General features: G+C 71.6%; 200 protein-coding genes and 3 pseudogenes (2 of these 203 only partly in view). 119 read left to right on the forward strand and 84 right to left on the reverse strand.

Features of this window, described 5'->3' with window-relative positions; all coding sequences use genetic code 11:
- Positions 1-3035, forward strand: partial view of an endo-1,4-beta-xylanase gene (locus ACFKCF_RS08170; protein WP_394492289.1) — the 3' portion only. The gene continues 58 nt to the left of window position 1, outside the view; only the last 3035 of its 3093 coding nucleotides appear in the window; its start codon lies beyond the left edge, outside the window; its stop codon occupies positions 3033-3035.
- A 929-nt stretch (positions 3036-3964) separates the two neighbouring features.
- Here the strand turns inward: ACFKCF_RS08170 and ACFKCF_RS08175 are convergent.
- Complete coding sequence (locus ACFKCF_RS08175; protein WP_394492291.1) at positions 3965-5005, reverse strand: saccharopine dehydrogenase family protein; 1041 nt, start codon at positions 5003-5005, stop codon at positions 3965-3967.
- Between the two features lie 101 nt (positions 5006-5106).
- On the opposite strand from ACFKCF_RS08175, the gene ACFKCF_RS08180 reads away from it, so the two are divergent.
- From ACFKCF_RS08180 to ACFKCF_RS08200, 5 genes and pseudogenes are all read left to right on the forward strand, one after another.
- Complete coding sequence (locus ACFKCF_RS08180; RefSeq protein ID WP_394492293.1) at positions 5107-6054, forward strand: helix-turn-helix domain-containing protein; 948 nt, start codon at positions 5107-5109, stop codon at positions 6052-6054.
- A gap of 92 nt (positions 6055-6146) precedes the next feature.
- A pseudogene (locus ACFKCF_RS08185) lies at positions 6147-6296 on the forward strand (LuxR C-terminal-related transcriptional regulator); the annotation flags it as partial.
- Positions 6297-6569: 273 nt separating this feature from the next.
- Positions 6570-7367: a GNAT family N-acetyltransferase gene (locus ACFKCF_RS08190; protein ID WP_394492295.1), complete on the forward strand. Its 798-nt coding sequence runs from the start codon at positions 6570-6572 to the stop codon at positions 7365-7367.
- A gap of 214 nt (positions 7368-7581) precedes the next feature.
- Positions 7582-7806, forward strand: a complete 225-nt coding sequence (infA, locus tag ACFKCF_RS08195; protein WP_394492297.1) for a translation initiation factor IF-1 — start codon at positions 7582-7584, stop codon at positions 7804-7806.
- Positions 7807-7889: 83 nt separating this feature from the next.
- Positions 7890-8330, forward strand: a complete 441-nt coding sequence (locus ACFKCF_RS08200) for a nitrilase-related carbon-nitrogen hydrolase (RefSeq protein WP_394492614.1) — start codon at positions 7890-7892, stop codon at positions 8328-8330.
- Between the two features lie 48 nt (positions 8331-8378).
- Here the strand turns inward: ACFKCF_RS08200 and ACFKCF_RS08205 are convergent, their stop codons facing one another.
- A complete protein-coding gene (locus tag ACFKCF_RS08205) occupies positions 8379-8804 on the reverse strand; it encodes a hypothetical protein (RefSeq protein ID WP_394492299.1) in 426 nt (141 codons plus the stop codon).
- Positions 8801-9079, reverse strand: coding sequence for a CopG family transcriptional regulator (locus ACFKCF_RS08210; protein ID WP_394492300.1), 279 nt, complete (start codon positions 9077-9079; stop codon positions 8801-8803). Before ACFKCF_RS08210 ends, ACFKCF_RS08205 begins: the two co-directional genes overlap by 4 nt.
- A gap of 401 nt (positions 9080-9480) precedes the next feature.
- On the opposite strand from ACFKCF_RS08210, the gene ACFKCF_RS08215 reads away from it, so the two are divergent.
- From ACFKCF_RS08215 to ACFKCF_RS08225, 3 genes are all read left to right on the forward strand, one after another.
- On the forward strand, positions 9481-10500 hold the full coding sequence (locus ACFKCF_RS08215) for a LacI family DNA-binding transcriptional regulator (RefSeq protein WP_394492302.1): 1020 nt from the start codon (positions 9481-9483) through the stop codon (positions 10498-10500).
- Between the two features lie 455 nt (positions 10501-10955).
- Entirely contained in the window at positions 10956-11477 is a 522-nt protein-coding gene (locus tag ACFKCF_RS08220) for a hypothetical protein (RefSeq protein ID WP_394492304.1), read from the forward strand.
- On the forward strand, positions 11444-11626 hold the full coding sequence (locus ACFKCF_RS08225) for a hypothetical protein (RefSeq protein WP_394492306.1): 183 nt from the start codon (positions 11444-11446) through the stop codon (positions 11624-11626). The genes ACFKCF_RS08220 and ACFKCF_RS08225 overlap by 34 nt, the downstream gene beginning before the upstream one ends.
- Positions 11627-12273: 647 nt before the next feature.
- Here ACFKCF_RS08225 and ACFKCF_RS08230 read toward each other — a convergent pair.
- The 3 genes from ACFKCF_RS08230 to ACFKCF_RS08240 all read right to left on the reverse strand — a co-directional run bounded on the left by ACFKCF_RS08230 (position 12274) and on the right by ACFKCF_RS08240 (position 19209).
- Positions 12274-13326, reverse strand: coding sequence for a LacI family DNA-binding transcriptional regulator (locus tag ACFKCF_RS08230; RefSeq protein ID WP_394492308.1), 1053 nt, complete (start codon positions 13324-13326; stop codon positions 12274-12276).
- Positions 13327-13486: 160 nt separating this feature from the next.
- Positions 13487-17812, reverse strand: a complete 4326-nt coding sequence (locus ACFKCF_RS08235; RefSeq protein WP_394492309.1) for a caspase family protein — start codon at positions 17810-17812, stop codon at positions 13487-13489.
- A gap of 146 nt (positions 17813-17958) precedes the next feature.
- Positions 17959-19209 carry a C39 family peptidase gene (locus ACFKCF_RS08240; RefSeq protein WP_394492311.1) on the reverse strand — a complete coding sequence of 417 codons (1251 nt, stop codon included), beginning with the start codon at positions 19207-19209 and terminating at the stop codon, positions 17959-17961.
- Positions 19210-19304: 95 nt separating this feature from the next.
- On the opposite strand from ACFKCF_RS08240, the gene ACFKCF_RS08245 reads away from it, so the two are divergent.
- A complete protein-coding gene (locus tag ACFKCF_RS08245; RefSeq protein WP_394492313.1) occupies positions 19305-19958 on the forward strand; it encodes an adenylate kinase family protein in 654 nt (217 codons plus the stop codon).
- Here the strand turns inward: ACFKCF_RS08245 and ACFKCF_RS08250 are convergent.
- Both ACFKCF_RS08250 and ACFKCF_RS08255 read right to left on the reverse strand, forming a co-directional pair.
- Entirely contained in the window at positions 19952-20278 is a 327-nt protein-coding gene (locus ACFKCF_RS08250; RefSeq protein ID WP_394492315.1) for a hypothetical protein, read from the reverse strand. The genes ACFKCF_RS08245 and ACFKCF_RS08250 overlap by 7 nt on opposite strands.
- Positions 20275-21006, reverse strand: coding sequence for a class I SAM-dependent methyltransferase (locus ACFKCF_RS08255; protein ID WP_394492317.1), 732 nt, complete (start codon positions 21004-21006; stop codon positions 20275-20277). Before ACFKCF_RS08255 ends, ACFKCF_RS08250 begins: the two co-directional genes overlap by 4 nt.
- 134 nt (positions 21007-21140) lie before the next feature.
- Here ACFKCF_RS08255 and ACFKCF_RS08260 point away from each other — a divergent pair, with 134 nt between their 5' ends.
- Complete coding sequence (locus tag ACFKCF_RS08260; protein WP_394492318.1) at positions 21141-22391, forward strand: hypothetical protein; 1251 nt, start codon at positions 21141-21143, stop codon at positions 22389-22391.
- Between the two features lie 3 nt (positions 22392-22394).
- Here the strand turns inward: ACFKCF_RS08260 and ACFKCF_RS08265 are convergent, their stop codons facing one another.
- Positions 22395-22853, reverse strand: coding sequence for an Lrp/AsnC family transcriptional regulator (locus ACFKCF_RS08265; protein ID WP_394492320.1), 459 nt, complete (start codon positions 22851-22853; stop codon positions 22395-22397).
- Between the two features lie 155 nt (positions 22854-23008).
- On the opposite strand from ACFKCF_RS08265, the gene ACFKCF_RS08270 reads away from it, so the two are divergent.
- From ACFKCF_RS08270 to ACFKCF_RS08285, 4 genes and pseudogenes are all read left to right on the forward strand, one after another.
- Positions 23009-26362: an indolepyruvate ferredoxin oxidoreductase family protein gene (locus ACFKCF_RS08270; RefSeq protein ID WP_394492321.1), complete on the forward strand. Its 3354-nt coding sequence runs from the start codon at positions 23009-23011 to the stop codon at positions 26360-26362.
- Positions 26359-27498 (forward strand): acyl-CoA dehydrogenase family protein, encoded by a 1140-nt coding sequence (locus tag ACFKCF_RS08275; RefSeq protein WP_394492323.1) that lies wholly within the window; start codon positions 26359-26361, stop codon positions 27496-27498. The genes ACFKCF_RS08270 and ACFKCF_RS08275 overlap by 4 nt, the downstream gene beginning before the upstream one ends.
- A gap of 336 nt (positions 27499-27834) precedes the next feature.
- Positions 27835-28301, forward strand: a pseudogene (locus ACFKCF_RS08280) (NUDIX hydrolase).
- 68 nt (positions 28302-28369) lie between these two features.
- Positions 28370-28864, forward strand: a complete 495-nt coding sequence (locus ACFKCF_RS08285) for a hypothetical protein (RefSeq protein WP_394492325.1) — start codon at positions 28370-28372, stop codon at positions 28862-28864.
- Between the two features lie 383 nt (positions 28865-29247).
- Here ACFKCF_RS08285 and ACFKCF_RS08290 read toward each other — a convergent pair whose 3' ends face one another.
- Complete coding sequence (locus tag ACFKCF_RS08290) at positions 29248-29994, reverse strand: DUF4328 domain-containing protein (RefSeq protein WP_394492327.1); 747 nt, start codon at positions 29992-29994, stop codon at positions 29248-29250.
- An 855-nt stretch (positions 29995-30849) separates the two neighbouring features.
- Here ACFKCF_RS08290 and ACFKCF_RS08295 point away from each other — a divergent pair.
- Positions 30850-31035, forward strand: coding sequence for a hypothetical protein (locus tag ACFKCF_RS08295; protein ID WP_394492329.1), 186 nt, complete (start codon positions 30850-30852; stop codon positions 31033-31035).
- 11 nt (positions 31036-31046) lie between these two features.
- On the forward strand, positions 31047-31304 hold the full coding sequence (locus ACFKCF_RS08300) for a dihydrofolate reductase family protein (protein WP_394492331.1): 258 nt from the start codon (positions 31047-31049) through the stop codon (positions 31302-31304).
- A 287-nt stretch (positions 31305-31591) separates the two neighbouring features.
- Here the strand turns inward: ACFKCF_RS08300 and ACFKCF_RS08305 are convergent, their stop codons facing one another.
- Positions 31592-32830, reverse strand: a complete 1239-nt coding sequence (locus ACFKCF_RS08305; protein ID WP_394492333.1) for a benzoate/H(+) symporter BenE family transporter — start codon at positions 32828-32830, stop codon at positions 31592-31594.
- Positions 32831-32938: 108 nt separating this feature from the next.
- Here ACFKCF_RS08305 and ACFKCF_RS08310 point away from each other — a divergent pair, with 108 nt between their 5' ends.
- Positions 32939-33481 carry a helix-turn-helix domain-containing protein gene (locus tag ACFKCF_RS08310; RefSeq protein ID WP_394492334.1) on the forward strand — a complete coding sequence of 181 codons (543 nt, stop codon included), beginning with the start codon at positions 32939-32941 and terminating at the stop codon, positions 33479-33481.
- Between the two features lie 107 nt (positions 33482-33588).
- On the opposite strand, the gene ACFKCF_RS08315 is transcribed toward ACFKCF_RS08310, so the two are convergent.
- Entirely contained in the window at positions 33589-34056 is a 468-nt protein-coding gene (locus ACFKCF_RS08315) for a hypothetical protein (RefSeq protein ID WP_394492335.1), read from the reverse strand.
- Between the two features lie 315 nt (positions 34057-34371).
- On the opposite strand from ACFKCF_RS08315, the gene ACFKCF_RS08320 reads away from it, so the two are divergent.
- The 3 genes from ACFKCF_RS08320 to ACFKCF_RS08330 all read left to right on the forward strand — a co-directional run bounded on the left by ACFKCF_RS08320 (position 34372) and on the right by ACFKCF_RS08330 (position 37058).
- Positions 34372-34545, forward strand: coding sequence for a hypothetical protein (locus ACFKCF_RS08320; protein WP_394492336.1), 174 nt, complete (start codon positions 34372-34374; stop codon positions 34543-34545).
- A 105-nt stretch (positions 34546-34650) separates the two neighbouring features.
- On the forward strand, positions 34651-35178 hold the full coding sequence (locus tag ACFKCF_RS08325; RefSeq protein WP_394492338.1) for a TlpA family protein disulfide reductase: 528 nt from the start codon (positions 34651-34653) through the stop codon (positions 35176-35178).
- Positions 35175-37058 (forward strand): ABC transporter ATP-binding protein, encoded by a 1884-nt coding sequence (locus tag ACFKCF_RS08330; RefSeq protein WP_394492340.1) that lies wholly within the window; start codon positions 35175-35177, stop codon positions 37056-37058. Before ACFKCF_RS08325 ends, ACFKCF_RS08330 begins: the two co-directional genes overlap by 4 nt.
- On the opposite strand, the gene ACFKCF_RS08335 is transcribed toward ACFKCF_RS08330, so the two are convergent.
- From ACFKCF_RS08335 to ACFKCF_RS08375, 9 genes are all read right to left on the reverse strand, one after another.
- Positions 36983-37462, reverse strand: coding sequence for a S26 family signal peptidase (locus tag ACFKCF_RS08335; RefSeq protein WP_394492342.1), 480 nt, complete (start codon positions 37460-37462; stop codon positions 36983-36985). The genes ACFKCF_RS08330 and ACFKCF_RS08335 overlap by 76 nt on opposite strands.
- 41 nt (positions 37463-37503) lie before the next feature.
- A complete protein-coding gene (locus ACFKCF_RS08340; protein ID WP_394492344.1) occupies positions 37504-38355 on the reverse strand; it encodes a hypothetical protein in 852 nt (283 codons plus the stop codon).
- A gap of 97 nt (positions 38356-38452) precedes the next feature.
- The gene (locus ACFKCF_RS08345) at positions 38453-39202 is read right to left on the reverse strand and encodes a sulfite exporter TauE/SafE family protein (RefSeq protein ID WP_394492346.1); all 750 of its coding nucleotides are present in this window, start codon (positions 39200-39202) and stop codon (positions 38453-38455) included.
- A gap of 192 nt (positions 39203-39394) precedes the next feature.
- Positions 39395-40291, reverse strand: a complete 897-nt coding sequence (locus ACFKCF_RS08350) for an alpha/beta fold hydrolase (protein ID WP_394492347.1) — start codon at positions 40289-40291, stop codon at positions 39395-39397.
- A gap of 26 nt (positions 40292-40317) precedes the next feature.
- Positions 40318-41280 carry a branched-chain amino acid ABC transporter permease gene (locus tag ACFKCF_RS08355; RefSeq protein ID WP_394492349.1) on the reverse strand — a complete coding sequence of 321 codons (963 nt, stop codon included), beginning with the start codon at positions 41278-41280 and terminating at the stop codon, positions 40318-40320.
- Entirely contained in the window at positions 41277-42137 is an 861-nt protein-coding gene (locus ACFKCF_RS08360; protein WP_394492351.1) for a branched-chain amino acid ABC transporter permease, read from the reverse strand. Before ACFKCF_RS08360 ends, ACFKCF_RS08355 begins: the two co-directional genes overlap by 4 nt.
- Entirely contained in the window at positions 42134-42793 is a 660-nt protein-coding gene (locus ACFKCF_RS08365; protein WP_394492353.1) for an ABC transporter ATP-binding protein, read from the reverse strand. Before ACFKCF_RS08365 ends, ACFKCF_RS08360 begins: the two co-directional genes overlap by 4 nt.
- On the reverse strand, positions 42790-43545 hold the full coding sequence (locus ACFKCF_RS08370) for an ABC transporter ATP-binding protein (RefSeq protein WP_394492355.1): 756 nt from the start codon (positions 43543-43545) through the stop codon (positions 42790-42792). The genes ACFKCF_RS08365 and ACFKCF_RS08370 overlap by 4 nt, the downstream gene beginning before the upstream one ends.
- 3 nt (positions 43546-43548) lie before the next feature.
- The gene (locus ACFKCF_RS08375) at positions 43549-44730 is read right to left on the reverse strand and encodes an ABC transporter substrate-binding protein (RefSeq protein WP_394492357.1); all 1182 of its coding nucleotides are present in this window, start codon (positions 44728-44730) and stop codon (positions 43549-43551) included.
- 102 nt (positions 44731-44832) lie between these two features.
- Here ACFKCF_RS08375 and ACFKCF_RS08380 point away from each other — a divergent pair, with 102 nt between their 5' ends.
- From ACFKCF_RS08380 to ACFKCF_RS08390, 3 genes are read left to right on the forward strand one after another with little or no spacing between them, the layout of a single operon-like run.
- The gene (locus tag ACFKCF_RS08380; RefSeq protein WP_394492359.1) at positions 44833-45624 is read left to right on the forward strand and encodes a PaaX family transcriptional regulator C-terminal domain-containing protein; all 792 of its coding nucleotides are present in this window, start codon (positions 44833-44835) and stop codon (positions 45622-45624) included.
- 51 nt (positions 45625-45675) lie between these two features.
- Positions 45676-47166, forward strand: coding sequence for a long-chain fatty acid--CoA ligase (locus ACFKCF_RS08385; protein ID WP_394492361.1), 1491 nt, complete (start codon positions 45676-45678; stop codon positions 47164-47166).
- A 7-nt stretch (positions 47167-47173) separates the two neighbouring features.
- Positions 47174-48286: a 5-methyltetrahydropteroyltriglutamate--homocysteine S-methyltransferase gene (locus ACFKCF_RS08390; RefSeq protein ID WP_394492363.1), complete on the forward strand. Its 1113-nt coding sequence runs from the start codon at positions 47174-47176 to the stop codon at positions 48284-48286.
- A gap of 66 nt (positions 48287-48352) precedes the next feature.
- Here ACFKCF_RS08390 and ACFKCF_RS08395 read toward each other — a convergent pair whose 3' ends face one another.
- From ACFKCF_RS08395 to ACFKCF_RS08415, 5 genes are all read right to left on the reverse strand, one after another.
- Positions 48353-49630 carry a glycoside hydrolase gene (locus ACFKCF_RS08395; RefSeq protein WP_394492365.1) on the reverse strand — a complete coding sequence of 426 codons (1278 nt, stop codon included), beginning with the start codon at positions 49628-49630 and terminating at the stop codon, positions 48353-48355.
- 148 nt (positions 49631-49778) lie between these two features.
- A complete protein-coding gene (locus tag ACFKCF_RS08400; protein WP_394492366.1) occupies positions 49779-50345 on the reverse strand; it encodes a hypothetical protein in 567 nt (188 codons plus the stop codon).
- A gap of 65 nt (positions 50346-50410) precedes the next feature.
- The gene (locus ACFKCF_RS08405) at positions 50411-51664 is read right to left on the reverse strand and encodes a lamin tail domain-containing protein (protein WP_394492368.1); all 1254 of its coding nucleotides are present in this window, start codon (positions 51662-51664) and stop codon (positions 50411-50413) included.
- Positions 51665-51737: 73 nt separating this feature from the next.
- Positions 51738-52175, reverse strand: a complete 438-nt coding sequence (locus ACFKCF_RS08410; RefSeq protein ID WP_394492370.1) for a VOC family protein — start codon at positions 52173-52175, stop codon at positions 51738-51740.
- A 1-nt stretch (position 52176) separates the two neighbouring features.
- On the reverse strand, positions 52177-52740 hold the full coding sequence (locus ACFKCF_RS08415) for a DinB family protein (protein WP_394492372.1): 564 nt from the start codon (positions 52738-52740) through the stop codon (positions 52177-52179).
- Between the two features lie 61 nt (positions 52741-52801).
- On the opposite strand from ACFKCF_RS08415, the gene ACFKCF_RS08420 reads away from it, so the two are divergent.
- Positions 52802-53773 (forward strand): helix-turn-helix transcriptional regulator, encoded by a 972-nt coding sequence (locus ACFKCF_RS08420; protein ID WP_394492374.1) that lies wholly within the window; start codon positions 52802-52804, stop codon positions 53771-53773.
- Positions 53774-53847: 74 nt separating this feature from the next.
- Here the strand turns inward: ACFKCF_RS08420 and ACFKCF_RS08425 are convergent, their stop codons facing one another.
- The 6 genes from ACFKCF_RS08425 to ACFKCF_RS08450 form a co-directional block, all read right to left on the reverse strand.
- Positions 53848-54444 carry a GPP34 family phosphoprotein gene (locus tag ACFKCF_RS08425; RefSeq protein ID WP_394492376.1) on the reverse strand — a complete coding sequence of 199 codons (597 nt, stop codon included), beginning with the start codon at positions 54442-54444 and terminating at the stop codon, positions 53848-53850.
- A 16-nt stretch (positions 54445-54460) separates the two neighbouring features.
- Complete coding sequence (locus ACFKCF_RS08430; RefSeq protein WP_394492378.1) at positions 54461-55840, reverse strand: APC family permease; 1380 nt, start codon at positions 55838-55840, stop codon at positions 54461-54463.
- 126 nt (positions 55841-55966) lie between these two features.
- Complete coding sequence (locus tag ACFKCF_RS08435; RefSeq protein ID WP_394492380.1) at positions 55967-56692, reverse strand: TetR/AcrR family transcriptional regulator; 726 nt, start codon at positions 56690-56692, stop codon at positions 55967-55969.
- 41 nt (positions 56693-56733) lie between these two features.
- Positions 56734-58221 (reverse strand): multicopper oxidase family protein, encoded by a 1488-nt coding sequence (locus tag ACFKCF_RS08440; protein ID WP_394492382.1) that lies wholly within the window; start codon positions 58219-58221, stop codon positions 56734-56736.
- Between the two features lie 102 nt (positions 58222-58323).
- Entirely contained in the window at positions 58324-59268 is a 945-nt protein-coding gene (locus tag ACFKCF_RS08445) for a hypothetical protein (protein ID WP_394492384.1), read from the reverse strand.
- A gap of 11 nt (positions 59269-59279) precedes the next feature.
- Positions 59280-62741, reverse strand: a complete 3462-nt coding sequence (locus tag ACFKCF_RS08450) for a WD40 repeat domain-containing serine/threonine protein kinase (protein ID WP_394492386.1) — start codon at positions 62739-62741, stop codon at positions 59280-59282.
- Positions 62742-62990: 249 nt separating this feature from the next.
- Here ACFKCF_RS08450 and ACFKCF_RS08455 point away from each other — a divergent pair, with 249 nt between their 5' ends.
- From ACFKCF_RS08455 to ACFKCF_RS08470, 4 genes are all read left to right on the forward strand, one after another.
- Positions 62991-63971 (forward strand): LacI family DNA-binding transcriptional regulator, encoded by a 981-nt coding sequence (locus tag ACFKCF_RS08455; protein WP_394492388.1) that lies wholly within the window; start codon positions 62991-62993, stop codon positions 63969-63971.
- Between the two features lie 15 nt (positions 63972-63986).
- On the forward strand, positions 63987-64112 hold the full coding sequence (locus tag ACFKCF_RS08460) for a twin-arginine translocation signal domain-containing protein (RefSeq protein ID WP_394492390.1): 126 nt from the start codon (positions 63987-63989) through the stop codon (positions 64110-64112).
- Between the two features lie 10 nt (positions 64113-64122).
- A complete protein-coding gene (locus ACFKCF_RS08465; protein ID WP_394492391.1) occupies positions 64123-65481 on the forward strand; it encodes a sulfatase-like hydrolase/transferase in 1359 nt (452 codons plus the stop codon).
- A 119-nt stretch (positions 65482-65600) separates the two neighbouring features.
- Entirely contained in the window at positions 65601-66458 is an 858-nt protein-coding gene (locus ACFKCF_RS08470; protein ID WP_394492392.1) for an aldo/keto reductase, read from the forward strand.
- A gap of 46 nt (positions 66459-66504) precedes the next feature.
- Here ACFKCF_RS08470 and ACFKCF_RS08475 read toward each other — a convergent pair whose 3' ends face one another.
- From ACFKCF_RS08475 to ACFKCF_RS08490, 4 genes are all read right to left on the reverse strand, one after another.
- A complete protein-coding gene (locus ACFKCF_RS08475; RefSeq protein ID WP_394492393.1) occupies positions 66505-68445 on the reverse strand; it encodes a glycosyl hydrolase family 18 protein in 1941 nt (646 codons plus the stop codon).
- A 139-nt stretch (positions 68446-68584) separates the two neighbouring features.
- On the reverse strand, positions 68585-68815 hold the full coding sequence (locus ACFKCF_RS08480; RefSeq protein ID WP_394492394.1) for a hypothetical protein: 231 nt from the start codon (positions 68813-68815) through the stop codon (positions 68585-68587).
- Positions 68816-69026: 211 nt separating this feature from the next.
- A complete protein-coding gene (locus ACFKCF_RS08485; protein WP_394492395.1) occupies positions 69027-69170 on the reverse strand; it encodes a hypothetical protein in 144 nt (47 codons plus the stop codon).
- 250 nt (positions 69171-69420) lie between these two features.
- Positions 69421-70713 (reverse strand): PQQ-binding-like beta-propeller repeat protein, encoded by a 1293-nt coding sequence (locus ACFKCF_RS08490; protein WP_394492396.1) that lies wholly within the window; start codon positions 70711-70713, stop codon positions 69421-69423.
- Positions 70714-71209: 496 nt separating this feature from the next.
- On the opposite strand from ACFKCF_RS08490, the gene ACFKCF_RS08495 reads away from it, so the two are divergent.
- Positions 71210-71545, forward strand: coding sequence for a hypothetical protein (locus ACFKCF_RS08495; RefSeq protein ID WP_364259410.1), 336 nt, complete (start codon positions 71210-71212; stop codon positions 71543-71545).
- A 692-nt stretch (positions 71546-72237) separates the two neighbouring features.
- On the opposite strand, the gene ACFKCF_RS08500 is transcribed toward ACFKCF_RS08495, so the two are convergent.
- Positions 72238-72507, reverse strand: a complete 270-nt coding sequence (locus ACFKCF_RS08500) for a hypothetical protein (RefSeq protein ID WP_394492397.1) — start codon at positions 72505-72507, stop codon at positions 72238-72240.
- Between the two features lie 298 nt (positions 72508-72805).
- Between ACFKCF_RS08500 and ACFKCF_RS08505 the strand changes: the two genes are divergently transcribed.
- Positions 72806-73189 (forward strand): hypothetical protein, encoded by a 384-nt coding sequence (locus tag ACFKCF_RS08505; RefSeq protein ID WP_394492398.1) that lies wholly within the window; start codon positions 72806-72808, stop codon positions 73187-73189.
- A gap of 200 nt (positions 73190-73389) precedes the next feature.
- Here ACFKCF_RS08505 and ACFKCF_RS08510 read toward each other — a convergent pair whose 3' ends face one another.
- Together ACFKCF_RS08510 and ACFKCF_RS08515 are read right to left on the reverse strand one after the other, a co-directional pair.
- Positions 73390-73746, reverse strand: coding sequence for an ArsR/SmtB family transcription factor (locus ACFKCF_RS08510; protein WP_394492399.1), 357 nt, complete (start codon positions 73744-73746; stop codon positions 73390-73392).
- On the reverse strand, positions 73743-74657 hold the full coding sequence (locus ACFKCF_RS08515; protein ID WP_394492400.1) for a 2-dehydropantoate 2-reductase N-terminal domain-containing protein: 915 nt from the start codon (positions 74655-74657) through the stop codon (positions 73743-73745). Before ACFKCF_RS08515 ends, ACFKCF_RS08510 begins: the two co-directional genes overlap by 4 nt.
- 132 nt (positions 74658-74789) lie before the next feature.
- Here ACFKCF_RS08515 and ACFKCF_RS08520 point away from each other — a divergent pair, with 132 nt between their 5' ends.
- Positions 74790-74945 carry a hypothetical protein gene (locus ACFKCF_RS08520; protein WP_394492401.1) on the forward strand — a complete coding sequence of 52 codons (156 nt, stop codon included), beginning with the start codon at positions 74790-74792 and terminating at the stop codon, positions 74943-74945.
- A gap of 393 nt (positions 74946-75338) precedes the next feature.
- On the forward strand, positions 75339-75956 hold the full coding sequence (locus ACFKCF_RS08525; protein ID WP_394492402.1) for a DUF1932 domain-containing protein: 618 nt from the start codon (positions 75339-75341) through the stop codon (positions 75954-75956).
- Between the two features lie 138 nt (positions 75957-76094).
- Here the strand turns inward: ACFKCF_RS08525 and ACFKCF_RS08530 are convergent, their stop codons facing one another.
- The gene (locus tag ACFKCF_RS08530) at positions 76095-76733 is read right to left on the reverse strand and encodes a GntR family transcriptional regulator (protein WP_394492403.1); all 639 of its coding nucleotides are present in this window, start codon (positions 76731-76733) and stop codon (positions 76095-76097) included.
- A gap of 269 nt (positions 76734-77002) precedes the next feature.
- Between ACFKCF_RS08530 and ACFKCF_RS08535 the strand changes: the two genes are divergently transcribed.
- The 5 genes from ACFKCF_RS08535 to ACFKCF_RS08555 are packed head-to-tail and all read left to right on the forward strand — an operon-like array spanning position 77003 to position 84070.
- Positions 77003-77494 (forward strand): hypothetical protein, encoded by a 492-nt coding sequence (locus ACFKCF_RS08535; protein ID WP_394492404.1) that lies wholly within the window; start codon positions 77003-77005, stop codon positions 77492-77494.
- A complete protein-coding gene (locus ACFKCF_RS08540) occupies positions 77494-78876 on the forward strand; it encodes a hypothetical protein (RefSeq protein WP_394492405.1) in 1383 nt (460 codons plus the stop codon). Before ACFKCF_RS08535 ends, ACFKCF_RS08540 begins: the two co-directional genes overlap by 1 nt.
- Positions 78873-80192, forward strand: a complete 1320-nt coding sequence (locus ACFKCF_RS08545; protein WP_394492406.1) for a VWA domain-containing protein — start codon at positions 78873-78875, stop codon at positions 80190-80192. The genes ACFKCF_RS08540 and ACFKCF_RS08545 overlap by 4 nt, the downstream gene beginning before the upstream one ends.
- Before the next feature lie 12 nt (positions 80193-80204).
- Entirely contained in the window at positions 80205-81320 is a 1116-nt protein-coding gene (locus tag ACFKCF_RS08550; RefSeq protein ID WP_394492407.1) for an AAA family ATPase, read from the forward strand.
- Positions 81317-84070 carry a DUF5682 family protein gene (locus ACFKCF_RS08555; protein WP_394492408.1) on the forward strand — a complete coding sequence of 918 codons (2754 nt, stop codon included), beginning with the start codon at positions 81317-81319 and terminating at the stop codon, positions 84068-84070. Before ACFKCF_RS08550 ends, ACFKCF_RS08555 begins: the two co-directional genes overlap by 4 nt.
- A 182-nt stretch (positions 84071-84252) precedes the next feature.
- On the opposite strand, the gene ACFKCF_RS08560 is transcribed toward ACFKCF_RS08555, so the two are convergent.
- Together ACFKCF_RS08560 and ACFKCF_RS08565 are read right to left on the reverse strand one after the other, a co-directional pair.
- Positions 84253-84534: a hypothetical protein gene (locus ACFKCF_RS08560; protein WP_394492409.1), complete on the reverse strand. Its 282-nt coding sequence runs from the start codon at positions 84532-84534 to the stop codon at positions 84253-84255.
- A 131-nt stretch (positions 84535-84665) separates the two neighbouring features.
- A complete protein-coding gene (locus tag ACFKCF_RS08565; protein ID WP_394492410.1) occupies positions 84666-85802 on the reverse strand; it encodes an MFS transporter in 1137 nt (378 codons plus the stop codon).
- Positions 85803-85807: 5 nt separating this feature from the next.
- Between ACFKCF_RS08565 and ACFKCF_RS08570 the strand changes: the two genes are divergently transcribed.
- On the forward strand, positions 85808-86311 hold the full coding sequence (locus tag ACFKCF_RS08570) for a MarR family winged helix-turn-helix transcriptional regulator (protein WP_394492411.1): 504 nt from the start codon (positions 85808-85810) through the stop codon (positions 86309-86311).
- A 187-nt stretch (positions 86312-86498) separates the two neighbouring features.
- On the opposite strand, the gene ACFKCF_RS08575 is transcribed toward ACFKCF_RS08570, so the two are convergent.
- The gene (locus ACFKCF_RS08575) at positions 86499-87419 is read right to left on the reverse strand and encodes a polysaccharide deacetylase family protein (RefSeq protein WP_394492412.1); all 921 of its coding nucleotides are present in this window, start codon (positions 87417-87419) and stop codon (positions 86499-86501) included.
- 215 nt (positions 87420-87634) lie between these two features.
- Between ACFKCF_RS08575 and ACFKCF_RS08580 the strand changes: the two genes are divergently transcribed.
- Positions 87635-90958, forward strand: coding sequence for a glucodextranase DOMON-like domain-containing protein (locus tag ACFKCF_RS08580; RefSeq protein ID WP_394492413.1), 3324 nt, complete (start codon positions 87635-87637; stop codon positions 90956-90958).
- Positions 90959-91087: 129 nt separating this feature from the next.
- Here the strand turns inward: ACFKCF_RS08580 and ACFKCF_RS08585 are convergent, their stop codons facing one another.
- From ACFKCF_RS08585 to ACFKCF_RS08595, 3 genes are all read right to left on the reverse strand, one after another.
- Entirely contained in the window at positions 91088-92599 is a 1512-nt protein-coding gene (locus ACFKCF_RS08585) for a cytochrome bc complex cytochrome b subunit (RefSeq protein WP_394492615.1), read from the reverse strand.
- Positions 92600-92666: 67 nt separating this feature from the next.
- The gene (locus tag ACFKCF_RS08590; RefSeq protein ID WP_394492414.1) at positions 92667-93287 is read right to left on the reverse strand and encodes a hypothetical protein; all 621 of its coding nucleotides are present in this window, start codon (positions 93285-93287) and stop codon (positions 92667-92669) included.
- A gap of 38 nt (positions 93288-93325) precedes the next feature.
- Positions 93326-93916 carry a hypothetical protein gene (locus ACFKCF_RS08595; RefSeq protein ID WP_394492415.1) on the reverse strand — a complete coding sequence of 197 codons (591 nt, stop codon included), beginning with the start codon at positions 93914-93916 and terminating at the stop codon, positions 93326-93328.
- 146 nt (positions 93917-94062) lie between these two features.
- Between ACFKCF_RS08595 and ACFKCF_RS08600 the strand changes: the two genes are divergently transcribed.
- Positions 94063-95247: an Ig-like domain-containing protein gene (locus ACFKCF_RS08600; RefSeq protein WP_394492416.1), complete on the forward strand. Its 1185-nt coding sequence runs from the start codon at positions 94063-94065 to the stop codon at positions 95245-95247.
- 193 nt (positions 95248-95440) lie between these two features.
- Here ACFKCF_RS08600 and ACFKCF_RS08605 read toward each other — a convergent pair whose 3' ends face one another.
- A complete protein-coding gene (locus tag ACFKCF_RS08605; RefSeq protein WP_394492616.1) occupies positions 95441-96106 on the reverse strand; it encodes a response regulator in 666 nt (221 codons plus the stop codon).
- A 92-nt stretch (positions 96107-96198) separates the two neighbouring features.
- Positions 96199-97320, reverse strand: coding sequence for a sensor histidine kinase (locus ACFKCF_RS08610; RefSeq protein WP_394492417.1), 1122 nt, complete (start codon positions 97318-97320; stop codon positions 96199-96201).
- Positions 97321-97517: 197 nt separating this feature from the next.
- Here ACFKCF_RS08610 and ACFKCF_RS08615 point away from each other — a divergent pair, with 197 nt between their 5' ends.
- The 3 genes from ACFKCF_RS08615 to ACFKCF_RS08625 all read left to right on the forward strand — a co-directional run bounded on the left by ACFKCF_RS08615 (position 97518) and on the right by ACFKCF_RS08625 (position 100330).
- On the forward strand, positions 97518-97919 hold the full coding sequence (locus ACFKCF_RS08615; protein ID WP_394492418.1) for a hypothetical protein: 402 nt from the start codon (positions 97518-97520) through the stop codon (positions 97917-97919).
- Positions 97916-99382: a multicopper oxidase family protein gene (locus ACFKCF_RS08620; RefSeq protein ID WP_394492419.1), complete on the forward strand. Its 1467-nt coding sequence runs from the start codon at positions 97916-97918 to the stop codon at positions 99380-99382. Before ACFKCF_RS08615 ends, ACFKCF_RS08620 begins: the two co-directional genes overlap by 4 nt.
- A 72-nt stretch (positions 99383-99454) precedes the next feature.
- Positions 99455-100330: a fumarylacetoacetate hydrolase family protein gene (locus ACFKCF_RS08625; RefSeq protein ID WP_394492420.1), complete on the forward strand. Its 876-nt coding sequence runs from the start codon at positions 99455-99457 to the stop codon at positions 100328-100330.
- Positions 100331-100367: 37 nt separating this feature from the next.
- On the opposite strand, the gene ACFKCF_RS08630 is transcribed toward ACFKCF_RS08625, so the two are convergent.
- The gene (locus tag ACFKCF_RS08630; RefSeq protein WP_394492421.1) at positions 100368-102353 is read right to left on the reverse strand and encodes a glycosyl hydrolase family 28-related protein; all 1986 of its coding nucleotides are present in this window, start codon (positions 102351-102353) and stop codon (positions 100368-100370) included.
- Positions 102354-102636: 283 nt separating this feature from the next.
- Between ACFKCF_RS08630 and ACFKCF_RS08635 the strand changes: the two genes are divergently transcribed.
- Positions 102637-105462, forward strand: coding sequence for a beta-galactosidase (locus ACFKCF_RS08635; RefSeq protein WP_394492422.1), 2826 nt, complete (start codon positions 102637-102639; stop codon positions 105460-105462).
- A 267-nt stretch (positions 105463-105729) separates the two neighbouring features.
- On the opposite strand, the gene ACFKCF_RS08640 is transcribed toward ACFKCF_RS08635, so the two are convergent.
- The gene (locus ACFKCF_RS08640) at positions 105730-106062 is read right to left on the reverse strand and encodes a putative quinol monooxygenase (RefSeq protein ID WP_394492423.1); all 333 of its coding nucleotides are present in this window, start codon (positions 106060-106062) and stop codon (positions 105730-105732) included.
- 48 nt (positions 106063-106110) lie between these two features.
- On the opposite strand from ACFKCF_RS08640, the gene ACFKCF_RS08645 reads away from it, so the two are divergent.
- From ACFKCF_RS08645 to ACFKCF_RS08695, 11 genes are all read left to right on the forward strand, one after another.
- On the forward strand, positions 106111-108234 hold the full coding sequence (locus ACFKCF_RS08645; RefSeq protein ID WP_394492424.1) for a lanthionine synthetase LanC family protein: 2124 nt from the start codon (positions 106111-106113) through the stop codon (positions 108232-108234).
- A 96-nt stretch (positions 108235-108330) separates the two neighbouring features.
- A complete protein-coding gene (locus ACFKCF_RS08650) occupies positions 108331-109653 on the forward strand; it encodes an NtaA/DmoA family FMN-dependent monooxygenase (protein WP_394492425.1) in 1323 nt (440 codons plus the stop codon).
- Entirely contained in the window at positions 109650-110864 is a 1215-nt protein-coding gene (locus tag ACFKCF_RS08655) for an LLM class flavin-dependent oxidoreductase (RefSeq protein ID WP_394492426.1), read from the forward strand. The genes ACFKCF_RS08650 and ACFKCF_RS08655 overlap by 4 nt, the downstream gene beginning before the upstream one ends.
- Positions 110861-111112 (forward strand): hypothetical protein, encoded by a 252-nt coding sequence (locus tag ACFKCF_RS08660; RefSeq protein ID WP_394492427.1) that lies wholly within the window; start codon positions 110861-110863, stop codon positions 111110-111112. Before ACFKCF_RS08655 ends, ACFKCF_RS08660 begins: the two co-directional genes overlap by 4 nt.
- The gene (locus ACFKCF_RS08665; RefSeq protein WP_394492428.1) at positions 111109-112233 is read left to right on the forward strand and encodes an LLM class flavin-dependent oxidoreductase; all 1125 of its coding nucleotides are present in this window, start codon (positions 111109-111111) and stop codon (positions 112231-112233) included. The genes ACFKCF_RS08660 and ACFKCF_RS08665 overlap by 4 nt, the downstream gene beginning before the upstream one ends.
- 174 nt (positions 112234-112407) lie before the next feature.
- Positions 112408-113418, forward strand: coding sequence for an ABC transporter substrate-binding protein (locus ACFKCF_RS08670; RefSeq protein ID WP_394492429.1), 1011 nt, complete (start codon positions 112408-112410; stop codon positions 113416-113418).
- On the forward strand, positions 113415-114221 hold the full coding sequence (locus tag ACFKCF_RS08675; protein ID WP_394492430.1) for an ABC transporter ATP-binding protein: 807 nt from the start codon (positions 113415-113417) through the stop codon (positions 114219-114221). The genes ACFKCF_RS08670 and ACFKCF_RS08675 overlap by 4 nt, the downstream gene beginning before the upstream one ends.
- A complete protein-coding gene (locus ACFKCF_RS08680) occupies positions 114214-115167 on the forward strand; it encodes an ABC transporter permease (protein WP_394492431.1) in 954 nt (317 codons plus the stop codon). The genes ACFKCF_RS08675 and ACFKCF_RS08680 overlap by 8 nt, the downstream gene beginning before the upstream one ends.
- Entirely contained in the window at positions 115164-116501 is a 1338-nt protein-coding gene (locus ACFKCF_RS08685; RefSeq protein WP_394492432.1) for an LLM class flavin-dependent oxidoreductase, read from the forward strand. Before ACFKCF_RS08680 ends, ACFKCF_RS08685 begins: the two co-directional genes overlap by 4 nt.
- Positions 116498-117022 carry an NADPH-dependent FMN reductase gene (locus ACFKCF_RS08690; RefSeq protein WP_394492433.1) on the forward strand — a complete coding sequence of 175 codons (525 nt, stop codon included), beginning with the start codon at positions 116498-116500 and terminating at the stop codon, positions 117020-117022. Before ACFKCF_RS08685 ends, ACFKCF_RS08690 begins: the two co-directional genes overlap by 4 nt.
- A 320-nt stretch (positions 117023-117342) precedes the next feature.
- Positions 117343-117975 (forward strand): flavin reductase family protein, encoded by a 633-nt coding sequence (locus tag ACFKCF_RS08695; protein WP_394492434.1) that lies wholly within the window; start codon positions 117343-117345, stop codon positions 117973-117975.
- A 125-nt stretch (positions 117976-118100) separates the two neighbouring features.
- On the opposite strand, the gene ACFKCF_RS08700 is transcribed toward ACFKCF_RS08695, so the two are convergent.
- Entirely contained in the window at positions 118101-119003 is a 903-nt protein-coding gene (locus tag ACFKCF_RS08700; protein WP_394492435.1) for a TauD/TfdA dioxygenase family protein, read from the reverse strand.
- 282 nt (positions 119004-119285) lie between these two features.
- Here ACFKCF_RS08700 and ACFKCF_RS08705 point away from each other — a divergent pair, with 282 nt between their 5' ends.
- On the forward strand, positions 119286-119498 hold the full coding sequence (locus ACFKCF_RS08705; protein WP_394492436.1) for a hypothetical protein: 213 nt from the start codon (positions 119286-119288) through the stop codon (positions 119496-119498).
- 232 nt (positions 119499-119730) lie between these two features.
- On the opposite strand, the gene ACFKCF_RS08710 is transcribed toward ACFKCF_RS08705, so the two are convergent.
- On the reverse strand, positions 119731-119862 hold the full coding sequence (locus tag ACFKCF_RS08710; RefSeq protein ID WP_394492437.1) for a hypothetical protein: 132 nt from the start codon (positions 119860-119862) through the stop codon (positions 119731-119733).
- 118 nt (positions 119863-119980) lie between these two features.
- On the opposite strand from ACFKCF_RS08710, the gene ACFKCF_RS08715 reads away from it, so the two are divergent.
- The gene (locus ACFKCF_RS08715) at positions 119981-120496 is read left to right on the forward strand and encodes a GNAT family N-acetyltransferase (protein WP_394492438.1); all 516 of its coding nucleotides are present in this window, start codon (positions 119981-119983) and stop codon (positions 120494-120496) included.
- A 274-nt stretch (positions 120497-120770) separates the two neighbouring features.
- Here the strand turns inward: ACFKCF_RS08715 and ACFKCF_RS08720 are convergent, their stop codons facing one another.
- Positions 120771-124496: a helix-turn-helix domain-containing protein gene (locus ACFKCF_RS08720; protein ID WP_394492439.1), complete on the reverse strand. Its 3726-nt coding sequence runs from the start codon at positions 124494-124496 to the stop codon at positions 120771-120773.
- 556 nt (positions 124497-125052) lie between these two features.
- Here ACFKCF_RS08720 and ACFKCF_RS08725 point away from each other — a divergent pair.
- Positions 125053-125457, forward strand: coding sequence for a hypothetical protein (locus ACFKCF_RS08725; RefSeq protein ID WP_394492440.1), 405 nt, complete (start codon positions 125053-125055; stop codon positions 125455-125457).
- A gap of 501 nt (positions 125458-125958) precedes the next feature.
- Complete coding sequence (locus ACFKCF_RS08730) at positions 125959-126594, forward strand: tetratricopeptide repeat protein (RefSeq protein WP_394492441.1); 636 nt, start codon at positions 125959-125961, stop codon at positions 126592-126594.
- 576 nt (positions 126595-127170) lie between these two features.
- Here ACFKCF_RS08730 and ACFKCF_RS08735 read toward each other — a convergent pair.
- Positions 127171-127863 (reverse strand): Type 1 glutamine amidotransferase-like domain-containing protein, encoded by a 693-nt coding sequence (locus ACFKCF_RS08735; RefSeq protein ID WP_394492442.1) that lies wholly within the window; start codon positions 127861-127863, stop codon positions 127171-127173.
- A gap of 414 nt (positions 127864-128277) precedes the next feature.
- Here ACFKCF_RS08735 and ACFKCF_RS08740 point away from each other — a divergent pair, with 414 nt between their 5' ends.
- The 12 genes from ACFKCF_RS08740 (at position 128278) to ACFKCF_RS08795 (ending at position 146999) form a co-directional block, all read left to right on the forward strand.
- Positions 128278-133428, forward strand: a complete 5151-nt coding sequence (locus ACFKCF_RS08740) for a DNRLRE domain-containing protein (RefSeq protein WP_394492443.1) — start codon at positions 128278-128280, stop codon at positions 133426-133428.
- Between the two features lie 99 nt (positions 133429-133527).
- Positions 133528-134646 (forward strand): DUF6461 domain-containing protein, encoded by a 1119-nt coding sequence (locus ACFKCF_RS08745; RefSeq protein WP_394492444.1) that lies wholly within the window; start codon positions 133528-133530, stop codon positions 134644-134646.
- Between the two features lie 242 nt (positions 134647-134888).
- Entirely contained in the window at positions 134889-135263 is a 375-nt protein-coding gene (locus tag ACFKCF_RS08750; protein WP_394492445.1) for a hypothetical protein, read from the forward strand.
- A 166-nt stretch (positions 135264-135429) separates the two neighbouring features.
- Positions 135430-135858 carry a transposase gene (locus tag ACFKCF_RS08755; protein ID WP_394492617.1) on the forward strand — a complete coding sequence of 143 codons (429 nt, stop codon included), beginning with the start codon at positions 135430-135432 and terminating at the stop codon, positions 135856-135858.
- Entirely contained in the window at positions 135770-136231 is a 462-nt protein-coding gene (locus ACFKCF_RS08760; protein WP_394492446.1) for a transposase, read from the forward strand. The genes ACFKCF_RS08755 and ACFKCF_RS08760 overlap by 89 nt, the downstream gene beginning before the upstream one ends.
- Positions 136232-136330: 99 nt before the next feature.
- Positions 136331-136711, forward strand: coding sequence for a hypothetical protein (locus ACFKCF_RS08765; RefSeq protein ID WP_394492447.1), 381 nt, complete (start codon positions 136331-136333; stop codon positions 136709-136711).
- Between the two features lie 655 nt (positions 136712-137366).
- Positions 137367-138383 (forward strand): macro domain-containing protein, encoded by a 1017-nt coding sequence (locus tag ACFKCF_RS08770; protein WP_394492448.1) that lies wholly within the window; start codon positions 137367-137369, stop codon positions 138381-138383.
- Positions 138384-138421: 38 nt separating this feature from the next.
- Positions 138422-139876: a hypothetical protein gene (locus ACFKCF_RS08775; RefSeq protein WP_394492449.1), complete on the forward strand. Its 1455-nt coding sequence runs from the start codon at positions 138422-138424 to the stop codon at positions 139874-139876.
- Positions 139873-140823 carry an ARPP-1 family domain-containing protein gene (locus tag ACFKCF_RS08780; protein WP_394492450.1) on the forward strand — a complete coding sequence of 317 codons (951 nt, stop codon included), beginning with the start codon at positions 139873-139875 and terminating at the stop codon, positions 140821-140823. The genes ACFKCF_RS08775 and ACFKCF_RS08780 overlap by 4 nt, the downstream gene beginning before the upstream one ends.
- Positions 140824-141058: 235 nt before the next feature.
- Complete coding sequence (locus ACFKCF_RS08785; protein ID WP_394492451.1) at positions 141059-143947, forward strand: M36 family metallopeptidase; 2889 nt, start codon at positions 141059-141061, stop codon at positions 143945-143947.
- Positions 143948-144073: 126 nt separating this feature from the next.
- Positions 144074-145309, forward strand: coding sequence for an amidohydrolase family protein (locus ACFKCF_RS08790; RefSeq protein WP_394492452.1), 1236 nt, complete (start codon positions 144074-144076; stop codon positions 145307-145309).
- A 487-nt stretch (positions 145310-145796) separates the two neighbouring features.
- Positions 145797-146999 (forward strand): low temperature requirement protein A, encoded by a 1203-nt coding sequence (locus tag ACFKCF_RS08795; protein WP_394492453.1) that lies wholly within the window; start codon positions 145797-145799, stop codon positions 146997-146999.
- A gap of 11 nt (positions 147000-147010) precedes the next feature.
- Here ACFKCF_RS08795 and ACFKCF_RS08800 read toward each other — a convergent pair whose 3' ends face one another.
- The 3 genes and pseudogenes from ACFKCF_RS08800 to ACFKCF_RS08810 form a co-directional block, all read right to left on the reverse strand.
- Positions 147011-147901, reverse strand: a complete 891-nt coding sequence (locus ACFKCF_RS08800) for an RNA polymerase sigma-70 factor (protein ID WP_394492454.1) — start codon at positions 147899-147901, stop codon at positions 147011-147013.
- A 184-nt stretch (positions 147902-148085) separates the two neighbouring features.
- Positions 148086-148157: pseudogene (locus tag ACFKCF_RS08805) on the reverse strand (hypothetical protein); the annotation flags it as partial.
- A gap of 40 nt (positions 148158-148197) precedes the next feature.
- A complete protein-coding gene (locus ACFKCF_RS08810) occupies positions 148198-148368 on the reverse strand; it encodes a hypothetical protein (protein WP_394492455.1) in 171 nt (56 codons plus the stop codon).
- A 74-nt stretch (positions 148369-148442) separates the two neighbouring features.
- Between ACFKCF_RS08810 and ACFKCF_RS08815 the strand changes: the two genes are divergently transcribed.
- On the forward strand, positions 148443-149408 hold the full coding sequence (locus tag ACFKCF_RS08815) for an alpha/beta hydrolase (protein ID WP_394492456.1): 966 nt from the start codon (positions 148443-148445) through the stop codon (positions 149406-149408).
- Between the two features lie 51 nt (positions 149409-149459).
- Entirely contained in the window at positions 149460-150065 is a 606-nt protein-coding gene (locus ACFKCF_RS08820) for an NAD(P)H-dependent oxidoreductase (protein WP_394492457.1), read from the forward strand.
- A 349-nt stretch (positions 150066-150414) separates the two neighbouring features.
- Here ACFKCF_RS08820 and ACFKCF_RS08825 read toward each other — a convergent pair whose 3' ends face one another.
- Positions 150415-150816: a hypothetical protein gene (locus ACFKCF_RS08825; protein WP_394492458.1), complete on the reverse strand. Its 402-nt coding sequence runs from the start codon at positions 150814-150816 to the stop codon at positions 150415-150417.
- Between the two features lie 124 nt (positions 150817-150940).
- Complete coding sequence (locus tag ACFKCF_RS08830; protein ID WP_394492459.1) at positions 150941-152260, reverse strand: serine hydrolase domain-containing protein; 1320 nt, start codon at positions 152258-152260, stop codon at positions 150941-150943.
- 191 nt (positions 152261-152451) lie between these two features.
- Between ACFKCF_RS08830 and ACFKCF_RS08835 the strand changes: the two genes are divergently transcribed.
- The 8 genes from ACFKCF_RS08835 (at position 152452) to ACFKCF_RS08870 (ending at position 159437) form a co-directional block, all read left to right on the forward strand.
- Entirely contained in the window at positions 152452-153483 is a 1032-nt protein-coding gene (locus ACFKCF_RS08835; RefSeq protein WP_394492460.1) for a LacI family DNA-binding transcriptional regulator, read from the forward strand.
- Positions 153484-153794: 311 nt separating this feature from the next.
- Positions 153795-154004 (forward strand): hypothetical protein, encoded by a 210-nt coding sequence (locus tag ACFKCF_RS08840; RefSeq protein ID WP_394492461.1) that lies wholly within the window; start codon positions 153795-153797, stop codon positions 154002-154004.
- A gap of 25 nt (positions 154005-154029) precedes the next feature.
- On the forward strand, positions 154030-155127 hold the full coding sequence (locus ACFKCF_RS08845; RefSeq protein ID WP_394492462.1) for a Gfo/Idh/MocA family protein: 1098 nt from the start codon (positions 154030-154032) through the stop codon (positions 155125-155127).
- On the forward strand, positions 155124-156029 hold the full coding sequence (locus ACFKCF_RS08850) for a PmoA family protein (RefSeq protein ID WP_394492463.1): 906 nt from the start codon (positions 155124-155126) through the stop codon (positions 156027-156029). The genes ACFKCF_RS08845 and ACFKCF_RS08850 overlap by 4 nt, the downstream gene beginning before the upstream one ends.
- Positions 156026-156838 (forward strand): cupin domain-containing protein, encoded by an 813-nt coding sequence (locus tag ACFKCF_RS08855; protein ID WP_394492464.1) that lies wholly within the window; start codon positions 156026-156028, stop codon positions 156836-156838. Before ACFKCF_RS08850 ends, ACFKCF_RS08855 begins: the two co-directional genes overlap by 4 nt.
- A 58-nt stretch (positions 156839-156896) precedes the next feature.
- Positions 156897-157538, forward strand: coding sequence for a hypothetical protein (locus tag ACFKCF_RS08860; RefSeq protein WP_394492465.1), 642 nt, complete (start codon positions 156897-156899; stop codon positions 157536-157538).
- A complete protein-coding gene (locus ACFKCF_RS08865) occupies positions 157481-158662 on the forward strand; it encodes a LacI family DNA-binding transcriptional regulator (RefSeq protein WP_394492466.1) in 1182 nt (393 codons plus the stop codon). The genes ACFKCF_RS08860 and ACFKCF_RS08865 overlap by 58 nt, the downstream gene beginning before the upstream one ends.
- Before the next feature lie 52 nt (positions 158663-158714).
- Positions 158715-159437, forward strand: a complete 723-nt coding sequence (locus tag ACFKCF_RS08870) for a class I SAM-dependent methyltransferase (protein ID WP_394492467.1) — start codon at positions 158715-158717, stop codon at positions 159435-159437.
- Here the strand turns inward: ACFKCF_RS08870 and ACFKCF_RS08875 are convergent.
- Together ACFKCF_RS08875 and ACFKCF_RS08880 are read right to left on the reverse strand one after the other, a co-directional pair.
- Positions 159434-160564, reverse strand: a complete 1131-nt coding sequence (locus tag ACFKCF_RS08875; protein ID WP_394492468.1) for a hypothetical protein — start codon at positions 160562-160564, stop codon at positions 159434-159436. The two genes, ACFKCF_RS08870 and ACFKCF_RS08875, sit on opposite strands and share 4 nt — an antisense overlap.
- Positions 160564-160845: a hypothetical protein gene (locus ACFKCF_RS08880; protein ID WP_394492469.1), complete on the reverse strand. Its 282-nt coding sequence runs from the start codon at positions 160843-160845 to the stop codon at positions 160564-160566. The genes ACFKCF_RS08875 and ACFKCF_RS08880 overlap by 1 nt, the downstream gene beginning before the upstream one ends.
- A 146-nt stretch (positions 160846-160991) precedes the next feature.
- Between ACFKCF_RS08880 and ACFKCF_RS08885 the strand changes: the two genes are divergently transcribed.
- The 4 genes from ACFKCF_RS08885 (at position 160992) to ACFKCF_RS08900 (ending at position 167193) form a co-directional block, all read left to right on the forward strand.
- Positions 160992-161408, forward strand: coding sequence for a YbaB/EbfC family nucleoid-associated protein (locus ACFKCF_RS08885; protein WP_394492470.1), 417 nt, complete (start codon positions 160992-160994; stop codon positions 161406-161408).
- Between the two features lie 93 nt (positions 161409-161501).
- Positions 161502-163685, forward strand: a complete 2184-nt coding sequence (locus ACFKCF_RS08890; RefSeq protein WP_394492471.1) for a hypothetical protein — start codon at positions 161502-161504, stop codon at positions 163683-163685.
- Positions 163682-164806, forward strand: coding sequence for a DUF58 domain-containing protein (locus ACFKCF_RS08895; RefSeq protein WP_394492472.1), 1125 nt, complete (start codon positions 163682-163684; stop codon positions 164804-164806). Before ACFKCF_RS08890 ends, ACFKCF_RS08895 begins: the two co-directional genes overlap by 4 nt.
- 236 nt (positions 164807-165042) lie before the next feature.
- Positions 165043-167193 carry a DUF3488 and transglutaminase-like domain-containing protein gene (locus tag ACFKCF_RS08900; RefSeq protein WP_394492473.1) on the forward strand — a complete coding sequence of 717 codons (2151 nt, stop codon included), beginning with the start codon at positions 165043-165045 and terminating at the stop codon, positions 167191-167193.
- A 6-nt stretch (positions 167194-167199) separates the two neighbouring features.
- On the opposite strand, the gene ACFKCF_RS08905 is transcribed toward ACFKCF_RS08900, so the two are convergent.
- The 3 genes from ACFKCF_RS08905 to ACFKCF_RS08915 are packed head-to-tail and all read right to left on the reverse strand — an operon-like array spanning position 167200 to position 170917.
- Positions 167200-169068 (reverse strand): serine/threonine protein kinase, encoded by a 1869-nt coding sequence (locus tag ACFKCF_RS08905; RefSeq protein ID WP_394492474.1) that lies wholly within the window; start codon positions 169066-169068, stop codon positions 167200-167202.
- Entirely contained in the window at positions 169065-170273 is a 1209-nt protein-coding gene (locus tag ACFKCF_RS08910) for a hypothetical protein (RefSeq protein ID WP_394492475.1), read from the reverse strand. The genes ACFKCF_RS08905 and ACFKCF_RS08910 overlap by 4 nt, the downstream gene beginning before the upstream one ends.
- A gap of 11 nt (positions 170274-170284) precedes the next feature.
- Entirely contained in the window at positions 170285-170917 is a 633-nt protein-coding gene (locus ACFKCF_RS08915) for a hypothetical protein (protein ID WP_394492476.1), read from the reverse strand.
- A 127-nt stretch (positions 170918-171044) separates the two neighbouring features.
- Between ACFKCF_RS08915 and mycP the strand changes: the two genes are divergently transcribed.
- The 8 genes from mycP (at position 171045) to ACFKCF_RS08955 (ending at position 176023) form a co-directional block, all read left to right on the forward strand.
- Positions 171045-172217: a type VII secretion-associated serine protease mycosin gene (gene mycP, locus ACFKCF_RS08920; protein ID WP_394492477.1), complete on the forward strand. Its 1173-nt coding sequence runs from the start codon at positions 171045-171047 to the stop codon at positions 172215-172217.
- An 83-nt stretch (positions 172218-172300) separates the two neighbouring features.
- Positions 172301-172624, forward strand: a complete 324-nt coding sequence (locus ACFKCF_RS08925; protein WP_364852459.1) for a WXG100 family type VII secretion target — start codon at positions 172301-172303, stop codon at positions 172622-172624.
- 16 nt (positions 172625-172640) lie between these two features.
- Complete coding sequence (locus ACFKCF_RS08930) at positions 172641-172940, forward strand: WXG100 family type VII secretion target (RefSeq protein ID WP_394492478.1); 300 nt, start codon at positions 172641-172643, stop codon at positions 172938-172940.
- A 5-nt stretch (positions 172941-172945) separates the two neighbouring features.
- Entirely contained in the window at positions 172946-173281 is a 336-nt protein-coding gene (locus ACFKCF_RS08935; RefSeq protein WP_394492479.1) for a hypothetical protein, read from the forward strand.
- Position 173282: 1 nt separating this feature from the next.
- Complete coding sequence (locus ACFKCF_RS08940) at positions 173283-174563, forward strand: hypothetical protein (protein ID WP_394492480.1); 1281 nt, start codon at positions 173283-173285, stop codon at positions 174561-174563.
- A gap of 4 nt (positions 174564-174567) precedes the next feature.
- A complete protein-coding gene (locus tag ACFKCF_RS08945) occupies positions 174568-174894 on the forward strand; it encodes a hypothetical protein (protein WP_394492481.1) in 327 nt (108 codons plus the stop codon).
- Between the two features lie 2 nt (positions 174895-174896).
- The gene (locus ACFKCF_RS08950; protein ID WP_394492482.1) at positions 174897-175598 is read left to right on the forward strand and encodes a hypothetical protein; all 702 of its coding nucleotides are present in this window, start codon (positions 174897-174899) and stop codon (positions 175596-175598) included.
- A complete protein-coding gene (locus tag ACFKCF_RS08955; protein WP_394492483.1) occupies positions 175595-176023 on the forward strand; it encodes a YbaB/EbfC family nucleoid-associated protein in 429 nt (142 codons plus the stop codon). The genes ACFKCF_RS08950 and ACFKCF_RS08955 overlap by 4 nt, the downstream gene beginning before the upstream one ends.
- Here the strand turns inward: ACFKCF_RS08955 and eccCa are convergent.
- A complete protein-coding gene (gene eccCa, locus ACFKCF_RS08960; protein ID WP_394492484.1) occupies positions 176020-180015 on the reverse strand; it encodes a type VII secretion protein EccCa in 3996 nt (1331 codons plus the stop codon). The two genes, ACFKCF_RS08955 and eccCa, sit on opposite strands and share 4 nt — an antisense overlap.
- A 102-nt stretch (positions 180016-180117) precedes the next feature.
- On the opposite strand from eccCa, the gene eccD reads away from it, so the two are divergent.
- Positions 180118-181500, forward strand: coding sequence for a type VII secretion integral membrane protein EccD (eccD, locus tag ACFKCF_RS08965; RefSeq protein WP_394492485.1), 1383 nt, complete (start codon positions 180118-180120; stop codon positions 181498-181500).
- Here the strand turns inward: eccD and ACFKCF_RS08970 are convergent.
- Positions 181497-182336, reverse strand: a complete 840-nt coding sequence (locus tag ACFKCF_RS08970; protein ID WP_394492486.1) for a hypothetical protein — start codon at positions 182334-182336, stop codon at positions 181497-181499. The genes eccD and ACFKCF_RS08970 overlap by 4 nt on opposite strands.
- Complete coding sequence (locus tag ACFKCF_RS08975) at positions 182333-182650, reverse strand: hypothetical protein (RefSeq protein ID WP_394492487.1); 318 nt, start codon at positions 182648-182650, stop codon at positions 182333-182335. Before ACFKCF_RS08975 ends, ACFKCF_RS08970 begins: the two co-directional genes overlap by 4 nt.
- A 151-nt stretch (positions 182651-182801) precedes the next feature.
- Between ACFKCF_RS08975 and eccB the strand changes: the two genes are divergently transcribed.
- Positions 182802-184220 (forward strand): type VII secretion protein EccB, encoded by a 1419-nt coding sequence (eccB, locus tag ACFKCF_RS08980; protein WP_394492488.1) that lies wholly within the window; start codon positions 182802-182804, stop codon positions 184218-184220.
- Here eccB and ACFKCF_RS08985 read toward each other — a convergent pair.
- The 3 genes from ACFKCF_RS08985 to ACFKCF_RS08995 are packed head-to-tail and all read right to left on the reverse strand — an operon-like array spanning position 184214 to position 186536.
- A complete protein-coding gene (locus tag ACFKCF_RS08985) occupies positions 184214-185293 on the reverse strand; it encodes a transglycosylase SLT domain-containing protein (RefSeq protein WP_394492489.1) in 1080 nt (359 codons plus the stop codon). The genes eccB and ACFKCF_RS08985 overlap by 7 nt on opposite strands.
- Positions 185290-185565 carry a hypothetical protein gene (locus tag ACFKCF_RS08990; protein ID WP_394492490.1) on the reverse strand — a complete coding sequence of 92 codons (276 nt, stop codon included), beginning with the start codon at positions 185563-185565 and terminating at the stop codon, positions 185290-185292. Before ACFKCF_RS08990 ends, ACFKCF_RS08985 begins: the two co-directional genes overlap by 4 nt.
- A 14-nt stretch (positions 185566-185579) precedes the next feature.
- Entirely contained in the window at positions 185580-186536 is a 957-nt protein-coding gene (locus ACFKCF_RS08995) for an ArsR/SmtB family transcription factor (RefSeq protein ID WP_394492491.1), read from the reverse strand.
- Positions 186537-187033: 497 nt separating this feature from the next.
- Here ACFKCF_RS08995 and ACFKCF_RS09000 point away from each other — a divergent pair, with 497 nt between their 5' ends.
- On the forward strand, positions 187034-187222 hold the full coding sequence (locus ACFKCF_RS09000) for a hypothetical protein (protein WP_394492492.1): 189 nt from the start codon (positions 187034-187036) through the stop codon (positions 187220-187222).
- Positions 187223-187294: 72 nt separating this feature from the next.
- On the opposite strand, the gene ACFKCF_RS09005 is transcribed toward ACFKCF_RS09000, so the two are convergent.
- Positions 187295-188719 (reverse strand): vanadium-dependent haloperoxidase, encoded by a 1425-nt coding sequence (locus ACFKCF_RS09005; RefSeq protein ID WP_394492493.1) that lies wholly within the window; start codon positions 188717-188719, stop codon positions 187295-187297.
- 332 nt (positions 188720-189051) lie between these two features.
- Here ACFKCF_RS09005 and ACFKCF_RS09010 point away from each other — a divergent pair, with 332 nt between their 5' ends.
- Entirely contained in the window at positions 189052-191382 is a 2331-nt protein-coding gene (locus ACFKCF_RS09010) for a glycoside hydrolase family 3 N-terminal domain-containing protein (RefSeq protein WP_394492494.1), read from the forward strand.
- Positions 191383-191387: 5 nt separating this feature from the next.
- Here ACFKCF_RS09010 and ACFKCF_RS09015 read toward each other — a convergent pair whose 3' ends face one another.
- The 3 genes from ACFKCF_RS09015 to ACFKCF_RS09025 all read right to left on the reverse strand — a co-directional run bounded on the left by ACFKCF_RS09015 (position 191388) and on the right by ACFKCF_RS09025 (position 194102).
- Complete coding sequence (locus ACFKCF_RS09015) at positions 191388-192377, reverse strand: endonuclease/exonuclease/phosphatase family protein (RefSeq protein WP_394492495.1); 990 nt, start codon at positions 192375-192377, stop codon at positions 191388-191390.
- A gap of 107 nt (positions 192378-192484) precedes the next feature.
- Entirely contained in the window at positions 192485-193276 is a 792-nt protein-coding gene (locus ACFKCF_RS09020) for an SAM-dependent methyltransferase (RefSeq protein ID WP_394492496.1), read from the reverse strand.
- A gap of 73 nt (positions 193277-193349) precedes the next feature.
- On the reverse strand, positions 193350-194102 hold the full coding sequence (locus ACFKCF_RS09025; protein WP_394492497.1) for a PP2C family protein-serine/threonine phosphatase: 753 nt from the start codon (positions 194100-194102) through the stop codon (positions 193350-193352).
- Positions 194103-194427: 325 nt separating this feature from the next.
- Between ACFKCF_RS09025 and ACFKCF_RS09030 the strand changes: the two genes are divergently transcribed.
- The 4 genes from ACFKCF_RS09030 to ACFKCF_RS09045 all read left to right on the forward strand — a co-directional run bounded on the left by ACFKCF_RS09030 (position 194428) and on the right by ACFKCF_RS09045 (position 198394).
- On the forward strand, positions 194428-195537 hold the full coding sequence (locus ACFKCF_RS09030; RefSeq protein WP_394492498.1) for a hypothetical protein: 1110 nt from the start codon (positions 194428-194430) through the stop codon (positions 195535-195537).
- 31 nt (positions 195538-195568) lie between these two features.
- Positions 195569-196708: a hypothetical protein gene (locus ACFKCF_RS09035; RefSeq protein ID WP_394492499.1), complete on the forward strand. Its 1140-nt coding sequence runs from the start codon at positions 195569-195571 to the stop codon at positions 196706-196708.
- On the forward strand, positions 196705-197376 hold the full coding sequence (locus tag ACFKCF_RS09040; RefSeq protein ID WP_394492500.1) for a response regulator: 672 nt from the start codon (positions 196705-196707) through the stop codon (positions 197374-197376). Before ACFKCF_RS09035 ends, ACFKCF_RS09040 begins: the two co-directional genes overlap by 4 nt.
- Positions 197377-197488: 112 nt before the next feature.
- Positions 197489-198394, forward strand: coding sequence for a TauD/TfdA family dioxygenase (locus ACFKCF_RS09045; protein WP_394492501.1), 906 nt, complete (start codon positions 197489-197491; stop codon positions 198392-198394).
- On the opposite strand, the gene ACFKCF_RS09050 is transcribed toward ACFKCF_RS09045, so the two are convergent.
- The gene (locus tag ACFKCF_RS09050; RefSeq protein ID WP_394492502.1) at positions 198368-198988 is read right to left on the reverse strand and encodes a Uma2 family endonuclease; all 621 of its coding nucleotides are present in this window, start codon (positions 198986-198988) and stop codon (positions 198368-198370) included. The two genes, ACFKCF_RS09045 and ACFKCF_RS09050, sit on opposite strands and share 27 nt — an antisense overlap.
- A gap of 317 nt (positions 198989-199305) precedes the next feature.
- Between ACFKCF_RS09050 and ACFKCF_RS09055 the strand changes: the two genes are divergently transcribed.
- Positions 199306-199971, forward strand: a complete 666-nt coding sequence (locus tag ACFKCF_RS09055; protein WP_394492503.1) for a lytic polysaccharide monooxygenase — start codon at positions 199306-199308, stop codon at positions 199969-199971.
- A gap of 4 nt (positions 199972-199975) precedes the next feature.
- Here ACFKCF_RS09055 and ACFKCF_RS09060 read toward each other — a convergent pair whose 3' ends face one another.
- Positions 199976-201286: a substrate-binding domain-containing protein gene (locus tag ACFKCF_RS09060; protein WP_394492504.1), complete on the reverse strand. Its 1311-nt coding sequence runs from the start codon at positions 201284-201286 to the stop codon at positions 199976-199978.
- 456 nt (positions 201287-201742) lie between these two features.
- Here ACFKCF_RS09060 and ACFKCF_RS09065 point away from each other — a divergent pair, with 456 nt between their 5' ends.
- Genes ACFKCF_RS09065 through ACFKCF_RS09105 form a run of 9 tightly spaced genes read left to right on the forward strand, consistent with a single transcriptional unit; the run spans position 201743 to position 211483 of the window.
- Positions 201743-203641, forward strand: coding sequence for a primary-amine oxidase (locus ACFKCF_RS09065; RefSeq protein ID WP_394492505.1), 1899 nt, complete (start codon positions 201743-201745; stop codon positions 203639-203641).
- 14 nt (positions 203642-203655) lie between these two features.
- Positions 203656-205278 carry an ABC transporter substrate-binding protein gene (locus ACFKCF_RS09070; RefSeq protein WP_394492506.1) on the forward strand — a complete coding sequence of 541 codons (1623 nt, stop codon included), beginning with the start codon at positions 203656-203658 and terminating at the stop codon, positions 205276-205278.
- A 2-nt stretch (positions 205279-205280) separates the two neighbouring features.
- On the forward strand, positions 205281-206249 hold the full coding sequence (locus ACFKCF_RS09075) for an ABC transporter permease (protein ID WP_394492507.1): 969 nt from the start codon (positions 205281-205283) through the stop codon (positions 206247-206249).
- Entirely contained in the window at positions 206246-207064 is an 819-nt protein-coding gene (locus tag ACFKCF_RS09080; RefSeq protein ID WP_394492508.1) for an ABC transporter permease, read from the forward strand. Before ACFKCF_RS09075 ends, ACFKCF_RS09080 begins: the two co-directional genes overlap by 4 nt.
- Positions 207061-208050, forward strand: a complete 990-nt coding sequence (locus ACFKCF_RS09085; protein ID WP_394492509.1) for an ABC transporter ATP-binding protein — start codon at positions 207061-207063, stop codon at positions 208048-208050. Before ACFKCF_RS09080 ends, ACFKCF_RS09085 begins: the two co-directional genes overlap by 4 nt.
- A gap of 29 nt (positions 208051-208079) precedes the next feature.
- The gene (locus ACFKCF_RS09090; protein ID WP_394492510.1) at positions 208080-208835 is read left to right on the forward strand and encodes an ABC transporter ATP-binding protein; all 756 of its coding nucleotides are present in this window, start codon (positions 208080-208082) and stop codon (positions 208833-208835) included.
- A complete protein-coding gene (locus tag ACFKCF_RS09095; protein ID WP_394492511.1) occupies positions 208832-209818 on the forward strand; it encodes a P1 family peptidase in 987 nt (328 codons plus the stop codon). The genes ACFKCF_RS09090 and ACFKCF_RS09095 overlap by 4 nt, the downstream gene beginning before the upstream one ends.
- Positions 209819-209822: 4 nt before the next feature.
- The gene (locus ACFKCF_RS09100) at positions 209823-210419 is read left to right on the forward strand and encodes an FMN-binding negative transcriptional regulator (RefSeq protein WP_394492512.1); all 597 of its coding nucleotides are present in this window, start codon (positions 209823-209825) and stop codon (positions 210417-210419) included.
- Complete coding sequence (locus ACFKCF_RS09105) at positions 210416-211483, forward strand: C45 family autoproteolytic acyltransferase/hydolase (protein WP_394492513.1); 1068 nt, start codon at positions 210416-210418, stop codon at positions 211481-211483. Before ACFKCF_RS09100 ends, ACFKCF_RS09105 begins: the two co-directional genes overlap by 4 nt.
- Here the strand turns inward: ACFKCF_RS09105 and ACFKCF_RS09110 are convergent, their stop codons facing one another.
- Positions 211484-212647 (reverse strand): acyl-CoA dehydrogenase family protein, encoded by a 1164-nt coding sequence (locus ACFKCF_RS09110; protein WP_394492514.1) that lies wholly within the window; start codon positions 212645-212647, stop codon positions 211484-211486.
- A 67-nt stretch (positions 212648-212714) separates the two neighbouring features.
- On the opposite strand from ACFKCF_RS09110, the gene ACFKCF_RS09115 reads away from it, so the two are divergent.
- The 3 genes from ACFKCF_RS09115 to ACFKCF_RS09125 are packed head-to-tail and all read left to right on the forward strand — an operon-like array spanning position 212715 to position 215979.
- Positions 212715-214148 carry an aldehyde dehydrogenase family protein gene (locus tag ACFKCF_RS09115; protein ID WP_394492515.1) on the forward strand — a complete coding sequence of 478 codons (1434 nt, stop codon included), beginning with the start codon at positions 212715-212717 and terminating at the stop codon, positions 214146-214148.
- The gene (locus tag ACFKCF_RS09120) at positions 214145-215314 is read left to right on the forward strand and encodes a CaiB/BaiF CoA transferase family protein (protein ID WP_394492516.1); all 1170 of its coding nucleotides are present in this window, start codon (positions 214145-214147) and stop codon (positions 215312-215314) included. Before ACFKCF_RS09115 ends, ACFKCF_RS09120 begins: the two co-directional genes overlap by 4 nt.
- A complete protein-coding gene (locus tag ACFKCF_RS09125) occupies positions 215311-215979 on the forward strand; it encodes a GntR family transcriptional regulator (RefSeq protein ID WP_394492517.1) in 669 nt (222 codons plus the stop codon). The genes ACFKCF_RS09120 and ACFKCF_RS09125 overlap by 4 nt, the downstream gene beginning before the upstream one ends.
- 62 nt (positions 215980-216041) lie before the next feature.
- Here the strand turns inward: ACFKCF_RS09125 and ACFKCF_RS09130 are convergent, their stop codons facing one another.
- The 6 genes from ACFKCF_RS09130 to ACFKCF_RS09155 form a co-directional block, all read right to left on the reverse strand.
- Positions 216042-217370 (reverse strand): hypothetical protein, encoded by a 1329-nt coding sequence (locus tag ACFKCF_RS09130; protein ID WP_394492518.1) that lies wholly within the window; start codon positions 217368-217370, stop codon positions 216042-216044.
- A 52-nt stretch (positions 217371-217422) separates the two neighbouring features.
- Positions 217423-218958, reverse strand: coding sequence for a carboxylesterase/lipase family protein (locus ACFKCF_RS09135; RefSeq protein ID WP_394492519.1), 1536 nt, complete (start codon positions 218956-218958; stop codon positions 217423-217425).
- A 67-nt stretch (positions 218959-219025) separates the two neighbouring features.
- Entirely contained in the window at positions 219026-219823 is a 798-nt protein-coding gene (locus ACFKCF_RS09140) for an alpha/beta hydrolase (RefSeq protein WP_394492520.1), read from the reverse strand.
- A 115-nt stretch (positions 219824-219938) separates the two neighbouring features.
- Positions 219939-221150, reverse strand: coding sequence for an amidohydrolase family protein (locus ACFKCF_RS09145; protein WP_394492521.1), 1212 nt, complete (start codon positions 221148-221150; stop codon positions 219939-219941).
- Positions 221147-221575 carry a GAF domain-containing protein gene (locus tag ACFKCF_RS09150; RefSeq protein WP_394492522.1) on the reverse strand — a complete coding sequence of 143 codons (429 nt, stop codon included), beginning with the start codon at positions 221573-221575 and terminating at the stop codon, positions 221147-221149. Before ACFKCF_RS09150 ends, ACFKCF_RS09145 begins: the two co-directional genes overlap by 4 nt.
- Entirely contained in the window at positions 221572-222945 is a 1374-nt protein-coding gene (locus ACFKCF_RS09155) for an MFS transporter (protein WP_394492523.1), read from the reverse strand. The genes ACFKCF_RS09150 and ACFKCF_RS09155 overlap by 4 nt, the downstream gene beginning before the upstream one ends.
- 155 nt (positions 222946-223100) lie before the next feature.
- On the opposite strand from ACFKCF_RS09155, the gene ACFKCF_RS09160 reads away from it, so the two are divergent.
- The 4 genes from ACFKCF_RS09160 (at position 223101) to ACFKCF_RS09175 (ending at position 228321) form a co-directional block, all read left to right on the forward strand.
- Positions 223101-224000 (forward strand): MurR/RpiR family transcriptional regulator, encoded by a 900-nt coding sequence (locus tag ACFKCF_RS09160; protein ID WP_394492524.1) that lies wholly within the window; start codon positions 223101-223103, stop codon positions 223998-224000.
- 81 nt (positions 224001-224081) lie between these two features.
- Entirely contained in the window at positions 224082-225884 is a 1803-nt protein-coding gene (locus ACFKCF_RS09165) for an ABC transporter ATP-binding protein (RefSeq protein ID WP_394492525.1), read from the forward strand.
- On the forward strand, positions 225881-227599 hold the full coding sequence (locus ACFKCF_RS09170) for an ABC transporter ATP-binding protein (RefSeq protein WP_394492526.1): 1719 nt from the start codon (positions 225881-225883) through the stop codon (positions 227597-227599). Before ACFKCF_RS09165 ends, ACFKCF_RS09170 begins: the two co-directional genes overlap by 4 nt.
- 47 nt (positions 227600-227646) lie before the next feature.
- A complete protein-coding gene (locus ACFKCF_RS09175; protein ID WP_394492527.1) occupies positions 227647-228321 on the forward strand; it encodes a TetR/AcrR family transcriptional regulator in 675 nt (224 codons plus the stop codon).
- Positions 228322-228324: 3 nt separating this feature from the next.
- Here ACFKCF_RS09175 and ACFKCF_RS09180 read toward each other — a convergent pair whose 3' ends face one another.
- A protein-coding gene (locus tag ACFKCF_RS09180) for a hypothetical protein (RefSeq protein ID WP_394492528.1) crosses the window boundary here: on the reverse strand, positions 228325-228506 show its 3' portion. It continues 358 nt past the right edge of the window; 182 of the gene's 540 nt are visible here — the last part of the coding sequence; its start codon lies beyond the right edge, outside the window; it ends in the stop codon at positions 228325-228327.

Here is a 228506-nt window from a genome sequence, read left to right on the forward strand (position 1 = left end):
CCGCGAACGCGGCGGCCCACCTCACGTACGACCTCACGTACGACTTCGAGAACGGCACCACCCAGGGATGGGGGCCACGCGGCGACGGCGTCTCCGTCACGGTGACGTCGGACGCGGCCCACGGGGGCGCGAGCAGCCTCCTGACCACCGGCCGGACCGCCACGTGGCACGGCGCGTCCATCGCCGCGCCGTTCGTCAGGGGCGCCGGCTACACCGTGACCGCGTACGCGCGGCTGGTGAGCGGGCAGCCGGCCGCCACGATCGCGCTGACCGTCCAGCGCACCCCGACCGGGGGGAGCACCACGTACGAGCGGGTCGCGGCGGCGACCGTGACCGACGGCGGGTGGACGCGGCTGTCGGGGAACTACCTGTTCACCGCCGAGTCCGCCGACGTGCAGCTCTACGCCGAGAGCTCCGACGCCACCGGCCAGTTCTACCTGGACGACATCATCGTCACCCCGCTGGGCGACCCCACCCGCGAGCCCGTCAGCAGCGACTTCGAGGACGGCACCGCGCAGGACTGGGCGTCCAGGGCCGCCGCCACCCTCCAGCCGAGCACGGAGGCCGCCCACGCGGGCAGCCGCTCGCTGGCCGTGAGCGGCCGCTCGGCCTCCTGGGACGGACCCGCCCTCAACGTGCTCGGCCGGATGGCCAAGGGCGACAAATACGCCCTGTCGGTGTGGGTGCGGCTCGGTCCGGACGCCACGGCGGGGCGGCTCGGCCTGTCGATCGAGCGCAGGACCGGTGGCACCCCCAGCTACGAGCGCGTCGCCTCGCCGAAGGACGTGCCGGCGGGGGAGTGGGTGCAGTTGTCCGGCACGTACACGCTGGCGTACGACGTCGACTTCCTCAGCGTCTACATCGAGTCCGACAGCGGCACGTTCCCCTTCTACCTGGACGACTTCTCCATGAAGTACATCCAGCCCAAGCCGATCCAGACCGACATCCCGGCGCTCAAGGACAAGGTGCCGTTCGTCATGGGCTCGGCGTTGACCCGGCCCGACGCGCTCGGCGTGCACGGGGAGCTGCTGGCCAGGCACTTCAGCGGCGTCACCCCCGGCAACGAGCTCAAATGGGACGCCACCGAGCCCCGTGAGGGCGAGTTCGCCTTCGCCGACGGCGACTTCCTGGTGGACTTCGCCACCCGGCACGGCATGACGATCCGCGGCCACACGCTCGCCTGGCACAGCCAGACCCCCGACTGGGTCTTCCAGAACGCCGACAAGGAGCTGCTGCTCAAGCGCCTGGAGACGCACGTGCGCACGCTCGTGACCAGGTACAAGGGCAAGATCGCGGCCTGGGACGTGGTCAACGAGGTCGTGGACGAGAATCAGCCCGACGGCCTGCGCCGCTCCAAGTGGTACGAGATCGCCGGCCTCGACTTCATCCGCACCGCCTTCCGCGTCGCCCACGAGGCCGACCCGGACGCCAAGCTCTTCATCAACGACTACAACACCGAGTTCCCGCGCAAGCGCGAGGCCCTGTACGCGCTGGTCAAGCGGCTCAAGGAGGAAGGGGTGCCGATCGACGGCGTGGGCCACCAGCTCCACCTGAACATCGAGCACCCGCCCGCCTCCGCCGTCGAGGCCACGATCGAGCGCTTCGCCACGCTGGGGGTGGACCAGCAGATCACCGAGCTGGACGTCAGCATCTACACGGACTTCGTGTCGTCGTACGACACGATCCCGCCCGAGCTGCTCGTCCAGCAGGGCCACCGCTACAAGGAGCTCTTCGACGTCTTCCGGCGGCAGGCCGCCAAGCTCAGCTCCGTGACCGTCTGGGGCGAGTCCGACGACGTGAGCTGGCTGCGGTCGTGGCCGATCCCGCGGCTGAACGCGCCGCTGCTGTTCGACGACGACCTGCAGGCCAAGCCCGCCTACTGGGGCGTCGTGGACCCGTCGCGGCTGGCTCCGCTGGTGCGCAGGCTGGAGGCGCCCGCCGGGACGCCCAAGGTGGACGGCAAGCGGGACCTCGAGTGGGACCTGCTGCCGGACTCGCCGATCGCGCGGGTGGGGAACGTGTCGGCCGGGTTCCAGGCTCGCTCGTCCGGCAAGGGGCTGTACGTGCTCGCCGAGGTCACCGACCCGACGGCCGGCAAGGACGACCGGGTGACGTTCACCGTCGACGGCACCCCGTACGTCGTCAAACGGAGCGGCGGCCCCAGGGCGGCCGTGCGGCCGACCCCGACCGGCTACCGCGTCGAGGCCCTGATCGGGACCGGCACCGACGTGAACGTGACCGTCCGCGACTCCGGGGCCGGGACGGGCACCGTCGCGGACGTGACCGTCCGCGACTCCGGGGCCGGGACGGGCACCGTCGCGGACGTGACCGGCACCGACGTGGATGGGACCGTCCGCGACTCCGCGGCCGGGACCGGCACCGACGTGGATGGGACCGTCCGCGACTCCGCCGGCGCGAGCACCTCCTGGACGGGGAAGGTGACCGCCACGCCCGCGGTCAAGCTCACCTTCGCCGCCCACCGCACGCCCGTGCTCGACGGCGCCGTGGACCGGGCCTGGTCGGCCGCGCCGGAGATCCGCACCGGGACCTGGATCCAGGGCACGTCCGGCGCGACCGCCAAGGTGCGCTCGCTGTGGAGCGGGTCCACGCTGTACGTCCTCGCCCAGGTGTCCGACCCGACGCTGGCCGAGGAGTCCCCGAACTCGTGGGAGCAGGACTCCGTCGAGATCTTCGTCGACCCGGGCAACGGCAAGACCAAGGGCTACGAGGACGACGACGGCCAGTACCGGATCAGCTTCTCGGGCCGGATCACGGTCGGCGGGACGTTCGACGCGGGCGGGGTGAAGGACCACGTGAAGGCGGTGGCCAGGACGGTGCCCGGCGGCTACGTCGTCGAGGCGGCCATCGACCTGCCCACGCTCACACTCGCACCGGGAACGCTGCTGGGCTTCGACGCCCAGGTCAACGACGCCACAGGCACCGCCCGCACCAGCGCCGTGACCTGGAACGACAGCACCGGCCGAAGCTACCTGGACACCAGCCACTGGGGCGTCCTCCGCCTCACCCAGGGGTAGGTGAGCCCGAAGCCACCCACCCGTCGCCCATCTGGACAGTGGGCCTGCTGACACCCGCCCCGGGGCCAAAGGGCCTCGCTCCGCTCGGGCTGCCCTTCCTGGAGCGCGCCTCCGGCGCGACGACACCTTCGGTGTCCGGTCGAGCCCACCCGTTATCCGGTTACCGGGTGGGCCCGCTGCTGCCCACCCCGGACCGGGATGCCTTCCGGGGCACCATCCAGCCTCCTGACCACAGGTCTTCTGCTTGTCGTTGTGCATTCGACGTTCAGCGGCCGGCTGCGGCTTTCCGCCTGATAGCGATGGGGCGGTTAGGTAATCGGGAGCGACGGCAGAGCAACGCGTCCTGGCCGACGCGCTTGAAGATCGTCGCGATCAGCTCGCTCACCGCCGCCATTGTCCTGGGCGAACGACCTGGCCTTGCCAGTCTCCAGATCCCCTTGCGCGTAGCCTCGGTGGTGGTGAGCTCGTGTAGTCGTCCTCAGCCGGCCGACCAGCCCCGATGGATCAGAAGCCGCCGATGGTGAGACCGACGAGCACCTTGGAAATCAGCATGACCCAGTAGGAGGCCGGCACGTGGTCCCGGCGAGCACCGCCATGAGGACGCACAGCATCACACGACGGTCGAGGCGGGCAGGATTTCGCTGGTGACGATCGCGAAGATGCCCAGCACGAGCGAGGTGACCGCGAGCCGGCGCGCTGCACGCCGCCGACCTGGCCCGCCAGACGCCGCAGGCCGGGCACGCGATCGCCGACCGCTACGTCAACTCCGTCATCGCCAACCACGCCGCAGCACGCCCGCCGCGTCTGGACGGTTGACCGCCGTGCCGGCGACGGCCCGGATGGTGCGAGTGGCCCGGTCGGATCCGGGGATGACCGGCATGCTCACCGACCGCACCGACCACGGTCTGGATCCCGGTCCGGGTCGCCGGTCAGCCGCGCGTGTCGAGCGGGACGTGCAGCGAGAGGTGCGGGAACAGGGCACGGAGGAAGTCCGGGGCGTCGAAGATCGCGCCTGCGGAGGCGACGCCGGTGGTCCTGGTCCGGCCGGTGAGGACGCGGTCGACGGCCTCCACCGCGAGCGGCGCGCTGATGGCGTAGATGTCCTGACCGGTGGCGGTCACGCGGCGTTCCGTGCCGCCGGAGCGTACGAGGACGTCGACGACGAAGGTCTGATCGGAGCGGCCGCGCTCGTCTACGGCGATCGGTGCCGAGGTGGCCGCGGACAGGTCCGCGGCCGCCTTGGCGGCCATGTAGGTGCGCACCTCCTGGACCGCCAGGTGGCTGGGAATGGTGACGACGTCGGCCATGGTGAACTCGCCGATGACGCTCTGGGGGCCGAGCGGAGCGGGGAAGGGCCACTCCAGGGTGGGCAGGGCGTCGTCGTGGTATTCCAACTGTCCGCCGGTGTAGCGGATACGGCGGCCACCCCGTCGCTGCCCCGAGACCATGCCGGAAGCGAGCGTTCCGGCGGTGGGGTGCCAACTGCTCAGGCCGTAGGCGATGTGCGCCTCGTCAGCCGCCGTCCAGTCACCCATCGCGGTGGTGACCAACAGATCGCCCAGGCCGCCGTAGAAGGCCATCGCCGGGACCACCACGGTGCCCGCGGCGCGGGCGCGCTCGGCGAAGTGCGCGAACGTGTCGACGTTCGCCTCAATCTCGGCCGCCACGTCGACATACGGGATGCCGGCGCGCAGCGCCGCCTCGACCAGAGGGCCGGCGGTCGTGGCGAAGGGCCCGGCACAGTTGATCACGGCGGCCGCGCCGTTCAGCGCGCGGTCGAGCGAGGCCGGATCGTCGACCGACGCCTGCCGCGCCTCGAGCCCCGGTTGGGCCTGCACCAGCGCCAGCAGCTTGTCCTGGTCGCGACCGAGGAGCAGCGGGACGTACCCGCGCTCGCGCAACTCCGCGACCACGAACCGCCCGGTGTGCCCGTAGGCGCCGAACACCGCCACGTTCCGACCCGATCCCATGCCTGCTCCCCCGTGCTCGAAGTGATCCACAGCGGAAATCCTGCCCCGCCGGCCCATCGGTGCCCAGCGTCTGGAACGACATGATCCGTACAATTTCCGACATGAACTCTTTCCCGCGCTCCGTCGCGGTCGCCGCTACCGACGGGATGCTGCACTTCGAGCTGGCCCTGGCCTATGAGGTCTTCGGCTCCGCCCCGGACGCCGTGCCGGGCCCCTGGTACGACGTCAGGGTGTGCGGCACGCATGCCGTCCGGGTCGGCCGGTTCCTGCTGGAGCCGGACTGCGAGCTCGACTGGCTCGCGCACGCCGACACCGTGATCGTCCCCGCCTTGGCGGACGTCGACGTGGACCCGCCGGCCGACCTGGTCGAGGCGGTGCGCGCGGCCCACGAGTCGGGCGCGCGGGTGGTCTCCCTGTGCACGGGCGTGTTCGTGCTCGCCGCCGCTGGCCTGCTGGACGGGCTGCGCGCGACGACGCACTGGGCCCACGCCGAGGAACTGGCCGCGCGCTATCCCCATGTGGAGGTCGACCCGGACGTGCTCTACGTCGACAACGGCAGCGTGCTCACGTCTGCGGGCAAGGCCGCGGCGATGGACCTGTGCCTGCATCTGGTCCGCCGCGACCACGGCTCGGCGATCGCCAACGTGGTCGCCCGCCGCCTGGTCGTGCCGCCCCACCGGGCCGGTGGCCAGGCCCAGTTCGTCACCACACCGGTGCCCGCCCAGGACGGCCATCCCCTGGCCGAACTGCTCACCTGGGTGATGCGGCGGCTGGACCAGCCGCTCACGGTGGAGGACCTGGCCCGCCAGGCGAACATGAGCTCGCGCCACCTGACCCGCCACTTCCACTCGGTAACCGGCGCCACACCGCTGCAGTGGCTGCTGACACAGCGGATCCGCCGCGCGCAGGAGTTGCTGGAAACCACGGACGACAGCGTCGACACCATCGCCTCGGCCGCGGGGATGGGCACGGCGACGACACTGCGCCGCCACTTCCACCGCACGATCGGAGTCCCACCGGACGCCTACCGCCGCACGTTCCGCGCGTGAGGCCGAGCCGACGGCCACCTCACCGGTGAGGTGATCCGGGACGGCTCCGCCGCCGCACGCGCACCGCACATCAGCGGACAGCAGGTCAAACCTCGCACCATATGATCGGCGAGCGGATGCACCTGTCGCCGCGAACCGCCAGCTCGCATCTGTACCGCGTCTTCCCCAAGCTGGGCATCACGACGCGGGCCGCGCTGCGCGACGCCTTGAGCAGGACGGACGACGTCACTTCGCAGGCCTGACCGGGTCATCCGCAGTGGGCTGCTTACGCGGATCGCGGCAGACGAGCGCGTCGGCGGCCCGCCGAGTCGGCCCGCCGAGTCAGCCGGCGGAAAAATGGTTGGGCAGGACGATATTCAGGCTGATAGCGTGCGGGACACCGTGACAGGCTGCGAGGAGGTGAGACCCATGAACGCTGTATCGATGTGGGTGCTCCCCTCGTCATCACGGTCGGGCGATTGACGTAGGTGTCGCCGGGAGCGCCTCGACCAGGCAATCCCGAAAGGCAACAACCTATGAATTCTGTGTATGTCACTTCGGGCATGGGCGAGCATGCCGTGGTGACCACGCGGGTCGCGGAGAGACAATGGCACGCTCTGGAGGACGACCAGGTGGTCGGCCGCGGCCACACGTCGCGCAGGCCCGACGGGCGCATTTTCCTCAGCATCGACGCGTGGCACGGCGCGGTCTTCGACCAACTCGCCGATGCCATGCTGGCGGACCTGCCGAAGCCGTTGTACACGGTGGTCGACGAGGCTGATCTCGAGTTGACGTCCCACTGGGAGCGGGCCGGCTTCACGACCCGACGCCGCGAGTGGGAGTACCTCGTGCCCACCGACCCGCGGATCACGGGACTCGGCTGCGTGCTACCGCCGTCGGGCGTGACGATAGTGGCCGTCGGCGGGGCGGAGGAGGGCCCGCTGCGCGCATTGGACCGCGTGATCCGCGACGAGGTCGAGGCCAGCGTCGGATGGCAGGAGATGCCGGCCGAGGTGCTGCCCCGCCTGGACGGCGCCACCCTGGTGGACCCGTCGAAGTACGCGGTGGCCGCACAGTCCGATGAATACGTGGGACTGGTCCGGGTGGCGGCGGTGACCCGGCAGCCACGGATCGGGCTGATCGCGGTCCGGTCCGACCAGCACCGCCGCGGCATCGCTCGGGCGCTGCTCGCTCACGTGCTGGGCTCGCTGCACCGCTGCGGGACCGAGACGGCCTCGGCCGAAGTGAACGAGTCCAATGGGGCGGCCATGGCGCTGTACGAGGGCGCCGGCGCCCGGCGTGCGAGCAGCAACCTGGAGCTGGTGCTCCGCTGATGCCCCACCGCATCACCACACGAGGGGACCGGGCCCGAAGCACCGGCGGCATAGGCCTACCTGATGAGCAGGCATCGGTTCCCGTAGCGCACGGGAGGGCAGGTGGTCGACGTCCGCGACGACCGCGTCCGCCGAGGCGCGTCGATCACGGTCGCGTCAACGGAATTCGTTTCCGCACCGACCTCACCATCGCTGACCGGAGAAGGGCGAGAATATGGCAAGAAATGCAGACGGCATCGAAGTCGAAGGCACCGTCGTCGAGTGCCTGCGCAACGCCACCTTCAAGGTGGAGCTCCAGAACGGGCACAAGGTCCTAGCGCACATCAGCGGGAAGATACGGAAGAACTACATCAAGATCTTGCCGTATGACCGGGTGCTCGTGGAGCTCAGCCCGTACGACCTGACCCGAGGCCGGATCCTCTACCGGTACAGGACGTAGCGGCGGGCGGGACGCGCCGGAACGGGAAAGGAAGCCTCCGACCTGTAGGGACGACACCGGTGGTGGCGGTGTCCGGCGGTAGTGTGAAGGTCCGTGACAGAACAGGCAGCCCCCTATCCGCCCCCTCGCGTCCGATCCGCATAGCTGCCGCGCAGGCTCAGGCCGAGGCTGGTGACATCGAGGCCAACGCGGCGACCGTGGCGGCCATGGTCCATGACGCTGCCCAGGCCGAGGCCGGGCTCGTGGTCTTTCCGGAGAAGTTCCTCAGCGGCTACGAGCCCGACCTCATCCTCCAGCTCGACGGCCGGCGCCTGGGGCTGGGGATCTGCTACGACTCCGGCTTTCCGAGCACGCACGCGCGGCGGCGCTGGACGGCTGCTCGCGGAGGCCGGCACAGATCGCCCGAGCTGATCACCGCCGACCTCGACCCGCAGGTATTGCTTGCCACCCGCGACTCCGAACCGATGCTGCGCGACCTGCACGGCACAACCACTGATGCTCGCGCCTACCACCGGCTCGCCTGATGCGCTCTCTCAGCTCCCGGTATGCACCGAGTACGGCGACGTAGGGGCTCATACCTTCTTGACGACGATCGTGTCCGGGACGAGCTTGTCCAGGTCGTCCACGTCCGAGGTGAAGACGGTGACCTGCCCCTTCTGCTGTCGTGCGATGACGGCGAGGACCGCGTCGATCGCGAACTTGTGGCCATGCAGCTTGGCGTCGGCCAGAAGCCGGCGGGCCTGGCGGGCCTCCTCCTTCCCGATATCGGGAACGTTGAGCCGGGAGAGCACCCAGTCCCAGCGCTGCTCGGTGAGCCTGCCGTCGTAGGCCTCAACCACCGTCATCGGAGACGTCACCACCTCTGCCTGGCCCCGGGCCGCGAGGTCGAGCCAGGCGATCATCTTTCTGTCGCCTCGCACGGCCAGGGACAAGGCTTGGCAGTCGAGCACGAAGATCCGCAGCGGCGGCTGCCCGCTGTCACCACTACGCTTCCTCATGCAGCCTCTCCCGCGCCGCGCTTTCCGCCGGCGCGGCGGCGCTCGTGCTCGGCGTCGAGGTCTGCCAACTCCTCGATTGCTGCCGCGCGCTCGTCTTCGGTGACTGGCCCGTATTCTTCCTCCAGCCAGTTCACCAGTTCCAGCAGCCGGTCCCGGTCGCGCTTGAAGCGCAACGCCTCGGCGACGTACGCCGACAGGCCACGGTCCGCCGCCTCCGTGCGGATCTCTTCAAGGAGTTCCTCGGGGATCGTCACCGTTATCTTCTTCGTCGCCATACTATCGACCATACTCCGGGTATCGATTTTCTTACCAGATTGCTGGCTAAGCCGCTTGCGCAGCGTCGCGAAAGGGATCACTGATCATCGCGGCCGACGAGAACGACGACCCCGCCAGGGCCAAGCTCTACCGCGCCGACCTGACCTTCCCCTCCGCCCCCGTGGAAATCGGCCCGATCCCGGAGGAGCCGAGGGAGCACTTCACTCTCCTGAACAACTACCAGCAGCCCGTACGCGCCGACGCCCCTTCGCACTGACCGGCACGCCAGGAAACCGGCCGACGCCACGGCGAGCCACGATCGCCCACGCCGGCGTACTCTGCCCGAGACGCCCGAGAGAGTGAACCTGGAGCTCCGGGAGCTGATCCCGACCTCCGCTCTCTGCCCGACTACCATGTGACCGTGACCACGAGCCCCCGACATGTCCGTAAAGGGGCCGTCCCCAGCATCCGCGACGTCGCCGCCGCGGCCGGCGTCTCGCACCAGACCGTCTCCCGCGTGCTGAACGACTCACCCCGGGTGCGGCCCGACACCCGGGCCGCGGTGCTGGCCGCGATCGACCGGCTGGGGTTCCGCCCCAACCGGGCCGCCCGGGCGCTCGGCCTCGGCCGCGCCAGCGGCGTCACCGTCGTGACCTCCAACACCATGCTGTACGGGTACGCCTCCACGCTCCAGGGCATCGAGGAGGCCGCCAGGACCGAGGGCGTTGCGCTGGGGATCAGGGTCGTGGAGTCGGCCGAGGTCCGGCAGACGGTCGACTACGTCAGCGATCCGAGCGCGGGCGGCCTGGTCGTGATCGCGTTCGACCCGCTGGGCACGGCGGTGGTGCAGGCGCTGCCGCCGCACGTCCCGGCCGTGGTGGCCGCCGAGCCGGTCGCGCCCGACCTGGGCCGGGTGGCGATCGCGCTGGACGAGCGCCGGGCCGCCGCCGACGCCACCCAGCACCTGCTCGACCTGGGGCACCGTACCGTCCACCACGTGGCCATCCCGTCCGAGGGCCGGGCCGGCGGGCGGCACGCGGGCTGGCGCGACGCGCTGCGGCAGGCGGGGGCGGAGATCCCCTCGGTGCTGGGGTGCGGTTGGGACATCGAGTCGGCGTACGCGGCGGGGGAGCGGCTGGCCCGGTCACCCGGCGTGACGGCGATCCTGTGCGGCAACGACGACATCGCGCAAGGCGTACGGCGGGCGCTCTACGACGCGGGCAAGGACGTTCCCGGGGACGTCAGCATCGTGGGCTTCGACGACATCCCGGGCTCGGCCTTCTGGACCCCGGCGCTGACGACCGTGCGCATGGACTTCGTGGGGCTGGGCCGGGCGTGCTTCCAGGCGGCGCTCGCCGAGCTGAGCGGCCAGCCGCAACCGGACATCTCCCTGGTCCCACCCCGCCTCATCGTCCGCGAGTCCACCGCCCCGCCACGGTAGTAGGTGGGCCGGGGCTCACCCACCCGTTGCCCGTCTGGGTGGTTGGCCGACTGATGCCCACCCCGGACCGGCATGCCTTCGGCACCGTCGCTGACGGAGCGCAATGGTGGAGTTCGTTGGGCTGGGATCAACCGAGAAGCATGTGGTCGGCACATCTATCAGTCATCCCAGTTATCGAAAGAGGTCGTGCTCGCCGTGGTCGAAGACCAGCTCAACGCCACATTCACCAGCCTGCGCAGACATGGGCGCTCGCTCAGTGGCCGGTGGCGGGGCAGGTCCGACTCGCCGGCAAGCTGGAAGGCAGCGCGCCTGGGAAGTGACTTCGAGAGTAGATGGCGTGGCATCTTCGCCGCTCCATGGCGCCAAAAACGAGGGCGGTCGTCCGGGTCAACCTCGGCCGGATTCCCCGCGTCGTATCCGTTGTGGATCTTGTCAGTCTTCGGGGGCCGCGTAGCGTGGCCGCGGTCATCACCCTGTTGTTCACCCTCGGTGTCCTCTACCAACTGATGACGCCCATCCTGCCGAAGCCGGCACGGGCTGCCGCCTCGGTCGAGGAGATCGCCGACCGGCTGCGCGCGTTCCTCGACGAGGACGACGCCTACGCTCCCTATGTCACTTCTCCGGGCACCCCCCTTCTGGCTTGGTGCTGGCCGGAGAGCATCGAAACACGGATGCCGCCCGAGGGGGTGCCGGCATACAGTGGCAAGCTCCTCCCCCCGGAGATGGACGAGCCGCTGGAGGTGCGATTCTGGATCGCCTCCTCCGAGACGGCGGCAAGCGCGGTCGCGTCGGCCAGCCGTGGCACCGAAGAGTGCGGCCGCTCCGACGGTGACGTGCTCAAGGACGTGGCCGCCTTCAACCAGGGGGATGGCTTGGCGTGCGGGTACTTGCCACTACGGATGCCTGGACGGAGGACGGCGACCAAGGCGCCGGGGCGACGATCGTGGCCGCGCGTGGCGGGCTGCTGGCCGAGGTGACGTGGTCCTGGCCGTTCGAGGCGGGCGGAGAGCCGGACCCGCAAGTACTGCTCCAGGGCACCGTGTCGGCCGCGTCCGTGCTGGCCGTCGTTGGCGGCAACCCCGCCAGCCCCGCACCCGTCACCACACGAGGGGCAGGCCAGGAATGAGGATCGACCAGCCGCCGTCCTCGGGCACCGCTTGTGCGCGAGATGGGGTGGCCGCGGCGAGATAGTGGCGCAATCTATCGACGGCTACGAGGGCGGTCCTGGCCGACTCGCAACGCACTGTGGCCACACGGCCGCGTTCAGCCGCGTCCAGCAGTGCTTTGAGGTGCGCATGAGCCTCGGTGTAACTGTCGAAATGAACGGCAGCCATTGTGACACCTCCACTGAACGTGACTCTAGGATGCCTTCCGTAGTCAAGTACGTTCGACGTACTTATGACGACGCCTCGGAGGTCGTCTTGAACCCTGGCTCACCAATGCGACTGAGCCACTTCTGCCAGCCCGTTTCACTTGAAGCGGCCGGTGCGTGCTTCGGCGACTCGGCCGCCGACCACGCGATCGTCCGTCGGTCAACGACGCTGCCGGTGGCATTCCGGTCCGGGGTGGGCATCAGTCGGCCGGCCACCCAGACGGTCAAGGGGTGGGCGCGCGACTGGACACCGAAGGTGTCGTCGCGCCGAAGGCGCCTCAAACAAGAACGCCTGAGCCCCCGAGCGCGAAGCGCTCTCAATGGCGAAGACCTTCGGACCGGGGCGGGGTCCAGCGGGCCTACCACCCAGACGGGCAAAGGGTGGGCGAGCCCCGGCCCGCCTACTGCCCTCGCAGCGGAGGGCGGACGGAGTTGCGGACGACGATGTGGGTGCCGAGGACCACGTGCTGGCGTTCCTCGCGGTTGAGCGCGAGCCGGACCGCCGTGCGTCCCAGCTCCTCCGTCGGGATGTGCACCGTCGTCAGCCCCGGCTCCAGGTCGGCGGCGAACGGGATGTCGTCGTAACCCACCAGCGACACGTCGTCGGGCACCCGCAGCCCCGCCTCCCGCAGCGCCGCCAGCACCCCGATGGCCACCATGTCGGTGGCCGCGAACACCGCGGTGAACCGCGCCCCGAGCGCGATCAGCCGCCGCGTGCCCTCGTAGCCGTCGGCCCGGCCGAACCCCGCCGGGATGACCAGGTCAGGATCGTACGGCACGCCGAAGGACTCGTGCGCCCGCACGAACCCGCGTTCCCGGTCGACCTTCGTGGTGCTGCGGTCGGCGGGGGACGAGGCGCCGAGCAGGGCGATGCGCCGGTGGCCCTGCGACAGCAGGTGGCTGGTCATGGCGTAGGCGCCGCCCTCGTTGTCGTACTCGACGACGGTCGTGGGCACGTCGTCCCCGAGCGGTGGCCGCCCGCACAGCACCAGCCGCGAGCCCGCCTTGTCGAGGGCGTGGGCGAAGTGGGACATGCGCTCGCGGTAGGTGTCGTCCAGCGAGCCGCCCCCCACCAGGATCACCGCGTCGGCCCGCTGCTCGCGCATCGCCTCCACGACGGCCAGCTCCCTGGCCGGGTCGCCGTGGGTGGTGCACACCATGCACAGCCGGCCCTCGGCGGTGGCTTGCTGCTCGACGCCCTTGGCCACGTACGCGAAGGACGGCCCCGTGACGTCGTCGAGCACGAACGCCACCATCTTCGTGCTCGCGCCCGACAGGGCGCGGGCGTGCACGTTGAGCACGTAGTCGAGGTCGCGCATCGCCCGCAGCACCCGTGTCCTGGTGGCCTGGGCGACCGGGTAGTCGCCCTTGATCACTCTGGAGACCGTGGTGGCCGACACGCCTGCCCGGGCGGCCACGTCGCGGATCGTGACACGCTCGTCGTCGGTGAGCACCCCTTTTGTGCTTACTTTTCGCGACAAAGGTCGGCCCTTCACGGTTTTCGGCAGACGGAGCAGTGCGGGTGGGTCATGGGAGATTACGCCATCTCACCGAAGTCTATGGCCAGGGAGATCCGCGGGCGCAAGACGCGCGATCTCCCTGCCTCCGGCGGCGTCATCCCGCCTGGCAGGGCGGGCTGTACGGGAGCCCGGGCACGTACTGGTCCCACTCGCTCCGGGTGACGGTCATCCCGGACACCTCGCAGACGTGCTTCCGCGCCTGCTCCACGTCCATGCTCCAGAGCTGCGCCGTCCCGTTGCCCGACGCGCTGGCCAGCACGTTCCCGTCCGGCGTGAACGCCACGCCGTTGACCCAGTCGGACCCGGCGAGCACCGCCCACGTGGCCGGCCGGGCCCGGTCGGCGAGGCTCCAGATCCGGATGGTGCCGTCGCGCGCCCCCGTGGCCAGCCTGCGCCCGTCGGCGGTGAAGGCCACGCTGGTCACCGCGCCCGTGTGCCCCAGCAGGACCGCCACCTGCGCGGGCCGGTCGGGGTGGGTGAGGTCCCAGAGCCGGGCCGTCCCGTCGGAGCCCGCCGACGCCAGCGTCCTGCCGTCCCTGCTGTACGTCAGTCCCAGCACGCTGTTGGTGTGCGCGGGATAGTTGGCCAGCAGCCGCGGAGCGGCCGGCTTGGACACGTCCCAGAGCCGGATGGCCCCGGTCCCCGAGCCGATCGCGAGCATGCGGCCGTCGGGGCTGAACATGGAGGCGTTCAGCCAGTTGTCGGCGTCGCCCGGCGCGGAGAGCAGCTTGGGGGCGCGGGGATCGGCCAGGTCCCACAGGTACGTCCGGCCGTCCCGCGACGTCGTCACCACCGTGCGCCCGTCCGGGCTGAAGGCGCCGGACTCCACGACGTTCACGTGCTTCTTGAGCGTCGCCACGAGCTTCGGGGCGGCCGGCCGGGAGACGTCCCACAGCTTGGCCGTCTGGTCGGAGGAGCCGCTGACGAGCATGCGGCCGTCCGCGCTGAACCGCACCGTCAGGACGATGCCGGTGTGGCCGGACAGCGTGGACAGCGTCCTGGCCAGGCCCGGGTCGGAGACGTCCCAGAGCTTGACGGTCTTGTCGCCGGAGGCCGTGGCCATGATCCGGCTGTCGGGGGAGATCGAGAGCGCGTTGACGGGGCCGGTGTGCTCGCCGAGGCCGGCCCGGTACGAGACGCGGGCGGGGTCGGAGACGTTCCACAGCCTGGCCATGCTGTCCGCCGACGACGTGGCGAGCGTGCGGCCGTCCGGGCTGAACGCGGCCGCGGTCACCGTGTTCGCGAACCCGGTCAGGGCGCTCGTGCGCCGCGGCCCGGCCGGGCTCGAGACGTCCCACAGCGTGACGGAGGCGTCGGTGGCGGCGCTGGCCAGCAGCTTGCCGTCGGGGCTGAACGTGACGTCGTACACGAAGGAGCCCCGGCCCCGCGCGGCGCCGACGCGCTTGGCCGCGGTGACGTCCCAGAGGTAGAGCGTGCCGGTGGTGGAGGCGGTGGCGAGGTGGAGGCCGCCGGGGGCGAAGGTCACGCTCCAGGTGCCGCCGTCGTCCGGCGCGCTCAGCACCGTCGCCTCGCCGGGCCGCGCCGGGTCCAGCACGTCCCGGATCGTGGTGGTCCCGTCGCCCGCCGCGGTCGCCAGCAGCCGCCCGTCGGGGCTGAAGGCGACGTCGTTGAGCACGTATTTCTGCCGCAGGAGGGCGATCTGGGCGGGCCGGGCGGGGTCGGCGATGTTCCACAGCCGGGTCGACCCGTCGTAGGAGACGGTGGCCAGGACGCCTCCCTTGGGGCTGAACGCGAGCGAGCTCACCTTGTTCGTGTGGCCCTTGAGCGTGGCCAGGGCGCGTGGCCTGGCCGGGTCGGAGACGTCCCACAGCCGGGCGGTCCGGTCCACGGACGCGGTCGCGAGCACGCGCCCGTCCGGGCTGAACACCGCTCTCACCAGGCTCGCGGTGTGGCCCTTGAGTTCGCTCACGGCCTTGGGGCGGGCGATGTCGGAGACGTTCCATAGCCGGGCGGTGGCGTCGCTGGAGGCGGTGGCGATCATGCGGCCGTCGGGGCGGTAGGACACCCACTCGACCGGGCCCCGGTGCCCGATCAGGCGGGCGCCGATCGGGTGCGCGAGGGTGCCGAGCAGCGCGCCGCGGGCCTCCGGGGTGTCGGCGACGCGGTAGGAGACCAGCGAGAGCTGGGCGCCGAGAGAGGCGTCGGCGGCGCCGTTGGCGGAGTCGGCGATCTGCGTGGAGACGGCCTGGTCGCGCTGCCTGGTCACCTCGCCGGTCTGCCGCAGGGCCAGGACGCCGGCGGTCACGGCGGCGAGGAGGAGGATCGTGAGGGCGGCGATCACCTGGCGGACCACCCAGGTCCGCCGCCTGCGCCGCCGCAGCGCCGCGTCCAGGAACGCCCGCTCGGTCGCCGTGAGCCCGCCGCCCCAGCCGCCCTCCCCGGCGGACCCCGTCGCCGGTCGCGTGCCCCGCGTTTTCTGTGCGACAGCCCGGGCCGCCTGTGCCGCCGCCAGGCGGCTGTCCGCGTACAGGTACGCCGGGTCCCTGCCCTGCCGCTGCCACGTCTCCGCGTCCTCGGCCAGGCGCTGGCGGACGAGCAGGTCGACCCGGTTGGTGTCGATCCAGTTCCTGAGCCGGGGCCAGGCGCGGATGAGGGCCTCGTGGGCGATCTCCGCCTCGTCCTCGTTCACCGTGAGCAGCCGCGTGCGCACGAACTCGTCCAGCACCTGCCGCGGGATGCCCGCGGGAGCCAGGTCGGCCAGGGGCACCCGCTTCCTCGTGTCGTCGGTCTGCTCGTCGAGGTGCACCAGCCGTACCAGCAGATCTCGCGCGATCGGCTCCACGTCCGAGCCGAGGTGCCGCAGCGTCTCCTCGGCGCTCGTGGCCAGCGCCCGCGCGATGCCGCCCGAGGCCCGGTACGCGGCCATCGTCAGCGTCCCCTGCGTACGGCGCTGCCAGGTGGCCAGCAGCGCGTGCGACAGCAGCGGCAGCACGCCGCCGGAGTGCTCCACGTCACCGGCCCCGACGTCTTCGAGCAGCAGATCGGTGAGCCCCGGCTCCAGCGACAGCCCCGCCCGCGCGGCCGGGCCCTCGATCGCCGCCCGGAGCTGCGTCACGGTCATGGGCCCGACGATCGCGGGCCGCTGCATCGCCTCCAGCAGCCCCGGGTAGGACGCGCAGTGCCCGAAGAAGTCGGCCCGGACGGAGGTCACCACGGCCGCCGACCTGGAGAGCGCGACCAGCTCCTCGACGAAGCGCCGCCTGGCCCGCTCATCCGCGCAGGCGGTGAAGACCTCCTCGAACTGGTCCACCACCAGCAACAACCGCCGGGCCCCCGGGCTCAGCCTGCGGGCCAGCTCCGCCGACGGGTCCGCGCCCGGGGCCAGCACGACGCACGACAGCTCCTCGGCGACCTCGTGCCGCAGCGCCGGGATCAGCCCGGCCCGCAGCACCGACGACTTCCCCGCCCCCGAAGGACCCGTCACGATCAGCGGGCGTCCGCTCCCGAACGCCTCCCGCACCCGCGCCACCAGCGACCCGGTCAGCTCCCGCCGCCCGAAGAACACCTCCGCGTCCTCCGGCCCGTACACGGCCAGTCCACGGTACGGGCTGGCCTCGTCGCCGGCCTCCGCGACCGGCGGGACCGGCCGGGGGCGCGGGGCCACGTAGGCCGGGTTGACCGCGAACGCGCGGCGATCGCCCAGGTCGGTGGCCTGGCGGCGGGGCCGGGGGAAGCCGGTGTCGGGGAGCCTGCGGGCGAGGGTGTGGTAGACGTGGTCCAGCGTGAACACCGAGGGCCCCGCCGGGTCGCCCGCGTTCAGCAGCCTCAGCAGCGCACCGCTGAAGGCCGTGTGCCGGACGCCGGGCAGCGCCCAGGAGTTCTCGCCCCTGCTCGACGACGTGAGCAGGTACGCGCCCTGCCACATCGAGTCGAACACCCGCTCCACCGCCTGCGACGACGCCCCCTGGGCGCGGCCGGCGAAGCAGCAGTCCAGGACCACGACGACCAGCTCGGCCCGCGACGCGGACAGGATCTGGCGCACGACCCCGTACGGCAGCGCCTGGTACCCGGGCGCGCCCCGGCCGAGGTCCACGGTGGCGCGGGTGGCCAGGTACAGCTCGTTGTCCGGGCCGATCAGGCCGTGGCCGACGTAGTAGAACATCAGGACGGACGTGGCCTCCTGGGCCAGCCGGTCCAGCGCCTGCCCCAGGTCGGCGGGGGTCGCCGGGTCCAGCCGTACGGTCAGGTGGGCCGGCGCCAGCCCGCCGCGCTCGACCAGGCACCGCCCGAGGTCCGCGACCGTCGCCGGCACGGCGGGCACCGCCCGCAGCGGTGACTCGGGCCGGTGCGTCCCCGTGCCCGCCACCAGGACGCGGGCGCCACCGGACGACAGCAGGAGGGGTGGACCGTTCCAGCGGGGGCGTGGCCTTGCGACGGTTGCGGATTCGTCGTCGGTCATCCGGCGCTCCACGGCGAGGAAGGTCGGCGGGCGGCACGTGCTGCGAGGCGCCACCCCGGGTGCGCCTCGTGATCCCCCGACAACTCCCGGTTGCTAGGGTACGCACCTTTCCGACCTTCCGTCGAGATCCCGTGCTGGGCCGGGGATCACCAGTTGGCGGGCAGCCCCGGCGTCGTGGCGGGCAGCGCGTGGCCGGGCGGGTGGATGATGTACGTGACGCCGCCGCTGCTGGAGCTGCGCAGCCACACGTTCTCGAAGTCCGCCCGGGGATAGACGTGCCGCACGGCGGCGTTGTCGGACGACGCCGGGTCGTTGGCGATCACGTCACCCGACGAGGTGAAGCCCACGATCGCCATGAGGTGCCCGTTGGTGCCGTAGCCGGCGCCGGGCAGCTCGCCCTTCTTGAACGACTGCGAGGTGATGACCGGGATGCCCGCCTTGATCAGCAGCTCCAGCTCGGTCAGCGACCGCAGCCGCGTGACGAACCCGTCCATCCCGTAGCGACCGGCGTAGGCGGTGTTGAACGGCCAGTTGCCGGCGCCCTGGTAGGCGTGGTCGTAGGTGTAGCGGGCGGCGTAGTCGACCTCGGGGTTGGGGTCGGAGGGGTCGACCCAGGAGGTGTCCTGCGCGCTCGGCCACTTGTCCCAGTAGCCGAGGACCATGGTGGTGGAGGTCGGGCTGCACCAGGCCTCGCCGCCGCCGTCCCATTCGGGGTAGTGGCCCTGGTGGACGTTCTGGGAGCGGCGCGGCACGGCGAGCTCCGTCCCCCAGGCGCCCCCGCCCGGGCTGACCGGCACGGTCTTGCGCTCGGGCACGTGGGAGGCCATGACGCCGGACGTGCGCACGCGCGGCGTGACCGTGGAGCCGGGCGCGCGGTAGAGGGTGAGGCGCAGCTGGTAGGCGGTGATGGGCTTGCCCGCCGCCGCGACCAGCGTGTCCACCGAGACGTTGGCGTCGGCGTCGCCCTGCCCCGGCACGGAGGTGCGGCGGATGTCGCCCTCCGCGTACGCCCAGCGGCCGAGCGAGAACCACTTGGTCAGCCCCCCGGCGTTCCTGGCCCGGGCCTCGACCTGCATCCAGCTGCCCGGGGGCACGTCCGCGGTCCAGGACGCGACCAGCTCGGTGGCGTCGAACCCGATGGCCCGCTCGGGACCGGTCCAGCGGGCGTACTCCCAGGTCCTGGTGCCGAGCGCGTCGGTGTAGGAGACGGTGCCGGCGGCCGTGCCGAACGACAGGCCGTCGCCGGCCGTGGTGCCCTCGTACGTGCCGGTGGCGAAGTCGGCCCGCTGGAAGACGACGTCGGACGTCAGGGCGAGCGGTTTCGCCCCGGCCCCGGCTGGGGCGGAGAGCGTCGTGGCAAGGAGCAGGCTGGACAGGAACACGGTCAGCGCGCGCATGAACCCACCTTCCGGTACAACCGCTGTGTGAAGCATCCGGAAATCTACGTATCAACTCACGCTGGGCAAGTTTCTCGGTGGGGAACGGGGGACATATGCGCAAATACGTGATCCTGGGCGTTCAGGGCAGCGGCAAGGGCACCCAGAGCGCCATGCTCGCCGGCGACCTCGACCTCGTGCACATCAGCGTCGGCGACATCTTCCGCTGGCACGTCAAGAACCACACCAAGCTGGGCGCCCAGGTCCGCCGCCTGGTCGCGGCCGGCGAACTGGTGGGGGACGACCTGGTGGAGTCCGTGGTCAGGGACCGGCTCCAGCAGCACGACTGGAACTACGGCTTCATCATCGACGGCTTCCCCCGCAACCGCCGCCAGGCGGAGTTCTTCCTGGAGAGCTACGACATCGACGGCGTGATCCACCTGGACCTGCCGGACGAGGAGGTGCGCCGCCGCGTCCTGGCCCGCCGCCTGTGCTCACGCTGCGGCATGGACTACAACCTGATCGCCCACCGCCCGGCGGAGGAGGGCCGGTGCGACGTGTGCGGCGGCGAGCTGGTCACCCGCGCGGACGACACCCCGGACGCCCTGGCCAGACGCCTGCGCGACTACCACAGCAAGATCGACCCGGTGGTGGAGCTGTTCCGGGGCAAGGAGTACGTGATGACCGTCGACGCCCGGGCGGACAAGGCGACGGTCCAGCGGACCATCCGCACCCGCTTCAACCTCCCGCCCTACACCCCGCCTCAGTGAGTGATCAGGTTGGTGAACCGGTAGAGGTCGACGGCGAGGAGGAGGGAGAAGACGACGAACGCCGACGTGCTCCGCCACACGAAGGCCATCGCCGTCAGGGTCAGGAGGATGGCGGAACCCGACGCCGCGGTCGCCAGCGTCATCATGTCCGGGTCGCTGTAATCCGGCATGTCGGGGTCCCAGTCGTAGTTGGTCGGCATGAAGCTCGCGAGCATCGCGAACGCTCCGAGGGTGCCCGTGAAGGTGCTCATGCTGATCCGCGCGGCCCTGGACGTCCTGTGCGCCGCCGCCGGCTGTGCCGCGGTTTCTTGATTTCTCACGACAACACCCCCGTTTCCCGTAATTCCTTGACGCACCTTATGACGAGGAACACGGGGAACCGGGCCGCTTCCGGTCGATTCGCCGCCCACTCGGGAGCCGGCTCGGGCTCGGCGAACTCGTCCACCCGCAGGTCGTGGCGGCGGAAGGTGTTGACGTACGTCGAGAGCGTGCGGTGGTTGGCGCCCACCCGGCGGCGCAGCGCGGAAAGCTCCCCGTCGGCACGCCACCAGCCCTCGGCGTGGTAACGCGCGTCCCCCGGCCAGGAGCCGGACACCCCCGGGCCGCCGGGAAAGCACGGGTGCAGGATCGAGCAGGCGAAGACCCCGCCGGGCCGCAACGCGCCGGCGGCGGTGGCGACGGCTCCGTCGAGGTCGTCGATGTCGGAGAGACCGAAGCTGCAGACCACCACGTCGAACGGGGCAGGATCCAGGAGGCCGGGCCGGGAGACGTCCGCGTGAAGGTAGCGGATGCCCAGCGGCGCGTCCCGCTCGGCGGCCCTCGCCTTCGCGATCAGGGCCTGGGAGACGTCCACGCCCACGACGGCGGCGCCCCGGCGGGCCAGCTCGCGGCCGACCCGGCCGTGGCCGCAGGCGATCTCCAGGACCCGCGTGCCCGCGACCGGCCCCAGCAGGTCGAGCAGGCGTACGGAGGCCGGGTCGTCGATGACGTCGCTCCAGCCGGAGGCGTAGAAGTCGGCGATCTCGTCGTAGCGCGCGACATCAGGCATGAACCCGACGGTACGCGTCCTCGATCCCCGGGGGGCGGGTGTTCGTCGAGCGCGGAACGCGTGCCGGGCGGCCGGGCAAAGGGTTCGCCATGGCGGCGCATGCTTCCGGTCGGACCGCCTCGTGGCCAGGGCGGGTGGGAGGAGGATCGTCCCCGGTCGAGCGGCACGGCGCGGTCAGGCGGGAGGACGACATGGGCATGCCCGGGATCGCGGCGGTCATCGCGCTCCTCGCCGTGGGCGGGTGGACGGGGGTGTACGGATCCGCCTCGCCGCAGTCGTCCGGCGCCGTTCCGGCCGCGGCCCGCGTGCCCGGGAGCCCGGATCTGCGGATCATCGGGACCGTCAGCCCGGAGCCGATGGTCATCGGCGGGGATTCGGTCTACTCGGTCACCGTCACGAACGCCGGAGACCGGGCCGCCCAGAACGTGACGGTCATCGACACTCTGGACCGCAACGCGATCCCCGGCCCGATCCCCGACGACTGCTCCCTCATCAGGCGCGGCGGCGCCGTCGCCTGCGGCGGCCCCGGGCTGACGCTCCCCGCGGGGCAGAGCGTGAGCTACGAGATCCCGGTCACGATCGACCCGGCAGTCCCGGAGGGCGCGCACGTCCTCAACCGCGTCGAGGTCACGGCCTGGGGGATGGGCAGCGGCTCGACGCGGATGATCAGCCCCACCAGGGCGCGGGCCAAGGGCCGTCCGGAGGCCGCGGGCCCGGACGGCGCCGTCGACGACTGCGCTCCCGGCAACACGGGCGGTTCGGAGGACGCGCCGGCGGAGGGCCCGGCCGGGGGAGGCGGGTGCGCCACCGCCATCCCCGATCCGGAGCCGGCTCCGCGGCCGACGCCGAGCCCCGACACTCCCACGGAACCGGCCTCCGGGCCCACGGCTGATCCGGTGCCGTCCGCCACGGCGGAACCGGGCCCCGCTCCGGGCCCCACGGCGCCCGACGAAGCCGGGCCCCCGCAGCCCGTCCCCGGCGAGGGTTACGTGCCGCCGCCCGGCCAGGGTTCGCTCCAGCCCGTTCCCGGTCAGTGGCCGGTCCAGCCGAGTCCCGGCCAGACGGGTCCCGGCGAGAAGGCCGGGCCCGGCCAGGTGCCGTACCCGGAAGGTCTGCATGAGGGCGGATATCAGGTGGGGGTCGGCGGGGGACCCGCCCATCGCGGGCCCCGGCCGCCCGCCGGCGGCGAGGAGCCGGAGCCGGCGGACGACGACCTTCCCCTGGCCGGCGTGTCGGGCTGGGGGCTCGGCCTGGGCCTCGCCGTCCTCCTGGCGATCAGCCTGCTCGTACGGCACTTCTCCCGCCGCGAGCAGGCCGGCGATCGTGCTCAGAACCCGCCCCGTACCCGGAAGGAGGCCCCCGCCGAGGCGGGCAAGAAGCGGTGAGGCTCAGCGCGCGCGAGGGGACAGCGCGTCGCGGGTCCAGGAGCCGAGCACCAGCAGCGTCTTGGTCCCGGTCACGTCCCCGGCCCGCCGCAGCCGGTCGATGACCTGCTGCAGATGCCCGAGGTCGCGTACCCGGACGTGGATCAGGGCGTCCGGGTCGCCCGCGATCGTGAACACCGCCTGCACCTCGGGCACGTCCGTGGCGGTGCGGACGATCTCGCTCACGGGAGTGGTGCCCGGATAACGTAGCTCCGTGAAAGCCTCGATCCCCCACCCCAGCTTGGCGTAGTCGATCTGCACCGTGAACCCCGTGATCACGCCGAGGTCCCTGAGCCGGTCGACCCGCCGCTTCACCGCCGCGACCGACAGCCCCACCAGCTCCGCCATCTCCGAGAACGTCCTGCGCCCGTCCTCCCGCAGCAGCCGGAGGATGCGGTGATCGACGTCGTCCACATCAGGCATGCGAGAACCCCCTCGTCCGGCGCAAAGAACGTCAGCCGCCAAGCCCAAGTGTTCACATAGTTTGCGTCTTGCGGGCACTTTCTCATCTAATACTTGCGCATATCATCCCGCGTTGCTGTGCTTGGCACACAAGGACGAGGCCAGGAGGTTCGAGCGTGAGCGAGCCAACAGTGTCGCTCGACGACAAGTACACGGCACATGACGGCCGGGTGCTCATCTCCGGCATCCAGGCCCTGGTGCGCCTGACGCTGGAGCAGCGCCGGCTGGACGAGGAACACGGGCTCGACACGCGTGTGTTCGTCACCGGCTACCAGGGTTCGCCGCTGGGAGGCGTGGACCTGGAGATGAAGCGGGCGGCGCGGTTCCTGGAGCCGGCCGGCGTGGTCTTCCAGGCCGGCCTGAACGAGGAGCTGGCCGCCACGGCGGTGGCCGGCACCCAGCTGCTCGACCAGGTGCCGGGCCGCCGCCACGACGGCGTCACCGGCTTCTGGTACGGCAAGAACCCCGGCCTCGACCGCGCCGCCGACGCCATCCGGCACGCCAACACGGCCGGCACGGCGCCCCTGGGCGGCGCGGTGGCCTGGATCGGCGACGACCCCGGCTGCAAGTCCTCCACGCTGCCCAGCACGTGCGAGCCCATGTGCCAGAGCCTGTCCATGCCGCTGCTCGCGCCCGGCTCGGTCGCGGAGATCGTCGAGTTCGGGCTGCACGCGGTGGCGCTGTCGCGCGCCACCGGGCTCTGGGCCGGGCTGAAGATCGTCGCGGACATCGCCGACGCGTCCGCCACGGTGGACCTCGGCCCGCTCCGCGCCGGCATCCCGGTGCCCGACAAGCGAGATCGCGGCGCGCCTCCCCTCCTGCTCGGCGCCGCCGCGCTGGACGCCGAGCACGACATGCTCACCCGCCGCCTCGACCTGGCCCGCGAGTACGCCCGCGAGCACGGCCTCAACCGGGTGACGGCGGGAGCGGGCAACACCGCCCTGGGCATCCTGGCCTCCGGCACCACGTACGCGGTGGTCCTGCGCGCCCTGGCCGACCTCGGCCTGGACGAGGCGGCGCTGGACGAGCGCGGGATCCGGCTGATCAGGCTCGGGATGCCGTTCCCGCTCGCCTACGACGACCTGGCCGCCATGACCGCCGACCTGGACAAGGTGCTGGTGGTCGAGGACAAGGTGCCGTTCCTGGAGGGGCAGCTCAAGCAGGCCCTGTACGGGAGGGCGCGCGTGCCGGCGGTCGTGGGCCGAGACCTGCTGACCGCCCGCGGCACCCTGGGCGCCGAGGACGTGGCCAAGGCCGTCGCCACCTGCCTGGGCATCGACCTGGCCCCGCGCGCGAAGGTCCGGCCGAGGCGCATGCTGCCCCTGGTGGCCGCGCGCACCCCGTACTTCTGCTCCGGCTGCCCCCACAACACCTCCACCCGCACCTCCGACGGCACGCTGGTCGGCGTCGGCATCGGCTGCCACGCCATGATCGCGCTGGACGGCCACGGCCGCGGCACCCAGGTGGGCCTCACGCAGATGGGCGGCGAGGGCGCGCAGTGGTTCGGGCTGGCGCCGTTCACCGAGGACCGGCACTTCGTGCAGAACCTCGGCGACGGCACCTTCCACCACTCCGGCTCCCTGGCGATCAGGGCCGCCGTCGCCGCCGGGGTGACGATGACGTACAAACTGCTCTACAACGACGCCGTGGCCATGACCGGCGGCCAGCGCGCCGAGGGCCGGCTGGACGTGCCGGCGCTGACGCAGGAGCTGGCCATCGAGGGCGTGCGCCGGATCGTGGTCACCTCGCCGGAGCCGGAGACGTACCGGGGGGTGCGGCTGGCGGGGATCGCCTCGGTGCGGCACCGCGACGACCTGCCCGAGGTGGAGAAGGAGCTGGCCGCCCTCGACGGCGTGACCGTGCTGATCCACGACGACCGGTGCGCGGCCGAGGAGCGGCGGCTGCGCAAGCGCGGCAAGCTGCCCACGCCCACGGAGAAGGTCGTGATCAACGAGCGGGTCTGCGAGGGCTGCGGCGACTGCGGCGAGGCCTCAACGTGCCTGTCCGTGCAGCCGGTCGAGACCGAGTACGGCCGCAAGACCCGCATCCACCAGGCCTCCTGCAACTCCGACCTGAGCTGCCTCAAGGGCGACTGCCCGTCGTTCCTGCTCGTGGAGCCGGGCACCGTACGCCGTCGCCAGGCGCCGCCGCCGCCCGCCGAGGTGCCGGAGCCCGCGAGCCGGCCCGGCGAGGCCCTGGTCCGGATGCCCGGCATCGGCGGCACCGGCGTCGTCACCGTCTCGCAGATCCTGCAGATGGCGGCCCACCTCGACGGCCTGCACGCGTCCGGGCTCGAACAGACCGGGCTCGCGCAGAAGGGCGGGCCCGTGGTCAGCGACGTGCGGATCTCGGCGCGGCCCCTTGAGGGCTCCGTGCGGGCCACGCCGGGGAAGGTGGACGTGCTGATCGGGTTCGATCTGCTGGGCGCCGCGGCCGAGTCGAACCTGGCCACGGCCTCGCCCGAACGCACCGTCGCCATCCTGAACACCTCCGTCGTCCCGACCGCCGCCATGGTCACCGGGCGCGAGGTCGTGCCGGGACACGCGGACGCGGTCGCCCGCGTCGAGTCCGCCACCAGGCGCGTCGAGTGCCTGGACGCCCAGGGACTGTCGGAGCGCCTGTTCGGCGACCACATGCCGGTGAACCTGCTCCTCCTCGGCGCCGCCTACCAGCACGGCTGCCTGCCGGTCTCCGCCGCCGCCATCGAGCGGGCCATCACGCTGAACGGGGCCGCCGTCGAGCAGAACCTCGCCGCCTTCCGCTGGGGCCGGGCCACCGTGGTCGCCCCGGCGGAGCCCACTGCGCCGCCGGCCGCCGAGGGGCTGGACGAGGTGGTGGCCACCCGCGTCGCCGACCTGACCGGCTACCAGAACGCCGCCTACGCCCGTTCGTACGAGGAGGACGTGCGGCAGGTGGCGGCCACGGCGGTCAAGCGGGCGGGCGAGGAGGCGGGCGCCCGCATCGGGCTCGCGTACGCCCGCGCCCTGCACAAGCTCATGGCCTACAAGGACGAGTACGAGGTCGCCCGCCTGCACCTCGACCCCGTGGAGAAGGAGCGCAGGGAGCGCGAGTACGGCCCGGACGCGGTCGTGTCGGTGCTGCTGCACCCGCCGCTGCTGCGCGCGATGGGGCTCAAGCGTAAGATCAAGGTACGCCGTTCCGCCGGGGTCCTGTTCCGCGGGCTGCGGGCCGCCAAGGTGCTGCGCGGCACGACGTTCGACGTCTTCGGCCACGCCCACGTGCGGCGGGTCGAGCGCGAGCTGGTCGTCGAATATCGCGACCTGGTGCGGACCGCGCTGGACAAGCTCACCCCCGGCAGCGCCGAAGCGGTCGCGGAGATCGCGGGCCTGCCCGACCTGATCCGGGGGTACGAGGACATCAAGCTCGCCCGGGTCGCCGAGTTCCGCGACCGCGCCAAGGCCGCGCTCGCGCGGCTGGACGAGCCCGCCATGAGCCAGGAGAGATCGTGACCGTTGACCGGCTGCTGCCCGACCAGGACGCCAGGGATCTCATCGAGCTGACCCGCGAGATCGCCGACAAGGAGCTCGCTCGCCGGGTCGACGAGCACGAGCGCGCCGAGACCTACCCGGAGGGGCTGTTCGCCACGCTGGGCGCGGCGGGGCTGCTCGGGCTGCCGTACCCGGAGGAGCTCGGCGGCGGCGGGCAGCCGTACGAGGTCTACCTGCAGGTGATCGAGGAGCTGGCGATGCGGTGGGCGGCCGTCGCGGTCGCCACCAGCGTGCACACCCTCGCCTGCTTCCCCGTCTCCGCCTACGGCACCCCCGCGCAGCGCGAGCGGTGGCTGCCCGACATGCTGGCCGGGCGCCTGATCGGCGGCTACAGCCTGTCGGAGCCGCAGGCCGGGTCCGACGCCGGGGCGCTGACCTGCAAGGCGGAGCGGGTGGAGACCGGCTACCGGATCACCGGCAACAAGGCGTGGATCACCCACGGCGGCCTCGCCGACTTCTACGCGCTGTTCGTCCGGACCGGGGAGGGCTCGCGGGGCATCTCCTGCTTCCTCGCGCCGGGGGCCGCCGACGGGCTGACGTTCGGGCGGCCCGAGGAGAAGATGGGGCTGCACGCCGTGCCGACCACCAGCGCCCACTGGGACGGGGCGGTCCTGGAGGAGGACCGGCTGATCGGCGAGGAAGGCCAGGGCCTGCAGATCGCCTTCAGCGCGCTCGACTCGGGACGGCTCGGCATCGCCGCCTGCGCCACCGGCCTCGCCCAGGCCGCGCTCGACGAGGCCGTGGCCTACGCCAAGGAGCGCCAGACGTTCGGCAAGCGCATCATCGACCACCAGGGGCTCGGGTTCCTGCTGGCCGACATGGCGGCGGGGGTGGAGAGCGCGCGCGCCACCTACCTCGACGCGGCCCGGCGCCGCGACGCTGGCCTGCCGTACAGCAAGCAGGCCAGCATCGCCAAGCTGGTCGCCACGGACGCGGCGATGAAGGTGACGACGGACGCGGTGCAGGTCTTCGGCGGGTACGGGTACACGCGCGAGTTCCGGGTCGAGCGCTACATGCGCGAGGCCAAGATCATGCAGATCTTCGAGGGCACCAACCAGATCCAGCGGATGGTCATCAGCCGACACCTGGCCAAGTAGTCGCTGACGTGCGAAAACCCCGCTTCTCTGTGCCGGGGGGCGGGGTTCTTTGTCTTGGGATCGGGTCCCGGATAATCGCTGTTCCATGAGAGACCTCGCGCGGACGGAACAGCCGGTCGTCGATCGCCTTGCGGGCGCGGGTCGTGAGAGCCGGGCATCATGTGGGCGTAGACGTGGAGGGTGAAGCCTGGGTCGGCGTGGCCGAGGTACTCGGCGAGTCCCCTGACCGAGACGCCGCCGGCCCATCATGGCTTTGAAGCAGACGGGCCAGCATTCACCCGCTGCGGTGAGTGCTACGGCGACATGCTCAAATAAACGATCATGATGGTCCTGATCGTGGGCAAGCGGATCGACTTCTACGACGACCCGACCGCACCCCAGCCGAACAGCCTGGTCCCGTCGGTCAACGTCATCGTCACCAACGCGGCCGGGGACGTCTTGATGATCCGCCGCAGCGACAACGACAACTGGGCCGTCCCCGGCGGCGCCGTCGACCTGGGCGAGTCCATCCCGGCAGCCGCCGTACGTGAGACTCTCGAAGAGACCGGCATCACCTGCGAGATCACCGGCCTCGTCGGGACCTACAGCGACCCCCGCCACGTGATCCTCTACACCTCGAACGGGGAGGCACGGCAAGAGTTCTCAATCGTCCTCACCGCCCGAGCCGCCGCAGGGGTCCCGACGACGAGCGCGAGGTCCGCTGGGTCCCCCGCGCCCAGGTCACTTCGTTGCGGATGGACCGGTCGATGCGCATGAGGATCGACCACTACCTAGCCGGCGTCGATCTGCCGCATATTGGCTGATCTTCAAAGCGCCGCCATAGTTGACCCGATCAGGCCCTGTCATCACGAGATGCCGCGGAGAGTGTCGTATGCAAGGCTGGTGGGGGAACCTGTTACAAGGCGCGCTTTCGGCCGTCATCGGCGGCATCGTGGCGGCGATAACGGCTTGGGCCGTGGTCATGGCGACGAGACGCTACGAGAGACAAGCCGCCCTTGAAATCGAAGCCCGGGCAAACGCGATCGACTTCTTTCTCCTCTTGGCTGACATAGACATCCAGCTCACTCGGGCCCTCGATCACGGCACCGTACTGCCACACATAACAGACAGCAAGGACTGGACGCTCAACGCGCTGAAGACCGAGATAGCCATGTTCTCTATCAGCCGGGAAACAGGGAACGCGTTCTCCCAAGAGATCGGCGATCTGAGGCGAGCCCTGGAGCTGGCAGAGGGGGATGATCCCCCCAAGGAGCAGCTAGTGACGGCTGCCATGGCAGCGCTGCATACACTTACCGATCACCTTGCCGCTTGGCTGATGCAAGGACGCCACCGGCCAGAATCTGCTTCCACCCAGATAGCGCAATGACCACGCGTTCCTGGCGCGGCTGTGCTCCAACGCCGTATTGATGCTCTTCACCGGCGCAAGGATGCACGGTGTCGCCGCAGTGATCGACCGGCTCACCAAATGATCAAGACCACAACGAGAGTGGATCTCCGCCAACCGTGCAGATACTGGCGAGAGGACTACAGAGGCGCGCTTTCCGTCGAGTGCTCGATGGCTACCTGCACATGCTGCTGGCCTGCAATGGCTGGCCGCGTGATCCAGCGTTTCAGCTGGTCTCGAGCGTCAACACCGACCGACGTGTCGCCTTGAAGAGGCGCTGGCCCGGGGCTCTCGCTAACAACGTGCCTGGACGCTGGTGTACGAACCTGGAAGCCGATCGAGCGGGGAAGGGCTGCTGAGCAGGCCTATGGCGCCGCGGCCGGCTCGGGCGCGCCGGGCACCGGGGGCGGCTCGCTTGCCGTGGGGTTGGCTGGAGGTGTTGAGCGGAGCGTCTCCTGGGCGGAGGTGATCTTGCGGATGACGCCGATCGCCAGGACAGCTGCGATGAGCATCAGCCCGAGTCCGACCACCTCCAAGCGCAGGGCGAAGGCGATTCCCTCGAGGTCGATGGAGAGATAGAGCAGGCCCCAGGTCGCCTTCGCCGTCACCCAGGCGGTCAGCCAGGTCGCCCACCATGCGTTGATCAGGCCCTTGGCGGAGTTGGGGGGCGTGGAGGCGCGCCAGATGTCGTCCACGATCTGCTTGGGAATCCAGAACCAGCCGATCGGCATCACCCATCCTGCGATCAGCCAGAATCTGCCGTGTCGGTGACCGGTCAGCGAGAGACTGACGGCGTTGGTCCTGACGCGGAACAGCCAGGCCAGAAACCCGGCCACGGCCATGAAGAAGATGAAGATTCGCGAGACCCTGGACCCTAGGGCGAGCAGCTCCCCCGTCCGCATCGCTGCCCCGGAAACGGAGCCGAAATCACTGACCATGCGATCCACGAGCGATGCGTACCAGAGGTTGATCCCGGCTGTGGCGACCCCGACGAGGGAATCGCCCACCATGGCCGCGATGGCGAAGGCCGCGACACCGCCGACCGGGCGCAATCGCGCATGAGAGAGATGCATCACCTGGAGGCCTTCGGGAGGGGAGAACGAGGTGTGCACCAGTATGAATCCCCAAGATCTGCAAGAGGATTGGTTGTCCCATCCGGGATCCTCTCGTGACCAACCCGCGGTTTCCCCACACCGACACATCCGCGCCACCGCGCACACGCACCTGGTCACGCTCTGGATTGACAAAGCAGGGTGATTGATCCGCCTGAGAAGCGGACGGTCATGCCGCCGCGTGGCTTCCCGGTCCTCGGGCTTGGCGGTCCTGCGGTACGGGTCCTCTCGCTACTGGGACCATGAGGGCTGAGCACCAATCCTGCTGACGCCAGAGCTGGTGTCCTGGACCCGGGTGGATGTCCGTGGCGATCGTGTTCTCCACCCGTAATGAAGTGTTCGCAGCGGAGGCCGTGACGATCGCCGACTTCGGAGCTCCCCGTAAAGGGCTGCAGCGATCGGCTGCCGCGGACAGGTCGCTGGGGTACGGCCGTTGCTCGCTCGTACTCCTGGCGTACCGCAGGCGGCTTACCTGCCCAGCTCTCTGTGTCAGCTTTCGGCTAGTTTTAGTGATTTCTCGGGCATCTTGTGATGAGGCAGTCTTTTTTTGGATGAGAACGGCGCCAGGAGTCCGCCCCGGCTCGCCGCATCGCCGCTGCCTTGATTGCCGCCAAAGTCCGGAGAATGTCCGATCGCTGACCTGGTGAGGCGCTTTTCCGTAGGCCAACATCGGTGCCGTTTTTCGTCCTTGCTCGCGACCCATCAGCCGAGAGCAATTCGCGTGTGGACCGACGGGCCTGCGGGCGCTCTGCCTTGACCCGTCATGCCGATCTCTCATGTTCAGACGGCGATGAGTTTCGCCGTGGTTTGCAGGCTGAATGCACACACCCATCAACCGCACTCGAGGAGAGCATCATGACCGCTACCTACACCTGGGACGTCTTCTCCACCCTCGACGGCTACGGCTCCTACGCCGAGGGCGCTGACTGGGGTGGCTATTGGAGCAAGCAGGGTCCCGAGTTGCTCAAGCACCGTGCCGCCCTGTTCGCCACCGAGCAGCGGATGGCGACACCCTCGGCCGGCCGGACGCGACCATCGTGAGCGGTGACGCCGTGGACATCGTCGCCCGGCTCAAGGAGGAGTCGGACGTGCCGCTGCGTTCGCAGGCCAGCCTGTCGTTGAACCGGGCACTGATGGCCGCCGGCCTTGTCGACCGCCTGCAAGTGACGATCTTTCCCGTTATCTCCGGACGGACCGGGATCAGCCCGATCCTCGCTGGCGCGGGCGACTTCGATCTCGAGCTGTTCGAGAGCCGGACGCTCGACGGCCACATCCAGGAGCTCGTCTACCGGCCCACCCTGCATGTCTGACATCTTTGCCGCGCTCGACAGCTGAGACGTGGCTCAGGGCCAGCGGAGCCGCAGGACCTTACGTCGGGCCCTCCGTCATCGAAACGCGGCATGGTGCTCTCCGTGGAGGGGTTGTTGATGGCGGCGCGGGTCGATGATCGGGCCGGCCTCGTCTGAATCGGCACCCTAGCGTCCGCTCGGACGAGCCCCTGGCGTCCGCTCGTACGAGCACCCTGGCGTCCGTTCGGACGGCCGCCCGCTGGATCTGGCCGGAAGGCAGCCGGCAAGGATTTCGCGGGATATTTCCACTATGACGACTGATCGGCCGACACAGCAGCCACCCGGCCCTCGGGACGTTCCGCCCCGGCTTCCGCGGTGGATGGCGAGTGCCGTTCCAACGGTGGTCGCCTGTGCAGCAGGAGGGCGGTCAAGCCGCCCGCGACCAGGCCCCAGAACGCCGCGCCGATGCCCAGGATCGTCATCCCCGACGCGGTGACCACGAAAGTGACCACCGCGGCCTCCCGGCCCTCCGGCTCGGTCACCGCGCCGGCCAGCGACGAGCCGAGCGCCGACAGCAACGCGAGGCCGGCCACCGCGGTGACCAGCACGGGTGGGGACAGCAGCACCAGAGCCATGGCCAGGCCGGCGCCGAGGCCGAGCGCCAGCTGTCCGGCGCCGAGGGCCACCGTCGCGATCCACCGGCGGCCGGGGTCAGGGTGGGTGTCCGGGCCGGCGGTCAGCGCCGCGGTGATCGCGGCCAGGTTGACGGCGTGACCGCCGAACGGCGCCGCCGCCGCGCTCGCCAGGCCGGTCGCGACGAGGACCGGGCGCAGGGGCGGCATGTAGCCGTATGTCGCCATGACGGCCATACCGGGGACGTTCTGCGCGGCCATGGTGACGAGAAACAGCGGGATGGCGATGCTGACCACGACGGACGGGTTCAGCGTCGGGGTGGTCAGCTCGACCGCAGGCCGCAGCGCCGCGCCGGACAGGCCGTTGCCGGGCCCGTGCACCGCGATGGCGATGACCGCCACGACGAGCGCGCCCGGAACGGCCCACTGCCGCAGGTACCGCTGCAAGACCGCCCAGGTCAGGACGACGGGCACGGCCAGCAGCGGGATGTCGACGACGGCGCGGACCGGTGCGGTGCACAGGCTGAGGATGACGCCCGCCAGCATGGCACCGGCGATCGGACGCGGGATGGCGGCGATCGCCCGGGCCGGCCAGGGCGACAGGCCGGCCAGGACGATGAGCCCGGCGCAGATGATGAACGCGCCGACCGCGGCCGGGAAACCGCCGGGCACGGGACCGGTCGCCACCAGCAGCGCCGCGCCGGGCGTGGACCAGGCGACGCTGATCGGCATGCGGTATCGCAGCCCGAGGAAGAGCGCCGCCGCGCCGATGCCGCAGCAGAGGGCGAGCAGCCCGGACGCGGCCTGCCCCGGCGTCGCCCCGACGGCACGCAGCCCGGCGAGCACGACGGTGAACGAACTGGCGTAGCCGACCACCGCGCTGACCAGCCCCGCCATGACGGCCTGCACCCGCACGCCCACCCCTTAGTGTCGCCAGATTCCCAATCGTTCCGTTTACGGAACGAACCATAGCCAGGCGGCCACCGTGGGACAAGCCCGGCGGCGGAATGCAAGGATTGCCGGGTGGACGGCCGTGAGACGGATATCGGGAGCCGGTTGCGGCGATTGCGGGAGGCCCGTGGCATCTCCCTGTCGGCGCTGGCCCGCAGCGCCGGCATCGGCAAGGCCACCCTGTCCGGCCTGGAACTGGGCACCCGCAACCCGACGCTGGAGACGCTCTACGCGGTGGCAGGAGCCTTGGGCCTACCGTTGACGGCCCTGGTTCTGGAGCCCGGCGCATCGCCCACGGAGGCCGTCCACGTGCCCGGCGCCGCCGTAACGGCCACCCTGCTGGAGGTCTTCGAGGAGCCGACCGCGACGTTCGAGTTGCTGCGCATGCGCGTCCGCCCCGGCATCGTGCAACACTCACCACCCCACGCCCCCGGCGTGACCGAACACATCACCGTCTACGCGGGCGTGCTGCGCGCCGGCCCGGCCGACGCCCCTCTGGTGGCCGCGCCAGGCGAGCACATCTCCTGGCAGGCCGACGTCCCACACATCTACAGCACCGTCGGCCCGGACGAAGCACTGGCCACCCTGCTGATCCGCTCCCCCCGGCAGGCCTGAGCCACCGCATCATCCTTCCCGGTCGATCACGATCGAAGCCTGGCAACAGCACCTGTCGAGCGGCCAACGCCTGCTCGCGAGCCGAGCGTGCTGCGGGGCCGATCCTTTTACGGATCAGAAGGCGCCCGGTTGGTGGCCGGCGTGTCTCGACTCCAGAGCTGAGTGCATCGGGGGAGGTCTTTGATGCCGCCGCCTTCCGGGATCACGCCCCAGAGGAAGGGGACCAGGTACTGAGGCGGCTCGCCCAGGAGCGCGGCCAGTTCATCGTCGGTGACGGTGAGGATGAAAACTGGGCCCGGTTGTCCCGCGTCCCATCCCTGGTCGACGGCTCGACGGATGCATCCGGCGACCAGGACGGGACGGACGGCGATCGTTCGCTCCGCCAGCCAGTTGTCCGGCCGGGCGCAGGGGAGTGACACCACGAGAACGCGTCCCGGCTTCTCGGCTCGCTCGACGGCGAAGCTGAGCGGCGACCAGGCCATGCCCTCGTCGTAGGTCGGCTTGTGGCGGACGCGCCAGCGGAAGACGGTGCCGTCGACGGTGATGAGCCGCGAGCCCTTCTTCGGTATCGCCACAGCCGCCTCCAAGCTCTGCTCGTGTTCCGTGGGAGCATCGGAACCAGCGAGACGCCCGCAAGCGTAACCGCTGCTCACCGAGTGATCGAATCGTTTTCGCCGGTGACCGGATCGGGCGTCGGCGAACATGCGGATCTTCGGGGGCGCCGACCAGATCCAGCGCCTGGTCAATCAGCCGTCACCCTGCGAAGTGACCGCTGTCAAGATCTTGAAGCGCCGAACGACGTTCCGCAGTGTCGGCCAATCTCTCTATTAACAAGGTGCTCTAGCTGGGTGACGGTGGGCGCGTAAAGATCCCCATGCAAGGAGGTCGCAATGATCCGCGCACTCAACAAGCTGGGAGACCGCCTCCTCGACAAGTTCCTGCCGTCGGCGAACGCCTCGGCCGCGTGCTGGACCGACTGGTGCTGCCAGGGCAAGTTCTGCCGGACCTGCTGCTACCACGACGCCAGCAACACGACCAGCTGCGGCAGCTTCGACTACTGCTGACACGCCCTACCGACAGCCCCCAGGACAGTGCCGGCTGGTTTGGTGCCGGCCGGCACCGTCCTGGTGGGTTTTCCGTGCTTCGCCGCCCACCCCTGAGGAGCTCGCATGCCGTATCTCGTCGCCGCCGTAGTCGTCGTCGGATTGCTGTGCCTGGTGGATCTGGTGCTGACCCTGGCGGTGATCCGCCGCCTGCGCGTGCACACACTGCGGTTGGCCGAGCTGACGCCCACGGGCGCCCCGATGGTGCAGCCGGGAACGACGCTCGGCGATTTCAGCGCGACCGCCCTCAGCGGCGAGACCGTGTCGCGCGCCTTCTTCTCGGGGCCCTCCGTGGTGGCGGTGTTCTCCACCGAATGCGCGTCCTGCCACGAGCGGCTGCCGGAGTTCGCGTCCTACCTGGCCGACACCCGTCCAGAACGCGTGCTGGCCGTGGTCGCGGGCGATCCCGACGGGGCCCGGCTGTTCACCGGCGAGCTGACCTCGGCCACCGTCGTGGTCGAGCCGATGGGCGGCCCGGTGAGCAGGGCGTTGCAGGTCTCCCGGTTCCCCAGCTTCTACCTGGTCGACGGTGACGCGGTGGTCGTCGCGGCGGACACCGCCCCGGGCAGGCTGCCGGCGGCCACGCGCCGATGACCTCTCCCGCCGGGTACGGCGGCGGCACGCCGCGACGGCGCTTTCGCGCGGCCGCGGCGTCGGCCTGGCGGGCGCATCCGGCCGCCGTGCTGGCCTCCGGGTTCACGGTGCTGCTCATGGGCCTGGTCCCGGTGGTCACCGCGTGGCTGACCAAGCTCGTTCTCGACGGGCTGGCGGCCGGGGCAGGCCTTGCCGAGCTGCTCCCGTACGGGGTGGCTCTCGGCGTGACCGGCCTGGCGGGCGCGGCCCTGCCCTCGGTCGCGGAGTACGCCCAGGAGCAGCTGCGCCGCGCGCTCCAGGTGCTGATCCAGGACCGGCTGTTCCAGGCCGTCAACGCCCATCCGGGCCTGAGCCGATTCGAGAACCCGGCCTTCCACGACCGGGTACGGCTGGCGCAGGATGCCGGCCAGAACGCCCCGCAGCGGATCGTCCGCTCCAGCCTGGGGATCGCCCAGGGAGCCGTCACCCTCGCCGGATTCATCGCGGCGCTGGCCGTGCTGGCGCCGGGGATGATCCTCGTCGTGGCGCTCTCCGCGATCCCCTCGGTCCGCGCCCAGCTCGACCTGTCCCGGCGCCGCGCCGGGATGATGTGGGGCGTCAGCTCGAGGAGCCGGCGGCAGATCTTCTTCGCCGGCCTGCTCACCAGCCCCGACGCGGCCAAGGAGATCCGGCTGTTCGGCCTCGGCGACTTCCTGCGCGCCAGGATGCTGGGCGAGCTGCGCGCGGTCAACGCCGCCGAGCAGGGGCTCGCCCGCAGGACGCTGCGTACCCAGGGGTCGCTGTCGCTGCTGGGGGCGGCCGTCGCCGCGCTCGGCCTGCTCTGGGCGATCAGCGGCGCCGCGTCCGGCACGCTGAGCGTCGGCGACGTCGCCGTGTTCGTCGCGGCCGTCGCCGGGGTGCAGTCCGCGCTCGCGTCGATCGTCGGCCAGTCGGCCGACGCGCACAACGCGCTGCTGATGTTCGGGCACTACCTCGACGTCGTGGCCGACGCGCCGGACCTGCCCGTCCCACGGCAGCCGCGGCCCGTCCCCGCGCTGCGCGAGGGCATCGAGGTGCGCGGCGTCTGGTTCCGGTACGACGACGCGCATCCGTGGGTGCTGCGCGGGGTCGACCTCTTCATCCCGCGCGGCGGCTCCCTCGCCCTGGTCGGGCTGAACGGCGCGGGCAAGAGCACCCTGGTCAAGCTGATCTGCCGGCTGTACGACCCGGTACGCGGGTCCATCCACTGGGACGGCGTCGACCTGCGGGAGATGGACCCCGCCGAGCTGCGCGGCCGCATCGGCGCGGTGTTCCAGGACTACATGTCGTACGACCTGACCGCGGCCGAGAACATCGGGCTCGGCGACGTCGCGGCGCTCGGCGACCGCGACCGGGTCGAGGCCGCCGCCAGGCTGGCCGGTGTCCACGAGACGGTCACCGGGCTGCCGCGCGGCTACGACACGCTGCTGAGCCGGATCTTCTTCGGCGACAGGGACGACCCCCAGGCGGGAGTGGTGCTGTCCGGCGGGCAGTGGCAGCGCCTCGCGCTGGCCCGCGCCCTGATGCGGGAGGGGCGGGACCTGCTCGTGCTCGACGAGCCGAGCTCCGGCCTGGACGCGCAGGCCGAGCACGCCATCCACCAGAGCCTGCGCCGCCACCGCGCGGGGCGGACCAGCCTGCTGATCTCGCACCGGCTCGGCGCGGTGCGGGAGGCGGACGTGATCGTCGTGCTCGCCGAGGGGCGGATCGCCGAGCGCGGCTCGCACGCGGAGCTGATGGCGCTGGGAGGGGAGTACGCGGGGCTGTTCACCCTGCAGGCCCAGGGCTACGAGCCGACGGATCCGGAGGAGGGGGCGAGCCTGCGGACGACTACGCCGAGCACGCGGTCGAAGGGCACGTAGCCCCACGCCCGCGAGTCCTCGCTGACCGGCCCGTCACCGAGGACGACCAGCCGGCCCGCCGGGACCGTGTCGCCCGGCGCCGCCTCCACCCGAGCCATGACCTGGGCGGGCACCTGGTCGTCCGGCACGGCCACCGCACGCTTGATGAACCACATGGCCGCCCCCGGCTGAGGCAGCGGCCCCGTACGCCATCTTCCCCCGGGCAGCGCGGTCTGCAGCACCACGACCTGGCCGCGCCTGACGCCCGCCCCCGTGGTCCTGCGGACGAGCACCCGGTCGCCCGTGCGGTAGGTCGGCAGCATGCTCGCCCCGCTGATCCGGACGACGACGAACCGCCGCCGGGCGACGATCAGAGCGGCGGCCAGGGCCGCGATCGGGGCCAGCAGGATCATGACGCGCCGCATGTCGCCCTCCAAAGTCGATCATCATGAGTGGACTGCCGACACTAATGCCCGATCCTCTCCTGCGGGACGGGGACTCGGCGCACCCGTACCGCCAGGAGGATCAGGACGACGGGGAGGAGCGTGTACAGCGCCCACGAGAGAGTGACCGGATTGGCCGTCTCCTCCGAGGACTGCGCGCACCCGAGCACGGGCATCCAGCTCACCATCACGTCCTCGAGCACCAGAGGAACCACCGTCAGCCAGCCGGTCACCCGGCCCAGCGGCCGGTGGCCGGTGCGGGCCAGCAGCGCCCACAGCCCGAAGCCCACCGCGACCACGATCGGCTGCGGGATCAGGATCAGGACGGCCGCCGCGTACGTGATCTCCTCCAAACCGACGAAGCAGTGGACGTCAAAGACCATGATCGAGTGCTCGGTCGTCCCGCCGGCCAGGTCCGCCAGGTACATCGCCTGGGGGATGCTCACCAGCACCAGGGCGACGCCCCACATGATCAGCGGCCACCGCCGGCACAGCGGAAGCGGCTCCCGCCTCCCCTGGACGGCCCGGCCGAGCGCCGGCAGCAGCGCCGCCGCGGCGAGGAAGGCGAGGGCGAGCAGCAGCAGGTCGCCGGAGTCCCAGGGCAGGACCCGCAGCTCCTCGGTGTCGATCGGTCCGCCGATGGCGCTCTGGAGCGCGACATAACGCCGGAACTCCTCCTCGCTCGGCTCGCCGAGCCCGGTGATCGGCGTCGCGGCGGCGGCCACGGCGAGCAGGGCCAGCAGCGCGGCGCCGAGCCGTGGCGCCCAGCGCCGGCGGCGCAGCACCACGACGGGCACGATCAGGAGCGCGGCGACGGCCGCGCCGGTGACGACGTTGGCGGCCTTGGGCGCGATGAGGGCGGGAAGCAGCGGCATCAGGATCGCCGCAGTGCATAAGGCAGGCTCGGAAATTTTGGACGGCACCAGCGACGCGTTTATCGCTCGCGACGCGATCATGTCAAGCCGGTGTGCCTCAGCGGACGAGCAGGTGGACGAGGGCGACCCCGCCTACGGCCACGATCAGGAAGCGTAGCGTCGCGGGGCTGAAGCGGCGGCCCACCTCGGCGCCGAGGCGGCCGCCGAGGGCGGAGCCGGTCGCGATGAGCGCGACGGCCGTCCAGTCGTAGTCCGCGACGAACAGGAAGAGGAGTGCGGCGGCGGCGTTGACCACGGCGACCAGGACGTTCTTGGCGGCGTTGAGCCGCTGGGGTGTCTCGTCGAGGAGCATGCCCATGAGGGACATGTAGATGATCCCCTGGGCGGCGGCGAAGTAGCCGCCGTAGACGCCGGCGAGCAGCAGCCCGGCGAAGAGCCCGCGGCCGGGTGTCTCGCGGTGGCGGCGGTGGCGCAGGAGCCTGCTGATGCGGGGCTGCAGGATGACCAGGACGAGGGCCAGGGCCACCAGGACGGGGACGATCCGCTCGAACGCCGTGGCCGGCAGGGTCAGCAGGAGCACGGCGCCGCAGAGGCCGCCGAGCAGGGCGGCGACGCTCAGTTTCAGGAGGCGCCGGGACTGGCCCTGGAGCTCTCGGCGATACCCGATGGCTCCGCCGATGGAGCCGGGGATCAGGCCGAGCGCGTTGGTGACCGTGGCGGTGACGGGTGGCAGGCCGATGGCGAGCAGTACGGGGAAGGTGATGAGGGTTCCGGAGCCGACGACGGTGTTGAGGGCGCCGGCGCCGATGCTCGTCGCGAAGACGGCGAGCATCTCCCAGGGGGTCACGACGTTCCCGCCGGGTGGGGGGAGGCGCTGCGCATGGCCGGCGGGGTCGTCGTCATGCGGCCGACGTTAGACGGGAAAAGCTTCGGTGCCCGGCGAAGTGTCGCCGCCCACGCGCCGCCGGGGCTGCGGGTGGCGGGCGGCCCGACGGGGCTGTGGGTGGCGGCGCGCCGCCGGGTTGCGGCTGGTGGGCGGTTATCGGGTGGCTTCGGTGCGGTGGGCGAGGGTGGCGATGTGGGAGGCGAGGTCGGGCCAGAGCGGCCTGGGCAGGTCGTGGCCCATGCCGTCGATCACCACCAGCTCGGCGCCCGGGATGGCGGCGGCGGTCGCGCGGCCGCCGCTCGGGTCGCACATGGCGTCCTCCGCGCCGTGGATCACCAGCGTGGGGACGTCGACGGAGCGGAGGCGGGCCGTGCGGTCGTCCGAGGCGATGACCGCGACGGCCTGGCGGGCGACGGCGATCCGGTCATGGTCGCGGTCGTACGAGAGGCCGGCGCGTTCGCGCAGCGCGGCCTCGTCGAAGTCGAAACCGGGCGACCCGGCCAGGCGGAAGATCAGGACCGACCGCTCGATCGCCTCCTCTCGGGTCGCCGGCGGCGGCCCCGCGAACGCGGCCATCGTCTCGGGCCGGGCCTGGCCCACGGACGGGTCGCCCGTGGTGGACATCATCGAGGTCAGCGACCGGACCCGGCCGGGGTGCTCGATCGCGAGAGTCTGGGCGATCATCCCGCCCATCGAGGCGCCGACGACGTGGGCGCTGTCCAGGCCGAGCACGTCGAGCAGCCCGGCGGCGTCGGCCGCCATGTCGGAGAGCGTGTAGGAGGCCGAGGAGGCGTCGCCCGCGAGCGCCGCCGCCAGGTCGGGCTGCGGCGCGTCGTGCAGGTGCGTGGACAGGCCGGAGTCGCGGTTGTCGAACCGGATGACGTGCAGGCCGCGGTCGACGAGCTCCGCGCAGAAGCCGTCCGGCCAGTTGATCAGCTGCCCGGCGAGGCCCATCACCAGCAGCACGGGCGGCGCCTGGGGATCGCCGAGGCGCTCGTAGGCGACCTCGATGCCCGACGGGCCGATGTTCAGTGCCTTTTCGACGGTCACCGACGCATCATCCCCCGGAGATGCCGTCAGCGGGGCGGGCGGTCCCGGGTGAGGCGGCCCGAGACGGCGGGGAGCAGGCCGCGGGGCAGGAAGAGCACGACCAGGATGAGGACGAGCGCGTACACGGCGTACGACAGCACGCCGGGCGCGTACGACGGCATCCCCGGCAGCGCGGCCAGGCTGTTCAGCCCCTGGACGAGCAGCGTGATCGCGGTCGCGCCGACCACGGCGCCCCAGATCGTGCCCAGCCCCCCGACCACGGCCATCACGATGTACTGGATCGAGATGAGCACGGGGAACGAGCCCGGCGCCACGTACCCGGTGTAGAAGCAGTAGATCCCGCCCGCGAGCCCCGCGAACGCCGCCGACAGCGCGAACACCACCAGCTTGTACCGCCCGACCGCGATCCCCGAGGACGCGGCGGCGGTCTCGCTGGTGGCCAGCGCGCGCAGGGCGCGCCCCGGCCGCGAGGCGATCACGTTCCGGGTCACCAGCATCACCAGCGCCAGCCCGATCCAGGTCATGTACGCGTACGCGGACGCGCCGCCAGCCTCGAACGACCCGACCGAGAACTGCGGGATGGCCTGCAGCCCGATGTCGCCGCCGGTGACCTCCAGCTGCCCGGCCAGCGAGAGCAGGATGAGCTGCATGGCCAGCGTCGCGAACGCCAGATGGTGCCCGCGCAGCCGCAGCAGCGGCACGCCGATCACCAGCGCCGACGCGGCCGCCACCACGGGCGCGGCGACCAGCCCGGCCAGCGGCGGCACGCCGTGCAGGGCCAGCAGCGCCGCGGTGTAGGCGCCGACGGCGTAGAAGGCGCCCTGGCCCAGTGACACCTGCCCGGCATAGCCCATCAGCAGCGACACCCCGACGGTGACCATCGCGGCCAGGCCGAGCAGGATGTACACCGCCAGCGCGCTGTCGTCGAGCACCGCGGGCAGCGCCAGCGTCACGGCCGCGACCAGCAGCCCGGCCACCAGGCGGATCATGTCGGCTCCTGTGAGATGACCGAGCGCCGGCTCGCCTGTACGATCATGACGACGATCATGAGACCGAGCGCCACCTCCAGCTGGTGCGATCCGTAGCCGTACCCGGCGGCCATGGTCTCGGCCACGCCCAGCAGCAGCGCTCCGGCCAGCGTGATCATGGGCCGGGTGAGCGCGCCGAAGACGGCCGCGGCGAAGGCGTTCACGATGAGCGTGACGTCGGTGTCGAACGAGATCGGCCGCAGCGGCGTCACCAGCACCCCGGCGATCCCGCCGAGCAGCCCGCCCAGCGCGAACGCCAGCAGCCCCATCAGCCGCGTGTCGATCCCGACCACGCGGGCGGCGTACGGGTTGGAGGCGCACGCCGTCAGCGCCTTGCCCAGGTAGGTGCGCCCGAAGAAGAGCGCCAGCAGGGCGAACGCGGCCGCCGTCACGCCGATGACCAGCAGGTGCTGCGTCTGGACGCGCGCTCCCGCGAGCGTCACCGAGCCCGCCAGGCCGGGCGCCGAGCGCGGCTGGTCGCCCCACAGGACGATCTCGACGGCGTACGCGAGCACGCCCACGCCGAGCGTCACGATCAGGGACGACAGCGGCGTGGTGCCCCACCGGCCGATGGCGGCCAGGCCGGTCAGCAGCCCCGCGAGCGCCGCGACCAGGACGGCGGCCAGCTCGCTCAGCCCGTGCGGGAACCCCAGCCCGAGCAGCGACGACGTGCACAGCCCGGCCACGACCGCGAACGTGCCCTGCGCGAAGTTCACCACGCCCGTGACCCGGTGGATCACGACCAGACCGCTGGCGATGAGCGCGATGGCGCACCCGACCGCGAGCCCGTTCAGCAGGTAGGTGAGGAAGGCGCTCATGTGATCGCCCCGCCCAGGTACGCGCTGGCCACCCGGGGATCGTCGGCCAGCTCCGCGCACTCGCCCTCGGTCACCACCCGCCCGGACTCCAGCACGTACGCCCGCCGGCACAGGTCGAACGCCAGCCGCGCGTTCTGTTCGATGAGCAGCACGGTCAGCCCCTGCTCCCGGTTCAGGTCGGCGAGGTGGGCGGCCAGGTCGGCGGTCACGCTCGGGGCCAGGCCCAGGGAGAGCTCGTCCACCACGAGCGCCTCGGGCCGCGACATCAGGGCCCGTCCGAACGCCACCATCTGCTGCTCGCCCCCCGACAGCACCCCGGCCCGCCGCCCGGCCAGCTCCGCCAGCCGGGGCAGCAGGTCGTACACGGACGAGGGATCCCGCAGGCCCGACCTCCACCCGCCCAGGGCCAGGTTGTCGGCCACCGACAGGTCCGGGAAGAGCTGGCGGCCCTCAGGGATGAGCGCCAGCCTGCCCCCGATCCCCACCGTGCCCGAGGCGGGCCGCAGCAGCCCGGCGAGGGTGTTGGCCAGCGTGGACTTGCCCGCGCCGTTCGGGCCGAGCAGGGCGACCATCTCGCCCCGCCCCACCGTGAGCGTGACGTGGTCGAGCGCGGTCGCGGTGCCGTACGAGACGACCAGGTCCTTGACGTCGATCATGCGCTCTGCCCGAGGTAGGCGGCGAGCACCAGCGGATCGGCCCGCACCTCGGCGGGCGAGCCGTCGGCGATGACCCGGCCCAGGTCGAGCACCACCACGCGGTCGGCCAGCCGGGTCACGAACGCGACGTCGTGCTCCACGAGCAGGATCGTCAGCCCGTCCGCGCGCAGCTCCTCCACGAGCGTCGCGAGCCGCTCGCGCTCCTGGCCGCGCAGCCCCGAGGCGGGCTCGTCGAGCAGCAGCAGCCGGGGCCGGGCGCACAGGGCGCGGGCGAGCTGGAGCGCCCGCTGCTGCCCGATGGGCAGCAGCTCGGCGGGCCGGTCCGCCCACTCGGCCAGCCCCACGCGGCTCAGCACGGCGTCCGCCTCGGCGGTGATCTCGCGCTCGTCGCGCCGGTGCCGCGGCAGCCGCAGCGCCGCCGACACGAACCCCGCACGTGTACGGCCGTGCATCCCGACCATGACGTTCTCCCTGACCGTCATGCCGCGGAACACCCGGGCCGCCTGGAACACGATCGACATGCCGAGCTGGGCCCGCCGGTGCGGCGCGAGCCGGTCCACCCGGTGCCCGCGGAAGGAGATCTGGCCGTGGTCGGCCGTCAGATGCCCGGTGATGAGGTTGAAGAGCGTGGACTTGCCCGCCCCGTTCGGCCCGATGACGCCGCAGACTTCGCCGTCCGCGACGGCCAGGGACACGTCGCGGACGGCGTAGACGCCCCCGAAGGAGCGGGAGAGCCCTGTGATCGTCAGCACCCGCTACCCCGCGCCGACGGTCTTGGTGAGCTGCTCCTTGGCCCAGTCGGTGGGAACGAACTTCCCGTTCTGCACCGTGTTGACCGAGATGAACTCGGGGGAGAGCCCGGAGTGGTCGGTGGGGGAGTAGCGGAAGCGGCCGTTGGGCGTGACCAGGTCCATGGTCTCCAGGGCCTGCTGCACCTTGGGCTTGTCGGTGCTGTTCGCCTTCCTGATCGCCTCAAAGAGCAGCAGGCTCGCGCTGTAGCCGTCCTGCGCGAACTGCGGTGGCGGATAGCCGTGTTTCTGCTGGTACGGCTTGGCCATCTGCTCGATGACCTGCTTCTGCTTGCCGTCGGGCAGATACTCGCCGACCACGCCGATGGCGCTCTGCACCGTCATGCCCTCGGCAGCGCCGCCCATCGGCTCCAGCCACAGCTTGCTGGCCTGCGACGCGGTCAGGAACAGCGGCGTCTTCAGCCCCGAGGCCACGTACTGCTTGGCCGCCGTCACGCCGGGCGCGCCCGAGCCCCAGAACACCAGCGCTTCGGCGGCGGAGTCGCGCACGTGGGTGAAGAGCGGGCTGAAGTCGGAGGTGGTCGTCTCGTACGGCTCGTCCACGGCGACCTTCACGCCGTACTTGGACGCGAGCGCGATCATCGACTTGTGGCCGGAGACCGAATAGGCGCTCTTGGAGTCCCAGGCCACGGCGATCGTCTTGATGCCCTTGGCCTGGATGTACTGCAGGTAGCGCTCGGCGTACATGCTGGACAGGGCGGGGGTGACGAAGATGTACGACTTGATCGGCTCGACCTGCTCCTGGGCGGGGGCGAGCGACAGGTACGGCATCTTGTCGCGCTGCGCGAGCGGCTCGACCGCCAGCGCCGAGTTGGAGAACACCGGGCCGATCAGCACGTCGATGTCGGCCTTGATCTGGTTGTAGGCAACGATGCCCTGGTCGGGGGCGGTTTTGTCGTCGCGCGTGACCAGCTCCACCTTGCGGCCGAGCAGCCCGCCCTGGGCGTTGACCTGCTCGACGGCCAGCTCGACGGCCTTCTTGTCCTCGCTGCCCAGCGGCGTGTAGTTGCCGGTCAGGGAGACGATGAGGCCGACCTTGATCGGGTCTTGAGCACCGCCGCCGGCGTCACCGCCGCAGGCGGCTGTGGCTAACGCGAGACAAACCAGAGAAGGAAGAAGCCTGCGCATTCAGGACCTCCTGGGATGTGGCCCTGAATGTAGGCAGATATATTACGGCTGTCAATAGATTGCCCAATCTCCCCAGGAAGGGCTTAGATGCGGCCTCAGTCGGTGATTCTGACGTTCCTCGGTGATCACGTGTACGGCCGCGCGATCTGCGTGTCCTCGGGCAGCTTCATCGAGGCGTTCGCCAAGGTCGGGATCTCGGAGGAGGCGACGCGTTCGACGCTGACCCGGATGGTCCGCCGCGGCCTGCTGCGCCGCCAGCGCTCGGGCCGCCGCATGTACTTCGGCCTCACCCCGACCAGCGCCGAGGTGCTCAAGGACGGCGAGCGGCGCATCTGGCACAGCGGCGTCGTCAACGACGCGGACGAGGACCGCTGGACGCTGATCGGCTTCTCCCTGCCCGAATCCTGGCAGCGGGAGCGGCACGAGCTGCGCTCGCGGCTGGTCTGGGCGGGGTTCGGGCCGCTGCAGAACGGCCTGTGGATCGCCCCGGGCGACGTGGACGCCGCGCACGTGATCGAGGACCTCGGCGCGAACGTGAAGGTCTTCTCCGCCGAGCCCCGCCGTCCCACCGACATGCAGGCGCTGGTCGGGGACGCCTATGACCTGTCGGGCCTGGGCGAGCGCTATCGGGAGTTCCTGCGCCGCTGGGACCGGGCCGACCCGGCGCCGGACGCGCCCGACGACCTGGCTCGCTCGCTGACGCTGCTGACCGGCTGGCTGGAGATCATCAGGGCCGATCCGCGGCTGCCGCTGCGCCACCTGCCGCACGACTGGCCGGCGGAGAAGGCCCAGCGGGTCTGCCACACGCTGCACGAGCGGTTCAGGCCGGAGGCGGAGCGGATCGTGGAGCGGCTCCTCGACGTTGTGCCGGACGAAACTTGGGCAGAACGGTGACAGCCATCGCCTAGTGGCCTAACTTGAGGGCTTGAGCGTCGAGGAGCGCCGATGCGGAATCAGGGGATTGGCTCGTGGCCCGCACGCCGGGCCCGCATGACGCCCGAACGGGTGGCGGTGACGTACCGGGGACAGGACCGCACGTACCGTGAGCTGAGCGAGCGGACGTACCGGCTGGCCTCGGCGCTCGGCGTGGGGCGCGGGGAGCGGGTCGCCTTCCTCGGGGTCAACCAGCCCGCGGCGGTGGAGACGTTCTTCGCGGCGGGGCTGGTGGGGGCCGTGTTCGTGCCGCTCAACGCCCGGCTGGCCCGGCCGGAGCTGCGGTTCATCCTGGAGGACGCGCAGGCGTCGGTCCTCGTGCTGGGCGAGGAGCAGGACGGCGCGGGGCTGCCGGGGCGGCACATCGGGGCCGCCGACTATGAGGCGCTGATCGCCTCCGGCTCGCCCGAGCCGATCGACGAGCCGGTGCGCCAGGACGACGTGTGCCTGATCATGTACACGTCCGGGACGACGGGACGCCCCAAGGGGGCCATGCTCACCCACGCCAACCTGACCTGGAACACCTTCAACCTGCTGGTCGACGTGCCGCTCGCGCACGACGAGGTCACGCTGGTCGGCGCGCCGCTGTTCCACATCGCGGCGCTGGCCCAGACGCTGCTGCCGACCGTGCTCAAGGGCGGCCGGGTCATCCTGGAGCCCTCCTTCGACGTGGACCGGACGTTCGACCTGATCGAGGCGGAGCGGGTGACGGTGATGTTCGGGGTGCCGTCGATGTTCGGCTTTCTCACGCGGTCGCCGCGCTGGGCGGGGGCCGACCTGTCGAGCCTGCGGCACCTGCTGTGCGGGGGCGCGCCGGTGCCCGAGCCGCTGATCCGGATCTATCAGGATCGGGGGCTGACGTTCCTGCAGGGGTACGGCATGACCGAGACGGCGCCCGGCGCCCTCTTCCTCGGGCCCGAGCACTCGATCGCCAAGGCGGGCTCGGCCGGGGTGCCGTGCTTCTTCTCCGACGTACGGCTGGTCGCGCCCGACGGCTCTCCAGCGGGTCCCGGCGAGCCGGGTGAGGTCTACGTACAGGGGCCCAACGTCATGGCCGGCTACTGGCGGCGGCCGGAGGAGACCGCGAAGGTGCTGTCGGCGGACGGCTGGTTCCGCTCGGGCGACGTCGGCGTCGCCGACGAGGACGGCTACGTGCGCATCTCCGACCGCCTCAAGGACGTGATCATCTCCGGTGGCGAGAACGTCTATCCCGCCGAGGTGGAGAGCGTCCTGTTCGGGCACGACGCGGTCGCCGAGTGCGCGGTGATCGGCGTGCCGGACGAGAAGTGGGGCGAGGTGGGCAAGGCGCTGGTCGTTCCGGCCCCGGACGCCGCGATCGAGCCCGACGAGCTGCTGGCGTACCTGGACGGCCGCCTGGCCCGCTTCAAAATCCCGAAATATCTGGAATTCGTCCCCGAATTGCCGAAGAACGCGGCGGGCAAGCTGCTCAAAGCCCACCTTAGACAGCTCTACGGGCACAACCTTGACGACCAGAGGAGATGATCTGCGAATGCGCACCTCGCCGCCGTTCCGCGCGGACCACGTCGGCAGCCTGCTCCGCCCGCCCGCGCTGCTCCGCGCCCGCGAGACCCTCACGGGCGACGCGCTGCGGGAGGCCGAGGACGAGGCCGTCAGAGAGGTGGTACGCCGCCAGGAGGAGGTCGGGCTGCAGAGCGCCACCGACGGCGAGTTCCGGCGGGCCTCGTGGCACATGGACTTCATCTACCGGCTCGGCGGCATCGGCCAGGCCACCGACGAGCACATCACGGTGCGCTTCCACAACGAGCAGGGGGACATCGAGTTCACCCCGGCGGCGCTGCGCGTGCACGAGCGGATCCGGCTGAACGAGCCGATCTTCGCCGACGACTTCACGTTCCTGCGCGACACCGTCACCAGGCGTAACAGCGGGGTCGTGCCGAAGCTGACCATCCCCTCGCCGAGCATGGTCCACTACCGGGGCGGGCCGGCGGCCATCGACCCCGCGGTCTACCCGGACGTGGAGGAGTTCTGGCGGGACCTGAGCGCGGCCTACGCCGAGCAGGTGCGCAGGATCGGCGCGCTGGGGTGCACGTACCTGCAGTTCGACGACACGAGCCTGGCCTACCTGAACGACCCGGCCCAGCGGGCGGAGCTGAGCTCGCGCGGGGACGACGCCGAGCACATGCATCTGCGCTACATCAAGCAGATCAACGCCGCCCTGGCCGCCAAGCCCGCCGGGATGACGATCACCACCCACATGTGCCGGGGGAACTTCCGCTCCTCCTGGGCCGCCTCCGGCGGGTACGACTTCGTGGCGGAGGCGCTGTTCGGCGAGCTGAAGGTGGACGGGTTCTTCCTGGAGTTCGACGACGAGCGGTCCGGCGGCTTCGAGCCGCTGCGTTTCGTGCCGCCGGGGAAGATGGTGGTGCTGGGGCTGGTCACGACCAAGCGGGGCGAGCTGGAGTCGAAGGACACGCTCAAGCGGCGGATCGACGAGGCCGCCAAGTTCGTCGACCTCGACCAGATCTGCCTGTCGCCGCAGTGCGGGTTCTCATCGACGGTCGAGGGCAACCAGCTCACGGCCGACGAGCAGTTCGCCAAGCTGCGCCTGATCGTCGAGACGGCCCAGGAGGTCTGGGGCTAGCCCCCATCCAGCCGTCGCGCGTGACGAGAGCCCGGGCCGGCACCTGCCCGGGCTCTCGCGGCCTCGTTATCGGATGACGATCGTGGTGAGTGCCCGCGGCTGCAGCGTCACCGTGCGGCCCGTCACCGGGGACGGGGTGAGCGAGTTGGCGCCGTCCGTGAGGTACGCGGTCGCCCGGCCGCGCACGCCCTGCCACGTGACCGGCGCGGTGCCCGTGTTGAGCACCTCGACGACGCGCGAGCCGTCCGGGTTGCGGAACGCGGAGACCTTCAGCGCCGGGTCCGCCGCCGCCGTGTCCAGCCGGACCGCGCCCGGCCGGATGAACCTGCTGTACGCCGCCAGCGCCCACAGCCGCTTCGACACGCGATACGTCTTCGCCGTGTCGTCGAGCTGCAGCAGCGCCCGGGTCGAGCCGCGCGAGCCGCCCAGCCAGTAGACGTAGCCGCTGACGTTGCCCAGCGTGAGCGCGTCGTGGACGGCCTGCGCGATCGCGAAGCCGTCGTAGCCGCTGCCGTCGTCCCAGTTCTCGTTCCAGGTGCTGCCGTTCGGGTTCCACTCCGACATCCAGGTCCTCCTGGTCGTCGGCAGGGGGCCGTCCACGGGGCTGGCGTAGGTGTGCCCGGTGTGGGTCTTCACCCAGCGGCGGGCCTCGGGGTCGGCCTCGATCGCGGCCGTGTACGCCTTGGCCTGGTTCCAGCCGAACGAGTCGCAGCAGACCACGTGCGTGCCCTTGGCCACCGGGCCCAGCACCTTGGCGAACTGGGCGGCCTGCTCCGGGGTGAAGCGCATGGAGGCGTACGAGGCCGTCCAGTCGGGCTCGTTCGTGAACCCCAGGTCGGTGATCTTGATGCCTTCCTTGGCGTAGAACTTCGTGTACGCCACCAGGTAGTTCGCGTAGGCCCGCTGCCACTCGGGCTTCAGCGTGCCGCCGCCCTTGTCGTCGCCGTTGTCCTTCATGTAGCCGGGCGCGCTCCAGGCGTCGGCGAAGAACCGCTTCACGCCGTACGCCTGGGCCGCCTTGGCCACCCACACCTGGCTGTTGTCGTCGCCGTCCCACACGTACCTGGGCGGGGCGTCCGGGCCGCCGGGGTCCTCGGGCTGGATCGACACCATGTGGTCGTACGGGCTCCCGGCGGGGGAGGAGCCGATGCCGAGCCGCAGGATGCTGAGCCCGGCGCCCTTCTCGCGGTCGAACCACAGGTCCAGGACCTCCCGCTGCTGCGACTCCGGCAGCGCCTTGAGCAGCTCGTTGCGCCGGAACGCCTGGGAGATGCCGAAGCCGTCGATCTCCTGGTGCCTGACGTGCTCGTTCACGGTGATGGTGGGGGGCTGGGAGGGATTCACCGCAGGGAGGCCGAGCAAGGCGACCGCGACGACTCCACGAAACATGACGCCTCCGAAAGTTTCGGATTTATATCGATATGTTTCATCGACATCGCCGGAACCGTAAGCGCTCCAGGGGCCTCCCGTCAACCGGTGTTCGGACTGCGAGTCAGTGCGCGGACTCGGCGCGTTCCTTGATGGTCAGCAGCTGCCTGCGCATCGCCATGAAGTCGGCCAGGTCCATCGAGGCGAGGTGGGCGGTGCCGCGCACGCCGGGCTGGGCGCGGATGCGTACGCGGCAGACCATCCGCGTCCTGCCGTCCAGGTCGCGCAGGGAGATCGAGCAGGTGGTGGTGGCGTTCTCGCCGCGCTGGGCGAGCACGAGCGTGTGCGGCGGGCCGGCCTGCTCGACGACGTACCCGGTGCCGTCGGACGCGGGGTGCAGCACGTCCCCGACCTTCAGCGCCTCCTCCGTGGCAGGAGGTTCGGGGGTGCCGCCGCCCGGCCGGTAGCCGCCCAGCCGGACCACCCAGGCCCAGACGGCGGCCGGGGGAGCGTCGACGGTGACGGCCCTGGTGGCCTGGTACTGCGGGGACCGTACGAGGTCGTCGCCGGCCATCTCGCCGTGGACCTCGCGATCGTCGGCGCCCCAGCGGAGGTGCCACGGACGGACGGCGAGCACGTAGCCCGCCGCCGCACCGGCGGCCAGCCTCAACAGTGACCTTGTCCCTAACATCACGACTCCTTCGTGTCGACGGTGAGGTGGGGCGGTGCCGGGGGCCCGGCGCCGCCCCGGTCGTGTCAGCGGCCGAAGGCGATGGTCCGGCCCGCCTTGACGCGGTTCGCCTGGTAGGTCACCTGGTCGATCGAGGTGCCCTTCGGGTCCACCAGGACGACGGTGTCGCCGCCGTTGTCCAGCCGCAGCCCGCCGTCCAGCGTCACCCGCAGCGCGGCCCCGGCGTCGATGCGGCCGGTCAGCGCCTTACGCCCGCCGGCGGCGTCCGACAGGGCCCAGCCCTCGAGATCGATCGCGGCCGGAGTGAGGTTCAGCAGGGTGATCGTTTCCTGGCCGCGGTCGGCGCCGGCCGGGTCCGGGAGGGCCGCCACGATCAGCAGGTCCCCGGCCGCGACCAGCGGCGGCTTGACGACGGTGCCCGGCGGCGCCGGGTCCGGGGCGATGATGAACTCCTCCGGCCACACCGTGAGCTGGAGCTGCTGCCCGGCCCCCTTGATCACGTCGTGCAGGTTGCCGCGTTCGAGCTTGGCGAGCAGGAACACCTCGTCGTCCCGGTTGACCGGGTCCGCGCGCAGCCAGGCGTCGAAGCCGTCGAAGTCCGTGAAACCGGCCGCGAGGTACGGCACGATGCGGCGGAACAGCTTCGGCCACATCACCAGGCCCTCGGCGTCGGCCAGGCCGGTGACGGCGGCGGCGCCGTCGGGATCGGCGGTCGAGCCGGGCCAGATACCGGCGGCCTTGCTCCTGGCCGCCTGCGACACCTCCGCCAGGTGCGTACGCAGCTCCCCAGGCAGCGTCGCGTAGAACGCCGGATAGACCAGCCCGCCGGCCAGCAGCGTGCCGTTGACGGACGCGTCCACGAGCGCCGGGTCCAGGAACACCGAGGCTCCGTCGGCCCCCGGATGGTCACCCGCGTAGGCGAACCCGATCAGCCGGCCGTTCGCGTCGACCCCGTTCGTGAGCACGTGCCCGCGGACGGAGTCCTGGTCCGCCGACTTCACCTTGTTCGGCAGGTCCTCCCAGTAGCGCACGTTCGTGAACCCGAGGAGGCGCAGCAGCTCGTCCCTGGCCGCGTTGGCCCCGGCGAGCTGCTGGTGCGTCTCCTCGAAGTGGGTCTCCAGCGCGTCGATGGCCTCCAGGCGCACGGAGACACCGCGGCGGTTGATCTTCGGCGGGTGGCCGGAGCGCCGCGGCAGCGCCTCCACCAGCGCGGGCGAGTCGGGCAGGAACTTCACGGTGTCGCCGTCGGGCTCGGGGCCCTGCCGCGGGAGATCCGCGTACCGGATCACGAAATTCCCGCGTAAAAGCGTGTAAGTCATGGATTGCCCCCCATCTTGTGGCGAGCGGAGCGTAACCCGCGCACCTCGCGGCGTCCATGGGGGGCGCGGCCGGTCAGTCGAGGCAGAACTCGTTGCCCTCGGGGTCGGCCATCACGATGTGACCGGCACTGAGCGGGGGAGCCGGCTCGTGGCGCTGGAGCCGGGTGGCGCCGTGGGAGACGAGCCGGTCGGCCTCCGCCTCCAGGGCCGCCATCCGCGCCTCGCCCGCGAGCCCGGGGGCGGCCCGCACATCGAGGTGCACGCGGTTCTTGGCCGTCTTGCCCTCCGGCACCCGCTGGAAGAACAGCCGCGGCCCGGAGCCCTCGGGGTCGATCAGCGCCGAGGCGTCGTTGCGGCGCTCGGGCGGCACGCCCATCGCCTCCAGGGCCTGCTCCCACGACTCGAAGCCCTTGGGCGGGTCCTGCAGCCGGTAGCCGAGGGCCTCGGCCCAGAACGCGGCCAGCCCGGCCGGGTCGGCGCAGTCGAAGGTGATCTGAATGTCGCGGGCCATCTCAGCTCGCCTCCCGGTCGGTGTGCAGGTAGAGGTCGCGCAGCAGGCACACCTCCGCCAGATGGTGGATCAGTTCGCGGTTGATGTGCAGCACCAGCGCCGCCAGCGGGAACTCTGCGTAGGGTCCCTCCGCCTCGCCGCACGGCCCGGCGAGACCGGCTTCGCCGAGCGACTCCACCCCGGCCAGCCAGGCGGCGTACTCGGCGTCGAGCTGGGCCAGCGCCGCGCCCGCGGTCGGAGCGTACTCGAAGGATTCGTAGTCGGTGGGCGTGCGGCCGAAGTGCGAGGCGTTGCGCATCGCGAGCACGCCGACGATCACGTGCCCGAGCCGCCAGGCGATCGTCGTCAACGGCGGCGGCTCGGGCATCGGCATCGCGAAGTCGATGGTCATCGCGCCGGACCCGGCGCGCACCGGCGCGGTGCCGGTGCCGCGCGGCCGCACGCTCCAGCAGCCGGGCGCCGGCTCCCAGAAGTACTCGTCATCGGTGAGCCCGTCGAGGCGATCGCGCAGCTGATGGGTCCAGTGCCAGTCGGTCTGATCCCGCAGCAGGGTGTTCCAGTTCATGGGTCAAGCCTCCCGCACATAGCGGACAGGATCGGTCCGTGATCTGTGGAACGATGAGCGCGTGACTGTCGAGTCGACGACCGAGCGGGTGCTGCGGCTGCTGGCGCTGCTGCAGCGCCGGCCGTCCTGGACCGCTGCCGAGCTCGCCGCCGAGCTGGGTGTCACCGACCGCTCGGTGCGCCGCGACGTGGAGCGGCTGCGCGCGCTCGGCTACCCCGTGCACGCGTCGGCGGGCGTCGGCGGCGGCTACCAGCTCGGCGCGGGCACCCGGCTGCCGCCGCTGCTGCTCGACGACGAGGAGGCGATCGCGACGGCGGTGTCCCTGCGGCTGGCGGCGGGAGGCACGGTCGCCGGGGCGGGCGAGGCGGCGCTGCGGGCGCTCGCGAAGCTCGACCAGGTGATGCCGCCCCGGCTGCGCGCCGAGGTCCGGGCGGTGTACGGCGCCACCGAGACCCTGGTCGGCCCCGGGGTCGAGATCGACGCGGAGCTGCTGACGACGCTCGCGCGGGCCTGCCGCGACGCCGTGCGGGTGCGGTTCCGGTATCCCGGCCACGACGGCGGGCAGCGCGAGCGCACGGTCGAGCCGGTGCGGATGGTCTCCACCGGCCGCCGCTGGTACCTGATGGCCTGGGACGTCGACCGCGACGGCTGGCGCACCTTCCGGCTGGACCGGATGCGCGAGGTGGAGGCGACGACCTGGCGCTTCCGGGCGAGGGAGCATCCCGACCCGGTCGCCTACGTGCAGCGGTCCGTGGCCGAGGCGCCGTACCGGTATCTCGCCCGGGTGCGCCTGCACGCCCCGCCCGACCGGGTGCGGGAGCTGGTGCCGCCCCAGGTGGGACGGGTCGAGGACGATCGCGACGGGTGGTGCGTGCTCGTCGCCGGCGGGCAGGACCTCGACTGGCTGGCCGTGCACGTGGCCCGGCTGGGCTTCGAGGCGGAGGTGCTGGAGCCCGCCGAGCTGCGGGAGGCCGTCGCCCGGCTCGCCCGCCGCCTCGCGGCGATGGCCGGGCCCAGCCAGGGGACCAGCTGACGGGCCCAGCTGACGGGCCGAGCTGACGGGCCGAGCTGACGGGCCGAGCTGACGGGCCGAGCTGACGGGCCCGGCTAGCGGTACACCGCCACGGCGGCCTCCGCGACCAGGGTGTCCACGACCGCGACCAGCTCGCCCACCACGGGCGGGGCGGCCGAGGCGATCTCGCGGAGGCGGCCGACCAGCCGGTTCGCCGGCTGGTCGAGGTAGAGCTCCGCCTCCAGCCGCAGCACCGCCACCAGCCCGCAGAGCGCGGCGCACCGCGCGTCCGGCGGTTTCCAGCCCTCCACCGCCGAGCGCACCCCCGAAGAGGCCCGGACGACCGAGGCGATGTCGGCGAGCTGGTAACGCGTGTACGGCAGCATGCCCAGGCGGCGCCTGCTCACCCTGACGAGCACGCCCGAGGCGAGCAGGGCCTCCCGGGTGCGGTCGTAGAGGCCGTCCGCCTCCTTCTTGATCAGGAACCTGACGTCGCCGTCCGCCATGGGGACGGGGGCGTCGCCGGAGACGGTCACGTGGCCGCCCGCGACGGTGACGCGACCGCTGATGGCCTGTTCGAGCAGCACCGCGCCGGCCAGCCCCAGAGCCATCGACGACTGGTGGATCAGGGGCTTGCCGGACTGGTCGTGCGCGATGAGGTACAGGTCCTCGTGGAGCGGCAGCCGGTTCATGGTGTCCCCTCGCTCGTCAGAGACGTCCGGTCAGGCCGTGGACGGTGGGCCGGCGGCCGAGCGCGTACAGGCCGGCCAGCACCAGGACGCCGACGCCGAGCCAGATCAGGCCCACCAGCTGCGCCATCACCTGGGCGTTGATCACGACGAAGACGAGGATCCCCATCCCGATCAGCGGTGCGACGAGGTGCCTCCACATGGCGTCTGAGCCGAGGCGCAGCGAGTAGTGCACGATCACCGACGCGTGCAGGACGATGAACGCGACCATGGCGCCCATGCTGATCAGGCTGCTGAGCAGGTCGACGCCGTCGGCGCGGGTGGACATCCAGATCCCGACGCCGACGGACAGCAGCGAGACGAGCATGATGGCGTTGGCCGGCACCGACTGCCTGACCGACACCTTCGCCAGGAACGACGGGAGCTGCCGGTCGCGGGCCATCGCGTAGAGCAGGCGGGAGGCCGCGACCTGGGCCACCATGGTGTTGGCCACGCCCCAGGAGAGCGCGGTGGCGGTCGAGGTGAGGTGCCTGAGCCATTCGCCGCCGGCCACCGCGGCCGCGTCGTAGAACGCGGTGTCGCCCCCGTGCCGCAGGAGGCCCGCCGGGTCGGGCACCAGCAGGGCGGCCACCCACACCTGCACGATGAACAGCACGCCCGCCAGCACCAGGGCCAGCCGCATGGCCTTGCCCACCTGCTCGGACCCGCCGGTGGACTCCTCGACCAGCATGCTGATCCCGTCGAAGCCGATGAACGACAGCACGGCCACCGACACCGCCGCGAACACCACCGGCCAGGAGAACGTCTCCAGGTTGAACAGCGGGGAGAGGCTGAACCCGCGGCCCTTGCCCTGGAGCAGGGCCCAGACGCCAACCACGAGGAACAGCGCCAGCACGACCAGCTCGAACACGATCATGATGCGGGTGAGCTTGACCGTCATCCGGATGCCCCGGAGGTTGATCGTGGTGTTGAGCGCCACGAAGGCGATCAGCCAGGCCCACACGGGGATCTCCGGCACGATGGCGTGCATGGCGATGGACGCGACGAGGTAGAGCAGGCACGGCACGAGGATGTAGTCCAGCAGGACCATCCACCCGGTCAGGAAGCCGGCCGGCGGCGCGATGCCGCGGCCCGCGTAGTTGTAGACCGAGCCGGACAGCGGGAACGCCTTGACCATCTGCGCGTACGAGGCGGCGGTGAAGAGCAGGGCGATCATTCCGACGAGGTACGCAAGGGCCGGCATGCCGCCCGAGCGGGCGTAGACGGAGCCGAAGATCGCGAACGGGGAAATCGGCACCATGAACACCAGGCCGTAGGACACGAGGTCGGTCAGCCCGACCCCGCGGCGTAACTCCTGCCGGTATCCGAACTGCTCGACGTTCGCGTGCTGTGTGGGCACGACGGCCTCTCCAAGGTCATGCGGGAACGGGGGGTTCGATTGGGCGATCCTTCCGTAGCCCGAGGCCGCGTCGCAAGACCGATGGCAGGCTTATGTCACACGTGAGCAGGGCTCTGAAATGGGGGTTCAGCCGAGGCGGGACTGGAGGCCGTCGAGGACCCGCTGGAGGCCGTACTCGAAGCCGTCCTCGTTGGTCTGGGAGGAGACCTGGTCGCGCTGCGCGGCGTAACGGGCGCGCAGGCGCGGGTAGTCCTGCACGGCCCGCTCGGCCGCCGGCCACAGGTGCTCCACCCACTCCTGCTCGGTCTGGCCGCTGCGGGCGATCATGGACAGGATCGCGGCCTCGCTGGTGGTGACGCCGAGCACGTACGCGACCAGCGTGCTCATCGCCTGGTCGGCCTCGTCGAGCGGGAAACCGGCGGACTCGAGGACGCCGAGCATGTGCTCCGTCTGGCGCAGCATGTTGGGCCCCAGGTAGGCCAGCCCGACCTCGCCGAGCTTGGCGGCCATCCAGGGGTGGCGCAGGATCGTGGCGCGCAGGCTGTGGGCGATGCGCGCGATGACCGCCCGCCACTGGATGGCGTCGCTCTCCTCGGGCAGCGGCAGCTCGCCGTAGACCGCGTCCACGGCCAGCTCGATCAGCTCGTCCTTGTTGGCCACGTGGCGGTAGAGGGAGGTCGCCCCGGCGTTGAGCCGGCTGCCGAGGCGGCGCATGCTCAGGGCGTCGATGCCCTCCTCGTCGAGCAGCCGGACGGCCTCGGCCACGATCTGGTCGCGGCTCAGCGCCGGCTGCTCGCGCTCGCGGCGCGGCCGCGCCCACACCGAAGGGATGGACTGCTCGTCTTTCGCCATGCCCCCACCATAGCGCACATCGTACGCATATGCGAACGCTGTTAGCGTCGACGCTTCCGCTTGCGGTTGTGCTGCTGGGGCCGGTGGCCCGTGTTGCTGGGGGCCGGGCCGTAGCCGATGGCGCCCATCATGCCCTGCTCCTGGTGATACAGGTTGTGGCAGTGGAACATCCACTCGCCGGGGTTGTCGGCGAGCACGTCCAGGTGCAGCCGCTGGCGCGGCTTGATGTTCACGGTGTCCTTGCGCGGCCCGCGCCCGTCGGGCAGGCGCAGCTGGAACGTGTGGCCGTGCAGGTGCATCGGGTGCCACATGGGCGACTGGTTGTCCACGATCAGCCGGACCGTCTCCCCCCGGTCCACGCGCAGCCGCAGGTGGTCACTGGTGACCTTGTCGTTCATCGTCCACTCGTTGCCGGACGGCCGCATGCCGAGCGTCACCGTGATGGACCTGGACGGGCGGGGGAGATCGTGGGACGACGGGGCCTCCAGGTCCCGGTAGGCCAGCATCCGCTCGGTCAGCTCCGGCACCTGGACGTCGCTCGCCGGCGCCTCCGCCCGGCGATCCGTCCGCACCACCGCGAACGCCCGCCCCCGCTTGCCCTCCGCCACCGCGACCAGCGGGAACGCGCCCGAGTCGAGCCGGGTCAGGAAGTCGTAGCGCTCGCCCATGCCGATGAGGAACGTGTCCACGTTCACGGGACGGCACGGGAACCCGTCGGTGTGGGTGACGGTCATGCGATGCCCGCCGAGCGCCACGCGGAAGGCGGTGTCGGAGGCCGCGTTGATCACCCGGAACCTGACCACGCGGCCCGGCGCGGTGCGGAAGCTCATGGGGGCGTCCGGCGACCGGCCGTTGACCAGGTACAGCGGGTGCCGCATCTCGGCGGCCACGCCGCCGAGCGCCTCGCTGCGCAGGGTGTCGTCGTGGTCGGTGGACGCGTTCAGCCGTGCCAGGGCGTCGTCCGGAGTGCCCTCGATGCCGTCCAGCCAGTCGTCGAGCACGACGGTGAACTCCTCGTCGTACTCGAGCGGCTCCCGCGGGTCGCCGACGATCAGCGTGCCGTACAGCCCGCGGTCGGGCTGGGTGCCGACGTGCGAGTGGTAGAAGTACGTGCCGGGATCGGGCACGACGAAGTCGTAGTCGAACGTCTTGCCCTGCTGGGTCGCCTCCTGGCTGAACCCGGGCGCGCCGTCCATGGGGAAGTCGAGCCGGATGCCGTGCCAGTGCACGGTGGTCGCCGCGGGCAACTCGTTGACCAGCCGCGCGCGGACCCGCTCACCGGCCATCACCCTGATCTGCGGGCCGGGGACGTCGCCGTTGTACGTCCAGGTGCGCACCTCGCGCCGCCCCAGGGAGACCGTCGCGGGCCGGGCCCGCAGCACCATCCCCCCGGGCCGTGGCGCCGCCGTCGCGGGCGGGGCGCCCAGCAAGGGGACGGCGCCGGCCAGCGCACTGGCGAATGTGCCGGTGACGAACGTCCGGCGGGAAATCCGCCCACCCGTACCCCACGAACTCGACCAACCACCCACGACACCTCTCCCTCCGCTCACCAGGCGAGATTACGGAGGGTAACGGTCTAAATCCCCTCGCCACGCCGATGGAGATCCCTGGTGCGTACCGGGCGGGGCCGATCACGGCGCGGGTTTGGCGTCGCTCGCGACGCCCACAGCGAGGTTGGTGCCGAAGTACTGCACCCGCCACGCGCCGCCGCTCTTCGACCCGGTGCGGAGCTCGAAGCGGCCCTTGCTCAGGACCGGGCTGTCCCGGGTCAGGGTGCTCTTGTCGACCGAGTTGAACGCCCCCGACGGCGCGCCCGGCTTGCGGTAGAAGACCCAGATGCGCTGGTTCCCCAGGCCCTCCCAGGACGCGCCCGGCCTGCCGCGCAGCCGTCCCGAGTGCACGGTGCCGCCGCTCGCCCGCCGTACCGCGTAGTCGAGCTGGGTGGCGTACCGCTGCTCGGCCGTCGCCTCCACGAACACCGCCGCGCTCACCGCCCCGATCACCTCGGGGTCGCTGCGGACCTCGGCCCGCCACTCGCCGCTCTCCATGACGGGCGCCTGCGCGGCGAACCGGCCCAGGTCGTCGGTGACCGCCTCGGCGAGCTCGCGCCAGCCGCACGTCTCCTGTTCCTGGAACGCGATCACGACCGGCAGGCCGGCCGCCGGGCCGGAGGAGCCGTTCTTGACCAGCTCCAGCCGGCCGATGAGCCGGATCAGGTCGCCTCTGGGGACCTGGCGGGGCTCGGCGTCGAAGGACTCGAACCGCGCCTCGGCCTTGGCCCCGCGCCGGTCGACGTCGAACGCGTGCACGGCCGCCGCCCGGCCCGACCGCGCCTCGACCTGCCACGTCCCCTCCCGGTCGGCGGGCCGGAGGGTGTGCGTGGCCAGCCAGTCGCACGGCGGCGGCTGGGCGGCGAACTCGAGCGGTACGCGCGTCCCCTCCGGGCTCAGCAGCCGGCCGCGTAACCGGGTGGCGTTCGCGGTGGACACCTCGATCCGGAGCGCGACCTCGCCGGTGTCCAGGACGACCGGCTGCGGCGTCACCTGGATGGCGACGATGTCGGGCGAAGGCTGCATGTCTCCTCCTGTCAGCAGATCTCGCGGTAGGGCGTGCCGGGGATGAGCCGTTCCCACTCGCTCCGGGAGAGCGAGCGCCCGGCCCTGGCGCACAGGGCGGCGGCCACGCCGGCGGAGGTGGCGGGCTGGTCGCCGAGCGTGCCGTCGGTCCGCAGCCAGCGCAGCCGCCCGGCGTCGAAGGCCAGCGCGACCACCTCGCCCGCCGGGTACACGGCGGGCGGGCCGAGTGGAGCGCGTTCGGCGACGTCCCAGAGCTGGACGCGGTTCGAGCCGCCGACGGCCAGAGTCCGCCCGTCGGGCGAGAACGCCAGCACGTCCACCGCCCCGAACCCCTTGAGCGGCAGGTGGGCCAGCTGCCTGCGGTCGGCGGCGTTCCAGAGCGTCACCCCGGCGGCCAGCGCGCCGGTGGCGATGACCCTGCTGTCCGGGCTGTACGCGATGGCCCGCACGCCGTCCGCGCTCTCCCCGAACGGCCTGGTGACGGCCGCGGCCCTGGCCGGCGACGCGAGCGCGCCGTCCGCGCCGTTCACCGCCAGCTCCCGCCCGTCGGGGCGGAAGACCATGCCGGAGCCGCCGGGGACGCTCAGCGTCCGCGTCCTGACCCCGCGGCGGACGTCCCAGAGCTGGACGTCGCGCCAGTTGCTCGCGGGCGGGGTGACGGTCTCCTGGAAGGGCGCCACCGCCAGCGTCGTGCCGTCCGGGGCGAACGCGAGCCCGCCCACCTCGCTCGCGCCTTTGACGGGGAACGTCCGCTCCTTCGCGCCCGTCGTCAGGTTCCAGAGCGTCACCCGGGCGGGATCGGCCGTCCCGACGGCCAGCAGCGTGCCGCCGGGGCTCAGCGCCATCGCGGTCGGGGTGACCGGCAGGGCCGCCAGCCGTTCCAGCCCGCCCAGGTGCCAGACCTCCACCCCGGGCCGCCGCACGATCACCGTACGCCGCGCGGAATCGATCAGCCCGTCCTCGACCCCGGGCGCCAGCGTGCGCGGGCGGGTGAGGTCGGAGACGTCCAGGGTCACGACCGTGCCGTCGAGCAGCCCGAAGGCGAGCGTGCCCGGAGGCAGCCGGAGCCCGGACACGAGCTCGCCGACAGGGTGGGACAGCAGCCGGGTGCCGTCCCGCGACCAGAGGGCGAGGTCCGACCCGTCGTAGGCGGCCAGGAAACGGCCGTCCTGGCTGAAGCGCAGCGCGCGGGCCCCGAACCCCTTCAGCACCGGCTCCCGCCAGCGTCGCGCGACGAGGTCCCAGAAGCGGACGTCGCCGCCCGTCCGTACCGCCAGTTCGCGCCGCGCCGGGTCGAACGCGAGCGCCGCGCCGGGGAGCCGGGCCAGCACGCCCTGCCAGTCGCGCAGTTCGGTCCGGCCGCCGGGCAGGGTGGCCGCCATCAGGCCGTCGTCGGCGGAGAAGGCGACCTCGGTGGCGTCGCCGACGGCCAGCGGGCGCTGGCTGGTGAGGTCCCACACCCGCACGCGGCCCTCGGGTGTGGTGGCCGCCAGCAGCAGCCGTCTGGGGCTGAAGGCCAGCCGCTGCGCGCCCTCCCCGAACTCGGCGACCCGCACCCCGCGCTCGGCGTCCCAGACGGAGATCGACCGCTCGCCCGACACGGCCAGCCTGCGGCTGTCGGCGCTGAGCGCGATCGCGCTCACAGCACCGTTCGTGGGGGCGCTCACCCCGCCGAAGGCGCGAGCGGGCCGCCCGGTGGTCACGTCCCACAGCGTGAACCTGCCGTCGTCCAGCACGGCCAGCCGCGTGCCGTCGTCGCTGAGGTCGAATCGGGCCGAGCCCGAGACCGGACCGGGGTGGAAGGCCGAGCGCTCGCGCTGGGCGAGCGAGGCGTACATGGCCGAGCGCGCCTCGGCCACGGGCGCGAGCCGCCAGGCGGCCACGCTCAGCAGCAGCGCCGTCAGCGGGTCGCCGGCCCGGGTCCGGTTCGCGAGCGCGGCCACCCGGCGGGCCGCCGACGTGTCCCGCTGGCGGGTGCCCAGCACGTTCTGCACCACCACGACCCCCACCGCGGCCAGCAGCACCGCGACCAGCGCCGCGATCGTGCCTCGGACGCGCCGGCGCCGCCTGGCCAGGTCCCGGGCGTGCTCGCGGGAGGCGTCCAGGAACGCCTGCTCGCGCTGGTTCGGCCGGAGCGGCCCGCGCCCGTTCGCGGCCCATTCGACGGTCTCGTCCAGGACCGTGCCCCGGTAGAGGTCGTCGGGGCGGCGGCCGTTCGCGTGCCACACCGTGGCCGCCCTGTTCAGGGCGTGGTGGACGGTCAGCGCCGGGCGATCGGCCTCGACCCAGTCCCGCAGGCGCGGCCACGCCCGCAGCAGCGCCGCCCCCGCCAGCGTGATCGACTCGCCCTTGTGGACGAGCAGGCCCGCGCCCGTGTACGCCTGGAGCACCCGCTCCACGCCGGCCGGGTCCCGCGCGCCGTCGACGAGATCCCGCGTGGCCGCCTCCCTGAGCGCGGCCTCGGCGCTCTCGTCGGAGCGGACCATGCGCAGCAGAGCCGAAGGCGCGAGCGCCCGGTCCTCGGGGCTGAGCCGCCCGTAGACGGCCTCGGCGACCTCGGCCGGTGACGGCGTGGGCGGTTCGGCGGGCGGCCCGACCTCGCCGGCGGCCCGGCTGCCGCTGCTGAGCAGCCCGGAGAGCCCGCCCTGCGACAGGCCCGGCCCGTTGGCGGCGCCGTTCATGGCGATGAGGTCGAGCAGGAGGGACCGCGCCGGCGGCCGGGCCTCCGCCTCCAGCGACATCGCCTCGGTCACCAGGCGCCGCAGCGGCTCGGCCAGCACGGTGAAGTCGGGCCGCGTGGCGGCCACCTGGTAACGCAGGAGGGCGAGGTCGCCGGAGAACGGCGGCCGCCCGGTGGCCGCGTACAGCATCATCGCGCCCCACGCCCACACGTCCACGGCGGATCCGCCGCGCTGCCCGGCCAGCCGCTCGGGCGCCATGTACGGCGGCGTGCCCGCCGCGAACCCGCCCTCGGTCGTCTGCGACATCTCGCCCGTCCTGGCGAGCCCGAAGTCGATCACCCGTGGCCCGTCGGGCCCGAGCAGCACGTTGGCCGGCTTCAGATCCCGGTGCACCACGTCGGCGTCGTGGATGGCGGCCAGCGCCGTGGCCACCCCGACGGCCAGCCGGTGCAGCCGGTCGGCGTCGAACGGCCCGTGCCGCTCGACGGCCGTGCGCAGGCTGGGCCCCTCGATGTGCTCGCTCACGATGTACGGCGTGGGCCCGTCGAGGTCGGCGTCGATGATGCGGGCCGTGCAGAACGCGGCCACCTTCCGCGCGGCCGTCACTTCCTTGACGAAGTCGGCCCTGGCCCCGGGGTGCTCCAGGGACTCCGGGCGGATGACCTTGATCGCCACGCGGCGGCCGGCGTCGTCGTAGGCGTCGTAGACGACCCCCTGCCCGCCCGCACCCAGCCGGCCCGCCAGCCAGTATTCGCCCAGTTGTGCCGGGTCGCCCGGCAAAAGAGGCGTCACGGATACCCAAGCTAGCGATTGCCCACCATCAGGCGCCACCGGGAATGTCCTAGGGAAAACCCGAGCCGATGGGGTTGATCTGGCGAACACCGCAGGCATACGGTGCTAAACGATTAACATGCCATCGCACAGCCGAGTGAGAGCCATCGGCATGCCGACCTCATCACCCATCTCAGAGGCCAGAAATTTCCCTTATTTCCATAGGGAATGCTAGGTTATACGACTAACATGAGACCTACAGCGCGACAAGTGGCCGAGCTGGCGAACGTGTCCGTGGCGACCGTCTCCTACGTGCTCAGCGGCCGGGACCGCCCCGTGGCCGCCGAGACGAGGCAGCGGGTGATCGAGGCCGCCAGGCAGCTCGGCTACACCCCCAACCAGGCCGCCAGGAGCCTGCGCAAGCGCCGCACCCAGCGGATCTGCCTGGTGCTGAGCTCGCTCGGCGGCGTGCCGAGCGACGAGCGCCTGGCCACCGACCTGCACGAGATGGCCGACGCCCGCGGCTACTCCGTGGTGACGCTCGCCGTCTACTCCGAGGCCCGCGCGAAGGCCGCCGTAGACGTGCTGCGCAGCGGCATCGCCGACGGCGCGCTGATCAACGTCGTCGGCGACCACCTCACCCGCGACCTGGTCACCGGGCTCGCCGGCACCGGGCTGCCGATGGTGGTCCTGAGCAACGAGGGCGGGCTGGAGGGCTGCGACGTCGTACGCACTCCGGAGGCCGAGGCGTGCGCGGAGGCGGTCGAGCACCTGCTGGCCCAGGGCAGGCGGCGCATCGCGTTCCTGGCGCACCGCCACGAGCTCCACCGGGAGCGGCCCGCAGGCCGGCTGCTCGGCTACACGACCGCCCTCGACCGGCACGGCGTGAGCGAGCGGATCATCACCACCGGCGCGGACGACCGCGTGGCCGCCTACCAGACCGCCGCCGAGCTGCTGCGCTCGCCCGACCGCCCCGACGCGATCTTCGCGGCCTCCGACCGGGCCGCCATCAGCGCGATCTGGGCCGCCAGGGACGCCGGGCTCAGCGTGCCCGGCGACGTGGCGATCGTCGGCGCCGGCAACATCGACGAGGGTCTCATCAGCAATCCGCAGCTCAGCACCGTCGGCCCGCTCCGCCACGACTACACCGACGTCGCACGCCTGCTCTTCGACCGCCTCCAGGCGGAGGAGCAGCCACCCGCCCGCGAGATCGTCCGCTCCTGGACCTTCCTGCGGCGGGGCTCTTCGTAGAAGGGAAATCCTGAGATGTCCTCCCCTCTGTCCCGCCGTGACCTGCTCCGCCTGGCCGCCGCCACCGCTGCTGTGCCCGTCCTGTTCGTCCTCACCCAGCGATACTTCGTGCGCGGCATCGCGCTCACCGGCCTCAAATAGGAGTCATTTCTTGCGTCCGAACGTGATCGTGTTCTTCACCGACCAGCAGCGGTGGGACACCGTCGGCCCCTTCACCCCCAATCTCGACAGGATGGCCAGGCACGGCACGCAGGCCACGGTCGCGCTCACGCCGCAGCCGGTGTGCGCGCCCGCCCGGGCCGCGCTGCAGACGGGCCGCTACCCGACCACGACCGGCGTCTACCGCAACGGCCGCGTGCTGCCGCCCGAGGAGCGCACGCTGGCCCACCACTTCGGCGCGGCCGGCTACGCCACCGGCTACATCGGCAAGTGGCATCTCGGCGGCAGCGAGCCGGTCCCGGCCGACCGGCGCGGCGGCTACCGGTCGTGGCTGGCCGCGAACGCGCTGGAGCACACCTCGGACGCCTACCGCACGATCGTGTACGACGAGGCCAACGACCCCGTGCTGCTGCCCGGCTACCGCTCCGACGCCCTCGTGGACGCCGCCATCAGGTACGTCGCCGACCACCACGAGGAGCCGTTCTTCCTGTTCCTGTCGTTCCTGGAGCCGCACCACCAGAACGAGGTGGACAACTACCCGGCCCCCGACGGCTACGAGGAGCGCTACCAGGGCCGCTGGATGCCGCCGGACCTGGCCGCCCTCGGCGGCACCGCCCACCAGCACATGGGCGGCTACCTGGGGCAGGTCAAGCGGCTGGACGAGGGGCTCCGGCGGCTGCTGGACGCGCTGCGCAGCATGGACCTGCTGGACGACACGATCGTGGCGTACACCTCCGACCACGGCAACCACTTCAAGACCCGCAACGGCGAGTACAAGCGCTCGTGCCACGACGCCTCGCTCCGCGTGCCCCTGGCGCTGCGCGGCCCCGGCTTCGACGGCGGCGGCGCCGTCTCGCGCCCCGTCAGCACCATCGACCTGCCTCCCACGCTCCTGGAGGCCGCCGGGCTGCCCGTGCCCGAAGCAATGCAGGGCCGCTCGTTCCTCCCGCTGGTCCGCGACTCCCGGACGGCCTGGCCCGAGGAGGTGTTCTTCCAGGTGAGCGAGTCGGAGGTGGGACGCGGGATCCGTACCGCACGCTGGAAGTACTACGCCGTCGCCGAGCACGCCCACCCGTGGGACGACGCCGGCTCCGCCCGCTACCGGGAGCAGGCGCTGTACGACCTGGAGAACGACCCGCACGAGCTGGTCAACCTGGCCGGATTCCCGTCGCACGCCGGGGTGGCGGCGCAGCTGCGGGAACGGCTCGTCCGTCGGATCGCGGAGGCCGAAGGGGCCGGGCCGGTCATCGAGCCGGCCGCCGAGCGCCCCGCGCCGCCACAGGCGATGACCGACCCGGAGGTACGGCTGAGCGGCTCCAAACCGGTCCGCTTCGGCCACCAGCCCAGGTGACACGGCGGTGCTCGCACCGGTGGGCTGACCTGGCGCCCCGGAGTGTGGCAGGGGAGCTGGCTGAGGCGAAGATGGGAGATGCGTAAACGGCCCAGCTGACAGCGAAACGGGGAACCCGTATGTCCATAGACCTCCAGTCCACCGGCACGTTCGCCATCGGTGACAAGACCGTCCACCGGCTCGGCTTCGGGGCCATGAGCCTCACCGGGCCCGGGGTCTGGGGGCCGCCGCGCGATCACGACGAGGCCGTACGGGTGCTGCGGCGGGCCGTGGAGCTGGGCGTCGACCTCATCGACACCGCCGACTCCTACGGGCCCTACATCAGTGAGGAGATCATCCGGGAGGCGCTGCACCCGTACCCGGAGCGGCTCCTGATCGCGACCAAGGCCGGGTTCGTGCGGCCGGGGCCGGGACAGTGGGTGGTCGTGGGACGGCCCGCGTACCTGCGGCAGGAGGTCGAGATGAGCCTGCGGCGGCTCGGGGTGGAGCGGATCGACCTGCTCCAGCTGCACCGCATCGACCCGGAGGTGCCGCTGGAGGACCAGCTCGGCGAGCTGAAGGCGCTGCGGGACGAAGGCAAGATCGGCAGCATCGGCCTGTCGGAGGTGAGCGTCGAGGAGCTCGAACGGGCGCGGCGCATCGTCGAGATCGTCACCGTGCAGAACCGCTACAGCCTCACCAACGGGTTCTCGGAGGACGTGCTGGAGCACTCTGAGGAGCAGGGGATCGGGTTCATCCCCTACAGCCCCATCGCCAAGGGTGCGCTGGCGGCGGCCGGGAGTCCCGTGGATGACGTGGCCAAGGCGGTCGGGGCGACGCCCGCGCAGGTGAGCCTGGCCTGGTTGCTGGCGCGTTCGCCGGTGATGATGCCGATTCCGGGCACGTCCTCGGTGGCTCACCTGGAGGAGAACCTCGCCGCCTCCACCGTGGAACTGTCGGCCGAGCAGGTGAGCGAGCTGACCGCCGCCGCCCGCTGACGGCACTCTGGCGGGCCCCCGATGAGGGGCCCGCCGGAACGCCGGGTCAGTTCAGGCCGGATTTCATGGCTGTGAGGAGTTCGGCGTTCGTGGTGTCGCCGCTGAGCTCCCAGAAGAACGCGCCGCCGAGGCCCTGGCTCTTCGAGTAGCTCATCTTGCCGCCGATCGTGCTCGGCGTGTCATAGCTCCACCACTGGCCGCCGCAGTACGCGTACGCCGTGCCCGCGACCGTGCCGGTGGCCGGGCAGCGGGTCTTGAGCACCTTGTAGTCCTCGATGCCCTGCTCGTACGTGCCCGGCGCGGGTCCCGAGGCCGTGCCGCCGGGCGCCGCCTGCGTGACCCCGGCCCAGCCGCGGCCGTAGAAGCCGATGCCGAGCAGCAGCTTGCTCGCCGGCACGCCCTTGCCCTTGAGCTTCTGGATCGCGGCGTCGGAGTAGAAGCCCGGCGTCGGGATGCCGGAGTAGGAGGTGAGCGGGGAGTGCGGGGCGGTCGGGCCCTGCGGGGCGAAGGCGCCGAAGTAGTCGTACGTCATGACGTTGTACCAGTCGACGTACTGCGCGGCGCCCGCGTAGTCGGCCGCGTCGATCTTGCCGCCGTTCGTGCCGTCGGCGGTGATGGCCGCGGTGACCAGGTTGCCGGAGCCGAAGCGGGCACGCAGCGCCGACATGACGTTCCTGAACGCCGCCGGGCCGCTGGAGTCGCAGGTGAGGCCGCAGGCGTTCGGGTACTCCCAGTCGATGTCGATGCCGTCGAACACGTCCGCCCAGCGCGGGTCCTCGACCAGGTTGTAGCAGGAGTTGGCGAAGGCCGTGGGGTTCTGCGCGGCCTGGGTGAAGCCGCCGGACCAGGTCCAGCCGCCGAAGGAGAACAGCACCTTCAGGTTCGGGTACTTCTTCTTGAGCTTGCGCAGCTGGTTGAAGCTGCCGCGCAGCGCGCCCGCGTCCCAGGTGTCGGCCACGCCGTCCACGCTCTCGCCCGCCTGGTAGAAGCGGTCATAGTCGGCGTAGCTGTCGCCGATCGCGCACTGGCCGTTCTGCACGTTGCCGAACGCGTAGTTGATGTGGGTCAGCTTGGCCGCCGAGCCGCTCGTGTCGATGTTCTTGACGTGGTATCCGCGCTGGTAGACGCCCCACTGCACGAAGTAGCCGAGCACCTTGTTCCCGCCTCCGCCGCCGCCCGTGGTCGTGGCGGTGACGGTGTTGCTGTTGGCGGAGCGGTTGCCGGCGGCGTCGCGGGCGCGGACGGTGTAGCTGTAGGCGGTGTTGGCGGCCAGTCCGGTGTCGGTGTGGGTGGTGCCGGTGACGGTGGTGATGAGGGTGCCGCCTCGGTAGATCTCGTAGCCGGTGACGGCGACGTTGTCGGTGGAGGCGTTCCAGGCGAGGGAGACGGTGCTGCCGCTCACGCCGGTCGAGCGCAGGTTGCCCGGCACGGTCGGCGGGCTGGTGTCCGTGCCGCCGCCCGTCGTGGTGGCGGTGACGGTGTTGCTGTTGGCGGAGCGGTTGCCGGCGGCGTCGCGGGCGCGGACGGTGTAGCTGTAGGCGGTGCCGGCGGCCAGTCCGGTGTCGGTGTGGGTGGTGCCGGTGACGGTGGTGACGAGGGTGCCGCCTCGGTAGATCTCGTAGCCGGTGACGGCGACGTTGTCGGTGGAGGCGTCCCAGGCGAGGGAGACGCTGCTGCCGGTGACGCCCGTCGAGCGCAGGTTGCCGGGCACCGACGGGGCGGTGGTGTCGGTGCCACCGCCGGTCGAGGGCTTCCACAGGGCGGGCACGTTCGGGGGCTCCCAGCCGGGCTGGGAGGTGTGGCTCTGGACGCACTCGTACTCGACGCCGTTGTACGTGACGTGCGTGCCCGCCGTGTACGCCGTCCACGGGGCCCATTCGGCGAGGGCGGCGTACGCCGAGGCGGTGGCCGGCGGCGGGGCGACCGCCACGGCCGTGAGGGGCAGCAGTAAGGCCACCAGGATCTTGCTCAGGACACTGTGTCTCATGACGCTCCGACATCCGGTTGGGGGTCTGCGAGGGGTGGGATGCCAGGAAACTATTAGGAAAGTTTCCTTTAAGTTATGCAGACGACGTTAGCCTTTGCCTGCGGAGGCGTCAATGAGTGAAATTTCGGTGTAAAGCCGGTTACGCGGTGGGTGGGGTGCCGCGGGCGTGGAAGGAGGCGATGGTCTTCAGCCCCCACGCCTGGCCCTTGGCCCGCTCGGCCTCCGTCCAGGTGATCGTCCGCCAGTCGGGCGCCAGGATGAGCCTGGTCAGCGGGTTGCACAGCTCGACGCGGTTGCCGCCGGGCTCGTAGACGTACAGGGAGAAGGTCTGCTGGACGGCGTGCCTGTGCGGGCCGGTCTCGATGAACACGCCGTTGTCCAGGCAGAGGTCGGCGGTCAGGAAGTTGACGTGGTCGAACGGATGCCCGTCACATGGGTCCGTACTCGGCGGCCGTCACGTACTTGATGCCGAGGCCGGGCAGCCGCCCGCGCTGCCCCCGGGCCACGCGGGGCGCAGCCCCGGCCCCAGGTAGCCGGTGCGGCCGAGGCTCGCCGCGGCGTGCCGGTGACGACCACGTGCCTCATGCCAGCACGTCCGTCACCTGCGGGTAGAGCCGCATGTAGGCCTCGCCCATGGTGTCGTGCGGCAGGCCCAGGTTGGGGCCCGCGTTGCGGCGCAGCTGCACCCCGCGCCGCTTGGCGAGGTCGGTGTAGTAGTCCCACATGTGCTGCTGGGCCGGCTGGGGGTCTTTGCCGAGGTCACTCGCCGACGCTATGAGCCGATCGATCAGATTGTCAACAGTTTCATCGACAAGCTGGCTCGATCGGGCGCATCAGGCCTCGCCAAGCGTGGACTTCGACAATATTGTCAATGATATGGCTTCTCTCATGCAGGTGGCAGTGCTCGGCCCTCCGCTCCCCAACGTGTTCCCAGCCGCCAGGTAGGTCTTGGCTGGGATTGAGCTACGTCTAAGCTCAGCCGATCACCGGGTAGCTGCTCGACCCGAGGCCGCCGCCGGGCCACGGGCCGATCGCCATGGAGCTGTTCACCACTGACGGTGCGACTCCCGGTCGGGTCTCCAGGTCCGTTCCGGTCCTGCCATCGAGGACGACGGGCCCGTTGGCGGTTCTTCCGTAGACGACCCCATGCCAGGCTCCGGTCACGAGGGGAACCAGGCGCCCGTCGCCCTTCGTGATCGACCACAGCCACGAGCCGGTCTGCGCGTCGAGCGCGGCGACCCAGTCACCGCCTGAGCAGACTGCGATGGCCTGCTCGTCGTACAGGCAATTCAACGGATGCGGGGCTGGTTCACCGGACTTCTCCTCGGTGACGGTCACCGCCTGTCCCGTCGTGATCTCCACGACATCGACGTACTTCTTCCCACCCGGGTCGGTGCGTCCTCGGACCACTGCCTTGGAGGGGCCGGCCGGGAATACCTCGACCGAGTAGGCGTCGCGGGGCGACGCCCATCGCTGCCGGCCGGTCCGCGCGTCGATCCCGCGGACCTGGACCTTCGGCGTCTGCCCGGTTCCGGGCTGTTGGCCCGTGACCATCCCCGCCGCCACGGCTCGGGCCTCGAACCCGCGCATGCTCCACCGCACCTTGCGGCTACTCAGGTCCAGCGCGTACGTGTCGCCGCGCCGAGCCGACAGCGACGGGTCCACGATCCGAACGACCCCCACCCCGTCGGCCACACCTGCGAACGAGACCTCGACGCCGCCCGAACGGCCCGTCCCGATCCACCCCTCGATGGGAATCTCGGTACGCCAGTCGGTCTTCCCGTTCTCTGGGTCGATCGAGACGACCTCGACCAGCGGACGGCCCGGGGTAGTGCCCTGTCCCGGTGCCTCGCCGAGGAACGGCGCGAGCACGGTCGGCCGGCCTTGGACGGACGTGAGCGTCGGCAGCGCGATCACCGTGCCGATTTTCGGCTGCGGGTAGGTCGGCTTGATCACCTCCCGCACCTTGTTGGTGCGGGTGTCGATCAGGCGGATCTCCTCCCCGGAGGACACGGTCGGCTTGCTGCCATGGATCGGGACGACCGCCGTGGTGCCGTCCAGCAGCACCTCATCCGCGTTCGTGGAGACTTCCAGCGGCGCGGCGGCGGCGGCGTTGAAGCGGGTGGGCGGGTCGATGGACTTGAGGTCGACCGGCGGCCTCGACGTGAAGCGGTTGCCGGGGTCCACCGGTTCGATCGGCGTGATCGGCGTGGACGTACACCCGCCAACCGCCGCCAGCACCAGCACGATTCCCGTGATAAATCGCATCGCATCCCCATCATCGGCATTCACGTTCGCCAATGCAGCAAACTACTGGTTCGCGCGGGCCGGACCGTTCGGCGTCCGCCCCGAATCGACGCCGGAGCCCGCCGCACCGGGGGACGACACCGAGCACCCGCCAGGTGAAGGTGCTGCTGCACTCGAGCGAGCTGCTGGTGTCCGCTGACCGGAAGCTCATCGCTCGGCACGAGCGACTGATCACCAAGGACTCCTGTCAAGGGGCGTCCTGCGACGGATGGGACTATGCAGTCCCCAGCTGAGCCACCGAGGCCAGGGGGCGGGTCCCTATCCGAAAAGCGCGATCTTCGGGACGCGGCCCGGATAGTCGCAGACCATGTCCCTTGGTTCAATCTAAGGCGCACCCAGCAGCCCGATGAGCGGGATGGCCCTTCCTGGTTACGACTGATGACGTTCCCCGACGGGCCATGCGATCTGGGCGCGGAACGCGGTAAGTCCACGATCCCGAAGTACGAGTAAGGAAAATATGAAGCCTGTCAAAAAGGCAATGATCAGCACGACGATGCTTGGCACAGTCCTCTGTCTCACGTCCGTGCTGGGGGTCCCAGCTGCTCAGGCTGAAGTATGGCGTTGCGAGCCATACGTCGATACCACCCGCAACGTGGGACAAACCACCTGCTACGAAGGCTACGGCAACTATCGCGTAGTGGTCGAATGCAACTCGGCCCACTGGCCGTACACCAGAAACATCGACGGCCCGGTGGTGTACAAAAGCACAGAACAGCAGTTCGGGCCGACTTCCTCGGTCTATGGGCAGCCAAATGGCTGCCATGTCGTTGACGCGTGGACCGTCGCCCTTTGACCTCAGCCCTCCGTGCGCCCCGGCAGGACGGAGGACGAGGGCGGACGTAATGGCTGATCGAAAGCTCGTCTCGTTCGCGTAGCTGCCAGGAAGCCCGTGACAGGCCGGCGGCTTCGGCTGGAAAAAGCTGGTCCGCAGAGTCGCGAATCGGGCGTTCCGTAAGCGTGATCTGAGCGGCGACAAGGGAGCGCAGCTGCTCCGGACATAGGGCCAGGCGGTCGGCAAGAGTCCTCCAGGCAGGGCAAAGGGCGGGGACCGTACGGTTCCCGCCCTTCGTTTCCGGAGGTCAGGCCACGGCCGCTTCCGGTGTCCGCAGCGTCCCGGCCGGCTCGCGGTCGGCGAAACTCCAGATCAAACCACACGCGCGAGTTTCGAAGCCCTACAGGCTTGTGGCGACAGATCCACCGGCGGGCGAGCGCCTTGAACCCGGTCTGCCCAGGACCGCCGTCTTCTTCCCTGGCTGGCCGGTCAGGGGTCATCGCGTCTCTTGGTCGAAGCCCTGTATCCGTGCGGCTCGGACAGCTTTGTTCCACGAGCCCGGCAATTCGCTGAGTTCACATCAGTGCCGAGCCCCTGGCCTGGCAGTGCCTTCGGTATTGGGTCATCGCGGAGGCACTGCCGAAGCCGACATTGATAAGCATCCGTCCGGATAATCGCTGGATATCCGTAGCGGGATCTGCTCGCTCGCTGGACTAGTTGGGACTTACCTGGATATAGAGATCCACCCAGCTGGTGCCAGGCCTGCAGTCATAGTCATACCACTCACCTCTCTGCAGCCCGAGATTTCCGCGCTGAGCGCATGACCACCAAGGATTCGGCCCGTAGAAGGTGTCGTAGTAACGGAAGGGCGACATCGCGCTGGGAGAAGTAGCGTTTGCCGTCGCCGCGTGAGCGGGTGCGGTCGCGAGGAGGCCGGCCGCCAGGGCGGCGCTCACGCCCGCGAGCGCCAGGAACTTCTTCATGTGGATCTCCAGATTCGGTACGTGCTTTCGTGCATTCACAAAAGCGCTTCCATCAAGGATTGTCGCCGAGGCCCGACCCCGGCCGCGAGAACTTCGAGTGAACGCGAGGGGAATATTGATTGTGCATGCTTTAGGTACATCCCCATGGTGGGATGCGCGGGTATCTTAGTGTGCCCTCTCTCGAAAGCTATCCGATAACCGCAATAAGGTTTTCGTTTTCTGCATCGCAATAATGTTGAGTTGCTCTCAAGAGGTGGCGCTGGAGCGATCCGCGGGCCCGGCTGCTGGACGGCCAGGCGTGGAACAGGCGGGGACGCGCGTGCTGCTCTCGCTGGAGCAGGAGCTGGAGCCCGCCGGACACCTGGCCGAGCTCGCGAGCGCGCTGGAGGGCGCTTACCCCCGGGTGCTGGACGGGCTGGGATCCAACACCGCGGTGCAGTTCGTCGGCGGCCGGCTGCGGCTGGAGAAGCCCGGCGCGCTGGCCGAACCGCCGCTGATGAAGGAGCTGCGTGCCCTGGTCGACGGCATGCTGCCCCGGATGGACTTCCCCGAGCTGCTGCTGGAGGTCTTCGACCGCACCGGCCTGCCCGCCGACTTCACCCACATCTCGGGCGCCGACGCCACGATGGAGGACTTCCCGACGAGCCTGGCACGGAGGCCTCCTTGCCCAAGAGGGACGTAGCGGCCGAGGCCAGCCAGGTGCTGGTGACGGGACCCGGCCCGCAACCCGGACGCGGTGCGCCCGGTGGCGGCCAGGTAGGGTCGGCGCCGAGTGGCGCAGTTGGTGCAGCGTCCAGCCGTCGCCGGGTGTGCCGCCGCGGGTCGCCCGCACGGCGACCATGCCCGTACCCAGCCGGTCAACATGATGATCAGCGCATGTCGCTACTGGCTGCTCGGCTGTTCCTCCAGGCCGGAAGCACAAGAGATGATCAACGTGATGAGGTCGCGCATCGGGGTCAGGAGGTCCGGGTAGGCCTTGGCGTTGAGGTCGTACAGGCGCAGGGCGCCGTTGCGCCGTACCGTCAGCAGATCCGCATCGCGCAAGATCTTGAGATGGTGGGAGGTGGCGGGCTGGGACAGCTCCAGGTGCGCGGCGATGTCACCGACGCTGCGCGGGGCCGCGGACTCCAGGAGGAAGACGACGATCTCCTGCCTGCGCTCATCCCCCAGGGCGGTGAACAGCGGCCGGGTCCGCGCGAACAGCGCGAGGACGTCCTGGGCCTCGATCGAGCCGCTCATGCGGGCAATGAGTCGCGCAGAGCGGACAGATGGCCGACCGGCAGCGTCCTGGCGGCGCCTTCGGCGATCCAGCCGTCCAGCATCAGCCGCGTCTGCGCGCCCACCTTCGTGAAATGCGTCTCCAGGTAGCTGCGCAGGTTGAAGGGGAGCAGCCATGGCAGCACGCGCAACGCCAAGCCCACGGCCCAGGACGGGACGGAGACGGGAGCGCGCAGCCCGTGCTGAGCGGAGACCACGGCGACGGCTTCCCGAACGGACGCGGTAGCGCCCCGCAACCGTGTGCTCGACGCGGGCAGCCTCCAGCCGGAGGCCTCCAACTCGGCGATGTAGGGGATCATGCGGGCGGCGGCGAGCTCCCCCGCACCGGCCCGCGTCACCCGCTTGGCCCGCACGCCACCGGCCTGAAGTGCGGCGACGACCTGCGCGGCGCGCGCTCCGGTGACGCCCACCGCCGAACCGGGTGGCACCCAGTACGCCACCCCCGGCGTGGGGACCTCTCGCTCCAGCGGCGCCTGGTAGGCGAGCAGCGTCGGGGCCACCTGGACGATCTGCTCCTGTGGCCAGACCCGGGCGAGGGTGCTCAGATCGCCCGGGTCCTGGCCGATGGTGACCACCGTCGCCGCTCCGGCCGCCGCGCGCAGCGCATGCGTCCACTCTCCCCGCAACGCGGGCGAATCCACGCAGAGCCACACCATGTCCCACTGTTCGCGGCGCGGCTCACTGATCACCTCGTACGGCACAATCCGCTCGCTCACCGGCGCTCGCCCCCGCCTGAGCCGGTACAGGGAAGCCCCTTCCCAGCTCTCCCGGCCCGGCCTCACCAAATAGCTGACCCGGGCCCCGGCCGCGGCCAGCCACAACCCGAAGACCTGCCCCAGCGCCCCGGCCCCGACAATCAGCATCTTTGACATCGCTGCTCCATATATCTAAATATTTGGATATGTAGAACATTATCATCGCAGAGGTCCCCAGCTTCCGCAGCGACCAGCGTGCCACCGTCACGCTGACCAGCTCCCTGGCAATGTTCATGTTCGGGAGGCTCGGTGTTACCTGTCAGACTCGCGGTGCCCTTGCTGGCCGCGACGTTTGCCCTCGTCTCGCTCCTCGCCAACGCGTCCACCGCTGACCATCCGGCCGGCAACAACGGCGCCCGTAACCGCCACCCGTCGGCGCAGGCCGTACGGCAGAGCGCGCCATAGCCGGTCGCGGCGCCGCCGGACGGCAAGCGACCGCTGGTGCCGGCGAAGGGCCTCGTCCCCGCGGCGGGATACGGTGTCAAGTGATCTTGTTCGCGGTGTCTTCACTGCGGTAGCGCCCCGTCGCTCCCGGCCTGCGTGAGTGCGGCCGCATCGGCTCGTCCACCAGCTACCGCATCATCGCCATCAGCTGCGGCAGGCTCGACCAGTCCACGCCGTGCCCCGTGCAGGACGACAAGTACAAGGCGATCCGGCCCGCGTACGTCCTCGCCCGTGGCCTCGCGCCGCGGGTGCCCCTGCGCGTCCACGACCCCGCCCACCCGCCGTCGCCCTCCGGCGGGCCGCCGCTGGTCGCGTGCAACCGAGGCCTTACGCGGGGCCGGCGTCGTCATCGCCGTGACCACCGGCGCCGACAGCCTGGTCGCCTGCGAGAAGTCCCGCCCGAACCTGCGGCCCGGCGCGCTCTACGCCGACCTGTCCACGAGCGCGCCCGGCGACAAGCGACGCATCGCCGAGCTGGTGGCGTCGTCGGGCGCGTCGGCCGTGGACGGGGCGATCATGGCGCCCATCCCGCTGCGGGGCCTGGCGACCCCGATCCTGGCCGGCGGCGACGACGCCGGCCGTTTCGCCGCCTTCGCCGGCCGCCACGGCATGGACGTGACGCCGATCGGCGGCTCGCCCGGGGACGCGGCGGCCCGCAAGCTGGTGCGGAGCGTGCTGGTGAAGGGGCTGAGCGCCCTGGTCATCGAGTCCCGGCGGGCGGCCGAGGTCGCGGGGCTGGGGGAGTGGTTCTGGGAGCACCTGCTGGAGACGGGGTCCGCGGCCGACGAGCGGTTCGTGGTGCGGCTGCTGGAGGGGGCGGGGCAGCACAGCGTGCGCCGGGTGCACGAGATGCACGCGGCCACCCGGATGCTGGAGTCGCTCGGGGTGCCCCACACCATGACCGCCGCCACGGCCGCCACCCTGGAAGAGGCGATCCGCACCGGCATCCCACCCGTCCCGGGCGGGTCGTGATGGTGGCCCGTCGGTCGGTGGCCTCCGAGGTGATGGTGGCCCGTCGGTCGGTGGCCTCCGAGGTGATGGTGGCCCGTCAGTTGGCGGCCCGAGGCGATGGCAGCCCGTCGGCCGGTGCCCCCGAGGTGATGGTGGCCGTCAGCCGGTGGCCTCCAGGGCCTTGGCGACGCTGCGCAGGTGCTGCTGCATGGCCGTCTGCGCCGCCTCGGGGTCGCGGGCGACGATGGCGGCCACGATCAGCTCGTGCTGCGGCAACGACAGCGCCGCCCGCCCCGGCTGTCGGGCCAGGCGGAACTTGTGCCGGATCACCTGCGCCCCCAGCCGTTCGATGATCGACGCCGAGGTCTGGTGGGCGGCGATCTCGCGGACCTTGGCGTGCAGCGCCGCGTTGAGCTCCGAATATCGGTCGAGGTCGTTGCGCTCCACGGCGGCGCGCATCTCGGCGACGATCTCCCGCAGCCGCTCGGCCTGCTCGGGTGTGACGCGCTCGGCGGCCTTGGCGGCGGACAGGCCCTCCAGCACCATCCGCACCTCCGTGATCTCGATGGCCTCCGCCTTGGAGATCGCCCGGACCCGGGCGCCCTTGTTGCGTAGGATCTCGACCAGCCCCTCCGAGGCCAGCTCTCTGAACGTCTCGCGCACGGCCGCGCGGGTGGCCCCGAACTGCTCGCACACGTCGGCCTCGACCAGTCGCTGGCTGGGCACGAAGTCCCCGCTGAGCACGGCCGCTCTGAGCCGGTCGGTCAGCGTCTCCTCCAGCGGGGACCCAGGGGTCACGGAATCCTCCCGTTGTCGAGCTTCGTTGACAATATTATCGACAATTATCCCCGGACTGGAGGGTACGGGCCTGACCGCGCACGCCGTGCTGGAGGCGGTGAACGGAGACCACGCGCCGGGAAACCGGCGGAGACCTCGGGCTTTGATCGTTTAGACCTGATCTGTCGGTGACCTCCGGTAAGTTCCCGGATCATTGATCAGCCGGTCGCGAAGGCGCGGGCACTCCCGCGTGCGCCCGTGAACCGGCGGGGGCGGGAGGGTTCGAGGTCGTGGACGCGGACAGAGCCGCGTGGGAGCAGCGCAGCGTGGTGCGGGTGGTGCCGCCTGTCGAGCCGAGGAAGCTGGCGAAGGTGCCCTTCGTCGAGCTGGCCGACGGGCGGTTGCAGGGGGTCGTGTCGAGCGGATCCGACATCGAACGGGTCTACGTCTCGTCCATCACCGCCGGCACCCACGCCCTGAGCTGCAGCACCAACAACAACCGGCCGTGCGGCGCGCTGCACGGCTACGCCTGCAAGCACATCCACCAGCTGGCCGACGAGGCGGTCCTGCAGTACGGGCTCGACCGGGTGTCCCGTTACCTGGGGGTGGAGGTGCCGGAGGGCCAGTCCCTGATGTCCTCCATCAAGGGGCCGGTCGAACGCACCCCGGCAGCCGTGGTGTTCAGCAGGTTCCTGCGCCACCTGGCCTACCTGGAGGTGCCCGACAGCACGGAGCCGCTGGCCGAGCTGCAGTGGTTCCCCGCGACGAGGGTGGTGCGCTGATGCTTGACGTACAGCTCGGAGAGCTGCGGGGCGACGCCCCCGCCGGGGTCGGCGAGGCGCTCGACCTGGTGACGGGGTTCGACGGCGCGCTCACCCACGGGTTCGCCCGGCTCGGTGAGGAGGCGTCCGGGGCGCTGGCCGCCCTGGCGGGCGCGCTGGCCGGCAGCCCGCTCGGCGACCGGCTGGCCGAGGCGGCGGAGAAGGTGACCGCCGGGTCGGTCGGCGACGAGCACCTGGCGGCGCTGGCCGGCGGGCGGGCCGCGCTGCTCGGCGCGGTGCACGACGCGCTGCTCGCCCGGTTCGACACGGTGCTGGGCCGCACCCGCGCGACCTGGGAGCCCGCCGGAGACGCGGGCGACCCGGCGGGCGTGCTCGCCGCGTGCCGGGGCTGGCTGCGCGAGCTGGCGATCACCGGCTGGCGCGGCGTCGACCACGACGTGGTCTCCTCCGCCGATCCGGCGATCGAGGCGCTGCTGGCCACGCCCGGGCTGCGCGGGCTGGCTGTGCTGCTCGACGGCATGGCGGCGGAGCTGCGGGCGTCCTGCCCGGTGGCCACGATGGACCGGCTGCCCGTACGCAGGTGGGCCGACCTGTGGACGCGTGCCCTGCTGCTGGCCCAGAAGGGGCCGTGGCACGGTGCCGCCGAGCCGGTCTCGGGGCGGCTGCTGATCCTCGGCGCCGACGTGCACGAGCACGCCACCGTGGTGCGGGTGCAGGTCCACGGCATCCTCGAGCCCGCGGGCGGCGCCCCTTCCCGGCTGGTACGCACGAGCGTGGCGGCCGCGAAGGTGGACACGATCTCCGGCCCGTCCGTGTGGCGGCTGATGGGTGACCATCCCGTGCTCATGGGCGCGCTGGCCGGGCACCTCAGCCTGGAGCTCGCCGACATGCCGCTGCTGCCGGGCGGCGACCTGGTGTGGCAGGATGGCAAGGCGAGCGCCGGCGCGACGGCCGACCCGTTCGCGACCGCGCGGGTCCAGCTCGCCGAGGCCGTGGCCCCGGCGACCCCGCCGCTCGACCGCCATCCCGTACGCATCGCGGAGCCCGTCTTCCTGGAGGGCTACACGATCCGCGACGAGACGCTCGACCTGGGCGGTAGCTCGCTCCCGGTCGCCCTCGACCGGCTGCCGGCCTGCGGGCCGCTCACGCCCGAGCTGGTGTCGGCCTCCTCCGCCTGCATCGGCCTGATGCGCTGGGACGGCGGGCAGTGGCTCCTGCAGCCGCTCGCCGTGCAGGCCACGGTCAAGAAGAAGGGCGTCACCGCGCACAACGGCGACTGGGCCATGGGCCCCACCGACCCCAAGGTCGTCAAGGCCGAGGCCAAGGCCGGCGACGTGGTCGCCGTGCTGCGCGAGCGAGCAGGGCGGCTGCTGCGGAAATGACCGACCCCGACAACGACACTGACAACGTGCAGGGCGCCGACGCGACCCGGCGCCAGGTGCTCTACTGGCGCCTGCTGTCCCGCGTGTTCGGCGCCGACGAGCAGCCCACTCTGGAGCGGGCGAGCGTGGCCATCGTCGACGACCTCGGCCTCCCGCCCGCCCTGCTCGACCCCGGCGTCTCGATCGACAACCTCGTGCAGCGCTTCCCCGGCCTGGCCGACGAGCTCCAGGACCTCATGGCCGAGAAGGACCACGAGGACGGCGACGAGGTCCGCCGCGCGGCCCTGGTCTCCAAGCTGCTGCTCAACGTGTTCTCGACGGGCACCGGCAACGTCACCGCGAGCCGGTTGGAGAGCTGGAAGAACGACGCGGGCTGGTTCGAGCGCGGCATGGGCTGCGAGCCCGGCGGGCTGCGCCACAGTCCCGGCGACGAAGAGGTCGCCGCGGTCCTGGCGGGCATCGAAGGCGACCTGGTCAAGCGCATGCACCTGCGCGAGGTGCTGGCCGACCCGGCGCTGTCCAGGCAGCTCACGCCCAGCATGTCGCTCATCGAGCAGCTGCTGCGTGACAAGTCCAACCTGTCGGGCGTCGCGCTGGCCAACGCCAAGGCGCTGATCCGCAGGTTCGTGGACGAGGTCGCCGAGGTGCTGCGTACCCAGGTGGAGAAGACCAGCGTGGGCGTCATCGACCGGTCGGTGCCGCCGAAGCGGGTCTTCCGCAACCTCGACATCGAGCGCACCATCTGGAAGAACCTCACCAACTGGAGCCCGGAGGACCAGCGCCTCTACGTCGACCGGCTCTACTACAAGCAGACCGCCCGCCGCACCACCCCGGCCCGCCTGATCGTGGTCGTCGACCAGTCGGGCTCGATGGTGGACGCGATGGTCAACTGCACCATCCTGGCGTCGATCTTCGCCGGCCTGCCCAAGGTGGACGTGCACCTCATCGCGTACGACACCCGGGCCCTCGACCTGACCCCGTGGGTGCACGACCCGTTCGAGGTGCTGCTGCGCACCACGCTCGGAGGCGGCACCGACGGCACGGTGGCGATGGCCCTGGGCCGGCCGAAGATCACCGATCCGCGCAACACCGTGATGGTGTGGATCTCCGACTTCTACGACAACCGATCGCTGATCAACGACTTCGAGGCGATCCACCGCTCGGGGGTCAAGTTCATCCCCGTCGGCTCGGTCAACAGCTCCGGAAACGCGAGCGTCGACCCGTGGTACCGCCAGAAACTCAAGGACCTGGGCACTCCCGTGATCTCAGGTCATATCCGAAAGCTCGTCCTCGAGCTCAAGAACTTCCTCGCTTAGGAGACCTCACCCATGAGTGACGACATGCTGCGCGCCCCCGCAGAGGTGAAGTACGCGGAGGAGCTCGACTGGCTGGAGTCGATCGACGACGGCCCCAAGCCGTTCTCGTGGCGGCTGAGCCCCCGCATGATCAGGCTGTTCATCCTCGGCTCCGAGCGCTCCGATGGGCTCGACCGGGAGATCCCCCAGAAGTGGTTCGGCGACCGCAGCTTCGTCGAGCGCAGCATCGTGACCCTGGCCTCCGACCGGGGCCTGCTGCTGATCGGCGACCCGGGCACCGGCAAGAGCTGGCTGGCCGAGCTGCTGTCCGCGGCCATCTGCCGCAACTCCACCCTCGTGGTCCAGGGCACGGCGGGCACGACGGAAGACCACATCAAGTACTCCTGGAACGTCTCCATGGTCATCGCCAAGGGCCAGTCCCGCGAGTCGATGATCCCCTCGCCGATCATGACGGCGATGGAGAAGGGCGTGATCGGCCGCTTCGAGGAGCTGACCCGCTCGACCAGCGATGTGCAGGACGCGCTGATCTCAATCTTGTCGGAGAAGTACGTCTCCATCCCCGAGCTCGACGACGACAACATCGTCTTCGCCCAGCCCGGCTTCTCCATCATCGCCACCGCCAACAGCCGCGACCGGGGCGTCAACGACCTGTCCTCGGCCCTCAAGCGCCGCTTCAACTTCGTCCGCATCCCCGTCGTGTCGAACAAGAAGAGCGAGGCGGAGATCGTCCGCTTCCGCACCGAGGAGCTGCTGCGCCGGCACAAGATCGAGCTGGACCTGCCGCCGACCCTGCTGGACATCCTGCTGCAGAGCTTCGCCGACCTGCGCTCGGCCGCCGCGTCGGCCACCAGCGACGACGAGAAGCTGGAGTCGGCGCTGTCCACGGCCGAGCAGATCGGCGTGCTCGAGGACGCCATCCTGCACAGCCACTTCTTCGGTGACCGCGTGCTGCGCGCGCAGACCCTCGCCGGCTCGCTGGTCGGCTCGCTGGCCCGGCGCAGCCCCGAGGACCTCGCGATTCTCAACAAGTACTGGCACGGCGTCGTCGAGCCCCGCAGCAAGAAGGACGGCGGGGAGTGGCCGGAGTTCCTCGAGGGCGGCCGCGAGGCCATCGCCACGCTCTCATGACCGGCCAGACGAGCCCGTTCGGCGCGCTGCGCGAGCAGCTCCTCGACGCCGCCGCCGCGTTCGCCGGCAGCCCCGTGGCCGTGTCGGACATCCTGTCCGGCCTGGTGGACGATGTGGACCGGGCGCTGCGCGAGGAGCTGGAGATCTTCCCGGTCTGCCACCACTCGCCGGCCTCGGCGCTGGCGATGGTGCGCAGGCTGCGGGAGAAGCAGCCGAAGGTCATCTATCTGGAGCTCTGCGAGGACCTGCAGCCGCTGCTGACCGAGCTGCGCAACTGCCGGCTGCCGGTGGCGGTGCAGGCGTTCGCGACCCAGATCGACGGCTTCCCGCCGTCGTGGGCGCCGCTCAGCGTGGTGGCGCCCATCACCGAGGCGTCCGCCGAGTACCAGGCCATCTCGTACGCGCTGGAGACCCCGGGCGTCGAGCTGGTCCTGGTCGACCGCTCGACGGACCACGTCTTCCAGTGGGCGCCGAACGAGGAGCCCGGCAAGAAGGAGCACGCCGAAGAGAGCGGCCTGCACGGCGACGCGGTGGGCGTCGAGCTCGGCGACCTGCGCCCGCGCTTCGCCGAGCTGGAGGAGCACCTGCTGCACCACGGCAAGGTGCGCCACTGGTCCGAGTGGTGGGACCAGTACGTCGAACAGCCGCTGTCCGGGGCCGACTACGACACCTACCGCCAGGTCATGGTGCTGATCGGCAGCCTGTTCCGCCGCCTCGACCGCGACGGCGGCCGGCGGGGCGTGGACGAGGACCGCGAGCGCTACATGTGGACCAGGATGCGCGAGCATCTGGCCGCCTCGGGCGCCGACCCGGCCGACTGCCTGTACGTGTGCGGCGCCTTCCACGCCGCCAGCCACGTCGAGCAGTTCGGGCTGAGGTCCACGGCGACCTTCGAGATCACCCCGCGAACCGGCACAAAATGGCTGTACGGCCTCATCCCGTCCAGCCACTCGGCCATCGAGGCCCAGTTCGGGCTGGCCTCCGGCTCGGTGTCGATCGCGGCGGCGACCTGGGAGAAGTCGCTGACCCGCAGCAAGCTGACCCCGTTCCAGCTGGCCGGGCAGCGGGGCACGCGCAAACGCGTGGCCAAGCTGCCCGCGCCCGCCCCCGAGGGCGAGGTGGCCGACCGGCTGACCGGGTTCCTGTCGAAGCCGCCGGCGCTCGACGAGCTGGACGAGGCCGAGCTGCTCGGCTGGAGCGTGGAGATCGTCCGGCTGGCCCGCCGCAACGGCTACCTGGCCAGCACCGCCGACGCCATCGCCGTGTTCGAGACCTCGATCCTGCTCGCCGGCATGCGCAACCGGGCCAGGCCCACCCCGTACGACTTCCAGGACGCGGCCGTCACCTGCATCGAGAAGGACGTCGTGCCGGGCCGCCGCGACGTGCGGCGGCTGTGCGAGATCATGCTCGGCGGCGACCGCGTCGGCGAGGTCGGCTACGACGCCCTGCCGCCGCTGGCCCGCGACGTGTACGACCGGCTCGCGCCGCTCAAGCTCGACCTGGAGAAACGCACGATCCAGCGGGCGCTGCTCGACCTCAACGCCAGCCCCGAGCTGGTGCCCTGCTCCGACCTGCTGTGGATGCTGCGGTACCTGCTGCCGTCGGACGCCGTGCGCCCCATCATGGGCGAGCGCAGGCTGGGGGAGCGCTCGATCCAGGAGAGCTGGGACGTGGCGTTCGGCAAGCACCAGCGCTCGATCATCGAGTTGGGCTACGAGGGCGTCACCATCGAGCAGGTGATGGAGCAGCGGCTGCGCCGTTCGGTGTGGGACCCCAAGGCCACGGCGGCCGTCGCGCTGGCGGCCGTCGAGGACGCGGTGCTCTTCCTCGGCAGCCGCCGCTTCGCCGACGAGCTGGGGCAGCGGGCCGTGGAGCTGCTGGCTTCCGAGCGGAGCGTGGACGACGCGCCCGAGGTGCTGCGCAGGATCCGGCGGCTGATGTCCTACTACCGCGCCCACGAGCCAGAGCTGCCGGCCTGGTGCGAGGAGTTCGCGACCTCCGGCTACGCGCATTACTGCACCCTCCTGCCGACGGCCTTCGTGGCCGACGACACGGGGACGCGGCAGGTGGCGGCCATGCTGGGGTTCCTGTTCTCGATGGAGAGCCTCGCGCTCTCGCTGGGCTGCGACCGGGCCCAGCTGGAGCTGGCCGTGCAGCAGTCGCATCCGGAGGCGCCGGACAAGGCGGCGCTGCTGTGGGCGGCGCGGTCGCAGCTCGGGCTGCTGCCGCAGGCCGAGCTGCGGGCGCGGTGCGACGAGCTGCTGGCCAACCCGCTGGTCGTCCCGTCGTTCCCGCTCTACATCCTGGGGTTCGTCCAGGCGATGGAGCCCGTCCCGGCCCTGTCCGGCTTCGTGGTGGAGGTGATCTCGAAGGCGTTCGGGCAGCTGCCCGACCGGGTGCTGCTGCCGTGGCTGCCGAAGCTGATCACGGCGCTGCGGGACCAGGCGGGGGAGCTGATGCCGGCGCTCGTACGCGAGGCCGGGCGCACCTTCCCCGGCACCCTGGCCGCCGTGGACGGCTGGGTGCCGCCGTGGTCGGCGCGTCCCGCCGCCGCGACGGCCGCAGTGCCGGTCGCGTCGGGACCGGTGGCCGAGCTGCTCCTGGAGAATCCGGCCGCGTGTGACGCGGTGGCGGGGCTGCTCGGCTGCGAGGGCTCGTGGCAGGCCCCGGCGCCGGGCCGCGGCGAGGTCGCCGCGCTCCTGGCCGATCACCCGGAGCCCGCTCTGGCACTGGCGAGCCTGCTCACCTGACGCGGCGGGCGGCCCCGCCCGCTACGGGGCCGCCCGCGCACTCCGTAAGATTCGGTCCCTGCCGCCTCCCCCAGGTTCCTCGACGAGGGCGGGTGTGGGCGGTCGTCGCCAGGGGCAGCCGTGATCAGACCGCCCGCACCCGGAGCCTCGCCCCGGTCCGCTGACCGGAGCGGCTCCGTGAGTCAGGCACGTGCTCCGGCGGGCGTGCGCATCTCGCGTTCCATGCGCTGGAACTCCTCGGGAAGCTCCTCCCGCGTCTCCTCGATCCGCAGGGCGGTGCCGAGCGCGAAAAGCGTGGGAGCCCACTGCCCGACGAAGATGCCCCACCGGTCGGCCCGGTCGATGCCGGCGCGCTCGTACTTGAGCGAGGCGGTCCAGGTCGCGACCGACAGCCCTATCGAGGCCAGGCCTGCCGCGTACAGCATGCCGGACCGGATCCCCATCTTGTGGAGCGTTCGAATCATGGCGTTCTCCCTGAGAGCGAGCGAGTGTTGCTGCCTACGCCTCGCTGCCCGCGATGGGTGGACCGATGTGGCAGTTGGCGGAAGATTGACGCCCGGGAGTGGGCTCTTTGCACACGCTCCGCATCGGCTGTTCACGCTCCGCTGTCACGAGGCAGCGTTTCTTTGCGGTGGAGCGCGATGACCAGGCCGGTTCCCAGCGCGACGGTCACCAGAAGGAACGCCGGGCCGCCGCCGTAGCGGTCGGCGAGAGGGCCGGCCAGTGTCGCGCCGGTGGCGCTGCCGATCTGCCCGGCGGTCGTCAGCCAGCCGAACAACGTACCGCTGCGCCGGCCGGCGACCTGGGACGCCAGGTGGTCGTTGGTGGCCAGCCACGGTGCGAGCGCGACGCCGAACAGGGTGATCGCGACGGCCATCGCCGCGATCGTGGTCGGCATGGCCAGCGGCAGCGAGGTCGCCGCGAGCATGCCGAGCAGCCACAGGTAGCGGTTGCGCTGAGGGCCGTGAGTGCCGCGCGCCGCCAGGATCAGGCCTCCGGCGAGGCTGCCGGCCGACCAGAGCGCGACCAGGAGCCCGGACTGCTGTGACGCGCCGGCGTGGACGGCGAAGGCGGGCACGAGCACCCACATGGCGCCCATGCAGATCCAGTAGGCGAGGTAGGTGGCGCCGAGAGTGCGTACGGCGGGCATGGCCAGCAATGACGGCCCGGCGCGGTGGATCCGGTGCGGTAGCACGGGCGCGAGCACGATCCCGGCCGCCAGGGCGACCACGCCGGCCAGCGCGCTGGCGACGAGCGCGGCGGCCGGACCGGCGAGCGTCATCCAGCCGCTCACCCATAAGGGCGATCCGATGTAGACCGTCTCCAGGGCGATGGCGTTGGCGGCGTAGGCCCTGGCCGGGTCGCCGGAGGAGGTGAGGCGAGGCAGCATCGAGCGAACGCTGCTGGAGATCGGCGGCGTGCACAGCCCCGACAGGGCCGCCGCGCCGATGGTCGGCAGAGGGCTGTGGCTGATCGCGAGCGCGAGCTCGGTGGCGAGGAAGAGGGTGCCGGAGCTGATCAGTACGCGCCGGTCGCCGAAGCGCAGCAGGCCGCGCGACCACCACGGCGCCGAGAGCGCCATGCCCGTCGCCGCAGCTCCGCCGGCGAGCCCGGCAGTGGAGAAGCCGCCTGCCTGCTGGGCCGCCACCAACGCGATGAGCAGCGGCCGCATCGCGATGGGCAGCTGAGCGACGTTGAGGCAGACAATCAACGCGAAGAGGCGTACATTCATAAGTTATGAATGTTCAGACGAGGCATGCCGCAAACCTGCTCGGCGCGTCCGCGCTGCTCGTGGCGGGTATGGTCCGGGAGGCGGTGACCGCGTCGGTCGGCGCGGGTGGCTCGCTGGGCGAGGCACTGATCGCGATCAAGGATCAGCCGGGCCGCACGGCGGACTGGCTGTCCACGGTGTTGCAGATCTCCCAGCCCGGCACGGCACACCTGATTCGCCGGCTGACCGAGCAGGGGTGGGTCGTGCGAGGCAGCGAAGGACGCGCCCGCCCGCTGCGCCTCACCTCCGAGGGCGAGCGCGTGGCGGCGGCGGCGCTGGCGGCCCGGGAGGTCGCTCTTGAGGGGTTGATCGATCGGCTGACCGACGAGCAGCGCGAGCAACTGGTGGCGATCGCCGGGGCGCTGCTCGGGCCGGAGGCGCGCAGTGAGGAGACGCTGGCCAGGCTGTGCCGGTTGTGCGACCGGGGAGGGTGTTCCCGATGCCCCGTCTACGAGGGATTGCGGGGGTGATCGGCCATTCCGGCACCGCGTGCGCAGCCCGCGTGGGCCGGCAGCCCGGCCGGCCCACACGGTGTCCCTGCTGCCGGTGACGCATCCTTTCTGGTCGGCGCCTAAGCGCGATCACCGCTCACACCCGGAGATACGCGGGGGATGTGAGAAGAGTTCAGACTTGGCCGGAAGATTTGATCCGGGCAGCTCAGGGGGCGCTGAAGACCAGGCGCGGCGGGTGGCCGTCGAACAGCTGGCTGACGGTGACGAACCGGTAGCCGCGCTCGGTCAGCCTCCGCAGCACGCGCGGGATGGCCCGCACGGTCGTCGGGTGGATGTCGTGGAACAGGATGACGCTGCCGGGCCGTACCGACCTGAGCGCCCGGCGGGCCACCGTGGCGCTGCTGCGGAAGCGCCAGTCGAGGGTGTCCACGCTCCACAGCACCATCGGGCGGCCGGTCTGGCGGCGCACGGTGGCGTTGAGCGCCCCGTACGGCGGGCGGACGAGCCCGGGCACGACGCCCGCGACCGCCCTGATCGCCTGGTCGGTGCGGCCCAGCTGGGAGCGCACCCGGGCGGGCGACAGCCTCGTCAGGTCGGGGTGCGACCAGGTGTGGTTGCCGATCTCGTGCCCGGCCGCGACGGTGCGGCGCAGGACACCGGGGTACGTCACGACGTTGCCGCCCACGACGAAGAACGTGGCGTGGGCGTGGTAGGCGGCCAGGTAGGCCAGCAGTGTGTCGGTGTAGGGGCCGGGGCCGTCGTCGAACGTGAGCGCCACGCACTTGACGCGGCGGCAGTCGACGCCGGCCCGCGGCCGTGCCCGATTCCCGGTCGTGTCATCGGGGGCTGACAGCGCCGCCGCACCCCACGCCCCGGATGCCGCCGCATCCCACGCCCCGGATGCCGCCGCACCCGACGCCCCCGATGCCGTCGCGCCCCATGCCCCGGACGCGGGCGCGCCAGAAGCGGCGCCCGGCGGTGGAGCCGCGTGGGCTGCCTGGGAAGGCGCCGCCAGCGTGCTCGCGCCGCAGGTCATCGCCACCAGCATCGCCGTGGCGATCGTCCTGGCCGTCCCCCGCCTGGCCCCGCCCAGGAAGGGCGAGCGTGACCTCGCACCGATGTCCATCGATCCCCCTCGCGCGCCGCCCCCGGCGCGTCTTCCCATAGTGACGACCCCAGCGGGGATCGTTCCACTGAGTACGACAACCGTCGCCTGCCCCTGGTTCGCCGGAGACCACTTTCCGGATGACGAAACCCCGCGGCGACCGACCCTTTGGGGCTTGACAGGCCGGTGGGGCTGGTCTTGTCTCTACCCATCGGGGGTTTGGAGGGGAGCCCGGCATGCCTGCGATCCGACGTTCCGTCCTTGCCCTGCTCGTCTCCGCCGTGCTCGTCGCCGTGCCGCTCGATCCCGTCCTGGCCGCGGCCCCCGCGCCGGGCGCGCCCGGCGCGCCGTCGCGCTTCGGCCTGGCCCGCAAGGACTGCGTGGGCACGGCCACCGGCCGGACGTCCAAGGTCTGGTACACCGTCGCGGGCGGCGTCCTGTCCGACGTGTACGAGCCCACGATCGACAACACGAACGTCGAGACCATGCAGTTCGTCGTGACCGACGGCAGGACGTTCACCGAACTGCAGTCGCGCGACACCACGTACCAGGTGAGCACCGACCGCTCCGGCATGACCTGCACCGTCACCTCGGCGAGCAGGAGCGGCCGCTACCGCCTGACCACCACCTACGTCACCGACCCCGACCGCGACGCCGTGGTGGTGCGCACCCGGCTCCAGCCCGCCGGGCTCCGGCTGTACGTACGGCTGGACGCGAGCGTGAACGGCAACGGCGGCGGCGGGCAGCCCAACGGCGGTCCCGACACCGGCGTGGTCGACGGCCCCACCGGCGCCCCCGTGATCTCCGACGAGAACACCGAGACCTCCGCCCCCGCCCGCGACTACGCCGTGCCCACCCACCTGGCGCTGCGGGCCGAGCGGCGGCTGCCGCAGGCGAGCGTCGGCTACGCGGGCACGCCCGGCGACGGTGCCGCCCAGCTCGACGCCGCCCGCGAGCTCACCCCCTACCCCGAGGCCCCCGCCGGCAACGTGGTCGCCACCGCCAGGCTGCCGATCGACGGGAGGGGCGAGGTGACGTTCGCGCTCGGGTTCGGGCGGAGCAGGGCCGCCGCGCTGCGGACCGCGGGCGAGGCGGCCGCCCGGCCGTTCGAGAGCACCCGCGCCCGCTACGAGTCCGGCTGGGCCGCCTACGACGCGCGCCTGCGCAGGCCGCCCGGCGCGCACGCCGACCTCTACCGGCTGTCCGCGAACGTGCTCAAGGCCAGCGAGGACAAGACGTTCCCCGGCGCGGTCGTGGCGTCGCTGGCCAGCCCCTGGGGACAGGCGGTGGGCGCGGGCGAGCTGGTCGGTGGCAAGGCGATCTACTTCGGCTCCTACCGCGAGGTGTTCGCCCGCGACCTGTACGAGGCGTTCACCGGCTTCCTCGCCGCCGGCGACGTGGCCACCGCCCGCGACACCGCCCGCTTCCTGCTGGAACGTCAGCAACTGCCCGACGGCCGGATGCCGCGCAACTCGCTGCTGAACGGCAGACTGGCGCCCGACTCCGGCGGCGACCAGCTCGACGAGAGCGCGTACCCGATCCTGATGGCCTACCAGTCAGGACTCACCGGGGTGTGGGAGCGCGTGCGGGCGGCGGCCGACTTCCTGGTGTCGCACGGACCCGCGTTCGGCGTGGAGCGGTGGGAGGAGCAGTCGGGCCACTCGCCGTCCACCATCGCGGCCGAGATCGCCGGGCTCGTCGCGGCGGGGGAGCTGGCCTCCCGGGCCGGCGACCAGGCCAGGGCCCGGATCTACCGGGGCACGGCCGACCACTTCGCCCGCTCGATCAAGTCGTGGACGGTCACGACCACCGGCCCGTACGCCCCGCGCTACTTCCTGCGCCTGTCACGCGGCGGCGACCCGGACGCGGCCACGTCGTACAACCTGGGCAACGGCGGCCCCACCGAGGACCAGCGGAGGGTGGTGGACGCGGGCTTCCTCGAGCTCACCCGGCTCGGCATCCTGCCGGCCGACGACCCCGACGTGCTGGCCAGCCTGCCGGTGGTGGACCGGGTGCTCAGGCGGACGACGGCGAGCGGCCCCGGCTGGTACCGCTACGGCTCCGACACCGCGGGCACCGAGGACGGCTACGGCGACTGCCACGAGCCCGACCCCACCTCGTGCGCGCCGTCGGGCCGGCCCTGGCCCACCGGCAACACGGGCTCCGGTCACCTGTGGCCGGTGCTCGCGGGCGAGCGGGCGGAGCAGGCGCTCCAGACCTGTGATGGATCCGCAGCGGAGCGAGGACATCCATCACAGACCCCCGAGCAGGGCTCGGCAATCAGACGCTGCTTCGGCACGGCGGCCACGCTGCTGGCGGCCATGCGGGCCATGTCGTCGGGCACCGGCTTGATCCCCGAGCAGGCGTGGGAGAACCCGGACCTGCCCGCCGCGCCGTACGGCACCGACCCGGCCACCGCCTCGATCGGGTTCCGCGACGGCGGCCCGGCAGGTTCGGCGTCGCCGCTGACCTGGGCCCAGGCCCAGGTCGTCCGGCTCGTCCTGTCGCTCGGCTCCACCCGCCCCGTCGAGCAGCCGGACGTCGTACGGCTCCGCTACGCCGCCCGCGGCCTGCCCCAGGCGGCCCCGCTGACCGTCACCGCCCCGGCGGACGGCACGGCGGTCGCGGGCACGTCGGCGACCGTCGAGGGCACCACGTCACCGGGGGCGCGGGTGGACGTCGCGGCCACGCCCATCGACACCGGCGCGCCCACCCAGGTCGTCTCCGTACGCGCCGGGCCGGACGGCGGCTTCACCGCCCAGGCACCGGTGTCGTTCGGGGAGGTCGTGCTCACTGTGACGGCCACCGCCTCCGACGGCCGCACCGCCCACGCCCGGCGCGCGGTCGTCGGCGACATCGTGGGCGCCACCACCGTGCTCGACGTCGCCGACCCGGAGGGCGACGACAACGGGCCCGGCACGTACGCGTACCCGACCGCCGGGGACTTCCACGCCGGGGCCTTCGACCTGCGCAGGTTCCAGGTGATCACGGACGCGACGACCGTCTACCTGCGGGCCGAGCTGCGCGACCTCACTCCGACGTTCGGCAACCAGATGGGCGCCCAGCTGCTCGACGTCTACGCGCAGGACCCGGCCGTGGCCACGCGGTCGCACGACGCGGCGTTCCCGCAGCGGAACCACCGGCTGGGGGACGCCTGGTCGCAGCGGGTGGAGGTGCAGGGCTTCGCGGCCCCGGTCTGGGTGACGGCGGCGGGCACGGCCCAGGCGGGCGCGGCCGTGCGCTCGTCCGGGACGACCCGGACCATCACGGTCGCCCTGCCCAGGGCCGCCTTCGGGACGCCCGGCCCCGGGTGGCGCTTCGCCGTGGTGCTCACCGGGCAGGACGGCTTCAGCGCCGACCAGGCCCGGGGGTTCGCCGCGACGCCGCAGCCGTACCAGTTCGGGGTCTGCGCCGAGGGCGGCGCCGGGCCGCTGTGCTCGGTGGACCCCGGCACGGTGCCCAAGGCCCTCGACGTGCTCGTCCCGCCGGGGCAGTCCCAGGCCGACGTGCTCAACCCACTCCCCGGCCCGGTCACGGTCCCCGCCGTCGCGGTCCCGTGACGGACGCCGCAGCGGCGCCGCCCTCACGGACGGCGCCTTGTGTTCTTCCACGCACCGCGTCGCCTGCGCGCGGGCCTTCCTGTAGGAGCCGGTGGTGAAGGGGGCCCGGTCGTCCGCGAGCGAGCCCGGTCAGCGGGACCAGGAGCGCTGGACGGCGTCGTGGACGCGGCGGCGGGCCGGGGGAGGCACGTCGCCGTCGGCCGCCGCCGGGAGGGCGGGCCGCGCGGGCGGCACCAGCACCGCGGACTCCTCGTCCGTCACCGGCCGCTCGATCTCGGTGAACGCGCCGTCCGCGCCGCGCACGATCACGCCGGTCTCCACCCCGTGCGCCACCGTGTGCCGGTCGCGCGCCAGCAGCCCGAGGCAGATCCGGCGGGCGATCACGAACCCCAGCACCGGCCCCGCGACCACCAGGACCCGGAAGATCCACGTGGTCGCGTACAGCGAGATGTGGAAGGTCGAGGAGAGCAGGTCGTTGCCGCCGGCCAGCCAGAGCACACCGTAGTAGACGATCCCCGCGACCCCGAGGCCCATCCGGGTCGGCGCCTCGCGCGGCCGGTCCAGCAGGTGGTGGATCGCGTGGTCCCGGGTGATCCACCGCTCCAGGAACGGGTACACCGCCAGCCCGATGAACAGCAGCCCGGGCGCCCCCAGGGCCGGGATCAGCACGCTCATGGTCACCGTGTGCCCGAAGACCGTGAACTCCCACGGCGGCATGACCCGCAGCGCGCCTTCGAGGAAGCCCATGTACCAGTCGGGCTGCGAGCCGGCGCTGACCGTGCTGGGCGCGTACGGGCCGTACAGCCAGATGGGGTTGATCTGGAACACCGTGGCCAGCGCCGCCACCACCGCCAGCACCCACAGGAAGAACACCGTCGTCTTGGCCAGGAACGCCGGGAAGAACGGCGCGCCGCGCACCACCCCGTCGTTCAGCCCCTTGGCCCTGAACTGGGTGTGCGTCTGCCGCCACGTGAGCACCACGGCGTGCAGCGGCAGCAGCACGAGCAGCAGCCCCGGGATCAGCAGCACGTGCAGGCTGAACAGCCGGGAGATGATGTCCTCGCCGGGGAACTCGCCGCCGAACAGGAACATCGCCAGGTACGTGCCCACCAGCGGCACCGAGATCGTGACCCCGTGCAGGATGCGCAGCCCCGCGCCGGACAGCAGGTCGTCGGGCAGCGAATATCCGAACAGCCCGTTGAGCATCACCAGCCCGAACAGGGCCACGCCGATCAGCCAGTTCAGGTCGCGCGGCTTGCGGAAGGCGCCGGTGAAGAAGTTGCGCAGCAGGTGGATGACGATGGCGCCCAGGAAGACGAGGGTGGCCCAGTGGTGCATCTGCCGCATCAGCAGGCCGCCGCGCACCTCGAAGCTGATGTCCAGGGTGGAGGCGTACGCCTGGCTCATCTGGACTCCGCGCAGCGGCACGTAGACGCCGTCGTAGACCACTTCCTCCATGGTCGGTTTGAAGAAGAACGTGAGGAAGACGCCCGTGAGCAGGATGACCACGAACGCGTACAGCGCGATCTCACCCAGCAGGAACGTCCAGTGATCGGGAAAGACCTTCCGCATCGCCTTCTTCAGGAACCCGGCCCCGCCGATCCGATCGTCGAGCGCCTGAGCAAGTGAGCCGACCTTCATAGTCACCCGCCTATGACTGGATGGGTACGTCACAGACAAGACGGAATGGGGCCGGGAAATGTGACAGTCAGGCGAAACGTTCGACGGTGACCGGAATCAGCCCCTGCTCGCGGACGGCCTGCCGGAGGTGGTCCAGCAGCGCCCCGAGCGCGCCGGCCGGGCCGCTCCCGAGGCGTACGGTCACGTCCACGCACCACGCGATGCCCGCGCCGATACTGCGCAGCTCCCACGCGATGCCGTCGCCCGCCGCCCGGCCCGCCACGCGCGGGTCGTCGGCCGGCTCCAGGCGCAGGGCCGCGCGGGCGTTCGCCAGCCCGTGCGCGTCGAGGTCGCCCGCGAACAGGATGCGGTAGCGGCGCGCGTCCGGCGACGAGCCCAGGTCGAGCGGCGCGGCCGTGGGCAGGGGCTGGCGCTTCCGGAAGAGCCCGCGCAGCCGCTCCTCCCCGGGCAGCTCGCCCCCGCCGAGCCGCGCGTACGCCTGCGCCGCCGCGCGCCGGTCCACCGGGCTCACCAGCGCGCGGAGCCGGGCGTCGGAGCGCAGCTCGCGGCTCACGTCGGGGGAGGCGGACCAGCTGCCGCCCTCCGGGCTCCACACGGCGCTGTCGATGCCGGCGGCGGTGTAGTCCTGGTGGAGGGCGAACTCCTCCACGAGGATTCCGTCGGGTCCGGAGATCAGGTAGTAGTCCATCCGCCCCATGATTGCCCGGGGCGGATGGCACGGCAATCTCACACGCGGCGGCTCTCCGGCGGGCCCAGGTAGCTGGGCAGCACGCCGCCGGTGTCCACGACGATCCGCTGGAGCACGACGGCCGGGTCGAGCATCCAGAACTTCACGACGTGGACTCCGGGCGTGGCGACCGTGTGGATGGTCGTGGTGACGTTGACGTTGTCGGAGGTGTTGCGCTCCCACTGGCGGTTCATGGTGGTGTCGTTGGCGCCGGTGGCGGTGGTGACGTTCACCCGCTGGGGCGGCTGGTCGTCGAGGGAGACGGCGTAGGTGAGCCCGTTGGCCGGCAGCACGTTGTTCCTCGGCGACAGCAGCACCGACACCTTCACCTGGCCGGTCGTGAACAGGGTCGTCGTGTACTCCAGCCGCGGACTGCCGCCGCCGGGCGTGTGCCGCGGGGCGGTCACCGGGAGCGGGGTCACTCCGTCCGACGTCCTGCCGAGGCCGGGGATCACCCGCCACGGGCCGACGGCCAGGCTGTAGTGGGCGGCGTCGATCGCGACGTGACCGCCCGCCTCGACGAAGCCCCTGGGGCGGGTGCCCAGGTTGTCGATGACGGCCTTCACGGTCACCTGCCGGCCCGCCCCCATGTTCAGGACGTGAGTAAAGGGGTTGTTAAACCGCGCCAATGCGGCGGTCAATGTGCCCTGCATGCTCCCCCGGTTCGGGGGCAGGAGCCGTTGGGGTCACCTACTGTGAAATCTGCCCCTTTTGTCAGGCTTGGGAGGCATCCACGATGCGGAACGGCCGGACCATCCTCGTCAGCACGTTCACCGCGGCCCTGCTCCTGGCCGCCGGCTGCAGCTCGGGCGGCTCGTCCGGGCCCGCCGCCAAACCGCAGGAGCAGGAGCAGGCCCCGGTGGCCAAGCTGTCGATCATGCCTGCCGACGGTACGAAGAAGGTCCCCCCGGACACCGGGATCGGTGTCAAGGTCACCGACGGCAAGGTCACCAAGCTGACCGTCGCGGACGCCAAGGGCCGGGAGGTGAGCGGCAGCGCGGCCGCGGACGGGACGTGGCGGCCCAAGTGGCCGTTGAAGCCGTCGACCACGTACACGGTGAGCGCGCAGGCCACCGGCACGGACGGGAAGCCGGTCACGGCCCAGGCCACGTTCACCACGCTCAAGCCGAAGCGGGCGCTGGAGAGCGGCATGTCCCCGCTGGACGGCGAGAAGGTCGGCGTCGGCATGCCCGTCCAGCTCCTGCTGTCGCAGCCCGTAACCGCCAAGAGCGATCGGGCCGCGGTCGAGAGGTCGCTGGTGGTGCGGATGTCCAAGCCGGTCGAGGGCGCGTGGAGCTGGGTGAGCGACCGCGAGGTCCAGTTCAGGCCGCGCGAGTACTGGCCGGTCGGCGAGAAGGTCACGGTGGTCGCGCACCTGGCCGGCCTGCGGGCGGGGCGGGACCTGTGGGGCACCAAGGACCGAAGCCTGACGTTCACCGTCGGCGACGAGCACATCACCGAGGTCAGCAACGCCACCCATAAGGCGGTCGTGCGGGAGAACGGCGAGGTCGTCAAGACCATCCCGGTCAGCCTGGGCAAGCCGGGGGACGACAGCTACTCCGGCGTAATGATCGCTCAGGAGAAGGCGGCGGAGACCGTCATGGACTCCGCCACCATCGGCAAACCGGGCGAATATCGCATCCGCACCAAGTGGAACGTCCGGATGACCTACAGCGGCACGTTCTTCCACGCCGCCCCCTGGTCCACCGGCGCGCAGGGCAGCCGCAACGTCAGCCACGGCTGCGTCAACGCCAGCCCGGCCAACGCCCGCTGGTTCTACGAGTTCACGCAGCGAGGGGACATCATCGAGGTCAAGGGGACGTCGCGGAAGCTCCAGTTCGGCAACGGGCCGACGCCGTGGGCCAAGTCGTGGGACGACTGGCTGGCGGGCAGCGCCCTGGGGAAGCCGATCAACGGCTAGCCGTCCTGTTACGTCACCATCCGGGCCGGGCATGGTCTGGGAGGCACACTGGAAGTGTCATAGCCGTCGAGGGAAGGGCGTTGTGATACTGCGTGCCGAATGACGGAATCGGACGGGGCATGGCCAGGCTCCCCGCCGTGGCCCTGTGGCTGCTGGTCTGGCTGTTGAACGTCTACGAGTTCCTGCTGACGATCTAGGCGCTCGTCCCCGGGACCACCAGGCCGGACTCGTACGCGACGACGACCAGCTGCGCCCTGTCACGCACGCCGAGCTTGGTCATCGACCTGCTCACGTGGGTCTTGGCGGTGGCGCCGCTGATCACCAGGTGCTCGGCGATCTCCTCGTTGGACATGCCCCGTGCCACCAGGGTCACGATCTCGCGCTCGCGGTCGGTCAGGCGTTCGAGGCCGGGCGCCGGAGTGGGGCGGGGCGGGGTGCTGACGTACTCCTCGATCAGGCGGCGGGTCACCGAGGGCGACAGGAGCGCGTCGCCGCGGGCGGCCACCCGCACCGACTGCAGCAGGTCGCCGGGCTCGATGTCCTTGAGGAGGAAGCCGCTGGCACCGGCCCGCAGCGCGGCGAAGACATATTCGTCGAGCGCGTAGTTGGTGAGGATCACCACGCGGACGCCGTCGAGATCGGGGGCGGCGCCTATCCTGCGGGTGGCCTGGATGCCGTCGAGCAGCGGCATGCGCACGTCGAGCAGCGCCACGTCCGGGAGCAGGCGCCTGGCCAGCTCCACGGCCTCCACGCCGTTGGCCGCCTCGCCGACCACGGTGATGTCGTCGTTGAGCTCGAGCAGTGCCCGGAAACCCGCGCGGATCAGCGGCTGGTCGTCCGCCAGCAGAACCCTGATCACCCCGGGACCCGCCGCCATCCCGGAACCCGCGCCGCCCGCCTCGTCGGCCGCCGCCATCCCAGGATCCCCACCGCCCGCCTCGTCGGCCGCCGTCATGCCGGGACCCGGACGGGCAGCTCGGCGCGGACCGCGAAGCCGCCCCTCTCGTGGGGGCCCGCGGTGAGCGAGCCGCCGATGGCGACCGCGCGCTCGCGCATCCCGATCAACCCCATCCCCGGCCCGGCGGTGCCCGCCTCGCCGTCGTTCTCGACCCGAAGCACGATCTTCGCCGGATCGTATTCGACCGCGAGCGTCACCGTGGCGGCGCCCGCGTGGCGCAGCACGTTGGTCAGCGCCTCCTGCGCGATGCGGTACGCGGCCCGGTCCACCTCGGGCGGCAGCGCGTACGGCGTGCCGGCCACGGTGTGCGCCACCCGCAGCCCCGCGCCCTCGGCCCTGGAGACCAGGCGCGGCAGCCTGGACAGCCCCGCCTCCTCCGGCTCGCTCTGGCGCAGCACGCCCAGCGTGGCCCGCAGCTCGCGCATCGCCTCGTGCCCCGACTCCTTGATCGCGGCCAGCGCCTGCCTGGCCCGCGCCGGGTCGCGCTCCAGCAGCTGCATGGCCACCGCCACCTGGACGTTGACCACGGAGATGCTGTGGGTGAGCGAGTCGTGCAGCTCCTGCGCGATCCACAGCCGCTCCTCGCCGGCCCGGCGCAGCGCCGCCTCCTCGCGGGTGCGCTCGGCCTCCTCCGCGCGCTGCTCCACGGCCCGCAGGTACGCGCGGCGGTGCCGGGTCAGCTCGCCGACCACCACCATGGCCACCAGCCATCCGCTCAGCAGCCCCATCCAGCTCCCCGGGGGCGGATCGTCCTCGGCGATCGCCATGAGCCCGTAGATGCCCGCGGCCAGCGCCAGCGACAGCCAGATCGCCGCCTTGCGGCGGCCGAGCGCGGCCAGCGTGTAGATCGAGGCCAGCGCGGGCGCGGAGGCGAACACGCCCGGGTAGTGCAGCGCGTAGTAGACGACCCCGGCGGCCGCCGCGACCGCGCCCGCGGCCGGCGGTGCGGTGCGCCGGAAGGCCAGCGTCAGCGACGCGACCACGATCAGCGTCACGCCCGCCGGGTCGAGGGGGCGCTCCAGCGGGCCGGTCCACGAGAGGTTCGCGTACGTCCCTCCCATGATCGCCGCCAGGGCGCCCGCCGCGACGAGCGCGTCCGTTCTCCGGCTGTCCATGCTCACAAGGTAGGCGACCGGGCCGGGGCCGGTCGTCGCCCTACGGTCGTATGTTCACGGCCTCGGTGCAGGCCCGGTGTCATCCCACGGTCGTACGTTCGCGGCCCCGGACGGGCGGCGTACTCCACGGGGCGTATGCCGGGAAGCCCTCCCACGTGGGACGCGGCTCCAGGGGGCCTGCCTGGAGCATTTCGTGCATGACCGCATCACCCTCCGCTCCGCCCGGCTGGATCGTCTGGTCGCTGCGCGCGCTCTCCACCGCGCACCTGGCCGGAGTGCTCGGGCAGGCCGCGCTGGCCGGGCTCTTCGCCACCGGCGACGTCGACCTGCTGGCCTGGCACCAGAACAACGCCGGGTTCACGCACGCCCTGCTCTACCTGCAGCTCGTCGCCGCCGTCCTGCTGTGGCGGCCGGGCCGGGGGCCGGGATGGCCCGCACTGGCCGGTCTGGGCCTCGTGGTGCTGGAGACGGTGCAGGTGGCGTTGGGGCAGTGGCGGGTGCTGGGACTGCACTTCCCGATCGGCATGGCGATCTTCGGCCTGTCCGCCGTCTTCACCGCCTGGACCTGGCGCGCCTACCGCCGCCCGAGCGCCGCATGAGCGCCCTGACCAGGCGGGGGTTCCTCGGGGCGCTGGGCGCGACCGCGCTGGCCGCCGCCGGGTGCGCCGAGATCTCGGGGGAGCTGCTGCGCAGCCGGCTGGCCCTGCCCCGGCCGTTCACCGTGCCGCTCCCGATCCCCGAGGTCGCCCGGCCGGTACGCCCCGGCCGCTACGAGGTGACGCAGCGGGTCGCCAGGATCGAGATCATCCCCGGCACGACCACCGAGGTCCTGGGCTACGGCGGGACCTTCCCCGGCCCCACGTTCGACCTGCGGCGCGGCAGCCGCGTCACGGTCGCCGTGCGCAACGAGCTGAGCGTGCCGACCTCCACCCACCTGCACGGCGGCGTCACCCCGCCCGGCTCCGACGGCTACCCGGCCGACCTCGTAGCGTCCGGAGGCGGGACGAAGGACTATGACTACCCGCTGGAGCAGCGGGCCGCCACGCTCTGGTACCACGACCACCGGATGGACTTCACGGGGCCGCAGGTGTGGCGGGGGCTGGCCGGGATGGCGCTGGTGCGCGACGAGGAGGAGGACGCGCTCCCGCTGCCGAGGGGCGAGCGGGAGCTGCCGTTGATGATCTGCGACCGGGCGTTCGACGAGGACGGCTCCTTCCGCTACCCGAGCCCGCCCGGCGGCGGTAACCACACAGGTCACAAAGGTCACACAGGTCACATGGCCGCGGTCGACGGTGACTACATGGAAGGCGTCGAGGGGGACGTGATCCTCGTCAACGGGGCGCCCTGGCCGGTGGCCGAGGTGACGGCCACCCGCTACCGGCTGCGGCTGCTGAACGCCTCGAACGCCCGCCGCTACCGGCTCCGGCTCGCGCCGGGCGGCCGGTTCACGCAGATCGGGAGCGACTCCGGCCTGCTGGCCGCGCCCGTCGCGCACGACGAGCTCCCGATCTCGCCGGGAGAGCGGTACGACGTGGTGGTCGACTTCTCCGCCTACCCCGTCGGCGGCGCGGTCACCCTCGTCAACACCCTCGCCGACGGCCCCGCCCGCAACGTCATGCGGTTCGTCGTCGCCCGCCGGGCCGCCGACGACACCGCCGTACCGGCCGTGCTGTCCCGGCCGCCCGGGCGCGTGCCGCCCGTGACCACCCGCCTGTTCGACTTCCGCAGGTCGGCGGAGGGGGTCTGGACGATCAACGGCCACCCCTACCGGCCCGGCGTCCCGCTGGCCCGGCCCCGGCTGGGCACCGCCGAGGTCTGGCGCCTGTCCAGCGACTTCCACCACCCCGTGCACGTCCACCTGGCCCACTTCCTGGTGCTGGCCAGGAACGGCCGGGCCCCCGCCGCCTCGGACGCGGGGTGGAAGGACACCGTGGACGTGCGCCCGTACGAGGTGGTGGACGTGCTCGCCCGCTTCGACGGCCATCGCGGCCGTTACATGCTCCACTGCCACAACCTTGAGCACGAGGACATGGCGATGATGGCCGACTTCGAGGTGATCTGACCCGCCAGAACCCCGCCCGGCCGGGTAGGGAAGACTCTCATCAGACTCGTCTGATGAGAATGAGGAGCAGGCATGCACATCGTACGGTTCGTCAGCCCCCTGACCGACGCCCCGGCGGTCGGCGTCGACGACGGCGAGCAGGTGGTGGAGCTGGCCGGCGTCACGACCGTGGCCGAGCTGCTGCGGCTCCCGGTCGAGGGGCTGCGCGAGCGGCTGGCGGGGGCCGACGGGCCGGGCCACCCGTCCGCGGCCGTGCGGCGGCTCGCGCCGGTGGACGGGCTGATGGAGGTCTGGGCGGCCGGCGTGACGTACCGGCGTTCGCGCGAGGCGCGGGTGCTGGAGAGCGAGCGCGCCGCCGACGTGTACGAGCTGGTCTACGACGCCGAGCGCCCCGAGCTGTTCTTCAAGTCGGTGGCCTGGAAGGTCTCGGGCGACGGCGGGCGCATCGCGGTGCGGTCGGACTCCGAGATCGACGTGCCGGAGCCGGAGCTCGGCCTGGTGCTGAACACGGCCGGGGAGATCGTCGGCTACACGGTCGTCGACGACGTGAGCTCGCGCACCATCGAGGGCGTCAACCCGCTCTACCTGCCGCAGGCCAAGATCTACCTGGGCGCGTGCGCGGTCGGCCCGGCGATCAGGCCCGTGTGGGAGGTCTCCGACCCGTACGCGCTGGACATCACGCTCACGATCGCCAGGGGCGGCGAGACGGTGTGGGACGGCAAGGCGTCCACGTCGGGCCTGCACCGGCGCCTCGACGAGCTGGCGGGCTACCTGTTCCGCGCCGACTCCTTCCCCGACGGCGCCGTGCTGGCCACCGGCACCAGCCTGGTGCCCGACCTGCCGTTCACGCTGCAGGACGGCGACACGGTGACGATCGGCATCGCCGAGATCGGCACCCTGTCGACCACCGTGGTCAGGGGCCTGGAGGCCATGCGCCGGCCGGAGTGAGCCCCCGGCCGGGCCGGCACGGCGCGTGCCGGCCCGGTCACCAGGGCGACGGCGGCGGGGGCGCCACGACCGGCGGACGGTCGTCGCAGGTGATGGTGTTCGGCAGCAGCCACGGCGCCAGCCAGGGCCCGGCCGCGCCGCCGCCGTCGTTCCCGCCGAGATCGGTCAGCGAGAACTCCGAGCCCGTGGGCGGGAAGCCGAACGAGCCGCAGTTGTTCACCCCGACCGCGCCCACGTTCCGCGCGTCCACGTTCTCGAACGTCGCCGATCCCTTCGCCCGCGCGCTCGCCACCGACGTCCCGGTCCCGTCGACCCGGATGTCCTTGAAGTGCACGTTCGTGATCGAGTACAGGTCCTTCACCGACCACTCGCTCACCAGCATGATCGCGTTGTACGTGTTGTCGAGGAAGTGGTTGCCGACCACCTGGACGTCCGCGGAGATGTCCCGCTCCAGCGCGTAGAACCAGATGGCCCCGAGCCCGATGTTCCAGTTCAGCTCGTACGTCCCGGACCTGACCGTGGTGTTGCCGGTGATCAGCAGCCGCCCGGTGAACGGCTCGGCGCCGAAGCGGGAGCCGACCTGGATGGCGCTGCCCTCCCTGACCGGGTCGGCCACGAGGTTGTTCGAGATCGTGTTGTCCCTGCCGCCGTAGACGGCGATGCCGTTGGCGAGCACGGGCGTCTGGACGGTGTTGTGGTCGAAGGTGTTGCCGCTGTCGGCGCTCTTCTCCGACCACATGGCCAGCGCGTCGTCGCCGGTGTTGCGGATGAAGTTGTTCGACACGACGGAGCCGGTGACGCCGGTGTGGAAGTTCACGGCGTCCGCGATCTGGTCGACGATCACGTTGTTCGTGATCCGCACGTTCGTCATCGGCCCGTCGAACCACATGCCGACCTTGGTGTGCCGGATGTGCAGGCCGTCGATGGTGGAATCGCTCATCGCGCCGCCGATCGCGTTCACCTGGTCGGTGTCGACGCGCTCCCGCACGTCCCCCTCGATGGCGAACCCCGACAGGTGCACGTTCCTGCTGCCCCCGGGCTTGCCGTAGAAGCCGACGCCCGTGTGCACCGAGCCGTCCGGCGCCGGGCTCCCGAGCGGGACCTCATGGCCCTTGATGATCGTGTACCAGCTTCCCGCGCCCGTGATGGTCACGTCGTCCACAATGATGTGCCGGTTCACCTGGTACGTGCCCGGCGGGACGTACACCTCCAGCCGCTTGCGCTGGGCGAACGCGATGGCCCGGTCGAACGCGTCGGACGATTCGCGCCGCCCGGACGGGTCGGCCCCGAACGCCAGCACGTCGGCCGCCGCGCGCCTGACTCGCGGCGCTCCCACGAGCTGGGAGTCCAGCAGGTCGATGACCGTCCACGCGGCGGCGCCCCCCTCGGGGGCCGCGAGGCGTACCCGGTCGCCCGCGCGGTACGTGCGCCCGAGCAGCAGGCGCTGCTCGTCGTAGAAGTGGTTCGGGCGGAAGGGCTTCGCGATCACGGGCGGCGGCGTCGTGGCGGCGGGCACGCACGAGCACTCGGTGATCCACCAGTCGGGGTGCAGCAGGCCGGCGCCGGGGTCGTCGGAGAAGGGGTACTGGTTGTACAGCCACGCGTACCGGGACGTCAGCGTCATGGTCCGGCGGCCCTTGCCGTTGACCGTGACGTCGAGCGGCGCGGTGATGCCGCCCCCGCCGGGCGCGTCGGGGATGCTGTAGCGGACGGTGATCGCGTCGGCCGCGCGCGGCAGCGCGAACTCCACGTACTGCCCCGGCGCCAGCCGCACCGCCTTGCGGCCCGACGCCTCCGCGGGCAGCGTGTACGCGCCGCGATCGGGGCCGATGACCGTGCCGTTCGTGACGGCGTTCTCCGCCTCCTGCTCCAGGAAGTCCACGGCGGCGCCGCGCCCCGCGACGAGCGCCGGGTCGAGGGCCGCCCGCGTCACGACGGGGGCCGGGCCGGGGGAGGCGTGGGCAGGGGAGGCGGCGAGGGCCGTCGCGGCCGCGCATAAGACAGCCAGGACCGTGCGTGGCATCCGATGCTCGTTTCTCTCGGGGGGTGAGGCGACAGTAGGCGCCCATCAACCGATCCACAAGATGTTGTCAAGTAGTTTCTCGAATCTGCTGATTTCTTGCGCAAATTTGCGTTCCGTTGCGGTCGGCGTGGGCGTCCACGTCGCCGGCGAGGGGTTTCGCGACGCTCGTAACGTTCCGGTAACGGGCGGCGTGCGACGATCGTCCAGGAAGCCGGATCCGTTGACTTTTGTTTGGATGGTCGCCAAATTAAAGACAGTCCGCAGTCGACCCTGGAAGGCGGCCATGAGGCGCTTGCTCGCGGTGTTCCTGGTCCTGCTCTGCGTCCTGCTGGGAGCGCCCGCGGGCGTCGGCGCGGCCGCGCACGAGGTCACGTACGACAGGTACTCGCTGAAGGTGGACGGCGAGCGGCTCGTCCTGCAGTCGGCCGAGTTCCACTACTTCCGCCTGCCGAGCCCCGAGCTGTGGCGGGACGTGCTGGAGAAGTTCAGGGCGGCCGGGTTCAACGCCGTCTCGATCTACTTCTCATGGGCGTACCACTCGCCGAAGCCCGGCGTGTACGACTTCACCGGCGTGCGCGACGTGGACCGCCTCCTGCGGACCGCCCGGCAGGCCGGCCTGTACGTGATCGCCCGCCCCGGGCCGTACATCAACGCCGAGAGCACCGGCGGCGGCCTGCCCGCCTGGGTGAAGACCGTGCCGGGCCGGGCCCGCAGCAGCGCGCCCGGATACCAGGCCGCCTACCGCGAGTGGCTGCACCGGATCAACCCGATCATCGCCCGGCACCAGGTCACCGACGGCGGCCCCGTCATCCTCTACAACGCGGAGAACGAATACCAGGTCAACACCGACGCCGCGTACATGCAGGACATCCAGGATCAGGCGCGGGCGGCCGGCATCGACGTGCCGATCACCACCAACGACTGCTGCGACGCCGGGAGCTGGAGCTCGACGTGGGCGACCGGCCCCGGCGCGGTGCAGATCCCGGGGGTGGACGACTATCCGCAGTCCTTCGAGTGCGCCAGTCCCGAGGTCTGGGGGCCCTGGGGCGAGGGGCTGACCGAGCGGCTGCGCGACGACATCCCCGTTTTCGCCGCCGAGTACCAGGCGGGCGCGATCGACCTGGGCAACGCCGGGTACGACAGGTGCCGCGAGCTGACCGGACCGGCGTACATGAAGTACTTCTACAAGAACAACCTGGTCACGACCGGGGCGACGATGTTCTCGTACTACATGGGGTACGGCGGCACGAACTGGGGCTGGCTGGCCCAGCCCAACGACGTCTACACCTCCTACGACTACGGCGCCGCCATCACCGAGGCCCGGCAGCTCACGCCCAAGTACGACGAGTTCAAGCGCCAGAGCTACTTCCTGGAGGCCGTCGCGCCGCTGGCCAAGACCGACCCGCTCACCTCGCCGGCCGTCCCGGACAACCCCGCCCTCACCACCACGGCCCGCGCGAACCCCGACACCGGCACCCAGTTCGTCCTGGTGAAACATGCCGACCGGGCCGCCACCGGCACGGACGACGCCACCCTCGACTGGGCCGCCCCCGACGGCCGCCACCGCGTGCCCGTGCGGGTCAAGGGGCGCGACGCGCACGTCCTGGTCGCGGGGTACGACCTGGGCGCTCAGCGCCTGGTCCTGTCCACGTCCGAGATCATGACGCACGCCCTCATCGGCGGCCGTGACGTCGCCGTCCTGTACGGCACCGCGGGCTCGCCCGGCGCCACGATCCTGCGCTACGGCTCGCGGCCGGTGGTCAAGGTGCTCGAAGGGGACGTGCGGGCCTCGTACACCGGTGGCGACCTGCGCCTCGACTACACCCACGACGGGCTCGCCCGGGTGCTCGTCACGGGTGGCGGGCGGCGGCCGCTGCTGCTCCTGCTCGGCACGGACGAGACGGCGGCCGGATTCTGGCGGGCCGAGACGGGGTCGGGGCCGGTGCTCGTACGCGGCACCGAGCTGGTCCGCTCGGCCTCGGCGAGCGGCGACACGCTGAGGCTGGCGGCGGACACCGCGGGCGGGCCGGTCGAGGCGTTCGCGGGCCCCGCGGTGAGGCGGCTGCGGATCGGCACGGAGGACGTACGCGTCGCCCGCACCCCGAGCGGCTCGCTCCTGGGCGCCACCCGCGTCCCCGAGCCGGTCCGCCTGCCCGCGCTGACCGGCTGGCGCTCCCGCGCCGAGGCCCCGGAGGCGGCGCCCGGCTTCGACGACTCCCGCTGGACCGTCGCCGACCACACCACGACCGTCAGCCCGCACCCGCCGAAGACCCTGCCCGTCCTGTACGCCGACGACTACGGCTACCACTACGGCAACGTCTGGTACCGGGGCCACTTCACCGCCGCCGGATCCGAGACCAGGATCGACCTGAACGCCGTCACCGGCCTGCGCGGCAACTACCTGGTCTGGCTGAACGGCCGCTATCTCGGCTCGGCCGCCGGAGGCGTGGAGGCGGACTCCGGCGACGCCTCGACCCCGCCCAACCCCGACCCGGGCCCCGGCCACTTCGACATCCCGGCGGGCGTGCTCAAGCCGGGCGCGGACAACGTGATCTCCGTCCTCGTCGCCAACATGGGCCACAACGACGACTGGATCGCCGACGACCTGCGCTTCAAGCAGCCGCGCGGCCTGGTGGCCGCCACCGTCGGCGGCACCCCGATCTCGTGGCGCATCCAGGGCTCACCGGGCACGGACCCGCTGCGCGGCCCGCTCAACAACGGCGGCCTGTACGGGGAGCGCACCGGCTGGCATCTGCCGACTTATCCCGATAAATCCTGGAAAGCCGCCAGCAGCGAGCTGCCCCCCGGCGTCACCTGGCTCCGGACCGCGTTCCGCCTCGACCTCCCCAAGGGTCAGGACGCGCCGGTCGGGCTCCGCTTCGGCGGCGACCCGTCGCCCGCGTACCGCGTGCAGATCTTCCTGAACGGCTGGAACGTCGGCCAGTACGGCGGCGACATCGGCCCGCAGCGCGACTTCGTGCTTCCCGCCGGGCTCCTGGACGAGCACGGGACCAACACGATCGCTCTGGCAGTCACCGCCGAGCAGGCCGTGGCGGGTCCCGGGCCGATCAGCCTGTTCACCTACGGCAACGTCCGCCAGGGCCGCTGACCGCCGCACTTCGGCGAAGGTCCTTTCGGGGGAAGGGGGGCGCCGCCGCGCTCGGGCCCCACGGGCTCGGAAGGCCGGCCGTCACCCGCGGGCTCCGGGTCTTCGGAGGGGCGGCGGCCACCTGCGGGCTCCGGGACTTCGGAGGAGGAGCGGCCACCCGCAGGCCCCTGGGCTTCGGAGAGCAGGCCGCCACACCCGAACTCCGGGACTTCGAAGGGCCGGCCGTCGGGCCCGGGCCCCTGGACGTCGGGGGGCCGGCCCGGCGCGCTAGTCGCGGTCCGGGACGGCCAGTTCGCCGAGCAGGGACCAGTCGTCTTGCGGGACGGTCGCGTTCACGATGCGCGGCGTCTCGGCGAGGTGCGGCGGCAGCGTCTGCTGGGCCTGCTTGAAGTGGGCCGACTGCACGTGCGCCGCCCCGGCGTCGCCGTCGCGGAACGCCTCCACCAGCACGTATTCCGTCGGATCCGCGAGGCTGCGCGACCAGTCGAACCACAGGCAGCCCGGCTCGGCCCTGGTCGCCTCGGTGAACTCGGCGACGATCTCCGGCCAGCGGTCGGCGTGCTCGGGCAGGATGCGGAACTTGGCGGTAATGAAGATCATCGAGCTGGCTCCTTCGAGTCCGTGGGGATCAAGCCTATCGAGAGGGCGTTGACAGACATTCATGCATTACCGTTCAGCGTCGGCGGCCAGGACGCGCTCGGCTTCGGACCGGCGCAGCGGCGCCGGCTGCGCGGCGGGTTCGCCGGGCTGGTGCTGCAGGACGCGCTGGTCTCCCTCGATCCGCTGCGGACCGTGGGGGTCGCCGACGAGCCCGAGCGCCGGGCCGCCGGCTGTGCCCTGCTGATCAGCCATGACCTGGCCGTCGTCGCCTCGATCGCCGACCGCGTCCTCGTCATGAAGGACGGCCGCGTCGTCGAGGAGGGCCCCACCGGGAGCGTGCTGTCGGCGCCCTCGCACGACTACACCCGCTCGCTGCTGGCCGCCGTCCCGTCGGCCGCCTCCCGGGGCACTCGCCTGTCCACCGCGAGGCCGGGCTCGCCGCTGCCGCGCCGCACGCCGAACCCGTCGGCGCGGGTGCTCGCCGGCACCGGCCTGTCCAGGTCGTACGGGCCGCGCCGGGTGGTCGACGACGTCTCGTTCACCCTGTACGAGGGCGAGACGCTCGGCGTCGTCGGCGAGTCGGGCTCGGGCAAGACCACCCTGGCCCGACTGGTGCTCGACCTGCTCGAACGCGTCGGCCTGCCGCCCGGCGTCGCCGGCCGCCACCCTCGGGAGCTGTCGGGCGGCCAGCGGCAGCGCGTCGCCATCGCCAGGGCCCTGGGCCCCCGCCCCGACGGTGACGGAGGTGTTCACCCGCCCCCGGCACCCGTACACGCGGGAACTGGTCGCGGCGGTTCCCCGGCTTTCCTGAATTTCCTACCAAATGTGTGGGATGCTGGACGGGTGAGTCTGGACAGGATCCGCGCATCGAGCGCCCGAGCCGATTCCCCGCTGACCGCCGCCATCCTGGCGGGGCGATGGATCAGATCCGCCGCGGCCGACGACGGGCACGGAAGGCGCTGGCTGGCCAATCCCGATCCGCACGGCGGGTCGGCGGTCACTTCCGAGCCCTCGTCCCTCTACTCGGGGGCGGCGGGCGTCGTGCTGTTCTTCCTCGAGCTGGCCGCGGCCACCGGCCACGAGGCGTACCTGGAGGATGTCAGGCAGGGGGCCCGCAGGCTCGCCGCCACCTGGCGCGAGCAGGACGACCTCTCCCTCTACCACGGGCTGACCGGCACGATGGTCGCGCTCATGGAGGCCGGCTGGGTGCTCGGCGAAGGCGCGTTCGAGGCCGAGGCCGCCGCCATCGCCGACGTGATCGTCCGCCGGGGCCGGGAGTCCGAGGGCGGCGTCGGGTGGTCGCGCGATCCCGCGCAGCGCGGTGAGGGCGGCATCATCCTCGGGCTGCTGCGGGCCGCCACCCATCTCGGCGTGCCCGCGTACGAGGAGGCGGCCGTGGAGGCGGGCCTGCGGATCGCCCGGCTGCCCGTCCCGGGGCACCGGTTCGGCGACTGCGCCGACCTGCCCGTGGACGCCGTCACGCCCGGCTTCCTCGCCGGCACGGCCGGGACCGCGTTCCTGCTGGCCCGCCTGTACGGGGTGACGGGCGACGAGCGCTTCCTGTTCGCCGCGCGCAGCGGCGCGGCCTTCGTCCGCGAGATCAGCGTCGTGGCCGGCGGGTGCGCGGTCGTGCCGCACCACGTGCCGCACGCCAGGGAGCTGCACTACCTGGGCTTCTGCTCCGGCTCCGCGGGCGTGGCCAGGATGTTCTACGAGCTCCACCGGGTGGGGGGCGACCCCGGCGACCTGGAGTGGGTGGAGCGGCTGGCGCGCGGCATCGTCAAGAGCGGCGTGCCGCGCCGCCGTACCGAGGGCTACTGGAACGTGGCCTGCCAGTGCTGCGGGACGGCCGGGCTCATCGAGTTCTTCGTGGGGCTGTGGGCGGCGACGGGGGAGGAGTCCCACCTGGAGTACGCCCGCGGGCTCGCCACCGACCTGATCGGCCGGGCCACCGACCACGACGGGCGCGGCTACCGCTGGTACCAGGCGTACCGGCGGCTGCGGCCCGGCGAGGTGACGGCCGACACCGGCTACATGGTGGGCGCGGCCGGCATCGGCGCCGCGCTCCTTCACCTCGACGCCGCAGGTCAGGCCGACCGTCCGCGCCGCGTCATCCTGCTGCCCGACAATCCGTTCCCCGCGATCCCGTTGCCCGCTTCCGCGCTCCGTTGACAGCGATACCCAGTTTTCCTACTGTTTAACTGGGTATTGAGCCAAGGAGCACATCATGACCGAATGTGACGTCCCCTGTCGCCGCGGGCAGGTCGCATGAAGCGGGTCCACCTGGCCGCGCACTTCCCCGGCGTCAACAACACCACCGTCTGGACCGACCCCCGCTCCCGCAGCCAGATCGACTTCGAATCCTTCGTCCACCTGGCCCGCACGGCGGAGCGGGGCAAGTTCGACTTCTTCTTCCTGGCCGAGGGCCTGCGGCTGCGCGAGCTGAAGGGACGCATCCACGACCTGGACGTGGTCGGCCGCCCCGAGTCGCTGACCGTGCTGGCCGCGCTCGCCGCCGTCACCGAGCGCCTCGGGCTGGCCGCCACCGTCAACGCCACCTTCAACGAGCCGTACGAGCTGGCCAGGCGGCTGGCCACGCTCGACCACCTCAGCGCGGGACGGGCCGCCTGGAACGTGGTCACCACCTCCGACGCCTTCACCGGCGAGAACTTCCGCCGAGGCGGCTACCTGGACCGTTCCGAGCGCTACACGCGGGCCGAGGAGTTCGTCCGGCTGTCGCGCGAGCTGTGGGACTCCTGGCGGCCCGACGCGGTGCTCGCCGACCAGGAGAGCGGGCGGTTCCTGCGGCCCGGGTCGGTCTCGGCGGTCAGCCACCGGGGCCGCCACTTCACCGTCGAGGGGCGCTTCAACGTCCCGCGCAGCCCGCAGGGTCACCCCGTGGTCATCCAGGCGGGGGACTCCGACGAGGGCAGGGAGTTCGCCGCCGCCAACGCCGACGTCATCTTCAGCCGCCACGGCACGCTGGAGGAGGGCCGGGCCTTCTACGCCGACGTCAAACGCCGCCTGGCCGCCTACGGGCGGGAGCCGCACCAGCTCAAGATCATGCCGGCGGCGACGTTCGCGCTCGGCGACACCGACGCCGAGGCGGCCGAGCGCGCCGCCGAGATCCGCCGGCAGCAGGTGGGGCCGCAGACCGCGCTCGCCTTCCTGGAGCAGATCTGGGGCCGGGACATGTCCGCCTACGACCCCGAAGGGCCGCTGCCCGACGTGGAGCCGGCCGCCGAGCAGGGCGTCTCCCAGGGCCGGGTACAGGTGGCCGACCGGGTCGCCGTGGCGGCGCGATGGCGGGCCGTGGCCGAGGAGAAGGAGCTGAGCATCCGCGAACTGGTGATCCACATGACCGGGCGGCAGTCGTTCGTGGGCTCGCCCGCGACCGTGGCCGCGCAGATCGAGGAGTTCGTGCGCACGGGCGCCGCCGACGGGTTCGTCCTGGTCCCGCACCTCACGCCGGGCGGGCTGGACGACTTCGTGGACAGGGTGGTGCCGCTGCTGCAGGAGCGCGGCGCGTTCCGTACCGACTACGAGGGCGCCACGCTCCGCGAGCACCTCGGGCTGGGAGGCGCGGCATGACGCGGGCGCCCCTGCACCTGGCCGTCGCGCTCGACGGCGCCGGCTGGCATCCGGCCGCCTGGCGGGACCCGGCCGTCAACGCGCGGGAGCTGTTCACCGCCCGCCACTGGGCCGGGCTCGTCGCCGAGGCCGAGCGCGGGCTGCTCGACTTCGTCACCATCGAGGACGCCCTGGGCCTGCAGACCTCGGGCCTGGACGGGCCCGACGACCGCACCGACCAGGTGCGCGGCCGGTTCGACGCGGTGCTGCTCGCGGCGGCGCTCGCGCCGCTCACCACGCGCATCGGACTGGTGCCCACGGCCACGACGACGCACACGGAGCCGTTCCACGTGGCCATCGGCATCGCGAGCCTGGACCACGTCAGCCTGGGGCGCGCGGGCTGGCGGGTCCAGGTCTCGGCCCGTGCCTGGGAGGCCGCCCACTTCGGCCGCCGGGAGATCCCGGCGCTCATCCCCAAACGGGACACGGCGGGCCGATGGGAGCCAGACGAGCAGGCCCGGGGGCTCATCGCGGACCTCTTCGAGGAGGCGGCCGACGCCGTCGAGGTGGCCAGGCGGCTGTGGGACAGCTGGGAGGACGACGCCGAGATCCGCGACGTGGCCACCGGCCGGTTCGTCGACCGCGACAAGCTCCACTACATCGACTTCGCCGGATCCAGGTTCTCCGTCAAGGGGCCGTCGATCACGCCCAGGCCGCCGCAGGGGCAGCCGGTCGTGACCGTGCTCGACCACGGGGGGTCGCGGGTGCCGTACGAGCTGCCCGCCCGCTCCGCCGACGTCGTCCTCGTCACCCCGCACAGCCGTGACCACGCGCGGGACATCGTCGAGCAGGTCAGGAGCCGCCCCAGGGAGGGGCAACCGCTCAAGATCCTGGCCGACCTGCTCGTCCACGTCGGCGACGACGCGGCCGGCCGGAAGGAGCGGCTCGACGGGCTCGCCGCGCCGCCCGAGTCCGACGCGTACACCTTCGCCGGCACCGCCGCCGAGCTGGCCGACCTGCTGCTGGACTGGCAGGAGGCCGGGATCGAGGGGTTCCGGCTGCGGCCCGGCGCCGTGCCGCTCGACCTGGAGGCGATCACCCGGCGGCTGGTCCCCGAGCTGCAGCGGCGCGGCGCCTTCAGGAGCCGGTACGAGGCCGCCACCCTGCGCGGGCACCTCGGCCTGCCGCCCGCGATCAACCGTTATGTCTCTAAGAAAGCTGACATTGCGTGAAATTTCTGGCCATCACCTTGATCGTTCATGACGGCCGCAAGTCCACCAACGAGCGATTCCGCGCAGATCGTCGACAAGTGCACCGCTACCACGACCGGTTCGGGCACGAGGTGATGCACCTGCACGCGGACGCCGACGGGCTGACGGACGCGCGGCACCGCTCGGCGCTGGAGCTGTTCCAGTCGGACATCGCTCCGGTGCTGCGCAAGGAGATACCGAGCAGGCCGTTCCCGGGAGGTTCCTCATGACGGTCCCCCTGTCCATCCTCGACCTGGCGCCGATCCCCTCCGGCGGGACCGCCCGGGACGCCATCCGCAACACCGTCGACCTGGCGCGGCAGGCCGAGTCCTTCGGCTATCACCGGTACTGGCTGGCCGAGCACCACTTCGCCGAGGGGGTGGCCGGCTCGGCGCCCGCCGTGCTCATCGGTCTGGTGGCCGCGGCGACCGCCCGGATCCGGGTCGGCTCGGGGGCGGTGCAGCTCGGCCACCAGACGCCGCTGGCGGTGGTGGAGCAGTTCGGACTCCTGGACGCGGCCCATCCGGGGCGCATCGACCTGGGTCTCGGACGTTCCGGCCAGCGCCGCGCCGAGCTCGCCCGCCACTCGGAACGCCCGCCGGACCCTCCTCCCTCGGCGGCGCGGGTGGTGGACGGGCTGCTCATCCCGCCCCCGTTCGACTTCTCCGCGCTGATCAGGGCGGCGCCGCACCTGGCCTTCCAGGCCTCCCTCCTCCAGCAGCCCGGCGCCGAGACACCGGACTTCGCCGACCAGCTCGACGACGTCCAGGCGTTCCTGGCCGGCACCTACGCCTCCCCCGACGGCCGGACCGCCCATGCGATCCCGGGCGAGGGCGCGGACGTCGAGGTGTGGATCCTGGGCAGCAGCGGCGGCCAGAGCGCGCAGGTGGCGGGGGAGCGGGGCCTGCCGTTCGCCGCCAACTACCACGTCAGCCCGGCCAGTGTCCTGGAGGCGGTGGAAGCGTACCGAAAGGCGTTCAAGCCGTCCGACGTCCTGGCGGAGCCGTACGTGATCGTGTCCGCCGACGCCGTCGTGGCGCGGGACGCGGCCACGGCGCGGGAGCTGGCCAAGCCCTACGGCCTGTGGGTGCGCAGCATCCGCACCGGGCAGGGCGCGATGCCGTACCCCACGCCGGAGGAGGCCGACGCCCACGTGTGGAGCGAGGAGGACAGGAAGCTGGTGGCCGACCGCCTCGACACCCAGTTCGTCGGCGACCCGGAGGCGGTGGCGGACGGGCTGGGGGTGCTCCAGCGGGTCACCGGGGCCGACGAGCTGCTGATCACCACGATCACGCACGGCCACGCCGACCGCGTCCGCTCGTATGAGCTGCTCGCGGATGCTTGGAGCTAATTCATGTATATCCAGTAGGAAAAGTTGACTTTACGGACGGAGGAACGTAGTTTCATGGGCATGGGCCTTTACCTGACCCGGCGCCCGCACGTGGACTTCGGCCACGTCGCCAGCGCGCAGTGTCGCTGATCACGTACCGCTGAACCCCCTCTCTCCCTCCTCAGAGGAAACATCGTGATCAAGACCAGACATGCCCTCCTGGCCGCCTTGATGCCCGCCGTCCTGGCGGCCTGCGGCACGGCCCAGGCGAACCCCCAACAAGAGGTGAAGGTGCTGCGCTACCAGGGCAACGCCGGCAACGTCACCTTCCCCGAGCTGGCCGAGGAGCTCGGCTATCTCGGGGACGTCAAGCTGAAGTGGGTCGGCAACACCACCTCCGGCCCCCAGGACATCCAGTCGGCCGCGACCGGCCAGACCGAGTTCGGCGGCGCCTTCAACGGCGCCATCGTCAAGCTCAAGGCCGCCAAGGCGCCGATCAAGGCCGTGATCGGCTACTACGGCTCCGACCAGGACACCTACCAGGGCTACTACGTCAAAGAGGACAGCCCGATCAGGTCCGCCCGCGACCTGATCGGCAAGAAGATCGGCGTCAACACCCTCGGCGCCCACCACGAGGCCGTCATCAAGGAGTACCTCAAGCGCGAAGGGCTGACGCCCGAGGAGGTCAAGCAGGTCCAGCTCGTGGTGATCCCGCCGGTCAACACCGAGCAGGCCCTGCGCCAGGGGCAGCTCGACGTCGGCACCCTCGGCGGCGTGCTCAGGGACAAGGCGCTGGAACGCGGCGGCCTGCGCCCCCTGTTCAAGGACGTGGACCTGTTCGGCTCGTTCACCGCCGGGTCCGTCGTGCTCCGCGAGGACTTCATCGCCGCCAACCCCCACACCGTCAAGACGTTCGTGACCGGATTCGCGAAGGCCATCGAGTGGGCGCGCACCCACTCCCGCGAGGAGGTCGTCGCCAAGTTCCAGCAGATCATCGCCAAGCGCGGCCGCAACGAGAGCGCCGACACCGTGCGGTTCTGGAAGAGCACCGGCATCGCCGCCAAGGGCGGTGTCATCGCCGACCAGGAGTTCAAGACCTGGGCCGACTGGCTGGAGCGCGAGGGCGAGATCAAGCCCGGCCAGGTCAAGGTCTCCGACCTCTACACCAATCAGTTCAACCCCTATGCGGGCGGGAGCGGGTCATGACCAAGATCAGCATCCGGAACGTGGCCAAGACGTTCCAGCTCAGGGACGCCGACCAGCCGTTCACCGCGCTGTCCGGCATCGACCTCGACGTGCGCGAGGGCGAGTTCCTCACGCTCGTCGGGCCCAGCGGCTGCGGCAAGTCCACCCTGCTCGACCTCATCGCCGGGCTGACCGCGCCGACGTCCGGGGAGATCCTCATCGACGGCGCGCGGGTGACCGGGCCCGGCCTCGACCGGGGCGTCGTCTTCCAGCAGTACGCGCTGTTCCCGTGGCGCACGGCGCAGTCCAACGTCGAGTTCGGGCTGGAGGCCAAGGGCGTGCCCAGGAAGGAGCGGGCGCGGCGGGCCCGCGAGCACCTCGCGCTCGTGGGGCTGGCCGGGTTCGAGGAGCGCTATCCGCACGAGCTGTCGGGCGGCATGCGCCAGCGGGTGGCCATCGCGCGCAGCCTCGCGTTCGACCCGGACGTGCTGCTGATGGACGAGCCGTTCGCCGCCCTGGACGCGCAGACCCGCGAGTCCCTGCAGGAGGAGCTCGTGCACGTGTGGGAGCAGACCGGCAAGACCGTCGTGTTCATCACGCACGGCATCGACGAGGCCGTCTACCTGGGGCAACGGGTCGCCGTGATGACCTCGCGGCCGGGGCGGATCAAGGAGGTCATCGACGTGCGCTTCTCCTCGCGCGAGGGAGATCTGCGGGCGGACCCGGCGTTCGGGGAATACCGCCACCGGGTGTGGGGGCTGCTGCGTGAAGAGGTTGCGGCGGCGCAGGTGCAGGAGCGGAAGGTGGCGGCGACCCGTGGCTGACCAGAAACTGCTCTCCGGCGACGTCCACCGATACGACCTCCCGGACGACGAGGCCCCAGAGGCCGCCCCTGCCCCGACTCCGGCCTCTGCTCCGACCCCGGCCCCGACCGCGACCTCTGCTCCGACGCTGACCCCGGCCCCGGCCTTGACCTCTACTTCGGCGGGGGTGCCGCGCCGGCGGGTTGTCGGCGGGCGGCTGCTCAGGCGGGCGGTCACCAACTCCACCGCCATCCTGCTCCTCCTCGCCGCCTGGGAGGTGCTGCCCAGGCTCGGCGTCGTTGACTCCGTCTTCGTCCCGCCGCTCTCGGAGAACCTCGTCGCCTGGTACGACCTCCTCGTCGGCGGCCAGCTCCCCGAGCACCTGGAGGCGTCCCTCGCCCGCTCGCTGTCCGGCTTCGGCCTGGCCATCGTGCTGGCGATCCCGCTCGGCCTGCTGATCGGCTGGTACAAACCGGTCGCGGACTTTCTCACGCCGCTGCTGGAGCTGTTCCGCAACACCTCGGCGGTGGCGCTGCTGCCGGTGTTCACGCTGATCCTGGGCATCGGGGAGACGACGAAGGTCACGTTCGTGCTGTACGCGTGCGCGTGGCCGATCCTGCTCAACACGATCAGCGGCGTGAAGACCGTCGAGCCGCTGCTCATCAAGTCGGCCAGGTCGATGGGGCTCGGCCCGGTCCGCCTGTTCCAGAAGGTGATCCTGCCCGCCGCCGTGCCGACCATCTTCACGGGCGTGCGGCTGGCGGGCGCGTACTCGATCCTCGTCCTGCTCTTCGCCGAGATGGTGGGCGCCAAGGCCGGGCTCGGGTATCTCATCCTCGACACCCAGTCCAGCTTCCGCATCCCCGACATGTACGCGGGAATCATCACGATCTCCGTACTCGGCCTGCTGTTCAACCTGCTCCTGGTCGGCGTCGAGCGCCGCTTCTCCACCTGGAGGACCACTTGACGAGAAAGCTCCACCTGAACGCCTTCCTCATGGGCGTCGGCCACCACGAGGCGGCCTGGAGACATCCCCGGACCGAGCCCGCCCGCCTCACCGACGTCCGCCACTACCAGGAGCTCGCCAGGATCGCCGAACGCGGCAAGCTCGACTCCGTCTTCCTCGCCGACGGCGTGGCCCTGCACGGCAACGTCCGGCACAACGCCCTCGGCGGTCTCGAACCCCTGACCCTGCTGTCGGCCCTGGCCGCCGTCACCGATCACATCGGCCTCATCGCCACCGTGTCGACGACGTACAACGAGCCCTTCCACGTGGCCCGCAAGTTCGCCTCGCTCGACCACATCAGCGGCGGCCGGGCCGGCTGGAACATCGTCACCTCCGCCGGCGAGGCCGAGGCCCGCAACTTCGGCATCGTCCGCCCCTCGCACGCCGACCGCTACGCCAGGGCCGGCGAGTTCCTGGAGGTCACGCAGAAGTTGTGGGACAGCTGGGAGGACGACGCGATCCTGGGCGACCGCGTCGCCGGCGACTACGCCGACACCGGCAAGATCCACCCGATCGAGCACGCGGGGGAGCACTTCTCGGTCAGCGGCCCCCTGAACACCTCCCGCCCGCCCCAGGGTCACCCGCTCCTGGTCCAGGCCGGGTCCTCGGAGGACGGCAAGGAGTTCGCCGCCCGCTACGCGGAGGCCGTCTTCACCGCCCAGCAGACCCTGCGGGAAGGGCAGGAGTTCTACGCCGACCTGAAGGGGCGGCTGGCCGCCTACGGGCGGCGGCACGAGGACGTGCTCATCCTGCCGGGCATCTCGCCGATCATCGGCTCGACCGAGCGCGAGGCGCTGCGGCTGGAGAAGGAGCTGGAGGACCTGATCATTCCCGCGTACGGGCTGGCGCAGCTCTCCCACATGACCGGCATCGAACTGACCGAGGACGCCCTGGACAGGCCCCTGCCCGACATACCCGTGGAGACGGAGGGGGCCCAGAGCCGCCGCAAGCTCGTCGTGGACCTGGCCAGGCGCGAGAACCTCACGGTCAGGCAGCTCCTCAACCGCCTGGCGGGCGGCCGGGGCCACCGCGTGGTCGCCGGAACGCCGGAGCAGATCGCCGACCAGATCCAGGAATGGTTCCTGGCCGGCGCGGCCGACGGGTTCAACGTCATGCCGCCGATCCTGCCCGGCGGCCTGAGCGACTTCGTCGACCAGGTGGTGCCGGAGCTGCAGATCAGGGGCCTGTTCCGGTACGAGTACGAGGGGCGCACGCTCCGCGAGAACTACGGCCTGCCCAGACCCCCGTCCCGCTACGCCGCCGGCGAGCGGCGCGAAGTGGCGGTGGCGCGATGAGCATCGTGACGCTCGTGGGCAACCCCCGGCCCGGCTCCCGCACGCTCTCGGTCGCCGCCTCCGCCGCCCAGGCCGTCGGCGACCGCCTCGGCGCCGCGCCGGAGGCGTACGAGGTCGTGGACCTGTCGGGCCTGGCGCCCCACCTCCTCTCGCCCCTCGCACACCCCGACGTGGCCGCGGCGCTGGGACTGGTGACCTCGGCGAGCATCCTCGTCGTGGCGAGCCCCACCTACAAGGGCACCTACACGGGGCTGCTGAAGTCGTTCCTCGACCGCCTGCCACCGGACGCGCTGGCGGGCACGGCGGCGCTGCCGCTCCTGGTCATGGGGGATCCCAAGCATTCGCTGGCGGTGGAGGTGCACCTGCGCCCGCTGCTGGTGGAACTGGGCGCCTTCGTACCGACCCCGGGGCTGGCGGTGCTGGAGTCGCAGATTCCTGAGCTGGGAGAGGTGGTGGCGGGGTGGGCCGATCGTGTGGGTCCGCAGGTGACCGCTGTACTCAAGGAAGGGGCGCTTTCGTGACGGAAACGGTGGCCGCTCGGGAGGCCCGCCGCGCCAGAGAGGCCCGCCAGGCCCGGGACGCACGCCGCGCCGCAGACCCCCGCCCGGCAAGGGACCCCCGCCCGGTTTCGGACCCTCGCCCGAGCCAGGATCCGCGTCTGGGCCAGGACCCGCGCCCGGTTTCGGATGCGGGTCCGGCCCAGGACCTGCGCCCGATTACGGACCCACGCCCGGGCGCTGACCCTCGCCTTGCTCCTGACTCGCGCGCTGTGCCCGATTCGCGCGCTGTGCCCGGCTCCCGCAATGGGCACGAGATCCGCCTGGCGTCCGAGGCGCCGACGGTGCCTGCGACGCGCCCGGCTCCGGAAGCGAGGTCGATATCGGAGGCGAGCCCAACTCTGGAAGCGAGGTCGTTTTCGGAGGCGCGGCCGCCGTCGGAGTCGCGGCCGGTTTCCGGCGCGGGGGCGAGCGAGGAGGGGCCGGACAGGGGTGCGGTCGACCCCGACGGGTTCCGCCGGGCGCTCGCCGTACACGCCGCCGGAGTCGTCATCATCACCGCCCAGACCGACGGCATCCCCGTCGGGCTCACGGCGACCTCCTTCTCCTCCGTCAGCCTCGACCCACCCCTGGTCTCGTTCTACGTCGACCAGTCCTCCACCACCTGGCCCTGGCTGCGCGACGCGGACCACTTCGCGGTCAACGTCCTGGCCAGCGACCAGGCCGACCTGGCCGCCAGGTTCGCGCGCAAGGACATCGACCGGTTCGCCGAGCCCACCCGCTGGCGTCCGGGCTCCCTGGGCGCGCCCCTGCTCCAGGACGTCTCCGCCCACCTCATCTGCCTCCCGCACGACACGGTGGACGTGGGCGACCACATCCTGGTGGTCGGCCTGGTAGCCGAGGCCAGGGTGCACAGCCCAGGCCGTCCTCTCATCTACCACCAGGGCCGCTTCGGCCGCTTCATCGCCCACCCGTAGAGAAACCACCCAGCACGAACGGCCGCCCGGCACACCGCCGGGTGGCCGTTCCGGTTCCATGGGCCGGACATGCGGATGGCCCTGGCCACGTCGTCGGGGCCAGGGCCATCCGCAAGGAGCAGAGGTCAGGCGGCGATCGGGGAGTAGGCGGCCGCGTCGCCCCTCAGCACGACGCTGGGACGGCCGTCCACGCCCACCGGCACGTCACCCGCGATCGTGACCCGGTGCAGCCGCCTCGGACGGCTGCCGAAGTCGTGCACCACCCGGTGCTGCGTCGCCCGGTTGTCCCAGATGGCGACGTCACCGGGTGCCCAGCGCCAGCGCACCGTGTTCTCGACCTCGGTGACGTGCTCCTGGATGAGGCGGATGAGCGAGGCGGACGTGTGCCCCGACAGCCCCACCAGCCGCTTGGCGAAGTCCCCGAGCAGGATCGAGCGCTCGCCGGTCTCCGGGTGCACCCGCACCACGGGGTGCTCGGTCTCGAACACCGTGGAGGCGAACACCTCGGCGCGTTCCCGCGCCCGCTCGGGATCGTCGGAGGCGGCGACGCGTACGTAGTCGTGCTGGTTGGTGTGTACGGCCCGCAGCCGGTCGAGCAGGTCCCGCAGTTCGGCGGGCAGGTGCTCGTACGCGGCCACGGTGTTGGTCCACAGCGTGTCGCCGCCGGCGGCCGGGACGCTGACGGCCCGCAGCACCGACGCCAGCGGCGGCCGGTCCACGAACGTCACGTCCGTGTGCCAGCGATCCACCTTCTGGCCGTCGCTGTAGTCGAGGTCGAGGACGTGGTCGTTCCCGTCGAGCGAGGGAACGGTCGGGTGCGCGGCGGTCGGTTCGCCGAGCAGCCGGGCGAAGGCCACCTGGCCCCGCTCGTCGAGATGGTCTTGTCCGCGGAAGAAGACCACCTTGTGGCCGAGCAGCGCCAGGCGGATCTCCGCGACGACGCCGGCAGGCAGATCGCCGCCGAGCCGTACGCCGGAGATCTCGGCGCCTATCCGGCCGGCGACAGGGACGATGGACAGGGATGACATGGGATTTTTCCTTCCGTTGGAGGGTTTGCCTGCGGTCGGAAGGACGGACAGAGCGCGCTGGCCACGCGGCAGAAGTCCACGTGACCCCGGATCGTCAGAGCCGTGGTCGTCACGCCATCAAACGTAGATCGCTCCATCTGCAAAGTCAACTGACTTGGTAGGTAATTAGGGTTTCTCTGCTTCGCGGTGTTTGGGGCGTGCGGCAGAAACGCGACGCGGAGAAGATGGCGCGCGCCATGTCATGCACATAGAGTGATGATCCATAACTCTCTGTTAGCACTCATGGAGGCACTGGTGAAATCCATCGCCCGGATGGGACTACTTCTCGCCATAGGTGCGACGCTGACCGTCGCGCTCGCCGGCCCAGCCACCGCCGCAGCCCAATCAGGAGAACTGCTCGGCTCGCTGGTCAGCCAAGTGGTCAACCTTCTCAAAGCAATTCTGAGCGCGGGAGCACTCAACAGGGTCCTGCCAAGCGGCGTTCTCGGCGGCTGAGGGTCCGATCCCGAGATTCGGATCTGCCCAGCACATGCGTCAGGTCCGGGCTCTGGAATTCCAGCGCCCCTGCCCGTACCTGCGCATTGACCCAGCTCATCGGCCCCGGCCCGGCATCGGCCGCCTCCCGGTAGTCACAACGGTCCGGTGAAGTCGTACGCCCGCCCCAGATGGCTGTCACCGGTCAGCCCCCGGCCGGCGGCGTCGGCCAGGTCGGACCGGAAAGCGGTGTTCAGGGCGCGTCGCCGGTGCTGCTGGTGAGCTCGCCGCCAGCTGCTGCTTGATCCTGCGCGCCGGATCGAGCGGACAATCGGTCGATGACCAGACGGCCGAGCGCCCCGGACGCCCCGATGACCACGATCATAAAGGTCCCTCCGACGAAGATCGGCTGAGGTCAACCGCCCGCGACCCGACGCCCGCCACCCATTTCCCACCCACCCCGGCCATCGGCCCGCGGGCGGGCCTCTGGGATACTCCCGCGCATGAGAACTGACGGGGGGCGGCCGGGGTTGGCGACGCACGGGATCGGGTCGGACCACCCGATCACGTGGACGCTGCGCCGCGCGGAGCCGGGAGACGTCGAGCCGATCGCGGAGCTGCGCGCGGCGGTCATGCGCGCGGACCTGCAGCGGCTGGGCCGCTATGACGAGCAACGGGTCCGGCAACGCTTCCGGGACTCCTTCTCCCCGGACTACACGTCGATCATCGAGGCGGGCGGCGATTTCGCGGGCTGCGTGACATTCCGCCCGGGGGAGGACGCGTGGTGGTTCGAGCACTTCTACCTCGCCCAGGAACTCCAGGGCCGGGGCCTCGGCTCGGCCGTGCTCCGCGAACTGCTGGAGCGGGTCGACGCCGAAGGCATGATCGTCCGGCTGAACGTCCTGCAGGGGAGTGCTGCGCAGCGACTGTACGAACGCCACGGGTTCACGGTGGAGACCGAGGACCCGGTCGACGTCTTCATGGTGCGGCAACCGGTGACGAGCACGTCAGGAAGCTGAAGGCCATCCGAGGCTGACGTCTGTCAGTACTGGCCCGGGCGACCACGAGGTGCGGCCCGGGGCTTGGACGGCGTCGCTCCCATTGCCTGACCTGCTATCTCTGAGACCAGACGAGACACATGCGCCGGCCTCGCCCGTCAGGACCAACGCCCACCCGGGCCGACGTCGTGGGGCGAGGGACATCGAGCCAGTCAGCCCAGGCTGCGGTGCGGGGCTTCAGCCATGCCATGGGATGCCCTGTTGTGCCCGGAGAAACGGCCGAGCGCGGGTAGCGTCAGCGGCAGGTCTTTTCATAGGCCAGTTCTGGGATGTGTTGTCGCCACTCGGCAGGGGACAGGCCACCGTCCCGGTGACAGATCACGGCGGTGGCGGTGCCGGGATCGACGGTGATCTCACGTAAGGACCCGTCCGCGGATGAGACGAGCAGGGCGGTCCGGTTGAACGCCACGGCCGGTACCGACGGGGTGTTGTAGCTGATCGGTGCGGCCATTCGCTGATATCCCCGCCAATCCCACAGCTGGATGCCAAGATCGCCTTCGTCGGCGACGGTCGCGAGTAGTTCGCCGGGCGGGTAAGGGACAAGAGCGTTGATCGATGCGGTGTGTACGGTCTGCGGCGGGGCCAGGCGCCTGCGCAATTCCCTGTCCCAGAACGTCAAATGCCCATCCCTGTCGCCGATCGCGGCCCTGTTCTCGATGAAGAGAATCTCTCCCTCGGCGCGGGCGTCCGATGGGTGCTGAAGTACCTCTCCAGTGGCCGTATCGACCAGGATGCGCCCCTTGCTCGATCTGTCCACGAACAACCGGCGCCCATCCGGCTCGAAGATCAGCGCCCCTGATCCCGCACCGGGGACGGTGCGGATCCACTTCCTGGCTCCCACGTCCCACAGTTCCAGGTCGTCGAGATCCAGGCCGTCGAGCGCCTCTTCGTTGTCCGGGTGCGCGCTGAGGGGGACGATCGCGACGGTTCTGCCGTCGGGGGAGAAGGCCACGCGCAAGACTCCGGCGGCTGTCCGGCTCCGGACGCGCAATGCGCCGACGTTGCGGCCGTTCGTGGTGTCCCACAAGGTCACCACGGGAGACCAGGGGTGGGTGAGCGCAAGCGTGCGCCCGTCGGGGCTGAACACCGGGGAGTACGCCGTCTCCGTTGAGTCGTTTCCGGGGAGATCGTCGACGGGTAGCGGGTCGCTCACGGGTTTCCGCGCGGCGACATCCCAAAGGCGCACTTCCGGCCTGCCTTTTCGGCGACCCGCCGTCACCAGGAAGCGGCCGTCCGGGCTGAACACCCGCTTGCCGCTTCCCGGAGCGAGCACCTCCGGACGGGTGTAGGGGGAGATGTCCAGGACGTTCACCGTGCCGAACTGGCCGATCACCCCGAGGACCCGGGCATCCGGCGAGAAGCGGGCATCGGCTCCCACGACGTCGGAGAGAACCGAGGAGCTCATCAGCAGTGTGCCGTCGTCCACCCGCCACAGAAGCACCCACCCCCCACCCCGCGTCCCGGCCAGGAAGCGGCCGTCGGGGCTGAACTCCACACGTTCCGCAGGCGGAAGCAGCGGGCTCAGGGCCTCCTTGCCCGAGGAGATCTCCCACAGCCGGACACCGTCGCTGGTGGAGACGGCCAGGTGCTTCCCGTCTGGACTGAACACGCCTTCCGTGGCGGTTTGCGGTAGCCGGGTGGCCCGGAGCGGCTTGCGCTTCTCGATGTCCCAGAGCTCCACTCCCCGCCCCGAGCTCGCCCTGCTGCCGGAGGGCGACGGGGTGCCCGTCGGCTCCTTGGCTTTCGCCGGGATGACCAGGGCCAGCCGGCCGTCCGGGCTGATGGCACTGACCGGCTCGTCCAGCACGCGTGTCTGGTCCGCGATGCTCAAGGCTTCGTTCATCCCGTCGCGGACCCCGATGAGAAAGCGCCCGTCCGGGCTGAACTTCGTAGGGGCGAGGTGGGGGAACGCCACGCCGAGGTCCGTCAGGCCGCCGGCGCCGACGGTCCACAGCTGTGCGCTGGTGCCGTCGTCCACCGCCAGCGTACGGCCGTCAGGACTCCACACCACTTCCGAGACAGGTTGGCCCGTCCATCTTGCGCTCGCGACCTCTTTCTTCGTGGCCAGGTCGACCACGCGCAGGGTGCCCCGCTCGACCGCCGTACCGGGGGTGTAGACGGCCAGCCTGGTGCCGTCCACGCTGAGCCCATGCACCAGGTCCGTCGCGTTGTACGGGGCGGTGAAGACGTCCACCAAGGGCGTCGCCATCGAGTCGATCAGCTCGCTCTTGACCTCGGTGACCTGGGCGATCCGCCAGGCCGCTGCGCTCAATCGGCGGGCCAGCTTCGGGTCGCTCGTCCGCAGGACAGCCGCGCGCCTGGCGACCAGCCGGGCTGTCGCCTCCGCCAGCCGGTCGTCGGCCAGGTCGGCCTGCCGGATGGCGACTCCCGCCGCGACCATGGAGGCGACCAGCAAGACCACCAGAACGGCCGAGACGGCGACCCGCCTCTGGGAGGTGCGCCGGGCCAGTGCCGCGCTCGCGTCAACGAAGCTCCGTTCCAGGGGCGTGAGGTCGTCGCGGTTCGGCGGCTCGATGAACAGCTTGTCGACGACGGCCAGCCGGGTGCCCCGGTAGAGGAGGCCGGCATCCCGGCCATGCGCCTCCCATGCCGTGGCCGCGTCGGTCAACTGCCGATGCGTGCGCAGGCGATCGCGTCCTTCGTCCGCCCATCCACGCAGTCGCGGCCACGACTCGATCAAGGCCTCGTGCGCGAGCTCCACGGTGTCCTGGTGCAGCGTGATCAGCCTGGCCCCGGCCAACTGCTCGATGACCAGCCCGGTGTCCGACTCCTCGTACGGATCCAGCTCCGCCCGCGCGGCGGGGCGGCGGGTGTCCTGGGCCTGCTCGCCCGGCTGGATCAGCCTGAGCAGGACCCGCCGGGCGATGCTCGCCTGCGCCGGCGAGAGGCCGGAATAGAGCTCCTCCGCCGTATGGCTGATCGCCCCGTGGACTCTGCCCACGCTCTCGTAGGCGTCCAAGGTCAGCATCTTCCCCGTACGGCGGCGCCAGACCTCCCGCAGCGCGTGCGACATCAGCGGAAGAGCCCCGGGCTCGTCGGCGACGTCGGCGACGATCTCGGCAGTCAACGCTCGCTCCACGGTCAGGCCCTCGGCCATGGCCGGCCGGACGATCGCTTCCCTGAGCTCTTCCTGGTTCATCGGCCCCACCAGCAGGTTGGCCTCGCGCAGGGCTGCGGTGAGCTCGCGGTGCTCGGCGCATCTCCCGTAGAAGTCGGCGCGCACCGCTATGACCACTTTCATCTGGCTCTGCGGTTGCCGCGCGTTGAGCAGCAGGTCGATGAACTGCCGCCGCTCGCGCTGGTCCTGGCAGAGCGTGAACACCTCCTCGAACTGGTCGACCACGATCAGCATGTCGGAGTCGCCCTCGCCGGGGCGGAGCCGGTCGGCGTGCAGCATCGGGTGCTCGCCTGGCGTGAGTATCCGGCTCTGCCCGAGGGATTCGCCCGTGGGCGCCGTCTCCCCACGTGCGGCGGGCACGAGCCCGGCGCGCAACAGGGACGACTTGCCGCTGCCCGAAGGGCCGAACACCGCGGCGAAACGATGCCGTCGAAGCAGCTCGCGCAATTCCTCGACGAGGCGATCCCGTCCGAAGAACCGTCCGGAATCGTGCGTGTCATAGGGGGCCAGGCCCAGGTACGGCCCGGCGGCACCGTCATCGTCCACCGTCTCGCGGGCCAATTCATGAGCGACCTGCTGCCAGCGGCGCTCCCATTCGGAGACGTCTCCGCCGCATGTTTCCACGAAAGAGAGGACGACGGGCAGTGAAGCCAGACGCTCACCTGCCGCTGCCTGCGACAGCGTGGTGACCGAATAACCAGCACGCTTGGCCATGGCCCGATAGGTGAGGCCCGCTTCCTGGCGCAGCTTCCGTAACTCGGAGGCAAAGCGTTGCACCGGTCCCGCTGCCGGGTCCACCGGACTTTCACGACGGCCCACCACCGTTACGGGACTCCATTCACTGGACGGCGAAGACGGTTCAGACGTGCTCGCTGATTACATCAACTGTTTGCCCTGGCTCGCGATCGCGCGCGTTGCGGGCCTGAATGCCTGGACGCGTGAGCGACACACTCATGGCCGTTGGCAAGAGCCCGCCGGAAGGTCGGTCGATATCAGGAGCAGCCGCCACTGGCCGGGGAGGCGCGGAGCGGGATTCATGCGCCGAGAACAGCATTGTTTGCCTGCTCGATGAGGGGTGCCGAACAATCCCGTCGCCACGATCCTGGTGCCACAGGCCTCGGCGGGCAAGCGCCACGGGGGCCGCTTGCCACTGGGAACCGCCGGGACGGCTTTACGGCGTGGGACCTGTCCGGCCTGCTCAGAGATAGGGATCGGCGACTGCTGGTGATCGCAGCCAGTCTCGTGATCCCGTCCCTGTTGATCGACCACCTGCGAAAGGACATTCATGCGTACGAGCTTCAAGACCGCCGGATTCGGAGGACAGATGAACGACAGAGCAACGCGTCACGGGTGGCGCGGGGCGACAAGGCACAACGCCATGAGGCGCAGCATCTCCTTTCTGGGACTCGTAATGGCCGCGACCGTGGCCTTGGCCACGCTGACCACCACGCCCGCCGTGGCCGCCCCGCCGACCGCCTGCACGAAATATGGCTGCAGCATCGTCTGGGGCTCCGGCTCTGGCCGATGGATAGCTGACGGCGACAAGATGGTGATCTGCGATGGGTACGCCGATGGATATTCGGTCATCGTCAGGGCCGACATCGATCTCAAGCCCCAGCCGGACAAGTGGCACACGAGCGGTGCCGACAAGTGCACCGAGCGTTCTTACGGCAATGTCGCCGAGGGTCTGGACATCGCCTTCTACACCTGCCTGGGAAAGCAGAGCACCAACTACATCCTCCCGGGTTCGTGCAGCCCTGTCGTTGCGCACGGTTCCACCTGACCGGTTGTTCGTCTTGCCCACGCCGGGCGGACCGCACCCGAATTGCAGGCCGCGAGAGCCTCCCGCGGTAGCGCTGGCGGGCGGGCGGGAAGGCCCCTGAGTGTCAAGGCCGGCCGCACTTGGCGCTGTACTCCCTGGTTCTGATCCCTGCCCCGGCGACCCGGCGAGATGCTCAAGGCCTGCAGGAGGGTAGGGCGCCGGCTCAGTGTGCGCAGGCCCAAATCGTTCAAGCCGCGCCCACCGCGCCCACCGCGCCCACCGCGCCCACCGCGCCCACCGCGCCCACCGCGCCCACCGCGCCCACCGCGCCCACCGCGCCCACCGCGCCCACCGCGCCCACCGCGCCCGACCGGCCGTCACGCGCCTTCAGGCCTGTGACGGCCTTCCAGGAAAGAACGGCACCGCAACGGTCGCCGCCCGATGTCGATGGAGAGATGAGCTGTGGCGGAAGTCCCGGACGAGGGCGACGGGAGCAGGCGGGCTCGGTTGCTCATGGAATCGGTGCATCTCGGGGAGTTGGAGAGCGCGACCGAAGCCCTGAGCGCCGAGCGGGAGGCCATCGCCATTTACCGACGGCTGGCCGCGGCCTCCCCCGAGCTCTACCTGTCTGAGCTCGCCACCTGCCTGACCTGTCTCGGCGTGACCCTCTCCGAACTCGACCGGCATGGCGAGGCGTTGAACGCCGAGCAGGAAGCGGTAGCCGTCTACCGGCGCCTGGCCGCGGCCGCCCCCGGCCGTCACCTGGCCGACCTCGCCGATGCCCTCATCAACCTTGGGACGACTCTGGCGAAGCTGGACAGGCCGGCCGACGCCCTGAGCGCCGAGCAGGAGGCGGTAGCCGTCTACCGGCGCCTGGCCGCGGCCTCTCCCGGCCGTTACCTGGCCGACCTCGCAGAGGTGCTCGCCGACCTCGGCGTGACCCTGACCGAACGCGGCCTGCCGGCCGAAGCGCTGCCCCTGGCGGAAGAGGCGGTCACCATTTACCGGAAGCTGGCTGCGGCCTCCTCTGAGCGGCACCGCGCCGGCCTTGCCCGTTCCGTGGCCGGCCTCGACGCCGTCATCTCGGCGCTCGGCCGCGACGAGGAAGCACGCCGATCACGGCCGGCGCCTCGGCCGACTGCCGACGATGGCCCCTGAGCAGGTCCGGCACGCCCTGCTCGCCGACCGGAGAACCCCGACTTCTTCATCCCGCCCACCCAGGGTCAGCCACTAGTACGTCCCCGATCCGGAGTTCGACCTGAGTCCCCGACAACCCAAGAGAGGACGGAACATATCCGTACAGCGATCACACTTCTGGCCGGCACCACACTGGCCGGTGGCCTGCTGATAGTGCCCGTCCAGGCGGCCACCGGATCCAGCGGATCCGTCGTCGAGCTTAAGAGCGCGCAAGGGCAAGTCCGCCATCCATCGGCCGTGCAAGAAGGAAGCGAGCGAGCAGGCTGGCAGATCACCAAGGTCGGCTGGACGGTGTCGGGAAGCGGGGGCACCTCCGCCTGGTTGATGGACACGCCGATACTGGATCTTGCTTGATCCGGAGGAAGCGGCGCTGGAGCATTTGCAGCGTGAGCAGGCACCGGGTTCCCGCTTGGAATGTGGCATGACCGGATGGCCGCGGCGCACGCACTCCGCGGCCTGAGAGGGCGTCGTGGCCGGCGCGCAGGGGCGCAGGTGATCTTCGACACCGCGCTCACCCACGTCACCAGCGTCTTCCCGTCACTCGCGGTTGGCGTCGGTGTCTAGGAGGGAAGGAACCTCCACTGTCCCTCGGAGACGACCTCGACGGTGCCGTCGGTCACCCTGATGGCCGTCTGGTCGTCGATGGCGTACGCCGGACCCGCGATGTCGGCGGCCCATCTCTCGGCCGCGGCCATGGTGTTTCCCGGCATGAGCTCGTGCCCCAGGTGCGGGAAGATCGAGAAGTCGACGACCCCCTAGGGTGCGGTCGCTTCCGGTGGGCGGCGTCCATTCGACGAAGTAGTCACCGATCCGGGGGGTCATCACCATGCTTCCGGCGCTCACCCCCACCCAGACCTTCTCGGCCAGCGACGGCAGGAGATCCGCCAGCCCGGACTGCCGCATCCAGTGACACAGGTACGTCGCATCGCCGCCGTCCACCAGCAGGACGTCAACCTCCTGGACCCAGGGGACCCAGCGGTCCTTGCCGATACTGGGCAGTGCGGTGAGCTCGAGGACGCCCACCGACTTCCAGCCCAGGTCGCACATGGGTGCCGGGGTCTGCCCGGCGATGAAGCGCCAGGCCGAGGCCGGCGTGCACATGGGGTGGCCATACTCCGCCGTAGGGATGCAGAGGGCAGTGGAGTCGGCGATCGGCTTGCCCAGCAGGTCGACGAGCGTCTCGCGGATGCTCGTGTTCGTGACGCCTCCGGACGTGAGCAGAAGCTTCAAGATGTCTCCCGATTCGAATGCGATGGAGCGGTGTGACGTGTAGACCGGGGACCACCGCGAGACTCATCGCTGCCGGGGGGCGAAACTTACCCGCGACAGGGCGCTCGCTCGCCTGGGCCAAATGATCGACGCCTTCGCGCGACGGCCACAACGGTGAATCCCGCGGAACGCGTGATCGCTCTCGCGATCGGACCGGGGACACACACGGGATGATCTTGCACGAACCATGTGCCGCCAAGGCTATCTGCCCAGCTAAACAAGCAGAGTGCCCCTCGCTCTCCTGCAGCGTGTGCCCTTGCGGTTTAGTAGCGGGCGGCTGCCGCGGTGAGCTCGTCCCTGCGGCGGCGGGGGCTGGCCATGCGGCGGTGCACCTGCGGGTGTCGTCCCAGCGCCGGCCTAAACGTGACCCGAGCGTTGCCGGAACCCAAGATCTCCGGCAGTGCAGTCACCTACCCCGACGCCGTCGCCCCTGGGGCCGACCTGGCGGTGCAGGCCCAGGCTGACGGCTTTATCGCCCAGGTGGTCTTCCGGCAGTGGCCGACCGGCCCGGTGACGGTGCGGCTCCCGCTGACGCTGCCCGAGGGCACCACGTTCGGCAAGACGCCGGAAGGACTGCCGCAGCTCAAGGACGCCAAGGGCGAGGCGAAGGCTGCACCGATCGTGCTGACCGCGCTGGACGCCAAGGTGGAGGCCTCCCCCGACGAGGGCAAGAGCTCCCCTGTAACCGCGCGCGTGGAGACCTCCGACAAGACGTCGGAGCTGGTTTTCACCCCGGACGAGAAGTTCCTGGCTGACCCGGCGGTCACCTATCCGGTGACCATCGCTGCCGCCTCTGAATGGTTCGGCGGCGGCGTCCCGACCGACGCCTGGGTCAATAAGAACAACCCCAGCAGCAACAACGCTGCCGCCGGATGGCTGCGCGCCGGCACCACCTCCACCAGCGCCGACATCGCCCGCGTATACCTCAAGTTCAACACCGACGCCCCGGAGCTCGACGGCGCCACCGTCGTCGACGCCGACCTGTGGATGTGGAACTACAAGTCCGGCGGCCCCAACGGGCAACTGTGCGGCGATCCCCTCGGAAACGGCATCGCGGCCGAACGCGTCACCTCTTCATGGAGTACCAGCAGCCTGAGCTGGTCCAACCAGCCCTCGACCTTAGGCACCCTGGAAGGAGGGAACACGGCCGGCTACAACTACGAAGCTGACCCTGCCAGCTGGTGCGCCAAGGAAGCGACACTGCTGCACCAGGTCAATGCCATGACCCGCGCCTGGATCGAACAGGACAAACCCAACTACGGGCTGGTGCTGCGCGCCCTCCCCGAGACCGCATCGATCAACTGGCGCCAGTACTACGCCAGCGAATACAGCGGCGACCCCTACCCCGGGTACCGGCACCCGCCCACCCTCATAGTCGAATATATCCCTGCTCCGTCTGAGATCAGGGGCATCTTTATGCCCTACCAGGACACCGATCCAACGGGTGCGGAGATCGACGCCAACACATCCAGCGATCCCAACGTTCGACCAGCTCCAGAGGTGACAGACGACCAGGCGACCGCGATGCGCGCGGACTCGCCGGGCTACTACATGGAGGACACCACCTACGGGTTCGGCATCCCTGAGGAGGTGACTGAACAGGAATGGATAGATGGGCTGGAGGCCACCTATCCCATCGGCGACGGGACCGATCCGGATCCCGGATCGGACACCACTCCGCCCGCGGTGACTTCCACCGTCCCCGCCGATGCCGCGACTGGTGTTCCAATAAACATCCCCATCAGGGCAACTTTTAGCGAACCGGTCACCGAGGTGCAGGCTGCGGTCAAAACCTCTGGGGGAACCAGCGTCGCCGGGACGGTGGCGATGGACACCGCGGGCACCGCGATGACCTTCAGGCCCCAGCAGCAATTGAGCGCCGACACGGCTTATACGGTGGAGGTGAGCGGGGCAAAGGACGCTGCGGGTAACAGGATGGCTGCCCATTCCTGGTCGTTCACCACCGAGTATGGACCGCAGGCGCTCTGGAAATTCGACGAGGGGACGGGCCGCGCTGCCGCAGACTCCTCAGGCAACGGGAACGACGCCGTCCTGAGTGAGTCCACCTTCTGGGTACCCGGAAAGCACGGCACCGCTCTGTCAAGCATGACCACTCCGGCGATCAAGACTCCCGCCACCTCGGCGAACGAGACGTCGGAACGTCTGCGCTTCCTTGCCGCCAAGGAGGCTGCAAGGCAAAGCAAGCCGGTTGAGGTCGCTCACGAGACTTCGGAAACCAGCATCACTCATGCAATGCCTGACGGCTCCTATCGGACCGACATAACAGCGGGCCCAGTCCGTACGTTGAAGGACGGTGTATGGGTCCCCATTGATACCTCTCTCATAGAGGAAGGCGGTGCGCTGAAGCCCAAGGCGATCGCCACAGGTGTCGCTCTGGAAATCTCCACCGGCGGAACCAAGCCCTACGCGAGAATCACCCACCGCCAAGGTGAGACATCCGCGCTGTCCTGGCAGACAGCCTTGCCCAAGCCCATGGTGAAAGGCAATGCAGCGACGTTTGTGAACGCAGCCGGTCCTGGAGCTGATCTGGTTATCACTGTCTTGCCGACTGGATTGCAGCAGATGGTCGTGCTGCGCGAGCGGCCCGAAAAGCCGCTGGAACTGCGCATAAGCGTTGCGGGCAACGCCGCTCTGTCTGAGAGCAAGGACGGCCGACTGCTGCTAGTCGGCAAGAACAAGAAGCTCGTGGCGTCGGCGCCACAGCCATTCATGTGGGATGCCAGCGCCAACGAACGCTCGCAGAGTGCGAAGCGAGTCAAGATTGCCACAGACGTGGTCACCAAGAACGACCACACCGAGCTGGTGCTCAAGCCCCACCACCGGTTCCTGACCGACCCGGACACCACCTACCCGGTCCGGTTGCAGCCGCTGGCTGCATCAACAAGCAGCGAAGATGTCTCGCTCGCCAGCACGGACACGGCGGACTCGCCGGCGTACCCCGATAGCACGATCCTGCTTGCCGGTGTGCAAACAGGGCAGAAGCTGCGCTCCTACCTGCGCTTCCCCACCGGGAGTCTGCAAGGTCAGACAGTGACCGACGCAAAGCTGTCGCTGTACAACATCACCAGCTCAGCCTGTGGCGCGTCGGTCAGTGACGGCCTCCAGGTGCGCCGGGTAACCGGCACCTGGGACGTGAACAACCTCTACTGGGCGAACAAGCCGACTACGACCACTGAGGACGCACAGATCAACAAGGCCGGCTACGACCTGGCATGCGCCGACGGGGCCAAGCACCTGGACTGGAACGTCACCGGCATCGCCCAGGACTGGGCCGCCGGGGCCGCCGACCACGGGCTGGTGGTGCAGTCGCCGACCGAGAGCACCGCAATCAACTGGCGCTACCTCACGGCCTCGGAAGACGCCGAGTTCAACCAGCCGCCCACGCTGACCGTCACCACCAGGGGGCCTGTATCGGCACCTAGCGTCTCCGGTCTTGCCATAACACCGGCGCAGGACGTGGCCGGAGTAACTGTGGCCACCTCGCTCACCCCGCAACTGGCCGCCACCGTCGCCGACACCATCGGCGGCGACCTCACCGGGGAGTTCGAGATCGAGCACGACCCGGCCGCCACCGGCCAGGGCACCGGCCGAATCTGGGCCGGCGCCTCACTTGCGGTCGCCCCTGGCAGTCAAGCCGCGGCAAGTGTCCCGGCCGGAAAGCTGAGCGACGGCTGGAAGATCCGCTGGCGTGGACGCGCGGTCAACGCCACAGCGGCCTCTACATCGCCGTGGTCGGACTGGCAGTCGGTGACCGTGGACGCGACCGGCACGGCCAAGACCTCCCTGGCTCAAAGCGCGGGCCCCGTCCTGCGCACCGACCAGAGTTTCACAGTCGGGGCATGGCTGCGCTGGACCAGCACGGACGCCGCCTACAGTGTCCTGGAGCAGAAGGGCTCGAACACTACTCCTTTCCGCCTCGGCAACGACCCGCAACACGGTCTGGTGTTCACTCTGGGGCGCACCGACGAGAACGGCACAACTGCGGAAGGAGCTCTATCGGGAGTCAAGCCTCCGGTCAACGAGTGGTTCCACCTCGCTGGTGTCTACGACAGCGCAGCCAGCAAGGTGACGCTCTATCTCAATGGCGCTGAGATAAAGAACGCGCCGATCAGTTTCCCTGCCTGGAACGCTACGGGTCCCATACTCCTCGGCGCCGACATGGTGGGCGATCTTGACGAGGTATTCGCCTATCAAAAGGCCCTTTCCGCTGACCAGATCGGTATGCTCCACACCGCTGCCGCTTCTGTCAAGTCGACGACGACGGCGAAGGCCACTACGAAGCCGCTGAACACCACCGCTGCCGCCAAAAAGTTCCCGTACGGGCACATCTCCACCGACGAGTGCAGGCGGGTCCGTCCTGTCGCTCCGAGCGCCGTCGCCACCACCGGCTCCTTCTCCTTGTGCTACTCCTACCTGGTTGGAGAAAGGGATATCAAGGGGCCGCCCGGGGCTCAGTGGGAAGCGGGACGATGGACAGCACACATGGTCATCGTCGTGCATTCATACGTCGGCCACATGATCGGCAGGGCAAACGAGTATCAGGCGCGACCCAGCGATGTGCTCATCGGACGCACGTTCGCCAGCCGCAAGATCAGGATGCAGATCCAGATGGGGCCAGTCTCCGCCACGGGATCATTCCTCGACGACTGGGACGATCGCTGGATGCGGGTCTACTCAGGAGCGGCAGGTTGCACAGCCGACGCCAACGATGGCGCCCACAAGACGGTGGAAGACTGGGCGGAAGGCGGCATCCACGAGGTCATCCTTGACCGAACCTCGGATGACAACTCGCCCGACGCAGACAAAAAGAGCTCGTGTACGATCAACCCAAACGTCAGGTACACGACGCACGCTTTTTGGGTGAGAAAGGATCTCGAAAACCCTCATACCTTCAGGTGTGACAGCTCCCGAGCTATCCTCTTCTATTCGAGTGGCTGTGTTTTGTCGACTCTTCGCCCAGTCCTTATCTTCGATGAGAACAACGCGAACGAGATTCAAGCGGCGCGACACGTCTGGACTGCCCTCTATGATCCGGCTGTCACGTATCCAAAGGTAGGCAGCGGACCCTCAAAGAAAATACCAGGAGGTTTTATTCCGCATGCGCCTTCGTGTGCCAACCTCTGCCTTAGGAGGTCGACGAGCAAGGGCGTCGAAAAGGCGAATCGCGATGTAGCGATCCCCCAATGCAAGAAGATCCGAAACTATGTGCGGCCAGACAGCTGTGACGAATATCCGTTCGCGACAACCCTCCAAGGAGCTGGCCAAACAAATACCGGCTACAACTACTCCGTTGCCATCATCCATGAGACCCAGAACTGCTCCCAGGGCGGCACGATGGTCCAGTGGTATCAGCGCAACCGGATTCTTGACCTCGACTCCTACTGGGTTGATGTCATCCGGCAGGGTTACAGTCGGCCACATAGTGGCGCTCCGGGTACTGTAGCTCACGATCCCACCCCCACCTCCATCAGCCTCGCCACATGTACCATCGATGGCGTATCGTAGCTGGCAGTAACCGCTAATAGTTTGCCGTCTTGGGGGCGGGCTCACCTCCGCCCCCAAGACGTCTCCGTTACTCAAGTGCCAATAAGGGAGTGCGGCGACTTGGTCGCTTTCTCGTCATACAAAGACGCCCTCGACTCGATATTCGATGTGCCAGCATGCCTGACCTGGGTGCGCGGCAAGAAAGTCGAGGAGGTCGCGCGCCTGTTCGGAGGGCGACCGGAGCAGATCAGTGAGGGACATTTCGTGGACCTGTATGACGCCTACGAAATGGAGGAAGACGAAGGTATCGTACTCATCACACAGGCCGGTGACTGGATTCTGGCCGTCGAACTCACGAGATACCGGGGAGCGAAGCCGGATGTCTTGCGCGGTCTGTCGGCGGATGGCGAGGCTTTAGCCCTGGCTTGGAGCATCGAGTGGGATGCGACGTTCACCTACGCCAGCGCCGGGCGCATAGACGTGGCGTTTGACCCGGTCAGGCAGGCAACCAGTGCTTACGAAGCCGAGTACCTGGAATGGTCTCGCGCCTACGGTATTTCCCCTCAGGAGTGGCAAGACGATTGGCGAGCCGCCGCTTTCACTATCGCAGAGAGCAGGTGCGGCATCCGGATCGATCGTGACTGGAAGGACCAGGCTCACCTCGTCTTGAGGGTTGAGGAAGCAGGCGACGAAGAACCTGATCAGCGTCCACCCCTGAAGCTGCCCCTTCACATGCGGGAGTTGATCTCACGCCACCCACGAGTGGCCACCATCGTAGCCTCACCGCCCATCGAGGAATTCACCGAGGGAACGTTGATTGTGGCGGAGTTGGCCGTTGGGGCTGCGGGGTTGCGTGAATCCCTCAACGGGGACCTTGTGGAGGAGGCGCTCGCCGCCATCGCGACGGGCCGCAGAGGCGAGCAGATGAACGCCTTGCGGGATTCGCTCGACGACCTGGCGGAGAGCTTGGCAGCGCAGGCCGGCCAGGTCATGCAGGGACGGGAGAACATCCACCGCCCCGACCCCAACACGGACTGGGGAGAGCTGCTGATGAAGCACCACGCGGTGAAGGCATTGAGCGGGGCTCTCTCTGGGGATCCGTACGAGGGACTCACGTTGGCGCTCCAGCACGCGAGCACAGTGACCGCCCCCACGCGCAAACAGAACGATGACTATCGCCTGTTGCGGCTCCTAGAAGCTCTTGGCTTCTACATTTTCAAAGGCTACAACTCGTTCTGACACGGCAGCTGTAGATCGTTGACTTGGCGGGAGGGTAACGTGATAGAGGCTGCTGGCACCTCATTCCACCACTTACGGCGGGCCGCTGCCCGATAGTGATGACATCGCCGCCATCAGGAGTAGCGAAGGTCGTGATCGGGGGTCGATGTCTTGCCGAGGGCGCGGAGGGACACGGCAGCGCAGGGAGTTTTCACCAGTTCGCGGCAGTTTGTCTGATGTAGGGTTCCGATCGAGAGGTCCACATGGCATTCAGAGACTTCGAGAGTGGTGAGGGTTGGCTCCCGCCAACCGCACGCCTCGTCCGGGATTCGGGGATGGTGCTGTTCATCGAGTCACATCGCTTCGAAACCAAGAGCGAAGTGAGGGCCTATGCCTCGGGATGGTTTGAGCGAGCTTTCTTGCCTTCCCGGTGTGTCCTCCACGTCGGCCAACGAACTGATCTGGACCCCGCCCAGGATGCAGACCTTCTTGCACAGCTAGAGGAATACCCCGAAGACACATGGATCGCCTATGGTGTCGCCTACAGGTTCGGCTTCCCCCCTCGCCCTGAGTGTGATGACTACAACGACGGCGAGGCATACCGGCGCCGTCTCCAGGCTGCATCACATCTTGACTGACACGGCAGGTGTAGATCAAAGATCTTGAGGCCGACCTGTGCCAGGATGCCGGTCGGCATGCAAACGGCCACCGGCATCATGATCGTTCGTGACAACAAATCCAGATGCGGTGGCCGCAGGGCTCACCGTAGCTCATGAACGCTGGCCGGACTGCTTCGACGATCTCATGAGCCGGCTAGCGGACTGTTTCGCTCGCCGGGAAACTCTACTGACCTGCCGGAACATGGTCCAAGCGATGCTCATGACCGACGAGAGCGCTAACTGCTGGAGCCTGGGCGAGGCGATCGGCCACCGCGGCCCGTACGTGTTGCAGCACTTCCTGTCGCGGGCCCGCTGGAGTGATGAAGGTGTCCGTGACCGCCTGGCCTCCTGGGTGGTCGACCGGCTCGGTGAGGAGTCGGTGGTGCTGGTGGTGGACGAGACCGGTGATACCAAGTCCTCCACCGACGCCGTGGGGGCGGCGCGGCAGTACTCCGGTGCGCTCGGCGCTGGTCGGATTGTGCCAGGTGGCGGTGCATCTGTCGTACGCCACCGCAGCCGGGCACGCGCTGATCGATCGGCGGCTGTTCTTGCCCAGCGCCTGGGCCGCCGATGAGGAACGCCGACAGGTGGCAGGCGTGCCCGAGGAGGTGATGTTCGCGACGAAACCGCAGCTTGCCGTGGACATGCTCGCCCGCCTGCACGCAAGCGGCGTCATCGATGCCTGGGTCGCCGCCGACGAGGTCTATGGCGGCCGAAAGACTCGCACGGCGATACGCATGTTGGACTACCGCTATGTGATCGCGGTCAAGGGTGATCATCGGATCACGACCCCGGCCAGCACCACCTGCACCGTCACCGAACTGGCCGAACAGGTACCCGCCCGGTCCTGGCAGCGGGTGCGGACCGGCAACGGCACCAAGGGCGATCGCCACTACGACTGGGCGATGATCAGCGTGCTGGCCGACGACACCCCCGACGGTCACTAGGAGGGGCACAGCACGCTCCTGGTCCGCCGGCACCGCTACATCGGCACTCTGTCGTTCTATCGATGCTGGTCAGCCACGTCTCGGCCGTTAGGCGAACTGGTGAGCACGATGTGCCGCAGGTGGCGGATCGAGGAGGATTTCCAAACCGCGAAAGGCCTGGCCGGACTGGATCAGGGCCAGGTCACCGGCTGGAGATCCTGGCACCGATGGAGCCTGATCAGCATGATCGCCTACGCCCTGCTGGCCATCATCACCAGCCAGGAGCGCCGCGCGACCTCCGATACCACGCGTCTCGGCCTCGTCCCCATGAGCTGCCGTGAACTGGTCAAACTCCTGCGCTGCTTCACCTTGCCCCGCCCGCGGCAGGAACACGACCCTGAACACACCATGCGCTGGTCTGTCTGGCGACGGCGCCATCAATACCACGCAGCAGCGTGTCACCGCAGATGGAACGAGGTGACAGCGGCATCAACCACCTGAAACGGCACAACAGATCAACGATCTACAACTGCCGTGTCTGAGGACCTCCCCATTGTAGGAAACTTTGCACTGCGGCGTCGTTTCCGACGCTCAATCTTGGCAGCCCTGCGGTCTGGGGTCGGCGGCCACCGAGTGACGTGGTGGCCGCCCTCGACAGGTGCGGGACATATGCGGGATGATCTTGCAGACCATGCGGGCAGTGGAGAATGTTCACGCAGCTCACATCATATAGGCCAACCGTATGGCCGCCGCTCTCCTAACGCGGTGTGCTTTTGCAACGAATGCGTGATCGGATAACAGGCGATCAATGTCCCCCGGTTGACAAATGTGCGATGCTCGATCGGCCGACCAGGTCCGGAAGGCAGCCGGTCCGGGGTGGGCGTCAGACGGCCCACCGCTTCGCAGGTCAACGGGTGGGCCACGATAGCGCCGTCAGGCGCGCCGCTGGAAGGACAGTCCGAGCGGAGCGAGGTCCTTTCAGGTCGGGGTGGGTGTCAGCGGGCCCACCATCCAGTCGGGCAACGGGCGGGTGCCTCTCGGCTCACCTGCCGGTCAACCCATCCCAACGCCTGGCGTATTAGCCTGATTATCGCGTCCCGCATTTTTCCGGATGGGAGGGCGAATGAAGACCGATCCCGTTGTTCTGCTTACGGCGGTGTTCAGTCTCGTCCTCGGGCTCGGCGCGTTCGCCTGGCAGTGGCGTTCGCCGGACGGCGGAAACGAGCGGGTGCACATGATCTCCTGGACCCTGCTCGCCCTCTTTCCCGTCACGCTCCTGTTCTCATTCTTCCCGCAAAGCCAATTCTCCGCCGAGATCAAGGGTGCCACCATGACGGGCGCCGTCGGGCTGTGGGCGTTCATCTGGTGGTACGGGCTGCGTTCCCTGCGCACCGCGGGCCGGGCGGACTCATACCGGAAGGAGATCCGCGCGCTGCGCGAGCAGATCGACAAGCACGCCAAGATGCGGCAGCCGCGGCCCATCGAGGAGACGCGTACGTACGAGTACACGGTCCACGGCCGGCCCTCCCGGCGGCTCGTGCTCATCACCGGCGACCTGCGCAACGTCAAGGACGTCGACGTCTGGGTGAACTCCGAGAACACCGACATGCAGATGTCGAGGTTCCACGAGCGGTCGATCTCCGCCGTCATCCGGTACGAGGGCGCGCGGCGCGATCCCCTGACCGAGCGGGTGGTCGAGGACTGCGTGGCCGACGAGCTCGGCCGGCGGGTGGGCGCCAACGTGCCCGTGGAGCCGGGGACCGCCATCGTGACCGGGGCGCACCAGCTCGCCGGGCGCAACGGCGTCATGGGCATCGTGCACGCCGCCGCCGTCCACGGGGCCGCCGGCGTCGGGTACCGCCGGGTGGACAATCTCGGTACGTGCGTGCGCAACGTGTTCCTGCGGGCGGAGGAGATCGCCGACGGCGGGCGGCGGGCCGGCTCGATCGTGTTTCCCATCTTCGGGACCGGCGAGGCGGGGGCCGACGTCGAGTCCACGGTCCAGAGCATGCTGACGGCCATTGTCGCCCATCTGACCGACGGCCGCCCCCGGCACGTCGAAACCGTCTATTTGCTGGCCTACACCGACGCGGAATTGGCGGTCTGCGAAAAAGCACTTGACGCGTCCGCGCATATCTCTCCGGCCGGGAAGAAACGTACCCGCCAAAAATAGGTGTCGCCCGGCGGACCGGATTCCTTAATCTCGATGCCGTGGACATCCCGACTCTTCTCCAGCATTTCAGGACGCACGACGCCCCTTTGGTCCTGTCGAGGGGCGGCGATCTGGCCTGGGACGACGCGGAGCTCCACCGGAGTGCCCGGCTGAGCGACCCCGAGGGATACGCGCTGCTGGCGCTGGTGCCCGGTGTGCTCCCCTGGCAGCGGGCCCGCGTGCTGCTGTGCACGCTGGCCGCCTCGCAGGACGGCCTGGACGAGCGCACCCGCGCGACCTTGGCCAAGGTCACGCGGGCGCTCATGTTCGGCCTGCCGCCGGCGTACGCCGTCACCGCGTTCCTGGCGCTGCGGCGGCTGCGCGCCAACCACAAGCACGCCACGCGGGCCGTGGTCGCGTTCGTCCTGGAGCATCCGGAGGCCGACGCGCTCATCGAGGCCCGCCGGTCCGCGCTGGTCGACTGCTTCGAGCACGCGCTCGGCAAGGCGACCGCCCGCGGGTGCGCCCGCCTGATCGCGGAGGGCGACACCGGCTCCGGGCGGCTGCGCAGGAGTTTGCTGCGCTTCACCTCCGAACCGGCTGCGGCGGTCGAGCGGGTGCGCGCGCTCTACGCGCCCGGCACGTACGGCGCGGTGGCCCCGCAGGAGCCGCCGGCGCCGCTCGACCAGGTCGGGGAGCGCCCGCAGATCGTGACGCCGACCAACCGGGGCGACATCGCCGCGACGCTGGTGCACCTCTACCAGGGCGGACCGGCTGCCGAGCTGCGTCCCGCGCTGGCGGGCTACGTGGCCGAGGCGACGCGCGGCATGCCACGCCTGGCCGGCCACGTGGCCGTGGTGCTCGACACGTCAGGCTCCATGCGCGGGTACGGCGATCGCGAGTGGGCGGTCCTGTCGCAGGCGGCGGCGCTGAAGCTGGTCCTGGCCGGGGTCTGCGAGCGGCTCACGGTGGTTGAGGGCGCTGGGGTCGGTGTAGGTCCCACGGTGGTTGAGGGCGCTGGGGTCGGTGTAGGTCCCACGGTGGTTGAGGGCGCTGGGGTCGGTGTACGTCCCACGATGGTTGAGGGCGCCGGGGTCGGTGAGCGGCTCGCGGGGGTTGAGGGTGCTGGGGTCGGTGAACGGCTCGCGGGGGATGAGGCCGCCGAAGGCGCGACCGACCTGGCGACCCGGCTGCTCGACGCCCTGGACGCCCGTCCCGACCTGGTGGTGATCGTGACCGACGGCTACGAGAACGTCATGCCGGGCGACCTGGCCAGGGTCGTGGCCACGCTGCCCCGCGCGGGCGTCACCACTCCGGTGGTGCTCTGCCAGGCCACGTTCACCGCCGGCGACGACCTGACCCTGCGCGACCCGGCGCCGCAGCTGCCGCGCCGGCCGTTCTGGCATCAGGACGACTTCGCCGGGCTGCTGCCGTGGCTGTTCGGCCACTGCGCGCCCGGCCGTGACTGGATCCGTACGGCCATGCTGAGCCGGCTGGAAGGAGGACGCACATGACCGCGCTCGAGACGCTCCTGCCCGCACCGCTCGACCTGCGCGGCTACCGCGCGGGCACGCCGCAGCGGGCCGGAGCGCTGACCATGGTGCCGATCTGGGGGCCCGAGCGGCCCGGCATCGTGCCGCCCCGCTCCGGGCTGAAGCTGAAGCGGGTCGTCGGGTACGGCCAGGTCGAGCTGCTCAACGGCGCCCGCGCGGGCGTGGCGATCGTGCCCCTGCACATCGGCTACATCCAGGACGCCGCCCAGAACCACGCCCTGTGCTCCGCGGCGCTGCTGGGCGCCGGGCAGACCAGGCGGTTCGATGACGCCTGCTGCGTCCAGGCCGCCCAGGGCGGCTACCTGGAGGGCCGCGACCAGTGGTTCTTCGTGCTGCCGGTCGAGCTGCGGGCCAAGGCGCTGGAGCTGCGCGGGCACCGCGACTACGCCAAGCTGTGGTCGGACATCTCCGAGCTCAACGCCGCGTGCGGGCTGCCGTCGCGCGGGCACCTGGAGCAGATCCTGTCGCGCAAGCGGGCGACGCTGACCCAGTTCCAGAGCCGCCTGGAGCTGCTGCCGGGCCAGCTCGGCGCGCTGTTCTTCGTGGGTGACAGGTTCGCGGGGCTGGAGCTGGCGCCCGATCCGGGGTACTTCGCCGAGATCTGGATGGCGCTGGTCTGCTTCACGTACGGGGTCGCCGCCTGGCGGGCCGAGCCAGAGCGGGTCCCCGCGGAGCCGTACGACGCCGGCAGCCTGGCCGAGCTGCGCGCGGAGCTGGCGCGCGACCGGGCCGCGCGTCAGGCCGAGGTGGCCTCCTGGCTGCCCGCGCCCGCCGGTGACGTGCGCACGGTCGAGGAGGAGCGCTACCTCGACCTGCGGCTGTCCACCGTGACCGGCGACGGGCTGGCCGGTCAGGTGGTCACCGAGCACGGGCGGCCGGTGTACGCGTCGCTGTTCGCGAGCCGGTAAATCCGGTTGCGGCGGCGCCAGTACGACAGGTTGAATGATCAGTGCGGGAACTGCGCCGGGCGCGGCGGGCTCAACCCCTCATGCCATGTAAGGGCGTCGTTTCGAGAACGGCTCTATGGTCCGCCGAGGCGCCGGCCACCGGTCCCGCACTGAGATCTTGCCAGCTCCCTGACTCGGTGTTACCTCTTGCGAGATGCGTGCAATCCGCGCATCTCTGAGACGCAGGAGGGAACCCGTGTCCTGGTTACGCAGCGCACTCGTCGCCGTCGCGCTCGCCGCGTCGGCCCTACCCCTCGCAGGGCCCGCCCGGGGCGAACCCGGCGGGCAGGCCCCCATCCATGACTTCCAGGCCGAAGAGCACGGCAAGCCGGACGTGGACAACCGGCAGGGCCGGGTCGCCCCGCCCGCCGGGCTGAACGCCCGCAGCGCCGGGGCGGCGGCCGAGATCCGCTGGAACGCTCTCGGCACCCCGGCGGCCGTCACCAGCGCCGAACCGCTGGCCGAAGGACTCGGGTCCGATCCCGAGCAGGCCGCGCGCACGTACCTCAAGAACAACCCCGCAGTCTTCGGCCTGTCCGCGCAGGCGGTGGACGCGCTGGAGCGGGTCGCGGTCAACCCCGTCGGGGCGGGCCATGCCGTGCTGCTGCGCCAGCGCTTCGGCGATCTGCCGGCCGGCGTGGACGGCCTCGTCGCGGTCGGCGTGGTGAACGGCCAGGTCAGGCACGTCACCTCCTCGCTGTCGCGCGAGACGGAGGCGCCCCCGGCCGCGACGATCACCGCGCAGCAGGCGCTGGAGATCGCGGCCAGGGACGGCGGCGTCGACCTGGCCACGGCGACCACGAAGCAGGCCACGCCGGTGGCGGTGCCCGCTCCGGACGGGGTGCACAGCGCGTACCAGGTGGTCCTGATCGGCGGCTCGCGCGGCGAGGCGGCGGGGTACACGACGCACGTGGACGCGGTCAGCGGCGCCATCCTCGTACGGGAGAACCTGGTCGACCACCTCGATCCGGAGAATCCACGCTGGAACGCCTTCCCGGCGAACCCGCGCGACGACTACTCCTCCCGCGACACCCGCCAGACCTGGTGCTTCGCGGCGGGCCCCGGCTGCGACTACGTGACCGGCGGCGATCCGGCGACCGGCAAGGCGTGGGACGTCGACCACGCCACGGACGCCTCGACGAACACCAGCGCCGGCAACTCGACCAGGACGACCGAGAACCGCGCGAGCGGCGACCCGTTCACCGTCGGGACCCGCACCAACGTGCTCACGCCGAGCAGGAACTACCTCTTCCCATGGAAGAACACCTGGCACGAGTCGAAGTGCGACCCGGCGGTCTTCGACCAGGACGGCGAGAACGACCTGGAAGCCGCCCTCGCCAACCTGAACGCGATGCACAACAGGATGCACGACTGGTCGTATCGGCTCGGCTTCACCGAGACGGCCTGGAACATGCAGGCGGACAACGGCGCTCGCGGCGGCCTCGGCGGCGACCCCGAGCAGGGGAACGCGCAGGCGGGCGCGCGGGTGCTGTCCGTGCGCGACAACGCCAACCAGATCACCGGCCCTGATGGGATCGCGCCGATCACGAACATGTACCTGTGGCAGCCGGTCGCCGGCTCGTTCTACTCGCCCTGCGTGGACGGCGACTACGACATGTCGGTCATCGGCCACGAATACACGCACGCGATCTCCGGCCGCATGATCGGCGGCCCGAACGCCGGCTGGAGCGGCGCCCAGGCCGGGGCCATGAACGAGAGCACCTCCGACCTGTTCGCGATGGAGCACCTCTTCGAGTACGGCTTCCGCCCCTCGGGCCTGACCCCGTACGTGACCGGCGGCTACGTGACCGGGGACAAGGAACGCGGCATCAGGAACTACGACATGTCCAGGTCGCCGCTGAACTACAGCGACATCGCGTACGACATCGTCGGCCAGCAGGTGCACGCGGACGGCGAGATCTGGTCGGCCACCCAGTTCGACGTGCGTGCGGCGTTCGTCAAGCGGTACGGCGACGGCACGGCCAGGCAGCAGCGGGCCTGCGCGGACGGGCAGACGCCGGTCGAGCGGTGCCCGGGCAACCGGCGCTGGGCGCAGTTGTCGTTCGACGCCCTGCTGCTGATGGCCTCGGGCGCGGTCAGCTACGTCGACCACCGTGACGCGCTGCTGGCGGCCGACGCGATGCGGTTCGGCGGCAAGAACCAGGACATCATGTGGCGCGCGTTCGCCGAGCACGGCCTGGGCAAGGGCGCGGCCAGCAGCGGCCCGAACGACGCCGACCCGACGCCGAGCTTTGTCAACCCCGCGGGCAAGAACGGCTCGCTGCAGCTCAAGCCGCTGGGTGAGGCGAAGGGCGCGGCGCTGCGGCTGTACGTGGGCGACTACGAGGGCCGCGCGGTCCCGGTCGCCGACACCGACCCGGCGACGCCGCTGGGCGACACGGTGGAGATGACGCCCGGCGTGTACTCGTTCATCGTGGCGGGCAACGGGTTCGGGCACACGCGGCTGAAGTTCGTGGTGGTGGGCGGCGTACCGCTCCCGCTCCCGCTGCCGCTGACCCGCAACCTCGCCTCGGCGGCGGGCGGCGCGACGGCCACGGGCGACGGCGTCAACCAGGCCAAGCTGATCGACGAGACCGAGGCCACGAACTGGGCCTCGCTCACCGGCGCGCCCGCCGGCAAGTCGGTCGTGGTGGATCTGGCGGGCGACGCGCCGGTCAAGGTCCGCCGCGTGCAGGTGAGCGCGATGCTGCGGCCCAACGTCAACGACGCGGCCGACCCGGGCGGGCAGAACCGCTTCTCCAGCCTGCGCTCGTTCGAGGTGCTGGCCTGCAGCTCGGGCTGCACCGACCCGGCGAACTTCACGAAGATCTACACCAGCCCCTCGGACGCCTTCAAGTCGGGGCGGCCGCGTCCCCGGGGCGCCGACATGATCTTCAAGTCGTTCGACGTGCGGACCACCAGTGCCACGCATCTGATGTTCCGGGCGCTCAGCACCCAGTGCACCGGCAATCCGCTGTACGCCGGTGAGCAGGACCAGGATCCGAACTCCGCGACGGACTGCGCCACGGCCAGCCCGCTGCGGGAGCAGGTGAGGGCGGCCGAGTTCCAGGCGTTCTCGCACTGAGGTCGTGATTTTCTGTACGGCCCGCGTCCTCGGGGCGCGGGCCGTACGCGTGCTTGCTCCTAAGTAGTTTGATGACGTACTATTCGATGCTAGTTAGTTAGGTGTCGAATTATCTGAGGGGGAAGTATGCGTACCCTGATCCGTGGCGTCCGGGTCTTCGACGGAGAGCGGAGCGTGCCGGCCGCCGACGTGGTGATCGACGGCGACCGCATCGACACGGTCGCTGCGCTCGTGGGCACCGAGATCGGCGCGGCCGCCGGTCCCGTGGACATCGAGATCGACGGCGCCGGGAAGACCCTGCTGCCGGGCCTGATCGACGCTCACACGCACGCCTTCGAGGGCGATCTGGCCGAGGCGCTGACGTTCGGCGTCACCACCGAGCTCGACATGAACAACCTGCCGCCGCTCCTCACCGCCCGGCGCCGGCAGGCCGCCGAACGTGACGACGTGGCCGACATCCGCAGCTCCAGCATGATCGCCACCGCCCCTCATGGGCACCCGACGCAGATCATGACAGCGGACGTGCTCAAGGCCCTCGGCACGGACCACACCCTCGACACGGTGGCCGACTCGGGCGAGGCCAAGGCGTTCGTGGAGGCGCGGCTGGCCGAGGGCGTCGACTACCTCAAGATCTCCATCGACGACGGCGGGTCGTCCGGGATGCGGCTGCCCGCCCTCAGCCCCGAGCTCGCCGCCGTCCTGGTCGAGGCCGGGCACGCCGCCGGCCTGCGGGTCATCGCGCACGCGGTCACCGCCAGGGAGGCGATCATCGCCCTGGACGCGGGCGCCGACGGGCTGGCGCACCTGTACTCCGACGTGAACGAGGAGCAGGCCGGGGAGATGGCGGCCAGGATCGCCTCGTACGACGCGTTCGTGATCAGCACGATCACCTACATCGAGGCCGTCACCGGCGACCCGAACGGCCAGGAGCTGCTGCGGGACCCGCGGATCGCCGCGCGCATGTCGGACCGCTCGAAGGCCACGTTCGGCCGGGAGTGGGCGGACATCCCCATGCACTCCCAGGGCGTCATGAACGCCGCGCACGCGGCCGCGGCCCTGCGGCGGGCGGGGGTGCCGGTGCTGGCGGGGACTGACTGCACCCCGTTCGGGCCGGTGCACGGGGCGGGGCTGCACCACGAGCTGCTCCTGCTGACGGAGGCCGGCTGGACGGCGGAGCAGGCGCTCGCGGCGGCCACCGGCACCACGGCCCGGCTCTTCGGTCTCACCGATCGGGGCCGCATCGCCCCTGGCCTCCGGGCCGACCTGCTCCTCGTGAACGGCGACCCGACCACGGACATCACGGCCAGCAGGGCCATCGAGGAGGTGTGGCGAGGCGGCGTACGGCGCAGGTGGGCCGACTGACACCCACCCTGCCAAGAGGACCGGCCCCGGCCGGTTGACCATGTAATTGATCCATCGGTTATTACCCGATCGGCCCCACGATCGTTGCGGCGCCCTGAAGCGCGCCTGCTGTGGTGAGCGCGCGCATGTCCGGCTGCGGGTCAGCTGCTCCATCGAGACCTTGACGGCGGCGTGGCGGGCGGCGCCCGGCAGGGGGAGGTGGCCGTAGGCGCTGGAGATGTCGATGATCGTGCCGCGGCCGGCGCGCAGGCGTGGCAGCGCGGCGTGGGCGAGCTGGCTGGGGAAGCCGGGCATCAGGTGAATCTCAAGGACGGTCGGCAGCGCGTCTGACCAGTTGAGCGATCCCGTCGAAGTTCGCTGCCGTTGTCGTGCCGGGTTGTCACAGATCGGGGTGCTGCCCTGTCTTACAGAGGGATCGGACGTTTGCGGAGCGACAGGAGCGAGACCTTTGTCACCCATCGGCACGAACATCCGAATTCGGGTCCGGATGAGCGCCCGCCCCATCGACGAGCCGCACCGCGCCTCGAGCCAGCTAGAGCTGCTGTTCGACCTCACGTTCGTGGTCGCGGTCGCCGCCGTCACCGCCCAGCTCGCGCACAACATCGCCGACGGTCACGGCCTCGCCGCACTGGTGCCGTTCCTGCAGGTGTTCTTCGCGATCTGGTGGGCGTGGATGAACTTCACCTGGTTCGCCTCGTCCTACGACACCGACGATGTCGCCTACCGGCTGCTGACCATGGTGCAGATGGCCGGCGTGCTGACCCTCGCCGCCGGAGTGCCCGCCGCGTTCAGTCACTCGGACTACGGGATCATCACCCTGGGCTACGTCATCATGCGGATCGGGCTCGTCGCCCAATGGTTGCGAGCCGGTCTCGAGGACCCGGCCGGCCGCCGCACCGCGCTGCGCTACGCCGCCGGCATCAGCCTCGTGACGACGGGCTGGGCGCTCCGCTACGTGCTCGCGGAGACGGGCGTCCTGCCCGCCTTCCTCGGCCTGCCGGTTCTTGTCTTCCTGGACGTACTGGAACTCGCCGTGCCGCGGTGGGCGGAACGGGCCAGGCCCACCACCTGGCACCCGCACCACATCGCCGAGCGCTACGGGCTGTTCACGATCATTCTGCTCGGTGAGAGCGTGCTGGCCGCGAGCAGGGGGGTCGAGGGAGCGCTCGAAGCGGGCGAGATCAGGGGCACCTTCGTCGTCATCGCCGGTTGCGGGCTCGTCCTGCTGTTCGCTCTCTGGTGGCTGTACTTCCTCATCGAGGCGGGGGAGGGGCTCAGCGACCGCCGGCATCGCTCGTACCTCTGGGGGTACGGCCACTACGGCATCTTCGCGGCGCTGGCGGCCCTCGGCGCCGGGCTGGAGGTGGCGGTGGAGCAGAGCGGGCACGCGGTCGCGGCATCACCGCAGGTGCTCGGCTACGCGGTCGCCATCCCGGCCGGTGTGTATCTCGCTCTGCTGTGGGCGGCGCACGCGCTGGTCGCCGCCGAGCCCGTCTTCCATCCCGCCGCGGTGCTGGGCTGCGTCGCCGTCGTCCTGCTGCTGCCGCTCGCCGGGTCCTGGATCGGCGTGGCCGCCGTGGTCGCGGCGATCACGGCCGTCTGCGTGCTGCTGGTAGCCGTCACGATCACGACCGCGGCCGCCGGGACGCGTCGTCAGGGCCCGCGGCTCTCCGCCTCCGGCGAGTCGTGACCTCCCGTGGTTCACACCGCGGTGAGCTTGGCGGGGTTCATCATCCACAACACCTGGTCGATGCCCTGGTCCGAGGCGTTGACGGTGAGGACCGTGAACACCTGTCCGTCGCGGCTCAGCAGCGCTGAGGTCTGACCGTTCGTGCTCGACCAGGCCACGTCGACACCGGCCCAGAACCGGCTCGCGAACGCCCGCACGTACTTGGCCACCCGCGGCGCGCCCACCACGGGGAAGCGGGAGGCGCGTACGGCGCCGCCGCCGTCGGAGTAACTGATCACGTCCGCGGCGAAGAGCTCTTCCAGCGCGGTCATGTCGCCGGAGCGGGCGGCGGCGACGAAGGCGATCAGCAGTCTGCGTTGTTCGGTTCTGGTCACGGGGGTGCGGCGTTCGACGAGGACGCGTTTGCGGGCCCTGCTGACCAGCTGGCGTACGGCGGGTTCGTTGAGCTCGATGATGTCGGCGATCTGCCGGTAGGGGTAGTCGAACGCCTCCCGCAGCACGTACGCGGCGCGTTCTGTGGGCGTGAGGCGTTCCAGGAGCAGCAGGACGGCGAACTCCAGGGCCTCGCCGCGTTCGGCGCCGAGGTAGGGGTCGGCGCCGGTGTCGACGGGTTCGGGCAGCCAGGGGCCGACATAGGTCTCGCGGCGGGCGCGGGCGGACTGCGTGGCGTTGATGGCCAGCCGGGTGGTCGTGGTGGCCAGGAACGCGGCGGGGTCGTTCACCGTGGCGCGGTCGTAGGCCTGCCAGCGCAGCCAGACGTCCTGCACGAGGTCCTCGGCTTCGGTGGCGCTGGCCAGCATCCGGTAGGCGATCCCGAACAGCCGCGGCCGCACACCGGCGAACACCGCCGCCGCCTGCTGGAGATCCTCCGGATCGCCTGGCCCAGGATCCGCCACCGCCATCGCCCCCGTCCCCCTCGTCTGTCACCTGCCGCCTACCCCTTGAGCAGTGCGGACAGCCCGGCGGCAGGCGACAGCGCCGGGAGATCTCCGCGGTCAGCTCTGGACGGACGTGGTCTCGAGATACTCCTCGAAGACCGCGGCGGCCGGACGCGCGGCCGTTGCCCGACTGCTTGTGCCCGCCGAACGGCGCGAGCACCTGCCAACCGGTGCCGTTGACATCCACCTGGCCGGTACGCAGCCGGCGGGCGATCGCCATCGCGCGATCGGGGCTGCCGAACACGCCGCCGGTGAGCCCCCTACGTCGTGCTGTTGGAGATCTCCACGGCCTGGTCGTGGCCAGTGTACGGGATGCTGGTCAGGACGCGGCCGACGACCTCCTCCTGGGCGATGGCGCACCTCGGCGAAGACCAGGTCGTGGACGCCGCAGCTTCCGTTGCCGGGGCCGGCGGATGCGGCCGCTCGGTCATGCCCACACGACGGCCTATTGCGCTACTCTTGGTATCGATACTTGAGGTAGCGAAATGTTGGGCTGGGAGGACATGTGAGCGAGCGGCCGCCGCTGGGGATCCGGTTGATGCACGCCCTGGGAAAGGAGCCCGACTGGTTGGCGATGACGGCCGAGGAACTGGCCGTCTTGCGCGACACGGTGAACCGCAAGCGGTCGTCCCGTCTGGCGCGGCTGATCACCGGGTTTCCGGATCGCGGCGCCACAATCCGGTGGCAGGAGGTGGGGCTGCACGACCGCAGGCTTCGGGTACGCGTGTACCGGCCCTCGCCCGGACGCGGAGGCGACGGGCTGCCTCTTGTGCTCCACGTGCACGGAGGCGGATTCGTGGGCACGGCGGTGCAGAGCGACTGGGTCAACAGCCACCTCGCCGCGCGGCTGCCCGCGGTCGTCGTCTCGGTCGAACACCGCCTCCTCGACCAGCAGACCTCGCTGTCGGCGGCCGTCGACGACGGCTGGGACGTGCTCCGGCACGTGGTGCGGCACGCCCCGCAGTGGGGAGTCGACCCGGCACGGGTCGCCGTCTTCGGCGAGAGCACCGGCTCGATGGTCACCGCCCTGGCCGCGATCCGGGCCAGGGAGCACGGCCTGCCCCTGCGGGCGCAGGTGCTGGCCAACGCCCCTGTCGACCTGACCTCGGCGGGGTTCGACCATGCCTCGATGAGCCGGCACGCCGACAGCCCGACCCTCACCATGACGCAGATGCGGCTGTTCCAGCGGCTCGCCGTTCCGCCGGGGACGGATCCCCGTACGGTGTCGCCGCTGTACGCCGGCGACCTGAGCGGGCTGGCCCCGGCCCTGCTCGTGGTGCCGACCATCGACCCGGTGGCCGACCACGGCCGCTGTTACGCCGAACGACTGCGGGCGGCCGGGACGCCCGCGCGGCTCACCGAATATCCCGGAGCGACGCACGCGTTCCTCAGCATGCCGGGCGTGGTGCCGCAGGCGAAGGCCGCGCGGGCGGAGATCGCCGGGTTCCTCCGAGGGGCGCTCGCCGGGTGACGGATCGACGAACGAGGATCGGGAGCTTCGTGAGCCCACGAGAATGGGTGCGTGACACACGTCCACATCGTCTACGCGCATCCGAGTGAGCGAAGCTTCACGCGCGAGATCCTCGACGCGTTCCTGGGCGGGCTGGACGACGCCGGCCACACGCGTACGGTCTCCGATCTCTACGCGATGGACTTCCGCTCGGAACTCACGCTCGAGGAGTACGAGCGCGAATCCGGCCATCGCGCTGACGCGCCCGTCCCCGATGACGTCGCCGCTGAGCAGGCCAGGCTCAACGCCGCCGACGTGTGGGCGTTCGTCTACCCGGTGTGGTGGGCGGACTGCCCGGCCCGGCTCAAGGGCTGGTTCGACCGCGTGTGGACGACAGGATTCGCCTACAAGCCCGCAAGCCTGCGCGCGGCTCGGCAGGCGCTCGTCCTGTGCACGGCCGGGTACAGCGTCGCCGAGCTCGACGCGTCGGGTTGCCATCAGGCGATGAAGACGACCATGCTGACCGACCGCATCGGCGAGCGGGCGCGATCGAGCGAGTTCGTGGTGTTCGGCGGTTCGGTGCTGCGCAATGGCGAGAGCGCCGGCGAGCCTGGGCACTGGACCGCAGTCAAAGCCGGGCACCTGGCACGGGCAGCGGAGTTGGCGCGGTCCCTCTGACCAGCGGTGGATCAAAAGGACGCCCTCCGAAGCCAGCGCCGCCGACAGTCCCCCAGCGGAGTGCCCGGCCATTGAGCGACGAGACGGTGAGCACACTGATGCGCGGGCGGGCCGGAAAAGGGCCCGGCGCGAGAGGCACCGGGCCTGGGGGTTGCCGTCTTGCGCGGGCGCGCAGGAGAAAGGCCCGGCGCGCGGGGCGCCGGGCCTGGGGATCGCCCTCCGGAGCCCGATCAGGAGCTGAGGGCGATCAGGAGCTGAGGTCGATCAGGAGCTGAGGTCGATCAGGAGCTGAGGCTGATCAAGAGATGAGGCCGATCAGGAGCTGAGGCGGATCGGGAGCTGAGGCGGCTTAGTAGATGCGGTACTTGCGGCCGCAGTTGTCGAACTTGCCGGCCCAGCAGGTGAAGGTGTAGATCTTCTTGATCCCCTTGCCGGTCCAGCTCCCGACCACCTTGCCGTCGAACGAGCGGTTGAACTTGTGCCAGCTGCCGTTCTGGTAGTACTCGAACCACACCCAGCCCTTCTTCCCGCCGACCTTGTCCACGCCGTACCACTTCGTGTGGACCACGTGGCCGCTCTTCCACGTCTTGCCGAACGTGTAGGCCTTGCGGTCACTGGAGAAGAACTTCCCCCAGCTCGTCCCCGTCGAGGTGGTGCCGGCGGTGGCGGCCTGGGCGGTGGCCGGGCTCAGGGCGAGGCCGGTGACGGCCATCGAGCCGGCCAGAGCCGCGATCGCAAGGGTCTTACGCATTGGGTTCCTCCCCGTTTGTCGTGCGCCGGTTGGTCCGGCAGCAGGGACATTACGGAGACCTCAAGCGATCAACTGTGGACAAATCCGCACTACGAGAGTGATTGACAGCACACCCGCCAGGCGATCACTTGATAGCGGCGAGCAGCCTGTCCGTCGGGAACGGGGTGAACGGGAGCTGTGCTGACTTGGCCTGGGAGGTCGTGCTCCCGCACAGGGACACGAGCAGGTGGTCGCCCAAGGCGTAGTCGATCGGGCTCGGCACGATCTCGCCGTTCTCGTCGAGCTGCTGATACTTCGCACGGTTCATCCCGAAGGACAGCTGGCGGTTGCCGTCCGGGCTGGACAGTGACTGCGTGATCATCCCGAACACGCCCCCGTCGTGCCCCCAGAATCGGCCGCACGGCAGGTCGAGGGAGTAGAGGCCGAGGCCGTAGTCGATCGAGGCCCGGCCGACCAGCACCCGCACCGTCTTCTGCATCTCGGCGACCTGCGCGGCGCCGACCAGCTCGCCGCGCAGCAGCGCGCGGTAGAAGCGGTTGAGGTCGTCCATCGTGGACACGACCGCCCCTGCCGTCCAGCCCCACGACATGTTGTAGACGCTGTAGTCGCGCGGCGGATCGATCAGGCCGAAAAACGACTCGTACGCCTTGGAGTGCGGCCCCGGGATGAACGGGGTGCGCGGGAACGACGTGTGCCGCAGGCCCGCCTTGCGGAAGACGTTGCGGGTGATGTAGCGCTCGGCGTCCGTGCCCGTCACCTTCTCCAGGAGCAGGCCGGCCAGGATGTAGTTGGCGTTCGAGTACGACCCGGGCGTCGCTCCGGGCTCGCCGGTCGGGGCGGCGGCCAGGCCCAGCCCGACCAGTTCCTTCGGGGTGAAGGTGCGGAAGCGGTTGTCGTCCAGGCTCTTGGCCGAGCCCTCCAGCAGCGACGGGAACGCCGGGACGATGTAGTCGCCGATGTGGCTGGTGTGGTTGAGGAGCATCCGTACGGTGATCCGCCGGCCGCGGTCGCCGGGGACGAGGTCGGGGAGGTAGCGGCCGATCGGGGCGTCCAGGTCGAGGGCGCCGCGTTCCACCTGCTGGAGGAGGGCCACCGAGACGAACGTCTTGGTGATGCTGCCCACCCGGTGCACCATGTCGGGCCGTACGGGGCGGCGCGTGTCGACATCGGCCACGCCGGACGCGCCCTGCCAGGTCTGACCCTGGTCGCGAACCTGCGAGTAGATGCCGTACATGCCCGCCTCGTGGACGGCGTCCAGGGACTTCCGGAGCGCCTGCCGGTCCAGCCCGCCGTCCTGGCTCGTCCCGATGGCGCTCGTCGTCTGCGCGGCGGCCGGCGCGGTGAGGGTCGCCGCGGTGAGCACGGCCCCCAGCCCGGTCGCGAGGGCCAGCCGCCTGGCACGGCCCACGGTCGATAGCAGTGTCCTGAATCGAAGGGATGTCATGGCCGCCAGCATGATTGAGCCGGGCCTGCGAGGTTAGTCCGCTGTGTCACCGGGTCCCCATGACACGGGTCATCCCGAATCCATGACACTCTCGGCCTTACGGACGATGTGCCTGGCGGGTAGGCAGGCCCGCGGATCCGGTACGGGTACGCTTCTGAACCGGCCTGTCCACCGTCGGAGGGACACTGCGGATGCCCCATGCGGCGCGGCCCACGGTCACGCTGCACGACGTGGCCGCGGCGGCCGGAGTCTCGATCTCGACCGCGTCCAGGGTCCTGGGCGGCAGCACGCGTAAGGTGGCGCCCGAGAACGAGGCCCGCGTGCTGGCCGCGGCGGCGGCCCTGCGCTACACGGTGGACGCCTCGGCCAGGGCGATGCGCCGGGCGAGCGACTCGATCGCGCTCGTGGCCGACGATCTCACGACGCCGTCCATGGCCGTGGTCGTGGCCGCGATGGAACGCGAAGCCCGCACGGCCGGCGCGTTCGTCACCGTCTCGTCCACGATGGGGGCGGCCGAGCGGCAGCTCGAGACGGTCCGGGTGCTGCGCTCGCTGCGGCCGCGCGCGCTGGTGCTGACCTCCAGCCGGTTCATGGCGGACGCGCTGGGCGGGCGGCTGCTCAAGGAGCTCGGTTCGTACGAACGCGAGGGCGGCCGGGTCGTCATCGTCGGCGAGACGGACATGGCTTTCGACGCGATCGGATTCGACGATTTCGCGGGCGGGCGCTCGGTGAGCGCATTCGTGGCGGAAACCGGGCATCGGCGGGTGGCGATATTCGGGGGCGCTCGCGAGCTTCGCAACATGGGCTCGCGTACGGCCGGTTTCATGGACGGACTTCGCGCCGGAGGCCTTGACGAGCGGGATATCCGGATCGTTTATTGCGAGGTCAGCCGGCAGGGCGGATTCGACGCGGCGCGGCGGCTGGCGGGGGAGGGGATGTCCGGCACGGACGCGGTTCTCGCGGTCAACGACACCATCGCCATCGGCGCGATGTCGGGATTTCGCGCCGCCGGGCTGGCGGTTCCCGAGGACGTTTCCGTGACGGGCGTCGACGATATTCCGCTCGCGGGAGATGTGACGCCGCGCTTGACGACTGTCGCGCTTCCGCTGGCACAGGCGGGGGTGGAGGCGATCCGTTTCGCACTGGCAAATGCGGGTGGGGGGCGGCGGCTCACGCTGGAAGGGCGCCTGATCGTGCGCGAAAGCACCCGCCCCAGGAAATAACCCCTCCCTTCGCACACGCGCTTACGCCTGCCGCCGGGGACGCGGCCGGGCATGGCGGCGGTGCCGTCGGACTGGTGGCGGTGCTGCCGGGGCGCTGTGGGGCCGCCACGCGGATGACGCATGACGCTCGATGGCGATGGCGATGGCGATGGCGATGGTGACGGCGATGACGACGGCGACGGCCCGGCCGAGTCCGCGAGCCCTTGACGCGTAGGTAGCGCGCGGGCAAACTGCGGAATACGTTTTCCAGCGGAATGCGCTTTCCCGCCCCCAGGAGGTCCCGCGTGAGTGCTCTCGGCTAGCTCCTGCGCATGCGCAAGCTCGCCGAAACGGACAAAGCCACTGCGGAGTACCTGGACACCACCAAAGTCGGGCAAGCCCCTAGAGTGACGAACGGCGCCGGCGATCTCGAAGCCATCGTCAAGCGGCACCCGGAAGAGGTGCTGTTCGACCGGGAGCCCCCGGCGCAGGCGGCCAGGTCGTTCAGCACGGAACCGCAGGCCGAGACCGACGGCGCCTGACAGACCCCCATATAGGAGCATCATCTTGAGTCAACGGAACTACCGGGCCGCGATCGTCGGGACCGGCGCGATCGCGCACGCGCACGCGCAGGCCCTGCTCGGTTCGGGCCGGGCGGAGCTGGTGGCGGTGGCGGACGTGGACGCCGGCCGGGCGGGCGAGTTCGCCGGGAAGTACGGCGGGCCGAGCACCCACGCGAGCCTGGACGACCTGCTGCGGGAGGAGCGGGTGGACCTCGTCCACCTGTGCACGCCGCCCCAGCTGCACGCCCCGCTGGCCATCGCGTGCCTGGAGGCCGGGGTCACGGCGCTGGTGGAGAAGCCGCCGACGCTCTCGCTCGCGGAGTTCGACGCGGTGATCGAGGCGGAGCGCCGCTCGACGGCGCACGTCGCGACCGTCCTGCAGCACCGCTTCGGGGCGGGCGCGCTGCGGCTGCGCCGCCTGCAGGAGGCCGGCGAGCTGGGCCGTCCGCTGCTGGCCACCTGCAACACCCAGTGGTTCCGCGACGAGGCGTACTACGCGGTGCCGTGGCGCGGCACGTGGGAGTCCGAGGGCGGCGGCCCGACGATGGGGCACGGCATCCACCAGTTCGACCTGCTGTTCTCGGTGCTCGGCCCGTGGCGCGAGGTCACGGCCGTGGCCGCCCGCCAAGCGCGCCCGGTGGACACCGAGGACGTGTCGCTGGCGCTGGTGACGTTCGAGAACGGCGCCGTGGCCACGATCGTGAACTCCGTCGTGTCCCCGAGGCAGACCTCCCAGCTCCGTTTCGACTACGAGCGCGCCACCGTCGAGGTGGAGCACCTGTACGGCTACACCGACGACGACTGGACCGTGACCCCGGCCCCGGGCCAGGAGAGCGTGTCGGAGCTGTGGGCGCAAGGGCGCACCACCACGTCGAGCGGCCACGGCGGCTGGCTCGCCGCCGTCTTCGACGCGCTCGACCGGGGCGAGGCGCCTCCCGTCACCGCCGGGGACACCCGCCGGACGATGGAGTTCATCGCCGCGCTGTACGCCTCCGCCTTCACCGGCGAACGCGTACAGGTGGGACAGATCACTGCTGACAGCCCGTTCGCCCGGCGCATGGACGGCACGGGCGCCCCTTGGGAAAAGGTGAGGAACCCGTGACCCTGCAGGCCACCCACGCGCTCGGCCGGTCGGTGACCGTCGCGGCCGGCGACGTCGAGCTGTTCACGTACGTCTACAGCCCCGACACGCCGGTGCTGGAGTCGCCCAAGCCGTACCTGCACCCGATCCGCACCCTCGGCGGCCGGCTGGTGTCGCTGTTCCGGCCGCACGACCACGTCTGGCACAAGGGCATCGCCTGGTCGCTGCCGCACGTCGGGGAGCACAACTTCTGGGGCGGGCCGACGTACGTGCACGGCAGGTTCTACGTGCAGCTCGAGAACAACGGCAGCGCCACGCACCGCGAGATGACCACCCTGGCGGCCACCGGCGAGCGGGTCGAGCTCGGGCACACGCTCGACTGGACCGCGCAGGCCGGCGCCCCGGTCATCGAGGAGCGGCGCTCGCTGGCCGCGCACGTCGTGGACGAGGGCACGTGGGCGCTGGTGTTCGACACGGAGATGACCAACGTGTCGGGCGGCACGCTCGCGTTCGGCTCCCCGACCACGAAGGGCCGCGAGAACGCCGGGTACGGCGGGCTCTTCTGGCGCGGGCCCCGGTCGTTCACCGGCGGAATCATCCAGTCGCCGGCCGGCGCGGGCGGGGACGAGCTGCGCGGCACGCGCGCCGAGTGGTTCGGTTTCCGCGGCCGGCACGACGAGACCGGCGACCACTCGACGATCGTCGTGGTGGACGCCGCCGACAACCCGCAGCACCCGCCGCAGTGGTTCGCGCGCAGCGAGGACTTCGCCTGCCTGTGCCCGGCGCCGTTCTTCAGCGAGGAGGTGGAGCTGCCGGACGGGCAGTCGCTGCGGTTCCGGTACGCGGTCGTGATCGCCGACGGCGACCGTGGCGAGGAGGGCACGGAGCTGCTGGCCAAGCAGGGGAAAGCGGCACTGGCATGACGTTCCCCGGAGGCACGTCCGTCAGCCGCCTGTCGGTCTACTCGGGCAGCCCGTGCGCCGACGGCCTGGAGGGCGGCACGCCGCACCTGCACACGGCCTCGACGGAGGCGTACGTGGTCATCGGCGGGCACGGCACGCTCCAGACGCTCGACGTGAACGGGCTGCGCGAGACAGAGCTGAGCGCCGGGACGACGGTGTGGTTCACGCCCGGCACCATCCACCGCGCGGTCAACCGCGGGGGCCTGGAGGTGGTGGTCGTGATGTCGAACGCTGGGCTGCCCGAGGCCGGGGACGCGGTCATGACGTTCCCGCCGGAGGTCGTGGCCGACCCCGAGCGCTACCGCGAGGCCGCCACCCTGCCCCCGCCGCCGCTCGGTGGCCCGCTCCCGTCCGGCGGGCCGCCCGCGTCCTCCTCTCCCCCCGAAGGACTCGCGCCGAGCGCGGCGGGCGCGATCCGTGACATAGAGGAGGCCGTACGGCGCCGGCGCGAGCTGGCCGTCGAGGGTTTCCTGCGGCTCGCCGACGCCGCCGCCGGCGGCGACCTGGCCCCGCTGCACCGCTTCTACGATCACGCCATCGCGCTCGTGCGCCCCAAGGCCGCGGCCTGGCGCACGATCTGGGAGGACACGGTCGCCGGGGAGACCCGCCGCACCGCCGGGATCCTCGACGCCCTGGAGCGCGGCGACGGCGCGCACCTGCGGCGCTCCGCCCTGATGGAGAGCCCGCCGCACGACCGGTGGGGCATGTGCGGCAACCTCCGCGCGCACGACGTGGCGCACCCGATCGTCCACACCCCGGAACCGAGCTGATCGCCCACCGGCGCGCCCCGCGAGGGGCGCACCGGAATCACCCCCCAGGAGCCCGGCGATGTTCCACCAGTTGCTGACCGCCGCCATGATCCTGACCTCAGTCCAGCCCGTCACGGCCACAGCCGCAGCCGCGGCGGGCACCACGTACTACGTCGACGCCGCGGCGGGCGACGACGCGGCCTCGGGCCTCGACCAGGCACACCCGTGGAAGAGCCTGGACAAGGTGAACGACACCACGTTCCGCCCGGGCGACCGCATCCTCCTGCGCGCCGGACAGCGGTGGACCGGCCGGCTCTGGCCCAAGGGCTCGGGCGAGAGCGGCGCGCCGATCACCGTCGACAGCTACGGCGAGGGCGGCAAGCCCCGCATCGACGGCGCGGCCCAGGTGGGCGACGCCGTCCGGCTGTTCAACCAGGAGTTCTGGACCATCCGCAACCTGGAGGTCACCAACCAGGTCCCGCCCACGGGCACCCCTGGCGAGAACCTGCGCGACCTGCGCGGCATCCACGTCTCCGGCGACAACAGCCAGACCCTCGACGGCTTCGTCATCGACGGCGTGGCCGTGCACGACGTCACCGGCCAGGTCAACTGGATCAGCGGCAGCACCGACGGCAACGCGCCCGGCGTGCGCTTCAAGACCGGGTGGGACGGCTGCTGTGCCAGTTCGCGTTCGGTGACGCCGTGGTCAGGAACAACGTGATCGCGAGCAACACCCGCTACCAGATCTACCTGCACTCCGACCGGGCCGCGACCGCCAAGGTCCACAACAACACGATCTACAACGACAGGATGATCGGTATGGAGGAGGAGTCCACGGGCCCGCCGACCCTGCACGACGTGGCCCGGGAGGCGGGCGTGTCCGTCGCGACCGCCTCCCGCGCGCTCAACGGCAGCACACGCAACGTCAGGTCCGAGAACGTCTCCAGGGTGCGCGCGGCGGCGGCCAGGCTCAACTACGAGCCGCACCTGTCGGCGCAGGCCATCGCGAAGGGTTCGACCAGGACCGTCGCGCTGGTGGTGCGCGACGTGGCCGACCCCTACTTCTCCTCCATCGCCGCCGGGGTCACCCAGGCGGCGGAGGCCGCGCGGCTCATCGTCACCATGGCGGTGGCGGGCGGGTCGCCCGAGCGCGAGCTGGAGATCGTCAGGACGCTGCGGGGCCGGCGGCCGCGCGTCATCATCGTGGCGGGCAGCCGGGTCGCGGGGTCCGCGACCCGGGACGCGCTCGTCGAGGAGCTGGAGGAGTACCGGACGGCGGGCGGGCGGGTCGTGATGATCAGCCAGCGGGACCTGCCGTTCGGCACCGTCACGATCGACAACCACGGCGGCGCCCGCGACCTCGCCCGGGCGCTGGTGGAGGCGGGATACCGGCGCTTCGCCGTCTTCCACGCCCCCGGCGAGCTGGACACGTCCCGCGACCGCCACGACGGCTTCCGCGCGGGGCTGGGCTCCGGCGTGCCCGAGCCGCTGGCGATCGAGACGGCCTTCACCCACGCGGGCGGCTACGACGCGGCGCGCCGGCTGGTGGAGCGGGGGTTCGAGGACGTGGAGGCGGTCTTCGCCGTCAACGACGTGATGGCGATCGGCGCCATGACGGCCTTCCGCGACGCCGGGGTGGTCCCGGGCGCGGACATCGGGGTGGCGGGCTTCGACGACATCGCCTCGGCGCTGGACGTCGTGCCCGCCCTCACCTCCGTGGCGGTGCCGCTGCGTGAGGCGGGCCTGAGCGCGATGCGGCTCGCGCTGTCGCAAGATGAGGGCGCACCCGACGTGCGGCTCCCGGCCCGCGTCGTCCTGCGCGAGAGCACGCCCCCGCCCCGGTGATCGCGCGAAAAGGGCGTGCGGGACGGCCGCTCCCCGGGGCACGATCATGCCCATGGGCTACGAGGAGCTGATCCGCGACGCGCTGGCCACGCCGTTCGAGGGGTGGGACTGGGCGGTGTTCCGCGGCCGGATGACCACGGCCGACGACCTGCCCTGGGACTACGAGCGGCTGGTGCGCGACCGCCTCCCGCGCACGCCGTCCCTGCTCGACCTCGGCACCGGAGGGGGCGAGCTGCTGGCGTCCCTGGCGCCGCTCCCGCCGCGCACCGCCGCCACCGAGGGCTACCCGCCGAACCTCCCGGTCGCCCGCGACCGCCTGGAGCCGCTGGGCGTCGAGGTGGCCGAGTCGGCCCGCCACTTCGCCGACGGCTCGTTCGAGCTGATCGTCAACCGGCACGAGTCGTACGACCCGCAAGAGATCCGCCGCCTGCTGGCCGCGGGCGGCACGTTCGTCACCCAGCAGGTGGCCGGGCGCGACCTGGAAGAGGTCAACGCGGCGCTGGGCGGCCCGCCGCACGAGGGCCGCGCCTGGGACCTGGCCACCGCGGCCGCCGCGCTCGACGCCGCCGGGCTCGAGGTCACCTGGAGCGCGGAAGCCGGCTACCCCGTCGAGTTCCACGACGTCGGAGCGCTCGTGCTCTACCTGCGGGTCGTCTCCTGGCAGGTCCCGGGCTTCGAGGTCGAGGCGTACGAGGACCGCCTCCGCGCCCTGCACGATGACATGCCGCTCAGAGCGACCGCCCGCCGTTTCGCCCTGACGGCCCGGCCCGGCTAACGGCCGAGCTGCGGCGGCGGCGACGAAGGGGCGAAGGGCACCGCGAGCCGGAGCCCCACGCTGGGCGCGAAGCCCAGCAGCGAGCTCTGCGCCATCGGCGGCAGGTTCTTGAACCACGCCGGCGACGGCACGCCCCACTGGCCCTGCGCCGGGTTGAACAGCCGCCCGACCGCGCCGTTGAACCCGCCCGCGATGCCGCTGAACAGCGCCACGTCCCCGAGCGTGGCACCCCACGACTTGCCTTCCACCCTGGCGTTCCAGAAGGCCGGCACGCCGCCCGCGAGGGCGCCCATGGCCACGTTGTTCACGACCGGGCGGCGGGCGGCGAGCCCGGTGAAGTACTTCGTCTGGCCGAGGGGCCCGGTGAGGCCGGCGACCGTGGAGGCGTTGGCGGTCTGGGCGAGGGAGAGGATGGAGATGTCGAGGGGGTTCTGGCCGAAGACGCCCCTGGCCACGCCGCCCGCCAGCAGGTTGCCGCCGAACGACCAGCCGTAGATCTGGCCGTACTTCCCCAGGGCGGCCAGGGCCGTCTGGCGGAAGCCGCCGCCGGCGTACATGCTGAGGCCCCGCACCAGGCCCGACCTGCCCATCATCGTCGCGAACCCGCGCATGGCCGCCGCCGCGGCGGCGCGCACCGCGGCGAAGCGGCTGAGGATGCCGGTGGCCGTCGCCGCCCCGCGGGCGGCGGTCGCGGCGCTGGACGCCCACACCGCGAACGTGCTCAGGCCCGCCGCTGCCAGCGACGCGACCACGCCCGCGGACACCGACGCGATCAGCGAGGTGATCAGCTGGTTGAGCGCCTCCCTGGTCTTCCTGGACGCCTCCACGGCCTGGTCGAGCACGTCGGCGGCGTCGCCGAGGCGCGCGGCGGCCGTGGTCCGGAACTCGGGGGCCAGGTAGTCGCGCCACTTCTGCCGGAACACGTCCGCGTCGCCGCCGATCCACCCCTGGAGCGAGCCGGGAATGGGGGAGAGCGCCGGTTCCAGGCCCTCGATGCCGGTCTTGAGCCGGCGGCAGGCCGCGGCCATGCCCAGCAGGCGCTGCTCCTGCTGGTCGTCGCCGATCGAGGCGACGGCGTTCTTCAGCGTGTTGACGAGGTCGATGACGGGGGCGAAGGGACCGGACATCAGCCGCCCCCCAGCCGCTCCGCGCTCTCCCGCAGCCCGGTGGCGGTGTCGTCGAGCTTCGCCACCAGGTCCTTGGCGAAGCCGAGCAGCTCCTGGTGGAACTCCTGGTACGACTCCTCCAGCTCCTTGCCGCCGCGCTCCAGAAGGCCGAAGCAGCCCTCGGCCGGCGCGGCGTTCTGCTCGAAGTCGGGCAGCAACGGCTTCAGCGCGTCCCGCGCGTCCTCGCACCGCTTTCCCGCGGCCAGGAGCGCGCCCGGATCGATCCGGATTCCACCGCTCACGAAATGGCACCTTTCCCACGGATTAGCCGCTGAGAAATCTGCCATTAATCCATTAGTCAGAGCAATGAAACTTCGCATGCTTCAACTTTTTCCGAAATGGCGGGTCCTCCCCGTACTCTCCCGTCGCAAAGACCCCGGGAGGCACGGTGAACGACTTCGACCCCGAAGAGCTGGAACGGATCACCGCGCGGGCGGAGGACATGCTGGCCCGCGTCGAGGAGCTCAGAAGCGAGATCGACGTGGTCGTCGGCCGCGGCGAGGCGGCGGACGGGCAGGTACGCGTGACCGCCGGCGCCTCGGGCCGACTCATGGACGTCGTGCTCGCGCCGCGGGCCATGCGCCTGGACAGCCAGAAGCTGGCCGAGGCCGTGCTGCGGGCCGCGCAGGACGCCCAGGACGACGTCGCCGCCAAGGTCGACGCGGTCATGGCGGAGACGCTCGGCGGCGCGCTGCCCGGCAGGGAGCTGCTCGACGAGCAGTTCGGCAGCGTGCTGGAGTCGTTCGAGTCGTCCATGGACGAGCAGTTGCGGGCCATCGACGATCGGACCCGTGAAGGCCGGTGATCGGACACTTCCAGGTTATTTGAAGGAACCTCGCGATCCGCGGGCGCCACCCTAGGGTGTCCGCGGGCACGTACACGTACGGGATGTGAGTCGGTGGCCATTCGGTGGCGGAACGCGGTGGGGCGGCGGGCGGCGGGGATCGTCGCGGGCGCCCTCGTCGCCGTGCTGGTCGGCGTCGGCCTGTTCCTGGGCCAGGGCGTCTCCAGCGCCCGCCCCAAGCTCTCCGACGTCGGGGCGTGGCTCGGCAGCGCGCTCAACGGCGAGGTGGTGCACGCCAACGGCCTGTCCGGACAGCTGGACGGCCGCGTGGACCTGGCCTCCGCCGAGGGCGAGCCGCTCAAGGTGGTGCAGGACGGCAACAACGTGCTCGTCATGGACTCCACCGGCAAGGTCGGCCGCATCGACCCCACCCAGCTGGAGGTCGCCCAGACCAACACGCTCGGCGCGGGCGGCATGCAGATCGTGATGGGCGGCGGGAAGGCGTACGGGATCGACCCGCGGGCCGGCACCGTGCAGCAGCTCGACCCGCTGACGGTGAGCACGATCGGCTCGCCGCTCACCCTCAAGGCGCCGCTCGGCCAGGCAGGCCTCGGCAAGGACGGCACGCTGTGGGTGCCGGTGCCCGAGGAGGGCACGCTGGTCCAGGTGAACGACGGCCGGCAGGTCAAGGCCGTGACGGTCGGCGAGCCCGGTGACCCGCTCACCCTGACGATCGCGAACGGCGCCCCGCTGGTCACGAACTCCGCCGCCGCCTCCGCCATGCTGATCGGCCCGGCGGGCACCCGGCTCCAGGTGTCCCTGCCCAGCACGGTGACGGGGGCGGGCGGCGGCGGCCTGCTGGTCCCGCCGGTGGCCGAGAGCCAGATCGTGCCGATCCTGGAGCCGAAGAAGGGCGCGCTCGTCCTGGTCGACACCGCCGGCGGCGGGCTGACCACGGTCTCGGTGAAGGGCGGCAAGCTGGGGGCGCCGCAGGCGCTCGGGCGGCGCGTCTACATCGCCGACGAGAGCACGGGCCGGCTCATCGTGTACGACACGGTGGCCAAGGCGTTCGAGCCCGAGAAGGTGGTCACCGGCAAGGCGGGGCCGCTGGAGGTGTTCGTCAAGGACGGGCTGCTCTGGGTGAACGACCAGTTCAGCGAGACCGCCCTGGTCATCGAGCAGGACGGCAGGGGGCACCGGGTCGGCAAGTACGACGAGGCGCTCGGCCAGAAGGACACGCCGACGCCGCTGCCGATCCCGACCTTCACCCCCACGGTGGTGCAGCCGACCCAGGTGCCCACCCGGTCGACCAGACAGCCCACCGGCAAGCCGACGTCCGTGCCGACGAAGACGAAGACGGCCGCGCCGACGGTGACCGTGACGAAGACCCCCACCCCGACTCCCACTCGTTCGGACACGCCCACCCCGACCCCGACCCCGACCCCGACTCCGACGCCCACCCCCACGCCGACCCAGACGCCTGATCCGCCGGGATCGGTGACGGCCAAGTCCGGGCCCGGCTGGATGGAGGTCACCTTCACGCCCTCCCGCCAGGGCACGGTCAAGGGCTACTCGCTCAAGGGCGCGTCCGGCTCCGCCGACGTCACGCCGTCCCGCGTGCAGCCCGACGGGCCGTACCAGTTCCGCGTGAACGGCGGCCGGTGCGACCAGGAGTACACCTTCCGGGTGGTGGCCGAGTGGTCCGGCGGCGAGGTGGAGTCCCAGTCGTCCGTGCCCGTGCGCCCGTGCGTCGCGCCGGGCAGGCCGTCCGACTTCACCGCCAAGGGCAAGAACCACGGCGCCGACCTGACCTGGTCGGCCCCGGAGAACGCGAGGGACGGCGGCGTCACGTACACGCTGGACGGGCCCGGCAGCCACCCCGGGTCACCCGACGGCACCACTGCCGAGGTCACCGGGCTCAAGAACGGCCAGTCCTACACCTGGACGCTGCGGGCCAAGAACGCGGCGGGCGAGAGCGAGGAGCGCGCGGAGGCCACGGCGGACCTGCGCCCGCCGCCCGCCCAGTTCAGGAACGCCAACAACAACGACAGGCCCACCCTCATCCGCTCCGGGCCCAGCGCCGGCGCCGAGGCGGGGCGCATCCCCCAGGGCGAGTACATCACGATGACCGTGCTCTGCCAGCAGAAGGGCGCCTCCTACACCGACACGGACACGGGCATGAGCAGCGACGTCTGGAACAAGGTGGAGTCCAGCCGCGGCAACGGGTGGCTCAACGACGTGCTGATGGACACCCCGAAGGGGGGCTTCCCCGCGGCCCCGCTCTGGGAGTGCGAATGATCACCAGGGCGGGGTGGGGCCTGGCGGCCGCCTCGGTGCTGGTCTACGCCGTGGGGGCGCCGCTCGGGTACGGCCAGGCGGCGGTCCTCGCGGTGGCGGGGCTGGCCGCGGTGGGCGCGAGCGCGCTGTGGACGCTGCGCGGTGCCGGGCTGGACGTGCGCCGGGAGCTGACGCCGGTCAAGGTGGCCAGGGGCGACCCGGCGGTGGCCCTCCTGCACGTGCGCAACACCGGCCGCCGGCGCCACGCCGGGCTGGTGGCCCGCGACATCTGCCGGGGCACGTCCGTCACAGTGGAGGTGCCCGCATTGGCGCGCGACACCGCGCGGACGGTGTCGTACCGGCTGCCCACCCGGCGGCGCGGCGAGACGCCCGTCGGGCCGCTGCTGCTCGACCGCACCGACCCGTTCGGGCTGGCGCGGCGCTCGATCGCGTACGGGCGCACCGACCTGCTCCTGGTCCGGCCGCGTACGGTGCCGCTCGCGCCCCCGCACGCCGGCCGCCGGCGCCACCTCGACGGGCTCGACTCGCGCTCCGCGCAGAGCGGGGCGATCAGCTTCAACGGGCTGCGCGACTATGTGATCGGGGACGACCTGCGGCACGTCCACTGGCGCTCCACGGCCCGCACCGGCGTCCTCATGGTCAAGGAGCTGACCGACGTCAACCTGCCCAGCACCGTCACAATCCTGGACACCCGGCACTCGTCGTACGACGGGGACGACGAGTTCGAGCTGGCCGTGGACGTGGCGGCGTCGGTGGCCTGCGCGGTGACGCGCGACCGCTTCCCCGTGCGGCTGCTCACGGGGGCGGGGGAGCTCATGCACGCGAAGGGCGGACCCGGGGAGACCGAGGAGGTTCTGGACCGGCTCGCCGTGGTGGAGCGCTCCGAGCAGGCGGACGCGCCGCTCCACGCCCTGCGCCGGGCGGGCTCTGGCGGGGCGCTGGTGCTGGTCAGCGGCACCTTCGCCGGTCTGGCGGACGCGGCGGCCATGCGGCGGCGCTTCGACGAGGTGCTGTTCGTGCGGGTGGGCGATCCGGTGGAGGGCGGGCGGCCCGCGGCGGCCGGGGTGACGGTCATCGAGGTCAGCGACCTGGCGGAACTGGCGGCGGCATGGCCCCGCTAGCCGGGCCGTCGCCCCACGACGTCGCGGTGCCGCAGGGGCACACCGCGACGCCCCCTGGTCCCGCGCCGGCGCAGGCAGCCGGGGCGGGTGCGTCGGGTGCCGGGTCGGTGGGTGGCGAGCCGACGGGTGCGTCGGGTGCCGGGTCGTCGCAGGCGGGTGCGTCGGGTGCCGGGCCGGGTGCCGGGTCGTCGCAGGCGGGCGCTCCGGGTGCCGGGTCCTACGCGGCGGGGGCGCCGGTGCGGGGACTGGTGTCCGTGGGGGTCGTGGCGTTGCTGGCCGCGACGGCCGGGCTCGCGTTCGACGGGGTGTTCCCGCTGGCCGCCCTGCTCCCCGTCGCCGGCGTGGCGGCCGGGGTGCCGTGCGTGCTGTCGGTGCTGCTGTACGGCCGGTTGCCGCTCTGGGGAACGATCCCGGTCAGCATGCTGGGCTGGCTGGTAGCGGTGTCGGCGACCCTGTTCAGGTCGGAGGCCTGGCTCGGGTTCCTGCCGAGCCCGGCCGCCGTGCGCGCGGCGCTGCTCGGCGTGCGCGACGCGGGCGGCCGGCTCCTGACCACGATCCTCCCGGCGGCGCCCGACAGCACGGCCGTCGTGCTGGTCGGCTTCCTGGTCTGGGCCGCCGCCCTGGCCGGGGCGGAGATCGCGCTGCGGTCCAGGGCCGTCATGCTGCCCGCCCTGGCCGCGCTCCCCGTGCTCGCCGTCGCGGTCGTGCTGGGGGTCGCCGGGGCTGGGTCCGTGGTGCCGTACGCGGCGGTGTTCGCCGGGCTCACCCTGCTGCTCGGCCTGGTCAGGGCGGCCAGGTCGGCGGGGACGGTCGCGGTGGGCGTGCCGCTGCTGGCCTGCCTGGTGCTGGCGGCCGTCGTCACCGCGCCCGCCCTGCCCATGGCAGACCGCCCGTACGACGTGCGCCGGCTCGTCGAGCAGCCCCCGCCACGGCCGATCAACGGCGTGAGCGCGCTCGACCAGGTGTCGGCGTGGCTGCAGAACCCGCAGCGCGAGCTGTTCACGGTCGGCACCGCCTCCGAGGCGAACCTGCGGCTGGCCGTCCTGGACACCTTCGACGGGGTCACGTGGACGTCGGGCGCGGGGTTCGTCCCCACGGGCGGGCGGGTGCCGGGGCAGGAGGGCGGCGGGGACCCGGTCACGCAGCGGTTCACCCTGCAGAAGCTCCCGGGCCCGTGGCTGCCCGCCGCCGACCGTCCGCTGCTGGTCAAGGGCGCGGGCATCGTGGTCGATCCCGCGACGGGCATGCTGGCCGGCACGCAGGCGCGCGAGGGCATGACGTACGAGGTGACCTCGAGGATCCGCCGCTACCCGGCGGAGGAGCTGCGCGCCGCCGTCCCCGCCGCCGACCCGGCCGCGCTGCGGCTGCCGGACGGGCCGGACGGCCGCACACCGCCGCAGCGGGCCCGCCTGCTCGCCATCGCCCGCCGAGCCACGGCCGGGGCGCAGAGCCCGACGCAGCGGGCCGCCCGGCTGGCGGCCTACCTGCGCAAGCACGCGGTGAACGACGTCAACTCGCCGCCCGGGCACGGCTACCGCAGCATCGAGTTCTTCCTGACGGAGTCGCGCAGGGGGACGACGGAGCAGTTCGCCGCCTCGTTCGCGCTGCTGGCCCGCGCGATCGGGCTGCCGAGCCGGATCGTCGTGGGCTTCCGCCCGGGAACCGGATCCGGATCCGGCTCCGGGTCCGGGTCCGGGTCCGGTGGCGTGCGGCAGGTGCGGGGCGGGGACGTGCTGGCGTGGGCCGAGGTCGAGTTCGAGGGGATCGGGTGGGTGCCGTTCTACCCGACGCCGTCGCGTACGCGCTCGGGAGGCAGCGGTGACGTGGCCGAGGGCGCGCCGAAGCAGGCGCGGGAGATCGAGCAGGCGATCAACAGCGACTCCGCCGAGCCCAAGCCGACTCCTACGGCGGCCAACCGGGCCACCCCGACCCCGGCGCCGCGTCCCGGCGGCTCGGCGGGCCCGCTCGTCTGGGCGGCCGTGCCCGCGACCGCGCTCCTGGTGTATCTCCTCGCCGTGCTGGTCGTGCCGCCGCTGAGGCGGATGCGCCGCCGCCGGGCCGCCGCGCCCGCCGCCCGGGTGGTCGGGGCATGGCGGCAGACGGTGGCCAGGCTGCGCGTGGCCGGCATCCCGGTGCCCTCGGACGCGCTGACGGCCGGTGAGGTGGCGTCTTTGGCCGAGTCCGTGCTGGGCCCTTCCGCGCGGGAGCCGCTCACGACGCTCGCCGACCTGGCCAACCTGGCGACGTTCGGGGGAGCGCCGGTGGACCAGGCCGACGCCGGCCTCGCCTGGCGCCACTTCGGCGGCGTGGACGCGCTGGTACGGCAGAAGGTCGGACTCGCGCGCAGGCTCGCGCACCGCCTGTCGCCGAGATCCCTGGTGGGCTAGCCGGTCTCAGGAGGGCGGCGGGGTGGCCGGGGGCAGCACGATCGGGGGCTGGACCTGGTCGTCCTGGCCGCCCGGGCTCGTCTCCGCGGCGCCGCGGATGCACAAGGCCGGCGACCACGCCACGGACGAGGGCTGGCCGAAGGCGACCACGGTGCCGACCTTGAAGCAGTAGCCCGTGACCGGATCCAGGCCGCTGAGGGTGTGGGTGTTGGCGCCGCTCGCCGCCGGCACCAGCCGGTTGCCGGGGGCCTGCTGGATCACCACGGGGTAGCCGCTCCTGCGGACCCCCTTCCAGGCGAGTGTCACGGTGGTGCCGTGGTCGGACACGACCTTGAGGCTCTTGGGACGGTACGCGGCCACCGCGGCGGGATCGACGGTCTGGCGGCGCTCGGGGGGCGGCTCGGACGGTTGGCGGGTCTGCGGTTGCGACTCGTCCGGCGGCGTCTGCTGGTTGTTCGGCGGCGTCCGCTGGCCGGCCGGCCGGTCCGTCGGCCGGTCTGTTGGCTGGTGGTCGGCCTGGGGTGGTGTGCCTGGGGTCGTGGGGTCGAGGGCGGCGGCCGTCGCGCCGGCGGGCTGCGGCGCGGTGGCGTCGGGCCGGCCGTTCATCGCCAGGGCCACGCTGCCCACGCCCACCAGCACGGCCAGTGCCGAGGCCGTGGTGACCAGCAGCGGGATCCGGCTGCTGCGGCCCGGCTCGGCGGCGGGGGCATGGGGGGCGGAGACTTCGGGGGGCGGCTGGGAGAAGGGCTGGGGTCCGGCGGGCGGCCTGACCTGGGAACGGTCAGGGTCCACGGTCCAGACCAGCTCACGCGGCCCCGACCGCTCCACCGCCCCCGAGTCCTCCGGGGAGGGGGAGGGGAGGCGCGAGGTGAGGGGCTGCCCAGCGTCCCCGAGGGGCGGCCGCGCGGGATCGCCGAGGGACAGACGCGCCGTCGGCGGTTGCCCCGCGTCCCCGAGGGGCAGGCGGGCCGTCGGCGGTTGCCCCGCGTCCCCGAGGGGCAGGCGGGCCGTCGGCGGTTGTCCCGCGTCCCCGAGGGGCAGGCGGGCCGGGTCGCCGAGGGGTGGGCGGGTCGGCAGGGGGCGGGAGGCGACGGCGGCCAGGTCGGCGGCCGTCGGGCGGGCGTTCGGGTCCTTGGACAGCGCCTTCAGCAGCGTCTCCGCCAGGTCCGGCGGCAGCCCCGGCGGGAGCGGCGGCGGCGCCTCCGTCAGCACCCCGAGCACGAACTTGGCCGTGCCCCCCGCCCCGTCCAGCGGGAACGCGGGCCGGCCCGCCAGCAGCTCGTACACCATCGACCCGAGCGAGTACACGTCGGAGGCGGGCACGGGCGGGTGGCCTTCGAGCTCCTCCGGCGCCGCGTGCACCGACGGGAGGGTGCCGTCGGGCAGCTCCACGATCGACATCAGCGCGGACATGGCGAACCCCGTGAGCGCCACCCCTGGACCGGCCACGATGACGTTCTCGGGCGTGACCCGGCCGTGCACGCCTCCCGCCGCGTGCGTGGCGGCGAGCGCGTCCGCCACCGCCCGCAGCAGTCCCACCGCCTCGCCGACCGGCATCGGCAGGCTCCGCCCCGGCCGCTCGGCGAGGGTGAGACCGCCGTGCGGCGGCGTCACCAGGTACGGCCGCCCGTCGCCGGTAACCCCCACCTCCAGCACCGGGATCACGCCGTCGTGGGCCGCCAGCGCCTCCGGGAAGCCGAAGCCGCGGACGATCCGCTTCAGCGCCCGCCGGTCGGCCCGGTGGCACGCGAGCGTCTTGACCAGCACCTCGGCCCCCGTGGCCGCGGATTGAGCGAGGTGCGCGGTCCACGGGCCGTCCTGGCCGGCCCGCTCCAGCAGCCGGTAGCCGCGCACCCGCTCGGTCGTCACCGTCATGCGATCACGGACGGGCCGCCCATGTCATCGGTCTCGAACGCCTCGTCCTCCACCAGCGGGAACCTGGCCCTGTCGCGGTCCCGCTCGTTGCCGTTCTGCCCGCCGCCCATCATCGGCGGGATCATGCCCATCGGCATGCCGGTGGCGCCAAGCCGGCCCGCGCCTCCCGCGGGCGATCCCGAGCCGCTGAGCTGCGTGGCCGGGACGCTGCCCGGCAAGGTGCCGGGACCGCTGGCGGTGGGCTGGCCGGGGGGCACGCCGGGCGGCAGGTTCGTCTGTGGCACGCTCGGCTGCGGCGGCTGGCTGGCGAGGTCCGTCGTGGGCGTGTTGGGCAGTTTGGGGGTGTTGAGCTCGGGGTTCTTCAGGTCCGGGGTCTGCGGGGTCTGGAGCGAGGGGTCCTTCAGCGAGGGGTTCTGCAGTGACGGATCCTTGAGCGAGGGGTCCTTCAGCGAAGGGTCCTGGAGGGAGGGGTCCTTCAGCGAGGGGTTCTGAAGAGACGGGTCCCGGAGGCCGGGGGTGTCGGGGCCGGACGGGGTGCCCGGCAGACCGAGACCGGGGGTCCCGTACGGGGAGCCCAGGCTGGAGCCCGCGTACGGGTCGCCGGTCAGGCCGCTCGGCAGCCCAGGCCCGAGCGGGAGGGACGGGCCGGTCATCCCCGCCTGCGGGGCCGTGGACCGCTGCTCCACATAGCCCGCGATGGCGCCGTACACGTCCCCCATGAACCTGTTGAGCTGCCGCAGGTGATGGCGGGCGAGCGCGTGGCCGTTGGTGTCGCTGCCGAAGGCGTCACCGATGTCGTCGTCGAGGCCGACGCTGCCCGTCCGGGGCACGTTGTCGTGGAACCAGGGGAGCACCTGGGCGCCGTACCACTCCAGGGGCACGCCGACCGACTTGGCGGCGATGCTGATGCGCGCGAGGTCGCGCCGCAGCTTGTCGACGGTCTCCAGGATCTTCTGCAGGGACTCGCCGCCCAGCGTGTCCGCGATCCGGCCGGCCTGGTTGTGCAGGAGCTCCACGGACTCCGCGCACATCTCGGCGATCTCCTTGTACCGCTTGCCCGCGTCGGCGACGCGGACCGGGTTGGTGCTCTGGATCAGGGCGGCGACGCCGTCGCTGCTGTCCGAGTCGCCGTTGCCGGTCGGCGCGATGTCGTCGATCTGCGGCGCCCGGGTGTCCTTGAGCGCCTCCGTCCAGTAGTCGGTCATTCCGTCCCCCGTCAGGTACGCGTGCGCGGGCCGCCCGCGATGGACTGGTCGGCGCTCTTGGCGGTCTTGACGGTGTCGTCGAGCGCCTGCACCACGGCCGCGTACACCGAGTAGACCCGGTTGATGGCGGCGTCCAGCGTGCTCTGCGCCTTGTCGGTGGTCGCCTTCATGTCGGCGGCGGCCTGCCAGGCGCCGAGGTCGCGCTCCGACAGCCCGGCGAGGGTGAGCCGGACCTTGAGACTCTGGCCGCCCGCCTCGCCCTGCAGGCGCTTGAGGTCCTGGCGGAGCTGCTCCACGGGCGACGACGGGAGCGGCCTGCCGGTGGCCGGGTCCTCGTACTCGCCGACCTTGATGAACAGCTCCTTCTTCGCCGTCCCCGGGTCGATCGGGTTGCGGGCGAGCAGGGCCTCGCGGTCGGCGTCCGTCGGCGTCCGGGGCGCCTCGTCGGGATAGTCGCCGTTGCGGTGGAAGTGGATGTGGTCGGCGTACGACTCCTCGATGCCGTCCGGGTCGAAGTCGTACTCGGTGCCGCTGAAACCGCCTTCGTAGGTCTGGTTGATCTGCGGCCGCTGGTATACCGACAGGCCGAGGCCCGGCCTGGGGTTGCCGTGCGCGTCGCCTCCCTCGGCCTCAGGTGTCGACATGCTTCCTCTCCGCGGTCGAAGGACATACCGGCACTTGCCTATCTCGCGCTCCACCCCGCGGAGCCTCATTTCAAGATATTTCTAAGAGACCAGCCACAAATCTGAAATGTCGGCAGACTGCCCTACCGTGCCCTTCTCCTGGTACGGCGCCGCGGCCCTCGGCCTGGTGCTGACCCTCACCCCGACCCCCGCGCCCACGTCCACGTCCGCGCGCACGGTCACGTGCGACCCCCAGCCCGGCGTGGCGGAGGTCACCGGCAAGCCGTGGCCGCAGGAGAGGCTGAGGTTCGAGCGGGTGTGGCGCTTCACCAGGGGCGAAGGGGTGACCGTGGCCGTCGTGGACAGCGGCGTGGACGCCACGCACCCCCAGCTCGCCGGCGCCGTCACCGCCCAGATCGATCTCACGGGCACGGACCTGCGCGACTGCGTCGGGCACGGCACGGCGGTGGCCGGGATCATCGCCGGACGCGACCTCACCGCGCGCGGCGTGCCCGTCATGGGCGTCGCGCCGGCCGTCCGGATCCTGTCGATCAAGCAGACCGAGGGGAGTTCGGGCGACGTGTCCAGGCTGGCCCAGGGCATCAGGCGCGCCGCGGAGCTGGGCGCGGACGTGATCAACGTCTCCGTGCAGGCTCACGACCATCCCGCGCTGAAGGCCGCGGTGGCCTACGCGCAGGCCAAGGACGCGGTGATCGTGGCGGCCGCGGGCAACGTGCGGCAGGACGACGGCGTGGTCACGCCCGCGTACCCGGCCGAGTATCCCGGCGTGATCGCGGTCGGCTCGGCCTCGCCGGACGGCGGCAAGTCGGAGTTCTCCAACAGCGTGACCCGCATCTCGGTGACCGCGCCGGGAGCCGGGATCACGAGCGCGTGGACCGGCGGCGGCTACCGTACGGAGCTGGACGGCACCAGCTTCGCCGCCCCCTTCGTGGCGGGCGTCGCCGCCCTGGTCAGGGCCCGGCACCCCGAACTCGACCACTGGCAGGTCAAGAGCCGGCTGGAACGCACGGCGGAGGGCGGCGGCGCGGCCGGCACCGGGGCCGGGCTGGTCAACCCGCTGCTCGCGGTCACCTCGGTGCGGCCCGACGCCAAGGAGAGCGCCCCCGCGGCGCCGCCGATCGTGCTGGCCAGGGCCCCGGTGCCGGACCCGCGCACGCGCGGCGTCGCGATGGCGATCACTGCGGGGGCGGTGGGGGCCACCGCGCTGGTGGTGTTCCTGGCGTTGACGCTGCCCAGGGCCCGTCGCAGGGGCTGGCGGGCCGGAGGGCCCCCGACATTTAGAGGAAAGTTGAAATCGTAGCCCTGCCCGCTTTGACCCATTTACTTTGAACCGCAGTACGGAAACCCGGTCAAATTCAGGTTCACGAGATCCGAGAGGTGCACGTGGCAGAGCCGACACGCTATCAAGAGGGCAGTCAACATAGCGCGGCGGAACGCGCGCTCATCGCACACCAGAACATCACTCAGATCCACAACAGGCTCACCCAGATTCCCGCGACGCTCGGCGCCGCCTGGCAAGGCGAGTCGGCCAACATCTACCGCCAGGTCCTCGACGAGTGGAACCCGCAGTTCAAGAAGGTCATCGACGCGCTGCACACGATCGCCGAGAACCTCAAGGGCTCGGGCATCACCTACACCGAGGCGAACACCCAGGCCAGCGAGGTCGCCACGAGGCTCAAGGCGGCGCTCGGCGGCGGCCAGCTCTGACGAACGGAGAATCACCATGACGGGTGGCGGAGACATCATCCTCGCCAATTTCGACGAGATGGACGAGATCGCGTCGGAACTCGGCCGGGCCTACGCCAATCTGGTCGGCGAACTGGCTGACCTCGAAGACGACCTCAAGCTCCTGGAGACCTGGGACGGCTCGGCCAAGGAGGTCTACCGGACGGCCAAGGAGCAGTGGAACAACGCGGTCGTGGCCATGGGTGACACCTTGCAGCGCATGGGTCCCGCCCTGCACGACGCCACGGAGATCATGCGTGACGCGGAGGCCGCCAACATCCGCCGCTGGGGCACCTGACTCCGGTGGATCAGCCTCTCATCGACCCGGCCACCGCGGGCGACACGGCGATGTGCAAGCCGGAGGCCCTCCTCGACGTGGCCGGCAAGCTCGGCGGCAGCCTGCTGCCCCGGTTGCGCGCGGCTGTGTACCAGGTGCCCGACCTGTCGCCGGCCGCCCCGGGGAGCTGGGACATCGCCCAGGGGTACGGCGAGACCGTGCGCAGGGCCCGGGTGGCGACGGGCGATTCGCTGCAGTTCGTGATGGAGCAGGTCCAGCGGATCGTCGACGACCTGGCCGCCACCGCGAACACCGTGCGGGACGCCGACCAGCGCGCCGCGGGCGCGGTGCCGCGTACGTGATGTGAGGGACCTGTTGTCGCAACCACAACCGATCAAGCACGGCTGCCTGCAGGGCGGGAACGTCAACGCCTACGGCGGGCGCGAGGAGATCCGGCGGCTGGTCATGGGGACCGGGCCGGAGGAGTTCGCGCCGGTCGTGGACGCGTACGAGAAGACGTCCCAGCTGCTCACCGACACCATCGCGGCGCTGGGGGACAGCGCGGCGCGCCTGGTGGCCGACGGGAACTGGGGCGGGGAGTCGGCCAGGGCCATGCTCACGCGCATGAACCGGCTCCAGGCGTACCTGCAGTCGCTGCGGAACGGTGTGGACGGCGTCCCGCCCGGGCTGGAGACGGTGGGCCGCGAGCTGGCCTCGGCCAAGGAACGCTTCGACAAGGCCACGGAGCAGCAGGAGTACTGGGTGGAGGCGAGCGGCATGGGCGCGGGGTCGATGCAGCCGCTCAACGATCCGGACGCGGACGCGCGGGCCTTCATGCAGCAGCTCAACGGCGTCTACCAGCGGGCGTACACGGCCATGCCGGACGCCCTCGCGTGGGACCCGGAGCTGGCCTCCCCGGCCCCCTACCTGCCGCCGCCGGTCGACCCCGTCTCGGCGCCGGCGCAGAGCGCCGACCTGCCGTTCGAGAGCACGGTGCCGGCGCGGTCCCGCACCGACCTGGCCGCCACGCCCGGCCACCCACCGACTCCCGCGGGCCCACCACCCGGTCAAGCTGCGGTACCGGGTGCGCCCGCGGGTACGCCACCGCTCGCGACCTCCCTGGCGAACTCGCCGGGCGCCCCGCCCGCCACGGGAGGTGCGCAGCCCGGTCCGGCCGGGAACATGCCGCCAGCCGGGCTGCCGCCGTCACCGGGTACGGCGCCATCCGGGCCCGGCGCCCCCACCACGGGGAGCGCTCCTGCCAGGAGCGCGCGGCCGCCGAGCCGGCTGAGCACGGACCGCCCGGGAACGAATCGTCCGGCGGACCCCTACCCGGGCCGCCCGGCGGATCCGTACCAGGGCCGCCCCACCGATCCGGGCACGAGTGCGGCTCAGGAGGCGAGGCCGGCCGGGCCGTCCGTGCGGCCGGGCAGCGTGCCGGTCGTGGACGGCTCATGGCCTCCGGCGAGGTCGCCCGTGGCAGGGACAGAGGCCGGCGCGACGGCCTCCGGCGGCGTGCCGTTCGTGCCCATGGGCGGCCCCGTGAACGACGGGCAGAACGCCCGCAGGTCGACCGCGTCGAAGAGCGGCGACGACGACTTCTTCCGGCCCGCGGTCGTGCACGGCCCGCCGGTGGTGGGGTGAGGCCATGTCCGGCGACTTCGTGGCGACGCAGGTCGACTCCATCCGCGAGCTGGGCCGCAACATGGTCGCCGCCCCCATGCGGGACCTGGAACGGATGTCCTCCGCCATCGGGCACGTCGATCTCTCCTCCGGCGCCTACGGCGCGTTCGGCCTGATCGGCGGCTCGCTGGACCCGGCGTTCGAAGACGTCAAGCGGGCCGCGCTGGCGTATCTGAGGGCCAAGCGGGCCGAGGCGGCCGGCATCCATGACAAGGCGTACGGCACGGCCAACACCTACGTGGACGGCGACGGGACCGCCGGCCGGGTGGCCGCCGACATCACCAGGACGTGATAATGCTCGAACAACCGTGGTCCGTCATCGAGGGCTCGGCGATGGCCGTGACCGGCTCCCGGCTCCTCGGCTGGAACCGTGCCGGTTTCGCCATCCTGATCCTGCCCCTCATGTACGGCGACACCGCCCAGCAACGGGCGGCGGCCGAGGCGTGGGAGGCACTGGCAGGGGCCCTGCGGGCGCACCCGAAGATCGTGGACGACTCCGTCAGGAACGTCGAGTGGACCGCCCCCAGCGCCGAGCTCTACAAGAGCACCGTGCAGCAGTACGCCGACGACGCCGCCGACAAGTCCGCCTCGCCCAAGGCCTCGGCCGACACCCTGCGCCTCACGGCCGTCGCGTACGACGTCGCCGGCAAGGCCGTCTTCCTCACCGGCGCGAGCATCCTCACCGCCGGGGTGATGCACAAGGTCGCCCAGATGAACCCGTACACCAGGATCGCCGCGGAGGTGGCCGCCACCGCTTTCGGCCGCCGGGCCGACCACCAGGCCGGCGCGATCGCCGCCAGGGCGCGGGCCTTCGCGGAGAGTGGCAAGGGCGTGCTGGGCAAGGTGGCGCAGAAGCTGGTGCAGATGTCGCCCGCCAAGCAGGCGCTCGTGGGCGGCGCCGCGGCCGTCACGGCCGGGATGATGGGGCAGTCGGCGGTCGCCGACCAGTTCAGCGGCACGAAACTCGAGGCTCCGACTCCGGGGGTGAAGGCATGACGGCGTTCGACGAGAGTGCCATGGATCGGCTGATCGCCGAGGCCCAGCGGCCCGCGGGCGGGCTGGACGACCTCTACGAGCAGGTTCTCGCCGTCACGGGGACCGCGCAGGACCCGGACAAGCTGGTGCGGGTCGAGTGTTCGGCGCAGGGCGTCACCGGGCTGGACATCGACCCGAGGGCCATGCGCTGGGGCTCCCAGCGCCTGGCCGAGACGATCCTGGTGCTGCTCGCCGACGCCCTGTCCGACATGCAGGCCAGATCCGCCGAGCTCCTCGGGGACGTGCTGGGGGAGGGCCCGCTGGACCTGGCCGCCGAGAACAACCCGGCCGACCTGCGCATGCGGGAAGCGCGGGAGGCGTACGAGCAGGCCATGGACCAGGCGGTGGCCGAGCTGGGCCGCATCGAGCGCGACCTGGACCGTTAGAAGCCGGGGTCGAGGTAGGCGGTCTGGACGAGCTTCTCGCCCGACCGCCGGTCCACGTAGAGCCCGCGCCCGGGCGGGAGCCGGCGCGGGCGCACGTTCCCGAACAGCTGCCCCTCGTCCCGGGGCCCCGACAGCATCACGGCGGGCGAGTTCATCTCCTTCAGCCGCCGCACGATCGGGTCCAGCATGCTCCGCCCGGCCCCGCCCATGGCGCGCGCCAGGACCAGGTGCAGCCCGATGTCCCTGGCCTGCGGCAGCAGCTCGCCGAGCACGGACAGCGGGTTGGCCGAGGTCGCCACGAGGTCGTAGTCGTCCACGATGACGTACAGGTCCTGGCCGGTCCACCAGCTCCGCGTCCGCAGCTGCTCCGAGGTGAGGTCCGGCGGCGGCAGTCGCGTCTGCATCACCTCGTGGACGCCCTTGAGCAGTTCGGCGGCGGCGGCGCTGGAGGCCGCGTACCCGATCCGGTGCTCGGTGTCGGTCGCGTCCAGCAGCGAGCGCCGGTAGTCGATGACGATGAACCGCGCCTCCAGCGGCGTCTTCCCGGCCGCGATGCCCCGGGCGAGCACCCGCAGCAGGTTGGTCTTGCCGCTCTCCGTGTCGCCGAACACCACGAAGTGCGGGTCGGCGTCGAAGTCCAGCAGTACGGGTGCCAGCGCGGCCTCGTCGATCCCGATCGGGATCCGCGCACCGCTCTCCGGGGGAGCGGGCAGGGTGTGCGCGGGGAGCAGGGCGGGCAGCAGCCGGACGGGCGGCGCCGGATGCCCGCGCCAGGCCGCCGCCGCGGCCTCGACCAGGGCGGCGACCCCGTCGGCGAGGTCGTCCACGGTGGAGCGGCCGTCTACGCGCGGCAGCGCGGCCAGGAAGTGCAGGGCCTCGCGGGTGAGCCCGCGCCCGGGGGCCCGCTCGGGCACGTTCGAGGCCGCCTTGCGGTCGATCTCGGAGTCGAAGGAGTCGCCGAGCCGCAGCTCCAGCCGGGTGCCGAGCAGGTCGCGCACCCCGGCCCTGAACTCCATCCACCGGTTCGCGGTGCCGATCACGTGGATGCCGAACCCGAGGCCTCGGGTCACCAGGTCGCCGAGGTCGGGTTCGAGCAGCTCGTACTCCTGGCGCAGGATCGCCCAGCCGTCCACCACGATGAACACGTCGCCCCAGCCGTCGCCCTCGTAGGCGCCGGAGGCGACCATCCGCCGGTAGGTGGCCATGGAGTCGATCCCGCGCTCGACGAACAGCCGTTCGCGCCGGTCGAGCAGCGTCTTGACCTCGGCGACCGTCCTGCGTACCGCGTCGGCGTCCAGCCGGTTGGCCACCCCGCCGACGTGCGGCAGGCCGGTCAGCGAGGACAGCGTGCCCCCGCCGAAGTCCAGGCAGTAGAACTGCACCTCCTTGGGGGTGTGCGTGAGCGCGAGCGAGGCGATCAGCGTGCGAAGCAGCGTGCTCTTGCCGGTCTGCGGCGCGCCGACGATCGCGACGTTGCCCGCCGCCCCCGACAGGTCCAGCCAGTACGGGTCCCGCCGCTGGTCGAACGGGCTGTCCACGATCCCCGCCACGGCGTGCAGCCGCCCTGGCCGGTCCTGGCCGGTGCCCGCGGCTGTCAGCCCGTGCTCCGGCGTGGCCTCGACGGGCGGAAGCAGCTGGTCGAGCGAGGCGGGCTCCTTGAGCGGCGGCAGCCAGATCCGGTGCGCGGCGGGCCCCTGCCCGGCCAGCCGGCCCACCACGATCTCCAGCAGGCTGTCCTTCCTGCCCTGCTTCCCGGGCTCCGCCACCACCGGCGGGGCCTGCTCGGCGGGCGGCATCGGCACCCGCTCCGGCCCGTACCAGACGATCTTCCCGCGGTGCCCGGCGCGCGCCGTCGCCGCCGGCCCCTGAGCCGAGGCCACCTGGTACGGCCCCGACACGTACGCCGCCTTGAACCGCGTCATGCCCGTGGTCTCGAACATCAGGTAGGCGTTGCCCGGCTCGGGCGGCAGCGAGTACGCGTCCGCCACCCCCAGCACGGCCCGGCTCTCGGCCGCCGAGAACGTCCGCAGGCCGATCCGGTACGACAGGTGTGTGTCGAGCCCGCGCAGCCGCCCCGACTCCAGCCGCTGCGAGGCCAGCAGCAGGTGCACGCCCAGCGACCGGCCGAGCCGCCCGATCATCACGAACAGCTCGATGAACTCCGGCTTGGCCGACAGCAGCTCGCTGAACTCGTCCAGCACGATGAACAGCGTCGGCAGCGGCCGCAGGTTCGCCCCCTGCTCGCGGGCCTGCTCGTAGTCCCGCAGCGAGGCGTGGTTGCCGGCCGCGCGCAGCAGCTCCTGGCGGCGTACCAGCTCGCCGTGGAGCGCGTCGTGCATGCGGTCCACCAGCGGCAGCTCGTCCTCCAGGTTCGTGATGACCGCCGAGACGTGCGGCAGGGTGTCGAGCCCGAGGAAGGTGGCGCCGCCCTTGAAGTCGACGAGCACGAAGTTCAGGGTCTCGGAGGAGTGCGTGATCGCCAGCGCCAGCACGAGCGTGCGCAGCAGCTCCGACTTCCCCGAGCCGGTCGCGCCGACCACGAGACCGTGCGGTCCCATGCCGCCCTGGGCGGCCTCCTTGATGTCCAGCTCGACGGGCCGCCCGTCGGCGCCCAGGCCGATCGGGACCCGCAGCCGGTTCCTGACCGGCCGGGGCTGCCACGTCTGGGCGGGCGCCAGCCGCCGCGCGTCGCCGATCCTGAGCAGGTCGGTGAGCGTGGTGTTCGTGGCGAAGACGTCCCGCACCTCCTCCGCGCCGCCCCCCGAACCGGTCCGCATCGGCGCGAGCTGCCTGACCAGGGCGGCGAACGCGGGCGGGTCGAGCCGGTCCGGCCGGCCCAGCCCCGACCTGACCTCCTTGCCGAGCTCGTCCTCGGCGACCCTGACCACCTCGCCGGCGCCGACCTCCAGCCGCAGCGTGAGCTGCGCGGGCACCTGCGCGGTGGTGCCGCCGACGTCGATCACGGTCACGCCCTCGATGACGTCCAGGCCGAGCTGGCTGCCCGCGGGCACCGTGCCGCCGTCCATGACGACCACGTGGTACGGCAGCGCGTCCGGCGAGAGCCCCTTGCTGAAGCGCGGCCGGTCCTTAAGCTCGAACCCCAGCAGGTCGTCCAGCTCGCCCAGGTCCCCCGCGATCAGCCGCACGGGGCCGGCGCCGTCCTCCTCGGCAGGGTGCAGGGCGTGCGGCAGCCACTTGACCGGCTCCCACTCGCGGGCCCTGTCGGCGCCCGCGCAGACCGAGATCCGCAGGTCCTCCGGCGAGTGCAGCGCCGCCGCCTGGGCCAGCAGGGCCCGCACGAGCCCGCGCGCCGCCGCCGGGTCGCCCGTGATCACGATCCTGGCGAACGAGTGCAGCGCCAGCGCCACCGGCAGCCCGGGAACGGTGGCGTGCGTGCGGACGAACCGCCGCAGCGCGCCCGCGGTCACCGGGTCGAGGTCCTCGATCGGCTTGGTCTCCGGCGGGATCAGCGGCAGCGCCAGCCGCTGCGCCGAGGTGGCGATCCTGATCTGGGCGAAGTCATCGTCGCGGGGCCGCCGCTCCCACAGGCGGGTGGTCATCACCAGCGACCACAAGGCGGCCGGGTCCGGATGGTTCCAGGTCATGGCCTTGTGCTGCTGCGCGGCGGCGGCCCGTACCCGCTTCCTGACCTGCTCCAGGTAGCGGTAGTAGTCGCGGCGCTGGCCGTTGAGCTGGCTCTTGCGCTCGCCCGCGCCGCGCATCATCTGGCCCACGGTCATGCCGATCATCGAGACCGCGAACAGGCCGCTGGAGACCAGCATGATCGGGTTGTTCGTGGACCCGCCGGTGAACATCAGCGCCATCGCGCCCGCGCCCGCCAGCATCGGCAGGTACGTCAGGAGCTGGGTCAGCCCGCCGCCCGTCACCGTCTCGGGGATCTCGGGCGGGGACTCCAGCAGGACCTCGCCGCCGGGAGGTTCGGGTGGCCGGCGCCGCTCGGGCCTGCGGACCACGATCAGGCTGCCGCTCACGCCGCCATACAAGCCGCTGACGTAGCGAAACAGGCGATATTTCAAAATTCCTGTACGTATTAAGCCCGTCGCGTTCGGTGTCCGATCCATACACTCGTCCGGGTGAGCGCCACCGGAACCGACCTGTGCCGGGTCACCGTCGTGACCCCGCGTGGATTCCTGGACCTGGGCCTGCCGCCGGACATCCCGCTCGGCAACATGCTGCCCACCCTGCTGCGCGTCGCCGGCGAGGGGCTCGCGGAGGCGGGCCTGGCCCACGGCGGCTGGGTGCTCCAGCGCCTGGGCGGCCCGCCGTTCGACGTGAACGCGACCCTGTCGGAGCTGGCCGTGCACGACGGCGAGATGCTGCACCTGCGGCCGCGCGGCCACGAGCTGCCGGAGGTCGTCTTCGACGACGTCGCCGACGCGGTGGCGACCGGCGTGCTGGAGCGCACCGGCCGTTGGCAGCCCGCCACGACCAGGACCTACGGGTTGCGCGCCGCCGCCGTGCTGCTCGGCGCGGGCGCCGCCGCGCTGCTGGCGACCGGCCCGCCCCGGCTGCCCGCGGCCCTCGTCGCGGGGGCCGTCGCGCTGGTTCTGCTGCTGGTGGCCGTGGCGCTGTCGCGGGCACTCGGCGACGCGCGGGCGGGCGCGGTGATCGGGTACGCGAGCCTGCCGTACGGGTTCGTGGCGGGCCTGACCGGGCCGGCCTCGGCGGCCCTCGTCCAGCCGGACACCCTGCTGTCGGCCTGCGGCGTGGTGCTGATGCTGGCCACGGCTACCGGGTTCGCGGTCGCGCAGGGACTGCCCACGTTCCTCGGCGTGGCCGCCGCCGCGCTGTCCGGGCTGCTGGCGTCCGGGCTGGTCATGGCCTTCGACCTGCCCGCGGCCGGGGTGGCGGCGGTGCTCGCGGCCCTCGCGGTGGGGCTGACCACGGCGATCCCCGCGCTGTCGTTCCGGCTGGCGGGCCTGCCGCTGCCCGCGCTGCCGACGACGGCGGAGGAGCTGCGCCGCGAGAGCGGCGACCTGGACGGCGCGCTGGTGATCGACAAGACCGTGGTGGCCGACCGCTTCTGCACGGGGCTGGTCGCCGGGGTGGCGGTGATCGTGCTCGCCGCGCAGGTGCTGCTGACGGTGGCGGGCACCTGGGCCGCGCTGGCGATGAGCGCCGTGCTGTCGCTGTCGCTGCTCATGCGGGCCCGCGTGTTCGAGGGCCGCGGCCAGCGGGCCTGGCTGCTGACCGCGGCCCTGCTGGGGGTGGCCCTGCCCGCCGCGGCCGCGGTGGTCACGGCGGCCGACGGGGTGGTGCTCTACGGGATCGTCCCCGGGCTGGTCGTGCTCGCCCTGGGCGTGGTGGGGACGGCGCTGTGGCTCACGTCCGCGCGGCCGTCCCCTTTCTGGGGCCGCGTGGGCGACATCTTCGACATCCTGCTGATGATCGCCCTGATCCCGCTGGCGCTGGCCGTGATGGACCTGTACGAGACCATCCGGGGCCTGGTGAGCTAGCTACGGCTCTTGACCACGTCCTCGAGGCTCATGTCGCCGCCCGGCGCTTTGACCGTCCACTGGAAGGACCCCGTGCCGGGCGGGAGCGGCTGCCCCTGCGGAGGCGCGGCGAACGTCCCCGCCTTCGCGGGGTCGACGGCCCCCGTGCCGAAGTCGATCGCCGCGGAGCCGGTCGGGCGCATGAAGGCCAGCTGCACGGCCGCCGTCCCGCCGACGCCCGCCGCGACGCCACCCAGCACGTCCTTGAGCCCGAGCGAGCCGAGGAAACGCTTGAGCGCGCCGGTCGAGGCGGCCAGCGACGCGCTCGCCTGGACCCCCGTCCTGCGCATCGCGATCCTGGCGGCCAGCCTGGTCTGCGGCGCCAGGGCGAGCAGCTGCAGCGCGGCCAGCCGCAGGTACGTCTCCTGGGCGATCTTGGCCGCCGCCCCCCAGTAGACCATGAACCCGTCGCCGATGCTGTCCACGTGCCCCGCCACCCACTGCACATTGGTGCGGAAGGCGTCGAGCTCGGCCCGCAGCCGGTTGGCCGCGCTCGCGAACTCCTTCTGGTCCCCGGCGATCCAGCTCTGCCCCGAGTTGTTGATCACCATGGTCAGCGTGTTGTTCGCGCCCTTGTCGAGCCGCCCGCCCGCGCCCGCCTGGAGGTTGGCGGCCGCCTCCCAGATGCCGGGCACGTTCGCGACCGCGGGAACGGTGGCCAGCAGGCCGACGGCGACCGACGGCTCCATCCTGGCCGCCTTGCGCAGGAGGCCCTGCACGGCCTCGGGGTCGGGCGGGTTCTTCGACAGGCGCAGGGGAGAGCCGTCCCGGGCCCGCCCGGCCACCCTGGGCCTCATGGCTTCTTCACCCGCTGGACGATCAGGTCCTCGGCGGTGCGCCAGTTGCGCTCGGCGAAGGCCAGGTCCTCGCCCTCCCACTTCCGCATCACCGCGAGCGCGGTCTCGGTGTCGCGGACGAACGAGTCGATCAGCGACCGGTACAGTGCCCCGACCGTCCACTCGCCCAGCGGGCCCCAGCCGGGGAAGCCGACCGACCTGTTCTCCTCGAGGATCTGGCGCACCTCGTCGAAAACCGGCAGGAGGTCGTCCCTGATGCCCCGCCGGACCTCGCCGATCGCGTCGGGGGTGATATAACGCGTATCCGGATTCACGATCATCAGCCTGTAACGTGCCCGGCGCGCGGGACAGGGACGTCATTCACTGGTCATTGATCATTCTCAATTACGAAACCAGACAGCTGTTCCCTATTTATCCCGATAAATTGGGCTAAGTCGGGGAGACATGTGATCCGAGGGGCGGGAGTTGCACAGCCAGCGCGACCTTTATCAGGCCTACCGCCTCACCGTTCAGCGCATCGGGCTGGCGCTCCTGCGGGCCCAGCCGAACCAGCCCGAATGGCCGCTCCGCCGGCAGAACATCGGCTTCCTCGCCGGCATCATGGTCGCGGTCCTGCTCTGCGTCGGCTTCGCGGTCTTCGGCCTGCTGCGCCCCGGCGGCACGAAGGCGCTGGAGGAGCCGGGCACGCTGATCATCGAGCGCGAGACCGGCGCCAGGTTCGTCTACAGCCATGAGCAGCGCAGGCTCATCCCCGTCGCCAACTACGCCTCCGCCCGCCTCGTGCTCGCCTCCCAGGACGTCAAGGAGCGCGTCGTCGCGCGGGAGGCGCTGACCAAGTACGAGCGCGGCGCCCTCATCGGCATCCCCGAGGCCCCCGACTCGCTGCCCGGCCCCGCGAACCTGGCCCGCGGCCCCTGGGCGGCCTGCGTCCAGGAGCGCGCCGAACCGACCGGGCGCAAGCCGTACGTGACGCTGGTCGCCGGCCGCGATCTCGGCGGCACGCCGCTCGCCGAAGGGAACGCGCTGCTGGTCGACGTGGGCGGGCAGCGGTGGGCGATCTGGCGGGGCACCCGCATGCGCGTCCCCACCGGCATCGCCCGCGGGCTCACCTCGGCCGTTCCCGCCGCGGTGCCCGTGGCCTGGCTGAACGCGCTGCCCGAAGGGCCCGACCTGGCCGCGCCCGACGTCCGCGGGCGCGGCCGGCCGGTGGCGGGCCCCGGGGGCAGGACGGCGGCCGTGGGGCAGGTCTTCCGCGTGGCCGGCGTGGCCGGCGGCGAGGACCGCTGGTACGTGCTGCTGGACGACGGCCTGGCCCCCATCACGCAGACCCAGGCCACGCTGCTGCTGAGCGACCCCGACAGCCGGGCGGCCTACGGCGGCGGCGCGGTCAGGGAGGTCGCCGTCGACGCGGCCTCCGCCAACGCCGCCCCGCACTCGCGGACCGCCGTCCCCGCCGACGGCCTGCCCGCGGTCATGCCGCGCATGACCTCCTACGACCCGGCCAGTCCCATCTGCGTCGTCTACGCCGACACGGGCACCGGATCCACCCGCGTCCGGCTCACCACCGGCGCCAGGCTGCCCGAGCCGCGCGGCGACGCGACCGACCTGGTACGCCTGCCGCCGGGCCGGGCGGTGCTGGCCGGCGTCCTGCCCGGCGACGGGCAGCTGAACGCGGTCCAGTCCTACTACCTGGTCACCGCCGAGGGCCGCCGCTACGCCGTCCCCGGCGCCGACGTGCTGGCCAAGCTCGGCTACGCTCCGGGCCAGGCCACCCCGGTGCCCGCCAACGTGCTCCAGCTCATCCCCGAAGGGCCGGTGCTGGACCCGGCCAGGGCCGCCAGGCCCCTGCTCGAAGGGGGGCGGCCGCAGGCCGCGGGTCAGTAGCCGCGGTAGGCGCCGCCGGTCTTCATCGCGACCACGCCGGGCACGTTCGAGACCGAGCCGTAGGTCGCGATGGCGTACCGGACGCCCGCGATGATGTTGTCCACCGGGTTCCAGACGTTGTCGTGCCCCGGCAGCTTCCACCGCTCGAAGGTGGGGTCGATCGTCTGCATCAGGCCCTTGGACGGCGTGCCTTTGGCCGCGTTGGAGTCCCAGGTGTTGATGCTGTTCGGATTGCCGCCGGACTCCTTCCGGATGATCGTGTAGATGTCGTTGACGTTCATCTTCTCGACCGGGTAGCCGTTGGCCTTGAGGAGCTCGACGGCCTGGTTGATCCAGTCGGCGATCTGCGGTGGAGGGGCGGGCCCGCCGCCGGGCGGGGGCGGGCCGCTGGAGCCGTACCCGCCGAACCCGGCGCGCGACGAGCCCGTGGTCGCGGCCAGCGCGGTCGTGCCCGGCTCCGGCCGCGCGGGCGACCAGCCGATCGCCGTGCCCGCGCGGGGGGCGAAGGGCTGCGCGTCCGGCTCGCCCAGCTCGGCGGCGACGTCCGGGATCGTGCCGAGCGCCTTCCGGATCTTCCCCGCCGTGTCGGACAGGACCGTCCCGGTGTCGGCGACGAGCTGCTGCAGCGTGCCGCGGGCCTGGTCGAGCGCGGGTTTCAGGCTCTGGGTGACCTGCTCCTCGGTGGGCCGGGGATCGCGGTCGCGCACCTCCTGCGCGGCGGCGGCGTAGGCGTGGCAGATCTGCAGCGCCTGCGACTCGGCCGAGCGCAGGGTGGTCGCGGCGGCGTCGAGGTGGCCAGCGCACTCCTGCAGCGCCTGCCGCAGCCCGTCGCCGCAGCGCACCACCTGGCCCATGTAGCCGGCGAACGCCTCCGCGCTGCCGCCCTGCCACGCGCCGCCCACGCCAGCGGTCGCGGTGCGGACCGCTTCGGTGTGCCGCTGACCGGTGCCGGCGGCGGTGCGCCAGGCGTTCGCCGCCGAGGCGATCCCGCCCGGGTCGCCGATCACCTTGGCGGCCAGGTCGGCCAGCTCCGCGCCACCCGGCGCGGCTCTGACCTCGTCGAGCGGGCTCATGCCCGGACCGCGCCGCCATCGGCGTCGATGACCGTGCGCCGGACGGCGTCGAGCGTGCGCTCGACCGCCTCCAGCCGGCCGCCCAGGGTCCTCGCCGCCAGCTCGGAGATCCGCGCCAGGTCGGCCGCCGCCGTGGCCAGGGCCGCGGACCCGGACACGTCCCCGAACGCCGCCGCGCCCGGCGCCTGGCCCTTCATGCCCGAGAACGCGCCCGACGCCGCGCCGGCCGCCTCGGCGCACGCGTTCAGAGCATCGCGCTGGAACTTGAGCATCCCGTTCCTTCCCGTCAACGCCGGAAGAGCTCCAGCAGTTCGTCCGCCCGATGGGTGCGGGCGATCCACACCTCGCGCCCGCGGCGCTCGCGCGTGATCAGCCGTCCGGCCCGCAGCCGGTCGCAGTGGTAGGTGAGGCCGCTGGGCGCGATCTTCATGTCGGTGGCCAGCATCGACATGGTCATGGGCTGGTCGAGCGCGCACAGCAGGTCCGCGCGGACCGGCCCCACGAGCGCCGACAGCTCGTCCACCGCCGGCGCGACGGGCTTGCGCCACAACGAGTCCGCCCCGCGCACGGGATAGGCGATCCACACCGCCTCGGGATTGTCCATGCTGAGGATCAGGGCGTCCCTGCCGGCCAGCATGGGCACCAGGACGATCTTGCGGTCGCCCAGCTCGAACGCGCCGGGTTCGAGGTCACGGACGAGCAGGCCGCGCTCGCCGTACACGATGCGCTCGCTGAGCGCGCCGAGCAGCAGCTCGGGCCCGCCGCGCACGGTGGCGACGCCGACCCGTTCGATCTCCCTGTCGAGCAGCGGGCGGCCGCGCTTCCACAGGGGCTCGGTGGTGTTCCAGACGTCGGCCAGGGCGCCGGCGTAGCCGCGCAGCCAGCGGGCCGGCCGCTCGGCCGCCGCCCGCCAGTGCGCGGGCAGCGGCCCTTGGCCGAACGCCTGCTCGAGGTCCCTGATCAGGTGGTCAGGGGGCGTGTCGTGCAGGGCGCTGATCTGGGCCTGCATGGAGACGTCCTGGCCGATGGGCGTGTACGGCACCAGGCTGTCCGGCGCGACGGAGTGGCCGGGTGCGGCCAGCGGGCGTACGGCCTCGTGGCCCAGCGGGCCGACGCGCGAGCTGATGGCCCGCCGCCAGAGCTCGGGCAGGCCGCGGCGGCGGCCGGCGAGGGCGTCGGCGATCATGGCGAGGACGGTCAGGTTGGGCGAGACGGAGATGTAGAGCTGAGGTGTGGAGCTCACGCGCAGCTCGCTCCACACCTTTGTGCTTGTTACTTGGGCCCCCACAGGTAGGACTGTAGACAGGTAAGACATCCCCGGAGGAATGCTTCGAGAATGCTCGAAACGTCCGTAACGGGCATGATCAACTTCTACGTGATGCGAACGCTCCGGCTTTCCGGGACGCGCGTCCGCCGCTCTGGGGTCAAGTTCATGATGTGTCCTTTTTGTGGTGCTGTGCTGTGATTTATCGAGAACTTACGCCCCTTCACTAACTTCTCGCTTAAAAGCCTCTAACAGACACTTGTCCATCACTAGCCACATAGTGCGCCGTGAGGGTCGGCAATCTTGCACCGCGGGTCAAGAGATCGCCTCCCGTGAGTGGGTTTTTCCAACCTGCCTCGTCCCCGGCCCAGTGGCCGCGTCACCCCTCGGGATGGAAGGCTTCCCGCATCCGCCCCGGTCCTCCTGCGAACGGGTGGCCGGGGTGGAAACCTCGCAGGGCACTGGAAGGAGTGCGTATGAGTCAAGTAGCCGGCCGCGTCGAGGCCAAGCGGATCAACGACCACGTGGAGCTCATTCACGTCGACAACCCGGACGCGGTGTTGGAAGTACCGCGCCGCGACTGGGAGTCGTTCACCGCGGCGGTCAAGGCGGGCTCGTTCGACCTTGAGACGCTCAACCGGTTGGCCCAGGAGAACGTGGCCTGACGCCCCGCCGCACGAAGAGGCGCCCGCTCCCAGCGCAGTGGAGCGGGCGCTTCCGTGGTGCCGGGGCGGGCGTCAGCCGCGGCCGGTCCAGTACGCTTGGGCGCGGTCCCAGGCCGCCGTGCCGACCGCGCGGCCGAGGGCGCGGCCCTGCAGGTCACCCAGGCGGAAGTGGATGCCGCCGTACCGGCGCGACACCCCGGCCTCGTCGGCCGCGTCGGTGAACGTGCGCCAGCGCAACGTCACGTCCTGCGCCGGCGTCACCCCGGGCTCCACCTGCGACGAGCCCTTCGCGATCACGGCCTGCCCGCCGAACGTGTCGCCGCCGGTGAAGCGCTTGAGCACCTCGGCCGCCGCCGCGCTGAACGTGCTGTGCCCCGAGACGTACTCGGCGAACGGCGGCGTCGGGAACGTCGGCACCTGGAACGGCACCCACGTGGCCCCGTCGATCACCCGGCCGCCCCATGTCGGGATCCGCTGGCCCTTGTACAGATAGCGGATCGCGGTGATCGGGCGGCCCGAGTCGTGGTCGCGCTTGACCTCCCACGAGGCGATCCCGGCGTCCATGACCGAGTTGGCCAGCGCGAAGAACAGCTTCACGTCCTGGTCGAGGCCGTGGTGGTCGCGCGCCGAGATCTGCTGCGCGAACAGGCTCCAGTGGCCGGGCGGCGTCTCGCTGGCGGGGCCGTCGGCCCAGTATTCGGCGATCGACTTCTGCCGGTCGGTCAGCGCCGCCGTGGTGGACACGATCTCGGCGGCCTGCGTGCGGAAGCCCGACGAGCCGTAGGCGTAGGGCGGGGGCACGGCGTCGGCGAGGCCGCGGGCGGCGCCGCTGAAGGAGGCCACCTGGCCCCAGTGCGGCGCGAGGAACGGCGGCGTGACCGTCGCCCCGGCCCGGTTGACATACGTCAGGGGCGCCCACCGGCCGGGGTTGTTGAGCGAGGTCAGCGGGTCGGCCACCACCACGGGGGCGTTGACGGGCGCGTAGCCGGTGGTGTCGGCGTAGCCGCCGAGCTGGTTGGAGCCGTCGGTGTGGCGGTGGTCGAGCACGGCCTGGCAGGCGGTGACGCCGGTCCGCGCGGGCACGCTGGAGGCGTCGGCCGGGTCGTAGCCCAGCTCGGTCATCAGCGCGTCGAACGTGGCCCGCTGCGCCGGGTAGAGGTCGGCCGCCGCCAGGTGGGCGGCGAAGCTGATGGCCTCGGCCTTGTTCGCGTCGGTGCGCTCGGCCGCGGGCCGCCGCAGCGAGCCGCCCAGCCGGGTGCCGACGGCGACCGCGTCGTAGGCGGCCCACGCGTCGTAGGCGCAGGTGTGCACGATCGCCAGCGCCCTGGCCACGAGCGGCGGGCCCAGCGTGCCGGTGCGCACCGCGGTGAGCAGCGTCTGGTTCCACCGGACGGCCACGTTGGGGCCGCCGGCCTGGGCGGGTAAGGCGGGCAGGGCGAGCGCGGCGGCGCTCGCCAGCGCGAGCGCGGCCACGCGTAAGGATCTCAGAACGGGCAAGGCGTTTCTCCTCGCTGTCGGCGGGCCCCGGGTGTCCGGGGCATGACGACGATTCCACACTCGAACATATTTTCGGGCTAGCCTTCTGGTGACAGTCGCCTGCCGTTCCGGTGACCCCCGCTCGATCCTTTCCGAGCGCGTCCTGGGGGTGCCGACCTGGCCAGTGTGCCTAGGGGAGAGCGCGGCCGGATTTCTCGCAATTTTCCTTGATAACGCCGCAGTCCGAAACTTTCGGTGGTCCATCGAAATATTCTTGACGGCCTTTGCGGTGGGCACTTAGAGTCCGAATTCAATGATCGGAATGAGCTTTCGAAGGTTTCAGAAGGAAGGCCATGACATCAGTGAACGCGCCAGGTCTGGCGCCCTGGCGGGACAGCGCGCGGACGGTCGGCGAGCGGGTCGAGTCGCTCCTCGCGGAGATGACGCTGGAGGAGAAGGTCGCGCAGCTCGGCTCCGTCTGGCTCCAGAACGGGCCCGAGCACGGCAACGTGGCGCCGATGCAGGGCCGGTTCAGCACGACCGAAGGGCTGGACGAGCAGCTGGTCCACGGGCTCGGGCACCTGACCCGCGTGTACGGCACGGCTCCGCTGTCGGCGGCCGAGGGCGCGGCCCGGCTGCGCAAGCTCCAGGAGCTGGTGATCACGTCGAACCGGCTCGGCATCCCGGCCATCGCCCACGAGGAGTGCCTGACCGGGTTCGCGACGTTCGGGGCGACGGCGTACCCGACGCCGCTGGCCTGGGCGGCCACGTTCGACCCCGGTCTCGTCGAGCGCATGGCCGCGGCCATCGGCGCCGACCTGCGGGCCGCGGGCGTGCACCAGGGCCTGTCGCCGGTGCTGGACGTCGTACGCGACTACCGCTGGGGGCGGGTGGAGGAGACCCTGGGTGAGGACCCGTACCTGGTGGGCAAGATCGGCGCGGCCTACGTGCGCGGGCTGGAGGGCGCCGGGATCATCGCCACCCTGAAGCACTTCGCCGGCTACGGAGCCTCACGCGCGGCTCGCAACCACGCGCCCGTCAGCATCGGGCCGCGAGAGCTCGCCGACGTGATCCTCCCGCCGTTCGAGAGCGCGCTGCGCGAGGGCGGCGCGCGTTCGGTGATGAACTCCTACACCGACCTCGACGGCGTCCCGGCCGCGGCGAGCACGGACCTGCTGCGGCGGCTGCTGCGGGACGAGTGGGGGTTCGAGGGGACGGTGGTGTCGGACTACTGGTCCGTGCCGTTCCTGGCCTCCACGCACCGGGTGGCCGAGGACGAGGCCGCGGCGGGGGAGGTCGCGCTGCGGGCGGGCATCGACGTGGAGCTGCCCGAGACGGTGTCGTACGGCGCGTACCTGGTCGCGAAGGTCCGCGCGGGACACGTCGAGGAGGCGCTGGTCGACGAGTCGGTACGCCGGGTCCTGCGCCACAAGATCGAGCTCGGACTGCTGGACGGCGGTCCGCTCGTCCCGGACGGCGCGGACGACGTCGATCTGGACAGCCCGCGCAACCGCGGGATAGCCGCCGAGATCGCGGAACGCTCCCTCGTGCTCCTGAGCAACCCCGACGGCCTGCTGCCCATCGGCCCCGGCACGACCGCCCGGCTCGCCGTCATCGGGCCGTGCGCCGACGACCCGCGTACCCTCATGGGCTGCTACGCCTTCCCCAACCACGTGCTCGACCGCTACCCGGAGCACGGCATGGGCCTGCCCATCCCGTCCATCAGGGAAAGCCTCGTGCTGGAGTTTCCCTACGCCGACGTGAGGTACAGCCTCGGGGCCGAGGTGTCGGGCGACGACGCGTCGGGGATCTCCAGGGCCGCCGAGGTCGCGGCCGAGGCGGATCTCGCGCTCGTGTTCGTCGGCGACCGGGCCGGGCTGTTCGGCGGGGGCACGTCGGGCGAGGGCTGCGACGCTGCCGACCTGCGGCTGCCCGGACTCCAGCCCGACCTGCTCGAGGCGGTCCTCGCGACCGGCACGCCGACCGTGCTCGTCGTGGTCTCGGGCCGGCCGTACGCGCTCGGCGCCTACAAGGACCGGGTGGCCGCCCTGGTCCAGGCGTTCTTCCCCGGTGTGGAGGGCGCGGCGGCGGTGGCCGGCGTGCTCAGCGGGCGGGTCAACCCGTCGGGACGGCTGCCGGTGCAGATCCCCGGGACGCCGCCGATCAGCCCGTCCACCTACCTCCAGCCGCCCCTGGGCAGGAGGGCGGAGGGCATCACGGTGCTCGACCCCACGCCGGCGTACCCGTTCGGGCACGGCCTGTCGTACTCGGCCATCGAGTACGTGGCCATGACGACGGACGTGGCCGAGTGCCCCACCGACGGCTCGGTCGAGGCCCAGGTGACGGTGCGCAACGCCGGTGCCAGGCCCGCGGAGGAGGTCGTGCAGCTCTACGCCTCCGACCCGGTCGCGCAGGTCGCCAGGCCCGTCCTGCAGCTCATCGGGTTCGCCAGGGTGGCATTGGAGCCGGGGGAGGAGCGGGCGGTGGTGTTCGGCGTGCCCGCGGACGCGTTCTCCTACACCGGTAGCGACCTGCGCCGCATCGTCGAGCCCGGGAAGATCGTGCTCTCCGCCGGCCCCTCCGCCGAGGACCCGCCGCTGCGGGCCGCCGTCCGGCTCACCGGCGAGACCGTCGTGCTCGGCTCCAAGCGGCGGCTCACCACGCACGAGACGCCGGCCCGCTGAGCCGGCTAGGGCAGGCGCAGCTCGGCGAAGACGCCGCGGTGGTCGGTCCTGGGCACGTCCAGGATCTCGACCCGGTTCACGGCCACCCGCCGGTCGGCCAGGACGTGGTCGATGGAGATGACGGGCGGAATGGCCCGGCCGTTCGGCCAGGTCGGGATCAGGCCCTTGCCCACCTGGTCGGCCGCGTCCACGTAACCGCGGTCGAGCAGGTCGCGGAAGGCGCGGTGGTCGAGGCTGGCGTTGAAGTCGCCGGCCAGCACCCGGATCGCCGACGGCGAGGCCGGGGGGAGCGCGCGCAGGGAGGCTTTCCACTCCGCCTCCATACGCCCGAGCGGCGGATTGGGATGGATGGCCACGAACTCGACCTTGCCGCCGCCGGGCAGCGCCACGGTGGCGGCGGGCATGTTGTGGCCGATCGGGGTGAACAGGCCGGTCAGCTCCGTCACCGGATGCTTGGAGAAGATGCCGCTCCCGGTGGCGCCGAAGTCGGCCTGCAGCACCCGGTGGGGCAGGAGCTGCTTCAGCCCGGCCGCGTCCAGGCGCTCGACCTCGCGCGGGGTGAGCTCCAGGGCGCTGAACACCTCGACGTCGAACCTGCGTACCAGGTCGACGACCGTCTGCGCGTCACCGCGGCCGAACAGGTTGACCGACAGCACCCGCAGCGGCGCGCCCTTCGCGGGCGGCTGCTCGGCGCTGAAGGCGCGCGGCGTCACGACCGACACCATCACCGCGCAGACGAGCGCCGCGGCGAGCGCGGCCGGGCGGTTGCGCCTGAGCAGAGACAGGATCGCGGTCAGCGCCGCCAGCCCGGCCCCGATGGGGGTCACGGTCATGAGCTGCGTCGGGAACGAGCCGCCCTCCACGCCGGCGACCCTGATGACGGCCCACAGGGCCAGCAGCGCGACGACCGTCCACGCGAGCCACCGCCTGCGCCGCTTCCTGGGAGCAGGGGAGCCGTCCGCCGCGGCCCGCCCGGTCTCCACCGTTGTGCTCACTGCGCCGTCCCGTCCGCGAACCGTTTCCACTGCTTGAACTTTAAATCGCAGCGGGACGGCTCGCGCCGGGTCCACAGCTCGCTCTCAGGTTCGGCCCCGGCGGGGGGTCAGCGCTTGCGCCCCACCCCGGCGTACATCCAGGTCGCCGGGTCGGCGAAGAGCGGCGTGTCGTGCCACTCCGAGACCGCCACGAGCCCCGGCTCCACCAGGTCGAACCCGTCGAAGTAGCGGGCGATCTGCTCGCCCGTCCTGGGCGTCCGGTGCATCGCCTGGTGGCTCGTCGCCGACAGGTAGGCGTCGGCGGTCTCCTCGGGCACGAGGTCCAGCGTCAGATGGCTCAGCACGAGGTAGCTGCCCGCCGGCAGGGCCGCGGTGAACGCCTTGACCAGCCCGGCCGGGTCGTCCTCGTCGGGGATGTGCATGAGGATCGCGACCATCATGAGCGCGATCGGCTGGGTGAAGTCGAGCGTGGCCGGCACGTCGGGGTGCTCCAGGACGCTGCGCGGGTCGCGCACGTCGGCCTCGATGTAGGCGGTTCTGCCCTCCGGCTTGCTGCTCAGCAGCGCCCTGGCGTGCGTCATCACGATGGGATCGTTGTCGACGTAGACCACCCGCGCGTCCGGCGCCTCCTCCTGCGCGACCTCGTGGGTGTTGCCCTGGGTCGGGATGCCCGTGCCGAGGTCGAGGAACTGCCGGACGCCCAGCCGCGTGAGGTGGCGCACGGCCCGGCCGAGGAAGGCCCGGTTGTTCCTGGCGCTCTCGCGCACGCCGGGCACCGCCGCCATGGTCTGCTCGGCCACCCGGCGGTCGGCCTCGAAGTTGTCCTTACCGCCCAGCCAGTAGTCGTAGACGCGGGCCGAGTGCGGGACATTTGGGTTGATGCCGCGAGGAACGGTCACACGCACGATCTTAGGCCAGGGATGTAAGAAACTGCTCCTTCGAGCCGCAAGCGCTGCCATGGGCCGAGGCGGCTCAGGCCGTGACGTAGTCGGCGATGATCACCGTGGCGTCGTCCTTGGGGTCGGCCGCGGCCATCTCGTCGTACAGCCGGTCCAGGCACGCGCTCGGCGACATCCCCCCGGTGAACAGCTCCTTCATGCGCGCCGCCCCGAGCGCCCTGATCGCGCCGCTCGTGACGACCACGACGCGGTCGCCAGGACGGAGCGCAACGGCGCCGACCTCCGGGTTGAGCTCCGCCGGCAGGCCGATCCCGCGTAGCGGCGGGCCGTCGCCGAAGGAGTGCGACGTGGTGAGCTGCTGCGGCTGCGCGCCCTTCGGGCAGTGCCAGATCGCGCCGTCGCCGACGTGCGCGAAGCGCAGGCGCGGGCTCTCGCCCGGTTCGAGGACGATCACGTCGAGGCTGGTGACCAGGGCGGGCCCCGTGCCGCCGCGCAGGGACGCGGTCCGCACGGCGCGATGCGCCGCCTGCGCGCACTGGTCCAGGTCCTCCTGGTACTGCGGCCTGGCGCCGACCACGGCGCCCAGCGCCAGGGCCGCGGCCGCGTGGGCCGGCCCGCCGCCGGCCGCGCCGCGGGCGGACGCGACCAGCCGCTCCTGGATGACGTACGCGTCCGACGGCCGCCCGCGCGAGCCCTCGTACGTGCCCCCCACCGCCACCAGGCGCGGCCGGGCCACCGGCATGCCGGCCGGCCAGTTCCCCCGCCGGCCGCGGGCCGTCATCACCGACAGGCAGCCGACCAGGATCGAGATCACCAGCAAGGTCATGAGGTCCCCTCTCGTCGCATCGTCGCGACCCGCAGCCCAGTACACGCGCTGCTGAGCAGACGCGACTGACGGCTGATCGGCCGTCGTAGCGAATGACGGCCGATCAGCCGTCATGCCGGGGAACGCGCGGGGAGCCAGGGTGCGGGGAGGCGGTCAACACCGCGAGCAGAGCCGGCACGAGGGAAATGACGATGCGACCCATGTCTCCACCCGGCGCCACAGAGACGCACTTACGTTATTGTGAAGCCCGTCTTGTGCTGTCATCGCGAGCGGGCGGCTCATGTCTCTCCCCGGTTCCACGAGATACGACTCAGCGACCAGGCACATGGAGCGGACCATCGCGCGCACCGGTGCGGGGGCGCGGGGCGTGGTGGGGTTCGTGGCGATCGTCGCCGCGACCCTCGGCGCCGTGCCACCGGTCTCCGTCGCCTGGCTGGCGCCCGCGCTCGCGGCCGACCTCGTGTGGACGGGGCTGTTCCTGTGGGTGGCCTGGCGCGGCCGGCGGCTGCCGGCCTGGCTGGTGGGCGGTGACGCGGTCATCACCGTGGCCCTCTGCCTCGCGCAGGGCCACCTCGTCGGCGGGGCCGCGCTCGAGGGCGGTTCGAGCTGGATCGCGGGGCTGGTGACGATGACCATCGTCGTATCGGGGGTCACCTGGCGGCCGTGGGTGGCCGTGTCCGTCGGGCTCGTGGTGGCGGGGGCGTACCTGGCCGGGATGCGGCTGGCGGCCCCGTACCAGGAGGTGGCCGGGACGCTGGGGATCCACCTCGTGCAGATCCTCTGCATCGCGGTGCTGATGACGCTGCTGCGCCGCTCCGCCGCCTCGGCGGACACGTTCCTGCGGGAGAGCGCCCGCGCCGAGATCGCGCTGATCGTCGAGCGGCTGCGCCGCGAGGACGAGCTGCGCCAGGTCGGCAGCGTCCACGAGACGTCGCTGCACACGCTGACGATGGTCGGGCTGGGCACGTACGACAGGCCCTCGCCCACCCTGCGCCGGCAGGCGGTGGCCGACCTGGCGGCGCTGGAGAAGCTGCGCGCCCGGCCGAGCGCCGAGACCGCGCCCATCGCCCTGGACGCCCTGCTCGACGAGGTGGCCGGGCGGGTGACGGGGCTGGACGTCCGCAGGCGGCTGACGCCGGAGACGGTACCGGGGGAGGTCGCGGAGCGGTTCGCCCGCGCGGTCACCGAGGCGCTGGCCAACGTGGCGCTGCACGCCGGGGTGCAGGAGGCCGAGCTGGTCTCCCGCCGGTGCGACGGCGAGATCAGGGTGGAGGTCGCGGACTCGGGAGGCGGCTTCGACGTGGAACGGGTGCCGTCGGACCGGTTCGGCGTGCGCGGGTCGATCCTCGACACCATGCGCTCACTCCCGAACGCGGGCGCCGACATCCGCTCCGGCGACCAGGGCACCCGGGTGAGCCTGTGGTGGCGGCCATGACCGGCGGCAGCTCGCGGCGGGGGGAGCGGCCATGACCGATGACATCGAAGAGGTGGCGCAGCGCTACGCCCGCTACACCGCGATCGGCGCCGTCGTCATCACCGCGGTCTGGCACACCGGCTACGACCTCACCGTCACCATCTCGGGCTGGCCCGCCTTCCGCTGGCCGTGGCTGGCGGCGGTGGCCTGGATCGCCTACACGGTGATCGTCGTGATCGCCGCGCGATCGCTGGTCACGGCGTTCGAGGGGCCGGCCGGGGCCCGCCGGCTGGCCGCCGTCGTGCTGGCCGCGGACGTCGCGGTGATCGTGGCCTGCCGCCCCGAGGACCTGCTCGGCCCCAGCGACTGGGGCTGGGGCTCGGTGGGCTGGGTGGGCGTCCTGCTGCTGTGGAACCGGCCGGCCTGGCGGCGCGAGCTGATCGCGTTCCTCTCCCTCAACGCCGCGATCATGCTGACGGCGATGATCGTGACGGGGACCGTCGACCGGGTCTCCATCGCCAAATACCTCATGGTCATGGTGGGGAGCATCACGCTCCAGCTCGGCTACGCGGCGGGCTGCCACACGCTGCGCGTCCGCGCCGAGGACGCCGCGCTGCTGGCCCGCCGGCTGGCCGCCGACGACGCCTGGCGGGAGTCCGCCCAGCGCATCCACGCCGACCGGCTGCGCCGCTACGCCGCGATCCGGGACGTGGCGGAGTCGCTGCTCGAAAACCTCGCCGACGGGGCCGACCCCGGGGATCCCCGCGTACGCGAGGACTGCACGGCCGGGGCCATGCGGCTGCGGCGGCTCATCACGGAGCGGGAGGACGTGCCGGACGAGCTGGTGTCGGTGCTGCGCGAGCGCATCGACGCGGCCGAGCGGCGCCAGGTCCTGGTGACGGCGCCGCCGTTCGGGGAGCGCATGCCCGCGCTGCCGGACGGCGTACGGGAGGATCTGCTCAGAGCACCCGTGCGGGCGCTGGACGGGGCGAGGTCGCGCGCCAGGGTCACGGTGTCCGCGATGTCCACAATGGTGAGCGTGGCCGTCGTGGCCGACAACGACGACCTGCCCGTCAGCGCCAACCCGATCCGGGAGCCGAGCGGGGTCGTCGTCACCTATCAGCGGCAGGGAGGGGAGGTATGGGTCAACAGCATCTGGGAGGGCCCGCCGGCGGAGCGGCGGGACGCGTGACGGTCGCCCTGGTGGAGGACCATCAGGTGGTGGTGGACGGCGTGAAGTCGTGGTTCGGGCCGCCGAGCCCGGTGGAGCTGGTCGCACAGGGACCGACCATCGAGTCCGTCCGCGGCGTGCGGGCCGACGTGCTCCTGCTGGACCTCAACCTCAACGGCACCATGGTCGTGGACCGGGTCGCCGAGCTGTGCGCCGGAGGCCAGCGGGTCATCGTCTTCTCCGAGCACGAGGAGCCGGAGACGGTGCGCGCGGTGCTGGACGCCGGGGCGTCGGCGTTCATCGGCAAGGGCCGGGCCACCCGGGAGTCCTGCCTGGAGACCATCCTGGAGGTGGCGGCCGACCGGCCGTCCGTCACGCCGCCCATGGCCCAGGCGATCGCCACCGACGAGGGGCCCCACCGGCCGCAGTTGTCGGACAAGGAGCGGGCGGCGCTGCTGTACTGGTTCCAGTCGATGTCGAAGGCGTCTGTGGCGGCCAGGATGGGCATCAAGGAGCGCACCGTGCGCCAGTACATCGACCGCGCCAGGGTCAAGTACGCCGCCGCCGGCCGCCCCGCGCCGACCAAGGAGAAGCTCCTCATCTGCGCCATCCAGGACGGGCTGGTCCAGCCGGACGAGGTGACCGTCTACACGTCCCTGGCCGCCCGGGCCGCGCCCTCCGAGGAGTAGTTCCGCCCTGGGTGAAGACGTTATGCCGTGGGCGATGCGGGGCTGCCCGGGCCGATCCGGAGGGGCAAGGTGATTCTCGAACGGCCGGCCGATCGAGAGGTGGTGTCACGTCATGGCGGTGGCGGAAGTGCTGGGACCGGGGGAGTGGCTGGGGTCGGAGCTGCGAGGCGACGACAGCTGGCGGATCCGGCTCACGGAGGCGCACCGGCAGGAGGTGCTCGCCGCCGTCCACGCGGCGGGCGGCGAGATCTCGCGGGAGAGCTTCCGGCTGCCGACGCTCGCCCCCGTCCTGCGCCGGGTGCGCGATGAGCTCACGCACGGCCGCGGCTTCGCCCTGCTCCAGGGGGTGCCCGTCGAGGGGCTGAGCGAGCGCCAGTGCGAGACGGCCGCCCTCGGCCTCGCCTCCCACGTGGGCGGCATCGTCCCGCAGGGTCCGGAGGGGGCGCCGGTGATGCACGTACGCGACACGGGCGCCGACCCGTCCCACGCGCGGACCAAGAGCTACCAGCACAGCGGCCGGCTCGGTTACCACAGCGACCCGACCGACGTCGTGGCCCTGCTCTGCGTCCGCCCGGCGAAGTCCGGCGGCCTGAGCGCCGTCGTCAGCTCGGTGGCGGTGCACAACGAGGTGGTGCGCACCCGGCCTGACCTGGCGGAGGTCCTCTACGAGCCGTGGTGGCACGACCGCCGCACCGGCGACGGCCCCGACAGCTTCTACACCAAGCCGATCTGCGCGGCCCGCCCCGGGGGTGGGGTGTCCATCGCGTACGGCCCCGACTACCTACGCTCCGCCCAGCGCGGCGCCACCGTGCCGCCCTTCACGCCGGCGCAGGAGGAGGCCATGGCCCTCCTCGACGACCTGACCAACGATCCCCGCTTCACGCTCACCATGGATTTCCGGCCGGGCGACCTGCAGTTCCTCAACAACCACGTGACCTTGCACAGCCGCACCGCCTACGAGGACCACCCGGAGCCACCCCGCCGCCGCCACCTACTCCGCCTCTGGCTCACCACCTGAGACGCGGGGCCGCAGGCGCGGGCGGTCTAGGTCGCCAGGATCGAAGCTGACGGGGAACGGCGTGGTCAGGTGGGCGATCTGACCTGCCTTGTAGGCGGTCGGCGGGTCGTAGTTGTCACCGTTGACCTCATAGACGTAGAGCGTCGGGCCTTCGTCCAACTCGATCCGCCAGTAGTTGGGGATGCCCGCCGCTGCGTATGCATCGGTATTGAGGACCCTGTCCCTACTCTTGGTGCTCGGGCTGACCACCTCCACCGCAAGCAGGAGTTCTTCCGGAGAGAACATGAGTGGATCGGTGTACAGCGACTCCTCGGTCGCGATGACAAGGTCGGGGATATAAAAGTCCTTGTCTGTAACCCGCAGATTAACGGTCGAAAAGACCTCCAGCTCTGGTGGCGCCTCGTCGTCGAGAATGCACTGCAGCAGGAAGATCGCACGTTGATGCAGCTTTGTGGGGGCAGGGCTCACCAGTAGGCTCCCGTTGAAGAGCTCGTAGCGGTTCCCGTCGTCGGGGAGTTTGAACAGGTCGTCGACTGTGTACGGCGGCGCAGGCAGGAGAATCTCGCGCCTCGTGGTCGGTTCGATCGTCGCCATTGCGGTCACCCACCAAGTATCGGGAGCCTTCCCTCGCCCACATGCTACTTCCCCAAATCTCATCACTTTAAGTTCTGGCTCGGTCACGTATTGATACATCCCCTCCGGATCGGACATAAGTGAAAGTTTCAGTCAATCTGGCGGCATGGCGGGAAAACCCTTTCCGCTGCTCATCCGGCACGTCGACCTGGGCGTGCGAGGAGATGACCATGAGCTGACATGGACCGTCATTTGTGTGGACTTGCGGGGTCAGATACGGTCGCCCCGCGGAGCGCTCCCCTTCCCGGAACCCCCGACCGGAACACGGAGATCGCACTATGCCCCAAGCCGGACCCCACCGCTGGGCGCGGCGCGCCCTGGCTGTGCTGCTGACAACGGCGATGATCTTCGCCGTGCCCCTGGCCGAGTCCGCCTCGGCACACGGCTCGGTCGTCGACCCCGCCTCCCGCAACTACGGCTGCTGGCTGCGCTGGGGCAACGACTTCCAGAACCCCGCCATGCAGCAGCAGGACCCCATGTGCTGGCAGGCGTGGCAGGACAACACCAACGCCATGTGGAACTGGAACGGCCTCTACCGCAACGGGGTCGGCGGCAACCATGAGGCGGCCATCCCCAACGGCCAGCTGTGCAGCGGCGGCCTGACCGAAGGCGGCCGCTACCGCTCCATGGACAAGCCGGGAGCGTGGACGATGGTGAACCTCGGCAGCACCTTCAACATCCGCCTGAGCGACCAGGCCAGGCACGGCGCGGACTACATCAAGGTCTACATCACCCGCCAGGGCTACAACGCCCTCACCACGCCCCTTGGCTGGAACAACCTGGAGCTGGTCCGCACGACCCCCAGGTACGCGCCCAGTGACGTGTACATGATCAACAACCTCAGCAAGGGCTCGCGCACCGGCCGTCACGTGATCTACACGATCTGGCAGGCCTCGCACATGGACCAGTCGTTCTACTTCTGCAGCGACGTCAACTTCGGCTGAGCCGCTACCGGCGGGGGCGGGTCGAGGCGCGGATGGAGAGCTCTATCGGGTGTACGCGCTCCGTGCCCACGGGCACGGCCCCGGACAGCAGCTCGAACAGCAACTCCGCGCAGCTCGCCCCCGCCTCCTTCGGGCGCAGGTCGATCGCGGTGATCGGCGGGTCGGACTGGCGGGTGGCGGCGCTGTCGACGCACGAGGCGAGCAGCACGTTCACGCCGGCTTCCCGCAGCAGCGGCGCCACCTCGGTCGCCGCCCCGGCCGGCGCGCACACCAGGGCGTCCAAAGGCCCGTCACCACCCCGGCCCAAGGCCCCCGCCCCGCCCGGCCCCTGATCGGCGTCCCCGCTGACGGAGAGGCCATAGCCCCGCTCGGGCCCTCGGCCGGTTGGACGGTCATCGCCCTGCTCGGCCCTTCGGCTGGTTGGACGGTCATCGCCCTGCTCGGCCCTTCGGCTGGTTGGACGGTCATCGCCCTGCTCGGCCCTTCGGCTGGTTGGACGGTCATCGCCCTGCTCGGCCCCTCGGCCGGTTGAGTGGTGGTCGCGCTGCTCGGCCCCTCGGTCGGTCCCTCGGCCGGAGCCTCCGGGGGTGTCGAGGAGGGCGCGGGCGGCGGCCCGGACCTCGTCGCCCGACGCGTCGAAGGACACCCGCCGCACCAGCGGCACCACCCCGTGCGCCGCGCACCACTCCAGGTAGCCCCGGTGCACGCTCCCCGCCCAGTCGCTCTCGTCGCCGGCCACGATGAGCGCCGGCCGCGACGCGCCCGACTCGCGCAGGTGGTCGAGGAGGCGGCCCAGCATCGAGGCGTGCTCCGACCACACCACGCCGTCCGCCTGCCGGGAGCCGGGGAAGCGTTCGCACGAGACCGTCGGCAGGCCCGTCGCCATCAGGCTCTCCACCACGGGGTCGCCTCCCAGCGGGTCCCCGAGCACGAGGCCGTCCACGCGGGGCGGCCGTGAGCGGCGCTGGCCGGACGTGATCAGCGTGACGTCGTAGTCGTGCCGCGCCGCCTGCTCCACCACGCCGAACACGAACGACATGTAGTAGGAGGAGCGGGTCAGGACCTCGGGGACGTGCAGCCCGATGGTGCCGGTGCTGGCCTTGCGCAGGTGCCTGGCCGAGCCGTTGGGCACGTAGCCGAGCCGCTCGGCGACCTGCGCGACCGCCTCCCGGGTGCGCTCCGAGACCCGCCCGGAGCCGCGCAGCGCGTCGGAGGCCGTCGTCTTCGACACCCCCGCCTCCCTGGCGACGGTGAGGATCGTGACCGGCTCCTCCGTGCGCAGGCCTGCCCGCTCGCGCCCCTCGTCTGCTCGCACGCCCCGATGGTAGCGGCCCTGATCGCCCACTTCCGCCGGACGAGGCGCCACGAACCCACCGGGCCCTCCGCCGCTCCCCACGTCCCGCGAGCGCCGGGGCCGTCGTCCCGTGAGTGGCGTGGCCGTCCGGTGTTCCCGGCGTCCCGCGACCCCATCGAGCCCCGCCGCGTCCCGGGTGCGGCGAGTGGCGGGGCCGTCCGGTGTTCCCCGCGTCCCGGGACCCCATCGAGCCCCGCCGCGTCCCGGGTGCGGCGAGTGGCGGGGCCGTCCGGTGTTCCCCGCGTTCCACGAGCGGGGGCGCCGTCGGCCTCGGTGGTGGCGCGACCCGTGGGTGGCGAGGGGTTTCGGTAAACGGTCTGTTTCGGGTGGCGCTTGGGTCTTGTCTCCGTCCGGGGGTCGCAATTAAGTTATCCCAAACCTTGCCGGAACGTTCCGGCAGCAGAAAGGGGCGGAACGTTGCACCTGACCACCGGGAAGCACCCCCATCCTCTCGACCCCCTCGCCGCGCAGGAGATCGACGAGGTCAGGCGGATCCTGATGCAGGAGGGCCTGCTGACCGACACGGTGCGGGTGGCCTACCTCGGCCTCGAGGAACCGGCGAAGGGCGAGGTCCTGGCCTACGAACCGGGCGCCCCTGTCGTACGCCGGGCCCGCGCCTTCCTCCTGGACCTGGCCACCGAGACGGCCGAGGACGTGATCGTGTCGATCACGACGGCCACGGTCGAGGAGCGCAGGCCCATCGACCCGGTCACCGACGGCCAGGTGCCCATGCTGGACGAGGAGCACGCCCTGGTCAGGCGGGTGCTCAGGGAGGACCCGGCCTGGGCCGAGGCGCTGCGGCGCAGGGGGATCGAGGACCCGGCGGGCGTCTACCTGGCCGCGCTGAGCGCCGGCAACTTCGGCCTCCCCAAGGAGGAGGGCCGGCGGGTGGCGAGGGTGCTGGCGCACCAGATGCCCACGCCCGAGAGCCTCCCGTGGGCCCACCCCGTGGACGGCCTGGTCGCGTACGTGGACCTGGTCAAGGGCGAGGTCATGGAGATCGTGGACACCGGCCCCCAGCCCATCCCCGCCGAGCCCGGCGACTACCACCAGGGCCCGCACCGGACCACGCAGAAGCCCATCCACATCACCCAGCCGGACGGCCCCAGCTTCACGGTCGACGGACCCCTGGTCACCTGGGAGAAGTGGAGCCTGCGTCTGGGCTACGACATGCGCGAAGGGCTCACGCTCCACCAGATCGGCTTCGAGGACGACGGCCGCGTCCGGCCGATCGTCTACCGGGCGTCGGTGGCGGAGATGCTGGTCCCGTACGGCGACCCGAGCCCGATCCGGTTCTGGCAGAACTACTTCGACACCGGCGAGTACCAGCTCGGCAAGCTGGCCAACTCCCTGGAGCTCGGCTGCGACTGCCTCGGCGAGATCACGTACTTCGACGCCGTCGTGACGGACGGCGGCGGCGTGCCCAAGGTGATCACGAACGCGATCTGCATGCACGAGGAGGACTACGGCGTGCTGTGGAAGCACACCGATCCGGCCAACGGCTCCAGGGAGACCCGCAGGCAGCGGCGCCTGGTGATCTCGTTCTTCGTCACGGTCGGCAACTACGACTACGGCTTCTACTGGTACCTCTACCTCGACGGGACCATCGAGCTGGAGGTCAAGGCCACCGGCATCGTCTTCACCGGCGCCTACGACGACCGCGCCGCGCCCTACAGCTCGGAGGTCGCGCCGGGGCTGGCGGCGCCGTACCACCAGCATCTGTTCAGCGCCCGGCTGGACATGACGGTGGACGGCGTGGCGAACGCGGTCGACGAGGTGGAAGTGATCGCGGTCGAGAGCCCCTACGGCAACGCCTTCGGCCGCGCCGTGAAGCGGCTGCGCACCGAGGGAGAGGGCCGGCGCGACGCCGACCTCGCCAAGGAGCGCACCTGGCACGTCGTCAACCCCGACGTGCGCAACCGCCTCGGCCGCCCGGTCGGCTACGCCCTGCACCCCGAAGGCAAACCGGCCCTGCTCGCGCACCCGGAGTCGTCGATCAGCAGGCGGGCCGAGTTCGCGACCAGGCATCTGTGGGTGACGCGGTACCATCCCGCAGAGCGCTATCCTGCCGGTGACCTGGTCAACCAGCATCCCGGCGGCGCGGGCCTGCCCACCTACACCAGGGCCGACCGCGACATCGACGGGCAGGACATCGTGCTGTGGCACACGTTCGGCCTGACACATTTCCCCCGCACGGAGGACTGGCCGATCATGCCGGTCGACACGTGCGGGTTCGTACTCAAGCCGGTCGGGTTCTTCGATCGCAACCCCACGCTCGACGTCCCGCCGAGCGCCGCCGAACGTTCCTGCCACTAGAGGAGAAGAGGCCCATGCGTCCCATACGCCTGGCCTGCGGTGTCATGGCAGCCCTGCTGGCCTCGGCCTGCGCCGCCACCGGAACGACCACCACCCCCGCCACAGCCCCCGACCAGCCCAATCCGACCGGTTACCTCGCCACAGCCGACCAGTCGCTCCCCACCGGTGGCACGCTCAACCTGGCCGTGCACATCGACAGCGGCGCCGCCACCGGGTACGACCCGCAGCTCGCCGACGTCGCCACCACCTGGCAGCTGCTCTCGCTGTCCTACGAGACGCTGGTCACGGTGGGCCCCGACTTCAGCATCCAGCCCATGCTGGCCGAGAAGTGGGACACCCCCGACCCCAAGACGTACGTCTTCCACCTGCGCGACGGCGTCACCTTCTCCAACGGCCGCGAGATGACGGCCGACGACGTGGTGGGCAGCCTGAAGCGGCTGCTGGCCTCCAAGTCGGTCTGGCGCGGCCAGCTCGGCCCGGTCAAGTCGGTCACCAAGGACGGAGACCGCGCGGTCAAGGTCGCCCTGAGCGAGCCGTACACGCCGTTCCTGGCCGCCCTCGCCAACATCCCCGCCGCAGTCCTGCCCATGAAGGAGATCGACGACAAGTCGGTCGACCCGGCCAAGACGCTGCTCGGCACCGGCCCGTACGTGGTGGAGAACCACCGCCAGGACGTGTCGTGGACCTTCAAGCGCAACGACAAGTACTGGTCCAAGGGCAAGCCGTCCGCCGACGCCGTCAACGTGACGATCGCCCCCGAGGAGGCCGCGCGCATCGCCGCCCTGCAGAACGGCAGCGCCGCCCTGGCCACGCTGGGCAACGTAGACTCGGCGAGCATGCTGGCCGGGGCGAAGAACGTCCAGGTCGTGACCCAGGCCACCACGGACTTCTACTACCTGATGCTCAACACCCAGGCCCCGAACTCCAAGTTCGCCGACCCGAAGGTGCGCCAGGCCGTCGCCATCGCGCTCGACCCGAAGCAGATCGCCGACGTGGCGCTCGGCGGCAAGGGCAAGCCGACGGCGATCACCCCGGCGGGCCTGCCGGGCGCGTGCGACCCGGCCGCGCTGCCGTCGGCGTCCAAGAGCGTGGACGAGGCGAAGAAGCTGCTCGCCGAGGCGGGCGCCCAGAACCTGACCTTCACGCTCAGCATCTTCTCCACCGAGCCCGCCCCGGCGGTCGCCCAGGTGATCCAGCAGAACCTCCAGCAGGCCGGCATCACCGTGAAGATCGAGCAGCTGGACGAGGCGAGCTGGTCGGGCAAGGTGTACGGCAAGGCGCCCGCCGAGTTCGACGCCGCGATGTCCTGGTTCGCGGGTTACGCCGACCCCGGCATGGTCACCAAGTGGTGGAACCCGGAGACGGCCGGCTTCAACGTCGGCTTCATGAAGCCGGACAAGGAGCTCAACACGCTCATCGACGCGGCCGGCAAGGAGCCCGCGGGAGCCGCCCGCGACAAGGCGCTGGCGGCCGTCTGCGCCAAGGCCGACACCGACGCGCAGATGATCCCGCTGGTCACCCGCCCGGCCACGATCGCGTTCCGGACCGACGCGCTCAGCCCCAGCCTGTACGCCACCGAGGGGTACGGCAACGTGCTGCGCCTGATCGCCGACGCCCGCGTGAAGAAGACCCAGTAGCCATGCGCCTGCTGATGTGGTGGTCCGGCCGGGCGCTCAGTTCGGCCGCCACGCTCCTGGGCGTCTCCGTGCTGATCTTCACGGCCGTGCGCCTGATGCCCGGCGGTTTCGCGGAGACCGTGCTGGGCCCGTTCGCCACGGCCGAGCAGAAGGCGGAGCTGGCCGCCCGCTACGGGCTCGACCAGCCGGTGTTCATGCAGTACGGGCACTGGCTGGCCGCCGTCGCGGGCGGCGACTTCGGCGTCTCGATGATCAGCCGCCAGCCGGTCGGCACGGAGCTCCTGGCCCGGCTGCCGGTGACCGGCGAGCTGACCGTGCTGGCCGTGGTCGCCGGGGCGCTGGCGGGGGTGCCGCTGGGCGTGCTCACCGCCGTGCGCGCCCGGCCGGGTGGTGGCGGCGCGGCGGGGCGGCTGCTCAGCGGGCTCGGCGTCAGCGTGCCGGAGTTCGTGCTGGGCAGCCTGGTCGTGTTCGTGTTCTCCCGGTACGCGCTCGGCCTGGAGGTCGGCACGTGGGTGCCGTTCACCCAGGACCCGGCCGCGAACCTGGCCACGATGGTGCTGCCGGCCGCCGTCCTGTCGGTGTTCGCCATCTCCGTCACCGCCAGGACCACCCGGGACGCCGTGCTCGGCGTGCTGGTCGAGCCGTACGTCACGGCCGCCGTCGGGCGCGGCGAGTCGCCGTGGTTCATCGTCCGGCACCACATCCTGCGCAACGCCGCCACCCCGGTGGTGACGCTGCTCGGCACCATCACCGCGTACCTGCTGGGCGGGGCGCTGATCGTAGAGCACGTGTTCAACCTGCCGGGCGTCGGCTCCTACATCGTGCAGGCCGTCGGCCGCCGCGACTACGCGGTCGTGCAGGCGGGCGTGCTGCTGGCGGCGGCGGTGTTCATCGTGATGAACGTACTGATCGACTTGCTCGTCGGAGTCCTGGACCCGAGGCTGGGCGTGCTGGCGGGGAGGCGTTCATGAGGAAGCTGGACCGGCTGTCCATCGGCGGGCTCATCTGCCTGGCGGTCCTGGTGGCGTTCGCGCTGGGCTCGCTGGTCGGGGCCGCGGGAGACCCGGACGCGATCGTGGGCCCGCGCCTGCAGCCGCCGGGGCCAGGCTGGTGGCTGGGCACCGACAACCTGGGCCGCTCGGTGCTGCCGCGCGTCATGGAGGGCGTGGGCACGACGCTGCTGCTGTCGTCCGTCGCCGTGCTGGTGACGGCGGCGCTGAGCGCGACGTTCGGCATCATCGCCGGCTACCGCGGCGGCTACCTGAACGAGCTGGTGATGCGCCTGGTGGAGGTGCTCTACTCCTTCCCTGCCATCGTGCTCGCGATCCTGGTCGCCGCGGTGCTCGGCCCCGGGCAGACGGCGGCGCTGGCCAGCATCGTGCTGGTGACGATCCCGCTGATGACCCGGCTGGTGCGGGCCGCCGCCGTGGCCGTGTCGCAGCGCGACTACGTCACCTCGGCCGTCATCAGCGGGGCCGGGCTGCCACGCGTGCTCGGGCGGCACGTGCTGCCCAACGTGGCGGGCACGATCGCGGTGCAGGGCACGTACGCGCTGTCGGTCGGGATCGCGGTCGAGGGCGGGCTGAGCTTCCTCGGGTTCGGCGTCCAGCCGCCGCAGGCCTCGCTCGGCGTGCTGATCCAGCAGGGCGGCACCTACATGATCGCCGCGCCCTGGCTGATCCTCGGCCCCGGGGTCGTGCTCGTGGCGGCGATCCTGGCGATCAACGTGGTGGGCGACGGGCTGCGCGACCGGCTCGAACCCCGGGAGACGAGGTCTTTGACATGAGCCTGCTCACGGTGCGGAACCTGGTGATCGACTACGCCGCGACCAGGGCGCTGGACGGCGCGGACCTGGAGGTGGCGCAGGGGGAGACCGTCGGGCTGGTCGGCGAGAGCGGGTCCGGCAAGTCCACGCTCGGCTCCGCCGTCGGCCGGCTGCTGCCCAGGGCGGCCCGGCGGAGCGAGGGCGAGGTCGTGGTGGCCGGGGAGGCGGTGTTCGACCTGCCCGCCGACCGGCTGCGCCACCTGCGCAGGAAGCATCTCGGGTTCGTCTTCCAGGACCCGATCGCCTCGCTCGACCCGACCATGCGCGTCGGCGACCAGCTCCGCCTGGTGCTCGGGCGCGGCGCCGACGTGGGCTTCCACCTGGGGCGGGTCAAGCTCGACGACCCCCGCGTCATGCGCGCGTACCCGCACCAGCTCTCCGGCGGCATGGCGCAGCGGGTGGCCATCGCGATGGCCATGGCCACCGAGCCCGAGCTGCTCGTCGCGGACGAGCCGACCGCCGCGCTGGACAGCCAGGTGCGCGAGGAGGTGCTGAACGTGGTCTTCTCCCTGGCCGCCGCGGCCGGGACGAGCATCCTGTGGCTCAGCCACGACCTGCCCGCCGTCGCCCGCAGGTGCGACCGGGTCGCGGTCATGTACGGCGGCCGGGTCGTCGAGAGCGGGCCCGCCCGCGAGGTGCTGGGCAATCCCGCCCACCCCTACACGGCGGCGCTGGCCGGCTCGGCGCCCGCCGCCGCGGCCCACGGCGTCCGCCTGGAGCCCGTGCCCGGCCGCCCGCCGGTCCTCACCGGCCCGTCGCCGGGCTGCGCCTTCGCACCGCGCTGCCCGCTCGCGGAGGAGCGCTGCGAGCACGAACGCCCGGCCCCGGTCCGGGTCCGCGAGCAGGACGTGCTCTGCCACCGGGCCCCGCGAGGGAGCGCCGTCGCCTGGACTGAGGAGCGCAGGGAGCGGAACGACCGGAGCGACGAGGGAAGGCGACGGATTTGAGCGACCGAGCCGCCGAACGGAGTGAGGCCATGAGCAGGGGTGGCGGCGTGATACTCGAACTCGATGACGTCACCGTCACCTTCGCCGCGGGACCGCCGCTGCGGCGCATCCACCTGGACGCCATGCGGCACGTTTCCCTGTCCGTCGCGGAGGGGGAGACGCTCGGCCTGGTCGGCGAGTCCGGCTCGGGCAAGACGACCACCAGCCGGGTCGCGCTCGGCCTGCAGCGGCCCTCGTCCGGCACGGTCAGGTTCGACGGCCGGCCCTTCCCCAAGCGGCGGCGCGCGCTGGCGGGCCGGATGCAGGCCGTGCTGCAGCACCCCCACTGGTCGCTCAACCCGCGCATGCGCGTCGGCCAGAGCGTGGCCGAGCCGCTGGCCGTGCTCGGCCGCCCGGCCGGCGACGCGGTCACCGAGATGCTGGAGCACGTGGGGCTGGAGGCGTCGTTCGCCTCGCGCTATCCCCATGAGCTGTCCGGCGGCCAGCGGCAGCGCGTCTCCATCGCCCGCGCGCTGGTCACCCGGCCCAGGTTCATCGTCTTCGACGAGGCCGTCAGCGCGCTCGACGTCTCGGTGCAGGTGCAGATCCTCAACCTCATCAAGGACCTGCAGGCCGAGTACGGCTTCAGCGCCCTGTTCATCTCCCACGACCTCGGTGCGGTCCGCTACGTCGCCGACCGGATCGCGGTCATGCGCAAGGGCGAGATCGTCGAGACCGCCGACACCGCCACGTTCTACTCGGCCCCCGCTCACGAGTATTCGAAACAGCTTTTGGAGGCATTGTGACGAACGAGCCCCGGCTCGCCACGCCGTCCGCTTTCGCGTCCGGCGTGCCGCGCAACGCGGACCTGCCACTGACCCCGCAGGCCAGCCCCGGGCGCGGGTCCGTCGCGTTCGACCTGCCCGGCGTGCTCGTCGGCACGGCCGAGTACGCGGAGGGCCCCACCGGGTGCACCGTGATCCACGTACCGGCGGGCGCGCGCACGGCCGTGGACGCGCGCGGCGGCGCGGTCGGCATGAGCGGCGGCTACGACTACAACCACGCCATCTGCTTCGCCGGTGGCTCGGTGTACGGCCTGGCCGCCGCCGCGGGCGTGAGCGACGAGCTGCTGGCCCGCAGGGACAACCGGACCCGCTGGGACGACCTGCAGCTCGTGTCCGGCGCGGTGATCTACGACTTCTCGGCCAGGGACACCGCCGTCTACCCGGACGGCGAGCTGGGCCGGGCCGCGCTCCGCAACGCCGTCGAAGGCGAGTTCCCGGTGGGCCGGTGCGGCGCGGGCCGCACGGCGAGCGCCGGCAAGGTGGACTTCGGCCGGGCCGAGTTCGCCGGCCAGGGCGCCGCGTTCGGCACGTTCGGCGAGGCCAAGGTGCTGGTGGCGACCGTGGTCAACGCCGTCGGCGCGGTCGTCGACCGGCAGGGAGGGATCGTGCGCGGCAACTACCACGCCGAGGACGGCGCCCGCCGCCACCCCGGCGACGACTATGCCGCGATGGTCGGCGACCCGGCCCCGGCCGTCATGGGCAACACCACGCTGACCGTCATGGTGACGAACGTGAAGCTGAGCGACATCGAGCTGCTCCAGGTGGGCCGCCAGGTGCACAGCTCCATGCACCGCGGCATCCAGCCGTTCCACACGATGAACGACGGCGACGTGCTGTTCGCGATGACCACGGACGAGGTGGACCTGGTGAGCGTCAAGCCCACCGGCCTCGGGACGCTCGCGTCGGAGCTCGCCTGGGACGCCGTCCTGAGCGCGGTGGAGTAGCCCCGTGCACGTCTTCCCCCGTTACGCCGCCAAGGACCCGGCCCAGGCGGTCGAGCTGGTCAGGCGCAACCCGTTCGCCCTGGTCGTCAGCACGGTGGACGGCGTGCCGGTCGCCACGCACGTCCCCGTCATCCTCGAGGGCGGCGCCCTCGAAGGCGGCGCCCTGCTCGGCCACATGGCCCGCGCCAACCCCCACTGGCGCTCCTTCGAGTCCTCGCCCGAGGTGCTCGTGGTCTTCTCCAGCGCCCACGGGTACGTCTCGCCCACCGTGTACGCGACCGACCCGGCCGTCCCGACCTGGGACTACGCGGCCGTGCACGTGACGGGACGGGTCGAACTGCTCGACGACCCGCTCGACGTGGTGGAGCGCACCGTCACGGCCCTGGAGTCGCTCCGAACGCCCTCCTGGGAGCCGACCCCGGCGTCCAGGGAGAGGTTCGCCGCGCTCTTGCCTGGGGTAGTGGCTTTTCGGGTGCATGTGCATACCGAGAAGAGCATGTTCAAGCTGAGCCAGGACATCGACGCCGAGCGGTACGCGCGCGTCCGCGCCTCGTTCGCGGCCGAGAACCCCAGGCTCGCCGACCTGATGGATGGTTCATGACTTTCCCCACCTTCATGTCCACGCAGATTGACCCCCGAGCCCGCGGCAAAGAACTCGGCACGCACCGCAGCAAGGCGATCCGTGCCAACCTCGCCGGTTACTCCGACCTGTTCCACGTCGCGGGCGCCACCGCGACGCAGGTCCGCACGTGGGGCGAGCTGGCCCTGGAGCGGACCGCCGACTGGGCGCCGCACCTGGCGGAGGAGATCGCGGGGATCGCGGGCGGCGCCGGCCTGGAGCCCTGGCAGGTCGCCGTCGTCAACGCGCGCACGGAGATCCTGGCCGCGATCGACGCGACCGGTGAGGGGGAGTGCTCCACCTCCGTCGTGCTGCCCGGGGAGGGGGAGGCGCCGCGCACGGTGCAGACCTGGGACTGGCACGACCACCTGCGCGACGCGCCCATGCTCTGGGAGCTGGAGCCGCGCCCGGGTCACGTCGTGCGCACGTTCACCGAGGCCGGGGCGCTGGCCAAGATCGGGGTGAACACGGCCGGGCTCGGCATCCACTTCAACATCCTGCGCCACGACTCCGACACGGCCGACCTCGGCGTGCCCGTCCACCTGATCGCCCGCCGGATCCTGGACGAGGCCACCACGGTCGAGGAGGCCGCCGACATCGCGCGCTCGGCCACCGTCTCCGCCTCGACCGTCATCACGGCCGTGACCTCGTCGGACGCGGGCTCGATCGAGATCTCCCCGGCCGGCGTCGCGGTCATACCGCCGGAGCCCGACGGCGTGCTGCAGCACTGCAACCACTTCCTCGACCCCGCCCTGGCCAAGGACGAGCGGCATTCCACCGACCGGCCCAGCACGTACGCCAGGTTCCAGCACCTGCGGGCCAACACCGAGGGTCTGAGCAGCGACGACCACACCAAGCGGGCGCTGGCCATGCTCAGCCACGGCCCCGACGACGCGCCCGTCTGCGCCCACCCGGACCAGACGATGCCGATCAACCAGCGGTGGGAGACCGTCGCGACGATCGCGCTGGACCTCGTCGCCGCGCGGCTGCGGGTGCACCAGGGCGGGCCGTGCCAGGTCACCGAGGCGACCTGGCAGATGTTGTGATCAGTGGAACGCGGCGATCCCGGTGAGCGCCTTGCCCAGGACCAGGGAGTGGATCTCGGACGTGCCCTCGTAGGTCAGCACCGACTCGAGGTTCACGGCGTGCCTGATCACCGGGTATTCGAGGGTGATGCCGCTCGCTCCGAGCAGCGTGCGGCACTTCCTGGCGATCTCCAGGGCCTCGCGCACGTTGTTCAGCTTGCCGGCGCTCACCTGCTCGGGGGTGATCGTCCCGGCCTCCTTCAGCCGGCCCAGATGCACGGCGAGCAGCAGGCCCTTGCCCAGCTCCAGCGCCATGTCGGCGAGCTTCTCCTGGGTGAGCTGGAACGAGGCCAGCGGCTTGGCGAACACCTCGCGGTCGCCCGCGTACGCGATGGCCGTCTCCAGGCAGTCGAGCGCCGCCCCCATCGCCCCGAACACGATCCCGAACCGCGCCTCGTTCAGGCAGCCGAGCGGCCCCGACAGGCCCCTCGCGCCGGGCAGCATGGCCGCGTCCGGCAGGCGCACCCCGTCGAGCACCAGCTCGCTCGTCACGCTCGCGCGCAGCGAGATCTTGTGCTTGACGTCGTTCACGGTGAAGCCCGGGGTGCCCGCCGGGACCAGGAAGCCCCTGACGCCCTCGTCCGTACGCGCCCACACCACCGCCACGTCCGAGACCGAGCCGTTGGTGATCCACATCTTGGTGCCGTTCAGCACCCAGTCGCCGCCCTCGCGCTTGGCCGTGGTCCGCATGCCGGCCGGGTCGGAGCCGAAGTCGGGCTCGGTCAGGCCGAAGCAGCCGATGCGCTCGCCGGCCGCCATCGCGGGCAGCCACTCCTGCTTCTGCTCCTCGCTGCCGTACTTCCAGATGGCGTACATCGCGAGGGAGCCCTGCACCGAGACCAGGCTGCGCAGCCCGGAGTCGGCCGCCTCCAGCTCCAGGCAGGCCAGCCCGTACGAGACCGCGCCCATGCCCGCGCAGCCGTACCCCTCGAGGTGCATGCCGAGCACGCCGAGCGAGCCGAGCGTGCGGGCCAGCTCGCGGGCCGGCAGCTCCCCGGTCTCGAACCACTCCGCGACGTGCGGGCGGATCTCCCGGTCGCAGACGCGCCTGACCGTGGTCCTGATCTCGCGCTCCTCCTCGGTGAGCAGCGTGTCGAAGGCGAAGAGCGCGGTCGGGGTGATCATCGGATGGCCTCCATATTTTGGATCCAATATTGAAAATCCAATATGGCACAGTTAGGGTTCGGTGACCATGGACGTTCTCAATCTCATCGGCGGGCGCTGGGTTGAAGGCGACGGCGAGGAGTTCGCCGACACCAACCCGGCCCGGCCCAGCGAAGTGGTCGCGCGGGGGCGCTTCGCCTCCGCCGCCGAAGTGGAGCGGGCCGTCGCCGCGGCCCGCGCGGCGGCGCCCGGGTGGGCCGCGACGCCCCACCACGCCCGCGCGGCGGTGCTCGTGGCCGCCGCCGACCTCGTGGACGCCTCGGCCGACGAGTGGGGCGCCGAGCTGGCCCGCGAGGAGGGCAAGACGCTGCCCGAGGCGGTCGCCGAGGTGCGGGGCTCGGCCCGGATCCTGCGCTACTACGCGGGCGAGGCCGACCGCGAGAGCGGCGAGATCTTCGCCTCCCCGCGGCCCGGCGAGAACGTCCTCGTGGTCCGCAAGCCGATCGGCGTGGCCGGACTGATCACGCCGTTCAACTTCCCGATCGTCATCCCCGCCTGGAAGATCGCCCCCGCCCTCAGCTACGGCAACACCGTCGTGTGGAAGCCGTCGTCGCTGGTGCCGCTGCTGGCCTACCGGCTGGCGCAGGCGCTGACGGCGGCGGGACTGCCGGACGGCGTGCTCAACCTCGTGTACGGCGAGGCCGAGGCCGGCTCGGCCATCGTGGACCACCCCGGCGTGGACGCGATCTCGTTCACCGGCTCCACCGCGGTCGGGCGGGCCGTGATCGCGCGCTGCGGCGAGCTGGGCAAGCCGGTGCAGACGGAGATGGGCGGCAAGAACGCCTCCGTCGTGCTCGCCGACGCCGACCTCGACCACGCGGCCGAGCAGGTGTGCCTCGGCGCGTTCCGCTCCACGGGCCAGAAGTGCACGGCCACCTCGCGGCTCATCGTGGCCTCCCCGGTCGCGGACGAGCTGCTGGAGCGGGTGGCCGAACGGGCCGCGCGCCTCGTGGTCGGCGACCCCCTGTCGCCGGGCGTCGAGGTGGGCCCCCTGATCAGCTCGGCCGCCCGGGACCGGGTGACGTCCGGGGTGGCGCGGGCCGTGGACGAGGGGGCCAAGCCGCTGGCGGGCTCCGCGCCGTACGACGGCGAGGGCTGGTTCGTGCCGCCGACCGTGCTCGACCTGCCGGGGACCGGGGTGGACTTCTGGCGTACCGAGCTGTTCGGGCCCGTGGTGGGCGTGGTGCGGGCGTCGGGGACCGAGGAGGCGCTGGGGCTGGCCAACCTCAGCGAGCACGGCCTGTCGGCGGCCATCTTCACCCGGGACCTGGGCGTGGCGCTGCAGGCGGTCGAGCGGCTGGACGTCGGCGTGCTGCACATCAATTCCGAGTCGGCCGGGACCTTCCCGTACGTGCCGTTCGGCGGGGTCAAGCAGAGCGGGTTCGGGCCCAAGGAGCAGGGGCGGGCGGCCCGCGAGTTCTTCACCCACACGATGACCGTCTACCTCGGGGCGCCCGCGTGAGTGAGCAGTGGTCCAGCCACGCGGCCGACGAAACAGGGCGCCTGACCGGTGCGTTGTCGGGGCTCTTGGTGGCGGACTTCAGCCGGGTGCTGGCGGGGCCGTACGCCACGATGCTGCTGGCCGACCTGGGCGCGGAGGTGGTCAAGGTGGAGCGGCCCGGTGCCGGGGACGACACCCGCGCCTGGGGGCCGCCGTACGCGCCCGGCGGCGAGGCCACGTACTTCCTCGGCGTCAACCGCAACAAGCGCTCGATCGCGCTCGACCTGCGGGCCGACGTCGAGGTCGCGCGGGCCCTGGCCGCCCGGGCGGACGTGCTGGTCGAGAACTTCCGGCCCGGCACGATGGACCGGCTCGGGCTCGGCTACCCCTCGCTGCGCGAGCTCAACCCCGGGCTGGTGTACTGCTCGATCACCGGGTTCGGCTCGGGGCCCGGGTCCGGGCTGCCCGGCTACGACCTGATCGCGCAGGCGGTGGGCGGGCTGATGAGCGTCACGGGCGAGCCCGGCGGGCACGGGACGAAGGCCGGCGTGGCGCTGGTGGACGTGATCACCGGCCTGCACGCCGGGCTGGGCATCCTGGCCGCGCTCCGCCACCGCGACCACACCGGCGAGGGGCAGCACATCGAGGTCTCGCTGCTGTCGTCCCTCCTGTCGGCGCTCACCAACCACGCCTCCGCCTACGCCGCCGCCGGAGTGGTGCCCCAGGCGATGGGCAACCGGCATCCCAGCATCGTCCCGTACGAGGTCTTCGAGGCCGCCGACCGCCCGATCGTGATCGCGGCCGGCAACGACCGCCAGTTCCAGGCCCTCTGCGGGGCGCTGAACCGCCAGGACCTCGCCGAGGACGCCCGTTACGCCACGAACGCGGACCGGGTCGCCGGCAGGGACGGCCTCGTCAGGGAGCTCAACGCGGCGCTGGCCGCCCGCACGGCCGACGAGTGGTTCGAGGCGCTCACCGCCGCCGGGGTGCCCTGCGGCCCGATCAACGACCTGGCCGCCGCCTTCGCCCTGGCCGACGAGCTCGGCCTGGAGCCCTCCGTACCGGTCGACGGGGTCGGCCAGGTCGCCAACCCCCTGCGGCTCAGCGCCACCCCGCCCTCCTACCGCCGCCCGCCGCCCCGGCTGGGGGAGGACGACGCGTGGGTTCGTGAGATATTGGGGCGGTGAGTTCGGACGAGGCACGACGCAGGCCGCCGACGGCCCAGCAGTTCGTGCTGGGCGAGCTCCGCCTTGCCATCACCACCGGCCGCCTGCGCCCCGGCACGCCCATCCGGCAGGACGCGCTCGCCGAGGAGCTGCAGGTCAGCCGCGTCCCCCTGCGCGAGGCGCTCAAGACGCTCGAAGGCGAGGGCCTGGTCACCTACAAGGCGCACAAGGGCTACTGCGTCGCCATGCTCTCGCTCGACGACCTGCGCGAGGTCTACCGCATCCGCGAGCTGCTGGAGGAGGAGGCCGTGCGCCGGGCCGTCGAGCGGCTCACCGACGCCGACCTCGCCCGGCTGGAGTCGGCCCAGGAGGAGGTCGAGCGGGCTGCCGCGGCGGGCGACGTGCTGGCCATGGCGACGGCCAACCGGCTGTTCCACATGACGCTGTTCGACTGCGCGGGCATGCCGCGGCTGGTCCGGCTGATCAGGACCCTGTGGGACACCACGGACGCCTACCGGTCGATGTACTACGGCGAGGCGGGCAATCGGGAACGGGTCGTCAAGGAGCACCGCGCCACCCTCGACGCCCTGCGCCGCCACGCCGCCGACGAGGCGGTGACGACTCTCGACGTCCACCGCGCCCACGCGGTCGCCGAGCTGGAGTCCCTCCTCGCCCACCCGTCCTGAGCCAACCGGCGCGCGGGCTCCATCGGCGAGGGCCGGAAGGGCAGCGCGCAGGCGTGAGCCGGTCATGGGGGGCAGTTGTCGCGACAGCCGCCGAAGCGCGCCATGTCCGGCTTCGTGAACGCCGTCCCCGGGTGGCCGGCCAGCGCCTCCTTCATCGAGGACTTCCAGATCGGGCCGGGGACCGATGCGCCCTCCACGTGCCGGTAGCGGCGGCCGCCGATGGTGATGTCCGACAGCTTGTGCATGACCGCCCCGCGCGGGTCGCCGAGCGCGACGGCGGAGGCCAGGTCAGGGGTGTAGCCGGCGTACCAGGCGGTGGAGAACCCGTCAGTGGTGCCCTCCATGCCCGCCGCGTCCCGCCCGAGCCCCTTGAGCGGGCCCTTGGCCAGCGCCTCCGCCAGCACGCCGGTCACCGCGTCGGCGACCGCGGGCTCCAGCGCCTCCTGGCACCGCGCGGGGAAGGAACGTACGACGCCCGAGTCGCCGCGCACCTCCGTGACCAGCCGCGGCTCGCACTGCGTGCCGCGCGCCGCGAGGGTGGCGTACGAGCCGGCGACCGCGACCGGGTCCACCTCGTTGATCCCCAACGGGAACGTCTCGAATTCCTGGAACGGCAGGTCGTCGGCCCGCTCGAGCCCGAGGCGCTTGGCCACCTGCACGCTTTCGCAGAGGCCGACCTTCTCCAGCAGCTTCATGAAGAACGTGTTCTCGGCGGTCCGGGTGCCCGAGCGCAGGGTCGTGAACGCGCCGTGGTCGCGCTGCCTGTTGAGGATCGAGAACGACGGCTCGGCCTTGTTCTGACCTTTGCAGTCCTTGACCGCCTCGTAGTTCGCCGCCCGATACTGGCTGAGGTATGGGAAGCCGTCGTCGTAGCGCATGCCGCTCTCCAGCGCGGCTGTCAGCGTGTAGACCATCGCCGTGGTGCCCTGCTGGAAGCCGAACCGGTCGGCCGGCGGCTTGGTGCCGGGCCCGAGCGCGCGGCCGGCGGCCAGGGCCCTGATCTCGCCGGTGCCCGGCACGATCATGGCCTGGGCGGCGACCGGCGCGTCCTCGCGGCGCACGTACCGGTCGATGCCCTGCTGGGCGGCGCGCTGCATGCGCTGGTCGATCGCCGTCGCGATGGTCAGGCCGCTGCGGCGGAGCAGGTCCTCGCCGAGTTCCTCCTTCGCCCGCATGCAGACGTACGGGTAGCGGCCGGCCGCGCAGTCACCGGCGAGCTCCTCCAGGACCGCGCCCTGGGCGTCCACCAGCACGTTGGGACGCGCGACCACGGGGGAGACCGCCAGGCGATCGCGCGCAGGCGCGGTGTCGCCGCCGCGCAGTAACAGGAAGCCGCCGGCCAGCAGCGCCACCGCCCCCACGGAGGCCACGACGACACGCAGCGGTTTCATGGCTCACCTCGGGAACTCGCGGATCTTCAGGGACAACCCGCATTATGTGCCCTCAGGACTGCAAAGAGCCCCAGAAGGCGCAATTGCTGGCGCCGGCAGTGTCGGTCGGGTGGATGCCACCGCGTCCCGGCGCCAGGCTGAGCACGTCGCCGGGGCCGCTGAAGAGCGGCCAGCGCGGGGCCCAGGGGGCGTTCGGGCGGCCGTCGCGGGCGAACGACGTCCAGTAGCCGATCATGGCGTCCGACAGCCGCCGCTGCTCGGCGTTGAGCCGGCCGAGCAGGCCGGGGAACAGGTAGACCAGCTCCGTCGCGTGCTCGGCGCCCTCCTCGTAGCCGGGCACGTCCATGAGCGGCGGCGCGGTGCGGTCGGCGAACTGGTAGGCGTAGACCTCGACCCCGGCCCGGGACAGCAGGCCGAACGCGTCCTGGTGGGCGCAGGTGGCGAGCGGGCCGGTGCCGTGGGTCAGCATGGTGGCCAGCCCGATCCGCGGGTCGGGGTGGCCGGTGGCGGGATAGTGGGCCAGGACCTGGTCGGCGTTGCCCGCGTACGTGTCGCGCACATACTTCTCGTACTGCGCCTGCGTGATCGGCTGCGGGAAGATCAGGCCGGTGTACAGGCGCATCTCGTCGAGCGTGTTGCCGTGCATGACGGGCACGCGGTTGATCCGCCCGCTCTCCAGCGCCGCGCGTGGCTGCAGCGGCAGCACGTGGTCGCCGCCCGCGACCGGATACGGGGTGTGCCCCCGGAACGCCTCCAGCAGCGTCTTGACCGGCAGCGCCCGCAGGCAGGCGGCGGCCCCGGCCGCGCAGCCCACGGCCTCGGCGAACCTGGCCCCCTCGGCCTCCGCCTGCTCCTCGGTGCGCGTGGGGGAGGAGCAGCTGAAGCTCTGCACGATCGCCCTGTCGAACAGCCCGGCGGCGGTGGGCGAGGCCAGGCCGGCGCAGATGTCGGCGGCTCCGGCGGACTCGCCGAACAGCGTCACGTTGCGGGGATCGCCGCCGAACGCCGCGATGTTGCGCCGCACCCAGCGCAGCGCCGCCTGCTGGTCGAGCAGCCCGTAGTTGCCGCTCTGGTAGCGCTCGCCCGTCTCGAGCGCGGGGTGCGCCAGCCAGCCGAGCGCGCCGAGCCGGTAGTTGACGCTCACGACCACGACGCCGCCCCGGGTCGCCAGCCTGGTCAGGTCGTAGAAGGCGGGGTTGCCGCTCGCGTTGCCGCCGCCGTGCAGCCACACCATGACCGGCCGGTCGCGGCCCCCGCGCGGGGCGGTGACGTTGAGGTAGAGGCAGTCCTCGCCGTACGACGTCCGGCCGCCGTAGACCTCGGCGAGCTGCGCGCACTGGCTGCCGAACGCCGTCGCGTCGCGGACGTCCGTCCACGGCCTGGCCGGCTGCGGCGGCCGCCACCGGAGCGGGCCCGTGGGCGGCTCGGCGTACGGGATGCCGCGGAAGACCCGGTGGTCCTTGCGCAGCTCGCCTCTGACCACGCCCTTGTCGGTGCGCACCGTCGCGGACGGGGCCGACTCCGCGGCGGCGGGAGTGGCGAACACGACCAGGGAGAGCGCTGCCACTGCGGCGTGAACGAGTCTCACTGGGCCCCCTGCTGTTACCGTGCGTGAGCTATCAGCTCCTGACCGTACACGGGGAGGGGGTGTGGGACTACTGATTTATTCGTCCGGCCAGGTCGGTCACGGCGCCCACGACGTCGTCACCGGCCAGCATGGCCAGGTCGTTGTGGCCCGCCCCGGCGACCTCGACGGTCGTGGCCCGCTCTCCCGCCGCCTCGGCGACCGCCCTGCTGAGGCGTGGGGGCACGATCGTGTCGCGGGTGCCGTACACGACGACGACCGGCGCCCGCACCCGCCGGATGCCCTCCGCGACCGGGAAGCGGTCCCGCAGCAGCGGTCTGACCGGCAGGAACGGATAGTTGACCTGGCCTGCGGCGGCCAGGTCGGTGAACGGGGAACGCAGCACCAGGCCGTCGGGCGGGCGCTCCAGGGCGAGCCGGGTGACCACGGCCGCGCCCAGGCTCTCGCCGAAGTAGATGACGCGGGTGTCGCCGAGGTGCTCGCGGGCGGCCAGGGCGTCCTGGTGCAGTCCCTCCTCGGTCGGGGTGCCGGGGTTGCCGCCGTAACCGCGGTAGTCCATGAGGAGCACCGCGAGCCCGCGGTCCGACAGCGCGCGGGCCAAGGGGGCGCGGTCGCGCCGGTTTCCCGCGTTCCCGCCCGCGATCAGGACGGTCACGCCGCGGGTGCCGGGGACGTACCAGGCCGCCAGCCGGAGCCCGTCGGCGGTCGTGAACGTGACGTCCCGCGCGCCCGGGACGACCTCGGCGGCGGGCGGCACGGGCGAGCTGTCGGGCAGGTAGATCAGCCGCCGCTGGAACACCCACAGCAGGGCGAGCAGCAGGAGCAGCACCGCGACCGCCACGAGGGCGGCGCGCGTCAGCGTCGTCACCCTGCCACTATGCAACGCCACAGCGCCCGCGTGCCGCCCGGCCGCCCGCCCCGCCGCACGCGGGCGGGCGGCCGCCCGCGATGCCGCCGTCCCGTCAAAGGACCTCAGCGGCTGCTCAGCCGGAGACGACGCGGCCCGCCTGGACGACGTGGCGAAGGCGGGCGGGCTCGGCGAGGACGCCGATGTCGGCCAGCGGATCGCCGTCGAGCACGAGCAGGTCCGCGTGCGCCCCCACGGCCAGCGTGCCGACCTCGCCCGCCATCCCGACCAGCTCCGCCGCCCCGCTCGTCGCGGCCCGCAGCACGTCGATCGGCTGCTGCACCTCCCGGCGCAGCCGGAACTCGTGGTTCTGGTGCCGGTGCATGCCGCCCAGCAGGTCGGTCCCGTACGCCAGCCGCACCCCGCCGCGCGCGGCCCGCTCCAGCGCTGCCAGCCCGGCCTCGAGCACCTCGTCCACCTTGCGCCAGCTCCGCTCGGGCAGCCCGAACGTGAGCCCCTCCTCCTTGAGCGCCCAGTACGTCACCAGCGTCGGCACCAGGAACGCGTCGTGCCGCAGGAACAGCTCCACGCTCGTGTCGTCGATCAGGTTCCCGTGCTCGATCGAGCGCACCCCGGCTTCCAGAGCCCGGTTGACGGCCCGCGCGGTGTAGGCGTGCGCGGCGACGTAGCGGTTGGCCGCCTCGGCCTCCTCGACGGCCGCGCGCAGCTCGTCCATGGAGTACTGGGTCGAGTCGATGCGGTCGGTCGGCGAGGCCACGCCGCCGGAGGCCATGACCTTGATGTGGTGCGCGCCCTTGCGCAGCTCGTCACGGGCGGCGACGCGGACGGCGTCGACCCCGTCGGCCACGCGGCCGACGCCGGCGCAGCACGGGTGGTCGTCGTGCTGGTGCTCACCCCGGCCGCGGAAGTCGGCGTGGCCGCCGGTCTGGCTCAGCCCCTTGCCGCAGAACAGCAGCCGCGGCCCCCGGATCAGCCCCTCCGCCTGCGCCTCGGCCAGCCCGTAGTCGGCGCCGGACGCGTCGCGCACCGTGGTGAAGCCCCGGTCGAGCATCCCGCCCATGATCCGCGCGCTGTGCGCGGCGACGTAGGCGGGGGACATGGAGCCGAGCGTGCCGAGATTGGCGGTGGAGGCGGTGACGTGCACGTGCGCGTCGATGAGTCCCGGCACCACGTGCGCGCCGGCCAGGTCGATCACGCGCGTGCCGTCCGGCGCGCTCAGCCGGGGGCCCGTCTCGGCGATCCGGCCGTCCGCGCAGCGCAGGTCGCCCTCGGCGTACTCGCCGCTCGTCACGTCCAGGATCAGAGCATTACGCAGCAGGAGACTCACGCGGCACCTCCGCGAAGCGCCGGGACGGCGAGCGGCGCGAGCGAGCGCGCCACGGCCACCGACTCCTCGTCATAGCTTCCCTCGGCGTCGAGGATGTTCAGCACGCCGAGCACCTCCCCTTCGTCGACCACGGGGACGTTGATGATCGTCCCGCAGCCCAGGCTCTCGATCAGCTCGTGGTCGGCGAAGATCTCCCGCACCGCGGCCCGGTCCTTGCCGAAGTACGGCTCCCGGCCCTCGATGCACCGCGCCAGCCAGCCCTGGGCGACCTCCACGGTCTTCTCCCCGCCCACCGGATACTGCTCGGGATGGCTGGTGTGGACGCGGCGCAGCGCCCGCCGTTCCGGCACCCAGGCCAGGACCGTGAACAGCCGCACTCCCACCTCCTGCCGCACTGTCTCCTCAAGCTCGCTCAATCCGGTCATTTGCTCGCCTCCTTGGCGGGTTCCGTCAGCTCCTCGAGTGATCTCCCGGCCGTGGCCAGGCCGAACACGACCACGCACACCACCCCGACCACCAGCACCGCCGTCGTCAGGCCGAACACCCCGCCGAAGCCGAGGCTCGCCGCCGACAGCCCGATGATCGTCGGGGCCAGGATGCTCCCGACCCGCCCGAACGCGCTCGACAGGCCGGTCCCGGTGGCGCGGATCCAGGTGGGGAAGACCTCGGGCGTGTAGGAGTAGACGCCCGCGTACGTGCCGTTCAGGAAGAACGACAGCACGGCGCCCGCGAGCGTGATCGTGGCGGGCGTGTCCATCTGCGACAGCCAGAACGCGCTGACCGCCGAGCCGGACAGGTAGATCGCGATGGTGTTCTTGCGGTCGAGCCGCTCCGACAGCCAGGCCGCGGAGAAGTAGCCGGGGACCTGCGCCAGGTAGATGATGATCGAGAACTCGAAGCTCTTGGTCACCGTGATGCCGCGCTGCACGAGCAGGGTGGGGATCCACGAGAAGAACCCGTAGTACGAGAACGTGATCACGAACCAGATCAGCCACGTCACGGCCGTCCGCCTGGCCATGGCCGGGCTCCACAGGAACCGGAGCGCGCTGAGCAGGTTGACCTTGGCGGTGCCGGTCACAGGCTGGGCGGCAGTGTCGGGCACCGGCGGGAGCGGCTGACCGGTGGCCCGCTCGACGCGGCGTTCGAGGTCGGCGACCACCGCCTCGGCCTCGTCCACGCGGCCGTTCTGCAGCAGGAAACGCGGCGACTCGGGCAGCGAGCGGCGCCACCACAGCAGCATCACGATCGGCAGCGCGGTGATCACCTGAGCGATCCGCCAGCCGTCGTCCATCGTCGGCACCACGAAGCGCCCGATCAGCGCCGCCATCACGAACCCGAACGAGAAGAACCCGGCCAGCGCGCCGATGAACCACCCGCGCCGCTTCGCCGGCACGAACTCCGACAGGAACGGCGCGATGATCGCGCTTTCCGCGCCCGCGCCGGCGCCGGCCAGCACCCGGGAGGCCAGGAAGATCTCGTAGTTCGGGGCGAACGCGGCGACCACGGAGAAGACGGCGTAGAAGGCGAGCGCGTACATCATGACCTTCTTGCGCCCGATGCGGTCGCCGAGCAGGCCCGCGACGGTCGCACCGAACAGGAACCCGAACGGGGTCGCGGACCCGATGAGGCCGAGCTGGCCGTTGGACAGGCCCCAGGCGTCCTGGGCGCTGGGGAGCAGGAACGCCACGACGGCCGAGTCCATGCCGTCGAAGGTGTAGCCGAGGCCGCCGATGAGGAGGAGCAGGTAGTGGGGGCGGCTCAGCGGGAGCCGGTCCAGACGGGCCAACAAGGTCATAGAACACACCTTTCCCGAGGTCATGGCCCTTCAGGTCGAATGCGAAGCAACATATAGTGCGAAATAACGGAAATGCAATGGTCTTTGCAGATTGGCGGCGTCCTGCCGTGGGATGGGACCGTTGCGGGCGTACTTCCGCGTTGAGAGAGGGACACGTGACAGAGCACGCCACGGACAGCTTCGAAGACTGGTTGCGCGCCCGGGTGCCCTCACGCGGGCTGCGCGGCAAGGCGGCCGCGGTGCTGGAGATCCTGCTCTCGCAGCCGCGGCGGGCGTCGTTCGGCTCCGCGGGAGAGCTGGCGCAGGTCGCGGGGGTGAACGTGGCGACCGTGACGCGCACGGCGCAGGCGCTCGGGTTCGCGGGCTGGCCGGCGCTCCAGCAGGAGCTGCGGGCGCGCTACCTGTCCTCGCTGAGCGCCGGCCAGGTGGCCGCCGAGCACCGCGGCACCGGCTCGCCCAGCTCCCGCTCGCTGCGGCGCGACCTGGACAGCCTCGCGCTGCTGAACCGGCGGGTGGACGAGGGCGTCCTGCTCACGATCGCCGAGGCCGTCGCCGCGGCGCGCCGTACCGTGATCGTCGCCGACGGCAGCTACGCGGCCGTCGGGCTGGCCCTCGCCCACAACGCCCGCCTGGCGGGCTATCCCGTCACGGCCGTGACCAACGGCGACGCGGAGCTGGCCAACGCGGTGGCGGCCATCGGCGCCGGGGACGTGCTGGTGGCGATCAGCTTCTGGCGGCTGTACCAGAGCACGGTCCTGGCCGCCAACGTGGCCCGCTCGCGCGGGGCCCGGGTGTTCGCCCTGACGGACGCGGCCAGCCCCGCGCTGGCCGAGGCGGCGGAGGAGGTGGTCATGGTGCCGGCGGAGGGTGAGGCGTTCTTCCCGTCGCTGACGGCCGGCATGGCGGTCGCCCAGGCCCTGGTCACCCAGCTCGCCGCCGTGGACCCGGCCCGCACCGGGGCCTCGATCGAGGCGGCGGAGGCCATGTGGACGCGGTTCGGCCTGCTGCACCGCCGCCCCGCCACCCCTGCACCCCCCTCTCCGGCCACCCCTTAGTTAAGCAAGCCTTGCCTATTCGAGAATGCCTGTAACAAAATCGATCCAGGCGGAAAACCCTCGAAGGGCGGAGGCTCACACATGACGATCACCGCCGAACCGGCGGCCCCCGTGGCGTCCCCGCCCGAGGACAGCGGGCCCGTCCCCGACCGCGCCGCGTTACTGGCGCTGCTCGCCCCCATCCGGCCGAGGCTGGTCGCCGCCGCCGCGCTCCAGGTGGTGTACGCCGTCTCGGCGCTCGTGCCGTTCGTGTGCGTGGCCGAGCTGGCCCGGGTGCTGTTGGGCCCGGTCCCCGAGGCCGGCCGGGTCTGGCCGATCGCCGGGATCGCGGTGGCCGGGCTGCTGGTCAGGTTCACGTCGTTCGGCCTGGCCGGGGCGATCACCCACTTCGCGGACGCCGACCTGCAGCTCCACCTGCGCCGCCGGATGGCCGCGCACCTGTCGCGGGTGCCGCTGGGCTGGTTCGGCGAGCGCAACTCGGGCCAGGTCAAGAAGGTCCTGCAGGACGACGTGCGCGAGATGCACCACCTCGTCGCGCATGCCCTGCTCGACCTGCTCGCGGCCGTGGTGACCCCGCTGGCCGCGCTCGCCTACCTGCTGTACGTCGACTGGCGGCTCACCCTCGTCGTGCTCATCCCGGTGCCGCTGTTCGCCGCCGCGTTCGCGGTCATGATGCGCGGCTACGACGAGCAGATGCGGCGCTGGAGCGAGGCGAACACCAGGATCAGCGCGGCCGTGGTCGAGTTCGTGCAGGGGATCGCGGTGATCAAGACATTCGGGCAGGCCAGACGCTCCTACCGGCGCTTCGCCGAGGCCGCCGACGACTTCGCCGAGTTCTTCGGCGCCTGGGTGCGGCCCATGCTCAGGCTCAGTGGCATCTCCAACGCGCTCATCTCGCCCCCGACCATGCTGCTCGTCGCCACTGCGGGAGGCGTGGTGTTCGCCGCGAACGGCTGGCTGGCGCCGGTGGACGTGCTGCCGTTCGTGCTGGTCGGCGTGGCGCTGACGGCGCCGTTCCTCACCCTGGACATGGGCTCGATGCGGCTGCGGCGCGCGGCCGAGTCGGCCGGGCGGGTGGCCGCGCTGCTGGCGACGCCGCCGCTGCCCGAGCCCGCCGAGCCGACCCGCCCGCAGGGCCACCGGGTGGAGTTCCACGACGTGTCGTTCTCGTACGACGGGAGCACGCCGGTGCTGCGCGAGGTGAACCTCACGCTGGCGCCCGGCACCGTGACCGCGCTGGTCGGGCCGTCGGGCTCGGGCAAGTCCACGCTGGCCAAGCTGCTGCCCCGCTTCTACGACCCCGGCTCGGGCCAGGTGACGGTGGGCGGCGTGGACGTGCGCGACATCGGCTCCACCGAGCTGTACCACCACGTCGGCTTCGTCCTGCAGGACGTGCAACTCCTGCGCGCGTCCGTCGCGGACAACATCGCGCTCGGCCGCCCCGGCGCGGGGCGCGAGGAGGTCGAGCGGATGGCCCGCGCGGCCCAGATCCACGACCGGATCACGGAGCTGCCGCGCGGCTACGACTCGGTGATCGGGGAGGACGCCCACCTGTCGGGCGGCGAGGCGCAGCGCGTGTCGATCGCCCGCGCCCTGCTGGCCGACGCGCCGATCCTGGTGCTGGACGAGGCCACCGCGTTCGCCGACCCGGAGTCGGAGTCGGCCATCCAGGACGCGCTGTCCACGCTGGTGGCCGGGCGCACGCTGCTGGTCATCGCCCACCGGCTGGGCACGATCACCGGCGCCGACCAGATCGCGGTGCTCGACGGCGGCCGGATCGTCGAGCGCGGCACCCATGACGAGCTCCGCGCGGCCGGCGGGCTCTACACCCGGCTGTGGGCGGCCCACGTACGCGACGACGATCGGGATTGGACCCGGGCATGATCGGAGAACTGGGCGCCGTACTCGGCCCCGAGCACGGGGCGCGCCTGCGCCGCAGCCTGCTCGCGATGATCGTCTACGGCGTGCTGCAGGGCGCGTCGTTCGCGATGCTCGTGCCGGTGCTGCGCGCGCTGCTGTCCGGCGAGGCGGCCGGACCGTGGCTGGCGGCCTTCGCCGCCGTGGTCGCGGCCACCGCCGTCGCCTCCTACCAGCAGTCGCAGTACGGCTACGCGGTCGGCCTGGCCGCCCTGCGCACGCTCTACCACCGGATGGGCGACCACGTGGCCGGGCTGCCGGTCGGCTGGTTCAGCGCCGACCGGGTGGGCCGGCTCGGACAGCTCGCGGGCAAGGGCGTCATGGACGTGATGAGCGTTCCCGCCCACCTGCTGCAGGTCGTGGTGACCGCGGTGACCGCGCCGGCGACCGTGCTGGTGTGCATGTTCGTGTTCGACTGGCGGCTGGGGCTGGCGGCCCTGGTCACAGCGCCGTTCCTGTGGCTGGCGTTCCGCTGGACGCAGACCCTGGTGCAGCGCAGCGACACCGCGATGGACGACGCGGGGGCCGAGGGGGCCGACCGCGTGGTGGAGTTCGCCCGGCAGCAGGCGTCCCTGCGCGCGTTCGGGCGCACGGCGGACGGCTACGACCTGCTCGACGGCGCGCTGGTGCGGCAGCGGTCGGCGCTGCGGCGCCTGCTGCGCACCACGCTGCCCGGCCTCGGGACGGTGGCGCTGACCGTGCAGCTCGCCTTCACCGCGATCCTGCTGGTGGGCTGCTCGCTGGCGCTCGGCGGCGCGGTGGACGTGCCGGAGCTGGTCGGGGTGCTGGTGCTGGCCGTGCGCTTCACCGAACCGCTGCTCGCCGCCGCCGACGTGGGCGGCGAGCTGCGCATGGCCCGCGGCGCGCTGCGGCGCATCCGCGACGTCCTGACCACGCCGCCGCTGTCGTCCGGCGGGACGGCACGGGCCGGCGAGCCGTCGATCGAGCTGGACGGGGTGAGCTTCGCCTACGACGAGCGGCCGCTGCTGCGGGACGTGAGCTTCACCGTCGCGCCCCGCACGGTGACCGCGCTGGTCGGGCCCTCCGGTTCGGGCAAGACCACGCTCACCCGTCTCATCGCCCGCTTCTGGGACGCCTCCGCCGGCGCGGTCCGGGTCAGCGGGAACGACGTGCGCGACTACACGCCCGAGGACCTGATGGCCCAGCTGTCGATCGTGTTCCAGGACGTGTACCTGTTCGAGGGCACGCTGGAGGACAACATCCGGCTGGGGCGGCCGGACGCCACGGACGAGGAGGTCCGCGAGGCGGGCCGGCTGGCGCGGGTCGAGGAGATCGCCGAACGGCTGCCCGGCGGCTGGCAGGCGCGGATCGGCGAGGCCGGGGCGACCCTCTCCGGCGGGGAGCGCCAGCGGGTGTCCATCGCCCGCGCGATCCTCAAGGACGCGCCGATCGTGCTGCTGGACGAGGCCACCGCCGCGCTGGACCCGGAGAACGAGTCCGCGCTGATGGACGCGCTGGCCACGCTCGCCCGCGACCGGACGCTGCTGGTGATCGCGCACCGGCTGAGCACGATCGCCGCCGCCGACCAGATCGTCATGCTGGAGGGCGGCGTGATCGCCGAGCGCGGCACCCACCAGGAGCTGCTGGACGCGGGCGGCCGGTACGCTGCGTTCTGGAACGAACGCGCGCGGGCCCGCGGCTGGCGCCTCGTACGCGCTTGACCGGTGGGCGGCCCGGCGCGACGCGATCGACGGCGGTAGGGGGCTCGATGGGCGAGGAGACGACGGCGCGGGAGTGGCGCGTGCGCGGCCGCCCGCGCGGCCGCCCGCCGCGCATCACCAGGCCCGCCATCGCCGACGCCGCGCTGACCGTCGGGTTCGACAACCTGACCCTGGCCACCGTGGCCGACCACCTCAAGGTCGCCCACTCGGCCCTCTACCGCCACGTGGCCGACCGCGAGGAGCTGGTCATAGTGGCGATCAACCGCGCGATCGGCCGGGCGGACTGGCCGGAGCCGACCGGTGAGTGGCGCTCGGACCTGGAGGCGCAGGCCGGGGCGCTGTGGGCGCTGCTGGAGGCGCATCCCGGCCTGATCAAGGAGTTCCTCGGGCTCAAGCGCTTCCCCGACGAGGTGATGCACCGCTTCGGCGCGGCCGTCCAGCGCCTGATCGGCTACGGCTTCACGGTGGAGGACGCGTTCCTCGCCGTCGACACCGTCTTCGACCTGGCGATCGACGTCTTCGGCAGGGGCCAGCAGCTGGACGCGTCCGGCTCCGCCGGCACGGTCAAGGTCCGCGACAGCTCGGCCGACGCCTGGGCCGAGGCGGTCGGCCCCGAAGTGGCGCCCGTCATGCGGCGGGCGCTGTCGGAGCCGGCCTCCGTGTGGTTCGACCGCAAGCTCGGCCTCGTCCTGGACGGCATTGCGGCCGGCCTGGCCCCCTAGAAGTCACAACCAGCTGGCGCGGACGCTGTCGGCCGAGGTGCCGTCCGGCGCCGTGGCCAGCGCGCCGGAGTGGACGCCGTCGAGGAGGCGGCCGACGGCGTCGACGATCTCCGGGGCGCGCTCGCGCAGGCCCGCCACGTCCGCCGCGCTCACCTCGCCGCGGTCCACCCCGACCTCGTCGAGCA

Source organism: Nonomuraea sp. JJY05 (genome assembly GCF_043496855.1).
Lineage (GTDB): Bacteria > Actinomycetota > Actinomycetes > Streptosporangiales > Streptosporangiaceae > Nonomuraea.

What these genes read in the sequence shown, in the direction of transcription:
- ACFKCF_RS08175 (WP_394492291.1), bottom strand. Translation starts at nt 5,005, where the DNA reads ATGGGATCGGGTCGGAACGTGGCGGTGTTCGGCGCCTACGGGCACACC.
- ACFKCF_RS08180 (WP_394492293.1), top strand. Translation starts at nt 5,107, where the DNA reads ATGAACTCTTTCCCGCGCTCCGTCGCGGTCGCCGCTACCGACGGGATG.
- ACFKCF_RS08190 (WP_394492295.1), top strand. Translation starts at nt 6,570, where the DNA reads ATGAATTCTGTGTATGTCACTTCGGGCATGGGCGAGCATGCCGTGGTG.
- infA (WP_394492297.1), top strand. Translation starts at nt 7,582, where the DNA reads ATGGCAAGAAATGCAGACGGCATCGAAGTCGAAGGCACCGTCGTCGAG.
- ACFKCF_RS08205 (WP_394492299.1), bottom strand. Translation starts at nt 8,804, where the DNA reads ATGAGGAAGCGTAGTGGTGACAGCGGGCAGCCGCCGCTGCGGATCTTC.
- ACFKCF_RS08210 (WP_394492300.1), bottom strand. Translation starts at nt 9,079, where the DNA reads ATGGCGACGAAGAAGATAACGGTGACGATCCCCGAGGAACTCCTTGAA.
- ACFKCF_RS08235 (WP_394492309.1), bottom strand. Translation starts at nt 17,812, where the DNA reads ATGACCGACGACGAATCCGCAACCGTCGCAAGGCCACGCCCCCGCTGG.
- ACFKCF_RS08240 (WP_394492311.1), bottom strand. Translation starts at nt 19,209, where the DNA reads ATGCGCGCGCTGACCGTGTTCCTGTCCAGCCTGCTCCTTGCCACGACG.
- ACFKCF_RS08245 (WP_394492313.1), top strand. Translation starts at nt 19,305, where the DNA reads ATGCGCAAATACGTGATCCTGGGCGTTCAGGGCAGCGGCAAGGGCACC.
- ACFKCF_RS08255 (WP_394492317.1), bottom strand. Translation starts at nt 21,006, where the DNA reads ATGCCTGATGTCGCGCGCTACGACGAGATCGCCGACTTCTACGCCTCC.
- ACFKCF_RS08265 (WP_394492320.1), bottom strand. Translation starts at nt 22,853, where the DNA reads ATGCCTGATGTGGACGACGTCGATCACCGCATCCTCCGGCTGCTGCGG.
- ACFKCF_RS08285 (WP_394492325.1), top strand. Translation starts at nt 28,370, where the DNA reads ATGCAAGGCTGGTGGGGGAACCTGTTACAAGGCGCGCTTTCGGCCGTC.
- ACFKCF_RS08295 (WP_394492329.1), top strand. Translation starts at nt 30,850, where the DNA reads ATGACCGCTACCTACACCTGGGACGTCTTCTCCACCCTCGACGGCTAC.
- ACFKCF_RS08320 (WP_394492336.1), top strand. Translation starts at nt 34,372, where the DNA reads ATGATCCGCGCACTCAACAAGCTGGGAGACCGCCTCCTCGACAAGTTC.
- ACFKCF_RS08325 (WP_394492338.1), top strand. Translation starts at nt 34,651, where the DNA reads ATGCCGTATCTCGTCGCCGCCGTAGTCGTCGTCGGATTGCTGTGCCTG.
- ACFKCF_RS08330 (WP_394492340.1), top strand. Translation starts at nt 35,175, where the DNA reads ATGACCTCTCCCGCCGGGTACGGCGGCGGCACGCCGCGACGGCGCTTT.
- ACFKCF_RS08335 (WP_394492342.1), bottom strand. Translation starts at nt 37,462, where the DNA reads ATGCGGCGCGTCATGATCCTGCTGGCCCCGATCGCGGCCCTGGCCGCC.
- ACFKCF_RS08340 (WP_394492344.1), bottom strand. Translation starts at nt 38,355, where the DNA reads ATGCCGCTGCTTCCCGCCCTCATCGCGCCCAAGGCCGCCAACGTCGTC.
- ACFKCF_RS08355 (WP_394492349.1), bottom strand. Translation starts at nt 41,280, where the DNA reads ATGATCCGCCTGGTGGCCGGGCTGCTGGTCGCGGCCGTGACGCTGGCG.
- ACFKCF_RS08360 (WP_394492351.1), bottom strand. Translation starts at nt 42,137, where the DNA reads ATGAGCGCCTTCCTCACCTACCTGCTGAACGGGCTCGCGGTCGGGTGC.
- ACFKCF_RS08365 (WP_394492353.1), bottom strand. Translation starts at nt 42,793, where the DNA reads ATGATCGACGTCAAGGACCTGGTCGTCTCGTACGGCACCGCGACCGCG.
- ACFKCF_RS08375 (WP_394492357.1), bottom strand. Translation starts at nt 44,730, where the DNA reads ATGCGCAGGCTTCTTCCTTCTCTGGTTTGTCTCGCGTTAGCCACAGCC.
- ACFKCF_RS08385 (WP_394492361.1), top strand. Translation starts at nt 45,676, where the DNA reads ATGCGGAATCAGGGGATTGGCTCGTGGCCCGCACGCCGGGCCCGCATG.
- ACFKCF_RS08390 (WP_394492363.1), top strand. Translation starts at nt 47,174, where the DNA reads ATGCGCACCTCGCCGCCGTTCCGCGCGGACCACGTCGGCAGCCTGCTC.
- ACFKCF_RS08400 (WP_394492366.1), bottom strand. Translation starts at nt 50,345, where the DNA reads ATGTTAGGGACAAGGTCACTGTTGAGGCTGGCCGCCGGTGCGGCGGCG.
- ACFKCF_RS08405 (WP_394492368.1), bottom strand. Translation starts at nt 51,664, where the DNA reads ATGACTTACACGCTTTTACGCGGGAATTTCGTGATCCGGTACGCGGAT.
- ACFKCF_RS08410 (WP_394492370.1), bottom strand. Translation starts at nt 52,175, where the DNA reads ATGGCCCGCGACATTCAGATCACCTTCGACTGCGCCGACCCGGCCGGG.
- ACFKCF_RS08415 (WP_394492372.1), bottom strand. Translation starts at nt 52,740, where the DNA reads ATGAACTGGAACACCCTGCTGCGGGATCAGACCGACTGGCACTGGACC.
- ACFKCF_RS08425 (WP_394492376.1), bottom strand. Translation starts at nt 54,444, where the DNA reads ATGAACCGGCTGCCGCTCCACGAGGACCTGTACCTCATCGCGCACGAC.
- ACFKCF_RS08435 (WP_394492380.1), bottom strand. Translation starts at nt 56,692, where the DNA reads ATGGCGAAAGACGAGCAGTCCATCCCTTCGGTGTGGGCGCGGCCGCGC.
- ACFKCF_RS08445 (WP_394492384.1), bottom strand. Translation starts at nt 59,268, where the DNA reads ATGCAGCCTTCGCCCGACATCGTCGCCATCCAGGTGACGCCGCAGCCG.
- ACFKCF_RS08460 (WP_394492390.1), top strand. Translation starts at nt 63,987, where the DNA reads ATGTCCTCCCCTCTGTCCCGCCGTGACCTGCTCCGCCTGGCCGCCGCC.
- ACFKCF_RS08470 (WP_394492392.1), top strand. Translation starts at nt 65,601, where the DNA reads ATGTCCATAGACCTCCAGTCCACCGGCACGTTCGCCATCGGTGACAAG.
- ACFKCF_RS08475 (WP_394492393.1), bottom strand. Translation starts at nt 68,445, where the DNA reads ATGAGACACAGTGTCCTGAGCAAGATCCTGGTGGCCTTACTGCTGCCC.
- ACFKCF_RS08485 (WP_394492395.1), bottom strand. Translation starts at nt 69,170, where the DNA reads ATGTGGGACTACTACACCGACCTCGCCAAGCGGCGCGGGGTGCAGCTG.
- ACFKCF_RS08490 (WP_394492396.1), bottom strand. Translation starts at nt 70,713, where the DNA reads ATGCGATTTATCACGGGAATCGTGCTGGTGCTGGCGGCGGTTGGCGGG.
- ACFKCF_RS08495 (WP_364259410.1), top strand. Translation starts at nt 71,210, where the DNA reads ATGAAGCCTGTCAAAAAGGCAATGATCAGCACGACGATGCTTGGCACA.
- ACFKCF_RS08500 (WP_394492397.1), bottom strand. Translation starts at nt 72,507, where the DNA reads ATGAAGAAGTTCCTGGCGCTCGCGGGCGTGAGCGCCGCCCTGGCGGCC.
- ACFKCF_RS08510 (WP_394492399.1), bottom strand. Translation starts at nt 73,746, where the DNA reads ATGAGCGGCTCGATCGAGGCCCAGGACGTCCTCGCGCTGTTCGCGCGG.
- ACFKCF_RS08515 (WP_394492400.1), bottom strand. Translation starts at nt 74,657, where the DNA reads ATGTCAAAGATGCTGATTGTCGGGGCCGGGGCGCTGGGGCAGGTCTTC.
- ACFKCF_RS08540 (WP_394492405.1), top strand. Translation starts at nt 77,494, where the DNA reads ATGCTTGACGTACAGCTCGGAGAGCTGCGGGGCGACGCCCCCGCCGGG.
- ACFKCF_RS08545 (WP_394492406.1), top strand. Translation starts at nt 78,873, where the DNA reads ATGACCGACCCCGACAACGACACTGACAACGTGCAGGGCGCCGACGCG.
- ACFKCF_RS08550 (WP_394492407.1), top strand. Translation starts at nt 80,205, where the DNA reads ATGAGTGACGACATGCTGCGCGCCCCCGCAGAGGTGAAGTACGCGGAG.
- ACFKCF_RS08555 (WP_394492408.1), top strand. Translation starts at nt 81,317, where the DNA reads ATGACCGGCCAGACGAGCCCGTTCGGCGCGCTGCGCGAGCAGCTCCTC.
- ACFKCF_RS08560 (WP_394492409.1), bottom strand. Translation starts at nt 84,534, where the DNA reads ATGATTCGAACGCTCCACAAGATGGGGATCCGGTCCGGCATGCTGTAC.
- ACFKCF_RS08565 (WP_394492410.1), bottom strand. Translation starts at nt 85,802, where the DNA reads ATGAATGTACGCCTCTTCGCGTTGATTGTCTGCCTCAACGTCGCTCAG.
- ACFKCF_RS08570 (WP_394492411.1), top strand. Translation starts at nt 85,808, where the DNA reads ATGAATGTTCAGACGAGGCATGCCGCAAACCTGCTCGGCGCGTCCGCG.
- ACFKCF_RS08575 (WP_394492412.1), bottom strand. Translation starts at nt 87,419, where the DNA reads ATGGACATCGGTGCGAGGTCACGCTCGCCCTTCCTGGGCGGGGCCAGG.
- ACFKCF_RS08580 (WP_394492413.1), top strand. Translation starts at nt 87,635, where the DNA reads ATGCCTGCGATCCGACGTTCCGTCCTTGCCCTGCTCGTCTCCGCCGTG.
- ACFKCF_RS08585 (WP_394492615.1), bottom strand. Translation starts at nt 92,599, where the DNA reads ATGAAGGTCGGCTCACTTGCTCAGGCGCTCGACGATCGGATCGGCGGG.
- ACFKCF_RS08590 (WP_394492414.1), bottom strand. Translation starts at nt 93,287, where the DNA reads ATGGACTACTACCTGATCTCCGGACCCGACGGAATCCTCGTGGAGGAG.
- ACFKCF_RS08595 (WP_394492415.1), bottom strand. Translation starts at nt 93,916, where the DNA reads ATGGGGGCGGGCCGGCAGGTGACCGTGAAGGCCGTCATCGACAACCTG.
- ACFKCF_RS08600 (WP_394492416.1), top strand. Translation starts at nt 94,063, where the DNA reads ATGCGGAACGGCCGGACCATCCTCGTCAGCACGTTCACCGCGGCCCTG.
- ACFKCF_RS08610 (WP_394492417.1), bottom strand. Translation starts at nt 97,320, where the DNA reads ATGGACAGCCGGAGAACGGACGCGCTCGTCGCGGCGGGCGCCCTGGCG.
- ACFKCF_RS08615 (WP_394492418.1), top strand. Translation starts at nt 97,518, where the DNA reads ATGACCGCATCACCCTCCGCTCCGCCCGGCTGGATCGTCTGGTCGCTG.
- ACFKCF_RS08620 (WP_394492419.1), top strand. Translation starts at nt 97,916, where the DNA reads ATGAGCGCCCTGACCAGGCGGGGGTTCCTCGGGGCGCTGGGCGCGACC.
- ACFKCF_RS08625 (WP_394492420.1), top strand. Translation starts at nt 99,455, where the DNA reads ATGCACATCGTACGGTTCGTCAGCCCCCTGACCGACGCCCCGGCGGTC.
- ACFKCF_RS08630 (WP_394492421.1), bottom strand. Translation starts at nt 102,353, where the DNA reads ATGCCACGCACGGTCCTGGCTGTCTTATGCGCGGCCGCGACGGCCCTC.
- ACFKCF_RS08635 (WP_394492422.1), top strand. Translation starts at nt 102,637, where the DNA reads ATGAGGCGCTTGCTCGCGGTGTTCCTGGTCCTGCTCTGCGTCCTGCTG.
- ACFKCF_RS08640 (WP_394492423.1), bottom strand. Translation starts at nt 106,062, where the DNA reads ATGATCTTCATTACCGCCAAGTTCCGCATCCTGCCCGAGCACGCCGAC.
- ACFKCF_RS08650 (WP_394492425.1), top strand. Translation starts at nt 108,331, where the DNA reads ATGAAGCGGGTCCACCTGGCCGCGCACTTCCCCGGCGTCAACAACACC.
- ACFKCF_RS08655 (WP_394492426.1), top strand. Translation starts at nt 109,650, where the DNA reads ATGACGCGGGCGCCCCTGCACCTGGCCGTCGCGCTCGACGGCGCCGGC.
- ACFKCF_RS08665 (WP_394492428.1), top strand. Translation starts at nt 111,109, where the DNA reads ATGACGGTCCCCCTGTCCATCCTCGACCTGGCGCCGATCCCCTCCGGC.
- ACFKCF_RS08675 (WP_394492430.1), top strand. Translation starts at nt 113,415, where the DNA reads ATGACCAAGATCAGCATCCGGAACGTGGCCAAGACGTTCCAGCTCAGG.
- ACFKCF_RS08690 (WP_394492433.1), top strand. Translation starts at nt 116,498, where the DNA reads ATGAGCATCGTGACGCTCGTGGGCAACCCCCGGCCCGGCTCCCGCACG.
- ACFKCF_RS08700 (WP_394492435.1), bottom strand. Translation starts at nt 119,003, where the DNA reads ATGTCATCCCTGTCCATCGTCCCTGTCGCCGGCCGGATAGGCGCCGAG.
- ACFKCF_RS08705 (WP_394492436.1), top strand. Translation starts at nt 119,286, where the DNA reads ATGGAGGCACTGGTGAAATCCATCGCCCGGATGGGACTACTTCTCGCC.
- ACFKCF_RS08710 (WP_394492437.1), bottom strand. Translation starts at nt 119,862, where the DNA reads ATGATCGTGGTCATCGGGGCGTCCGGGGCGCTCGGCCGTCTGGTCATC.
- ACFKCF_RS08715 (WP_394492438.1), top strand. Translation starts at nt 119,981, where the DNA reads ATGAGAACTGACGGGGGGCGGCCGGGGTTGGCGACGCACGGGATCGGG.
- ACFKCF_RS08725 (WP_394492440.1), top strand. Translation starts at nt 125,053, where the DNA reads ATGAGGCGCAGCATCTCCTTTCTGGGACTCGTAATGGCCGCGACCGTG.
- ACFKCF_RS08750 (WP_394492445.1), top strand. Translation starts at nt 134,889, where the DNA reads ATGGCATTCAGAGACTTCGAGAGTGGTGAGGGTTGGCTCCCGCCAACC.
- ACFKCF_RS08755 (WP_394492617.1), top strand. Translation starts at nt 135,430, where the DNA reads ATGAGCCGGCTAGCGGACTGTTTCGCTCGCCGGGAAACTCTACTGACC.
- ACFKCF_RS08780 (WP_394492450.1), top strand. Translation starts at nt 139,873, where the DNA reads ATGACCGCGCTCGAGACGCTCCTGCCCGCACCGCTCGACCTGCGCGGC.
- ACFKCF_RS08790 (WP_394492452.1), top strand. Translation starts at nt 144,074, where the DNA reads ATGCGTACCCTGATCCGTGGCGTCCGGGTCTTCGACGGAGAGCGGAGC.
- ACFKCF_RS08795 (WP_394492453.1), top strand. Translation starts at nt 145,797, where the DNA reads ATGAGCGCCCGCCCCATCGACGAGCCGCACCGCGCCTCGAGCCAGCTA.
- ACFKCF_RS08800 (WP_394492454.1), bottom strand. Translation starts at nt 147,901, where the DNA reads ATGGCGGTGGCGGATCCTGGGCCAGGCGATCCGGAGGATCTCCAGCAG.
- ACFKCF_RS08810 (WP_394492455.1), bottom strand. Translation starts at nt 148,368, where the DNA reads ATGACCGAGCGGCCGCATCCGCCGGCCCCGGCAACGGAAGCTGCGGCG.
- ACFKCF_RS08825 (WP_394492458.1), bottom strand. Translation starts at nt 150,816, where the DNA reads ATGCGTAAGACCCTTGCGATCGCGGCTCTGGCCGGCTCGATGGCCGTC.
- ACFKCF_RS08830 (WP_394492459.1), bottom strand. Translation starts at nt 152,260, where the DNA reads ATGACATCCCTTCGATTCAGGACACTGCTATCGACCGTGGGCCGTGCC.
- ACFKCF_RS08835 (WP_394492460.1), top strand. Translation starts at nt 152,452, where the DNA reads ATGCCCCATGCGGCGCGGCCCACGGTCACGCTGCACGACGTGGCCGCG.
- ACFKCF_RS08840 (WP_394492461.1), top strand. Translation starts at nt 153,795, where the DNA reads ATGCGCAAGCTCGCCGAAACGGACAAAGCCACTGCGGAGTACCTGGAC.
- ACFKCF_RS08855 (WP_394492464.1), top strand. Translation starts at nt 156,026, where the DNA reads ATGACGTTCCCCGGAGGCACGTCCGTCAGCCGCCTGTCGGTCTACTCG.
- ACFKCF_RS08860 (WP_394492465.1), top strand. Translation starts at nt 156,897, where the DNA reads ATGTTCCACCAGTTGCTGACCGCCGCCATGATCCTGACCTCAGTCCAG.
- ACFKCF_RS08870 (WP_394492467.1), top strand. Translation starts at nt 158,715, where the DNA reads ATGGGCTACGAGGAGCTGATCCGCGACGCGCTGGCCACGCCGTTCGAG.
- ACFKCF_RS08875 (WP_394492468.1), bottom strand. Translation starts at nt 160,564, where the DNA reads ATGTCCGGTCCCTTCGCCCCCGTCATCGACCTCGTCAACACGCTGAAG.
- ACFKCF_RS08895 (WP_394492472.1), top strand. Translation starts at nt 163,682, where the DNA reads ATGATCACCAGGGCGGGGTGGGGCCTGGCGGCCGCCTCGGTGCTGGTC.
- ACFKCF_RS08905 (WP_394492474.1), bottom strand. Translation starts at nt 169,068, where the DNA reads ATGACGGTGACGACCGAGCGGGTGCGCGGCTACCGGCTGCTGGAGCGG.
- ACFKCF_RS08910 (WP_394492475.1), bottom strand. Translation starts at nt 170,273, where the DNA reads ATGACCGACTACTGGACGGAGGCGCTCAAGGACACCCGGGCGCCGCAG.
- ACFKCF_RS08915 (WP_394492476.1), bottom strand. Translation starts at nt 170,917, where the DNA reads ATGTCGACACCTGAGGCCGAGGGAGGCGACGCGCACGGCAACCCCAGG.
- ACFKCF_RS08930 (WP_394492478.1), top strand. Translation starts at nt 172,641, where the DNA reads ATGACGGGTGGCGGAGACATCATCCTCGCCAATTTCGACGAGATGGAC.
- ACFKCF_RS08945 (WP_394492481.1), top strand. Translation starts at nt 174,568, where the DNA reads ATGTCCGGCGACTTCGTGGCGACGCAGGTCGACTCCATCCGCGAGCTG.
- ACFKCF_RS08950 (WP_394492482.1), top strand. Translation starts at nt 174,897, where the DNA reads ATGCTCGAACAACCGTGGTCCGTCATCGAGGGCTCGGCGATGGCCGTG.
- ACFKCF_RS08955 (WP_394492483.1), top strand. Translation starts at nt 175,595, where the DNA reads ATGACGGCGTTCGACGAGAGTGCCATGGATCGGCTGATCGCCGAGGCC.
- ACFKCF_RS08970 (WP_394492486.1), bottom strand. Translation starts at nt 182,336, where the DNA reads ATGAGGCCCAGGGTGGCCGGGCGGGCCCGGGACGGCTCTCCCCTGCGC.
- ACFKCF_RS08985 (WP_394492489.1), bottom strand. Translation starts at nt 185,293, where the DNA reads ATGAGCCCGCTCGACGAGGTCAGAGCCGCGCCGGGTGGCGCGGAGCTG.
- ACFKCF_RS08990 (WP_394492490.1), bottom strand. Translation starts at nt 185,565, where the DNA reads ATGCTCAAGTTCCAGCGCGATGCTCTGAACGCGTGCGCCGAGGCGGCC.
- ACFKCF_RS09000 (WP_394492492.1), top strand. Translation starts at nt 187,034, where the DNA reads ATGAGTCAAGTAGCCGGCCGCGTCGAGGCCAAGCGGATCAACGACCAC.
- ACFKCF_RS09010 (WP_394492494.1), top strand. Translation starts at nt 189,052, where the DNA reads ATGACATCAGTGAACGCGCCAGGTCTGGCGCCCTGGCGGGACAGCGCG.
- ACFKCF_RS09025 (WP_394492497.1), bottom strand. Translation starts at nt 194,102, where the DNA reads ATGACCTTGCTGGTGATCTCGATCCTGGTCGGCTGCCTGTCGGTGATG.
- ACFKCF_RS09030 (WP_394492498.1), top strand. Translation starts at nt 194,428, where the DNA reads ATGGAGCGGACCATCGCGCGCACCGGTGCGGGGGCGCGGGGCGTGGTG.
- ACFKCF_RS09035 (WP_394492499.1), top strand. Translation starts at nt 195,569, where the DNA reads ATGACCGATGACATCGAAGAGGTGGCGCAGCGCTACGCCCGCTACACC.
- ACFKCF_RS09045 (WP_394492501.1), top strand. Translation starts at nt 197,489, where the DNA reads ATGGCGGTGGCGGAAGTGCTGGGACCGGGGGAGTGGCTGGGGTCGGAG.
- ACFKCF_RS09050 (WP_394492502.1), bottom strand. Translation starts at nt 198,988, where the DNA reads ATGGCGACGATCGAACCGACCACGAGGCGCGAGATTCTCCTGCCTGCG.
- ACFKCF_RS09055 (WP_394492503.1), top strand. Translation starts at nt 199,306, where the DNA reads ATGCCCCAAGCCGGACCCCACCGCTGGGCGCGGCGCGCCCTGGCTGTG.
- ACFKCF_RS09070 (WP_394492506.1), top strand. Translation starts at nt 203,656, where the DNA reads ATGCGTCCCATACGCCTGGCCTGCGGTGTCATGGCAGCCCTGCTGGCC.
- ACFKCF_RS09075 (WP_394492507.1), top strand. Translation starts at nt 205,281, where the DNA reads ATGCGCCTGCTGATGTGGTGGTCCGGCCGGGCGCTCAGTTCGGCCGCC.
- ACFKCF_RS09080 (WP_394492508.1), top strand. Translation starts at nt 206,246, where the DNA reads ATGAGGAAGCTGGACCGGCTGTCCATCGGCGGGCTCATCTGCCTGGCG.
- ACFKCF_RS09085 (WP_394492509.1), top strand. Translation starts at nt 207,061, where the DNA reads ATGAGCCTGCTCACGGTGCGGAACCTGGTGATCGACTACGCCGCGACC.
- ACFKCF_RS09090 (WP_394492510.1), top strand. Translation starts at nt 208,080, where the DNA reads ATGAGCAGGGGTGGCGGCGTGATACTCGAACTCGATGACGTCACCGTC.
- ACFKCF_RS09105 (WP_394492513.1), top strand. Translation starts at nt 210,416, where the DNA reads ATGACTTTCCCCACCTTCATGTCCACGCAGATTGACCCCCGAGCCCGC.
- ACFKCF_RS09110 (WP_394492514.1), bottom strand. Translation starts at nt 212,647, where the DNA reads ATGATCACCCCGACCGCGCTCTTCGCCTTCGACACGCTGCTCACCGAG.
- ACFKCF_RS09115 (WP_394492515.1), top strand. Translation starts at nt 212,715, where the DNA reads ATGGACGTTCTCAATCTCATCGGCGGGCGCTGGGTTGAAGGCGACGGC.
- ACFKCF_RS09130 (WP_394492518.1), bottom strand. Translation starts at nt 217,370, where the DNA reads ATGAAACCGCTGCGTGTCGTCGTGGCCTCCGTGGGGGCGGTGGCGCTG.
- ACFKCF_RS09150 (WP_394492522.1), bottom strand. Translation starts at nt 221,575, where the DNA reads ATGACCGGATTGAGCGAGCTTGAGGAGACAGTGCGGCAGGAGGTGGGA.
- ACFKCF_RS09155 (WP_394492523.1), bottom strand. Translation starts at nt 222,945, where the DNA reads ATGACCTTGTTGGCCCGTCTGGACCGGCTCCCGCTGAGCCGCCCCCAC.
- ACFKCF_RS09165 (WP_394492525.1), top strand. Translation starts at nt 224,082, where the DNA reads ATGACGATCACCGCCGAACCGGCGGCCCCCGTGGCGTCCCCGCCCGAG.
- ACFKCF_RS09170 (WP_394492526.1), top strand. Translation starts at nt 225,881, where the DNA reads ATGATCGGAGAACTGGGCGCCGTACTCGGCCCCGAGCACGGGGCGCGC.
- ACFKCF_RS09175 (WP_394492527.1), top strand. Translation starts at nt 227,647, where the DNA reads ATGGGCGAGGAGACGACGGCGCGGGAGTGGCGCGTGCGCGGCCGCCCG.